We start from the raw sequence: 230,686 nt of genomic DNA on the forward strand, positions 1-230,686 counted from the left end.
CCTCTTTCCGGTTTTTGGGGCGGGGGGGGGGGGGGGGGGGGGGGGGGGGGGGGGGGGGGGGGGTGGGGTGGGGGGCGCGGGCGGGGGCGGTCAGCGGGGGGGGGGGTGGCTTGTCAATCCCGGGTGCAGCGCTCGGATCACTCGCGTTGCCTCCAACGCCTACAACGCTCAGATCACCCGCGTTGCCTCGCTAACGCCTACATCGCTCAGATCACCGGGGGCGCCTCGTCAGCAACGCTCAGATCACCCGCGTACAACGCTCACTCCCACAGCTGGCCTGCCGAATATCTGGCTCGGTCGCCTACGGGGCGCTCTCAGCCGGTGTCGAGAGCGCGATCGTGCTCGGCCCTTCGGGCCTCCGCGCGTTCGCGCTCTCGACACCGGCGCGCCCCTTCGGCTCTCTCGCGGCCGGTGGCCCGCAGACAGTTGATGTTGGTGGGCCTGTGCCGTGGGCTTTTTGGGCTCATCGCAGCCGGGGGAAACAGGTGGAAACAATGGGATACGGTTTTCCGTGCCGACGCGGATGTGTCGGCCAGGCAAGCTCGATGATGAAGGAGCCGCAGGGTGAGTCAGCGCAAGGCGCCCGGGGACGCCGGACGGGCCACCATCCGTGACGTGGCGGAGCGCGCGGGTGTTTCCGTCGCCAGCGTCTCGCGTGTGCTGTCGGGCAACTACCCGGTGTCGGAGGATCTGCGGCGCCGGGTGATGAAGGTGGTCCGGGACCTGGACTACGTCACCAACGCTCATGCCCGGTCGCTCGCGGGTGGGGGCACTCCCACCGTGGCCATCCTCATCAACAACATCACCGGTGCCGCATTCGCCCATGTCGCCAAGGGCGTGGAGGGCGCCGCCACGCTGCGGGGCTGGCTCTCGCTGGTGGGGACCACCGGAGACGATCCCGAGCGGGAGCTCGCGCTGGTCAACCTCATGCGGCAGCAGGGGGTGGCGGCTGTGGTGCTGCTCGGTGGCGCTTATGACTACGACGAGTACCAGCTGCGCATGGCCCGGTTCGCCCGGTCGCTGGACGCGGCCGGGTCGCATCTGGTGCTCGTGGGGCGGCCTCCGTTGGAGGGGGACGTGCCGGCGACGACCGTCGACTACGACAACGAGGGCGGCGCCTATGCCATGGCCAGCCATCTGCTGTCCGCCGGGCATCGGCGGGTGCTGGTGCTGCCGGGGCATGCCGAACTGACCACCGCTCAGGGGCGGTTGGAGGGCGCCCGGCGGGCCTTCGAGGCCTACGGGGTGGAGTTCGACCCGGGACTCGTCCGGCACGGGCCCTACGACTACGAGCACGGGTACGAGGCCGTCGAGACCGCGCTGCACGAGACGCCGGACTTCACCGCCGTGCTCGCGGGCACGGACGTGGTCGCCGCCGGCGCCATGCAGGCGTTGCGCGCGGCGGGGCTGCGGGTGCCGGAGGACGTGTCCATCGTGGGGTACGACGACATTCCGCTGGCCTCCCAGCTGACCCCTCAACTCACCACCGTGCACGTGCCGTACGAGGAGATGGGGCGGGTCGCGCTGCGGGCCGTCGCCGACCGGCGGGAGGGCGGCTCCGGGCGCCGCAAGGGCACCGACGGCGATCATCTGGTGCTGGGCACCCATGTCGTCGTACGGAACTCGGTTCGGCCGCCCTCGCCCCGTACCTGACGGGCGGGGGCCGCCTTCGACATGCGGTCGTGAAAGCGATCGTTTCGTAAGCGTTTTCTCAAGGTTTTTTGGTCACCGGCTCAGGCCGCCCCAAGGGGCGGTCTGAGCTTGTTCGTGGCACAGAGAAAACGGCTCGACCTGGGCAAATGCTGCCTGTGGTCACCTCAAGATCATTGCCCTTCCGGCTTACGCCCCGGACAAACCGGCGTAACAAATTTCCGCGCACCTCTTGCTATGGACTGATCCCTCGTCCTACCGTCCCAGCAACCGCTTACTACATCTTCCGCTTGGCCGACCCCCGCAACCGCGAGCCGACGGATTTCCGGCCGCCGTTCCCGGCCTGCACCGAGCCGCCGTCCTCGTTCCGAGACGCCCTACTTTCCGAAGGAACACGGTCAGATGAACTTCACCAGCCCCCGGAGAAGGTTCGCCCACGCAGCCGTCGCGGGTATCGCGCTGACGGGTCTGCTCGCCGCCTGTGGCGGTTCGGACTCCGGAGACGACGGGTCCTCAGGGGCGTCGGGTCCGGTCACCCTTCCCTTCTGGGGATGGGCCAACGGCCAGGACGCGGTCGTCAAGGCGTTCAACGCCTCGCACAAGGACATCAAGCTCAAGTACACGAAGGTCACCGACCAGCTGACCATGCAGAAGCAGCTGACGAACGCGGTGAAGGCCGGGAACGCGCCCTGCCTGGTGCAGAACACCGCCGAGTACGTGACCAGCTGGGTCTCGCAGGACGCGCTCGCGGACATCTCGCAGTACGTCGACTCCAGCAAGGGGAAGTTCAACGCCGGGGCCTGGGCCAGCGCGCAGGTGCAGGGGAAGTCGTACGGGGTGCCCACCAGTTCCTCGCCGAACTTCACGATCTACCGGACCGACATCTTCGACAAGTACGGGCTCAAGGCGCCGACGACCTGGGACGAGTTCATCGCGGCGGGCAAGGTGCTGAAGAAGCACGGGGTGAAGATCACCAACTACGCGGGTGAGGACCCCAGCACGCTCGAGGTGCTGGCCATGCAGGCCGGGGCGCACTGGTACGCCATCGACGGGAACTCCTGGAAGGTGGACTTCCAGGACGCGGGGACGCTGAAGGCCGCCAAGGTCATCCAGGAGATCATCGACAACGATCTGAACTCCAAGCTGTCGTTCGCGGACTACGCCGCCGTGCAGCGGAACTACGACAACGGCGGTACGGCCACCCGGCAGATCTCCACCTGGCAGCAGGCCGGCATGGTGCAGAACTTCACCAAGTCGTTCGGGAAGTGGGCGCTCGCGCCGTGGCCGGCCTTCGACGGTGAGGCCGCCAAGACGCCCGCCGGCACCAACCTGACCGGCAGCGTGACGCTGGTGACCAAGCAGTGCGAGAACCAGAAGCAGGCCGCCGAGGCCGCGTTGTGGATGTCCACCGACCCGACGGCCGTCAAGACCATGGCCAGTCCCGAGACCGGTAACGGCGTGTTCCCCGCGCTCAAGGACAGTGACAGCTACGTCGCCGAGGCGACCTCCGAGAAGTTGCTCGGGAAGAACTACGACGCCGCGCAGACCGTCGTGAAGGACAGTCTCTCCACCATCACCACCGACTGGACCTTCGGGCCCAACTGGACCGCCATGTTCACCGAGATGCAGGCCGGCTGGGCCAAGGTGGTCAACAAGGAGGAGACCGTGACCGACCTCCTCGCCCACATGCAGGAGTGGACGGTCAAGGACCTGAAGTCCCGCGGTATCAGCGTCAAGGGCTGAGGCACCGATCCATGATTCGCTCACAGCGCTGGAAGGGTGCCGCGTTCACGGTGCCCTTCCAGCTCGGGTTCGTCTTTCTGTATCTGCTCCCCATCGGGTACGCCGTCTACCAGTCGCTCTACCACGAGCAGCAGTCCGGGCTCGGGCTCGGCGGTGCCACCGAGAAGTTCGTCGGGCTCGACAACTACAAGGAGGGGCTGACCGATTCGGCGTTCATGGGGTCCGTGCTGCGGGTGGTGCTGTTCGCCTGCGTGCAGATCCCGGTGATGCTGCTCATCAGCCTCGTGCTGGCGCTGCTCCTGGACGCGGTCACCTCGAAGGTCGCCGGCCGGTTCCGGATTCTGCTGCTGGTGCCGTACATGATCCCCGGTGTGGTCGCCGCGCTGGTGTGGATCAACCTGTACAGCCCGGACGTCGGTCCGCTCACGCCGCTCGGCGAGTTCTTCGGGTTCCACTGGAACTTCTTCTCGCCGTCCATGGTGTGGCCGTCCATCGGCAACCTGCTGACCTGGCACGGCATCGGCTACAACATGGTGATCATCTACTCCGCGCTGCAAGGCGTGCCGCGTGAGCTCTTCGAGGCGGCGCGGCTGGACGGCGCCTCCGAGTGGCGGATCGCACGCAGTATCAAAGTGCCGTTCGTGCGGGGCGCGTTGGTGCTGACCGGCATGCTGTCGATCATCCAGATGCTGCAGATCTTCAATGAGCCGGCGTTGTTCCGGAACATCACGCCCCAGACGGTCGACGACAGCTTCACCCCGATCATGATCATCTACAACCAGGCGTTCAACGCCGGTAATTACCACTACGCCGCGACCTTGTCGGTGCTGCTCGCCCTGATCCTCGGTGTCGGCTCCTTCCTCTTCTACCGGCTCACTTCGAGGGAGGTCGACTGATGACCATGACCGAAGAACGCGCCTCAACAGGCAAGACGGTACGTCGGCTCAACCGGCCCGATCCTGGCGCCCGTTCGCGCGGTGGGCAGCGGTTCCTGCTGGTCGGCCTGGTGCTCGCGAGCATGTACAGCCTGTTCCCGGTGTGGTGGCTGATCGTCGCCTCGACGAAGGACCGTACGGGGCTCTACCAGAGCAACGGGCTGTGGTTCTCGGGTGGTTGGCATCTGTGGGACAACCTGCGTCAGCTGTTCACGTACAACGACGGCATCTTCCTGCGCTGGACCGCCAACTCCCTTCTGTACGCGGGCGTCGGCTCGCTGGGCGGGACGCTGCTGGCGCTGGCCACGGGATACGGGCTCGCACGCTTCCAGTTCCCGGGCCGCAACCTGGTGTTCGCGTGCGTGGTCGGCTCGTTCCTGATCCCGATCGCGCTGCTCACGCTGCCGCTGTATCTGCTGTTCTCGGAGATCGGACTGGTCGACACGCCCTGGGCGATGCTCATCCCGTGTCTGATCAACCCGTTCAGCGTCTACCTGGCGAAGGTCTACACCGAGGCGACCATCCCGTACGAGCTGCTGGAGGCCGCCCGCATCGACGGCGCCGGTGAGCTGCGGATCTTCTTCAGCATCGTGCTGCGGATGATGACGACCGGCGGGGCGACCGTGTTCCTGCTGGCCTTCGTGAACACCTGGAACGCCTTCTTCCTGCCGCTGACCGTGCTGCGTGGCGAGGAGAACTGGACCCTCAACCTGGGCCTGTACAACTGGTCCGGCAAACGCCTGGAGTCCGGCGTCGACCTGACGAGCCTGGTGCTGACCGGCGCGCTGCTGTCCATCGTGCCGATGGCGATCATGATGGTCGCGATGCGCCGCTACTGGCGGACGGGCGTGACGCTGGGGGCCCTGAAGTGACCGTGCTGCGCAACCCGGTGATCCGGGGTTTCGCCCCGGACCCGTCGCTGGTGCGGGTCGGTGACTGGTACTACGTGGCGACCAGTTCCTTCGAGTGGTTCCCGACCATTCCGATCCATCGTTCCCGCGATCTCGCGCATTGGGAGTACGCCGGGCACGTCCGGGGCGCGGTCCCGGGTGACTCGCTGGCCGGGGTGCCCGACTCCGGTGGCGTCTGGGCGCCCTCGCTGAGCTGGGACGGTGAGCGGTTCTGGGTCGTGTACTCCGTGGTGCGTTCGGTCGGGACGCCGTACTTCGATTTGGACACCTATGTGAGTACGGCGGTGTCGGCGGCCGGCCCGTGGACGCCCCCGCGCCGGGTCGCGAGCCACGGCTTCGACCCGGCGCTCTTCCATGGCGAGGACGGCCGGCTGTGGCTGCTGAACATGCAGAGCGACCATCGGCCGGGCGGGCGGCGGTTCGCCGGGATCGTGCTCACCGAGCTGGACCGCGAGACGCTCGTCCCGGTGGGTGAGACGCGGCTGCTGCTCCAGCACGAGCGGCTCGTCGAGGGGCCGAAGCTGCTGAGGCGCGGGGACTGGTACTACCTCGTTCTCGCGGAGGGCGGCACCGGGTTCGAGCACGGGGTGCTCGTCGCCCGCAGCCGCGCCGTCACCGGGCCGTACGAACTCGACGACCGGCCGCTGCTGACGACGCGCGACGACCCGAAGGTGCCGTTGCAGAAGGCCGGGCACGCCGAGCTGGTGGAGACGCCGGGCGGGGAGTGGTTCCTCAGCCACCTGGCGGCTCGGCCACTCCAGACACCCGACGGACCGCGCTGCCCGCTGGGGCGGGAGACGGCCGTTCAGGCGGTCGTATGGGACGAGGAGGGGTGGCCCAGGCTGCGGCACGGCGGGCATCATCCGGCGGTCGAGGTCGACGTACCGACAAAGGCATTTGTTCCCCAAGGGGCGCCCGACGACGGGGGGTTGGGGTGGCCCTGGAGCACGCTGCGCGGTCCTGTCGACCCTTCCTGGGCGGACACCGAGGCCCGGCCGGGGTGGATACGGCTGCGGGGGCGGCACGGCCCCGAGTCCCACTGGACGCACAGCCTCCTCGCCCGGCGGATCACCGAGCACCGCGCGGAGGCCGAGGTCACCGTCGAGGCCCGGCCGCGCAGCTTCACCGAGGCCGCGGGGCTGGTGCTCTGGTACAACACCGAGGCGTATCTGGCGCTGGATCTGACCTGGGCGGAACCGGAGGGTGAGGAGCAGCGCGGGCAGCAGTGGCAGGGTGGAGGGCGTACGGTGCTCAGCCTGGTGGAGCGCGACGAGGGCGGCATCCGGCAGGTGGCCGTCGCGGAGGTCGGCGCCGAGGGGCCCGTCACGCTGGGCGTGGGGGTCGAGGACGGGGCCGCGCGCTTCTGGTACGACACGGGCGGGGCGCGGACGCCGATCGGACCGCCGCTCGACTTCACCAAGCTCTCCGACGACCACGGATCGAAACTGCGCTTCACCGGGGCGCTGGTCGGCATCCATGCCGTGGACCTGGTGAACGGGGCGTTCACGGCCGACTTCGGCGGGTTCCGGCTCATCTGCCAGGAACAGTAAGCGCGTTCGCTGTTTCGAAAGTCACGGACCACACAGGCCTGCCAAGTCCGACCTCTTCCGGACTCCACAGGGGCGACCTAGGGTAGGAAGCGCTTACTGTTTTCCGCGCTGGTCGAAACTTTCCAGGGCCCACGGGCGGGCCGGAGAGGTGGTTCCCGATGGTCCGTACGGGAGGTACGAGCGTGGCGGCCGGGCCGACGCTCGCGGTCGTGGCCCGGGAGGCGGGGGTGTCCGTGCCCACCGCGTCCAAGGTCGTCAACGGTCGCGAGGACGTGGCGCCCGAGACGCGGCGGCGGGTCACGGAGGCCCTGGACCGGCTGGGATACGTCCGCAGACCCCGGTTCGACGCGGCGAAGCCACCCGGGCTCGTCGACCTCGTCGTGCACTCGCTGGAGACGTCCTGGTCGGGCGCGGTGCTGCACGGGGTGGAGGAGGCGGCTCACGACGCGGGGCTGGAGGTGGTCGTCTCGGCGGGGCTCACCCGGACCCGGGGCGGCCGCCCCGAGCGGGGCTGGCTGGACAAGCTCATCGCCCGCGGGTCGTCCGGGGTGCTGTTCAATCTGGCCGAGCTGACGCCGTCCCAGTACGCGTGGCTGGAGCAGCACCGCATCCCGTTCGTGATGATCGACCCGGTGCTCGAACCGCCGCCGGGCGTGGTGTCGGTCGGGGCGGCGAACTGGCAGGGCGGGGTCAGCGCGACCGAGCATCTGCTGGGGCTGGGCCATGAGCGGATCGCGGTCGTCGCCGGGCACCGGCGCAGGATGTGCAGCAGCGCGAGGGTGGCCGGCTATCGCTCGGCGCTCGCGTCGGCCGGGGTCCGGCAACGCCCCGAGTACGTGCGGTACGCCGGTTTCGACGAGGGCGAGGCCCGCCGCCGCACACTGGAACTCCTCGACCTGCCCGAGCCGCCGACGGCCGTCTTCGTCTGCTCGGACCGGATGGCGCTGGGGGTGTACGAGGCGCTGGCGGAACGGGGCCTGCGCGTACCGGACGACATGAGCGTCGTCGGCTTCGACGACCTCCCCGAGTCCCGCTGGCTCGCCCCACCCCTGACCACGATCCGCCAACCGCTGTCGGAGATGGCGGCGACGGCCACGCGGCTGCTGGTGCGGATGATGGACGGCACGCGGCCGGAGGGGACGCGGACGGAGTTGTCGACGCGGTTGGTGGAGCGGGCCAGTACGGGGCGGCCGCGGGGGTAGACCGCGTCGACCGGCCCGTACCGGTTTTCGTGAGCGGGGGTGTTCAGCAACCTCGGGTGAGGGGGGTGAACACTCCCATGTTCATCTTCCCCACGTCGGGGTTGGGGTGCTCCCAGGTGATCCAACCGATCGCCCCGACACAGTAGTTCGCCGTGCCGGTCACGCCGACGGGGCCGGCCTGGTAGGAGAAGTTGCCGTCGTCGACACCGCCGGAAGCGACGGTGTTGCACACCTGCCCCTCGCCCGATCTCTGTGAGCATCGGTAGATCGTGACGTAGGTGTAGGCGGCGACTCCGTAGGAGGGGCCGCGGTGGTAGAAGCAGGCGCTGTTGGTGCCGCCGTTGCTGCTGTTGTAGTAGATGACCAGCTCACCGATGACGGTGGTACGGCCGGGGATCGTGACGGACTGGCTGTGGGTGACGGTTCCGGAGCAGGAGGTGGCAGCCTGTGCGGGGCCGGCGGCGATCAGGTTGACGCCCAGGAGCGCGGCAGCGGTGGTGAGGACGGCCAGGGCACGGCGGGGGAAGCGCACGCGGGTCCCTTCTGGGATCGACGATGGCGAGGATGGTCGTGAGCATGCTAATTGTGCACCGCGGCGTGATGACGATTCATCAAAATCCTTTGCCCTTGCGGCAATTGGCTCCGGCGTCTACGTCGCCCGCCAAGTCGTCAGGTCCGCCAGCACAGAGCTGATGCCGGGATCGTCCCACAGTGCGGTGTTCTTCACCTGGATCACGAGCAGCGCGATGTCCCCGGAGCTGTGCTTGATGCAGAACTCGGTGCCGGCCGCCGCCCCGGCCAGCGAGATGCTGTGATGCTTGGCGGCTTTCTCCCCTTTGAGGAAGAAGCGGCAGTCGTCGTAGGTCGTGCCCGGATCTCCGGGCATCGCCATGATCGCGCTGGTGTCACTCTCCAGCGCGCAGCCGATTTTCTTGCAGGTGAAGCGGATGTCCCCCTTGCGGTCGTCGCGCGCCTCCGGCTCGTCGACGTGGAGGTACAGGGAGTTCTTCTCGTCCAGGTACAGGGGGTAGCCCAGCGGTCTCGCGGTCGGTTTCGCGGCCGCCGTCGCGGTGGGACCCGACGACTGCGCTGTCCCGCCGCCGCCCGTCGCGCCCACCCCCGCTGCCGACGACGATCCAGCCGGCTGTCCGGACGCCTTCGTGTCCGGCGTCGAGGAAGAGGCCGAGTCCCGGTCGCGGGTGTCGTCCGCGTTCTGGCGGGCCTGCCACACCAGCCCGGTGATCAGCAGCGCGCCCGCGGTCACCCCGGCCGCCGTGCCCAGAGCGACACGGCGCCGTCGCTTCTTCCGCGGCTCCGGCGCTACCGGGACCGTCGACCGCACCGGCGCGATCAGCGGCTGGGTGTGCGCCGCCGTGCGCAACGGCGTCGTGTGCGCCGGTGCCGGGTCGGGGACCGGTTCCGGGATCGTCGTCTCGGGGCCCGTGACCTCGCGCCAGACCGCCGGACCCCCGCCCGTGTCGGCTGCTCCGTCGAGCCGCCCGCGGCACCACTCGACGATCTCCGCCAGCGTGGCCCGCTCTGCCGGATCGGCGGCGAGGCACCGGGAGAGCAGTGGGCGCAGTGGCTCCGGCAGGCGGGAGAGGTCGGGTGCGGAGTGGACGATGCGGTAGAGGACGGTGGCGGCAGGACCGTTGCCGTACAGCGGCTCGCCCAGGGCCGCGAACGCCGCCGTCTGGCCGAGCGCGAAGACGTCGGTGGCCGGTGTGATGTCCCCCGCGACGGCCTGTTCCGGCGCCATGAACTGCGGTGTGCCGATCGCGGCGGCGCCGGTCGCCGTGTACGCCGTGAGGTCGGCCGCCAGCGAGATGCCGAAGTCGATGACACGGGGGCCGTCGGCGGCCAGCAGCACGTTGGACGGCTTCAGGTCGCGGTGCACGATCCCGGCGGCATGGATGGCCTGCAGCGCCTCGGCCACGCCTGCCATCAGCCACAGCACGGCCGGGACCGGCAGCGGACCCCGCCGGTGCACGGCCTCCGCCAGCGAGGGTCCGGGGACGTAGAGCGTGGCGAGCCAGGGCGGCGTGCCGTCGGCGTCGGCGTCGATCAGCTCGGCGGTGTAGGCACCCCGTACCCGCTGGGCCGCCTTGATCTCGCGGCCGAAGCGCCGCCGGAAGTCCGGGTCGTCGGCGAGTTCGGGGCGTACGACCTTGATCGCCACGGGCCTGCCGCCCGCGGTGTGGGAGAGGTAAACCCGGCCCATGCCGCCGGCACCGAGCCGGGCGGCGAGACGGTAGCCGGCGATCACGGGCGGATCGTCCACCTGGAGTGGCTGGAACACCTCAGCCGCGTCGTTCACCGGTCCCCCTGTCCCCTGGTCCTCTGCTCCCCCTGTCGCGACGGTCCGATCAACCATGCGACAGCAGCAGCCTAAAGGGTTTTCTGTGACGGCCGGCCCCGACCGCCGATCGTCGACCACCCAGCCGACCTGGGCCGGGACCGGCGGCACTCCTCCTCAGCACCGGGGGCGGACGCGCTGGCCCTCCCCCTCTTGCCGCACAGGTGTTCCATCACGGACCCGCCCCTGCGTAGCCTCGATCGCACGATGAACACGATTCCCGCACGCCTTGACCACCTCGTCCTCGCAACCCCCGACCTGGCGGCGACGGTCGCCGACTTCACCCGGCGTACGGGAGTGGCGCCCGCTCCCGGCGGGGTGCACGTCGGCCTGGGCACCCGCAACTTCCTGGTGTCGCTGGGCGGGACCAGCTATCTGGAGATCATCGGGCCCGATCCGGAGCAGCCGGAGCCCGCGGGACCGCGCCCCTTCGACGTCGACGCGATCAGCCGTGCGCGCACGGTCACCTGGGCGATCAGCCCGCCCGACCTGGACGCGGCGGTCGCGACCGCCCGGTCCCTGGGGTACGACCCCGGCGACGTCCACCCCATGAGCCGCCGCACCCCGGACGGCACGCTGCTGGCGTGGCGGTTGACGGACGGCGACACCCAACACCCTTCCGGGCTCGTGCCGTTCCTCATCGACTGGGGCACCGCACGCCACCCGTCCGCCTCCGGCCTGCCCAGCACACCGCTCCTCGCGCTCGCGGCAACAGCACCCGACCCGGACGAGATCCAGCGTCTGCTCGCCACCCTGGACACCGAACTCCCGGTCACCGAGGGTCCGGTGGGACTCACGTTCACGGTGGACACCCCGCTGGGCCCGGTCACCTTCGAATAGCCCGACGCGCCGATCAAACGGTCACCTTCGAACAACCCAACGCCCAGATCAAGCGGTCACCTTCAACCGACCGAACACGCCGATCAAGCGGTCCCTTCAACCGACCGAACGCACCGCCATCAGCAACCCGCTCGCCCACGCCAGCCGGACGGTACGGAACTCCTCGCGCCCCTCCAGATCGGCCAACAGGCGGACGACAGACGCCTCGTGGCCCTCGGGCCAGCCGGGCTGCGGGTCGAGGTCGTCGATCAGATACGTGCCGCCGGGGGCGACCAGGCCCAGGGCCCGGTCCAGGTGGGTGAACTTGCCGGGCCAGGTGTCCGCGAAGACCAGGTCGAAGGGCTCCCCGGCGTACTCCTCCAGCCACGCCCCACCGTCCCCGGTCACGAACGTGACCCGCGGATCGGCGCCCAACTCCCCCCGGGCGACGGCCTGGTGACCGGCGTCGAGTTCGACGCTGACGAGCCGGGCGTCCGGGCTCATCCCGCTCAGCAGCCAGGCCGTGCCCTCCCCCACCCCGGTGCCGAGTTCGAGGACGCGGCCCGCGGGACGGCTCGCCGCGAGCGCCGCGAGAAGACTTCCCGTGCGTTCCTCGCAGGACATCGTGAACCCGGCCTCGCTGGCTCGGGCACGCAAGGCGGTCAGGGCAGGGGGAAAGCGGTTCGGGGTGTCGTCCATCGCCCCATCATCCGAGGACCGCGCCGGCCCGGGCAACGAGGATTCCCCGCACCGCGTGATGTCCGATTCCTTCAAGACCGCAGCCATGAGACCTGCCTACGGTGACCGCATGACTCCACGATTCGACGCCATCGGCCTGATCGTCTCCGACATGGCCGCCTCGGTCGCCTTCTACCGCCGCCTCGGGTTCGCCTTCCCGGAAGGCTCGGAGGGCGAGCCGCACGTCGAGGCCCAACTCCCAGGTGGACTACGTCTGTTGCTCGACACCGAGGCGACGGTCCGCTCCTTCCACGCCGGCTGGCGGCCACCGACCGGCGGCGACAGCCGCACCGGCCTCGCCCTGCGCTGCGACAGCCCGGCCGAGGTGGACACGGTCTACGAGGAGATGGTGAACGCCGGGCACCACGGCGAGCTCAAGCCCTGGGACGCCTTCTGGGGTCAGCGCTACGCGACCTTGCACGACCCGGACGGCAACGGCGTCGACCTGTTCGCCCCGCTACCGGCGGCCCAGTAGCTCCCCGAGCGGCACCCCCGCCAACTCCCGTACGTCCCGGGCGAGATGAGCCTGGTCGGCGTACCCGGCACAGGCCGCCGTCTCGGCGTACGACACTCCGCGCCGGGCCAACCGCAACGCCCGCTGGAGCCGCAGCACCCGGCCCAGCGTCTTGGGCCCGTACCCGAACGCGACGAGGCACCGCCGGTGCAACTGACGCGCCCCGAGGCCGAGTCGATCAGCCGTGGCGGCGACGGGCCGCCCCGCATCAAGGGCGTCCACGACCTCCCCCAGCAACGGATCGGGGGCATCGACATCGGCCGCCAGCCCCAGCGCCACCTCTTCGAGCCCGCGCGCGGGATCGGCCGCGGCGTTCACGCGCGAGGTGAGCTGCCGTACCCGGGCGGCGGACCACAGGTCGGCAAGTTCGACCCGCCGGTTGAGCACCTCAGGGGCGGGGACACCGAGGAGGGTGGGCGCAGTACCGGGAAAGAACCGAACCCCGGCCCAGCCACTCCGCTCACCCCCGGTGACGAACGCACGCGTATCGGGCCCGGCGACGAGCAGCCGCCCGTCGTGCCAGAGCAGATCCATACAGCCGTCGGGGAGTACACGACCAGGCTGGCGCGGGGACGGAGTACTGGTCCACACAACGGAGCCGGGAAGCCGTCCAGTTCTCTCCGCGTACATGAAGACAAGGCTACGGGTCACGCCCTCAAGGGGCGCGGGGCTGTGTCGATCTGCGGCTCCGCCGCGTGGGCGCGACCAGCCACAACGCACCCGCACCCGACAACGGCCCCTACGCCCCCCTCCCCCGATGCTCCTGAGGACTGACCCCGTAAACCCTCTTGAACGCACTCGACAGAGCGAACGCACTCCCGTACCCCACCTGCCGAGCGATCGCCTCCAACGTCGCGTCCCCCTCCCGCAACCGATCCGCCGCCAACGCCAGCCGCCATCCCGTCAGATACGTCATCGGCGGCTCCCCCACCAGCTCCGTGAACCGCCGCCCCAGCGCCGCCCGCGAAACCCCCGCCTTCGCCGCGAGTGACGCGACCGTCCACGGATGGGCGGGATCGTCCTGGAGGAGCCGCAGCACCCGCCCCACGACAGGGTCCGCCAGCGCCCGGTACCAGCCGGGTGCCGACGCCTCCGGGCGGGAGAACCAGGCGCGCAGCGCGGCGATGACGAGCAGGTCGAGGAGGCGGTCCAGGACGACTTCCTGGCCGGGTTCGTCGCGGACGATTTCCGTCATGAGGAGCGGTGTGAGCGGGCAGTCCCACACCTCCGGGGTGAGCGTCAGCAGCGGCGGCAGCACGTCCAGCAGGCGTCCGCTGACCTCGCCCTGCCACAGATACGTGCCGATCAGCATCACGGCCGACCCGTCGAGCCGGTCGCCCCAGGTGCGGACGCCGAGGTCCATGACGCCGTTGAGCGAACGCCCGTCGGGATAGCGGCACTCCGCACCGGGCAGGATCAGCGCCTGCGGCTCGGTCCCGGGGTCGTCGGCGCAGGTGTACGGGTCGGGGCCGCGGGCGATGGCGAGGTCCCCGGCGCGCAGCCGGACCCTGTCTCCCGCGTCCGGCATGACCCACGCCTCGCCGCGGACCATGAGCATGACGGTGAGCGGGGCGCGGTCCTCGATGCGCACGCTCCAGGGCGGTTCGAAGCACGCCCGGATCATGAAGGCGCCCCGCGCGCGGGGCCCTTCGAGGAGGCCTGCGAGAGCGTCCATGGCGTCAGCGTAGACGCCCGCGCATGGGAATGAGCCGTTCAGCGATGGGGTCCTGGCGGGCGCGGGCGTTGACTCGAAGGCATGACGCAGAACGCGAAGAACATGACTGTGATGGTGACCGGTGCCTCGGGTCGTACGGGGAGCCGGGTGGCGCGGGCGGTGCAGGCGGCCGGACTGGAGGTGCGGGCCGCGTCCCGGGCCCGGGGCTTCGACTGGGAGGACCCGACGACCTGGGCCGACGCCCTGCGGGACGCGGACGCGGCGTATCTCGTGTACCCGTCCGACGTGGGCGCCCCGGCGGCGACCGAGGGGGTCGGGGCGCTGGCGCGGGAGGCCGTGGGGCTCGGGGTGCGGAGGCTGGTGCTGCTGTCCGCGCGGGGCGAGGAGCAGGCGGTGGCGACCGAGGAGGCGTTCAAGGTGTCGGGGGCGGACTGGACCGTCGTACAGGCGTCGTGGTTCTCGCAGAACTTCAGCGAGGGGCCGCTGGTGGAGGAGTTGCGGCGGGGCGGGCTGGCGTTTCCGGCGGGTGAGGTGCGGGAGCCGTTCATCGATGTGCGGGACATCGCGGACGTGGTGGCGACGGTGCTGACGTCCGGGGAGCGGTACGTGGGGCGGTCGGTGGAGGTGACGGGGCCTCGGTTGCTGTCGTTCCGGGAGGCGGTCGCGGAGATCGGGGCGGCGACCGGGCGGGAGCTGACGTACACGCCGGTTCCGGCGGACGCCTATGGGGAGGCGCTCGCCGGGTTCGGGGTGCCCGCCGAGGAGGCGGAGTTCCTGGTGGAGGTCTTCGAGGGGCTGCTCGACGGGCGGAACGCGCGGGTGACGGACGGAGTGCGCGAGGTGCTGGGGCGGGCGCCGCGGGACTTCGCGGAGTTCGTACGGGAGTCCACGGCGGCCTGGGTGTAGGGGCTACGGACCGTCGGGCGACTTGTGCGGCGGGTGGGTGCTCTTCACATGGGTGCGCAGTCTGGACGTCACGTCCTCCGGCGGGAGGAAGCGGGACCACCGCTCGGGGAACTCGGACGGCATGTCCGGGTCGTCGGGGTCGTCCGGGTCGATCTCCCGGTGGGCGGTGGCCCGGGCCACGTACTCGGCGACCTGCGCCTCGCGGATGCGTTCGTTCGCGGCGCGGGCGGCCGCGGTGGCGGCGGCCGGCCAGACGCGGTCGATGGCGGCGTTGACGGCGGCCCCGACGAGGACGGCGAAGGCGGAGACGCCGATCCAGAGCATGACGGCGACGGCGGCGGCGAGCGAGCCGTAGATCGAGGCGCCCTCGATGGTGTTGGTGAGGTAGATGCGCAGCAGGAAGCTGCCCAGCACCCACATGGCGAGGGCGACGAGGGAGCCGGGGACGTCCTCGATCCAGGGCGACCGGACGGGGACCGAGACGTGGTAGAGCGTGGTCAGGAAGGCGATGGACAGCACGATGACCACAGGCCAGTACAGGACCTGGACGACCGTCGCCGACCAGGGCACGATCCGGACGACCGCGTCGGGGCCCGCGACCATCAGCGGCAGCGCGATCGAGCCGATCACCAGGGCGGCGAGGAAGAGGAGGAAGGCGACCACGCGGGTCTTGACGATGCCGCGGACGCCGTCGAGGCCGTACATGACGGTGATGGTGTCGATGAAGACGTTCACCGCGCGCGAGCCGGACCACAGGGCGAAGAGGAAGCCTATCGAGATGACGTCGGGCCGGCCGCCCTTCATGACGTCGTCGAGGATCGGCTGGGCGATCTGCCGGACGCCCTTGTCGGAGAGGACCGTGCGGGAGGCCTCCAGGAGGTTGGCCTCCAGGCTGCTGATGGAGTCGGTGCCGGTCCAGTCGTCGACGTAGCCGAGCAGGCCGATCATGCTGAGCAGCAGCGGCGGCACGGACAGCAGGGTGAAGAAGGCGGCCTCGGCGGCGAGGCCGAGGATGCGGTACTCCATGCAGGAGTTGACGGTGTCCTTGATCAGCAGCCAGGCGGTCCTGCGCTTGGAGACGTTCCGGTAGAGGGCACGCGCCCGGTGGAGACGGCCGGAGGGGGGCCGCTGAGGGGATTCACTTGCTGGCTGCACGACCTAACGGTATCCGCCGTACGAGGCTGCACTCATCCCCCACGGGCCCGCGGCCTCGGCGATTCAGGGCGTTTTCCTGTCATGTCCGCGTTGGTGGACGGTTCGACCACTCATGTGAACCGCTTGGCGGGGCGGTAAGTTCGCGGGTATGGCAGGCAGCACCCACACCGTGACCAACCAGCCCCCGCCTCTGACCGGCCACGACGTCTTCACCGCCGACAAAGCCCTGGTCGCGGCCGTGGAGCGGCATGTGGAACCCGATGCCCTGGACGATGTGCGCGGTGAGCTGGAGGCCCTGGGCCGGGCCGCCGGATCGGCGCAGCTCCAGGAATGGGCCGTACAGGCCAACGACAACCCACCCCGTCTCAGGACCCACGACCGCTACGGTCACCGCGTCGACGAGGTCGACTTCCACCCCGCCTGGCACCGCCTCCTCGGCAAGGGCGTCGCGGCCGGCCTCACCGCCGCCTGGAACCGCCCGGCGGGCCATGTGCGTCGCGCGGCCGCGTTCCTGGTCTGGACGCAGGTCGACGCCGGCAACCTCTGCCCCCTGTCGATGACCCACGCCGCCGTACCCGCCCTGCGCCAGGAGCCCGCGCTGGCGGCGGAGTGGGAGCCCCGCCTCACGTCGATGGTCTACGACCGCGAACCGCGTCCCGCGCACCTGAAGGCCGGTGCACTCTTCGGGATGGCGATGACGGAGAAGCAGGGCGGCAGCGACGTACGCGCGAACACGACGACCGCGACGCCGCTCGCGGAGGAGGGGACGTACGAGCTGACGGGCCACAAGTGGTTCTGCTCGGCGCCCATGTCCGACGGCTTCCTGGTGCTGGCCCAGGCCCCGGAGGGCCTCACCTGTCTTCTCCTCCCCCGCGTCCTGGAGGACGGCACCCGCAACACGTTCCGCATCCAGCGGCTGAAGGACAAGCTGGGCAACCGGTCCAACGCCTCGGCGGAGGTGGAGTTCGACGGGACCTGGGCGCGCCGGGTGGGCGAGGAGGGGCGCGGGGTGCGGACCATCATCGAGATGGTCGCGGCGACCCGGCTCGACTGCGTCCTCGGCTCGGCGGGCCTGATGCGGCAGGCCGTGTCGCAGGCGATCCACCACTGCACGCACCGCGCGGCGTTCGGAGGAAAGCTGGTCGACAAGCCGCTGATGCGCAACGTCCTGGCCGACCTCGCGCTGGAGTCCGAGGCGGCGACCACACTCGCGCTGCGCCTTGCGGCAGCGTACGACGACGGCGGCGAGCAGGAGCGCGCGTTCCTGCGGATCGCGGTCCCGGCCGCCAAGTACTGGGTGACGAAACGCTGCGCCCCGCTGGTCGTGGAGGCCGCCGAGTGCCTGGGCGGCAACGGCTACGTGGAGGACTCCGGCCTCCCCCGCCTGGTCCGCGAGTCCCCGCTCAACTCCATCTGGGAAGGCGCGGGCAACGTCCAGGCGCTGGACGTCCTCCGCGCACTGCAACGCGAACCGGCCGCCTTCAACGCCTACCTCCAGGAGATCGGCAGGTCCCGAGGCGCCGACCACCGCCTGGACACAGCGATCAAGAACCTCCTGACGGACCTGGCGGACCTGGACGGCATCGAGGCACGGGCACGCCGCCTGACGGAGAGGCTGGCACTGGTCCTGCAGGGTTCCCTGCTGGTCCGTTACGCCCCACCAGAGGTAGCAGACGCGTTCTGCGCCTCAAGATTGGGCGGCGACGCGGGCGCAACCTTCGGCACCCTGCCGGGAACGCTGGACTTGACGTCGGTAGTGAACAGGTCACGCCCACTGAACTGACCTAAAGGGGCGCGGGGAACTGCGCGACAAGCCACAACGAAACCCGCAGACGCCAACGCACCTCAACCAGGCACCCCGAGCCGCGGCGGCAGGGGTGGTGCTGCGCCGACACGGCACCACCCCCGCCTTGGCCCGTTCGAGGCCGCGAACGCCGCTCGGGACGGCGTCGCTCAAGTTTCAACGAGCCGCGCCCCGTTCACCAGGGTTGCAGGGGGTTGCAACTTGCTGCTGTCTGTGGCCGGACTGTATCCCTCCGCGACGGACGAACGGCACTATGAGACGAACAGTCAGGACGGACATCCACGCCGTGGCCGAAAGCCGAGGGGAAACCGGTTGTCCGCAGCCCCTCCGGGAGGACCAGTGGCGCTCTCGCCGACGGACGTCACCCAGCTGGCCGCCGTGGACTCGGCACGGGCGGCACGGCTGCTGAGCGACGTCCGCTCCGCCACGCTCTCCGGTCAGCGCGCGCCCGTGGCCCCCCGCCCGGTGATCGAGCAGTCGTGGGACCGGATGCTGCGCGGCGGCGTCGACCCCGACCACGACTTCCGTTCGGGGCTGCTGCCGCGGGACGAGGTACAGCGGCGCCGGGAGAGCTCGGAGCTGCGGCACGTCCTGCCGGTGCTGCGCGACGGGCTGCTGTCGGTCGCGGACGTCGCCCACCACATCATGGTGGTTGCCGACGAGGAAGGCCGGGTGCTGTGGCGGGAGGGCAGTTCGCCGGTGCTGCGCAAGGCCGACGGGACCGGGTTCGAGCTCGGTGCCGACTGGCGGGAGGGCGTCGTCGGCACCAACGGCATCGGCACCCCGGTGGTGGCGCGCCGGCCGGTGCAGGTCTTCGCCTCGGAGCACTTCGTGCGCTCACAGACCTCGTGGACGTGCACCGGGGCGCCGATCACCGACCCGAGGGACGGTCGGCTGCTCGGGGTCGTGGACGTGAGCGGCCCGTTGGAGACGATGCATCCGGCCACGCTCGCGTGGGTCGACTCGGTGGCCAAGCTCGCCGAGTCCCGGCTGCGCGAGCTGCACCAGTCCTCGCTGGAGCAACTGCGGGCGGTGGCGGCGCCGGTGCTGGCGCGGCTCGGTGGCCGGGCCGTGGTGGTGGACCGGGACGGCTGGACGGCGGCGGTGGCGGGGATGCCGTACCAGGGCCGAGTCGCGTTGCCCAAGTCGCTGTCGGCGGGCCAGCGGTGGCTGCCGACGCTGGGGCTGTGCGCGGTGGAGCCGCTGGCCGGGGGCTGGTTGATACGGGCGTCCGACGAGCCGGTGCCGCGGGGCGCGACCCGGATCGTGCTGGATCTGTCGCAGCCGCGCCGCTGGTCGATGACGGTGTCCGGGGGTGCCGGCACCTGGAGCCATGAACTGAGCCCGCGACACGCCGAGTTGCTGTATCTGCTGGCCCTGCACCGCACCGGGCGCAGTGCGGCGGGGCTGGCCGAGGACCTGTTCGGCGATCCGGGCCGTACGGTGACGGTGCGGGCGGAGATGTCGCGGGTGCGCCGGTATCTCGGGGGGTTTCTGGAGCATCGGCCGTATCGTTTCTGCGAGGACGCGGAGATCGAGGTGCTGCTCCCCGACGACCCGCGTGACCTGCTGCCGCACTCCACGGCCCCGGCGGTGGTCGGCAAACGGCTGTCCTGGCAGGCTCCTTGAAGCCCGGTCCCGCACCCGAAGGCGCCCAAGCCCCCTGACAACACCCGTCGGTACACCCAAGAAGCGGCATCTTCCGCATATTTGCAGGGTCTTCGTCCCCGGCACGCCCCAACTGCCGTAGCATCCCTCTACGGGCCACCCCACCTGCTCCTTGGTCAACGTACGGATCACCAGGCGCAGTTGGCCCGCCTCGGGAGGTACGACATGATGCATCGCGGGAGACACCGCAGGCGGAAGCGGGGCAAAGCGCTGCGCGCGTTCCTGGCCGGAACCGCCCTCGCGCTCACCGCCGCGGCCACCATGATCAGCGCCTCGCAGGCCACCGTCGCCGCCGATCCCGGCGCCCTGAAACCGCTGGCCACCGCCACCGAGACGGACGCGCTGCGGCTGCACGAGCAGTTGGAGCCGCGGTCCACCCTCGACCGGCTCGCCTCCGCGATGGGACGGCCGGAGGGTGTCGGTGCCGTCCTCGCCGACGCCGACCACACCCTGCGCGCCGCGGCCGACTGCGCCCCGGCCGAGCGCAAGGCCCTGCCCGTCGAGCCCGCGGCCACCCGCGCCTACTGCTGGGGCGCCGCCGACACCCGCTCCTGGCGGCCCGGCGCGGTCACCACCTCGGGCGACGCCGACGACGACGGCCTGTGGGGGCAGAACCGGGTGATCCTCTCCGCCTGGAGCCAGAGCACCCACGATCTGGCCCGGGTCGCGTTCATCGACGCGAACGACATCGACCGCCTCACCTACACCTGGGTGCTGCTCGCCGTCCCGGTCGACGGCGGCCGCGACTACCGCGCACTCGACTCCCAGGTCTCCGGCATGGTCTGGTACCAGGACAAACTGCTGGTCACCGCCGCCGACGGGCTGTACGTGTACGACATGAACCGCGTCCAGCGCGCCACCACGGACGCCTCCGCGGTCGGCCGGGTGGACGGCGGCTGGGCGGCGCACGGCAACCGCTGGGTGCTGCCCGCCGTCGGCAGCTACCGGGCCGGCGCCACGCACCCCGACTACCTCTCCCTGGACCGCAGCACCTCCCCCGACAGCCTGGTGGCGAGCGACTGGGTCTCCACGGACAGCGACCGGAACGTCCGGCTGTGGCGGTACGACCTCAGCTCGTCCTCCGACCGCTCCGGCCTGCTCACCACGGACCCGGCCGGGTACACCCCCGTCGACGAGGCGTACGAGACGCGCACCCCCGGCGTCGGGGCCGTGCTGTCGTACCGCTCGGAGTGGTATCTGGGCCGTACGTCGGACGACCAGGACGGCCGCGGGACGCTCTGGCGGCAGGACGCGACCGGCGCCCGGGCCACCCGCTGCGGCACCGACGAGACGACCCGCTGCTGGAGCGGCGAGGCGGAGTCCCTGTCCTACTGGGAGGCGACCGGCGAGGTCTGGTCCCAGTCGGGCCGGATGCTGTTCGCGCTGCCGCTGAGCACGATCGACAGGTCCCTGCGGTAGATCGTCGGGGGCCGGGGGTGGATCGACAGATCGCCGGGCCGGATGGTTGCCTGGGGGCATGCCCAACATCCCCGTGACCACCTGGTCCCTCGAGCAGACCGCCCCTACCGACCTCCTCCCGGCCGCCGCGCCGGAGGGCGATGTCCGGATCGTCCGCGCCGAGGCGCCCTCCCCCGAGTTCAGCCGCTTCCTCTACGCCTCCGTCGGCGGCGACATCCGCTGGATCGACCGGCTGGGCTGGACGTACGCCCAGTGGGAGGAGCACCTGAACCGGCCGGGCGTGGAGACCTGGGTGGCGTACGACCGGGGCACGCCCGCGGGGTACGTGGAGCTGGAGCCGCAGGACGACGGGGTCGTGGAGATCGTCTACTTCGGGCTGATCCCGGGCTTCCGCGGGCGGCGGATCGGCGGCCATCTGCTGTCGTACGGTGCCGCGCGCGCCTGGGACCTCGCGGACCGCTGGCCGGGGCTGACCGACACCAAGCGGGTGTGGCTGCACACGTGCAGCCTGGACGGCGAGCACGCGATGGCCAACTACCAGCGCCGGGGCTTCACGCTCTTCGACACCAAGGTCGAGGAGCAGCCGCAGGTGACCTCGCCGGGCCCGTGGCCGGGGGCGCACCCCGCCTGACCTCGGACTCCCGGTCCGCGGCATAGCGCGGCTGACCTGCGCGGACAAGACCTCCCGCAGCGCATGTGATCGACGCCACCCTTGTCTCGACCTTCGAGACAAGGGTGTCCGCATGATGGACGAAGCTGGACTGTGTCCAGATCGCCGTGACACGCTTCCGTCATGTCTGGAACTGGAATTGCCTTGGTGAGTCGGCGGCACGTCGACCTCGGCCGCATGTCCAGCGCCATCTGTCCGGCGCGCTGACGAGCCGCAGCCCGCCGACATCTCCTGACTCTCTGTTTCTCCCCGCGCAATGAGGCGCACTTATTTCCATGCGCCCGTACGCGCAGGTCAGAGCCGCTTTCCCGCCTGTCCCGAAGGACGTAACAACCATGGCCGCCACCCCGCAGAACCCTGCCGCCGCGACTCCCCGCCGCAAGGTGAGCCGTCACCGCGGTGAGGGTCAGTGGGCCGCGGGGCACCACACCCCGCTGAACGGCAACGAGCAGTTCAAGAAGGACGACGACGGTCTCAATGTGCGGACACGCATTGAGACGATCTACTCCAAGCGCGGGTTCGACTCGATCGACCCCAACGACCTGCGCGGCCGTATGCGCTGGTGGGGGCTCTACACCCAGCGCAAGCCCGGGATCGACGGCGGCAAGACCGCGATCCTGGAGCCGGAGGAGCTGGACGACAAGTACTTCATGCTGCGCGTCCGCATCGACGGCGGCCGGCTCAGCACGCAGCAGCTGCGGGTGATCGGTGAGATCTCGCAGCAGTTCGCGCGGGGCAGCGCGGACATCACGGACCGGCAGAACATCCAGCTGCACTGGATCCGCATCGAGGACGTCCCGGAGATCTGGAACCGTCTCGAGGCGGTCGGACTGTCGACGACCGAGGCCTGCGGCGACTGCCCGCGTGTCGTCATCGGCTCGCCGGTCGCCGGTATCGCCGAGGACGAGATCATCGACGGCACCTGGGCGATCGACGAGATCCACGAGCGCTACATCGGCAGCAAGGAGTTCTCCAACCTGCCGCGCAAGTTCAAGACGGCGATCTCCGGCTCCCCGCTCCTGGACGTGGTCCACGAGATCAACGACATCGCCTTCGTCGGTGTCGAGCACCCCGAGCACGGCCCGGGCTTCGACCTGTGGGTCGGCGGCGGCCTCTCCACCAACCCCAAGCTCGGCGTCCGGCTCGGCGCCTGGGTGCCGCTGGAGGAGGTCCCGGAGGTGTGGGCCGGCGTGGTCGGCATCTTCCGCGACTGGGGCTACCGCCGCCTTCGTACGCGCGCTCGCCTGAAGTTCCTCGTCGCCGACTGGGGCCCGGAGAAGTTCCGCCAGGTCCTGGAGGACGACTACCTCAAGCGCAAGATGGTCGACGGCCCCGCGCCCGCCGAGCCCTCGGGCCGCTGGCGTGACCACGTCGGTGTGCACAAGCAGAAGGACGGCCGCTACTACGTCGGTTTCGCGCCGCGCGTCGGCCGGGTCGACGGCGCCACCCTCACGAAGATCGCCGAGGTCGCCGAGGCCCACGGCTCGGGCCGGGTCCGGACCACCGTCGAGCAGAAGATGATCATCCTCGATGTCGAGGAGGCGCAGGTCGAGCCGCTGGTCGAGGCGCTGGGCGCGCTGGACCTGACGGCCACGCCCTCCCCGTTCCGGCGCGGCACCATGGCCTGCACCGGCATCGAGTACTGCAAGCTCGCCATCGTCGAGACCAAGGCGCGCGGCGCCGCGCTGATCGACGAGCTGGAGCGCCGTATTCCGGACTTCGACGAGCCGCTCACCATCAACCTCAACGGCTGCCCGAACGCCTGCGCCCGTATTCAGGTGGCGGACATCGGTCTCAAGGGCCAGCTGGTCCTCAACGACCAGGGTGAGCAGGTCGAGGGCTACCAGGTGCACCTCGGTGGCGCGCTGGGCCTGGAGGCCGGTTTCGGCCGCAAGGTCCGTGGCCTGAAGGTCACCTCCGAGGAGCTGCCCGACTACGTCGAGCGGGTCCTGAAGCGGTTCCAGGCCGAGCGCGAGGAGGGCGAGCGGTTCGCCGCCTGGGCCTCGCGCGCCTCGGAGGAGGCCCTCTCATGAGCGAGCGGGCCGCCCCCTTCTACTGCCCCTACTGCGGTGACGAGGACCTGCGCCCGTCCGAGCAGGGTCACGGCGCGTGGGAATGCGCGGCGTGCAACCGCGCATTCCAGCTGAAGTTCCTCGGGCTGCTCGCCCGGGGCCTTCAGCCCAACGACGCAGGGGGAGAAGAGATATGACCGCAGTTCAGGAAGAGCGCACGACCGACGAGCTCAAGGCCCTCGCCGAGCAGGCGGGCCGTGACCTGGAGGACGCCTCCGCCCTGGAGATCCTCCAGTGGGCGGTCGACACCTTCGGCAAGCGCTTCTGCGTGACCTCCTCGATGGAGGACGCGGTCGTCGCCCATCTCGCGTCCCGCGCGATGAAAGGCGTCGACGTCGTCTTCCTCGACACCGGCTACCACTTCGAGGAGACCATCGGCACCCGCGACGCGGTCGAGGCCGTGATGGACGTCAACGTCATCACGCTCACCCCGCGCCAGACGGTCGCCGAGCAGGACGCGGAGTACGGCCCCAAGCTGCACGACCGCGACCCCGACCTGTGCTGCAAACTGCGCAAGGTCGAGCCGCTGGAGCGGGGCCTGAAGGACTACGTGGCCTGGGCGACGGGCCTGCGCCGCGACGAGTCCCCCACCCGGGCGAACACCCCGGTCGTCGGCTGGGACGAGAAGCGCCAGAAGGTCAAGATCTCCCCGATCGCCCGCTGGACCCAGGACGACGTGGACGCGTACGTCCAGGAGCACGGCGTCCTCACCAACCCGCTGCTGATGGACGGTTACGCCTCCGTCGGCTGCGCCCCCTGCACCCGCCGGGTGCTGGAGGGCGAGGACGCGCGCGCCGGCCGCTGGGCCGGGCGCGCCAAGACCGAGTGCGGGCTGCACGGATGACGACGACAACCCAGGAGAACCAAGTGACGACCGGAGCCACCGTCTGGCTCACGGGTCTGCCGAGTGCCGGCAAGACCACCATCGCGTACGAGCTGGCCGGCCGGCTGCGCGAGGAGGGCCACCTCGTCGAGGTGCTCGACGGCGACGAGATCCGCGAGTTCATCTCCGCGGGCCTCGGCTTCAGCCGCGAGGACCGGCACACCAACGTGCAGCGCATCGGCTTCCTCGCCGAGTTGCTCGCCCGTAACGGCGTCAAGGCGCTGGTCCCGGTGATCGCGCCGTACGCGGACAGCCGTGAGGCGGTGCGCAAGCGCCACCAGGAGGGTGGGGCCGCGTACCTCGAGGTGCACGTGGCGACTCCGGTCGAGGTGTGCTCCGTACGCGATGTGAAGGGTCTGTACGCCAAGCAGGCCGCGGGCGAGCTGACCGGACTGACGGGTGTCGACGACCCGTACGAGGCGCCCGAGTCGCCCGATCTGCGCATCGAGTCCCAGAACCAGACCGTCCAGGAGTCCGCGGCCGCGGTCCACGCGCTGCTCACCGAGAGGGGACTGGCATGACGACGACCGTCGCGGCGGTGACGGAGGGCACCCAAGCTCCGTACGCCCTCTCGCACTTGGACTCCCTGGAGTCCGAGGCCGTGCACATCTTCCGTGAGGTGGCGGGTGAGTTCGAGCGGCCGGTGATCCTCTTCTCCGGCGGCAAGGACTCGATCGTCATGCTGCACCTGGCGCTGAAGGCGTTCGCCCCGGCGGCGATCCCCTTCTCGCTGCTGCACGTGGACACCGGACACAACTTCCCCGAGGTGCTGGAGTACCGCGACCGGACGGTCGCCAAGCACGGGCTGCGGCTGCATGTCGCCTCCGTGCAGGACTACATCGACCGGGGTGTGCTGAAGGAGCGTCCGGACGGCACGCGCAACCCGCTCCAGACCCTTCCGCTGACCGAGAAGATCCAGTCGGAGAAGTTCGACGCGGTCTTCGGCGGCGGGCGTCGGGATGAGGAGAAGGCCCGCGCCAAGGAGCGGGTGTTCTCGCTGCGGGACGAGTTCTCGCAGTGGGACCCGCGCCGCCAGCGCCCCGAGCTGTGGAACCTCTACAACGGGCGGCACGCTCCCGGCGAGCACGTCCGCGTCTTCCCGCTGTCCAACTGGACCGAGCTGGACGTCTGGCAGTACATCGCCCGCGAGGGCATCGAGCTGCCGGAGATCTACTTCGCGCACGAGCGTGAGGTGTTCCAGCGGGCCGGCATGTGGCTGACGGCCGGCGAGTGGGGCGGCCCGAAGGAGACGGAGACCGTCGAGACGCGCCTGGTGCGCTACCGCACGGTCGGCGACATGTCCTGCACCGGTGCCGTGGACTCCGACGCCGTGACGCTGGAGCAGGTCATCACGGAGATCGCCGCCTCCCGGCTCACCGAGCGCGGCGCGACCCGCGCCGACGACAAGATGTCCGAGGCCGCGATGGAAGACCGTAAGCGCGAGGGGTACTTCTAAGCATGAGCACGACCACTTCCGAGGCGCTCTCGGAGACGACCCTGCTGCGGTTCGCGACCGCGGGCTCCGTCGACGACGGCAAGTCCACCCTCGTCGGCCGGCTGCTGCACGACTCCAAGTCGGTCCTCACCGACCAGCTGGAGGCCGTGGAGCGCGCGTCCGCGTCGCGCGGCCAGGAGGGCCCCGACCTCGCGCTGCTGACGGACGGTCTGCGGGCCGAGCGTGAGCAGGGCATCACGATCGACGTGGCCTACCGCTACTTCGCCACCGCCAAGCGCCGGTTCATCCTCGCGGACACCCCGGGGCACGTGCAGTACACCCGCAACATGGTGACGGGTGCCTCCACGGCCGAGCTCACGGTGATCCTCATCGACGCCCGCAACGGCGTCGTCGAGCAGACCCGGCGCCACGCCGCCCTCGCGGCGCTGCTCCGCGTCCCGCACGTGGTCCTCGCGGTCAACAAGATGGACCTCGTCGACTACAAGGAGTCCGTGTTCGCCGCGATCGCCGAGGAGTTCACGGCGTACGCGACCGAGCTGGGCGTCCCCGAGGTCACCGCGATCCCGATCTCCGCGCTCGCCGGTGACAACGTGGTGGAGCCGTCCGCCAACATGGACTGGTACGGCGGCCCGACCGTCCTGGAGCACCTGGAGACGGTCCCGGTCACCCACGACCTGAGCCACTGCCACGCCCGTCTGCCCGTGCAGTTCGTGATCCGCCCGCAGACCGCCGAGCACCCCGACTACCGCGGGTACGCCGGTCAGATCGCCGCCGGTTCCTTCCACGTCGGCGAAGCGGTCACCGTGCTGCCCTCGGGTCACGCCTCGAAGATCGCCGGCATCGACCTCCTCGGCCAGTCCGTCGACGTCGCCTGGACCACCCAGTCGGTGACCCTCCTCCTGGAGGACGACATCGACATCTCGCGCGGCGACCTCATCGTGCCCAGCAAGGACGCGCCGCCGACCACCCAGGACATCGAGGCGACCGTGTGCCACGTCGCCGACGCCCCGCTGACCGTCGGCCACCGCGTGCTGCTCAAGCACGGCACCCGCACGGTCAAGGCGATCGTCAAGGACATCCCGTCCCGTCTCACGCTCGACGACCTGTCCCTGCACCCGCACCCGGGACAGCTCGTCGCCAACGACATCGGCCGCGTGAAGATCCGCACCGCGGAGCCGCTGCCGGTGGACTCCTACGCCGACTCCCGGCGCACGGGCTCGTTCATCCTGATCGACCCCAGCGACGGCACCACGCTCACCGCGGGCATGGTCGGCGAGTCGTTCGCGTCCCCCGAGCCCGTCAAGGACGAGGCCGAGGACGACGGGTGGGACTTCTGACATGAACTCCACCGACTACTACTCCACGTTCGCGAAGGAGGGCGGCCGCGTAGGCAGCGGCGCGCTCGGCAGCGGGCAGGGCGGAGTGGCGCGATGTGTGCGCTGACGTACGCGCACCGCTTGCGCGCCCTCACCCCCCACCGCCGTAGACGCAGACCTGCCGACCTCCCGGCCACGACCTGAGAGACCGTGACCGCCGGGCCTCCGAGAGGAACACCTCCCGTGCCTGCTCCATCTGCATTCCGCCGCACCTTCGCGGTCATAGCCGCGCTCCCGCTGCTCACCCTGGCCGCCTGCGGCTACGGCTCCGAGTCGAAGGACGAGGGCACCGCCAAGGTCGCCGCCGGGGCGAAGAAGATCGACGGACTCGACTCCGTCAAGATCGGCTACTTCGGCAATCTCACCCACGCCACCGCACTGGTCGCCAACCAGAAGGGCTACTTCCAGAAGGAGCTCGGCGCCACGGAGGCGAAGTACCAGGTCTTCAACGCCGGCCCGTCCGAGATCGAGGCGCTCAACTCGGGCTCCATCGACATCGGTTGGATCGGCCCCTCCCCGGCGATCAACGGCTACACCAAGTCCAAGGGCACCAACCTGCGCATCATCGGCGGTTCGGCGTCCGGCGGTGTGAAGCTCGTCGTCAACCCCAAGAAGATCAAGTCCCTGAAGGACGTCAAGGGCAAGAAGATCGCCACCCCGCAGCTGGGCAACACGCAGGACGTGGCGTTCCTCAACTGGATCTCGGAGCAGGGCTGGAAGGTCGACGCCGAGAGCGGCAAGGGTGACGTGTCGGTCATCCGCACCGACAACAAGGTGACCCCGGACGCCTACAAGTCCGGTTCCATCGACGGCGCCTGGGTGCCGGAGCCGACCGCGTCGAAGCTGGTCGCCGAGGGCGCGAAGGTGCTGCTCGACGAGGCCGACCTGTGGCCGGACAAGAAGTTCGTGATCACGAACATCATCGTGTCGCAGAAGTTCCTCAAGGAGCACCCGAAGGCGGTCGAGGCGGTCCTGAAGGCCTCCGTCGAGACCAACAAGTGGATCAACGCCAACCCGGACGAGGCGAAGGCCTCGGCGAACAAGCAGCTGGAGGCCGACTCCGGCAAGGCGCTGCCCGCCGACGTCCTGGACCCGGCGTGGAAGTCCATCCAGTTCACCAACGACCCGCTGGCCTCCACCCTCAACACCGAGGCGGAGCACGCGGTGAAGGCCGGTCTGCTGGAGGACCCGCTGCTGGACGGCATCTATGACCTCACGCTCCTGAACAAGGTCCTGAAGGCCGACGGCGAGAGCACGGTCGACGACGCCGGGCTCGGCGTCAAGTAAGCCCTGATCCCGAGAGTCCCCAGGAGGTGACGACCATGGCCACCGCGGTTGCCAAGGCCGAGCAGGCCGAGTCAGTCGAGTACGCCGCCCGCATCGAGCACGTCTCGAAGTCCTTCGCCGGGCCCGCCGGGCAGCAGCTCGTCCTCGACGACATCACCCTCGATGTCGCGCCGGGCGAGTTCGTCACCCTCCTGGGGGCCTCGGGCTGTGGCAAGTCCACGCTGCTCAACCTGGTGGCGGGTCTCGACGACCCGAGCGCCGGCAGCATCAAGACCGACGGGCGCCCCGCTCTGATGTTCCAGGAGCACGCCCTGTTCCCGTGGCTCACCGCGGGCAAGAACATCGAACTCGCCCTGAAACTGGGCGGAGTTCCGAAGAACGACCGGCGCGACCGCGCCGAGGAACTGCTCGAACTGGTCCGGCTCAAGGGCTCGTACGGCAAGCGGGTGCACGAGCTGTCCGGCGGCATGCGCCAGCGTGTGGCGCTGGCCAGGGCGCTGGCCCAGGAGAGCCGGCTGCTCCTCATGGACGAGCCGTTCGCGGCGCTGGACGCGATCACGCGCGACGTGCTGCACGACGAACTGACCCGGATCTGGGCGGAGACGGGGCTGTCCGTCCTGTTCGTCACGCACAACGTGCGCGAGGCGGTGCGACTGGCCCAGCGGGTCATCCTGCTGTCGTCGCGGCCGGGCCGGATCGCGCGCGAGTGGACGGTGGACATCCCGCAGCCGCGCCGCATCGAGGACGCCCCCGTGGCCGAACTGTCCCTTGAGATCACCGATCAACTGCGTGGGGAGATCCGCCGTCATGGCCAGCAGTGACACGAAGACGGCCCGGACGGACGAGACACAGGATCGGTCCGCCGGTCTCGAGGCCGGTCTGGACGCCCTGGAGACCTCGGCCGCCACACGGACGCCGTTCTCCGAGACCGCCCGCACCAAGATCCTGCCGCCGCTCGTCGCGACGGCCGTGGTCCTGGTGATCTGGCAGGCACTGATCTCCTTCGACATCGTCACCGACCCGACCAAGCTGCCCTCCCCGGGCGACGTGGCGGCCGAGTTCAAGGACGCCTGGCTGGAGGGCAAGCTCCTCGGCTACATCTGGACCAGTGTCGAGCGCGGTCTGCTCGGCTTCCTGCTGGCCCTGGCGATCGGCACCCCGCTCGGTCTGATCGTCGCCCGGGTGAAGTTCGTCCGGGCCGCCATCGGCCCGGTCCTGTCCGGTCTCCAGTCGCTGCCGTCGGTGGCGTGGGTGCCGCCGGCCGTGCTGTGGCTGGGCCTGAACAACTCGATGATGTACGCGGTGATCCTGCTCGGCGCGGTCCCGTCCATCGCCAACGGTCTCGTCTCCGGCATCGACCAGGTGCCGCCGCTGTTCCTGCGGGCGGGCCGCACGATGGGCGCGACCGGCTGGAAGGGCGCCTGGCACATCGTGCTGCCGGCCGCGCTGCCGGGCTATCTCGCCGGTCTGAAGCAGGGCTGGGCCTTCTCCTGGCGCTCGCTGATGGCAGCGGAGATCATCGCCTCCTCGCCCGACCTGGGCATCGGCCTCGGCGCGCTGCTGGAGAACGGCCGCAACGCCAGCTCCATGCCGATGATCTTCGAGGCGATCTTCCTGATCCTGTTCGTCGGCATCGCCGTCGACCTGCTGATCTTCAGCCCGCTGGAGCGGCGGGTGCTGCGCAGCCGCGGCCTGCTGGTGAAGGGGTAAGTCCTTTGCTGAGGAAGCCCGTTCTTCTCGTCATCGCCCACGGCAGCCGCGATCCGCGGCACGCCGCGACGGTGCACGCCCTCGTCCGCCGGGTGCGCTCGCTGCGCCCGGACGTACGGGTGGAGACCGGCTTCCTGGACTTCAACATCCCGTCCGTGCAGGGGGTGTTGGAGTCGCTGGCGGCAGAGGGTGTACGGGATGTCGTCGCGCTCCCGCTGTTGCTGACCCGCGCGTTCCACGCGAAGGCGGACATCCCGGCGGTGCTGCGGGACGCGCCGCCGCAGCTGCGGATCCGGCAGGCCGAGGTGCTCGGCCCGTCGCCCCTGCTGCTGTCCGCGCTCGAACGGCGGCTGTACGAGGCTGGGTTGACGCCCGCCGACAAGTCCTCGACCGGGGTCGTGCTGGCCTCGGCGGGGTCCACGGACCCGGAGGCGATCGCAGTGATCGCAGAAATCGCGCGGGAGTGGCGGCGTACCGGTTGGTGCGCCGTGCGGCCTGCGTTCGCCTCCGCCGCGTTGCCTCGGACCGAGGATGCGGTACGGGAGTTGAGGGAGATGGGCTGCTCCCGGGTGGCCGTTGCGCCGTATGTGCTTGCTCCCGGATTCTTGCCGGACCGGATCGCGCGGGGTGCGGCGGAGGCGGATGTCCTCTCGGACGTGCTCGGGGCTTCGGCTGAGGTGGCGCGGGTTTTGCTGGAGCGGTATGACGAGGCTCGGCTGCCTTCGTTGGCGGTCGTGGGTGCGTGATTAGTCTGCGGGCCGGTGGGGGCTGGTCGCGCCCCGCGGCGGTAGCCGCACATTGATACAGCCCCGCGCCCCTTACGTTCCTAACGGCAGAGTTCGTTTCCTAGTGCCGTTCGCCCGTACCTTACGACTCTCCCCTCGCGCGTCCGGCTCAGGAGCCCCGCGTCGTAGAGCACCGCCAGGTGCTGACTGACCGCGCCCGGGGTGACCTTCAAGCGGTGGGACAGTTCCGTCGTCGAGGCCGGCTCCGCCAGGAGCAGGAGGAGTCTGGCTCTGGGGCGGCCGAGGAGGCGGACCAAGGCGTCGTCGGTGACCGGGGGCGGCTCCTCCGAGAGGGTGGCCCTGCCGCGGGCCGGATAGATGATCGTGGGCGGCCGGGTGGGGTCGATCAGCGGCTGGGCGCCTCGGGCGAACAGCGAGGGGAGCAGGACCAGGCCGCGTCCGGCGATGCTCATGTCGGTCCACGGCGCCTGGAGCATGAAGTCGTCGGTGGACAGGCGTAGTTGGCCGCCCACCCAGCTGAGCCGCCGGTCCAGTCCCGCGAACATCGCCCCGGCACCCTGCTCGGCGAGCACCCGCGCCTGATGGGCGAGGTCGGCCGCCATGATGCTCTGCACGCGCGGCCACCAGTCCGGGGCCAGACAGACCTGCCAGTAGGCGTCGAGGGCCTCGACGATCCGCTGGAGGAACGCAGCGGGCTCCGTCAGACCCCGGGCGACGACGGGTGGCAGCGCGTCCTCGGTACGGTAGGCGGCCCGGAAGTCGGCGTCGAGGAGCTCCGGCGGGGTGGCGCGGAGCCGGTCGAGTTCGTCGGCGAAGACGGGCCGGGCCCGTTCGGGGCGAGGGGTCAGACAGTCCGGCACCCACAGCCAGGGCGCGGTCAGCGTGATGAGCAGCTCGTGGTCGAGGGCGTCCAGGCGGGGGCGGATGCGGCGCAGCCACGGCCGGTGGTGGGGGTAGCGGGCCGGGTCGTGCAGACAGCGCAGTGAGAAGACTGCCTCCTGGAGCGGGGAGTACGCGAAGGAGGTGGTGGCGAGGTCGCCGACGTCGAAGCGGAACTCAATCATTGAGCGTCACGCTAAATCATTGTCGGCGTGGTGCCGCCGCCGGGTGTGATGTCCGCATGACCACGACACCCGTGACCGCCCCCGCCGCCGACCCCGAGCTACGCCCCTCCCGGCTCCCCACCGACCCCACCCTGCGCCGCGCCGCCCTGCTGACCGCCGCCAACTCCCTCGGCAACGGGCTCTACTTCCCGCTCGGCGTCCTGTACTTCACCCGCATCGTCGGCCTCGACGCGACCTCGGTCGGCCTCGGCATGACGGGCGCGGGGCTGGTCGGCGTGGCCGCCGGGGTGCCGGCCGGGCGGGCCGCGGACCGGTGGGGCGCCCGGCGCGTGGGGGCGTGGTTGTGGGCCGGGACGGGCGTGGCGACGGCCGCGTACGTGTTCGTGCACTCGTACGTCGGTTTCCTCGTCGCGGTGGTCTGTGCGACCGGGCTCCAGATGGCGAGCCGCGGGGTGCAGGGCGCGATCTACGCCGATGTGCTGCCGGCCGCGAGCCGGGTGGAGGCGCGCGCGTATCTGCGGATGGTCACCAACGTCTTCATGGGAATTGGTGGCGCGTTCGGGGCGATCGCTCTCCAACTCGACACGCGGGGCGCGTATGTGACGGTCATTCTGGTCAACGCGGTGTCGTTCGCGGGGCCCGCGCTGCTGCTGCCCCGGCTGCCTCTCGCGCCCCACGCCCTGGAGCGCAAGGCTCCCGACGCCGACGCCCCGGCGGCCGACCGCTGGCGTGCGGTGCGTGATCTGCCGTTCCTCGCGGTGACCGTGCTGAACGCGATCCTCGTCGTGCAGTACACCCTGTCGGAGGTCGGGCTGCCGCTGTGGATCGTGGAGCGGACCGAGGCACCGCGCTGGACTGCGGCTCTGTTGATGATCCTCAACTGTGTGCTGGTGGCGCTGCTTCAGGTGCGGGTGGCCCGCAGGGCCTCCCAAGTCCCCAGCGCGGTGCGGGCGATGGGCTGGTCGGGACTGCTTCTCGCCGTGGCCTGTGCGGCGTACGCGATGTCGGCGGGGCTGTCGCCGGTGTGGGCGGTGCTGGCGCTGACGGTCGGCGCGATCGTGCAGGTCTTCGCCGAGGTGCTGTCGGCGGCGGGCGGCTGGACCCTCGGCTACGAGCTGGCCGACGCCCGCGTCCACGGTGTCTATCAGGGCGTGTTCGGCGCGGGCATGTCGGCGGGCATGATGGCGGGTCCCGCCCTGGTCACGGTGACCGCGATCCAGCACGGCCGGGCGGGCTGGGCGGTCCTCGGTGTCCTGTTCGCCCTCGCGGGCCTCGCGGTGAGTCCGGCGGTGAAGTGGGCGCTGCGGAACGGGGAGTGGCGGGGCGACAAGGTCTAGTCGAAGCTCAAGCCTCCGGTGCGGGTGCGCTTGAGCTCGAAGAAGTCCGGGTCGGTCGCCAACACCCGGAAGCTGTCGAAGAGTTGCGCCGCCCGGGCGCCTCGCGGGATCGCCCGCAGCACCGGCCCGAACCACACCGTGCCGTCGACGTGCAGCGTGGGCGTGCCCACATAGCCGCCGGAGTCGGGCTCGACGCCCGCCTCGTGGCTGCGGCGGACGGCCTCGTCGTACGCGGTGTCGTGCGCCGCGTCGGCGAGCTCCGCCGCGAGCCCGAGTTCGGCGAGGGAGTCGGCGACGACGGCGTCGAAGTCCTCCTGCTTGCGTTCGTGGATACGGGTGCCGAAGGCCGTATAGAGGTCACGGAGCACCTTCTCCCCGTGTCGTTCCGCGGCGGCCACGGCGACCCGTACCGGACCGATCGACTTGTCCACCAACTCCCGGTACCAGTCCGGGAGTTCGTGGCCGATGTTGTGCAGGTAGAGGCTCATCGCGTGGAAGCGGAGGTCGAGAGGGCGCTCCCGTTCGACCTCCAGCAGCCAGCGGGAGGTGATCCAGGCGAAGGGGCAGGCGGGGTCGAACCAGAAGTCGACGCGGGTGGGTTCTGCGGTGGTCATGGCGTCGACGGTAATGGCTCATTGGCCCAGCGTCCTGGTCCAATCAAGCGCCGCTTGAGTGGTCCACTTCATCCGTACCGGGCGATCAAGAACTCCTCGACTGGTCCACTTCCTCCCGCGCCAGCCGTACCAGCTCCTCCACCGGCATCGACCCCGGCGCCCGGCGCTCCCGCGCGAAGGTGTTGGCGAGCCGCTGGAGCAGGTCGTTGAGCGGGGTCGGGACGCCGTGCAGGCGGCCCAACAGCGCGATCTCGCCGTTGAGGTAGTCGGCCTCGATGGTGCCGGTGCCGCGGTTCAGGGACTGCCAGGAGGAGCCGCCGCCGCGGGGGACGCCGTCGAGGGGGACGAGGGTGACCTTGTCGCCGCGGGCCGCGCGCTGCTCCTCGGCGTCGGCGTACGCGATGCCGGCGGCGTCGAGCACGGCCGCGCCCTCGGCCCGTACGCGTGCGGCGAGCCCTTCCGCGTCCGCCCCGGCCACGGGTCCGCTGACGGCCTCCAGCGCGTTCGCGAGGTTGGCGAGCAGCTTGGCGTACTGCCAGCGGGCCACGTCCGGCACGACCGGCGCCTCGAAGTGGGACTTCTCCAGGTCGGCGGCGATCAGGCGGGCGGTCTCGTCGGTGCCGTGCGGGTGGCGGCCGAGGTGGAGGATGCCGGTGAGCGGGGCGCCGGCGGCGCTGACGACGCCGGGTTCGACGAGCGTGCAGGGCAGCCAGACGCAGACGCCGTACACCCTCCGGAACGTCCGCAGGGCGAGCCGCTGGCTCTCGACGCCGTTCTGCGCGCAGACCAGCGGCAGCCGCTCGGCGGCTGTGCCCCCACCGGCGACCGGGGTCGGCCCCCAGGTCCGCAGCGCGGCCTCGCTGTCCTGGGTCTTCACGGCGAGGACGAGCACGTCGTCGGCGCGCAGCTCGCCGAGCTCGGCCGGTCCCCCGACGACGGGCAGCCGCCGCACGAACTCCCCGTCAGGCACCCGCAGTCGCAGCCCACGCTCACGCAACGCCGCCTGATGTGCCCCCCGAGCCACGAGCACGACCTCGCACCCCGCCCCCGCGAGCCGCCCACCGACGACGCCTCCGACCGCTCCTGCTCCGATGATGATGTAGCGCATGATCCGAGCCTCGCACAGTTGACCTTGCCCCTGGGTAAAGGATCAGGGTCACCGGCATGGACGACTACCTGGGACAGACAGTCTTCAGCGACCCGGGCGACCTCGACGCCGGCGCGCTCCCGACAGACCCCGGCCAACTGGCCGCGCTGGTGCGCGGGTTGATCATCCACCGGCTGGAGGGACCGCGCTTCGGCTACGACATCCCGCGGGACCGCCTGCACGAGGACGCCGAGTCGCGGTACGTCACCGAGATCCTCCGCATCCTGCGGGAGCGCCGGGACGTGCCGCTCACCGAGGCGCGGTCGCCGAGGGAGCGGTTCGTGGGCACATGCCGGGACTTCTCCCTGCTGCTGTGCTCGCTGCTGCGGGCCACGGGCACGCCCGCCCGCATCCGCGGCGGCTTCGCGACCTACTTCGTGGCGGACTTCCTGGAGGACCACTGGGTCACCGAGTACCGGCTGCCGGACGGGAGTTGGCGGCTGGCGGACCCGCAGGTGCTGCATCCGTCGTACGCGCCGCCGTTCGACCCGCTGGACGTGCCGCGGGACCGTTTCCTGGTGGCGGCGGACGTCTGGCGGGGCTGCCGGGAGGGGCGGATCGATCCCGCGCGGTGCGGATTCCACTCGGTCGACCGGCTGCGGGGGCTGTGGCTGGTCCGCGCGCGTCTCCTCCAGGACCTGGCCGCACTCTCCGGGGTGGAACCGCTCCCCTGGGACGGCTGGGGTCCCCGCCAGATCCTGGACGACGCGAGTCTCACCGACGCGGACCTCGCCCGCACCGACACGCTGGCGCGGGACGGGGGGCCGGTGTCCGTGCCGGACGCGATCACCTCGTACACCACCTATGACGGCATACGGCAGATCACTCTGCGGCGGTCATCTCCACCAGCTTGACCACGGTGTTCCAGTTGCGGCTCGTGGCGATCAGGCCCTTGTTCACGCGGGGCTTGGCGAGTTGTTCGGCGAGTTTGGAGCGGCCCAGGCCGTCCGGGGCGTACAGGTACAGGGCGCGGTCGCCCAGGCGGAACTCCTCGGGGAGGAACGCCTGTTGGTCGATGGCAGCGAAGCGGGTCGCGTCGACCGGCTCCGAGAAGTAGGTGACGTGGAGTTGTTTCGCCTCCAACTCCGCCGCCGGGAAGGGGCAGTTGTCGGCGATCGCGGCGAGGTAGGCGTGGTCGCGGACGATGACGTCGACGGAGAAGCCGAAGGTCTTCTCGATCGCGGCGGTGATCTCGGCCGCCAGGGATTCCTCGTCGCCGTGGTCGGCGGTGAAGACCGCCTGGCCGCTCTGGAGGTAGCTGCGCACCCCTGAGTGTCCGAGGCCCTCCATCAGGGTGCGCAGTTCGGCCATCGGGACCTTCTTCGCGCCGCCCACGTTGATCCCGCGCAGCAGCGCCGCATACGTCGTCGTCATGCGCTCACCATAGGACGACGGTGTGTAGTTGTAGGGGGCATACTCCTCCCCAGTGCGGAGACGGCCCTGGTCCGCGAGGACGAGCCGCTCACCTGCACTTCACCGGGGAGCACGACGTGATGGGTTTATCCGGCCCATACCTTCGAAACGAAAGGTGGCGGCAGGGGGCCGGCACCGCGGTCGAGGGGGCAAGCCCGTCATGGGGAACGGAGAAACAAGGGTGCGGGGCCTGGCGGCCCGGGCCGGCGGCTGGAGCGCCCGGCATCGCTGGGCCGCGGTCGGCATCTGGGTGCTGTTCGTGGTCCTGGCCATGGGACTCGGTTCGGCGGCGGGCCGGGTCGACGTCGACGAGAGCGAGGGTCTGAAGGGCGAGACCCACACCGCCGCGCGGATCGTGAAGGACGCCGGCATCGAGGAGCCCGCCGGTGAGACGGTCCTGGTGCAGGCGAAGGACGGCGGGCTGAAGGCGACGGACGCCGAGTTCCGCGCCGCGGTCAATGCCGTGGTCCAGGCGGTCGATGCGACCGGCAAGGTCACGGACGTCACCTCGCCGTACGACACGGACACCGTCTCCAAGGACGGCCGCAGCGCACTGGTGCAGTTCGACATGAAGGGCGACGCGGAGACGGCCGGCGAGCGGGTCGAGCCCGTGCTGGACGCCGTGGCGAAGGTCCAGAAGGACCATGCGGACCTGCGGATCGAGGAGATCGGCGGGGCCAGCATGCAGAAGACGTTCGACGACGCGTTCGGCGACGACTTCCAGAAGGCCGAGTACTCGGCCGTGCCCGTGGCCCTCGGCATCCTGCTCATCGCGTTCGGCGCGCTGGTCGCGGCGCTGCTGCCGGTGGCCCTGGCGCTCACGGCGATCATGGCGACGATGGGTCTGATGGGCGTCATCAGCCATGTCATGCCGATGGGCGACGTCGCCAACTCCGTGATGCTGCTGGTCGGTCTGGCCGTCGGCGTCGACTACTGCCTGTTCTATCTGCGCCGGGAGCGCGAGGAGCGGGAGGCCGGGCGCGACGCCCAGACCGCGCTGCGGATCGCCGCCGCCACCAGTGGCCGCGCGATCATCGTCTCCGGTGTCACGGTGTGCGTGGCGATGGCGGGCATGCTGTTCACCGGGATCGCCGACTTCGAGGCGATGGGCCTGGCCTCGCTGATCGTCGTCGCGGTCGCCATGATCGGCTCCATCACGGTGCTGCCCGCGCTGCTGTCCCTGCTGGGCGAGCGGGTCGAGAAGGGCCGTATCCCGTTCCTGCGGCGCCGCAAGCGCAACGGCAACGGCGAGAGCCGGCTCTGGACGGCCGTCCTCGGCGCAGTGCTGAAGCGGCCGATGGTCTCCGTCGTCGTCGCGGCCGGCGCACTGCTCGCGATCGCGGCACCCGCGGTCGGCATGAAGACCCAGAACCTCACCCTGGACCAGGAGTTCGGCGACTCGCTGCCCATCGTGCAGACCTACGACCGCGTCAACGCGGCCTTCCCCGGCGGCTCCGAGCCGGCCGAGGTCATCGTCAAGGCGGACAACATCAACTCCGCGGACGTGCAGAACGCGCTCGCCGACTTCAAGGAGCAGGCGGTCGCCTCGGGCGCCTCACGCGGCCCGGTCGAGATCAAGCTGCACCAGAAGCAGAACCTCGCCTTCGTCTACGTCCCGCTGGTCGGCGGCTCCGACCTCGACAAGGCGGGCGCGAGCCTGGAGAAGCTGCGCGACGAGGTACGGCCCGCCACGCTCGGCAAGGTTGACGGCCTCGAGGCACCGATCAGCGGTCAGGTCGCCGGGTCGAAGGACTTCAACGACCAGCTGACCGGCGCGGTCGTCCCGGTCTTCGCCTTCGTGGTGGTCTTCGCCTTCCTGCTGATGCTGCTCTCGTTCCGCTCGCTGACGATCGCGATCACCTCGATCGTGCTGAACCTGCTGTCGGTGGGTGCCGCGTACGGCATCCTCGTCGCGGTCTTCCAGCACGGCTGGGGCGCGTCCCTGGTGGGCGCGGAGGGCGTCGGCGCGATCATCTCCTGGCTGCCGCTGTTCCTCTTCGTGATCCTGTTCGGCCTGTCGATGGACTACCACGTGTTCGTCGTCTCGCGCATCCGTGAGGCCCGCCTGAAGGGCCGTACGACGAAGGACGCGATCCAGCACGGCGTCGTCACCACGGCCGGGGTCGTCACCAGCGCCGCGGTCATCATGGTCGCCGTGTTCGCGATCTTCGGGACGCTGTCGATGCAGTCCATGAAGCAGATGGGTGTGGGCCTGGCGACGGCGGTGCTCGTCGACGCGACGATCATCCGGGGTGTGCTGCTCCCCGCGGTCATGGCCCTGCTCGGCGAGCGCAACTGGTACCTGCCGAAGTGGCTGGACCGGCTGCCCGACCTCACGCACGACGAGGCGGCGGACGTGGTCGCGCACGAGGTGGAGGAGCCTGCCCGGGTGTAACTCCGCCGCAGGAACCTGCCCGGGTGGTGCAACCGCCCGCGGCACGGCGCAGGGCCCGTTGGTCACCGGGGAGCCAACGGGCCCTGCGCGTTCTGCTGTCGGGCTTTGTCGGGCGGGCAGTTCGGCTTCCGCTATCGGGCGGGCAGTTCGGCCTCGATGAGGTCGGCTGCCCGCTGCGTGCCGCCCTCCTCCGCCATCCCGGCCTGGATGTCCTTCAGCCGCCGGGCCACCTCGGGGTCGTCGACGAGCGCGAGGGCGGTGGCCCTGAGGGTCTCGGCGGTGGCCTCCTCGGTGGGGACGTGCCGGGCCACGCCCAGCGACTGGAGCATGTCCGCGTTGCCGAACTGGTCCACGGCCTGCGGTACGGCGATCATCGGCGTGCCGGTCGCGAGGCCCTCCTGGCTGCCGCCGGCGCCCGCGTGGGTGACGAACAGGTCGGCCTGCCGCAGCACCGCCAACTGCGGGACCCACGAGGACACTTCGACGTTCGCCGGAATGTCCCCCAGCTCGGCCGGGTCCACGCTCGCGCCGATCTGGAGCACCAGATGCCAGCCGGGCAGCTCGCCGAAGGCCTTCACGCACTCCCGGTAGAAGCCGGGCTGTTTGGTGAAGGCCGACCCGAGCGACACGAGCACGACCTTGTCCGTGCCGACGGGCCGCCGCCACTCCCCCTCGGCGCTGCGGTCGCCCTGACAGGCGCCGACGAAGGAGTGCACGCGCTCGTCGACCCGGTCGGCATGGGGCTGAAGGGCCTTGGGGATGAGGACGATCGACCGGTCGGGCCGCCCGGCGAACAGGTCGGGATGCCGGGTGATCCCGTTCTCCTCCAGCCAGCCCTGGAAGCGGGCGTAGTACGCCTGTCCCCTCTCGGTCTTCTTCGGCTCCGCCCACATCGGCTCGGCGACCTCCTGCTCGTAGCCCTCCCAGGCCACGAGGTTCGGTGAGAGCGAGATCGCGGGCACGCCCCAGCGGTGGGCGAGGACGCGGGCCGGGTAGGAGGTGATGTCGTGCAGGACGAGGTCCGGTTCGTCGCCCTCGTACGCCTCGATCAGCTGCGGCAGCGCCTGGATGGCGTCGGCGAGGAACGGTTCGACGTTGTCGAGGAGGGTGCTGCCCCATTCCTCCGGGTCGGCGCCGGGCCCGGGCAGGGTGGAGTTCCAGAGCCTGGGCTCGGCGCCGGTCGCGGCGACCTTCTCCGCGAACACCGGCGGGATCGCGTACGTCACCCGGTGGCCGCGTGCGACGAGCTCGCGGATGACGTCGAGGCTCGGGTTCACATGGCCGTGGGCGGCGATGGAGAACATGGCGATGTGTGCGGGAGTGGTCATGCCGTCGAGGCTAAACGAGACGAGACGTCTCGTACAACTTATTAAGACGCGGCATCTTGTTCAAGACGCGCGTGAAGCCACAGCCACTGCGCAGGGGCCACCTCCCCGACCAGGGCCTGCCGGTCCAGGCCCGCCGCCCGGAACGCCGCGTCGACCCGACGCCGCGGGTACGCGCCGCGCAGCGAGGCGTGGAGGCTGCCGCCGACCCCGGAGAAGCCGAGCTCGACCAGCCGGCACCAGCTCGCGTACCCGGCGCGGTCGAGGAGCGGTGAGCGACGGCGCTCGATGCGCACGATCCCGGCGTCGACGCGCGGCCGGGGGCTGAACCTGCTCCGGTCCACGCGCCCGGCCAACCGCCACTCGTGACGCGGCCAGCTGCGGACCGTCAGCAGCGTCCAACTCCCGTAGTCCCCCGCGCGTTTGCGGGCGTACTCCAGCTGGGTGAGCAGCGTGGCGTCGGTGAGATGCGGGGCGCGCAGACACCAGTCGACGATGTCGGCGGTACGGGAGAACGGGACGTTGCCCGCGACGGAGAACGGGGTGCGGGGTGCTGAGGCGGCGAGGAAGTCGCCGTGGACGACCCGCACTTGAGGTGTCCGTGCGAAGCGGGCGCGCAGCCCTGGCAGCAGGCGGGGGTCGATCTCGTAGGCGCGCAGTTCCTGACAGCGCGGGGCGAGCGCGGCGGTCAACGCGCCTTTCCCAGCGCCCACTTCGAGCAGGAGAGAGGTCTTGCCGGGCTGCGGTACGGCGAGTCGGGCGAGGTGATCGACGGTGGCGCGGTCGGTGAGGAAGTTCTGCGAGAGCGCGCGGGAGACACGCGTGGGGCGGGCCATGGCCTGTGGTCCTTGTCTTCCGGGAAAAGGGAGATGGGCAGCCGAAGGCCCTGACCGGAAGACAGAGAGAAAAGGCGAGGGTGGGTCACCGCCGCGTCAGCGGATGCCGCTCCTCGGGCCGGTCAGGGCTCCGAGGCGGCGACGCATCCGGATGGAGTACGTGCAGCCCCGGCCGTGACCGGTGAAGGTGATCGCGTTGCAGGCTCCCACGGACGGCACGCTAGGCGCGGTCCGCGGGAGCCGACAACCGAATTACGTCAGCGCTGGTAGCGGGCGAGGACCAGGTTGCCGTCCTTCTCCAGGCGTTCGCGCAGCTCGTCGAGGCCGATCGCGCCGCTGTAGTACTCCTGGAACGCCGGGGTGGCGACCTTGTCCTTCCACTCGGGGTACCCGCGTACGGACTGGGCGGGCGCCGAGCGGAGGTGGGCGGCGAGGGCGGTGCCGGTGGCCCAGCCGTTCTCGGTGGTGTGCAGGGCCGGGTCCTTCAGGGCCTGGGTGCCGGTGGGGAGCATCCAGTCGCCGAGCGCGAGGCGCACCATGTTCTTCGGCTGGAGCAGGAAGTCGACGAACTCGACGGCCTCCTTCTGGTGCGGGCTGTCCTCGGCGACGGACAGCGTCTGCGGGCTGACGCCCTGACTGAGTCCGTCGGCGCCGGCCGGGGCGGGCAGCACCTGCCACTCGAAGCCCTTCGGTGCCTGCTGCGCGATCTGCTGGCGGTAGGAGAAGCCGAGCGGGACCATCGCGTACTTGCCGCCGAAGAAGCCGGGCAGGGTGTCGGAGCCGCCGCTGCCGAGGGTGGTGGGTGAGGCGCTGTGGTCGGTGTTCGCCTGGTCGTGGATCGTGCGCGGGACGACCTCGTCGCCCTCGCCGAACCGGATGGTCACCTTGCCGTCGGCGCCCCGGTGGAAGAGCTGTCCGCCCGCCGACAGGGACAGGTTGAGGGTGGCCGAGACGGGTTCCTTGAGGGGCCAGGCGACGCCGTACTTCCCGTCGCCGCTGAGCTCCTCGGTGATCCGCCGGAACTCGGGCCAGCTCCAGGGCTGGTCCGGCGTGGGGACGCGCACGCCGGACTCCTTCAGCCACTTCGCGTTGGCGATGAGGACCCGTGGCTCCTGGAGGAACGGCACTCCGTAGATGCCGTCCCCGAAGGTCGTCGTCTCCCAACTGCGGTGCGGGATGTCGGACTTGAGCCGGGCGGGCAGCAGGTCGGTCAGGTCGGCGAGATAGCCGCCGTAGGCGAAGTCCGCGAGGTCGTCGGAGGCGTCGTGGATGATGTCGGGGGCCTCGCCGCCCTCGAAGGAGGTGAGCAGCTGGTCGTGGACGCTGTCCCAACTGCCCTGTACGTACTCGACCTTGACGTCCGGGTGGGTCGCGTTCCACTCCTTCACCAGCTGCTTGTTGGCGGCGACGGACTCCTCCTGCCAGGCCAGGGACTGGAAGCGGAGGGTGACGGTGCCGTCGTCGGAGGTTCCCCCGCCGCCGGTGCAGGCCGTCAGCAGGAGCAACAGGACCAGGATCGCTTTCGTCCGCATCAGCTCTTCACCGCCCCGGCGAGCATGCCGCTCGTGATCCGCCGCTGGATGAGGGCGAAGACGACCAGCGAGGGCAGCGTCGCGAGGAACGCGGCGGCGGCCAGCGGGCCCAGGTCGGCGACGCCCTCCGCGCCGATGAAATGGGTGAGGACGACCGGCAGGGTCTGTTTCTCCGGGGTCTTCAGCAGGACCAGCGCGAAGAAGAACTCGTTCCACGCGGTGATGAACGCGAACAGCGCCGTCGCCACGATCCCCGGCGCCAGCAGCGGCGCCGTCACCGACACCAGCGTCCGCAGCCGCCCGGCGCCGTCGACGGCCGCCGCCTCCTCCAACTCCTCGGGCACCGCCCGCACATACCCGACCAGCATCCACAGCGCGAACGGCAGCGCCCACACCACGTACACCAGGACCAGCCCGGACAGCGAGTTGATCAGCCGCAGGTTCTTCAGCACCAGGAACAGCGGGATGATCACCAGCACCAGTGGGAACGCCTGGCTGACCACCACCCACCCGGTCGCCGCCCGCGCGAGCAGGGTGCGGCGCCGGGCCATCACATACGCGAGCGGGGTCGCGATCAGTACGGCGATCAGGGCGGCGCCGAGCGCGGCGAGCAGGGAGTTGCCCGCGGCGCGCAGCAGCGGCTGTTCGTCGAAGGCCTGCCGGAAGTTGTCGAGGGTGGGATCCCGCGGAATCCAGGTGGGATGCAGACTGCCCAGTTCCCGGGGCGACTTGAAGGCGATCGAGATCAGCCAGAGGAACGGGAAGGCGAGGAAGACGAGATAGGCGAGCAGGGCGGCATACTGTCCGACGCGGCCCGTGGTGCTGGTCCTCATGTCTCGTCACCGCCCTTCAGCCGGCCGACGAGGAAGACGGCGAGCAGCACCGAGATCACGGCGACCATCACGCATCCCATGGCCGCCGCATAGCCGAACTGGCCGTAGCGGAAGGCCTCTTCGTAGGCGAACAGCATGGGCAGCCGGGTGCGGCCGCCGGGGCCGCCGCTGGTCAGGACGTAGACCAGGGCGAAGGAGTTGAAGTTCCAGATGAAGTTGAGCGCGGTGATCGCGAGCGCGACCGGTCTGAGGGCGGGCCAGGTGACCGTACGGAAGCGGCGCCAGGCGCCCGCGCCGTCCATCGCCGCCGCCTCGTGGAGTTCGCGCGGGGTGTTCTGGAGGCCGGCGAGCAGGGCGACCGTCGTCTGCGGCATGCCGGCCCACACACCGACGACGATGACGGCGGGCAGGGCCGTCGACAGGCCCGCGAGCCAGTCACGGCCGTCGCCGAGGCCGAGGTCGCGCAGGGTCTCGTTGAGGACGCCCGCGTCCGGGTTGTAGACGAGCCGCCACATGACACCGACGACGACCTCGGGCATGGCCCACGGGATGATCGCCAGCGCGCGGGCCAGCCAGCGCAGTCTGAGGTCCTGGTTCAGCAGCAGGGCGAGGCCCAGCGCCAGCAGGAACTGCGGCACGGTCACCCCGACGGCCCACACCAGGCCGATCCGGAACGACTCCCAGAACAGCGTGTCGTGCAGCAGGTCCTGGAAGTTGAGGCCGCCGATCCACTGGGTGGACCGGGTGCGCCCCGACTGGGCGTCGGTGAACGCCAGCAGGATGCCGTAGAGCAGCGGTCCGACGCTCAGCACGAGGATCGGGATCAGCGCGGGCAGCACCAGGAACCAGGCGCCGCGGTCCACCGCCCTGCGGCCCCCCTCGGCGCGTGGCGCACCCCGCGTCGACCGCTTCGTCGCGGTCAGCGATGTCACGTGATCGGCTCCTTAGCGGCTCGGGACGCTCCGGGGGCCGACAGGCCCCGGTCATGGTCGTGAAGGGGGTGTGCGCCGTCAAGGCACCGCGCACACCCGTCCGACCTGTACGAATGCGAGACTGGGCGCCGGATGGCGGGAACTCGACGCCCGGTGCGCCCGGTGCGCACACACAGCGGCGGGAACGGGACACGGAGGCGGACGATGGACGAGGCACGGGCGCGCGAGGTGCTGGCCGAGGCGGCGGTGCTGCCCGCGGCGGCCGGGGAGGCGCGGCTGCTGGCGCTCGGCGAGAACGCCGTGTTCGCCGCCGGTGACCTGGTCGTCAAGGTGGGCCGGGACGCCGAACTCCTGGACCGGGCGCGCCGGGAGCTGGACATCGCGCTGTGGCTCGCCGAGGCGGAGGTGCCCGCGGTACGGGCCGCCGAGCCGAAGCCGCTGCTCGTCGCGGGGCACCCGGTGACGGTGTGGCACCGGATGCCCGACGCCGTACGGCCCGCCGAGCCCCGGGATTTGGCCGAACTGCTACGGGTCGTCCATGCGCTGCCCTCCCCCTCCTTCGACCTGCCGCCCCGCGAGCTGCTGGGCGGTGTGGAACGCTGGCTGCGGCTCGCGGGCGACGCGATCGACCCCGCGGACGCGGCGTATCTGCGCGAGCGCCGGGACGGCTTCGCGGCGGCCGCGGCCGCGCTCACCCCGCACCTGCCGCGCGGCCCCATCCACGGCGACGCGCTCCCCCGCAATGTGCACCTCGGCCCGGACGGTCCGGTCCTGGTCGACCTGGAGACCTTCTCCGCGGACCTGCGCGAGCACGACCTGGTGGTGATGGCGCTGTCGCGGGACCGGTACGGGCTGCCCGAGGCGGCCTACGACAACTTCACCGAGGCGTACGGCTGGGACGTGCGCGAGTGGGAGGGCTGCTCGGTGCTCCGGGGCGCCCGCGAGACGGCGAGCTGCGCCTGGGTGGCCCAGCACGCGCCGAGCAACCCGCAGGCGCTGGCGGAGTTCGAGCGGCGGGTGGCGTCGCTCAGGCACGGGGACGAGACCGTGCGCTGGTATCCGTTCTGAGCGTGCCGGCGGGACGGGTCAGACCGTCTCGTCCGCCGTCAGCTCCCTGAGCGGCCACGTCCCGTCGACCACCGCGTCCGTCTCTCCCTTGCGGCGCAGGAAGCTCTGGAAGTCCGCCGCCCATTCCGCGTACCAGGCGATCTGGCTGCGGTGCAGCTCGGCCGGGCCGAGGGCGGCGATCTTGGGGTGGCGGTCGGCTATCGCGCAGGCGAGGCGGGCGGCGGCGAGGGCGTCGGCGGAGGCGTCGTGGGCGGAGTCGAGCGCGACCCCGTACTCCCCGCACACCGCTTCGAGGTTGCGCTTGCCGCGGCGGTAGCGGTCGACAGCGCGGTCGATCGTGTACGGGTCGACGACCGGGGCCGGGTCGACGCCGCCGAGGCGGTCCCGTAGCGACGGCAGGCCATGGCGGTGGAGTTCCGCGGAGAGCAGGGTCAGATCGAAGGCCGCGTTGTAGGCGACGACCGGGACGCCCGTCTTCCAGTAGGTCGCCAGCACGTCCGCGATGGCGTCGGCGACCTGGTCGGCCGGTCGGCCCTCGGCGGTCGCGCGTTCGTTGCTGATCCCATGGACCGCGACCGCGTCCGCCGGGATCTCCACGCCCGGATCGGCGAGCCACTCGCGGTGGCCCATGACCTGCCCGGCCCTCACCTCGATCACGGCACCCGTGACGATGCGCGCCTCGCGCGGATCGGTCCCGGTCGTCTCCAGGTCGAAGCCGATCAGCAGCTCCCGGTGCCAGCCCATGGGCGGTCCCCCTTCTTGGTGGTGCTTTCCCCCAGTGGTCTCCACGATCCCATGCGCCACTGACAATCAGAGGATCGCGTTCCGCTTACCGCTCCCCGGGGGACTTTCACGACACCGGACGCGAATCCACCCAAGCCGTCTCGAACTCCTCGCGATACGTCGGGAAAAGACCGCTCTCGTCGATCTCGCCCGGCTTGACGACCTTGTTCCCGTTGCGCAGTACGAGCACCGGTGCCTCCATGCCCCGCGAGCGCCGCAGATAGGACTGCACGACGGCGACCCCGTCCGTGCCGTCGCCGTCGACGAGGTAGGCGGTGAAGCGCGGAGTCTCGTCGTAGACCTGGATCTCGAAGGCGCCCGGGTCGCGCAGCCGGGATCGCACCCGGCGCATGTGCAGGATGTTCATCTCGACGGCCCGGCTCAACTCGCCGCGTTTCATGCCGAGTTCCCGCTCCCGCCGCTTGACCGCGCTGGAGGCCGGGTTCAGGAACAGCAGTCGCACCCGGCAGCCCGCCTCGGCGAGGCGCACCAGGCGCCGGCCGGAGAAGTTCTGCACGAGGAGGTTGAGGCCGATGCCGACCGCGTCGAGGCGGCGGGCGCCACCGAAGATGTCCTCGGCGGGGAACTGGCGCAGCAGCCGCACCCGGTCGGGGTGCACGGCGACCACGTCCGCGTAGCGGTCGCCGACGAGGTCCTCGACCGCGTCCACGGGCAGCCGGCGCGCGGAGGGGACGTCGCCGCCCGCGCCGAGTATCTCGAGGAGACGCGCCGAGGCCCGTTCGGCCTGGCCCAGCACGGCCTCGGACAGGGCCCGGTTGCGGGAGACGACGTTCCGGGTCACTTCCAGTTCGTCCAGGGCGAGTTCGACGTCCCGGCGCTCGTCGAAGTAGGGCTCGAAGCACGGCCAGTGCTGCACCATCAGCTCCCGCAGCTGCGGCAACGTCAGGAAACTCAGGACGTTGTCGTCGGCCGGGTCGAGCAAGTAGCCCTTGCGGCGGCTGACTTCGCGTACGGCGACCGCGCGCTGCACCCATTCCTGGCCGGCCGGTCCGGCGGCGGCCACCACCCAGTCGTCGCCGTGGACGGGTTCGTAGATGGGACGCAGAACAGCGGCCACGACCGCGCGCAGCCGCTGTTCGACGAGGTTCAGCCAGATGTAGGCCCGGCCGGCTCGCTGGGCGCGCGTACGCACCTCGCGCCAGGCGTCGGCGTCCCAGTCCAGCTCCGGCCCGATGGAACCGGCGGCGTCCATGGGCCGGGCCAGCGACACCGTGCCGGGCGGGACGTCTGCGGAGTTCCCCTCGTGACCCTCGTCACCAGGGGGCAACTCCAGCCCTCCCGAGCCCACCCGCGCACCGCCTTCCGCTCCCCCGAGCTCTCCGAGGGGTCTGGCGTCACAATCCCGTCTGCCTCGCGACGCCCGGCACGCGCATCTGCGGCGTTGTCGTCGGTCGCCGACGCTCCGCGTCGACTCCCTCCTCCGCCTTGCAGCTGCACGCACCGGACGCCGCGAGGCCCGCCCTACGGGCGGACGACGGGATTGTGACGCCAGACCCCACCCAACGATCAAGGAAGGGTACTCCGGGAGTGGTCGGCGGTGCAGCCGGATGGACAGGGTCGTTTCTCAACTACCGCCCACGTAGTTGCCGTTCTGCCCGGCGAGCTCCGCCGGAGTGAGCGGATTCATAGCGGTGACGTCGCGCGGGGCGATCGAGAAGCCCTGCCAGTGGACCGGCATCGGCTGCTGGTCCTCGTCCCGGGCGATGTGGTGGAAGCCGACGTTGACCCAGGCGACCGGGTGCGTGAGCGTCTGGCCGTTGACCCACTTGTCCACGGACTTGGGGTGGTCGCGGTCGCAGCGCGGGTTGTTGCTGGAGAACAGCTCACACTTGTTGTACTGCGTGAAATAGATGTCGTGCTTGGTGTAACTGCGGCCCGGGTAGCGGGTGGTGGGGCCGGGCACGAACTCGTAGGACCGCGCGTGGTTGTCCTTGTTCTTGCCGGTCGCGCTGACGATCCGCCACCAGCGGTAGGTCTTGGCGTCGCCCGCGAGTTCCTTGGTGACCTTGGTGCGGGTGGTCTTGACCGTGGGGGTGTCCGCGCCGCGCGGGGTGAGGGTCGAGTCGTACTGCTCGACCCTGTTCTTGGTGGAGCCGTCGAGGGCGAAGTCGAGCCGCCAGAAGACGTTGTGGGTGTGGCTGGTCGCCTTGTCCTTGGCGGCGCCCTTGCCGATGGGCCAGCCCTTGCCGTCGCCGGCGTCGTAGTCGAACGGCGAGAGCGTGCCGGTGGCGCCGACGTTCATGTTGATGGTGCCGTCGTCCTGGAAGCGGTACTCGGTCATGTACTCGTACCAGCCGACCTGGTTGACCGTGTAGACGAGGAAGTCCTTGCCCTGGGCCTGGTAGACCTTGGTCGCGGTGTCGCCCTGCATGCGGTAGGCGTGGCCGCGGGAGCGGGTGGTGGTGCACAGGCCCTTGACGTTGGGGTTCTGCTCCGGGTACGGGTCCGGGATCTTGACGGTCTTGATGGTGCCGCCGGGACATTCGGCGGGCGCCAGGTTCATCAGGTCCTTGGCGAAGTCCTGGCCCGTCAGGTCGTCGTACTCGGCCCGCCCGTCGTCGTACGGGACGTGGATCTGGCCGAGCCGGGCGCTGTTGAGGACCTTGATCGGGGCGGGCTCACCCTTGGGCTGGTAGGTGATGTCGTCCAGGACGAGGCCGGCCTTGCTGTCGTAACGCCAGCACATCCGCCAGGTGGTGCCGCTGGAGAGCTTCTGCTCGATGCGGAAGGCGGCGCTGCAGTCGGGCGCGGCGGCGGCGCTCTGCGGCTGGGCGGTGGCCGGTCCGGCTCCGGTGGTCAGTCCGGCGGCCAGCGCGGCGACGGCGAGGCCGAGGGCCGCCGTCCGGCCGCGGGCAGAGCTGATTCTGTTGACGCGCATGAAGAAGTGACTCCCTTGCAGGAGGTGCGAGTTCGAAAAGTGGACGGAGGTGGGCTCGGCGGCCGAGTGGTCGGCTCGGCGGCTGAGCGGGTCGGACTCAGTGCTTGAGTTCGGCGACCTTGTGGGCGCTCAGGTCGATCACCAGGGACGTGGTGTCGATCCACGGCCCGTTCTTGACCTTCGTGAACAGCCGCAGGCAGCGGTGCTCGCCGCACTTGTCCAGCGCGGCCGGCTGCGCGCCCGGCGTGGCCCGGTAGATGCCGCCGCTCAGCCGCAGCTGGTCCGGCGAGGTGAGCTCCTTGCCCATCGCGTCCTTGTAGTCGGCCTTGAGGCCGGCTCCCAGCGGGTCGGCGATCAGCAGGGCCGCCGCCGCACTGCTCTCGGCGCGGCTCGGTGGCGGCTGCACACCCTGCTGGTCGGTGGAGTCCACGACCTTCCCGGTGTCCAGGTCGACGGTCTTGGTGACGAGCGTGTCGTCCCGGTAGTCGTAGTACGACACGTCGGCGCGCCGGGACGTCTCGGTGCCGCCGGTCTCCGACTCGGCCAGGTCGACGGTGAGCTGCTGCGGACCGCGCTCACCCTCCGCGTTCTCGCTCGCGGCGAACGTCTGCCGGTTCACGGCGATCTTCTGGGCGCGGGCGATCTCGTCGTCGGTCAGCGGATCGCCGCCCTTGCCCTTGTCCCCTTCGTCCGGGGCCTCCTGGACGACGCCCGGCGCGACGGGCGCGCCCTGCTCGTCCTGCCCCAGCTGCTGGGCGGCGGCCGCCTTGTCGTCGCCCTTGGTCCCGCCCGATTCGTCGGCGCCCGCCGTCCCCGGCAGGGTGACACCGACCATCACGGCGGTCGAGGCCACCGCGATGGCCGCACCGGCCACCACCTTGCCAAGATGGCGGTGCACTATCTTGCGCACATCTTCCCCCTACTCCCCCTTCGATCCCGGGAGTACGTCTCTGCCCCACACGTTTCGGCATACCGCGTATGCACTGGTCGATCGGTAAGAGGGACGTAAGTCATAGGAGGTTCCATCACTTTCGGGGAGACTCGTGGTCAAGGCGCCACGGCGGCGGCGACGAGCTGAAAGAGTCGTGTCCATGCAGGTCTGGCCTGGAGAGGCATATCCACTCGGTGCCACGTACGACGGCGCCGGCACGAACTTCGCGGTCTTCACCGAGGCCGCGGACCGAGTTGAGCTGTGTCTGCTGCACGACGACGGCTCGGAGACGGCGGTGGAGCTGCGCGAGTCCGACGCGTTCGTGCGGCACGCGTATCTGCCCGGCGTGATGCCGGGACAGCGCTACGGATTCCGGGTGCACGGCCCGTACGCCCCGGAGCGCGGGCTGCGCTGCAACTCCGCGAAGCTGCTGCTCGATCCGTACGCGCGCGCGATCAGCGGTTCGATCCGGTGGGGCGAGGAGGTGTACGGCTACCACTTCGACGCGCCCGAGAAGCGCAACGACCTGGACTCCGCCCCGCACACCATGAGCTCGGTCGTGGTCAACCCGTACTTCGACTGGGGCGACGACCGCCGCCCCCGTACCGACTACCACCACACGGTGATCTACGAGGCCCACGTCAAGGGCCTCACCATGCGCCACCCGGGCCTGCCCGAGGAACTGCGCGGCACGTACGCCGCCCTCGCGCATCCGGCGATCATCGAGCACCTCACCGAGCTGGGCGTGACCGCGCTGGAGCTGATGCCGGTCCATCAGTTCGTCAACGACCACCGGCTGGTCGACATGGGCCTCAACAACTACTGGGGCTACAACACGATCGGTTTCTTCGCCCCGCACAACGCCTACGCCTCCTGGGGCGACCGCGGCCAGCAGGTCCTGGAGTTCAAGTCGGCGGTCCGGGCGCTGCACGAGGCCGGGATCGAGGTCATCCTCGACGTCGTCTACAACCACACCGCGGAGGGCAACCACCTGGGCCCGACGCTGTCCTTCCGGGGCCTGGACAACCCGTCGTACTACCGCCTCACCGACGATCCCCGCTACTACATGGACACCACGGGCACCGGCAATTCCCTGCTGATGCGCTCCCCGCACGTCCTTCAGCTGATCATGGACTCGCTCCGGTACTGGGTCACCGAGATGCATGTCGACGGCTTCCGCTTCGACCTCGCGGCGACCCTGGCCCGGCAGTTCCACGAGGTGGACCGGCTGTCGTCGTTCTTCGACCTGGTGCAGCAGGACCCGGTGGTCTCGCAGGTGAAGCTGATCGCCGAGCCGTGGGACGTCGGCGAGGGCGGCTACCAGGTGGGCAACTTCCCGCCCTTGTGGACCGAATGGAACGGCAAGTACCGCGACACCGTGCGCGACCTGTGGCGCGGTGAGCGGCGCGCGGTCGCGGAGTTCGCGTCCCGGCTGACCGGCTCCTCGGACCTCTACCAGGACGACGGACGCCGCCCGCTGGCCTCCATCAACTTCGTGACCTGCCACGACGGCTTCACGCTGCACGACCTCGTCTCGTACAACGACAAGCACAACATGGCCAACGGCGAGGAGAACCGGGACGGCGAGAGCCACAACCGGTCCTGGAACTGCGGGGCCGAGGGCGACACCGACGACCCGCACGTCCTGGAGCTGCGCGCCCGCCAGATGCGCAACTTCGTCGCGACGCTGATGCTGTCCCAGGGCGTGCCGATGCTCAGCCACGGCGACGAGTTCGCCCGCACCCAGCGCGGCAACAACAACGCCTACTGCCAGGACAGCGAACTGGCGTGGGTGCAGTGGCCGGAGGACGGCGAGGTGTTCGGCGATCTGCTGGCCTTCACGCGCGCGATGGTGTGGCTGCGCCGGGACCACCCGGTCTTCCGCCGCCGGCGCTTCTTCCACGGGCGGCCCGTGGAGGGCACCCACGACGAGCTGTCGGACATCGCCTGGTTCACGCCGGAGGGCGAGGAGATGACCCAGCGGGACTGGGACCGGGCGAAGGCGTCGGCCATCTCGGTGTTCCTCAACGGCAACGCGATCTCCGAGCCCGGCCCGCGCGGGGAGCGCATCAGCGACGACTCGTTCCTGCTGATGTTCAACGCCTCGCACAAGACGTTGGACTTCGTGGTGCCGGTCAACCACGGCCGCCAGTGGGAGGTCGTCATCGACACCGCGCGCGCGGAGGGCCAGCCCCAAGGCTCCGGCCCGAAGGTCCAGGCCGGGGACCGGCTGACGCTGGTGGACCGAAGCATGACGGTGTTGCAGCGGCCGGTCTAGGCGGGGGCGGTGGACACGCGCGCGTGGTGGGAGGTCTGGGCGCTGCCGGTGGGCATGCGCGCGTGGCGGGAGGTCTGGGCGCGGTTGGTGGGCACGCGCGCGTGGCGGGTGGGCTAGGCGCTGCCGGTGGGCACGCGCGCGTGGTCGCTGGTTGCAGTGTTCCGGGCGTACGACGTCGGCCGCGCCGTCAGCGCGATCGCGCAGGCGAGTGCGGCCGCCAGGCTCGCCGTGCCGAACGCCGCTGCTGGGCCGTACGCCTCGGCGAGGCGGCCGGTGCCGGCGACGGCGAGGGCCTGGCCGCCGACCAGGGCACTGGTCGCGTACGCCATCGCCTCCGCGAGCCGCGTGGGCGGTACCGCGCGCTCGGTGAGCCCGAACACCGTGATGAGGTGCGGCGCGTAGGCGACGCCGAGGACGGTGACGGCCGCGTACAGGGCGCCGAGGCTGTCGGCCCACAGCAGGGGCAGGGAGAGGGCGAACGCGGCCGCGGTGGCCGCCCGCCAGCGCCTCCCGAGCCCCACGCGCGCGGGGACGGCGGCCATGGACAGTCCGGCGACGGCGCTCATCACTCCCATGGCGGCGTAGACGAGCCCCGCCTGGTCGGCCTGCCCGAGCCGCTCGGTGAGCGCGGTGATGCCGGCCTGGCAGGCGCCGAACATGGCGCCCTGGAGGGCGAGGGCGGCGCGGAGGGCGTGGACGGAACGGGGCGTACGGGGGCGGGCGGCGCGATCGGCGCCGTGGGCGCGGTCGGTCGGGTCGGTCGGGTCGGGGCGGGCGGTCGGGTCGGGGCAGGCGGTCCGGACGGGGCGGTCGGCGCGGTCGGTCCGGTCGGCGCGGTCGGAGCAGGCGGTCCGGTCGGAGCAGGCGGTCCGCTCGGGGCGGTTGGTGTGGGCGGTGGGAGCCTTGGCGGGCCTCGTCGTCGCCGCCGTCGGGTGCAGGGCGAAGCCGCTGCCGCAGGCGGCCACCAGCAGCGCCGCTCCGGCGAGCGCGTGCGCCGGGTGGGCCAGGACGGCGGCCAGGCCGACCAGGGCGGGGCCGAGGACGAAGGAGATCTCGTCGAGGGTGCTCTCGAAGGAGAGCGCGGTCGAGACCGTGGTCTCGGGGGCGTGCGCGCGGCGGGCCAGCGCCACCAGGCGGGCCCGGCCGAGGGGGCCGATCAGCGGTACGGTCGCGCCGGTCGCCGCGCCCAGCAGGGCCAGGGCGAGCGTGGACGCTCCCGTGAGCGCGCCCGTCACCAGTGCCGTGATGGCGAGGGCGTTGCCGAGGGAGAAGGCGAGCACGACCGTGCGCTGGCCGTGCCGATCGGCGAGCCGGCCCACCAGCGGGCCGCAGGCCACCTGGCCGAGCGCTAGGGCGCCGCCGGTGAGCCCCGCCGCGGTCAGGGAGCCGCTGGTGCGGGCGACGAGCAGCACGCTGCCGAACTGGACGGTGGCGGTCGGCAACCGGGCCAGGAAGGACAGCACCGGCAGCAGGGGCCCGGTCAGGCCGATGACCTCGCGGTAGGCGCGTCCCATGGTCGTCATCGTTCGAAGCTAGCCACGCGCGCGTGGGGACATGCAGGGGGTGATGACACGAAAGACTGCGGGGCGGGTACGTAGGTTTGCATGACACCTGCGCGACCCGACCCGGCGGTGCCGACGGCCACCTACCGGCTTCAGCTCCAGCCCGAGTTCCCCTTCGACGCCGCCGCGGCGGCCGTACCGTACCTCGCCTCGCTCGGCGTCTCGCATCTGCACCTGTCCCCCGTCCTGGAGGCCGTCCCCGGCTCCCTGCACGGCTACGACGTCGTCGACCACGCGCGCGTGCGCGGCGAACTGGGCGGCGAGGAAGGCCTGCGCGCGCTCGCGCGGACCGCGCGGGAGCACGGTCTGGGCCTGGTGGTGGACATCGTGCCGAACCACATGGCGATGGCCCCGCGTCACAACCGGGCGCTGTGGGAGGTGCTGCGGGAGGGCCCGAAGTCGCCGTACGCGCGCTGGTTCGACGTCGACTGGGAGGCGCAGGGCGGGCAGATCCTGCTTCCGGTGCTCGGGGGTCCGCTCGGCGGCGAGCTGGAGCGGCTGGTGGTCGACGGGGACGTCCTGCGCTACTACGACCACGCCTTCCCGCTCCGCGAGGGCACGCGCGACCTGCCGCTGCCGCAGCTGCTCGACGCCCAGTGGTACCGGCCGACGTGGTGGCGGCTGGCCCGTACCGAGCTCAACTACCGGCGGTTCTTCAGCATCTCGGAGCTGATCGGGGTGCGGGTGGAGGACCCGGAGGTGTTCGAGGCCACCCACGGCAAGATCCTCCAGCTGCTCCACGAGGGGGTCGTCGACGGGCTGCGGATCGACCATCCCGACGGGCTCGCCGACCCGGACGGCTATCTGCTGCGGCTGCACGAGGCGACCGGCGGGCGCTGGACGGTCGTGGAGAAGATCCTCGCGGACGGTGAGCCGCTGCCCGCCTCCTGGCCGGTCGCGGGGACCACCGGGTACGACGCGCTGCGGCACGTGGACGGGGTGTTCACGGACCCTGCGGGGTTCGGGGAACTCCTCGGGCAGTACCGGCGGTTCGCGGCCCCGCAGACGGACCGGGGCGGGCAGTGGGAGGCGACGGTGCGGCGGGCGGCGTACAAGGTGCTCACGCACGAGCTGGCCGCCGAGACCGAGCGGCTGACCCGGGTGGCGGTCCGGCTGTGCGCCACGTCCCCGGAGCCCGCGCTGCGCGACCGGGCGCCCTGGGCGCTGCGCACCGCCCTCCAGGAGCTGCTGGTGCGGATGGAGGTCTACCGGCCGTACGGCTCGATCGATGCCGCGTCGGTCGTGACCGAGGAGGCCGCCGAGGAGGCGCGGCAGGCGTTCGTGGTCTCGGAGGAGGCGGGCGCGGTCGACGTCGTCCGCGATCTGGTGCTCGGGCGGGCGGGCGACGGGCCGGAGCATCTGGAGTTCCGGGCGCGGTTCGCGCAGACGTCGTCGGCGCTGCGCGCCAAGTCCGTGGAGGACACGGCGTTCTACCGCTATGTGCCGCTGCTGTCGGCGACCGAGGTGGGCGGCAACCCCGGCAGTCCGGCGGTGTCCCCGGAGGACTTCCACGCCTACTGCGCGCGCGTGCAGCGCGACTGGCCGGCGACCGGGACCGTGGTGTCGACGCACGACACCAAGCGCAGCGCGGACGTGCGGGCCGCGCTCGCCGTGCTCACCGAGTGCCCGCAGCGCTGGGCCGACGTGCTGGCCGAGGTGACGCGCACGGGCGACGGCGTGCCCGACGCCCAGCTGGCGTGGGCGGCATGGCAGACGGTGTTCGGGCTGGGCCCGGCGAGCGCGGAGCGGGTGCAGGGGGCGCTGCTGAAGCATGTGCGCGAGGCCGGGCTGTACACCAGCTGGACGGAACAGGAGCCGCCGTACGAGGATGCGGTGGCGGAGTTCGTCGCGGCAGGGCCGTGCGGGGTGCCGGGCGAGCACGTGGCGGCCTTCCGGAGCGCCCTGGAGCCGTCGGTGCGGGCGAACCTGCTCGGCACGGCTCTGGTCCATCTGACGATGCCCGGGGTGCCGGACGTCTACCAGGGCACGGAGGCCGAGTACCGGGCGCTGGTGGACCCGGACAACCGGCGTCCGGTGCGGTTCCCGCCGGAAGAGCCAGGTGAGAAGGGCGCGTTGACGGCGGCGGCGCTACGGCTGCGCGCCCGGCGGCCCGCCGCGTTCGGCGACTCGGCGTCGTACGCGCCGCTCGCCGCCGAGGGCCCGGCGGCGGCCCACTGTCTGGCGTTCGCCCGCTCCGGGGAGGTCATCACGGCCGTCACCCGGCTGTCGCTGCGGCTGGCGGAGGCGGGCGGCTGGGGTGAGACCCGACTGCCGCTGCCGCCGGGGCGGTGGGCCGACGTCCTGGCCCCGGAGCGGGAGTTCACGGGGCACGCGCGCGTGGCGGAGCTGTTCGAGGGGCTGCCGGTGGCGCTGCTGGAGCGGGTCGGGTAGCCGCGACAGGGGGCGCGCGCCTTCACCGTGCGCCGGACGCTGGAGAGGTCGGGTGGCTGGGCCGGGCGTGTGCGCCCTCACCGTGCGCCGAGCGCTGGTGAGGTCGGGTGGCTGCGGCGGGGCGCCCGCGCCACGCGCACGCCTGGCGCGTTTCGGAAACGCGCGCCCGGCGTGCGCGCCCTCACCGTGCGCCGCGCTCCCGTCCCGGCTACCGGCTCGCACCCGCGCGTGCTCCCGGGGCCCGCGCCGGACGACCGGCGCGTCGTGACGGGAACCGGCACACTGCTCGCACGGGCGCCCGCACCGCGCTCGCACCTGGGTCGACGGCGACCGCACCCGTGCTCGACGACGCCTCACGCGCGCGTACACGCACACCGTGCCGAGCGCCGGTGCCCGTGACCGCCGTCCGGCAGGGCCCGGCACTCCCGCTGGCACCAACCGCCCTTCCTGCTGGCGGTAAATGCATCTGGGCGCCCCCTGGAGGCTCCCCCGGTGCGTCCTTGACAGTCCACGGAGAGCGTGGGGTACTGCGGATTGCGAAGCCGGGCGGATGTGTCGGGGGTGAGTCTCCTGCCGGAGCTGCGCTACCCCACAGTGACCGAAGTCGTCGCGTCGGCAAGGGCGTTGGCGGCTCATCGGCCCGCTCTGTGCACCCTGCGGCAGGTGGGCCGGTCACGGGCGGGCAGACCCCTGCTGCTGCTGTCCGTGGGCCATGCGGAGCGTGCCGTGCTGGTCGTCGCCGGCGCCCACGCCAACGAGCCGACCGGCGGCGCCACTCTTCTCGACGTCGCCGAACGGGTCGTACGGGAGCGGGAGTTGCGGGCGGACACGTCCTGGCACTTCCTGCTGTGCGCGGACCCCGACGGGGCGTCCCTGCATGTGACCCCGGCGCCGCGCAGCCTGTTCGACTACCACCGGGGCTTCTTCCGGCCTGCGGGCCACGAGCAGCCGGAGTGGTCGCCCGCGGTGCTGCCGCCCGACCGGCTGCCGCCCGAGACCCGCGCCCTGACCGGCGTCATCGACGAGCTGCGCCCCTACCTCCAGGTGACGCTGCACGGCACCGACCTGGGCGGCAGCTGGGTGCAGCTGACGAAGGACATACCGGGGCTCGCCGAGCCGTTCGCCAAGTCCGCGGCGGAGCTCAACATCCCTGTGGAGACGGGCGCTTCGGACGCCGCGGGCTGGCCCGCGTCAGGGCCTGGCGTGCATGTGATGCCCTCGCCGGGCGCCGGGGCGGCGTACCCGAGCATGCCGGACGACGCGCGCAACAGCACCTGGTACCACGCGCATCGGTACGGCGGGCTGACCGCGATCGTCGAGGTGCCGATGTGGGCGAGCGACCTGGTCGACGACCCGGTGCCGCATCCGGCGCCCGCGGTGGCGCTGCGCCGGCTCGCGGAGCGGCTGCTGCTGGACACGCGCCAGGTCGAGCGGGTGCTGACCGACGCGCTGCCGCGGCTGCCCGGCGTCGAGGGACCGCTCCTGCGGGCCGCGAAGTGGGGTCTCGACCTGGTGCCCGGGCTGGCCGCGGACTGGACGCACACGGCTCCCGCCGACAACACGCGCGCGTACGTGGGCAGCGTGGACGCGTTCGCGCGCCGGCTGCCGCTGCGGGCGGCGTCGATGCTGCTGCGGGTCCTGACGGAGCACGACGACCGTGCGGCGCCGCGTCTGGAGCGGCTCGTCGCGACCTGGAGCGAGGCGTTCGCGGTGCGGTTCCGGGCCCGCTGGGTGCCGTTGGAGCACCAGGTGGAGCATCAGTCCCGCACGGTGGTGGCGGCGGCGCGGCACGCGCGCGACCGGGCCGCGTGACCGCCGCCGCCCCACCCGCGCGGGGTCAGTCGTCGAGCGCGAACACCGATCCGGTGCGTCCGGCCATCACGCATCCGTTGGCGAAGGTCTCCGTGTACTCGACGGGCCGTCCGTTCCACTGCCCACGCGCGTGTGCGCTCACCGGGGCATACAGCATCGGGCAGTAGCCGTCCTTCGGCGGGAGGGCCGCGATGTCGCCGTCGACCGCCGCCAGTTCCGCGCAGGCCTGGGCGGCGTGCCCGTGTCCTTGGGGCGGGTCGCACAGCAGGAAGGTGCCGCGCGTGTCGCTGGAGCGGGCGTCGCCCTTGGTGACCGTGAGGTAGAGCCAGGTGCCGGAGTGCTGGGCCGTCGCCTGGGCGGGGGCCGTACCGGCGACGAGGAGGGCGGCCGCGGCGAGCAGGGTGCCCCGGGCCGCCTTCGATGCAGTGCGGTTCTTCATTCCAGTTGCATCGGCATCGCCGCCTGCGAACCCCACCCCGACTCACCCGAACGAGAGCCCACGCGCGCGTGCCGCCCGGCCGCCAGTTCGAACGCGGCCTGCACCACCCGCGCCTGGTACTCCACCTGGCGGGCGATGGGGATCCAGCGGGCTCCGCAGCCGTCGAGGTAGTCGGCGCACCACAGGTCGATGAGCCGGTCCAGTTCGGGCAGCACACCAGCCGGGTCGCTGCCCGCGGCGGTGACGAGCTGGTGCAGCAGTCCCGCCGTGCGCAGCGCCAGGCGGCGGCCGGAGATGCGCAGGGTGGCGAGGTGGGCGGTGCTCAGGGGCGGCAGCGGGTGGCCGCCGTCGGTGCCGGTGACATCGGGGTCCCAGGCGTCGGCGAGGCCGGGGCAGACCAGTAAATAGTCGTCCACCGGGGCGAGCAGCCGTTCCGCGTCCGGTACGGCGGCGAGGTGCGGGCGGATCCGGGCGAGCAGCTGCTCCAGGAGTCCGGTGTCGTGCCGCAGGGTGCGGCTGACGAGGCGCAGGACGGTGTCGGCGTCGACGGGCGGGGAGCCGTCCTCGACGGTGGCCACGCCCCACATGGGCGCCTCGACGACCGCGGTGACGGTGCCGTGCCGGTAGGGGTGGAACCAGGTGGACTCGACGGCGGCCTCGGTGATGGCCGCGGCCAGGTCGCCCCGGCGCGGCGGCGGGATGCGGTAGACGGCGGGGCCGAGGCCGGGCCAGTACAGGGTGTCGTACGCGCCGAGTTCGCGCGGGATGCCGAGTCGGCCCGCGATCCGGGCGACGCGTCCGGCGAGCCCGGGCAGGTCGTGGGTGAGCTCGACGAAGCCGCCGCCGACGTCGACGCCGTGCAGCGAGCACTGCAGGAAGGGCCGTAGCTCGTCCTGGAGGTCGAGCAGGGCGCGGGTCTCCGGCAGGGTGGCCGCTGCGGCACCGTCGGGCAGCCATTCGGGCTGTTCCAGGAAGCCGGGGCGGAAGAAGTGCCGGAAGTAGCGGCCGAGGGTGTACGGGCCGTGCAGCCAGCCCTCGTTGCGGCGCAGGCCGTCGGGGTCGAGGCAGAGCAGCAGGTTCCAGGTGGCGTCGGCGGCCTCGGTGGGCGCGGGGTCGGCGAGGGCGCGCTCGGCCAGGTGCAGGACGGTGGCGCCGCCCACGGGTTCGTTGGCGTGCGGGCCGGCGACAACGAGGGCGTGCCGGCTGCCGTGACCGACGGACAGCAGCCACATCGGGGTGCCCGCGCGGGAGGTGCCGACGGGGCGGAGCCGGGCGTCGCGGGGGTGGCGGGCGACGAGTGCGGCGGCACGCGCGCCGAGTTCGTCGACGGACGGGTAGCGGAGGAGGGGCGACAGGGCACACCTCCACATGTGGTGCCGTCGGTTCACCTGGTGTGCAAGGTGGACGTACAGTCAGTCACGACTTGCGGGGTACGTCAACACCGCCGTACGCAAAGGGAATTGGACGTTCTACAGCGAGCAAATCCCAGGCCAGAGCTAAGGTTCGACTCAGTTGATGGAGTTGAGGGGGCCTCAGTTCGCGGCGAGCCGGAACCACATCCGGCCGAAGCCGACCTGGTCTCCCTCGCGCACGACGGCCGCCCCGATGACGCGTCGTCCGTTCACCGTCGTGCCGTTGGTGGAGCCGAGGTCGCGCAGCACCCACATGCCGCCCTGGCGGCTCAGTTCGGCGTGCACGCGCGAGACCGTCTCGTGGCTCAGGCGCAGCCCGTTGGCGGGGTCGCGGCCGATGCGCAGCGGGTGGCCGCCCGCGGGGTGGGGCAGCAGCAGCTTGGGCAGCCGCTCGGCCTGCCAGGCGCGCCGCAGCCGCTGGGTGAAGCCGGAGACCGCTTCGACGGAGCCGAAGACCACGCGCGAGAGGCGGCTCTCGGAAGGCAGGTCCGCGGTGAGCGCCGCCAGTTCGTCCGAGCGGCGGGCGGCGAGCGCCAGCTCCATCCGCCGGATGAACGTGTCGTGCGACAGCCGGCCCATGGCGACGCCGTCACGGAGCACCTTCAGCGCCTTGTCGCGCTCCGCGTCGGAGAGCCGCGCGGGGTACGTGTTGAACTCGAAGGACGACGTCACGCTCGTGATTGTCGGGCAGTGAACGCCGGGTGTCCAGAAAACGCGAGAACGGCCGCCACGCGCGCGGACTGATCGCGTTTGAAGCACCATGGACGGGCTACATCACGGTGAGCAGACGAAGGGGAACCGTCCGTGCAGTTCGAGGTGTGGGCACCGCAGGCAGACCGTGTGACGCTCCAGTGCGACGGCGTCACGCGCGCGTTGGAGCGCGATCCCGACCGCGCGGGGTGGTGGCGGGGCGAAGCCGAGGCGGCGGACGGCAGCCGGTACGGCTTCGCGCTCGACGACGGCCCGGTGCTGCCGGACCCGCGCTCGCGCCGCCAGCCGGACGGCCCGGACGGGCTGAGTGCGGTCGTGGACCACGGCCGGTACGCGTGGCGCACGGAGTGGCCGGGGCGGCCGTTGCCGGGCGCGGTCCTGTACGAGCTGCACGTGGGCACGTACACGCGCGAGGGCACCCTGGACGCGGCGGCGGGCCGCCTCGAGCACCTGGCGGAACTGGGCGTCACGCACGTCGAGTTGATGCCGCTGTGTCCTTTCCCCGGGCGGCACGGCTGGGGTTACGAGGGCGTGTCGCTGTGGGCGGTGCACGAGCCGTACGGCGGCCCCGAGGCGCTGAAGCGTTTCGTGGACCGGGCGCACGAGCTCGGTCTCGGGGTCGTCCTGGACGTCGTGCACAACCACCTGGGTCCGTCGGGCAATTACCTGCCGCAGTTCGGCCCGTACTTCACCGACACCCACCACACGCCGTGGGGCTCGGCCGTGAACCTGGACGCGCCGGGCTCCGACGAGGTGCGCGCGTATCTGGTGGGCAGTGCGCTGGCGTGGCTGCGGGACTACCGGCTCGACGGGCTGCGTCTGGACGCGGTGCACGCGCTGGCCGACACGCGCGCGTGCCACTTCCTGGAGGAGCTGTCGACAGCGGTCGACGCCCTCGCCTCCGACGTCGGCCGGCCGCTGTTCCTCATCGCCGAGTCCGACCTGAACGACCCCCGTCTGGTCACCCCGCGCGCGGAGGGCGGTCTCGGGCTGCACGCCCAGTGGAACGACGACTTCCACCACTGTCTGCACACCGCGCTGACGGGTGAGTCGCAGGGCTACTACGCCGACTTCGGAAAGGCCCCGTTCGCCGCGCTCGCCAAGACTCTGGCCGGCGGGTACTTCCACGACGGCACGTACTCCAGCTTCCGCGGCCGGCACCACGGGCGCCCGCTGGACCGCAGCCGCGTGGCCGCGCACCGGCTGCTCGGCTACAGCCAGACCCACGACCAGGTCGGCAACCGCGCCCAGGGCGACCGTCTTTCGGCCTCCCTCTCCCCCGGTCTGCTGGCCTGCGCCGCGACGCTGACGCTCACCGCGCCCTTCACGCCGATGCTGTTCATGGGCGAGGAGTGGGCGGCGGGGACGCCCTGGCAGTTCTTCACCGACCACACCGACCCGGAGCTCGCGGAGGCCGTACGGCGGGGCAGGCGGCGGGAGTTCGCGGCGCACGGCTGGGCGGAGGAGGACGTGCCCGACCCGCAGGACCCGGCGACGCGGGACCGCTCCTGCCTGGACTGGTCCGAGCCGGAGCGCGAGCCCCACGCGCGCGTGCTCGCCTGGTACCGCCGTCTCATCGCCCTGCGCCACGAACAGGCCGACCTCACCGACCCGGACCTCGCCGACACCAAGGTGGCCCACGACGAGCAGCGGCGCTGGCTGGCCTTCCGGCGCGGGGACGTACGGGTGGCGGTGAACCTGGCCAAGGAGACCGCCGCGATCCCTCTGGGGCCCCGTCAGGCGCGTGTACTGGCCGCGTGGGAGCCCGTGGCGGCGCCGGGCGCGGACGGGGTGCTGGAGGTGCCCGGGGAGTCGTGCGTGGTGCTGCTCCAGGAGTGACCGGCGACCTGGTCAGGCCTCCTCTTCCCCGCCGTCCTCCCGCAGCTCCGTCACCCGTTCCAGCAGGATCGCCTCCCACGCGTGCCGGAGCTGCACGCGCAGTTCCGGCAGGGGGGTGTCGTCGCGGCCCTGGAGGGCGGCGGCGAGGCGGACGACGGCGTCGCAGCGGGCGAGCCACAGGCCGCGCAGGCAGGGGCGGGCGCCGTAGCCGGCGAGGGTGGCGGCGCGGACCGCGGCGGGCGAGCCGACGGCGAGGGCGAGGCAGGCGATGTCCTCCGCGGGGTCGCCGAGGACCGCGTCCGCCCAGCCGAGCACGCCGCGCACCCGTCCGTCGGCGCTGACGACAAGGTGGTCGCCGGTGAGTCCGTGGTGGACGAGGACGGCGGTGCCGGGCTGCGCGGCGAGCTGCACGGCGGCCGGCTGGGACAGCTGGTGGAGCCGCGCGGGGTCGAACTCGTCGGCCTTGGCGAGGAGTTCGGCGGCACGTTCGGCGGCGCGGCGCAGTGCCTCCAGGGAGCGCGGGGCGGTGCGCGGCACGCCGAGGGTCTCGGCCTGCCGGGCGGGCACCTCGCGCAGCCCGGTGAGCAGCGCGGCCAGGTCGGCCTCGCCGACGGCGGACACGTCGTGCTCCCGGGCCGAGCCGCCGGGCAGTTTGCTGTCGAGGGTGTACGTCAGACCCGGCGCCCACTCGCCGTGGGCGACGCTGGTCGGGACGGCTACGGGGACGTGCGCGCGGACGAGGTCGCGCAGGCGCAGTTCGCGGCGCCGGCGCACGGCGGCCTCGCGGTCGGGGGCCAGGCGCAGCACATGGCGGCTGCCGACCCACCAGACCGCGGGCTCGGCGCTCTCGGCGACCGGCCGGACCTCGGGCCCGGCCGTGTCGGAGGCGTCCTTGAGGAGGGAACGGACCAGCCTGCGGACGGTGTCCGCGGTGGGTGTCGGTGCCTGGGTCATGGTCGCGCCGCTGTCACTCGGGGTCGGGGCTCCTGAAGGCTGCTCAGTCCACTATGACCATCTCGCGGCTGGTGTCGTTGAGACGGCGGCCGCCGTCCTCGGTGACCGTGACGATGTCCTCGATGCGGACGCCGAAGCGGCCGGGCAGGTAGACACCGGGCTCCACGGAGAAGCACATGCCGGGGACGAGGGGCTGCTCCTCGCCCTCGATCATGTACGGCGGTTCGTGGGTGGTGACGCCGATGCCGTGGCCGGTGCGGTGGATGAAGTACTCGCCGTAGCCGGCGTCGGCGATGACCTTGCGGGCGGCACGGTCGACCTCCTGGCAGGCGACGCCGGGGCGTACGGCCCGGAAGCCGGCCTCCTGGGCCTCGCGGACGAGGTCGTGCACCCGGCGTTCCTCGTCGGTGGGTTCGCCGACGTGGACGGTGCGGGAGGTGTCGGAGCCGTAGCCGTCCTTCAGGCCGCCGAAGTCGAGGACGACCATGTCGCCCTGTTCGATGACGCGGTCGCCGACCTCGTGGTGCGGGTTGGCCCCGTTGGGGCCCGAGGCGACGATGGTGAAGTCGACCTGGGAGTGCCCGAACCGGCGCAGCAGGTCGGCGAGGTCGGCGCCGACCTCGGACTCGCGGCGGCCACCGAAGGGAACCTTCCGGATCTCCTCGAACGTTGCGTCAGCAGCCGCGCCCGCGGCTGCCAGGAGCTCCAGTTCGGCCGCGTCCTTGACGGCCCGGAGCATCGGCAGGGCGTCGGTGAGGGCGGCGTACGAGGTGTTCGGCAGCGTCTTCTGCAGGCCCAGCAGGTGCATCGCCCAGGCGTTGTCGCTGATGCCGAACCGGCCGCCGGAGTCCAGGAGGGCGGCGGTGGCGGCGTAGGGGTCCTTGCCGTCGGTCCAGTCGCGCAGGGTCAGCGCGGGGGCGCCCGCCGCGTGGGCGGCATCGGGGGCCTCGAGGGTGGGGACGACGAGGACGGGGTCCTGGCCGGGGGCGAGGACCAGCAGGGTGAGCCGTTCGGTGATCGCGGTGGGGGTGTAGCCGGTGAGCCAGACCAGGTCGGGGCCGGGGGCCACGAGCAGTCCGGCGAGTCCGGCGTCGGCGGCCGCCCGGGCGGCGCGCTCCATGCGGGCCCGGTAGTCGTCGGCGGTGAAGGGCGCGGTCTTGCTGCCGGTCATCCGGGCCTCCCTGGGCGGACAGTGGGACAACGGGGCTACGGGCAGCATCCTGCCCGGTCGACGGGGGCAGCGCGAGCCGGTTCACGGTCCCCGCCGGGGCCGTATCGCGCATGGCGTCAGCTCTCCGGACGCCGAGCAGGAGCAGGACGCCGCCGGAGACCTGCTCCAGACGCCTCCTCGGCCCCCTTGCACCGGCTTAACGGATATGGATTGCCCATGCATTAGATCTAATGCTTAGATCTCCCCAGACCATTAACTTCCATCAGGGGAGGTATACGACCGTGCTCGTGCTCGCGCACATCAGTGATCTGCATCTGGACGGAAGCGAACGGGCCACCACGCGCGCGAGGCGCGTCCGCGACCACCTGTGGGGGCTGCCCGGGGCGGTGGACGCGCTGCTGGTGACGGGAGACATCGCGGACCACGGCGCGGAGGCGGAGTACGAGGAGGCCGCGCGCCTGCTGAGCGACGCGCCGTTCCCCGTGCTGACCTGCCCGGGCAACCACGACAGCCGCGCCCCGTACCGCAAGGCGCTGCTCGGAGCACCCGCGTCCGACGGGCCGGTCAACAGTGTGCGGGTCTTCGACGACGCGGCGGTGCTGATGTGCGACTCCAGCATCCCGGGTGCCGACGAAGGGGCCCTGGACGACGAGACGTACGACTGGATCGAGGCCACGCTGGACGAACTCGGCGGCGAGCGGCGTGCGTTGCTCGCCTTCCATCACCCGCCGGTGGCGCTGCACCACCCGCTGCCGGACCGCTACCAGTTGGCACGACCGGACCGGCTGGCCGCGCTGCTCGGCCGCCGCCCCGAGATCGCGGGCCTGATCACCGGGCACGCCCACACCCCGGCGGCGAGCGTCTTCGCCGGGCGGCCGCTGATGGTCGGGCCGGGGGTGACGTGGACGCTGCGGCTGCCCTGGGAGGGCGACCAGGTGGCGGACCGGGAGGCCCCCGTCGGACTGGCCTTCCACATCCTGGACGACGCCGGACGGCTCACCAGCCACTTCCGCGTGGTCACGTGACGATGCCCGGGACGGCGGTCAACTGCTGGTAGCCACCGCTCTGGTGACGGACCGTCAACGTGACCTCCTTGCCGGGGCGCACGGCGGCGACGGCGCGCGCGAGGTCGGCCGCCGAGTCGACGCGCTTCTTGCCGACCTGGAGGAGTACGTCACCCAGCACCAGGCCCGCCGCATAGCCGGGTCCTGGCACATGGACGCCGACGAGCAGGGCCCCCGCCTTCTCGGCGTCCACCGCCTCCACACCGAGCGTCGCGGCGATGCGGGTCGAGGGGGACGGAGTGGGCGACGGGGGCGGCGAGGGGGCCGGGGCGGCCGGGCTCGGTGCGGCTGACCCAACCAACTCCCGTTGCATCTCGGCGAGTTTGCTCATGCCGATCACCGTGGCGCCGACGGTGCCGAGGCCGACGCCGGTGAGTACCAGGACCGTCCCGACGAACAATGCGAACACCACGGTCCGCAGCCGTCGGCCCCGCCTGCGGGCGGCGTGCGGGCGCCGGGCGGGGCCGGGCCTGGTGCCGCCGCCGGGCTCCTGGCCGGGCATCGGCTTGGGGCGCAACGCGGTCTGTTCCATGGCTTGCCTCCGGCGGACGCGGGTCGCCTCCGGCGGATACGGGGCGGTCCCGGCTGGTGCTCTACCCGTCACGCCGACGCCCGACGAGCCACGAACGAGTGAGACTGACCAGCGGTCAACGGAGGGAAGCCATAGGCATCGTGGCCTTTCGCGGTACGGGCTCCGCTCACCCCGTCAGCACGTCCGCCAGCCGCGCCGCCGCTCCCCGCGGCGCCCCCGTGTGCACCAGTTCCGTCCGGTGCACGACCCGGGGTTCGGTGACCGGCACGGCGGCCGTGCCCGGTACCCCCGTGGCCATCGAGCGGGGCAGCAGCGTCAGGCCCCGGCCCGCCGCCGCCAAGGAGGTGAGGGTGTGGAGGTCGGTGCCGTCGTAGTGGAGGGCGGTACGGAAGCCGCGGCCACCGTTCGCCGCGCGGAGATGGGCGAGCGGCAGACCGGCGTCGGGGGCGTCCAGCCAGCGGGCGTCGGCCAGGTCGCCGAGACGCAGTCCGGGGCGCCGGGTCAGTGGGTGGCCGGCCGGCAGGAGGACGCACACGGGTTCCTCGCCCGCGCCTCGCGTGGTCAGCGGCGCGACGTCGGGCAGCCTGAGCGGGTCGCTGGGGGCGGCCAGACCGTCGACCAGGCCCAGGTCGGCGGTGCCGGTCGCGACGGCCGCGGGGATCGCGTCGCGGGCCAGCACCCGCAGGGTCACCCCGGCCGCCGGGAGCGCGGCGAGGACGCGGGCGGCGAGCGCGGTGGGGGTGGCGGCGAGGGTCAGTCCGTGTTCGGGCGCGGACGCCATCCGGACGACGTCCGCGCGGGCCGCGTCCAGACGCAGCAGGAGCGGGCCCGCGTGTTCGAGGAGCCGCTCGCCGGCCGCGGTGGGCGCGACCGGGCGGCGGGTCAGCAGGGGTGCGCCCAGGTCCAGTTCGAGGGCCTGGATGTGCTGGGAGACCGCCGACTGGGTGTAGCCCAGCTCCCGCGCGGCCTCGGAGAAGGAGGCGAGCCGGGCGACGGTGACGTAGGTGCGCAGGAGGTGCGGGTCCATGCCGACAGACTCTCATCAGCATCGCTTATCGAGCATGCAGAAATCATCGTTGGACGCGATCCGGCGCCCCCGCCCAGGATGAGGGCATGACCTCAGCAGCCCGCATCGCCCTCGTCGGCGACCGCTCCCCCAGCGTCGTCTCCCACACCCGCATCCCCCGCCTTCTCGACGCCCTCGCCGATCGCGACCGGCTCGTGCTCGACGCCTACTGGATCCCGTCCGAGGACGCCGCGGCGGAGGGTGCCGTCAGCGGCTTCGACGCGGTGTGGGTGCTGCCGGGCAGCCCGTACCGCAGCGAGGAGGGAGTGCTCGCGGCGATCCGCACCGCGCGCGTGGAGGGCATCCCGTTTCTCGGCACCTGTGCCGGGCTCCAGCACGCGCTGCTGGAGTACGCCCGCAATGTGTGCGGCCTCGCGCGCGTGGCGCACGCCGAGACCGACCCCGACGCCGAGGACTTCCTCATCGAGCCGCTGGCCTGTTCACTCGTCGGCCACGAGGGCGTGGTCGTCGTCGAGCCCGGCTCGCTCGCCCAGTCGGTCATCGGCTCGGAACGCACCGTCGAGCGCTACTTCTGCGCCTACGGCCCGTCCCGCCACCTCGACACCCTGCGCGCGCACGGCATGCGCTTCTCCGGGTACGACGAGGACGGCCACGTCCGGATCGCCGAACTGCCGGGCCACCCGTTCTTCCTGGCGTCCCTCTTCCAGCCGGAGCTGTCCGGTGACGGCTCGCGCCCGCACCCGATGGTCCGGGCGCTGGCGCGAGCCGCCGTGGCCCACGCGGCCCTGAGGGAGGCTCAGCCCGCGGTGTGACCGCCGTGGTGGCCGGCGCCGTGGTCGAACTTCAGCGCCTCGGCGGGCAGCACGACGAAGGGCCGCATCATGCCCATGTCCTCGTGCTCCAGGAAGTGGCAGTGGTACATGAAGCGGCCGTACGCCCCGTCGAACTTGCCCATGATGCGCAGCATCTGACCGCCGGGCACGCGGTAGACGTCCTTGTGGCCGCGCTCGTTGGGTGCGAGCGGGATGGTCGCGTCCGGGTTGAACGTGATCGGTGTGCGGGTGCCGCCGACCGTCTGGTCGAAGCCGGTCACGATGTACGGATCGCGTCCGAGCGCCTGGAAGTCGGCCAGGTGGATGTGCATCGGGTGGGTGATCGGGGCGAGGTTGAGGAAGCTCCACTGTTCGTGGCTGCCCTCGGCGATCGTGAAGCCCAGGCCGTCGTTGAAGGTCCGTGCCGTGCGCCGGTACGTCCTGGTGGTGCCGTCCGCCCCGGTGACCTGGATGATCCCCTCGGCCGGGAACACGATGCCGCTCGGGTCCTCGACCTCGGTCATCTCCCAGATCTCGGGGTGCCCGCCGCCGCCCTTGGTGCCGGGCGGGGTGAGCACGATCAGCCGGTGGCCGTGCGCCACGTCGTGGGTGAGGCGGCGGAAGGAGCCGGAGAGCACGTCGGGCAGTTCGAAGGTGTCCGTCTCGCAGCCCTCGCGGACCCGGAACTCCATGACCGCCGGATAGCGCACCCCGCCCACCGGGTCGGGCACACCGGCGGGCTGCCCCAGGCCCTTGTTGACCAGCCGGAGCCTGCGGCCCGCGAGGCCGCGGAAGTCGACCAGCAGGTCGAAGCGTTCGGCCGGGGCGGCGGTCAGGGTGGGCAGGGCGTCGTCGAAGTCGATCGGCACCGGGCGCGGCAGCAGCCCGCCGTCGCTGCCGATCTGGTGCACGATGCCCGGCACCGGTCGGTCGTCCTCGTCCAGCAGGACAAGGTCGTAGATCCGCGCGTTGGACGCGTTCACCAGGCGGAAGCGGTACCAGCCGTCGTCCACGTCGGCGTACGGCCAGATGCGGCCGTTGACCGTGGTGTACGGGCCCGCGAAGGGCAGCGTCACCGGCTTGCCCGTCTCCGGGTTGGCCGGGTCGACCACGATGGTCTTGTGCAGCAGCCGTCCGTTGAGCCGGCCGTCCTCGTCGGTGTCGAGGTTGCGGTCGGCCAGCAGCAGCGGGATCTCCCGCGCCCCGGCGGGGAGACGGAGGGCGTCCTCCTCGTCGTCCCGGACGAGGTAGGTGCCGTACAGGCCCGCCATCACGTTCCACCGGGTGATGTTCATGGCGTGGTCGTGGTACCACCACTGGACCGCCTGGTGGTCGTTCGGGTACTCGGAGAGCTGGGCGTCGCCGAAGCCCACCGCGTTGTCCGCCCAGCCGTCGTTGCCGCCGCCGGTCTGTGCTCCGTGCAGATGTGTCACCGACCAGGCGGGCAGGGCGGCCACGTCCTCGCTGGGCTTGACGCCGTCGCGGCCTGGCTCGGTGGTGGCGGGCGCGGTGCCCGGCGGGCGGACCGGCACCTCCACGGCGGTGACCGGGTACTCGCTGCCCTTCGGGACGCGGTTGGTCCAGGCGATACGCACCCGCTGCCCGCGCCGCACCTCGATGGTGGGACCGGGCACCAGGCCCTCGTACCCCCACATCAGGGTCGGCGGCAGTTGCGGGTGCAGCCGGACCCAGGTCGGGCGCAGGGCGATCTCCGTCTCGCGCAGGACGTCGCCCGAGTCGGGCCGCAGGACCGGCGGGACGGGTAACGGCGCCACGTACGGCACCAGTTCACCCGCGACCGGCGCCTCCTCCTTCGGGTCGCTGTCGGTGATCCTCTCGATGATCTCGGTCAAGGTCGAACACCCCCGTGTGCTCTGTCGTCTGTTCCCCTTGCCCAGAGGACCCCGGACGCCTTGCCGGAGGTTGCCTGAATGTCCCGTTCCGCACGCAAAGGTTCCGAAACCGCGAACGGAATCGCCAAGTCCCGTTGTCGGTGGCGGCTGTTACGTTCTGTCGCATGACCGATCGCGCTCTCCGGCTGCTCCTCCAGGACGCCCGCCTCGCCGAACTCGCCGCGTATCCCTTCGACTTCGACGTGGAGCGGGCCGGGTACGGCCATGTGGAGCCGGTCCGCCTCGCCTCCGGCGGCTCCCTGCGGATCGTGGCGGGGGACGCCGGCGGTGGGTCGTACTTCGTGTGCGAGGACGGCTCGGTGCTGTACGCCGACTCCGAGGGCTCGGCCGGGATAGTCGGCGCCGGTGTCGACGAGGCCCTGGAGATCATCATCGGCTTGGAGGACGCGGAGGACTACGACGACGAGGAGGCCGCCGCTCTGGAGGAGGCGCGGACCGAGCTGCGCGCCGCGCTGGGATTCCCCGAGCGCCCCCGCGAGGAGCTCGAAGCGCTGCTGGACGCCGCCCTGGCCCGTACCGAGCCCGACTTCCTGCTGCTCAACGCGGAGGAGGGCCGCGCCTACGATCTGATCGGCCCTCCCCCGCCGCCGCTCTGGGAGCCCGTCCTCGCGGCCGGCCGCGCCGATCTGGCCGCGTTGCGGGCGGAGGACCGCGCGGTGTGGGACGCGGTCGCCGAGGATCCCGTACGACGCCGGATCGCGCTGCGGGCCGCGCAGTTCGACCGCGCGAAGGGCGACCTCGGCCCGCTGCGGCGGCTGCTGCGCCATGAGGCGCGGTCGTCGATGACGGACGAACTGCGGCTCGCCGCCGTGCTGGTGGGGCTGCACGGCGGGATCGGGGACCTCCCGCTGCTGCACGAGGTACGGCGGACGGACTTCGACACGGCCTGCGGGCTGAGCGAGCTCCCCGGCCTCGACGCCGACCCGGCCGAGCTGCTGGGGTGGGCCCGCGAGTTGGACGACCTGATGTTTGGCACGGACCCCGCCGACGAGCCGCTGTACACCTGGACCGACCTCGCCCTGGACCAGGGCATGACGAACCTCGCCCGGTGCGCGCTGATCCGCCGGCTCGACGCGATCGAGCTGGACCAGGGCCTGTTGCGGCGGACCGACGACCCCACCCGCCTGGACACCTCCGAACTGTCCGCTCTCGTCGACGACTTGGAGCGGATCGGCGAGCCGGGCCAGGCGCTGCGCGCCCAGCGGCTGCACACCGCGCTCCAGGAAACGGCGAGCGACCGGGTCTCGGCCCGGCTGACCCAGGCCCGGCTGGAGCGGGAGACGGGACAACTCCCCGCGGCCGACCGCAGCTTGGCGGCGCTCAGGGACACCCTGGCCGAACCCAAGGACGACTCGCTGGGGTTCTGGCGGGGCACGAGCCTCGGCCGGTACCTCGCCGAGGAGCACTACAAGCTGGCCCTCGCCCTGGCCGACGCGGGCGCCGCCGAAGAGGCCCGCGCGCTGCTGGGCGCCGCCGAGGCGATACGCGGCGAGCTCTCGGAGTCCGCCGCGCGGGGCGTCCGGGCGCTCGCCGAGCGGGCCGTCCGGCGGGTGCGCGGTCTCAGCTGACCAGGGGCAGCGGCAGTTCCGGTGACCGGTCCGGGAGGAAGCCGTGGGCGCGCCGGGCCAGGAAGTCGGGCTTGTAGCGGTCGACCGTCCGATGCCAGTTCAGGATGCCCGCCATCCAGTTCTGGAGGTCGAGGACGTAGTTCCGCATGGTCTCGCGGGCCTCGGCCGACAGCCCGAAGTCGTCGTACACGATCGGCAGTTCGTGGGCGGCGACATGCTGGAACTGCCGCATGCGCTGGGTCGTCAGGTCATGGACGACCCCGAGGGCGGTCGGGTAGTCGATGCCGAAGAAGTTCTGCACGACGAGGATCGCGTTGTGGATCTCGCCCTCGTACTCGATCTCCTTCTGGTACGAGAAGATGTCGTTCAGCAGGCACGCGTAGTCGATGGCGGCGTTCTCCAGCGAGCGGACGGGCCCGCTGCGGTAGACCTCCGGCGGGACGGCCGGGCCGTGGCCCGCCCGGCACAGGCTCAGGGTGAGGTCGGAGCCGAAGGTGGCGCGGCGCATCTCCAGGTAGTCGACCGGGTCGGGGATGCGGTTCTGGATCTGGTTGGACAGCTCCCAGACCCAGGCCTCGGTCATCACGTTCACGGAGTCCTTCAGGGAGCGCCGCGCGTCCGGGGTCATCCCGGCCGTGGTGCGGGTCCACAGGTCGATGAGGCCGCGCTCCATGCCGTTGAGCGGGACGGGGACCTCCTCGCCGTCGACGGGCATGCAGTCCGCGAGGCGCTGCGTGGTCAGCCGGGCGGCGGCCAGGTCGCGGCGGCGGCCGAAGACGAGCGGGTAGTAGTCGTCGCCGTACGTCCCCCAGGCCAGCCAGTGTGCGCTGAGGTCCAGGGCCTCGGGTGTGGCGTCGGGGTCGAGGCCCGCCGAGCACAGGGCGAGGTCGGCGGAGGCGAGCCGGTCCTCGTCCCAGACGCCCTCCTGGAGCATGCCCATGCGGTGCATCCAGGCGGTGAGGCGCGGGCGGGCGGCGTCCAGATGCGGGCTGAGCTCGACCTGGAAGGGCATGTGGAAGTCGGGCAGCAGGGACGGACCGACCTTCTGGTACGGCACGTGCGTGTGGGCGCGCAGGCGTTCCGCGGCGGCCGCGGCGAGCAGGGCGGCGACGTCGGCGGCGGAGGTGCCGGCGCCGGTGAGGCCGTGCCACGGCGAGGCGGAGCGGGCGCCCTTGTTCATGTAGCGGCTGGAGCGCAGATGCCATTCGTGGCCGCCGGACTGCCAGTCCTGAAGTCCCTTGGCGTAGGCGGCGACCGCGGCGACCTCAGGCGGGGTGAGACCTTTCTCCAGGGCGAGCGCGGGCACCTCGGTCAGGGCGGTGTGCTCGAACTGGTGGAGGCGGGAGGTGAGGACGTCGTTGACGAGGTCGGCGGCCTCCTGCGTCGTACAGCCGAAGAAGGTCTCCAGGACCAGGACGCCGTTGCTGTTCTCGCCCTCGTCCTCGACCTCGCGCTGGTAGGAGAACAGGTCGTTGCGCAGGTGCACGGCGTCGGAGAACGTCTCCATGAGGACCCTCAGCGGCCTCGACCCCGCGACGGACTCCGGGACTTCGGCGGTCGCGTACTCCACGAGCCCCGCCGACCAGGGGGCACCGCCCACCTTGCGGCGCATCTCGATGTACTCGACGGGGTTGGCGATCCGGCCTTCGTTGATGTTGGACAGCTCCCACAGGGACTCGTTGAGCAGATGCTCGGTGGCCACGGCGAAGCGGCGCCGCCAGTCCGCCGACATGGTGGGCACGGTCCGCGTCCACAGGTCGGCGAGCCCCGCCTCGACGGGGTTGCGCGGCTCGGGCATCGGGGTGCTCGGGTCCCTCGGCATGAACAGCGGCAGCCGGTCCAGGTGGGCCTTGCCGGCGGCGCGGTCCTGGGTGCGTTTGAACATGTCCAGGAAGTGGTCGTCGAAGAAGAAGACCCACACGTACCAGTCGGTGATCAGGGAGAGGGCGGGGCCGTCGCAGTCGGGATGGGTGTAGGCGCAGAGCAGGCCGTAGTCATGGGCGTCGAGGTCGGACTGCTCCCAGATCCCGGACCCTTCCAGCATGCCCATCTCGCGCGCCCACGCCGTCGAGTGGGCACGGGCCTCGTCGAGGTGCGGGTTCAGCCGCGCGGGATACGGCATGTAGAAGTGCGGGAGTTCGAAGGGCTGCTGCGTCATGGCGGGGGCCCTACCCGCGCCGTTCGGGGGACATCCGCCGCACCGCACATGATCACACCATCGCGTGAATCAGGGCTGAACTCGGGAGTTCTCGCGGGCACTTGTGGCGTTCATCTCTACGCGCGCAGACTTCAGCCGTTCACTCGTCCCCTCCCGCACCGGAGTCCCGATGAACCAGCCCAGCAGCAGCTTCCCCCGCCGCACCGCACTCGCCGCGCTCGCCGGTGCGGCCCTCGCCGGTACGGCCGCGGTCCCCGCGTCGGCGTCCGGCCGCCGGACGGTGCGTTTCGGCACGTTCAACGCGTCCCTGAACCGCGGCACCCAGGGCGCCCTGATCACCGACCTGTCCACCCCGGACAACACCCAGGCGCGCAATGTCGCCGAGACGATCCAGCGGGTCGACCCGGACGTGCTCCTGATCAACGAGTTCGACCATGACGACGCGGGTACGGCGGCGGGTCTGTTCGTACGGAACTACCTCGCCGTCGGTCAGAACGGCGCCGCGCCGATCCGCTTCCCGTACCGCTTCACCGCGCCCGTCAACACCGGCGTGGCGTCCGGCGTGGACCTCGACGGGAAGAACGGCGCGGTGACGACGCCGGGTTCGGACGCCTACGGCCAGGACGCGTTCGGGTACGGCTGGTTCCCCGGGCAGTACGGCATGCTCGTGCTCTCCAAGTACCCGATCGACGCGCGCGCGGTGCGCACCTTCCAGCGGTTCCTGTGGAAGGACATGCCGGGTCATGTGATGCCGCCGGGCTACTACAGCGAGGAGGCCCGCGCGGTCTTCCGGCTCTCCTCCAAGAGCCATTGGGACGTGCCGATCCGTGTCGGCCACACGCGCGTGCACTTCCTGGTGTCGCACCCGACCCCGCCCACCTTCGACGGCCCCGAGGACCGCAACGGCCGCCGGAACCACGACGAGATACGGCTGTGGGCGGACTACATCGGCGGCCCGCGCCGCAGTTCCTATCTGTACGACGACAAGGGGCTGCGCGGCGGGCTGCGGCCGGGGTCGCGGTTCGTGATCGCGGGCGACCTCAACGCCGATCCGTACGACGGGGACAGCTACGACCACGCCGTACGGCAGCTCCTGGACCACCCGGCGATACGGCTGCCCGCGACCCCGCCGACGAGCGCGGGCGGGGTGGAGGCGGCGCGTGTGCAGGGCGGCGCCAACGCCTCGCACGTGGGGAATCCGGCGTACGACACGTCCGACTTCAACGACACCGCGCCCGGCAATCTGCGGGTCGACCATGTGCTGCCGTCCAAGGGCCTGGAGCCGTTGGGCAACGGGGTGTTCTGGCCGACGTCGGACGATCCGCTGTACCGGCTGGTGGGGAACGGGACGACGGTGCCGACGTCGGATCACCGGTTGGTGTGGCAGGACGTGCGGGTGGGTTAGCGGGGCCACGCGGGTGGGTTGGCCGCGCGGGGTGGTGAGCGGTGCGGGTCGCTCAGCCGCCCCGCACCGCCCGTCCCACCTCCGCCCGCAGCGCGACGAACTCCGGCAGACCGCGCGTGCCGATCTGCTCCCGTTTTCCCGGGAGTTCGACCGGCAGGTCCAGGACGACGTGGGAGCCGGGGCCCGGGGACAGGACGACGACACGGTCGCCGACGTAGACGCTCTCGTCGATGTCGTGGGTGACGAACACGATGGTCGTGCCGTCGGTGCGGTGGACCTCCAGGAGGAGGTCCTCCAGGTCCTCGCGGGTCTGGGCGTCCAGGGAGCCGAAGGGCTCGTCCATGAGCAGCAGGGAGGGGCGGCAGACCAGGGCGCGGGCGATGGCGACGCGCTGCTGCATGCCGCCGGAGAGCTGCCAGGGGTGACGGCGGGCGGTGCCGTCGAGGCCGACGCGCTCCAGGATGCGCTCGGCCTCGGCGCGGCGTTCGGTGCGGCCGAGGCCCCGGCGGCGCAGCGGGAGGGCGACGTTGTCGCGGACCGTGAGCCAGGGGTAGAGGGAGCGGCCGTAGTCCTGGAAGACCACCGCGAGCCGGTCGGGTACGCCGGTGACGGGCGTGCCGTCGACGGTGACCTTGCCCTCGCGGGCGGGCAGCAGGCCGGCGACGGTGCGCAGGAGGGTGGACTTGCCGCATCCCGACGGGCCGACCACACAGAGGAGTTGGCCGTCGGGAACGGTGAGGGTGAGGTCATGCAGGACCGGGTGGTCGCCGTAGTACTGGCCGACTGCGTCGAGGCGGAGCATGCGGTCGTGTCACCTGGCCCGGGGGTCGTGGGGTGGCTGTGTGGGGCTACGGGTCATGCGGTCGACCTTCCCCTGCCGACGAGGCGCTTCTCGACCGCGAGCAGGCCGGTGTTGAGCAGATAGCCGAGGGCACCGAGCAGGACGAGGGCCGCCCATACGGTGAGCAGGTCGGAGCGGGTCTGGGCGTCGGTGAGGGTGAAGCCGATGCCGTTGGCGGTGCCGGGGAGGAGTTCCGAGAACACCATGAGGATGAGGGAGAGGGACAGGGACAGGCGGAGGCCCGCGAAGATGCGGGGCAGGGCGGACGGGAGGATGAGGAACCGGAGTCGTTCGACGGGGCCCAGGCGGAGCACGGCGGCGACGTCGAGGCGCAGTGGGTCGGTGTTGCGGGCGCCCTCCGCGGTGTTGATCAGCACCGGCCAGACGGCGCTGAAGACGATCGACGCGATCTGCATGGGCGTACCGAAGTCGAAGACCACGACGAACACCGGGACCAGGGCGGGCGGTGGGACGGCCCGCGCGAACTGCAGGACGGGGTTGCAGAGGGCGTACGCGCGCCGCGAGCGGCCGACCGCGACGCCGAGCGCGACCCCGGCGACGGCGGCGAGCGCGAACCCGGCGGCCATCCGCCCGAGGCTGGGCAGGATGTCGGCGACGGCCGCCTCCGTGAGGAACACATGCTGGACGGGGCCCGAGAACCACAGCTCGTACATGTGGCGGGCGATGCGCCCGGGTGGCGGGAAATAGACGCTGCCGTGCACCCGGGCGGCGACCTCCCACACGGCCACGGCGAGGGCGAGGACGACCCAGCGGAGGAGGGCGTGGGGGAGGCCGACGGGGAGGCGCGGGCCGGTGGGCCGATGTGTCGGGGGTGGCGCGGGCGCCGTGTCGGGGCGGGCGGAGGTGCGAAGGGGACGGGCGAAGGCGGTGGGGCGGCCCGTGGCCGGCGTCTCGGTCATCCGCTGGGCCTCGGACTCGGGCCCGCCCAGCCGCACGCTCGCCTCCCGCCCCACCTTGCCGTCCCCGCGCCTGCCCCGGCCCGCCTCCTCACGCCCACTCGGCTGCTCCCGCTCCACCTTGCCGTCCCCGCGCCTGCCCCGCCCCGCCTCCTCACGCCCGCCCGGCTGCTCCCGCCCTACGTTCCCGTCCCCGCCTCGACCCGCCTCCTCACCCCCGCTCATGTCCCCACCCCGACCCCCCGCTCCCCCACTGTCCACGGGAACAGTCGCCGCTCGCCCCACACCAACACCCCGTTGATGACCAACCCCAGCACCCCCGCCCACACCACGCCCGCGAGGACGTCCCGTGTGCCGTCCGTGGCCAGGCCGGACTGGGCGATGAAGATGCCGAGGCCCTCGCCGAAGCCGGAGAGGATCTCGGTGGCGACGGCCAGGATGAGGGCGACGGCCGCCGAGATACGGACGCCGGCGGCGATGAAGGGGGCGGTGCCCGGCAGTTCGACGCGGAACAGCACCGCCAGGCGGCCGAAGCCGAAGGCGCGCAGGGTGTCCTTGGCGAGGGGGTCCGTCTCGCCGAGGCCGTAGACGGTGTTGAAGAGGATCGGCCACACGGAGGCGTACGTGACGAGCGCGACCTTCGTCTCGGTGCCCGAACCGAGCAGCAGGGAGACCAGCGGGATCAACGCCACGGACGGCAGGGGCCGCAGGAACTCCACGATCGCGCGGACGGCCGCATCGACGACCGGCACGCTGCCCAGCAGCAGCCCGAGCGGGACCGCGAGGGCGATCGCGAGGCCGAGGCCCAGCGCCCAGGCGCGCAGGGTGGCGCCGAGGCCGTCCAGGAACGCACGGTCGCCCGCCAACTCCACTGCACGGGCGAGGACTTCGGAGGCAGGGGGCAGGTAGGCGCGGCGGACGATCCCGGCCCGGCTGACCGCCTCGCAGACCCCGAAGGCGAGCAGCACCCCGAACGCCCCGAGCACCAGGTCCTGCCGCCGCCTCACCTCACGCCCTCCAGAGACCTCTTGCTCACTTCACCAGCAGCGTCGCCGGGTCGATCGGCTTGTTCAACATCCCCTGCTTCTTCATGAGATCGGTGAGCCGGGCGATCTGCCGGGCGTCCATCGCCGGCGGGAAGACCGGCAGGTCGATCTTCTTCGCCTGCTGCGCGGTCACCTTGGTGTAGGTCGGCAGGATGTCCCGTACGGCCTCCGGGTCCTTGGCCGCGATGTCCACGGCGGCCTTGATGGCCCGCTGGAACGCGGCGAGGGCGTCGGCGTGCTCACTCGCGTACCGCTCCGTCGTGATGTAGCCGCTCAGCGGGATGCCCTGCACCGGCGCGGACGCCCCGTCCACCAGCACCCGCGCCCCCAACTCGTCCTGGATGGAGCTGTCGTAGGGCTCGACCGCGTGCACGGCGTCGACCTGCCCCTTGTCGAGCGCGGCGCCCATCTGCGGGAAGGGGATCTGCCGGTAGACGGGCTTGCCGGCACCCTGTTCCGCCACGATCTCGTCGAAGGTCAGCGACTGGACGTTGTTGAGGACGTTGACCGCGAGCTTGCGGCCCGTGAGGTCGGCGACGGACTTGATGTCCGAGTCCTTCGGGACCAGCACGTCCATCATGTGCGGCGCGGCCCGGATGGCCTCGGCGACGATGCGGACGTCGAGGGTGCCCTTCTCCTGGGCCTGGAAGTAGGTGACGTAGTTCGCGCTCGCGACCATGTCGATCTGCCCCTTGGACAGGGGCGGCAGCGCCTGGAGGCTCTGCTGGATCTGCTGGATGCGGACGTCGAGGCCCTCTTTCTCGAACAGGCCGCGGTCCTGGGCGATGTAGAGCATGGCGCAGTCGACCAGCGGCAGCGCGGCCACGGTGACCTTCGTCCGCCCGCTGTCCGCCGTCCCGGAGTCCTCGTCGTCGCCACAGGCCGTCAGCGTCAGCGCGAGGACCGTCGCCAGCGCCACCGCCGTCCCTTTTCCCGCACTTCCCGAACACGATCGCCGTAACGCCATGGGCGCATGATGACGCCCTACTTGGCATGATCACTACATACATGCCAGCCGAATCGACGTTCTTGGAAAATCCCGCGGTGTCGGCCACCGTGGTCGCATGACCCCTACGGCGCCCACGGCCCCGCCGGTTCCCGATGTGTTCGATCCCCGCCGGTACGCGGCCGGAGTGCCGTACGACGCGTATCGCGTCCTGCGCGACCACCACCCCGTGGCCTGGCAGGAGGAGCCCGAGGTGCTGGACTGGCCGGCCGGGCCGGGATTCTGGGCGGTGACCCGGCACGTGGACGTGGTGCGGGTGCTCAAGGACCCGGCGGCGTACTCCTCCTGTCTCGGCGCCACGCAGATCCGCGATCCCGATCCGGCCGATCTGCCGTTCATCCGGCGCATGATGCTCAATCAGGATCCGCCGCAGCACGGGCGGTTGAGGCGTCTGGTCAGCCGGGCGTTCACCCCCGCGCGCATCGCCCGCTTCACCGAGGTCGCCGAGGAGCGGGCCCGCACCCTGTTCGCCCACGCCCTGGAGACGGCCCGGGCCACGGACGGCACCGTCGACCTCGTCGCCGCGGTCACCGACGACTACGCCCTGCTCAACCTCGCCGACCTGCTCGGCGTCCCGGAACAGGACCGCGGCCTGCTGCTCCACTGGACGCGGCGGGTCATCGGCTATCAGGACCCCGACGAGGCGGGCACCCCGGTGCGCGACGCGGCGGGCCGGCCGGTGAACCCGCGCTCCCCCGCGATGCTCCAGGACATGTTCGCGTACGCCCGCCAACTGGCCGCGCACAAGCGCCGGCACCCGGCGGACGACGTCATGACCACCCTCGCCGAGGACACCGAACTCGCCGACGCCGAGCTGGAGATGTTCTTCTTCCTGCTCAACGTCGCGGGCAACGACACCGTCCGCAGCGCGGCCCCCGGCGGACTGCTGGCGCTCGCGGACCACCCGGAGTCGTACGAACGACTCCGCACCGGCGGCATCCAACTCACCACCGCCGTCGACGAGTTGCTGCGCTGGCATCCGCCGGTCCTCAGCTTCCGGCGCACCGCCGTACGGGACACCGAGCTGGCGGGGAAGCGCATTCGGGCCGGGGACAAAGTGGTCGTCTTCCACGCCTCCGCCAACCGGGACGAGCGGGTCTTCGACGCCCCCGACCGGCTGGACCTGTCCCGTACGCCGAACCCGCACGTGGCTTTTGGCGACGGCCCGCACGTCTGCCTGGGTGCCCACTTCGCCCGGCTTCAACTCCGGGTGCTGTACGCGGAGGCGCTGCGCACGCTGCCGGTCCTGCGGACGGCGGGACCGGCCCGGCGGCTGGTGTCGAACTTCATCAACGGGCTCAAGTCCCTGCCGGTCCAGGTCACTTGAGGTGGGTCACCGCTGCCGTACCTGGATGAGCGCGTGCGTTCCCCCGGTCCGCCAGCGCTGCCCCTCCGCCGCCACCAGGGCGGCCTCCGTGGCGGGCGTGAGGCCGGTGATCACGTCGGACTTCAGGGTGCGCAGGGCCACCACCGGGCCCGGGAAGTGGGCGGTGACGTCGGCGAAGGGTGTGGTCGGCGGCCAGCGCCGATCGCCCACCAGGCGGCGGTAGTTGAGGTCGCCCTTGAGGACGGTCAGGGTGGCGTCGGCGAGTTCGGCGCGCAGGTCGTCGGGCATGGCCTCGTACGGCAGCGGGGCGCAGGAGAACGGGTGGGCGCGGACGGTGAGGCGGCCGTCCGCCATCGCCGCCCAGAGCTCCCGACCGTACCCGGCGGCCGCACCCTGGGCACGGGTCAGCCGGCGCAGGGCGTCGACCACGTCGGCGGTCGTGGCGTCGGAGACGTAGTACGGGTGGGGCTTGACGTGCAGGACCGCCCGCCGGACCCGGCCCTGGGCGAGGAGATGGGCGATGAGGAGCAGGTCGGGGACGAGTTCGCGGCCCGCGTTGTCGGCGACGAGGCACAGGGTCTCCGCGCCGTCGAGGAGCGACCAGAGGGCTGCGCTGTCGTCGGCGACCAGTGCGGGGACGGCGGCACGGGCCTCGGCGCCCTCGTCGGACAGCCGGAAGCCGAGGTCGGCGCGGTTGCCCCACAGGGAGCCGTGGAGCAGGGCCTCGGCCTGTTCGTCCACCGGCCGGTCCGCGAGGTCATCGAGCGCGGCCAACTCCTCGTCGGTCTCCGGGGATTCGAGCTCCGCGAGCTTGAAGGGGCGGAAGGGGTCGATGCCTTGCCAGGGGCCGGGGCCGAAGTAGCCCACGGCGTCGAGGAGTCGGCGATAGAACCAGCTCTCGGACCACAGCCAGGGGATGTCGAACCAGGACCGCCCGGTGTGCTCGTCCATCCCCCAGTCCGCCCAGAGGTCACGGCCGGGGGCGTCGGCGGGGAGCGGCTCGATCACGCCCTTCGTGCAGTTCTCCAGGAGCGCGTCGAGGGCGCGGTGCTGGTCCGGACCGTAGGGAAAGGCCTCCCGCACCTGCCCCACGATCGCGGGATGCCGCTCGGCGAGCACGCTGTACGGGAACGAGCCGGGCTCGTCGGCGAGGAGCACGGGAGCCGGTGCGGGCGGGGACGGAACGGACGGCTCGGGCGGGGTGTGGGGCATGGGCGTCACCGTACCGCCCCTGTCAGGGGATTCTGATCTCCCGCTCCAGCTGGGTAGCGAGGCTCAGATAGCGGGCGCGGCGGGGCACCGGCACCATGCCGCGGATCAGGAGGTGCCACAGCTCGGCCAGCCGGCGCGGCTGCCGGGTGACGGGTTCCAGGGAACGGCCGACGACCCGGGTGCCGACGAGGGAGCAGACCAGGGAGTGAGCTGCGGCTTCGACATCGATGTCCGGATGGAGGTCGGCGTCCTTGACGGCGCCGAGGAGTTTGCGGGTGGTGATGTCGAGCCATTCCTCGAAAGGGTGCGTGAGCGGCGGCGGTACGTCGAGTCCGCCGGTGGCCAGCCGGAGTCCGGCCCTGGGGACGGGGCCTTCGACGGACAGTCGCGCGATCCCGAAGGTGGTGCGGATCAGGGCTTCGAGATGGGAATGGCCGCGGCTGTCCATATCCGCCGCCACCCGGCGCAGGGTTCTGGACTGAAGCTCCAGAATGGCGTGAGCGAGATCCTGTTTCGCCGCGAAGTGGAAGTAGAGGGCACCCTTGGTGACTTGGGCGTGCTCGACGATGTCGCTCAGACTGGTCGACTCGTAACCCTGCCGGTCGAACAGGTCCGCGGCGGCCGCGATGATCGCCGATCGGGTCTGCTCGGCGCGTAACTGCCTAGCCATCGATGGGACTCTCCTGGGGGCGAGAGAGCAGGACCCGAAAAGAACAGGCCATGCCGTTTGTTTCTTACTCCCCGTACACGATATCTCACCGTACGACGGCCATTCGAGGGCACCCCAATTCCCTTCAGTCTTCAGACCTCCCACAACTTATTCACCGCTTGCGTGTAGGACGCAATGGACGTTTATAAAACCGGTCGCTCAGTACAGAAAAAGGCGGGCCGACCGGTGCCCCATCCGCACCGGTCGGCCCGCCCGTTCGGCGGGAGTGACTCAGAAAGTCAGCTTCCAGCTGTTGAGCGTGCCCGTGTCCTGGGCCGCGGTGTCCTGGACGCGCAGCTTCCAGGTGCCGTTGGCCGTCTCGCTCGAAGCGTCCACGGTGTAGGTGGTGTTGACGTTGTCCGCGGAGTCCGAGGAGCTGGCGGACTTCAGGGCGTAGACCGTGCCGTCCGGGGCGACGAGGCTGATCACCAGGTCACCGCGGTAGGTGTGGGTGATGTCGACGGCGACCTTGAGGGCCGAAGGGGCGTTGCCGGTACGGCCGCTGACCGTGATGGCGGACTCGATCGCCGAGCTGTTGTCCGGGATGGCGACGGCGGAGGTGCTGGAGTACGTCGTCCCCGTCGTCGTACCGCCACCGCTGACGGCGGCCACGGTCTTCGCGGCGTCCGCGAGGCCGGCGCCGCAGCCGCCCGAGCAAGCGCCGGGCAGGGCGCGGGCGTTGGTCTTGATGGCCGACTCGATCTGGGCCGGGGTCAGCGAGGAGTTGGCCGACTTCAGCAGCGCGGCGAGGCCCGCGATGTGCGGGGTGGCCATGCTGGTGCCCTGGTAGTAGGCGTAGTTCTCGGTCGACGGCGTCTTGGTGCCGGAGTTCAGCGTGGACAGGATGCCGTTGGCGGTACCGGTGCTGGTCTGGCCGCCGGGGGCCGAGATGTCCACCAGGGAGCCGTAGTTGGAGTACGAGGCCTTCGCGCCGGTCCGGTTGGTGGCGGCCACGGATATGACGTTGTTGCAGTTGCCCGGCGAGTGGTTCGCGACGTTGTCGTTGTCGTTGCCCGCGGCGACGGCGATGGTCGTACCGCGGTTCACGGCGGCGGTGATGGCGCTCTGGGTCGCGCTGGTGCAGGCACCGTCGCCGCCCAGGCTCATGTTGATGACCTTGGCGACGTTGGCGTTGGCGGGCACACCCGAGACGGTGCCGCCGGACGCCCAGGTGATGGCGTCGATGATGTCGGAGTCGTAGCCGCCGCACTTGCCGAGCACACGCAGCGGGGAGATCTTCGCGCCGTAGGCGATGCCGGCGATGCCCTTGCTGTTGTTGGTGACCGCGGCGATGGTGCCGGCCACGTGGGTGCCGTGCCAGGAGGAGTTGGACGCCGGGATGCCGGAGCCGCACTCGTTGGCCGCGTAGTAGTCGCCCGGGTCGGCCGGGTTGGAGTCGCGGCCGTCGCCGTCCACCGAGACCGCGGTGTCGGAGATGAAGTCGTAGCCGGCGACGATGTTCGCGGCGAGGTCGGTGTGGGCGACGTAGCCGGTGTCGATGACGGCGACGGTCACGCCGGAGCCGGTCGCGGTGGACCAAGCGCCGGGGACGTTCATGCCGGCCGTGGCCTCGAACAGGTCCCACTGCTTGGCGTACTCGGTGTCGTTCGGGTCGGCCTGCGGCTTGTTCAGGCGGTCCGGTACGACGTAGGCGACCTGCGGGTCGGCCTTGTACTCGGCCACGACGTCGGCGACGTCCGCGCGGGTGGCATCGGCGCCCAGGTCGACCAGGGCGGCACCGGTGCCGAGGCGGCGCTGGAAGTCGACGTCCTCGCCGGCCTCCTTGCCCTTGGCGGTGGCGTCGGCCTCGGCGGCCTTGTTCGACTTCGCCTCGGTGGCACCGGACTTGTAGCCGACGATGAGCCGCTCGGCGGTGACTCCGGGGGCGGCCTCGGTCTGGGCGGTGGGCACGGCGGCTGCCTTCGGGGCGGCGGCTTCCTGGGCCGTGGCCACCGTGGCGGTGGCCGCCGTGAACAGCGCGGCCGAGACCGCGGCGACGGAGATCATCTTCCGTCGGGGGGAGGGCGAGGTACGCAAGGGCTTTGCCTTTCGTGGCCGTACTCCGGGCAGCGCGGAGCAGCGGGGGGATCGCTTCGTCGGTGAAGCGGCGGGGGGTGGGTCGAAAAGCGGCGTGGGACCGGCCGAGCGCCAGCGGACCAGGGAGGGGGTTACCTGTGGGTCGGCTGTGGCCTGAACGATAGGCAAAGGGCTGGTCATGTGAATACAGGGGAAACCCTCGATCCGGCCGGAAACCCACCCTCGCCGTCCGGGAGTTGGGGGCCGATGCACCCTTTTGCGGCCGATGTCCCCCACATTCGCAGCCACCGCCCGCGGTGAACGCGCCGGGGCCGGTTTCCGTACTGCACGGGAGCAAACCGTTCCCGCGCCGGCCGAGGAGACGTTCCGGATGTCCCGGATGACCGCATACCGCATCGCCGCCCTGACGGTCGTGGCACCGCTCCTGGCCACCGTCTGGGCGGCCGCCCCGGCACAGGCGCACGGCGCGCCGACCGATCCGGTGAGCCGGGTGTACGCCTGCTCCCCCGAGGGCGGCGACCGGGCGCAGTCCACGGCCTGCCGGGCCGCCGTCGCCGCGAACGGGGCGCCCTTCACGGCCTGGGACAACCTGCGTGTCGCGAACGTGAACGGCCGCGACCGGCAGACCGTCCCCGACGGCGAGCTGTGCAGCGGTGGCCTGCCCGCCTACAAGGGCCTCGACCTGGCCCGCGCGGACTGGCCCTCCACGCATCTGACGCCGGGCGCGACGCTGACGATGAAGTACGCCTCGACGATCCCGCACACGGGAAGCTTCAAGCTCTACCTCACCAAGCCCGGCTACGACCCGACGAAGCCGCTCACTTGGTCCGACCTGCCCGAGCGGCCGTTCGCCACGGTCAAGGACCCGGCGCTGACGGGCGGCGCGTACCGCCTCCGCGCGACGCTGCCGTCGGACCGTACGGGCCGCCATGTGCTCTACACGATCTGGCAGAACACGAGCACGCCGGACACGTACTACTCGTGCTCGGACGTGGTGTTCCCGGCGGCGAAGGACAAGGCCGAGCAGAGCGCGAGGCCGACGCCGTCGCCTTCGGCATCGGCTTCGGCCTCGAAGTCGGCTTCGAGTGGCGCCGCGAAGGCCCGTACGACCAAGAGCCCGACGCCGAGCGCCGAGCCCCGTACGACGGCCTCGGGCGCCGGCACCGCACCGGTGGCCGCCACGGAAACCTCTGATGCGGGACCGTCCGCTCCCATGGTGGCGGGCGGCGCCGCCGCGGTGCTGGTGCTCACCGGGGGCGCCGCCCTGGCGCTGCGTCTGCGTCGACGCTGAACGCCGGTCGTACGAGGGTCAGTTGACGAACACCGCAGCACCGTCGGAGGTGCTGACCGGGGCGTACTTCGCGGTCCAGAAGCCGCTGCTCGGGCAGAGCGAGGAGCCGGAGCTCCTGGTGAACTGCTGGTTGGTGAACTGGATGCTGTTGTCGGCGTTGGCGGCCGTGCCGGCGAGGCTGCCGTTCGTCGCCTGGTAGACGCAGGTGACGCTGCCGAGCAGGGTCCTGAGGACGACGGTGGTCTGGATGGCGCCGGCGCTGCCCGGGGTCACGGTGACGGTGCCGTCGGAGGCCACGGTGGTGGTGTACGCCAGGTTGTTGACCGTGACGCTGGTGACGCCGGTGACGCCCACGTTGTTCGAGGTGCAGTTGCTGAAGGTGTGCCCGGTGAGGGTCTCGGAGGCGGTTCCGGGAGCGGTCGGGTTGCTGTCGACCGTCGCGGTGAACTGCGAGGTCGTGCAGGTGATGCCGGTGCTGCCGGTCGCGCTGGAGTAGAGCGTCGCGGTGGTGCCGTCGGCCAGCGACGCGGTGACCGTGGAGTTGGTGGCGACGGCGTCGCCGCCCGCGGAGCCGGTGGTCAGGACGTTGTCGGCGGCCGACGCGGGGCTCACGCCCGACAGGGCGAAGGCGGCGACGGCGGCGGTGAGGGTGAGCAGGGAACGCGTACGCATGCGGGGATGCCTCTTTTCCGAGGTGAGGGGGGTTGAGGGTTGTGGGGGGTTGAGGGTTGTGGGGGGTTAAGGGGTTGGGGGGTAAAGGGGGTTGGGGGTCTCCGGTGGGTTTCCGGGTGGGGGGTGTGGACGCGGCGCGGCGTCCGCCGGCGTCGGCCCGTGACGCCTTCTCCGTACGTCACGGACCGACGACGGCAGCCGACCGGTCACCGGCCGGGGAACGTGGGGTGATCCCCGGCCGGGCCGGGCGGGAGGCGGCGACCCGGCACGGACCAGGGGGGAAGCGACCGTGCGGGTGCCAGGGGGAGGAGACGGGCACGGGGGGTGCCCGGAGACGGACAGGACGTCCGGGAGGCGCGGGCAGTGCCGCGCGGTGGATCCGGCGCCACGGATCCGGGTCGAGCCAGGGCAAGTTGTAGACCTGATGCTCAGTCAACGTCAAGCAGTGGAAGGCCAGTTGACGGACAGTCAAATAGTGGCGCGGCGCCTCAGCATGCTTCGCCCCACAGGCGGGTCACAACCAACACCCTTTTTTCACAACTCCCTTGACCCTTAAATGTAACCACCGGTAACTTCCTCGGCGGCTACTGCGGAGTACGAGAAAGCCCTTGCAGCCGCCGGGAGTTGCGAGGGGTCGCGCGCCGCCTGCGCTGTCCGCGCCAGGACAACGTGCCATTTGATGCCAGACCGCACTGTCTATGCCCTGGGAGCACACATGGCCTCGTCTTCGGACGCCACTTCGGCCGCCGACAACACACCAGAGAACGCGGAAAGCGGTTCCGCGCCGGAGCCGGTCAGACGCGGGCGGGTCCGCGCGCGCCGGGCCGCCGTGATGGCCGTGCCGGCCACGCTGGTCGCCGCCACGCTGGCGGTGCTGACCGCGGAGGGCGCGCTGGGCGTGCAGTTCGCGATCTCCGGCATGCCGTTCACGGTCACCGCGAAGGAGCTGAACGGCACCGGCTTCGAGCAGTTCGGCGGCCTCGACAACATGGCGGAGAACAGCCCGAACGCCGGTGACACCGGGGGCCAGGTGCTGGTGGTCACCTCCGCGATCAAGAACGCGACGCTGGACAGCCTCTGCCAGAGCGTCGACCTCGGTGGCACCAACCTGCTCATCAAGGCGGGCAGCGGGTCGCAGAAGGTGCAGGCGACCGACCTGACCACCGACTCCACCGAGCTGTCCGGTGACGCCGACTTCAAGAACATCGAGATCGGCAACGACGCCAGCACGCTCACCAAGGCCGGGGTCAAGGGCCCGATCGGGGTGTTCAGCCAGCAGTCGGACACGGTGCACATCGCCAACCTGCGGCAGACCAACTACGCGACGACGGCCGGTGTCTTCAAGCTTCCGGGCCTCAAGCTCAGCTTCAGCAGCTCGGGTTGCTGATGTCGGACACGGACACCCCGCGTCGGGGAGTGCGGTCGGCCTTCCGCAAGTGGCGGGCCGACCGTCCGTTCTGGGGCGGGCTGCTGCTCGCCCTGGGCGGGGCGGAGATCCTGCTCACCGAGAAGGCGTCGCTGAAGGTCGTCCTGCACATCGGCATGCAGGGCCTGGCCGGCTATCTCCTGCCGGCGCTGATGCTGCTGCTGGGGCTGCTGATCCTGTTCAACCCCACCCAACGGCTCTTCTACTCGATCACCGGCGTCCTGCTCGCCCTGGGCACCTGGCTCACCTCGAACCTCGGCGGCTTCTTCATCGGCCTCCTCCTCGGAGTCGTGGGCAGCTGCCTGACCTTCGGCTGGCTCCCGGACCAGGAACCCAGGATCAGCCGCAGAAAACGCCGCAAGGCAGCAAGAGCAGCGAAGACGACGGCGCCGATGGGCTCGCTGGGGGGTGTGGGGCCGAAGGCGGGGGAACCTGCTTGAGGCTTACGGGCGCGGGAAAGACGCCCGGATGACTCGCGGCGGGCGGAGCGGCAGGACTGCACTCGGGCGGGGCTGACACCGGCGGTTGCCCGCGGGCGGGGCTGGCATCGGCTGACTGCACGCGAAGCGGGGCAGACGCTGACCTGACGCCACACAAACAGGGCTGGCGCCAGCCTGACTGTCGGCGAAGCCCGGCGGGAACCCGCCTGACCCTGTAGGGAGGAGGGCGGGAACCGGCCTGATCCCGCGCGGAGAGCGGCTGCAACCTCCTGCCGCCGAGGGGGTGGACGGCAAGCCCCCTGCCCCCGCGGAGAGCGGCAAGAGGTCTTGCCGCAGAGTGGAGCACGGTCAGCCCGCCCGCCCCGCCCGGAGAGCGGAGCGAACCCGTCTGCCCCCACACGGAGGAGGGCAAGCTCGCCTGCCCCCGCCGGAGAGCGGAACCCCCTGCCGCCATGCGGAGGCCGGTCAGCCCGCCCGCGCGGAGAGCGAAGCGAACCCTTCCGCCCCCGTGGAAAACGGTAAGACCCGGCCTGTCCCCAGCCCGGAGGCCCGCAAGCCCCCGCCGGCTCACTGACGCTGATCGGTGGATGGAGCCAGGCGTAAGCCGAGGAGCGGCGGGGGTAGGTATTCCCGCCCGCTCTCCCTACCCCCCACCCTTTACGCCCTCACCACCCCATTCCGGCCAGACCCCCCACGCGCCCTCGCGCGCCCCGCTCCCCGCCCCCTAGCGTGACCGTGGCGCACCGCCGCTCGGGGTAGGTCGTGTGGTCGTGTCGTGCTGGCCGGGCGCCCCCGAACAGGCGGGGGGACCGGGAGCTCACGGGACAGGGGGAGTTCGATGGAGTTCAAGGATCCCGTCGTCATCGATGCGAGCGGGCGGGACATCCATGGTGAAGCCGCGCGGATCAGGGAGCGTGGTCCCGTCGCGCCCGTCGAGTTGCCGCACGGCGTGCCCGCCTGGGCCGTCAGCAGCCCCGCGCTGCTGCGGCGGCTGCTCGCCGATCCGCGGGTGTCGAAGGACGCGCGGCAGCACTGGCCGCGCTGGATCGACGGCGAGGTCTCCCCGGACTGGCCGCTGTTCACCTGGGTCGCCGTGCAGAACATGTTCACGGCGTACGGCCCCGACCACAAACGCCTGCGCAACCTCGTCGCGAAGGCGTTCACCGCACGCCGTACCGCCGCTCTCCGCCCCCGCGTCGAAGCCATCACCGACGGGTTGCTCGACCGTGTGACCGAGGCCGGCGGGGACCGTCAAGTCGTCGATCTGCGCGAGGAGTTCTGCTATCCGCTGCCCATCCAGGTCATCGGGGAGCTGCTAGGGCTCCCGGAGGAGCAGGGGCCGGAGCTACGCGCCGTCGTGGACGGCGTCTTCCACACCTCGGCCGACGCCGCCGAAGTGGCCGACATCTACGCCCGCTTCTACGCCGCCATGCATCAACTCGTCGAGACCAAGCGGGCGTTGCCCGGCGACGACCTCACCTCCGCGCTGATCGCGACCCATGACGACGACGGCGCCCACCTCAGCGAGCAGGAGCTGCTCGACACCCTCGTGCTCATGGTCAGCGCCGGTCACGAGACCACGGTGAACCTGCTCGACAACGCGGTCCACGCCCTGCTCACCCACCCCGGCCAGCTCGCGCTGGTCCGCGCCGGGCAGGCCTCCTGGGACGACGTGATCGAGGAGACCCTGCGCGCCGAGGCAGCGGTGGCGAGCCTGCCGCTGCGGTACGCCGTGACGGACCTGGACCTGGCCGAGCTGGGCGGCCCCGAGGGCGCCGTGATCCGTGCGGGCGAGGCGATCCTCGCCGCGTACGCCGCCGCCGGACGCGACCCGGGGCACCACGGCGAGGACGCGGACGTCTTCGACGTCACCCGGGCCGACAAGGACCACCTGGCCTTCGGGTACGGCGTCCATCACTGCCTGGGCGCCCCGCTCGGCCGCCTGGAGGCGCGCGTCGCGCTGCCCGCGCTGTTCGCCCGCTTCCCGGGGCTCGCGCTCGCCGTGGCGCCGGGGGAGCTGGAGCCGGTGGACTCGTTCATCTCCCACGGCCACCGGTCACTGCCGGTGCGCCTCGGCTGACGTACTCACTGCGACTGCGCGGCGGCGGACGTCTCCACGGGCGCCACCGGCGTAGTGGTCGCCGTCGCGGACTCGTCCTTCATCGCCTGCGCCTCGCTCTTGAGGATGCGCATGGACCTGCCGAGCGCCCGCGCGGTGTCGGGCAGCTTCTTCGAGCCGAACAGCACGATCACGACGATCGCCACTATCAGCAGGTGCCAGGGTTCCAGTCCGTTACGCAGCACGGCCGCGCCCTTTCTCTAGCCCGAGTTCTCAACTCGCTCTTACGTCGGTCGCGCACACTTGCGGCGGCCGCCGCCCGTCGGCTGACGGTTGCTGTCGTGCGCAACTGTACAACCGGGGCTTAGGCGACAAATCCCAGCAATTTGCAAAAAGGGCGCGGATGACGATCACCAGTGCAGGGAGGCCGGCACCCCAGCGGCACCGGCAGGAGCGACCCGGCGGGCGTCGCCGGGCGGGCCGCCGCCAGGGCCGCCGCCGAGGTCGCCGGATACGCGTCGCGCTCGTCGTCTGCCTCTCGCTGCTGGTCCTCGCGACCGCCGGCGCGGGCTGGCTCTATCTGAAGCTGGACGGGAACATCAGCACCTTCGACTCGGGCGGCGTCTCCGACGACCGGCCCCGAGCCGGCTCCTCCAAGGGTGAGAACGTCCTGCTCATCGGCTCCGACGCGCGCACCGACGGCAACGCGGCGCTCGGCGGCGGGAACAAGGACGACATAGGGCGCTCCGACACCACGCTCCTGCTGCACGTCTACGCCGACCACCGGCACGCGCTCGCGGTCTCCATCCCCCGCGACACCCTGGTCACGATCCCGCCCTGCGAGCTGCCCGACGGCAGCTGGACGAAGACGCGGACCGACACGATGTTCAACGAGGCCTACTCGGTGGGCGAGACCGCCAAGGGCAACCCGGCCTGCACCCAGAACACCGTCGAGCACCTCACCGGACTGCGTGTGGACCACACGGTCGTCGTCGACTTCAAGGGTTTCGCCCGGCTGACGGAGGTGGTGGGCGGGGTGAAGGTGTGCCTGCCGCAGGACGTCTACCAGAAGGATCTCAATCCGCACCGGACCACGCCGGGCAAGCTGCTTTTCAAGAAGGGCGTGCAGACCGTCTCCGGGCAGAAGGCGCTGGACTACGTCCGCATCCGGCACGGCATCGGCGACGGCTCCGACATCGGCCGCATCAAGCGCCAACAGGCGTTCGTGGCAAGCCTGTTGAAGGAAGTGAAGAGCAACGGGCTCACCCCGACCCACCTGTTGCCGCTCGCCGACGCCGCGACGAAGTCCCTCACCGTCGACACCGGCCTCGGCTCCGCCGACAAGCTCATCTCCTTCGCGATGTCCCTGAAGGACGTCGACCTGCACAACACCAAGTTCGTCACCCTCCCTTGGCGGTACGACGGTTCGCGCGTCGCGATCGTCGAACCGGACGCCGACGCCTTGTGGGCGGCCCTGAAGTCCGACCGCACGATCGACGGCAAGAACGCCACGGGGAAGCAGAAGACGCCGGCGGCCTCCGCCACCCCCGTGTCCGGTGCCGGCATCGATGTCGGCGTCTACAACGGCACCACGGTCACCGGCCTCGCCGCCCGCGCCGCCGCCGCGCTCACCTCCGACGGCTTCACCGTCACCGGCACGGCGACCGCGACGAGCCAGGACCACCCCACCACCCTCGTCGAGTACGGCCCCGGCGAAGAGTCCCAGGCCCGCACGGTCGCCGCGGCCTTCCCGGGCGCCACCCTGGAGTCCGTCACGGGCGCCGGCATCAGCGTCGTACTCGGCCAGTCGTACGCGACCACACCCACCGCGTCCCCGACGGCCGTGCCCAGCGCGGTCGCGGACGGCGCCCGGTCGGCGGACGACAACCCCTGCTCGAACCTGTCGTACGGCTGAGACCGCCCCCGCTCGCCGTCGACCATCACGATGCGGCACCGAGAAGTCACTACAAGCGGCTGATCACTTGACTACCGGCGGTCACACACGGTTGGCTCCGGACCAGTGAAAGTTCAACAGGTCGGCGCACACCCGCGTTTCGGCCTCGCTTTCGCGTTCCACCTGCTCGGCCGCACAGTGAGGTGCCGCACCCTCATGATCACCACTCCCCCACCTCAGGCATCCTCCGGATCCGGCGCGTCCGTGCGTCTCGCCGTCGCGACCGCCGCCGCCCTCCTGCTGCTCGCCGGATGTTCCGCTTCGGGTTCCGCTTCCGGTTCCGGTTCCGCCGACGCGCGGCTCGGATCGGGGGCCGAAGGGGCGATGAAGGTAGTGCTGGTCACCCACGGCGGTGAGGGGGACGCCTTCTGGGAGCTGGTGCGCAAGGGGGCGGAGGCGGCGGCCGCGAAGGACGGGGTCGAGCTGACGTACGTGAGCGACTCCGACCCGGCCCGGCAGGCCCAGTTGGTGCGGGACGCGATCGGGGAGCGGGTGGACGGCATCGCGGTGACGCTGGCCAAGCCGAACGCGATGAAGGCCCCGGTCGCCGAGGCGCGGGCGGCGGGCATACCCGTCGTCGGGCTCAACTCCGGTATCGACGCCTGGAAGTCGCAGGGGCTGTTGCAGTACTTCGGTCAGGACGAGAGCGTCGCGGGCGCCGCCGTCGGGGACAAGCTCGACGCGCTGAAGGCCAAGCACGCGCTGTGCGTCATCCACGAGCGGGGCAATGTCGCGCTGGAGGCGCGCTGCGCCGGGGTGAAGAAGACGTTCGGCGGCGAGACCGAGAACCTCTATGTGGAGGGCACCGACGCCAAGGCCGTGGACGCCGTCCTCACCGCCCGGCTGCGGCAGGACCCCGGCATCGACGAAGTCGTCACGATGGGCGCGCAGTTCGCGCTGGACGCGGTCGACTCGGTGAAGGCGGCGGGCAGCAGAGCCCGGGTCGCCACCTTCGACCTCAACAAGGACCTGGCCCGGGCCGTGCAGAACGGGTCCGTGCAGTTCGCGGTGGACCAACAGCCGTATCTCCAGGGCTATCTCGCGGTCGACTCGCTGTGGCTGTACCGCACCAACGGCAACGTCAGCGGCGGCGGGGTGGAACCCGTGCTGACCGGTCCCGCGTTCGTGACCCGGAGCAATGTCGCCGCCGTGGCGAAGTTCGCCGCCGCCGGAACCCGCTGAACGCACCCCTTTCTCCGCTCGAACTCCCCACCTCCCCCTCCCCGTTGATCGTCCAAGGAAGACCATGTCTGACCGGACAGGCCCCCGGCGCCGGCGCCGTCTCGGCTCCATACGGCTCTCCCTGATCCTGCTGGCGCTGGTGCCCAGCGTCACCCTCGCCGCCATGTGGGGTGTGACGACGACCCAGATGTTCTCCGAGGGCCTCAGGCTGCGCTCGCAGACGGAGCTGAGCCGGTCCACGGGCGCCATGGGCACCGAGGCCACGCTCGCGCTCCAGGGTGAACGCGCCCAGTCCGCCGCCTGGTTGGCCAGGGTGCCCGGCTCCCGGGCGGCCCTGGACCGGCAGCGCGCCGAGACGGACAAGGCGGTCGCCAAGCTCGTCGCCCGCTCCGAGGAGATCCAGCGGGCACCCGACCGGGTCGCGGAACGACTGTACTCGGTGGTCGCCTCGCTGGGCAGCCTGGAGTACTACCGCGACCAGGTGGACGACCCCGCCGACATCCCCGCCGAACAGGTCCTGGACCAGTACACGTCGATCGTCGACGGCCAGATCCACGCCTTCCAGGAGCTCTCCCAGGTCGACGACGGCGACCTCACCTCACAGGCGGGGCCGCTCGTCGCCCTGGAGCACGCGGCGGAGCTGACCTCGCAGGAGGACGCCCAGCTGACGCTCGCCTGGCCGAACGGCCATCTGGACGAGAAGGCCTGGACGCAGTTCGTCCAGCTGGTCAACACCCGCCGCTGGCTGGTCCAGGACCAGATCGTGCCCGCGCTGACCGGTGAGGCGAAGGCGGAGACCGAGCGCATCCTCGGGAGCAAGGAGTGGCAGACCCTGCTGTCCGTCGAGGACCAGGTGCTCGCCGCCCGCCCGGCCGGCGCCGACGGCCGGGTCGCGCTGCCCGACGCGCAGAAACGCTGGACGGCGGCGCTGGACACGGTGTCCGCCCGCTACTCGGTCCTCATCCAGCAGCAGACCTCGGGGCTGCTCACGCGCAGCGCCGACAAGGCCGACGACCTGCTGCTGACGGCCGCCTCGCTCAGTGCCGGCGGGCTGGTCGCGCTGCTGCTGTGCGTCGGCATGTCCTGGCGGATCACCCGCTCCCTGTCCCGTCGGCTGCGCGGCCTCAGGGTCGCCACCCTGAGCCTCGCCCAGGAGCGGCTGCCCGACGTGGTGGCCCGCCTCGACCGGGGCGAGAAGGTCGACGTGGACCGGGCCGCACCGGAACTGGACTACGGCTCCGACGAACTCGGCGCGGTGGCAAGGGCGTTCAACACCGCGCAGCGTACGGCCGTGGAGACCGCCGTCGAACTCGCCGACACCCGGCGGGGTTTCCAGAAGGTCATCCTCGGCATCGCCCGGCAGAGCCAGAACCTGGTCAACCTCCAGCTCAGCCGCCTCGACACCCTCGAACGCCGGCACCAGGACCCCGACGTCCTCGCGGGCCTGTACGAACTCGACTCCACGGCGAGCCAGTTGCGGCGGTACGAGGAGAACCTCGTCATCATCAGCGGCGGGCAGCCCCGGCGCAGCTGGACCGAGCCCGTGGCGGTCGTCGACATCCTGCGCAGCGCGGTCGGTGAGGTCGCCGAGTACCAGCGGGTGGAGGTGCACACCGACGAGGAACTGTCGCTGGCGCCGCCCGCCGTGGCCGACGTGATCCATCTGCTGGCCGAACTCATAGAGAACGCCACGCTGTACTCCCCGGCGCCCAGCCCTGTCGGGGTGCGGGCGACGGTCGTCGCCAAGGGCCTGGCCGTCGAGATCGAGGACCGCGGCCTCGGCATGTCGGAGGAGGACTACGCCTCGTTCAACGCCCAGTTGGCCGAGGCGCCCAAGTTCGACGTGGTGGCCCTGGCCGACGACCTGCGGCTCGGCATGTTCGTCGTCGCCCAGCTCGCCGACCGGCACGGCATCGCGGTGACGCTGCGCTCGTCGCCGTACGGCGGGACGACAGCGATCGTGCTGATCCCGCACGAGGTGCTGGTGCGGGAGGAGGACGGCGGTGCCCCGGCGGAGAAGCCCGCCCGTGAACCGGAGACCTCCGAACGGCCCGAACCCGCCGCAGCCGTCGCACCCGTCGCCTCCGCCGCCCCCTCTCCCCTCCCCCGGCGCGTCCCCCAGACCAGTCTGGCCGTGGAGCTCCGCGAGGAGGCGCCGGTCGTCGCCGACGACGACCCCGACGGCTTCACCGCGGAGCATGCCGCCTCCTCGCTCGCCGGGTTCCAGCGCGGCACGCTCCAGGCCCGGGACGCGGCCGAACCCGCCGTGCCCACCACTCCCCACGCCGACCGCTCATGAAGGACATCGCCATGACACGCCCCACCCCCGCCACGCACACCGCGCTGGACCAGTTGCTCACCGGCCTCGTGGACCGGGTCGCGGACGTCACGCAGGCCGTGGTGCTCTCCGACGACGGGCTGGTGGTCAGCAAGTCCACCGGGTTCCTGCGCGACGACGCCGAACGGCTGGCGGCGACCGCGTCCGGGCTGATGAGCCTCAGCAAGGGCGTCAGCATGGACTTCCGGGGCGGGCCGGTGCGGCAGGCGCTGATCGAGATGGCCAACAGCTTCCTGATACTGACCTCGGCCGGTCCCGGCGCCCATCTCGTCGTGCTGACCGGGCCGAACGCCGACGTCGGCGTGGTGGCGTACCAGATGAACATGCTGGTGAAGAAGATCGGCGAGCATCTCAGCGCGGCACCGCGGAGCGGTCTCGGTCCCACCGGCGCGTGAGGTGAGCGAAAGCGACGCGGTGGCGGGCCGGCTGGTACGGCCGTTCACCCTGACCGGCGGACGGACCCGGCCCAGCCGCGCCTGCTTCACCCTCATCGCCACGGTGACTGCGGTGGATCCGCCGCCTGATCACGCACCGCGCCCGCAGCCGGAGCAGGCGCGCATCCTGCGCCGGTGCGCCCGTCCGGTGGCGGTGGCGGAGCTGGCCGCGCTGCTCGACCTGCCGGTGAGCGTGGTCGTCATCATGCTCTGCGACCTGCTGGAGGCGGGCCTGATCACCGTCCATCCGCCGCACCCCGTCACCGACCGCACCCTGGACCTGGACCTCCTGCAGAAAGTGAGGGACGGCCTTGGCCGGCTCTGAAGCGCCCGACACCGTGAAGATCCTCATCGCCGGCGGGTTCGGCGTCGGCAAGACCACGATGGTCGGGTCGGTCAGTGAGATCGTGCCGCTGCGCACGGAGGAACCGCTGACCGTGGCGGGCCTGGGCGTCGACGACCTGGCCGGGATCGAGCAGAAGAAGGCCACCACGGTCGCCCTGGACTTCGGCCGGATCACCCTCAACGACCGGCTGGTGCTGTATCTGTTCGGCACCCCCGGCCAGCAGCGCTTCTGGTTCATGTGGAACGACCTGGCCGTCGGCGCGCTCGGCGCGGTGGTCCTCATCGACGTCCGCCGGCCGGAGTCGAGCTTCGCCGCCATCGACTTCTTCGAACGCCGGGACATCCCCTTCGTCGTCGCCGTCAACGGCTTCGACGGCAGCCACCCCTACCCGCCCGAAGAGATCCGCGACTCCCTCGCCCTGCCGGACGACGTCCCGGTGCTCCTCTGCGACGCCCGCGAACGCACCTCGTCCCGAGACGTCCTGATCGCCCTCCTCGACCTGCTCATCGCCTCCGCCAAGCAGGGCTAGCTCACAGGGAAACGGCGGAAATCCGCCAACCGTGCCGGAGTGATTGACGGGTAACTCCCGCCCCTCTACTTTCCATTCGCCTCGTCGAACCTCGTTCGACATATCGACCATCTGGAGAGTCGCATGCCCGCAGAGCCGCCCCCCGCTCCCCACCTCTCCCGCCGTCGCCTCCTCGGCATGGCCGCCGCCGCGCCGCTCGCCGCGACCGGTGCGCTGGCGCTCGGCGCCGGGACCGCGCACGCCGCCGACTCGGCGTACGTCATGGGGTACTTCACCGAGTCCCCGGACATGCTGGCCGCCAACTACGGTCTGCACCTGGCCGTCAGCACCGACGGCCTCCAGTGGACCCCGCTCAACCAGAACGCCCCCGTCGCCACCCCCACCGCCGGCTCGGGCGGGCTGCGCGACCCGTTCATCCTGCGCAAGCAGGACGGCACGTTCGTGGTGCTCGCCACCGACCTGTACGGCACCGACTGGACGTACGTCAGCCAGTACATCCACGTCTGGGACTCCACCGACCTGCGCACCTTCACCGGCTACCGGCGCATCAAGCTGCACGACATGAACACCCACAGCTGGGCGCCGGAGGCGTTCTGGGACGCCGGCCGGGGCCAGTACGCGGTCATCTACTCGGCCGTGAACTCCAGCGGCCACAACGTCATCATGGTCAACTACACCAGCGACTTCGTGACCGCGGGCAGCCCCCAGGTCTTCTTCGACCCCGGCTACGATGTCATCGACGGCGACATGGCGGTCGGCGTCGGCGGCTACAACTACCTGTACTTCAAGAAGAACTCGACGCTGGTCGGCGCCCGTTCGACCTCACTGAACCCGGGCAGCTTCACCGAGTTCAGCACGGCCGTCTCGCACGGCGGCACCGAGGCGCCGACGCTGGTCAAGTCCCTGACGTCGAGCACCACTTGGTACCTGTGGGGCGACACCTGGTCCCCCAACGGCGTCTTCTACGCCTGGCAGACCAGCAGTCTGGCCGCCGGCACCTGGACCGCCCTCGACCAGAAGCTCTACACCCAGCCGCTCAACTCCAAGCACCTGACGATCCACCCGATCACCACGACCGAGTACAACAACCTGATCGCCAAGTGGGGCACCCCGGCCTGGAACCGGCTCAAGTCCTACAACTACCCGGACCGTTACGTCCGGCACAGCAACTACGTCGGCCGGATCGACGCCTACGCCTTCGACCCGTACCCCGACTCCCAGTGGAAGCTGGTGCCGGGCCTCGCCGACTCGTCCGGGGTGTCGTTCCAGTCGGTGAACTACCCGTCCCGGTATCTGCGGCACTACAACTACGCGTTGCAGCTGGACGCGAACGACGGCACGTCGACGTTCGCCGCCGACGCGACGTTCCACCGCACCGCAGGTCTCGCCAACTCCTCGTGGGCGTCGTTCCGTTCGTACAACAACCCGACCCGCTACATCCGGCACTCCAACTACGTGCTGCGGATCGACCCGATCTCCACCAGCACCGAACAGCAGGACGCGACGTTCTACGTCGGGTACTGAGCACTCGGCCGCCGGCGCGGGGTCCGCGCCGGCGGCCGAGTCCGAGTGACCGGCGTCAGGACGCCAGACCGGCCGTCTTCAGCCAGTCCTTCGCGACGTCCAGCGGGTCCTTGTTGTCCAGCTGCACCTGGGAGTCCAGGTCGAGGAGCGTCTTGGTGTCCAGCTTCGCCGAGACCGCGTTGAGTGCGTCCACGCCCTCCTGGGAGAGGCCGCTCTTGTAGACCAGCGGGGTCACGTTCGCGAACCCGAAGAGGTTCTCCGGGTCCTGGAGGACCACGAACTTGTTCTTCGTGATGTTCGGGTCGGTGGTGAAGATGTCCGCGGCCTGCACGGTGTTCTTCGTCAGTGCCGCCACGGTCAGCGGGCCGCCCGCGTCGAGCGCCTTGAAGGACTTGAACTTCAGCCCGTACACCGACTCCAGGCCCTTCAGGCCCTGCTGCCGGGTCTGGAACTCGGGCGAGCCGCCGATCACCATCTCGGGGGCCGCGTCCTTGAGGTCCGCGAGGGTGGACTCGCCGGTGAGGCTGTACTTCTTGGCGGTCTCCGCGTTGATGCTGACGGAGTCCTTGTCCTCGGCGGGCGACGACTCCAGCAGCGTCAGCTTGCTGTCGAGCTTGGCCTTGACGGCCGTGTTGACCTCGTCGGCCGACTTCTGCTCCGCCTTGGCGTCGAGGTACGACAGCAGCGAGCCGTTGTACTCGGGCAGGACGGTGATGGAGCCGTTCTTCAGCAGCCCGTAAGTGACCTCACGGGAGCCGACGTTGGGCTTGTAAGTGACCTTGATGCCCTTGGCCTTCAGGGCCTCGCCGTAGATGTCGGCGAGCAGGATGCTCTCGGCGAAGTTGTTGGAGCCGACGACGACCGTGTCGCCGCTCGCCGCCTTGCCGGTGTCCTCGGCCAGAGGGTCGGAACCGTCGTCGGAGCCGCATCCCGCGAGCAGGGCCGCCGAGGCGGCGAGCGCGACGGCCATCGCGCCGGGATGCTTCCGAAGGGACCTGCTGCGTGGGGCGTTGGAAGTCACGATTCCCGTTCCGGGCTGTGTGGGCTGATGAGAGACAGAGATAAAGACAGGAGTTGGTGCGGGACAAACACGTGCACTGATCCAATCCAGCCAGTTCTTGATCAGTCAAGAGATGCCCGGTCACCAATTGGCGTCGATATGTTGCCTGTTGTGAACAACAAGTTAAGCGACCCGCAAGGCGGCGCGCCCGGCCCGTAATGGATTCTTGACACAGGCGAACATGATCCACATCCCTGGGAGACGGTAGTCTCCGGTTTGTTGGCGAGCGATCAGAATCGGTCATGAAGGAGGCCTGTTGTCCATACGGGGTTTCACCGACCGCTGGACCTTCAGGCGCAAGCTCAACCTGCTGGTCGGCGTGCCGCTGACCGTGGTCGCGGTGCTGCTCGCCTACCTCATCACCGACCAGGTCGGCCGGTCCACGGACGCCTCGGACGCGGCCCGGCTGGTCCGGGACAGCAGCGAGGTCGCGACGCTGGTGGACCGGCTGGAGGCCGAGCACCAGCAGGCGATCCTGCTCTCCGTGCGCCACGAGGCCACCAACGACGGCGGCACCCCCTCCCAGGACGCCTACCGCGACGCACAGGTCGCCGTGGACCGGCAGGTCCAGAAGGTCCGCGAGGCCTTCGGCGGCCGGCTCCCCGCCGAGGAGGCCCAGGCCCTCAAGGAGATCGACGGCCTGGAGAGCCTGCGCAACACCGTCGAGCAGGCCTACCTCCCCGCCGACAACATCGACCCGGCCTACACCAGCGCCGCCAAGGCCCTCATCGACGGCCTCGGCCTGGACCGCAACTCCGCCCTCGCGGCCACCTTCACCGGCAACCTCCTCGACTCGCTGCTGCGCGCCGACGCCGCCCACAGCGCCTTCGAGACCGGCGTCTTCTCCGCCACGACCGGCGACTCCAACGCACTCATCGAGTTCATCGGCGCCATCGGCTCCCACGACGAGTACACCCACCAGGCCGACCGCTTCGCCCGGTTCGCCACCGAGGCGCAGGCCGAGCAGCTCGCCGGCATCGAGCACAACAGCGCCCAGGCCGTCATCAACGAGCAGTACGCCGAACTCCAGATCGACCCCAGCTCCCTGCAGGCCGGCTCCCCCGCCGAGATCCGCGACGCGTTCCGCACCGCCTTCGACTCCTACCCGTCGTACCGCAAGCAGGCCAGCATCCGGCTCGGCATCACCACCTCCCTCATCGACCAGATCGCCGACCGCGCCGACGAGGCCTCCGCCGACGCCCTGCACAACGCCGTCCTGCTGCTGGGCCTCGCCCTCCTCGGCTTCCTCCTGTGGTTCGCGCTCTCGGTGGCGGTACGGCGCTCCGTGGTCCGCCCGGTGCAGGCGCTGACCGGCGCCGCCCGGCAGGTCGCCGACGTCGCCGAGCGCGAGCTGGCCCGGGTCGCCGACGACGACGCCGAGGACGACGCCCCGCCGCGGCTCGGCGAGGTGCCGGTGACCGCGCGCGACGAGATCGGCGACCTCGCCGAGGCCTTCAACCACGTGCAGACCACCGCGGTCGCCCTGCTCCAGCGCCAGGTCCTCAGCCGCCGCAACGTCGCCGAGATGTTCGGCAACGTCGGCCGCCGGGTCAGCAACCTCACCTCCCGGCAGCTGGCGCTGATCGACGCCGTGGAGCGCGGCGAGACCGACCCCGAGCTCCTCGAACGCCTCTACAGCATCGACCACATCGCGGTCCGCCTGCGCCGCAACGCCGACAGCCTGATGCTGCTCGCCGGCATCCGCGAGACCGGCCTCGGCTCCGGCCCTGCCGCGCTCACCAACGTCGTACGGGCCGCGCTGGGGCAGATCGAGGGCTTCCGCCGGGTCCAGCTCCAGGCCCGCAGCGAGGTCATGGTCGAGCCGGACGTCATCGGCGACCTGACCCTGATGGTCGCCGAACTCGTCGAGAACGCCGTGTCGTTCTCGCCCGAGGGCAGCCCGGTCGAGGTGACCGTGCAGAACGCGTCCGAGGGCGCCGTGATCGTGGTCGCGGACCACGGCCTGGGCATGAGCGCCGACCGGCTCGCCGAGGAGAACGCCCGCCTGGTGCGCCGCGAACGCCTCGATCTCGTCCCCACCAAGGTGCTCGGTCTCTTCGTGGTCGGCACGCTCGCCCGGCGCTGGGAGATCTCCGTCGCCCTGACCCGCACCGCGGGCGGCGGCGTCACGGCCGAGGTGACCCTGCCGTCCTCGCTGCTGCTACCGGCGGCGGCCGTGGCAGCGCCGACCGCGACGACCCCGGCGGCCGAGCACACCGACACCGGTCCGCGTCCCGCGTCCGACGACCCCACGGGCCCGCTGCCCCGCCGGATTCCCCGCCGCGAGGCCTCCGACGAGACCCCCCTCATCCCCGCGGCCCGCAGCGGCGAAGCGCCCGTCGCCGACGCCCCGGGCGCCTCCCGTCCCCTGCGCCGCCGCGTCCGCGGCGCCACCCTCCACACCACCACCGGCACGGTCGCCGAGCCGGTCGTACGGCAGGAGGCCCGCCCCGCCGACGCGGAGGCCGTCCGCTCCGCCCTCGACGAGTTCGAGGCCGCCGTGGAACGCGCCCACCGCGACACGGGCACGCACAACGTCGTGGTGCCCGAGGCACCCTCCACCCCGCAAGACCAGAACCACCTCCCGGAAGGAGCGGAGCAGTGAGTGAGCCGATCTCGGCCGAACTCAAGGCCGCCGCAGCCGACTTCACCTGGCTGTTGAATCGTTTCGCGACCGAGACCGCGGGCGTCGTCGACGCCATCGCCGTCTCCTCCGACGGACTGCTCATCGCGGTCTCCGAACTCCGCGAACACGCCGACTCCGAACGCCTCGCCGCGATCGTCTCCGGCATCACCAGTCTGGCGGCGGGCGCCTCCGGCAACTACGGGCTCGGCGGCCTCAACAAGGTCATCATCGACCTGGAGGGCGGCCACGTCCTGGTCTCCGCGATCGGCAGCGGTGCCGTCCTCGGCGTGGTCACCGACAAGGAGGCCAAGCTCGGCAACATCGCCTACGAGATGACGGTGTTCGCCAACCGGGCCGGCAGCGCGCTCAGCCCCCAGCTGGTGCTCGCGCTGAAGAACAGCGTCGGCTCACCGTCGGCGCTGTAGACCGGGACGGACACATTCCATGGCGGACGGCTCCCCACCCCCGGGCGACGACCCGGTCGGCCCCGCCCCCGCCGTACGGCCGTTCCTGGTCACCGCCGGCCGGGTGGCGGCCGGTCCGACCGGGCGGGCGATGCCCGTCGAGACCCAGGTGGTGGCCACCATCGAGGGTCTCGGCGCGCTCGACGGGCTCTCCTTCGAACAGCACGACATCGTCGCCGCCTGCCGCCGTCCGCAGTCCATCGCGGAGCTCGCGGCCCGGCTGCGGCTGCATCTCAACGTGGTCCGGGTCCTCGCCGAGGACCTGCGCGAAGAGGGGCGGCTGACGGTGCACGTGCCCGACTCCGAAGCCACGCACGACGCTTCCGTCCTGCGCAGACTGATCGATGGCCTGCGCGCCATCCCCGACTCCGGGAAGGTACTCCGTGACAACGGCGACAACGGCTGAACCGGCCGCCGTACGACCGCCGCTGCCGGTCAAGATGGTGATCGCGGGCGGCTTCGGCGTGGGCAAGACCACCGCCGTCGGCTCGATCTCCGAGATCGAGCCGCTGACCACCGAGGCGGCCATCACCGAGGTCGCGGCGGGCGTGGACGACCTCTCGCTCACCCCGCAGAAGACCACGACGACGGTCGCGATGGACTTCGGCTGCATCACCATCGACCCGACCCTGAAGCTGTATCTGTTCGGCACGCCCGGGCAGGAGCGGTTCGGGTTCATGTGGGACGACATCGTCGAGGGCGCGGTCGGCGGGCTGGTCATCGTCGACACCCGGCGGCTCGACGACTGCTACGCCGCCGTCGACTACTTCGAGCACAAGCGGATCCCGTTCGCGGTCGCCGCCAACGCCTTCGACGGCAAGGTCGAGCACACCCTGGACGAGGTCCGCTGGGCGCTCGACGTCGCCGACCACGTCCCCGTCGTCGTCTTCGACGCGCGCGAGACCGGATCGGTGCGGGACGCCCTGCTCGTCGTACTCGAACTGGCACTGGCCCGCACCGAGTCCTGACCCCCTCAGCGACTCACCGCGGTCTCCCGGTCCAGGCGGGACAGCTTCTCGGGGTTGCGCACCGCGTACAGGCCGGTGATCCGGCCGTCGTCGATGCGCACCGCCATGACGCTGTGGACGGCGCCGTCCTGGAAGAGGGTGAGCGCCGGGTAGCCGTTGACCCGCGTGGGCCGCATCGACAGCGTGCCGGTGATGTTGCCGAGCACCCGGGCCACCTGCGCGGCGCCGACGATGGGCGCGGGCGCGGCCTGCACGACGCCGCCGCCGTCGGCCAGCAGGACGATGTCCGGTGCGATCAGGTCCAGCAGCCCCTGGAGGTCGCCGGTCTCGACGGCGCCGCGGAACGCGTCCAGGACGCCCCGGGTCTCGGCCGGGGAGACGATCTCGCGCGGGCGGCGGGCCGCGACATGGGCCCGGGCCCGGTGCGCGATCTGCCGCACCGCCGCCGGGCTCTTCTCGACGGCCTCCGCGATCTCGTCGTACCCCAGGTCGAACACCTCGCGCAGCACGAACACCGCGCGTTCGGTCGGCGTCAGGGTCTCCAGGACCAGCAGCATCGCCATCGAGACGCTGTCGGCGAGTTCGACGTCCTCGGCGACGTCGGGGGCGGTGAGCAGCGGTTCGGGCAGCCAGGGGCCGACGTAGGTCTCCTTGCGGCGGCGCAGGGTGCGCAGCCTGGTCAGGGCCTGGCGGGTGGTCGTACGGACCAGGTAGGCGCGCGGCTCGCGGACCGTCTCGTGGTCGACGTCCGCCCAGCGCAGCCAGGTCTCCTGGAGGACGTCCTCGGCGTCGGCGGCGGAGCCGAGCATCTCGTAGGCGACGGTGAAGAGCAGGTTGCGGTGGGCGACGAAGGCCTCGGTGGCGTCCTGTGGGTCCATACGCACAAGACGCCGCTCCCGGCGGTCCTGTGACAACCGCTGCCTATGGTCCACGTCACAACCCGGCGCCGTCACAGGGCTCGGGCGGGCGGCGTCTCGTGTTCGTCAAGCGCATCCCACCGTGAGGACGACGTCATGGAACCCCGTTTCAACCTGTTCGACAGCCCGACCGCCGCGAAGATCGCCAAGCGCTTCTACAACGTCTCCCTGGCTCTGGAGGAGTCCACGCTGCCCAAGAGCCTGCGGGAGCTGGTGGAACTGCGGGTCGGGCAGATCAACGGCTGCGGCTTCTGCGTGGACATTCACATGAAGGAGGCGGCCGCCGCGGGCGAGAGCGTGCTGCGCCTCGGCCTCGTCTCCGCGTGGCGGCACAGCACGGTGTTCACGGAGGCCGAGCGGGCCGCGCTGGCGCTCGCCGAGGAGGGCACGCGGCTGGCCGACTCGGCCCAGGGCGTCACGGACGAGACCTGGGCCGAGGTGCGCAAGCACTTCGACGACGACGAGGTGGGTGCGCTGGTCTGCGTCATCTCCCTGATCAACGCGGCGACCCGGATGAACGTGATCGTGAACAACCTGGGCGGTTCGTACGAACCGGGCATGTTCACGTCCCTGTCCAACTGACGGGTGGCGGCGCGGCGTTCAACCGCTGCGCCGCACCCCCGCCGACACCGCGACCCGCCCCACCGCCCAGAACACGGCGAGCGTCGCCAGCGCCATGCCGGCGACCAGCGTGGCGCCGCCCACGACTTTCTCGTAGTCCCGTTGGTAGAGCCCGTCGATGATGAACCGCCCGAGCCCGCCCAGTCCGACGTACGCGGCGATGGTGGCCGTCGAGACGATCTGGATGGCGCCGGAACGGATGCCGCTCAGCACCAGCGGGAGCGCGGCCGGGAGTTCGACCTGGAACAGCACCCCGGCCTCGCTCATGCCCATGCCCCGCGCCGCGTCCACCGGCGAGGGATCGACGGAGCGCATCGCCTCGTACGTGGTGACCAGGATGGGCGGCACGGCGAGCACGACCAGCGGCACCATGACGTTGATCAGTCCGAACCCGTACAGCAGGGTCAGCAGCACCAGCAGACCGAAGGTGGGCAGCGCCCGCCATGCGGTGGCGATGAGGGAGAGGGCGTTGCCGCCCCGGCCGTAGTGGCCGGTGACCAGGCCGACCGGCAGCCCGATCAGGACGGCGAGGCCCAGCGCCTCCAGGGTGTAGCCGAGGTGTTCGGCGAGCCGGGTGGGGATGCCGTCGTAGCCGTGCCAGTGCGCGCTGTCGCTGAAGAACGCGTCGATGAAGTGGAACAGGTTCACCAGACTTCCTTCGCAGTCGCAGTCGCAGTCGCGGTCGCACTCGTCTTCGTCCGCGTACGCGTCACCCGGCGCGGCATCCACGGCGTCAGCACCAGTCGTACGACGACCAGGGTGCCGTCGGCGAGGAGCGCGAGGAGCGCCATGCTGAGCACGGCGTTCACGGCGAGCTCGGGCCGGTTGTAGATGTTGGCGTCGTTGATGAGATTGCCGAGGGCGCCCTGGTTGCCGATGATGCTGCCGATGCTGACCAGGCTGATGCTGGACACGGTGGCGACGCGGAGGCCCGCGATGATGGCGGGCACCGCGATCGGCAACTGGACCTGGACGTAACGGCGTACGGGTCCGAAGCCCATGGCGGTCGCGGCGGCGAGGGTCTCCTGCGGGACCGAGCGGACGCCGTCGACGATCGCCGGGACCAGCACGACGAGGCTGTAGACGGTGAGCGGGATCATCACCGTGAGCTCGGTCTGGCCGGTGTAGTCGATGAGGAGGACGAAGAAGGCCAGCGAGGGGATCGCGTAGAGGATGGTGGTCACCCAGAGCACCGGCGGGTACAACCAGCGGAAGCGGACGCAGAGTTGGGCCAGCGGGAGCGAGATCAGCAGCCCGGCGAGGACCGGGAGGAGGGCCTCGCGCAGATGCAGGCCGACCAGTCCGAGCCAGCTGTGCTGGAGGTCGCTGGGGATGTCGAAGAGGCGGTCCCAGTTCATCCGGTGACCTTCGCGTCCGCGTCGGTACGGCCCTCGTCGTGGGCGCCCCGGATCGCCTGGGCGATCGTCTGCTGGGACACCACGCCGGTCACCTTGCCGTCCGCGTCCACGGCGACGGCCCATCCGGTGGGCGAGAGCACCGCGCAGTCCAGGGCGGCCCGCAGCGAGTCGGTGCCGACGACGAACGGGCGTCCGTAGGGCAGCAGTTGGCCGTCCGTGGCGAGGTCCTCCGGCTTGGTCCAGCCGAGCGGCCTGCCGTCGGCGTCCGTCACCAGAAGGAACTCGGCGTCGACGGACGCCCCCTCGGTACCGCCGCCCGCCGTGACGACGGGTGCCATGGTCAGTTCCAGCCCCGTGGACGGGAAGAAGGAGAGCCGCCTGACACCCCGGTCCGCGCCGAGGAAGTCCTCCACGAACTCGTCCGCCGGGTGCGACAGCAGCTCGGCGGGCGGGGCGAACTGGGCGAGCTTGCCGCCGGTGCGTAGTACGGCGACCATCGTGCCGAGCTTGACGGCCTCGTCGATGTCGTGCGTGACGAAGACGATGGTCTTGCCCAACTCGGCCTGGATGCGGAGCAGTTCGTCCTGCAACCCCTTGCGCACGACGGGGTCGACGGCGGAGAACGGCTCGTCCATGAGGAGGACGGGCGGGTCGGCGGCGAGCGCCCGGGCGACGCCGACGCGCTGCTGCTGGCCGCCGGAGAGCTGGTACGGGTACCGCTTGGCGAGCGAGGCGTCGAGGCCGACCCGGTCCATGAGTTCCCGGGCGCGCTCGCGGGCCTTGTCCTTCTTCCAGCCGAGCAGCCGGGGCACGGTCGCGATGTTGTCGACGATGGTGCGGTGCTGGAAGAGGCCGGCGTTCTGGATGACGTAACCCATGGACCGGCGCAGGGTGTTGACCGGCTGCTGCCGGCTGTCCTGGCCGTCGATGAGGATGGTGCCCTCGCTGGGCTCGATCATCCGGTTGATCATGCGCAGGGTGGTGGTCTTGCCGCAGCCCGAGGGTCCGACGAGGACCGTGATGGAGCGGTCGGGTATCTCCAACGAGAGCCGGTCGACCGCCACCGTGCCGTCCGGGTACCGCTTGGTGACTGAATCTATCCGTATCAAAACGCCGAATACCCTTCGGGTCTGGCAGGAGTTGCCCGCTTTCGGCCCCGGTGGGACCGGCCGTTCCGGTGAGTCTAGACCCGTCATGTTTCGGACCTGCGAAGACGCCGTGCTGGCCGTGCGTGATCTGCTCGCCGTGCGTGATCCGCTCGCTGTGCGTGATCCGCTCGCTGTGCGTGATCTGTGAGTCCGCTGATTCTCACTCTTCCCTCAGGGCCGGCTCAGCGTTCCCCCAGACACGGCCCGGATCGTCACCGCCATGACGACCCTCGCCCCACCGCCGGCCCGAGAGCGCGGACACCGCGCCGCTCCCCCGGCCCGCAGCGACCGCCTGCGCCGCGTGTTCACCGGCGCGCCCGACGACCCCCGCTGGGCCCGCCCCGTCCTCTGGGCGATCCTGGTCCTGGCGACGGCCCTGTACGCCTGGAACCTGTCCTCCGTCACCGGCAACTCCTTCTACGACGCGGCCGTCTACAGCGGCACGCAGAGCTGGAAGGCGTTCTTCTTCGGCGCCCTGGACGCGGGCAGCTTCATCACGGTGGACAAACCCCCGTTCGCCCTCTGGGTGATGGGCCTGTCGGCCCGCCTCTTCGGGTACGGCACCTGGCAGTTGGCGCTGCCGATGGTGGCTGTGGGGGTCGGCTCGGTGGCGTTGCTGTACCGCATGGTCAAGCGGGACTTCGGCGCGGTGGCCGGCTCGATCGCGGCCCTCGCGCTCACGCTCACCCCCATCACGGTCGCCATCAACCGGGACACGAACCCCGACCCGATCCTGGTCTTCCTGATGCTGCTGGGCGCGGCGGCGCTGCTGAAGGCCGTCCGCACGGGCCGGTTGCTGCCGCTGGTGTGGTCCGGCGTGGCGATCGGCTTCGCGTTCAACACGAAGATGATGCAGGCGTACGTGGTGCTGCCGGCGTTCTTCGTCGTCTATCTGTGGGCGGCGCGCGGCTCGTTGGGCCGCCGTGTCCGCAACCTGGTCGTCGGCACGGTGGCGTTGGTGGTGTCGAGCGCCTGGTGGATGGTGGTCGTGGACCTGATCCCGGCCTCCTCCCGCCCTTACATCGGCGGCTCGACCGACAACACGGTGTGGGACCTGGTCATCGGCTACAACGGCTTCGGCCGGATCTTCGGGGCGAGTTCGTCGGTGGGCTCGCAGGGCAACGGGGCGAGCTTCGGCGGTGAGGCGGGGCTGTACCGGCTGTTCAACAGCATCATGGGCGGCCAGATCTCGTGGCTGATCCCGTTCGCGCTGGTGGCGCTGGTCGCGGGCCTGGTGCTGCGCGGGCGCGCGCCGCGGACGGACGCCAGGCGGGCGGCGGTGCTGCTGTGGGGCGGCTGGTTCGTCCTGCACTACCTGACGTTCGCGCTGGCGGAGGGCACGTTCCACCCGTACTACGTCACGGCGATGGCTCCGGGTGTCGCGGCGCTGGCCGGGATCGGCGCGGTCATGCTGTACCGGGCCTTCGTGGAGGGTTCGGCGGCGAAGTGGGGCTGGGTGCTGCCGTCCGCCATCGCCGCGAGCACGGTCTGGGCGGTCGTCCTGCTCCAGCGAGTGTCGGGCTCCGGAACGCTGTACACGGTGGCGGAGGTCGTCGCCGGGGTCGCGGGTGCGGCGGCGGTGCTGGGTCTGCTGCTGGGCCGCTTCACGAAGCGGCACCGTTTGATGGGCTTCGCGGCGCTGGCCGCGATCGTGGCCCTGCTGGCGGGCCCCGCCGCGTACTCGGTGTCGGCGGCGACCACGGCGAGCACCAACGGCACGAACCCGACGGCGGGTCCGAACACGGGTGGCGGTATGGGTGGCGGGGGCGGTATGGGTGGCGGCGGTGAGCGCCCGAGCGGGGAGGCCCCGAGCGGCGAGGCTCCAGGCGGAACGGCCAACGCCTCCCGGTCTGAGAGCAGCACCGGTGGCGGCATGGGCGGCGGAGGCACCCAGGTCTCCTCGGCGATGATCACGTACCTGAAGAAGCACCAGGACGGCGCCACCTGGCTGGTCGCGGTCGCCACCGACCAGACGGCGTCCTCAATCATCCTGGAGTCCGGCGAGCCGGTCATCTCCATGGGCGGCTGGTCCGGCAGCGACGACGCAATGACCCTCGCCAAGCTGAAGACCCTGGTGAAGGCAGGCAAGCTGCACTACATCGTGATCAGCGACAGCGGCCAGGGTTCGTCGAACTCCGAGATCTCGACGTGGGTGAAGAAGAACGGCACGGCGGTGTCGGACTACAGCGGGTTGTACCGGCTGGACGCTTCGGACGTCGGCTGACCCACGGTACGAACCGAGGGCGGACCGCGACCTGCGGTCCGCCCCGGCGTTTTCCAGTAGGGTCTCGCCACCGGACGGGCATCGACGGCGAGTGGGGTCAGGTGGCGCTCTTCTTCTTCAGCTATGCGCGCAAGGATCTCGTGGACCCGTACTTGAACCGCTTCTACAAACGCCTGTGCCGCGAAGTGTCCACTCAGGGCGGCCTGCCCCCTGACTCGGTGGGTTTCATGGACCGGGAGGGGCAGAGCGGGCAGTTGTGGGCCGACATGCTGAGCGAGAACCTGGCGCACTGCAAGGTCTTCGTTCCGGCCTACTCACCGTTCTACTTCGCCAGTGAGGTGAGCGGCCAGGAGTGGTCCGCGTTCGCGGCCCGCCTGACCGCGCACCAGGAGGCCAACGGGGTCCGGCCGAAGAGCGTCGTTCCGGTGTGGTGGTTGCCCCCACGGGGCGAACTCCCGCCCGTGGCCGGTGATCTGCACGATCCCAGGGACGCGTTCAGCACGGAGTACAAGAAGTACGGACTCAGAACCCTCGTCCGGCAACGCCGTTACAAAGACGACTACGAGGATTTCCTGGATCGCTACACCGACATGATCCTCAAGGCGGCGGAGACTCCCCCGGACCCCTTTCGGGTCCCCGACCTGCTCTCCCTGCCCAACGCGTTCGCTCCGGCCGAACCGCCCGCCGCGCCGGCGGGCGGGCAGCTCCCCGCCCCGCGAACCGGCGGCGGTGCCAGAAAGGTGGTCTTCGTCGTGGCGGTCGGTCGACGGGACGACATGCCGCACCTGACGCCGACCGAACTCGACCTGTACGGAGATGAGTTGGTGGACTGGCGGCCGTACCACCCGGCGTCGTCGCTCAGTATCGTCGTACGCGCGCAGGGCGTCGCCGTCGCCCGGGAGATGGAGTCACAGGTGGTGCCCGCCGACGACTCGCTGTTCACGCTCCTCGAGGGGCCGGCTGATCGCCAGTGCCTGGTCGTACTGATCGTCGACCCCAGATCGACCGAACTACCCTTGTTCCAGCAGCTGTTCGCCCGCTTGAACGTCCGCCGGTCGAGCAACTCCGTCATCCTGGTGCCCTCGGACCTCGACGAGCTGCGCAAGGGACCGCAGGGCAATCAGCTCTACGACCGGCTCTACGCCAGTCTGGGCCACTGGATCGAGGCGGGCGGCGGCGCATTCCGGGGCGACCTGCCGTCGATGGCGGACTTCGAGCGGGTCCTCGGCCAGGTGCTCATCGAGATCCAGGGACGCATCATGCGCATGGCCTCGGTCGTCCGCCGGGTCGAACCGGCCGGGCCGCAGTTCCGGCCGGCGCTCACCGGACCGGGAGGGCTGGGGCGTTGAGGGCGCGGATCGTCACCTTCTACTCGTACAAGGGCGGCACCGGGCGCACCATGGCCCTGGCCAACGCGGCCTGGATCCTGGCCTCCCGGGGCAAGCGGGTCCTGGTCGTGGACTGGGACCTCGAAGCGCCGGGCCTGCACCGCTACTTCCACCCCTTCCTCCCCGACAGTGAACTGCGCTCCTCGCCCGGAATCATGGACATGGTGTGGGAGTTCGCGACGGCCGCCACGGACCCGGCCACCCCGGACGAGCCCGACTGGCACGAGCCCCTCGCCGCGATCCAGCCGTACGCCATGTCCGTCGAGTACGACTTCCTCGAACCGGGCTCCATCGACCTCGTCCCCGCGGGTCGCCAGGACCATCTGTACTCGTCGCTCGTCAGCACCTTCGACTGGAACAACTTCTACGAGCGGCTCGGCGGCGGCGGCTTCATCGAGGCCCTCAAACGCAGCATGCGGGAGCACTACGACTACGTCCTGATCGACAGCCGTACGGGACTCAGCGACACCGCGGGCATCTGCACCGTCCAGCTCCCGGACATCCTGGTCAACTGCTTCACCCTGAGCAACCAGGCCATCGACGGCGCGGAGGCGGTAGCCGCGTCGGTGCACCGGCAGCGGGCGGGCAGCCAACTGCGGATGTTCCCGGTGCCGATGCGGGTCGATGGGGGCGAGGCGGACCGGCTGGAGCAGGGGCGCCGTTATGCGCAGGCCACGTTCGGACGCTACCTGTCCCATGTGCCGGATCCCGATGCCTACTGGGGTGCCGTCGAGGTGCCGTACAGTCCCAGTTACGCCTATGAGGAGCTCCTCGCGCCCATCAGGGACGAGCCCCTGCACCCCGCCAGCCTGCTCGCGTCGTCGGAGCGACTGGTCTCCTACCTCACCGACCGGGAGGTCACCCAGGTCAGGCCGCTGGAGGAGCCGGAGCGCCGAGGGCTGCTGCAACAGTTCAAGCGCGCCGTACCCGAGGAAGGGGCGGCGACACCGCGTGACCCCGAGCGGCCGGGCAGACGGGTGTTCATCACCTACGCCTACGACTCCCCCGACCACTTCGAGGCCGTACGCGAACTGTGGTTCCTGCTGCGCGGCCACGGCATCGACGCACGGCTGGAGCTGCCGCCGGGACAGCGCGGGGAGGACTGGCCGCATCGACTGCGGGATCAACTCCTCAGCGCAGAGCTGGTGTTGCTGGTGTCGTCGCCGGGATACCGCGATCTGCCGGACGAGGAGGCCACCCATCTCGGGGACGTGTACTACGCCTATCCGGACCGCTTCCTTGCCATCACATTGCCGGGCGGTTCGCCCGACGATCTGCCCGACTTCCTGGTGCCGCCCCGGCGCGTGGAGGCCGCCGAGCTGACGGCCGCGGGGGTGGGGCCTGTGGCCGAGCTGATCAACCGGCGTACGGTGACCGAGGAGGCCGTGGTGGTGCGCGCTCCGGTCGACGAGGAGCCGAGCTGGGGGCCGTCGGTCTTCGAGCCGGAACTTGCCAGGGCGGCCGAGGCGCTGGCCATGGCTGTGCGGCGGGACCTGCGTGAGGAGCTGAAACGGCGCGACTTCGACGACCGCCGTCCGCTGCCGCTCCGCTGGTCCCTCAGCCGCCGGGTGGTGTCCCGTTCCGACCTCGGACGCATGCCCAGGTCCTCCGGCGACCTGCTGCGCGACCCCCACAGCCTCTTCGACACAGTGCCGGACGGGCGACTCGTGCTGCTCGGAGCGCCAGGGTCGGGCAAGACGACGGCCGCCTACCAACTGGCGACCACCCTGCTGGAGATGGGGAGGCCGGACGGACGCGTCGCGGTACCGCTGATGCTGCCGCTGGCCTCGTGGGATCCGCGCGAGCGGACACTGACCGGCTGGATCATCGACCGCGTGCGGACGGATCACCCGGTGCTCTCGGCCGAGTTGGGCTCCGGCGTCCTGGCGCGGCTGGTGGACGAGGGCTGGGTTCTGCCGTTCCTCGACGGACTGGACGAACTCCCCAGCGAGAGCCGCGCCATGGCGATCGAGGCGTTGAACCGCGCTCCTGCGAGCATGTATGTGCTGACCTCGCGCACCCGGGAGTACGAGACCGTCGTCCGCCGGGGCGGCCGCCCGTTGCGGAGGGCTTCGGTCTTGGAACTCGAACCCCTCCAGACGTACGAGGCGGTCCGTTATCTCTCACAGGAGCTGCTGCCGGGGGACATCCGGTGGGGCCCGGTCTTCAACCGCCTGCTCGACCAGCCGTCCCACCCGTTGGCACGGGCCCTGAGCACGCCGTTCATGCTCCGTATGGCCATGGAGGTCTACCGGGACCCCTCGACCGACCCCAGGGAGCTGCTGGAGTTCCCCGACTCCGCCCAGGTCCAGAGTCACCTGCTCGACGGCTTCATTCCCGCCGTCTACCGGTTCAGCGGTCCCACCCGCACACCACCCGACCGGGCCAGTCGCTGGCTGACCTTCCTGGCGAGGCACATGGACCGACTCCATACGCGCGACTTCGCCTGGTGGGAGCTGCACCGGGTGTACGGCTCCCTGGCGCTGCGGCTCTGGCTCGGAGGCGCCGCTCTCATCCTGATGGCACCGATGCTCAGCGTGGGCCTCGCCCTCGACGGAGGTGCCCGTGTCTTCTACCTCGCGGTCACGGGAGCGTTCCTGGCTCTGGTGGTCCTCACCACCGCGCGATCACCGCGGCCTCGCTGGGCGCTCCTGCCACTGCCCGGCCGTCGGCGGGAGGCGGCTGACGCCGTCAGCCCGCGGCAGAGCCTGCGTCTGGACCGGCGCGCGGCGCTGCTTTTGCCGAACCTCGCCGGCGCGGCCGCCGTGGCCGCCTTCTTGGCGACAGGGGCCTGGAATCCCGCCGTGTTGCTCTGGGCCGTCATGATCATCGCCCTGCCGGTGGTCGCCTTGATGCTGCGCGGCAGAGCGTCGCCCCGCTACTACGTCGTCGTCGGCTCGTTGGCCCTGACCCGGCGGGGGCCGACGCGCCTGATGAGGTTCCTGGAGGAAGCTCACGCCCTCGGCGTGCTCCGCCGCAACGGCTCCGTCTACCAGTTCCGCCACGCGGCCCTGCAAGAGGTGCTCGCCGCTCAGGAGAGGCAGGAGAACTTGTAGGGCTCAAGAACGGCTCTCGGCCTCCGCCGTCGGAAACCCCGACGTCCGCAGCACCTTGCGCTCCGCGTCCACCGCGAACACTTCCACGCCCGGCAAGGAGGCGGCCCAGTCCACCCCCTCCACCCCCATCGCGAACGCCGCCGTAGCCACCGAGTCCGCCTCCGTCAACGACGAAGCGACCACCGTCAAGCTCAGCAACCCCGTAGCCGGACGCCCCGTACGCCCGTCGATGATGTGGTCCCCCCGCTCGTAGCGGGCGGACGTCGCCACCGCGCCGTCCGTCAGCGACAGCACCGTGCACAGCTTGTCGGCGTGTTCGGGGTGGCGTACGCCCACACGCCAGGGTCCGCCGGCGGCGACCACGTCGCCGCCGGCGTTCAGGACGAAGCGGCGCGCGCCCGCCGATGCGAGCAGCTCCGCCGCACGCTGCACCGACCACCCCTTCACCACCGCGCACGGGTCGAGCCCCCGCCCCGGCAGGCGGACGTCGAAGGCGCCGCCCGTCGCCACGCGGTAGTGCTCGCACAGGTCGAGCACGAGTCGGAGGTCGCCGCTGACCTCCGACTCCGCCAGTTCGCCGCGGCCAAGGCGGGACACCTCGCTGTCCGGCTTGAACGGGCTGAAGCGGGCGTCGACCTCGTGCAGCCAGGCGAAGACCCTGTCCCCGGCCGGCTCGAAGTCGCCCTCGTCGTCGACGCGCAACGACACCGGGAAGCCCATGACGTGTTCGACCCTGTGCAAGATCAGCCCTTCGCGTCGATCGCGGCCTGGAGGGACTCCTTGTAGGCGTCGCTCGTGATCGTCGCACCGGACACCGTGTCGATGTCCGCGCTCTGCGCCTCGAGGGTCGCCGCGATCAGCTTCGGCACCGCCGCCGTCGTCTGCGGATGGTTCGGCTGCTGGAGCATCTTCACGGCGCTGATCTTGTCGCCCTCGAAGGTCACCTGGACCTGGACGGGGCCTTTCTCGGTGTTCAGCGCCGAGCCGTCGATCGTCTGGGAGGCGGCAACCGTCGGGGAGGGGGAGGAGGTCGCCGCCGACTTCGCGTTCTCGTCGATCGCCGCCTGGAGGGACTCCTTGTACGCGTCACTCGTGATCGTCGCGCCCGACACGGTGTCGATGTCCGCGCTCTGCGCCTCGAGGGTCGCCGCGATCAGCTTCGGCACCGCCGCCGTCGTCTGCGGATGGTTCGGCTGCTGGAGCATCTTGACCGCGGTGATCTTCTCGCCCTGGAAGGTCACCTGGACCTCCACCGGGCCCTTCTCGGTGTTCACGGTCGTCCCCTTGACGACCGTGCCCGACGACGAACCCCCGGAGGCGGACGAGGACGTGGACGGGGCCGGTGCGGCTTCCGTCGTCGACGTACCGCCGCCGATCGACGGCTCGTAGCGCCAGACCGGGACCAGGCCCGCGATGCTGAGGACGACTACAGGTATGGCTCGCTTCACGATCTCTTCCTCATCCCGCCAGGCTGAAGCGCTCGAAGTGGGTCTGCGCCTTGGGCACGTCCAGCTCGCGCAGGTTGGCCAGCACCGCGCTCATCATCGGCGGCGGCCCGCACAGGAAGACGTCCCGGTCGGCGATGTCGGGGACCATGCGCAGCAGTTCGGCGGGGGCCAGCCTGTCGGGCTGGACCGGGCCGGTCACCAGGTGCAGTTCGGCGCCCTTGGCGTGGGCGAGCTCGCGCAGCTCGTCGTAGAGGACGGCGTCGCGGTCGGTGGCGACGCGGTAGATGACGACCGCGTGGCCGTGCAGCTCTTCGAGGAGCGCGCGGATGGGGGTGACGCCGACGCCGCCGGCGATGAGGACCGACTCCGGGCGGGTGCGGTGCAGGGCGGTGAAGGCGCCGTAGGGGCCTTCGGCGAAGACGCGGGTGCCGGGCTTGACGTGGCGGAGGGCGGCGCTGCCGGCGCCGGCGGCCTTCGCGGTGAGCCGCAGCGTGCGGCCGTCGGGGGCTGCCGACAGGGAGAAGGGGTTCGCCTGCCACCAGCGGTCCTTGGTCAGGAACCGCCACAGGAAGAACTGGCCGGCGCGGGCGGGCAGCTTGTCGAGGTCGCGGCCGGTGATGTAGATCGAGACGACGTTGTCGGACTCGGGGACGACGGCCTCGACACGGAACTGGTGGCGCAGGTTCCGCCACAGCGGCAGCACCGCGCGGCCCAGGACGACCGCACCGAGGGCGACGGTCCACACGCCGTACCAGTACGTCCTGGCGACGGACGACGACGTGAACGTCGTACCGACCGCGACCTGGTGGGTGATGGCGAGCACCACGGCGACGTACGTGTAGAAGTGGATGAAGTGCCAGGTCTCGTAGGCCAGCCGGCGCCGGGCCCAGCGGCCCGAGACAGCGCCGACGACGATGATGATCCCCAGCGCGACGACCGCGCGGAGCACGCCCTCGGTGGTCTCGGCGAGGTCGACGATCGTGCCGATGGGGCCCACGTCGGTGCCCTCGGCATAGCCGAAGGCGATGAAGACGGCGTGCGCGAGGAGCGTCCAGAGGATGCCGAAGCCGGTCCAGCGGTGCCAGGAGGTCAGCCGGTCCATGCCGATGCGGCGATCGAGCCACGGCAGCCGGGCCACGAGCAGCAGCTGGAAGGCCATGAGGAGGGCGCCGTAGAGGCCGAAGAGGCGGCCCAGCACGACGAGCGCGTTGGAGGCGGCGAACCCGGCCTGGGCGAAGAAGACGGCCACGGCGACCACGTTCGCGGCGAGTACGGCGTACAGGCCCGTGCGGGCCACCACTTTGGGCCGTATCGCCGTGGGGGGCGCGGTGGGCGGTTTGACGGTCGTCGTCACGGAACGGAGCTCCTTGATCGGGGCCTGGGACTCGAGCTTCGCTTGCGCGACCTGTCGATTTGCTGTCGTACAACTTTCAAGTGGTTATCGATGTGGCCCCGGGGAGGATACGGCTCTGGTCTGTGGGGCCGCGTGCCGCACTATGAACGGGTGGAAAAAGTACGCCTCCTCGTCGTGGACGACGACCCGCCGATCGCCGACCTCGTGGCGACGGTCGCCCGCTACGAGGGCTGGGAGGCGGTCACCGCGAACTCCGGTGAGGAGGCGCTGAGCCGTGCCGCCGAGTTCCACCCGGACATCGTGGTGCTCGACCTGATGCTGCCCGACCTCGACGGTTTCGGGGTCCTGGACCGGCTGCGGCGCTCGGGGACGATGGTGCCGGTGGTGTTCCTGACCGCCCGGGACGCGGTCGCCGACCGGGTGGCGGGGCTGACCCGGGGCGGGGACGACTACCTGGTCAAGCCGTTCGCGGTGGAGGAGCTGATGGCCCGGCTGCGGACCGTGCTGCGGCGCGCGGCGGGCCCCGGCTTCCAGCGCTCGGTGCTGCGGGTCGCGGACCTGACGATGGACGAGGACACCCGCGAGGTGCGGCGCGGCGGCAAGCTGCTCACGCTCACCCCGACCGAGTACGAGGTGCTGCGCTACCTCATGCGCAAGTCGCCGACCGTGCTGACCAAGGCGCAGATCCTCGACCATGTGTGGGAGTACGGCTTCGGGGGTCGCTCGAACGTCGTCGAGCTGGTCGTCAGCCGGCTGCGCCGCAAGCTCGACGAGACGGGTGACGATCCGCTGATCCAGACCGTGCGGGGCTTCGGGTACGTCATCCGGCAGGCCTCGGAGTGATCGGGCGGCTGCGCTCGGCGTACCGGCGGATGCGGCTCGGCACCCGGCTCGCGCTGGGCCTCGGGGCGCTGGCGCTGGTGGTGTTCGGTGTCGTGGGCACGGTCCTGACGACGTACATGCGCGACTATCTGTCGAACCAGCTGAACGAACAGCTGTCGATCGCCCAGGTCGCCCAGTCCAAGAGCATCGCGGAGTCCGGGACCCTGGCGGGCAAGAAGTACTGGCGCTGGTACTACGCGGTGTACGACGTGAAGGACGGCGCCGCGGTCCTGCGCACGCCGGAGGACCCCACCGACCTGCCGAAGGACGTCGACGAGTTCACGGCGGTGGCCGAGGCCAAGACCGCCGCGAACACGGACGTGACGCGCACCGAGCATCTGGCGGGCGCGGGCGAGTACCGGCTGCGTGCCTGCGAGGTCGAGCCCGGGGTGATCCTGGTCAGCGCGGCACCCATGGACGACATCGACGACACCGTGGGGCAGCTGATCACGGTCCAGGTCGTCGCCTTCGGCCTCGCCCTGCTGGCGCTGGTGCTGTTCGGCCGGAAGGTGCTGCGGCGCGGGCTGAAACCGCTGAGCGACATGGCGTCCACCGCGCACGGCATCGCCTCGCACGACCTGACCGAGTCGGCGGCCCGGCTGCCGCTGCGCGCCGACCGCAAGGGCGGTGGCCCGGAGGTCGAGGAGCTGCGGACCGCGTTCAACTCGATGCTGGAGCACATCGACCGCTCCCTCGCGGTGCGTTCGGAGGCCGAGCAGCGGCTCCGCCGTTTCGTCGCGGACGCCTCGCACGAGCTGCGGACGCCTTTGATGTCGGTACGGGGCTACGCGGACCTCTTCCAGTACGCCGCCGCCAACGCCCCCGAGGAACGGGACAAGCACCTGGCCCGGCTCCGGGCCGAGGCGGCCCGCATGGGCGTCCTCCTGGACGACCTGCTGCTGCTCGCCCGCCTGGACGCGGCGGAGGTGGAGACCCCGCTGCGGCCGGTGGACACGGATCTGGTGGCGCTGGTCCAGGACGCGGCGGACGCGTTCCGCGCGGCGCACCCGGACCGGCCGCTGACGCTGGCGGACGGCCCGGAGTCGGTGGCGCTGCGGGTCGACCCGCACCGCATCCGCCAGGTCCTGGACAACCTCCTCACCAACGCGGCCGTGCACACCCCGGCCGGGACGCCGGTGTGCGTGACGGTGTCGGCCGGCTCCGGCCGGGCACGGGTCGAGGTCACGGACTCGGGCCCGGGCATCCCGCCCGCCGACCGGGAGCGGGTCTTCGACCGCTTCTACCGCGTCGACAAGGCCCGCAGCCGGGACCGCGGCGGCAGCGGCCTCGGCCTCGCCGTGGCCCGCTCCCTGGTACGGGCCCACGGCGGCACGGTGGAGGTGACCAGCGAGCCCGGCAGGACCGTCTTCACGGTGTCGCTTCCGCTCACGCAACGCCCCGACGGGCTCCCGGTAGCTTGATCCTTCACCTGCGATGACAACCTCCGCGTTGTCATCGGCCACCGAGCGCTGGAGTTGACATGGCTGACACGACCGTGACCGACCCCGTCACGCGGGACCTTCTCGCGATCTTCGAGAACGTGCGGTTCCGGCTGTTCGAGCGGATGAAGGGCCTGACCGACGCCGAGTACCTCTGGGAGCCGGTGAGCGACTGCGTCAGCATCCGCCCCGGCGACGACGGCGTCTTCCGCGTCGCCACGCTCATCCCGGAATCGGGCCCGGAGGAACCGGACCCCGTCACGACGATCGCCTGGCGCATCTGGCACATAGGCAGCCTCTGCCTGCGCGGCTATGTGATCCACTTCTTCGAGGACGCCCCCGAGTACGGCGACCGCGACGCGTGGCCGGGCACCGCGGAGGAGGGCGTCGCGGCGCTCGCCGAGGACTGGGAGCACTTCATCTCCCGTGTCGCGGCCCTCGGCGACAAGCGTCTGCTGGAGCCGATCGGTATCGGCCCCGGCGGCTGGGCCGACGAGACCTACTTCAAGCTCGCGCTGCACGCGCTGAAGGAGGTCACCCATCACGGCGGCGAGATCGGCCTGCTGCGCGACCTGTACCTGCGCGAAGGCGCCTGATCACGGGCTTTATGGCAGCGGCAGCTCCGTCCAGATGATCTTGCCTTCCGGGGTGTAGCGCGTGCCCCAGCGTTCGGTGAGCTGGGCGACCAGGAAGAGGCCGCGGCCGCCCTCGTCCTCGTTCCTCGCGCGCCGCAGTCGCGGGGAGGTGCTGCTGCCGTCGAAGACCTCGCAGATGAGGGCGCGGTCGCGGAGCAGGCGCAGCTGGACGGGGCCGGTGGCGTGGCGGATGGCGTTGGTGACCAGTTCGCTGGCGACGAGTTCGACGGTGAAGGACAGCTCCTCCAGGCCCCAGGCGGCGAGCTGTTCGGTGACGGCGGCGCGGTAGCGGGAGACGGCCGACGGGTCGCTGGGCACGTCCCACTGGGCGACCCGGTCGGAGTCCAGGGCGTGCGTACGGGCCACCAGCAGGGCCACGTCGTCGCTCGGCCGGGCCGGCAGCAGCGCGTCGAGGACCGCCTCGCAGGTCTCCTCCGGCGGCCGCCCGGCACGCCCGAGCACGGTACGGAGCTGCTCCAGACCGGCGTCGATGTCGCGGTGCCGGTCCTCCACCAACCCGTCGGTGTAGAGCACGAGTTGGCTGCCCTCGGCCAGCTCCAGCTCGACCGTCTCGAAGGGCATCCCGCCGAGTCCGAGGGGCGGCGCGGACGGCAGGTCGACGAAGGTGACCGTGCCGTCGGGCTCGACGACCGCGGGGAGGGGGTGCCCGGCGCGGGTGAGGGTGCAGCGCCGGGACACCGGGTCGTAGACGGCGTACAGACAGGTCGCCCCGACGATCCCGGAGTCGGGGCTGTTCTCCGCCGCCCAGCCCTCGCCCCGGTCGAGCCGGCCGACGAGGTCGTCGAGGTGGGTGAGGAGGTCGTCGGGCGGCAGGTCGAGGGAGCAGAAGTTGTGGACGGCGGTGCGCAGCCGCCCCATGGTGGCGGCGGCGTGCAGCCCGTGCCCGACGACGTCCCCGACGACCAGCGCGACCCGCGCCCCGGAGAGCGGGATGACGTCGAACCAGTCGCCTCCGACGCCGGCCTGCGCCGGCAGATAGCGGTAGGCGACCTCGACGGCGCTCTGCTCGGGACGGCCGCGCGGCAGCAGGCTGCGCTGTAGGGCGAGCGCCGTATTGTGCTCGCGGGTGTAGCGGCGGGCGTTGTCGATGCAGATGGCCGCGCGTCCGGCGAGTTCCTGGGCGAGGGCGAGGTCGTCGTCCTCGAAGGACGCGGTCTTGCCGGAGCGGTAGAAGCCGACGACGCCAAGGGTGGCGCCACGGGCTCGCAGCGGCACGGTGATCAAGGAGTGGACGCCGTCCGCGAGCATCCGCTCACCGCGGTCCGGGTCCTGGGCGAACCACCCGCCGGCCCCGGGCGGCACCGGCTCCAGCACGGACTGCCGGGCGTCCAGGCTGCGGGCCTGCGGGCTCGACGCGACGTACCGCACGGTGTCCCCGACGGCGTGCAGCCGCGATTCCTCGTGTACGGCGCCCAGCGCGACCCGGCGCAGCGGGACGTCCGCGCCGAGCGGTCCCGGCTCCTCGCCGCGCAGCACCGCGTCGGGCAGGTCCACGGCGACGAAGTCGGCGAACCGGGGGACGGTGACCTCGGTGAGCTCCTCGGCGGTGCGTGTGACGTCGAGGGTGGTACCGATGCGCACCCCGGCGTCGTGCAGCAACTCCAGCCGCCGCCGGGCGAGTACGGCGAGCCGTCCGACGCCGGGTTCGCCCACGAGGAGGAGGCGGGCGTCGGTGAGCAGCGGTGTCGGGCCGGGTGACGGTGCTTCACCGCCGGGGCCCCGCTCGCCGTCCCCGTCCGGCCGTACGACCGTCCGCAGGGTGCCGCCCCGCGGAACGGCCACTGTCGCTGTGGGTGCCGGTGCCGGGGAGGGGGCCGGCGCCGGCACGGGCGGGACGGTCACGGGCAGGGCCTGGACGGCCACCGGCCGCGTGGTGACGGTCAGCTGACGCAGCCGGGGGCTGCCGAGGATGCGGGCCTCGACGACGACGCCCGTCTCGCCCGCCGCGCCCTGGACCTGACGGCGCAGCAGCGTGGCGGTGCGGCCGCCGGAGAGGGTGACCTCGTCGAGGGTGCGGTGCGGGGAGGCGAGGAGTTCCTCGGCCTTCTCCCGCAGGACGGCCCGGTCGACGCGGCCCAGCTCGTCCCCGTCGGTGCCGGTGCCGTGGGCCGGCTGCCGCCACTCCACCGACGCCCCGGCGGCCCGCCGGTACGCGGCGAGCAGCGCCCGCTCCCGTTCCGTGGCCTGGTCGAGGAGCCTGGCCTCGATGGCGTGCGCGGCCTCGCGGACGAGCCGCAGCATGGCCGGGTCGCCCTCGTCGCGCAGACAGGTGAGGTCGAGGACGGCCTCGATGCGGCCGCTGAGCGGGTTGCGGACGGGGGCGCCCGCGCAGGCGAACGGCTGGAGGCAGTCGGCGAAGTGCTCCCGGCCTACGACGTAGACGGCGCCGCGTTCGGCGAGCGCGGTGCCGACACCGTTGGTGCCCACCACGTGCTCGGAGGCGTCGAAGCCGGGCGCGAACCGCACCTCGTCGAGCCGGTCGCACAGCCGCCGTCCGCCGCCGAGCCGCTGGATCATGCGGCCGAGGCCGTCGCACACGGCGATGGTCGTGCCGGCGTCGGTGAGCGAGTCGGCGAGGCCCGCGAGGACCGGGTCGGCCGCGCGCAGGAAGGAGTCGTCGAGGGTGAGGTCGGCGGCGTAGGGCACCAGCAGCTGGTCCGGTTCGAGCCCCGCGGAGCGGCACCGCTTCCAAGAGTCCAGGACGGAGTCCCGGACGTCCGCGTCGACCCGCGCACCGGCCAGGAAACGTTCGTGGGCGTCGACGAGCCCACCGATGTCGTCCCAGGAGACGGACAACCCAATCACTTCCCTCACCCGGAGGTGAGCCAGGTGGCGCGCCTCCGATCGGCTCGCCCCCGGCGGAGTCCTCCCAGCGTTTTCACGGTAGACCTTTTGTGACCCCGATCACAACAAAGTCCTGAGAAGCCTCGGAGGCATCTTCCGCCTCCGCGTTTGATGCTTCACATCCGCGTTCGACCAGGGCCGTTCCCCACCCTTCCGAACGTCATCGGCGGGGCGGCGCTCCGGAGCTGCGGCGCACGACGAGCTCGACGGGAATCATCGACTCGCCCCCCGTCTCACCGCCCTCGGCGCGCCCGTCGATCCGGTCGAGCAGCAGCCGCAGCAGCCGGGTGCCGATCTCGGCGAAGTCCGTCCGCACGGTGGTGAGCGGGGGCAGGAAGTGGGCGGCCTCGGGGATGTCGTCGTAGCCGACGACGCTGATGTCGTCGGGCACCCGGCGGCCCGCCTCTTGGAGGGCGTGCAGCAGCCCGAGGGCCATCTGGTCGTTGGAGGCGAACACCGCGGTGACATCGGGGCGCCGGGCCAGCTCCCGGCCCAGTTCATACCCGGACTCGGCGCTCCAGTCGCCGACGAGCGGCGGGTGGATCTCGGCACCGGCCGCCTTGAGCGTGTCCTGCCAGCTGGCCACCCGCTGGTCGGCGGAGGTCCAGCCGGCCGGCCCGGCGATGTGCCACACGGTGGCGTGCCCGAGCTCCAGCAGATGCACGGTGGCCTTGCGGGCGCCGCCCCGGGAGTCGGCGGTGGCGAGCGGGGTGCCGCCCCTGACCTCGTTCTCCATGACCACCAGCGGAGTGCCGAGCCGCGTCTCGGCCAGCGCCTGCCCCACCCGGTGCTGCGGGGCGAGGGCGATCACCCCGTCCGCGCCCTCGGTCGACAGCCGCTGCACGGCCTCGGCGACGGTGGCGTGATCGGCCGTGTCGTCGAGCGCGATGGAGCTGAGCAGGTAACCGGCCTTCTGGGCAGCGGTGTTGATGGCGGTGAGGATGCTGGCGGGCCCGTAGCGGGCCGCGTCGAAGGAGATCACCCCGACCATGCGGGTCCGCCCACTGGCGAGCGACCGGGCACTGGCACTGGGCCGGTACCCCAGCACCCGCATGGCGTCCCGCACCGCCTCCCGGGTCTCGTCCCGCACCGCGGGATGATCATTGAGCACCCGGGACACGGTCTGCTTGGACACCCCCGCCATCCGAGCCACGTCATCCATGACGGGCCGCACCCCCGCGAAGTTACGACGACTACGGCCCTTGGGGGCGGGAGAGTCGGCGGGCCGAGGGCTCATCGGAGTACTTCCTCTGGAGGGGGCCGGGGCGCCCTCAGCATACGGCGGCGGAACGCCGCTTCAGGGGCGCGGGGAACTGCGCGACCAGCCACGACGAACCCGCACCCGACAGCTCACCGCACAGCCCAACGGCGAATGGTCACAAGTTCCGCCCGCTCGACGAACGCCGTAGTACGACGCCCCTCCGCCACATACACACCCCCGTCCCCGTCAACCCCCGGCAGGATCCGCACCGTCAGCTCCCCCACCGGCAACCGATCCAGCCCGATGTCCCACACCCGCCCGGAAAAGAACTGATCGGCGACAAGGACGTCCCCCACATACGCCCGCCCCACATCCCCGCCCCAGTGAATCCGCAACAAGGTCCCGCTCGGCACGTCATCCGGCAGCGAAACCACATACTCGGCCGCCACCGTCTCGAACCACTTGTCCTCCGGCACACTCGCCCGCCCCATGACCCCGGTCACCGGCTCTGGCGCAGTCCCAGCAGCCCGAACGAGACGAACCGCAGCGTCCCCGACAGCGCCCTGCTCCCCCAGCACGAACCGCGTGAACACCCCGTCCCGCACCCCACCGTCCCTCGGCGAAGGGAACACGGCATAGGTCGGCCGCCCGACGGCACTGTGCACCCGCATCTCATCCCGGTCGAAGACGACCCCACCGTCCGCGAGCACCAACCGCTCGGCGCCCCACAGAACACCCCGATAGGCGGTACGAGCCGTAGCCGCATCCAGCACCAGCAGCCCCACCCGCTCACCACCCACGGTCTCCACCTCGACGAGCGCATCGGTCCCGGCCCGCAGCCCAGTGACCAGAGCCCGCCCATCGACGTACGAGACCTCCCCGGACGGAGCCGAGACGGAAGCGGTACCACTCAGCGCAACCTCAGGATCGATACCGTCAACGGCAGCCAGCACCAGCACAGTTCGGGCACCGTCCGCCACCGTGCACACAGGCTGAGCCGTGGCCCACTCCACCCGCACCCCACCCACGTCCAGCCGCAACGGCCAGCAGAACGAGGCGCTTGACGGCACGGTCACCGGCACTGACGGGAAGCTCAACTCCCCATCCGCGAAAGCGACACTGAACGACGTCCCAGGATGGTCCGGCAACGGCTCATGCGGCTGATGGTTGTTGACGAACAGGAACCCGGACGTACCATCCCCGCGCACCGCCCACCGCAACGTCTCCCGATCGTCCTGCCCCCGCGGCTGCTCCGTAGGCAGCACGGACTCCATCGGCGCGATGAGATGTCCGAAGTCGGCCAACAGCAGGTGTTGCAACCGGAGTTCGTCGTACGTCGCCCGGTACTGCCCGTACTCGCCGAGCGGCGCCTGGAAGTCGTACGTCAGCACGGGCAGGTCGTTCGGATACCCCGTGGCGTGGGACTCCTGAAGGGGCGTCAGCTCGCCGACCGGGTTCGTGCCGCCGTGGAACATGTAATACCCCTGCCACACCGACCCGCACCCGATCTTGGTGAGCCCGAGCGCGGCGATGTCGGCGGCGTCGACGCGTGGCCGCCGGTGGTAGGAGACCGCCATGCCGCCGCCCAACTCGCAGGTGGCCCAGGGGAATCGGTCGGCGAAGGCATCCGGCGCGCTGCCGCGCACGGCGTTCAGCGGGCGCAGGTCCGCGCCGATGCCCTCGTCGTCGCGCTGATGGGTGAAGAAGAAGTGTTTGCGGCAGGTGTCGGGCCAGCCGCCGTCGGCCTCGGTCCAGAAGGTCTCGGTGTAGCCGCCGTAGAGGGGAAGGAGTTCGTCGGGCGGGAGTTGGACGCCGCCCCAGGCCGTGGACGTCCACAGGGGGGCGTTCAGCCCGGCCTCCTGGGCCATGCGCTTCAGGGTGAGGAGGTGGCCCGGCTGGTCGTACAGCTCGTTCTCGATCTGGATGGCGACGATCGGGCCGCCGTGGGCGCGGTCGAGGCCGTCGAGCTGTTCGGCGATCGCCGCGTACCAGGGGCGTACCGCGTCCAGGTAGGCCGGGTCGTCGGTGCGCGGTGCGCAGTCGCGGGCCAGGACCCAGTCGGGCAGGCCGCCGTTGCGGACCTCGGCGTGCACCCAGGGGCCGATCCGCGGGATGCAGTCCAGGCCGTGGCGGGCGCAGAGTTCGGCGAAGCGGCGCAGGTCGCGGTCGCCGTCGAAGCGGATGCGGCCCTCGGTCTCCTCGTGGTGGATCCAGATGAGGTAGCTCGCGACGACCGTCACGCCGGCCGCCTTCATCTTCAGCAGTTCCTCCTCCCACTCGGCGGCCGGGTACCGGGTGTAGTGGAACTCGCCGGAGACCGGGAACCAGGGGCGGCCGCCGCGGGTGAGGTAGCGGCTGGTGACCTCGATCGGGTCGGGGACGCCCGGTGCGTCGGCGAAGGGCAGATGACCGGTGAGCGGGGGTGCGGGCGCCGCGGGGACGCGCAGGTGGTGGTGCGGCATCAGGGGTTCACCGGTCCGAGGTCGGGGGTGTCGGTCAGCTGGGCGCGGGTGGCGGTGGTGGCGTGCAGTTCGAGCAGGGTCAGCTCGTTGGTGCCGGCGCGCAGGACCGGGCCGGGGACGTACAGGGTGTGCTGGGGGCCGCGGTTCCAGTAGCGGCCGAGGTGGAAGCCGTTGATCCAGGCCTGGCCCTTGGTCCAGCCGGGCAGCGCGAGGAAGGTGTCGGCGGGTTCGGTGACCTCGAAGGTGCCCCGGTGGAAGGCCGGTTCGAAGGCGGTGGCCGCGTCGGAGGGTGCGAACGGCACGGCGGTGAGGTCGTCGAGGGCCAGCGGGTGGCAGTCCCAGCCGTGCAGGCCGGCGCCGTTGAAGGTGACGGGGCCGAGCAGGCCCTTGGGGGTGCCGATGCGGGGGCCGTAGTTGACGCCGCCCATGTTCTCGACGAGGACGTCGAGGGTGGCGCCGGCGCGGGGCACGTGGACCGGCAGGGTCTCGTCGTGACGTTCGCGTTCGAGTACGCCGGCGGGGGCGCCGTCGATGAACACCTGGGCGCGGTCGCCGACGCCGCCCGTGAAGCGCAGCAGGCCCTGGCCCGCCGTGGGGAGGACGGCGCGGTAGAGGGCGTAGCCGGAAGCGAGGCCGAGCTCGTCCATCATCGCCGGGCTCTCGGTGCGCAGGGGCGTGGCGAGGGTGGCGGCGTTCGGGAGCAGCGGGGCGCGGTGGTCCAACTCGACGGCGAGCGGGGCGAGTTTGGGGGAGGGTGCCGGGACCGGCTCGTCCGGTACGGGGACGTGGCGGGCGATGACCTCGCGGAAGGCGTGGTACTTGGGGCCGGGGTCGCCGGACTCGGTGAGCGGGGCATCGTAGTCGTAGGAGGTGACGGTGGGCTTGTAGGTGTGGTGGTGGTTGGCGCCGTTGTGGAAGCCGAAGTTGGTGCCGCCGTGGAACATGTAGATGTTGACGGAGGCACCCGCGGACAGCAGCCGGTCGAGGTCGGCGGCGGCGTCGGCGGCGCTGCGGGTGTGGTGCGGGCCGCCCCAGTGGTCGAACCAGCCGACCCAGAACTCCGCGCACATCAGCGGGTCTTCGGGCCGGTGGGTGCGCAGCTCGGCGAGGGCGGCGTCGACCTTGCCGCCGAAGGTGCCGGTGGTGAGGACGCCGGGCAGGCTGCCCGCGGTGAGGTGTTCCTGGTTGACCTGGTCGCAGGTGAAGAGGAGTTCCTCGACTCCCCGGTCCCGGAAGCCCTGTTCGAGGTGCTTGAGGTAGTCGGTGTCGGTGCCGTAGGCGCCGTACTCGTTCTCCACCTGGACGGCGATGACGGCGCCGCCGCGCGCCGCCATGTGCGGGAGCAGCGGGGGCAGCAGCAGGTCGAGGTAGCGGTCGATGGCGGCGGTGAAGCGGGGGTCGGAGCTGCGCAGCGCGATGTCCGGGTCGGAGGTGAGCCAGCCGGGCAGGCCGCCGCCGTCCCACTCGGCGCAGATGAACGGGCCCGGGCGCAGCAGGACGTTGAGGCCCTCCTCGCGGGCAAGGGCCAGATAGCGGGGCAGGTCGAGGATGCCGTCGAGGACCAACTCGCCGTCGGGATCGGGCTGGTGGGCGTTCCAGGGGACGTACGTCTCGACGGTGTTGAGGCCCATCAGACGGGCCTTGCGCAGCCGGTCGGCCCACTGGTCGGGGTGGACGCGGAAGTAGTGCATGGCGCCGGAGACGATGCGGAACGGCTCGCCGTGCAGCAGGAATCCGTCGGACGTGGTCGTGAGCGCGGACATGCGGGACTTCCCTTCAGTACACATGGAATCGGTACGCGTGGAATCAGTGCGAGGGGGATCGGGTACTGCGGATGAGCCAGAGCGTCGCGGCCAGGCACAGCGCCGAGACACCCCCGAGAAGCAGCGGTACGGCCTCGACGCCGGACCACTCGATGGCCTTGCCGAGCGCCGGTCCGGCCACCACGCCGCCGACCATGGAGGCGGCGATGACCAGGGCGCCGGCGCGCCGGGCACGCGGGGCGGCCCGGTGCAGCCAGGGCAGACCGGTGGGGAAGATCGGCGCGATGAAGAGGCCGACGCCTGCATAGGCGTAGGGCGCCAAGTCGCTGATGGACGCGAGCATCAGACAGACCGTCATGCCGGTGCAGGAGACGGTGATGATGGCCTGGGGCGAGTACCTGAGGGCGATCGGGGCGACCAGGAACCGGCCCAGCGTCATCATCAGCCAGTACACGGAGGTGGCGGTGGCGGCGGCCCCGGCGCCGTAGCCGACGGTCTCCAGATGGGTGGGCTCCCAGCCGCCGACGCCCGCCTCGATGCCGACGTGCAGGACGTAGAGGGCGACGAAGACGCCGAGCACGGAGGCGAGACTGCGGCCGAGGACGCCACCGGAGTCGTAGGCGCCCTCGGACGGCTGCGGCGCCCGGTCCCGTACGCCCTTCAGGCACAGCAGCAACGGCAGGTTGACCAGCGCGAACACGAGGAACACCGCCGGATAGTGCTCGGCGCCGACTGCGCCGATGAGGGCGGGACCGAGGATCGCGCCGACACCGAAGTGGGCGTTGAGGATGTTCAGCATCGCGGTGGAGCGGTGGCCGAAGCCGACGGCGAACAGCTGGTTGAGGCCGTAGTCGATACCGCCGAAGCCGAGCCCGGCGAGCAGGGCGGCGGCGAGGGCGAGCGGCCACTGCGGGGCGAGCGCGAAACCGGCCGCGCCCACGGCCATGAGCAGATACGAGGCCCCGAGGATGCGCCGGTTGCCGATCGCCCCGAACCAGCGGTCGAACAGCAGCACCCCGCCCACCCCGCCGACGAAGTGCGCGCTCAGCCCCAGCCCGGCGGCGGACGGGGACAGCCCGAACTCCTCGCGGAGGGCGGGGATCGCCGGGCCGTACAGGGCCTGGAGCACGCCGATCAGCACGAAGCCGACGCAGGAGGCGACGACGGCGGCCGGGCTGAACACCGGGGCTTCGACTACACGGGTTTCTCGCAGCACGCCAAGAAATGTTACCGGTAACATCCTCGCCGTCAAGATTGCCGACGCTGCCACCGCTGGATGATTCAAGCGCCACCATTGAATGAATCAATCGGCATTTATACACTCACTCGGTGGATGAATTCACCTTTCGTAGACGCTCGATGAGATCAGCGAGGGTGGCCGCCGTGCTGCTGATGGCCGCCGGTCTCACCACCACTCCGTCCCTGACCAGCACGGCTTCGGCCGCCCCGCGGAAGCCCGTGGTGTGGCCGCAACCTCAGAGCATGCAGTCGGGACCCGGCCGGTTCACGGTCCCCGACCGGGTCGTGGAGGTCGTCGGCCCGGACACGGACCCCTCGGCCCGCAAGGTCGTCGAGTCCGCACTGCGCGCCGCCGGCGCCGACCGGATCGACACGGTCACCAAGCCTCCCGCGTCAGCCGCCTTCACGGTCTACCTCGACGGCCCCGGCACCACCGAAACCCTGAAACGCCTGGGCGCCCGCTCCCCGCACGGACTCCCCTCCGGCGGCTACGCCCTCGCCTCCGGCCGCACCCACGGTCGCACGCTCCTCGCCCTGGCCGGCTCCGACGCCACGGGCACCTTCTACGCCGCCCAGACCCTGCGCCAACTCCTCGCAGGGCGAGGCGAGTTGCCGCAGGTCACCATCCGGGACTGGCCCACCGCCGCGTTGCGCGGCGTCATCGAGGGCTTCTACGGCACCCCCTGGACGCACGCTGAACGCCTCTCCCAACTCGACTTCTACGGCCGCACCAAGCAGAACGTGTACGTCTACTCCCCCAAGGACGACCCGTATCTGCGCGCCCAGTGGCGCGACGAGTACCCGGCGGCCGAACTCGCCCGGCTGAAGGAGCTGGTGGACCGGGCCGCCGCCAACCACGTCCGCTTCACCTACGCGCTCTCCCCCGGCCTGTCGGTCTGCTACTCCTCCGCCGCCGACATCGCCGCCCTCACCCGCAAGTTCGACTCGCTGTACGCCATCGGGGTGCGCTCCTTCGCGGTCCCGCTGGACGACATCAGCTACACGAAGTGGAACTGCCCCGAGGACGAGGCGAAGTTCGGTACGGGCGGCGGCGCGGCGGGCGCGGCCCAGGCGCATCTCCTCAACACCGCGTGGGCCGGCTTCTCGGCCGACCACCCGGGCCTGGAACCACTGGAGATGGTCCCCACCGAGTACTCCGACCTCGCCGACTCCCCCTACAAGACGGCCCTGCGCGAGAAGCTCGACCCGTCCGTGGTCGTGGAGTGGACCGGCGTGGGCGTGATCGCACCGACGATCACCACGGCCCAAGTCACCGAGGCCCGCGAGGTGTTCGGCCACCCGATCCTGATCTGGGACAACTACCCGGTCAACGACTACGTCACCAGCCGTCTCCTCCTCGGCCCCTACACCGGCCGCGAACCCGGCGTGGCGAGCGCGGCGACCGGAGTGACGGCCAACCCGATGGTCCAGGGCGAGGCGAGCAAGTTGGCCCTGTTCACGTCGGCGGCCTACCTCTGGAACCCGGAGGCCTACGACCCGCAGAAGGCGTTCCTGGCTTCCCTCCAGGATGTCGGAGGACCGGCCGCGAAATGGCTACGGATCTTCGCCGAGAACAACTACTCCTCCCAGCTGGACACGACCGAGTCCCCGACCCTGAGCAAACTCATCGCCGCGTTCCGCAAGGCGTACGAGAAGGACAGCGGCCTCGACCGGGCCGCCGCCGCCCTCCGCTCGTACTTCACGGACATGGCGGCGACACCGGCCGAACTGCGCGCCCGTCTCGCGAACCCCGGCTTCCTGTCGGAGACTTCGGCCTGGCTGGACAAGCTGGGCCGCTACGGCACGGCGGGGGAGACGGCCGTTGATCTGCTGCTGGCCCACAAGGCGGGCGACAGCAACGCGGTGTCGACGTACTGGAGCCAACTGCGCGCCCAGCGCAAGGAGTTGGACGCGATTCCGGAGCAGGTGTCGCCGGGTGTGATGGACCAGTTCCTCTACACGACGATGCTGGAGAACGCGCCCGACCCCGGCGTGGACGCCGCCTTCTCCCCCGGCTCCCTCTCCCTGAAGCCGGGCGCCTCCCAGGAGGTCACGCTGCGGTTCTCGGACGCGTCCGCGAGGACGGTCAGCTGGAAGCTCGACGTACCGGACGGCATCACCGCCTCCCCGGCGGAGGGCACGGCGACGGTCCCGGCCGGAGGCAGTGCCTCGGTGACCGTCACCCTGACCGGCGTCAGCGAGGGCGTGCACTCGGTGGTGGTGTCGGGGACGGGCGTCCTCGACCGGGCCATACCGGTCCAGGTCACGGACGGCAGCGGCACACCCCGAGCCCTGACGGCCAACTTCAGTGGTGCGTCGGTCAGTTCGATCGACCTGAGCTCCGGCACGACGAAGAACATCTCCGTCGGTGCCAATCCGGGCGAGGTCGTCGTCAGTGCGGACGGGCGTACCGCCTACGCCGCCAACCAGGGCTCGAACACGGTCAGCGTGATCGACGTGGCGAGCGGTTCCGTCACCGCCACGGTGGCCGTGGGCCGGGTGCCGGCGGGGCTCGCGCTGACGCCGGACGGCGGGACGCTGTGGGTGGCCAACTACTCGGACGGCACGGTCCAGCCGGTGGACACCGGCACACTGACCGCGGGCACGCCGGTCCCGGTGGGCGACGGCCCTGAGAACATGGCGATCACGCCGGATGGCAGGACCCTGTACGTGGCCGACATCCACGACAACACGGTCAGCCCGGTCGACCTGGCCACGAAGAAGGCGGGTGCCGCGATCCCGGTCGGGCCCCGGCCGTTCAACGTGGTCGCCGCGCCGGACGGGAAGACGGTGTACGTGTCCAACTCGGGTGGTTCGACGGTGACTCCGATCGACACGACGACGAACGACACCGAGCCGACCCTCCTCGTCACAGGCCAGGCGTACGGCCTCGGCCTGTCACCGGACGGCAGGACCCTGTGGGTGAGCCCGAGCACCGGGGACTACGTCACACCGGTGGACACGGTGACGGGCGCGCCGGGGACGAAGGTGACGGTGGGGAGGTCGGCGTTCGACGTGGGGTTGGACTGGAGCGGCGAGACGGCGTACGTGACGACGGCTGACGGGAACGAGTTGGTACCGGTGGATACAGGAACAGGCAACACCGGTACGGCATTCAAGACCGGCGCCTATCCGCTTGCGGTGGCCTTGACTCCAGTACCTGTGAAGTGACGGCGAGGGCAACACCCTAGGGGCGCGGGGCTGTGTCGATATGCGGCTCCGCCGCGGGGCGCGCCCAGCCCCCACCGGCCCGCAGCCAATCCACGACGCCCCCTAACTGGCGGTACGCCGAATCCGCCCGGCGTACCGCTTCTCCAACTCCAGGTTCCCCTCAAACCCACCCGGCACATTGGCCGACACATACACCGGCGGCCGCTCTCCCGAGGCCAGCATCAACGCCGACGCCTCCGCGACAGCCATCTGCACCAACAGAACCCCCGTCAACGTCGACAACGCACACACCGCACCCCCACCCGGCAACTCCAGCAACGCGTCCCCGCGGGGGGCCGCGTTGTCGAGGACCACGTCCGCCAGGTCGACCAGCTTCTTGCCGCTGGCGTGGCCGGCCGGGACGGCGTGGGTGTGGGTGAGGGAGGTGATGGCGAGGATCTTGTGGCCCTGCTGCTTGGCGTGCAGGGCCATCTCGACGATGACGTTGTTCACGCCGGAGTTGGAGATGATGACGAAGAGGTCCTCGGGGCGGGGCGCGGCGAGGTCGTAGAGGCGGGCGGCGATGCCGGGGCTGCGTTCCAGGAGCGGGTCGTCGAGGACGGCGGGGTCGTCGCCGCCGTAGAGGACGAGGTCGGCGATCTGGAGGCGGTTCGTCGGGACCAACCCCCCTGCCCGGCCCGCGACTTCGAGGACCATGGCCTGCGAGTGGCCGGTGCCGAAGGCCTGGATCACGCCGTCGGCGCGGACGCAGTCGGCGATGAGTCCGGCGGCGCGGGCCACGTCGTCGTGGGCGGACTGGGTGATCTGCTGAAGGACGGCAAGGCTCTGCTGGGCGAAGCCCTGGGCGCTGACGGACGCGACGGACACGTGACACTCACTCCCCACTGATGGATTGAACCACCCTATGCATCTCCACCGGTGAATCAATAAATCACACAGGGGCGACCACGTTCAATCGCCGTCGATTCGATCCGGTTCGGTCGTCCGATTCGGTCCTGGTATTCAAGGAGGGGCTCAGGCGGTGGCTGATACCTTCTTCCCATGCCCCCGACGGACGTCACCACACTGATCCGCACCGAGCTGCCCCGGCTGGCCGGTTCCCTGCGCAAGGTCGGCGAGCTGATCCTGGAGGATCCGGCCGCCGTCACCCACTGTTCGGCCGCCGAACTGGGGCGCCGCACCGGCACCTCCCAGGCGACGGTGACCCGCTTCTGCCGGGCCATCGGACTCGACTCCTACCAGCACCTGCTGATCGAACTGGCCCAGGAGCGCGGCCGCGGCCAGGTCTCCGACTGGGGCACCGCCGAGATCGGCCCGGACATCTCCCCCGACGACTCCCTGGAGCGGGTCGTGCAGGTGGTGGGCAACGCGGATCTGCGCGCGGTGCAGCAGACCATCGACCGGATCGACCTCGACGCGATCGAGCGCGCCGCGCAGGCCGTGGCGCGGGCCCGCCGGATCGACGTGTACGGGGTCGGCGGCAGCGGAGCCGTGGCGCAGGAGACGGAGACCCGGCTGTTCCGGATCGGCTGCGCGGTGCGCGGCTGGACCGAGGTGCACGGCGCCACCACGTCCGCCGCGCTGCTCACCCCGGCGGACGTGGCCGTCGGTATCTCGCACTCCGGGGCGACCCGGGAGACGGTCGAGCCGTTCGAGCTGGCGAAGGAGCGCGGCGCGACGACCGTGGCGATCACCTCGGACCCGCGCTCGTCGCTGGCCAGGTCCGCCGACATCCGGCTGATCTCGTCCGCGTCGGAGACCAACTTCCTCACCGGCATCGGCGGCCGGCACTCGGTCCTGGTGCTGCTCGACTGCCTGTACGTCCGGGTCGCGCAGCTGTCGTACCAGCGGGCGAGCGCCTCGCTGGCGCTGACCGACCACATCATTCCGCAGCACGCGGTCAAGGGTCGGCGGGGCCGCTGACCCCATCGGGTCGAGCCGGTTTTGCATGGATGAACCACCAGACATAACTGAAGATGGTTGTTTGAATCATCCTCGCGATGCCAGGATGGGGCTCCGCCGAGCATCCTCGTAGGAGACCCATGCGCGTCACCTCTGTCGAGTCGACCGAGCTTTTCGTCGGCACCGCCGAGCAGCCGTACCAGGTGGTGGTCGCGGAGATCGAGCACGTCCCGGGCCGCCAGGTCCGCCTCACGGCCGAGGGCCCGGGCGTGCGGAGCGTCGGGGAGATCCTGGCCACCGTCGGCGAGGACGGGACCGTACGCGCCGAGATACCCGTGACCGGCGACGGCGAGCACGTCACGGTGACCGCGACCGACGACTCCGAGACCGCCCGGCGCACCGCCCCGTTCACCGCCGCCGAGCCCGGCTGGACCATGTTCATGGTCAGCCACTTCCACTACGACCCCGTCTGGTGGAACACCCAGGCCGCCTACACCGAGACCTGGGACGTCGCCGACGACCCGGCCTCGTCCGGGCTGCCGGCCCGCACCTTCGACTCGCGCGGCCAGTCGGGCATGAGCCTGGTGCGCGCCCACTGCGATCTCGCGCGGCGCGACCCGGCGTACACCTTCGTGCTCGCGGAGGTCGACTACCTCAAGCCGTACTGGGACGCCTTCCCGGAGGAGCGCGCGTTCCTGCGCGAGCTGATCCGCACCGGCCGTGTCGAGATCATGGGCGGCACCTACAACGAGCCGAACACCAACCTCACCGGCGCCGAGGCGACCGTACGCAACGCGCTGTACGGCGACGGATACCAGCGCGGGGTCATGGGGGCGTCCCCCGAAACCGCCTGGCAGCTCGACGCGTTCGGGCACGATCCGCAGTTCCCGGGGCTCATGGCGGACGCCGGGATCACGTCGAGTTCCTGGGCGCGCGGCCCGTTCCACCAGTGGGGGCCGACCCTCTCCGTCTTCGGCGAGGAGCCGCGCGATCCCCAACGCATGCAGTTCCCGGCGGAGTTCGACTGGATCGCCCCCTCGGGGCGGGGCATCCTCACCGCCTACATGGTCAACCACTACGGCGCTGGTTGGGCCATCGACAACGCTCCCACCCTGCCGGAAGCGGAACAGGCCGCCTTCAAGCTGTTCCGGGGTCTGAAGAAGGTCGCGCTCACGCGCAACGTTCTGCTTCCGGTGGGTGGGGACTACGCGCCGCCGTGCCGGTGGGTGATGGGCATCCACCGGGACTGGAACGAGCGGTACGTCTGGCCGAGGTTCGTCAGCGCGATCCCGCGCGACTTCTTCGCCGCCGTACGTGCCGAGTTGGAGGCGGAGGGGCGCAGGGCCTCGCCGCAGACGCGGGACATGAACCCGGTCTACACCGGCAAGGACGTCTCCTACATCGACACCAAGCAGGCCCAGCGGTACGGCGAGACGCTCCTCGCCGACGCGGAGGCCTGGGCCACCCTCGCCTCCCTCGTCGCCGGGCACCCCTACCCGGACGCGGCGCTGGACAAGGCGTGGCGGCAGCTGATCTACGGCGCCCATCACGACGCGATCACCGGCTCGGAGTCGGACCAGGTGTACATCGACCTGCTCACCGGCTGGCGGGAGTTGTACGACCTGGCGGAAGCCGTGCACGCCGATGCGACGGACGCGCTGGCCCGCAGGGTGGCCCAACTTCCGGGGTCGGACAAGGATTTGGTGGTCTTCAACGCGGCCACCCGGGAGCGGCGGGACGTGCTCGCCGTCGCCTACCCGGGGATGGTCCCCCTGGACGACACCGGTCTGCCGCTGCCCGCCGTACGGGAGGAGAACGGTGAACTCCGGGTCGTCGTACCGGAGGTACCGGGCCTCGGCCTCAAGACGCTGCCGCTCGCCGAGGGTTCGGTCGGCGGCTGGGCGCCCGGCGAGGGGACGACGATCCGGAACGAGTTCTACGAGGTGAGCGTCGACCCCTCGCGCGGCGGCGGCGTCAGCAGTCTGCGCCAGGGCGGCCGCGAGCTGCTGCGCGCCGGCGACATCGGCAACGAACTCGTGGTCCAGGAGGAGTACTCGAGGCACCCGCGCTTCGGCGAGGGCCCCTGGCATCTCACCCCGACCGGCACCACCGCCGCCCGCAGCAGGGATGTCACGGCTGACATCGATGTCGAGCACTCGCCCGCCGGACAGCGCATCACCGTCCGCGCCGACCTCGGCCTCTTCCGCTACACCCAGCGACTCACCTTGTGGAAGGGCGTCGACCGGCTCGACGTCTCCACCACCGTCGACGGCTACGACGGCGCCGACCGGCTGATCCGGGTGCGCTGGCCGTCCGACGTGCGCGGCGGGCTGCCGGTGCACGAGGTGGCGGACGCGGTGATCGGGCGCGGCTTCGGGTTCGTGGAGGTGGACAGCGAGCAGTTCCCGTGGACGCTCGACAACCCGGCCAACACCTGGTTCGGGCTCGGTTCGACCGCGCGGGTCGCGGTGCACGACGACTCCGGCACGCTGCTGGGCCAACGGGCCGTCGGGGTCGCCGAGTTGGTGTACGACGACTGGGACACGGCCGGTGAGCTCGGCGCCCCGCTCGCGGCGGCCCTCGTCCGCGCCGGGGTCACCGCGACCTCGACCATCGCGGGCGGCCCCCGCTACGGCGACCTGGAGGTCGACTCCAACCTGCCCGACCTCCGCATCGCGGTCGGCGGCCCCGACCGCAACTCGGTGGTCGCCGAGGCCCTCGCCATGGACCCGGCCGCCGGACGTGAACTCCGGCGCCAATTGGCCGAGTCGGGGGTGGCCGCCGTATGGGTCGCGCCGCGCGCCTCGCTGCGCGAGGAGTGGGTGCCGGGGGCGGATCTGCGGGACCTGGAGCGGCTGCCGCTGCTGGTGGTCGCGGACACCGGGGACGGCGCCAAGGCGGTCGACGCGCTCATCGCCGACCTCGACGACTTCACCGTGACGGCCACTGCGGCGGGCGGCGGCGAGGCCCTGCCGCCGGGCGACGCCTGGGACGGCCGCAGCTTCGCCGTCCTCAACCGGGGCACGCCGGGCTGCGTGGTCACCTCCTCCGGCGACCTCTACATGTCCCTCATGCGCTCCTGCACGGGCTGGCCGTCCGGCATCTGGGTCGACCCACCCCGCCGCACGGCCCCCGACGGGTCCGCGTTCCAGCTCCAACGCTGGTCACACACCTTCGAGTACGCCGTCGTGGCGGGCGAGGGCGACTGGCGAGACGGCGAACTCCCCGCCCGGGGCCACGAGTTCAACCACCCGCTGACCGCCCGCCTGCGCACCGAGGCCGAGGACGCCGTACTGCCCAGGAAGGGCGCGCTGCTGGGGTTGGAGCCCGCGGGGGAGGTCCTCCTCGACGCCCTCAAGCCGGCCGGCTCGCCGCTGGCCCGGGGCAGCGTGGAGCGGGCGGACCCGGCACGCGGGATCGTGGTCCGGATGCACGAGGTGAACGGACGGGAGGTCCGGGCACGCGTCCGAGGCCCGCTCGCCTGGACCGAGGGCGCCCGGGCCGACGTACTGGAAACTCCCGGGGAACCGCTGACACCGGACGCGACCGGCGTCCTGGACGTCCCCCTGAACGGCTTCGAGGTGGCGACGATCCTGGCCACGCCCGGCGAGACGCCACCCGTCTCGGCGGACCCGGGCATCGCGGCCCACGAGCCCGCCCAGCCCGTCCACACCCGCTACTGGCTCCACAACTCCGGCCCCGCGCCGCGCGGCAACATGCCGGTGACGGTGTACGTCTCCCCCACCGCCCTCACCGCCTCCGCCCCGGTCACGGCAACGGTCCGGATCGCCTCGGAGCTGACCGACGCCTCGGTGTCGGGCACGGTGACCTTCGAGGTGCCGCCGGGCTGGCAGGCGGAGCCCGCCGAACTGCCGTACGCACTGGGCCCCGGCGGCTTCTCCCTGGCCGAGGTCACGGTGACCCCGCCCCCGGACCCCGAGCCCGGCCGACACTGGCTGTCGGCCCGGCTGACGTACGGCGGACAGACGTACGAGGACGTGGTGGCCCTGGACGTCCCGGGCGGACCACCGCCGGGACCGACGCTGATGTGCACCCTGGGCGCCGAGCGGATCACCGTACGGCGGGGCGAACGCGTCCGTGTGCCGGTGACCCTGCGCAACACCACGCGCGGCGCGATCAGCGGCCAGCTGTGGGCGGTCTCGTCCTGGGGCACCTGGGCGGGCGTCGGACCGGGCCTCCAGGGCTTCACCGTGCCGGGCGGGGAGCGGTTGGAGCGCGCGATAGAGGTGGACGGCTCATCGATCCCACCGGGTTCGTACTGGCTGATGGCAAAGGTCGGATGGAACGGCTGTGTCGCTTATACGGAGGCGGTGGAGCTGGAGGTGACGCGGTGACGGAACATGAGGCCGCCGTGGTACGGGGGGAGGCCATTCCGAAGGCGCGGGTGGATGCCCTGCTGCGAGCTGTCCCGCCCCGCGACCGCGAGACCCGTCCCGAGTCCCTGGCGCGAGCCGAACGACAACGCCGTCGCTGGGCGACCCAGGTCGTCGTCGCGGACGAACTGGCCCGCCGGGCCTGTGCGGACCGGGGCCTCGAACCCCCGTCCGAGGTGTCCCCCGCCCTCGTCCTCTCGATCGCCGGGCCCGACGTCGCCGACCTGGGCAGCATCGTCGCCACCGCCCTGGCCCACTCCCCAGCAGCCCGCACCCTCCTCACCGAACTGGAACGCGAGCAGCTCATCCCCGAAGAAGCAGCCTGGGAGTACTACACCCGCAACCGCGACCGCTTCCTCACCCCGGACGCCCTCAGACGCGGCGTGAACCCCTTCCACGGCGCCACGGACGCGGACTTCGTGCCGTACGACCACGCCCGCGCCGCCATCACCGCGGAGCTGCGCCGCGCCGCCGGCAGGCGCGCCTTCTTCGACTGGCTGGACCAGGCCCGCGTGGGCGTGGAGTACGCCCCGGGGCACGAGCACCCGGGCGACCCCTCGCACCCGGACCACGAACACCGGCACTGAGCCGACACCGGCTCGGCCGCGAGAACGGCATCCAAACGCAACACGGCAAACCATTGACCTCCGATGAATTCTGGTCCACCTTTTCATCAATCGGAGTCCAAGTTGGTGATTTGAACCAGCCGAGAGGACAGTTCATGCGTGCGAAGAGACTGACCGGATCCCTTGCCTGTCTCGTGGTGCTGACGCTCACGGCCGCCGGGTGCGGCCTGTCGGGCGGCGGTTCCGGGGACGGGGACGCCACCGCCGGCGGTTGCAAGGTCGACAAGGGCAACGTCGGAACCGGAAAGCTCAGCGGGGAGGTGAAGGGCAAGATCACCTTCCAGACGACCAACTTGAAGAAAGACTTCGGGGACTTCTTCAACGGCGTGATCGCCGACTTCGAGAAGGCCCACCCCGGCACCGAGGTCAAGTGGATCGACGACCCCGGCGACAACACCTTCACCACCCGCACGGTGGCCGACGCGCAGGCCTGCACGCTGGCGGACGTCATCAACGTCAACGCCCCGACGGCGACGGCCCTGACGAAGGCCGGCTATCTGCTGGACGTCGGCACCAAAGACCCGGCCGCCTCCAAGCCGTTCGTCCCGTCGTTCTGGAAGACCGCCGTCTTCAAGGACGGCGACGGCAAGGCGATCCACACCGCGCTGCCCTGGTACACCGGCGGTGTCGTCCTGACGTACAACAAGGACCTGCTGAAGAAGGCCGGTGTCGACCCGGCGAAGCCGCCGACCACGTTGTTCGGGCTGTTCGCCGACTACGAGAAGGTCGCCAAGGCGGGCGACGGGAAGTTCTACGCGACCATGGCCAACCCGGTCTGGCGCATCCCGTCCGACTTCGACCAGATGGGCATCAAGATCCTCTCCGACGACGGCAAGTCCGCCGTCTTCGCCGACGACCCGCGCACCGCCCAGTGGGTGGCCTGGATGGCGAAGCTGTACAAGGCCGGCGCGATGCCGAAGGACTCGCTGTCCTCCAGCAACGACCCCTCCACGCTCTACAGCCAGGGCAAGGTGGCCTACGGTTCGACGAACCCGAGCTTCGTGCGGTTCGTGAAGCAGAACAGCCCGTCGATCTACGACAAGACGGCGGTCGGGCAGCAGCCCTACGACGCGCTCGGCCGGGCCTCCGCCGGTGCCCCGCAGTACATATCGGTCGCCGCGACCAGCAAGAACGCGCCCACGGCACTGTCGTTCGCGGAGTTCCTCACCAACGCCGAGAACCAGACGGCCTGGTGCAAGGATCCGAACGTGGTGATCTTCCCGACCACCACGGACTCGCTGAACGACCCGTTCTTCCAGAACGCCACCGGCAGCGACCCGTTCTCGCAGGCCCGCAAGCTCGTCGCCGACCAGCTCAAGACGGCCAGCACCAACCAGACCAACCTCTCCCCGGCCGTGCAGAACGCGATGGTCGCCCAGGTGCAGCTGGCCATGCAGGGCAAGAAGAGCCCCGAGCAGGCCGTCAAGGACGCCCAGGAGAAGGCGAACGAGCTGCTGAAGCAGGCGGGTTGACGGTGACGGCTCAGATCACGAAGCCGGTTCCGGTGCCCGGTACGGAGACGTCCCTGCCGGGCCCGGCCCCCTCCCGCCTCCGCGCCCTGCTGCCCGGCCCGTCCGCCGGAGCCAACGGGGCCGCGATGTACCGGCGTTGGTGGCTACCGTGGCTGTGGACGGCGCCCGCGATCGTCTGCGCGGTGGTGTTCGGGGTGTTCCCGTTCCTCAACACCGTCCTGCTGTCGTTCACGAACGCCAAACCCCTGGGCGGCGCCGCGAGTTTCGTCGGACTCGACAACTACACGCGGATGCTCGACGACTCGGACTTCTGGCTGGCGACCCGCAACAGCATCCTGTACGCCGTCATCGTCGTCCCCCTGATGGTGCTGCTGCCGCTGATGCTGGCCGTGCTGGTGGAGAAGAACCTGCCCGGCATCGGCTTCTTCCGCTCCGCCTTCTACACCCCGGTGCTGGCCTCCAGCGTCGTCGTGGGCCTGAGCTGGCAGTGGCTGCTCGCGGACGACGGACTGGTCAACACCTGGCTGGAGAAAGCCCACTTGATCAGGTCGGCGATCCCGTTCCTGTCCGACTCGTGGCTGATCCTGCTGTCCGCGATGGGCCTGACCCTGTGGAAGGGCCTCGGCTGGTACATGGTCTTCTACCTGGCCGCCCTCGGGAACGTCCCCAAGGAGCTGCACGAGGCGGCGCAGATGGACGGCGCCGGCGCGGTCCGCCGCTTCTGGCACATCACGATCCCCGGCGTACGGCAGGCCATGATGCTCGTCGGCACCCTGACCGGCATCGGCTCGCTGAGGGTTTTCACCGAGATCTACATGCTGGGCAGCTCCACCGGCGGCCCCGGCGGCGCCGACCGCACCCTGCCGTTCTACATCCGGGACGTCGGCCTGGACCCCATCACCGGCAACGCCGGCTACGGCTCGGCCGTCAGCGTGGCCCTGTTCGCGCTGACGCTGGGGCTGACCCTGCTGGCGCAGCGCCTGACGAAGGAGGACGAGTCGTGACGACGACGGCCCTGGACAAGCGCCGCCGGTTGCTGCCCCGCTGGCGCGACTACGGCAGGCCCCGCGAACTCGTCGTCCGCTACCTGCTGTTGTTCCTCGTCCTCGGTCTCACGGTCGGCCCGCTGCTCTGGCAGCTGCTGGCCTCCCTGAAGGGCACGAGCGAGGACGTCTTCGGCGCGAACGCCACCCTGCTCCCGCACCACCCGACCCTGCGCGCCTACCGGACGGTCTTCGACCAGGTGCCGGTGTGGTCGTACATCAGGAACAGCTTGATCGTGGTCGCCCTGTCGATCACCAGCCAGCTCGTCTTCTCCACCACGGCCGGCTACATGCTCTCCAAGCCCGGCTGGAAGGGCCGCAAGGCGGTCTGGGTGGTGCTCATCGCCTCGATGATGTTCCCCTTCGAGTCGATCATGGTGTCGCTGTTCATCAGCATCCGTGACCTGGGCCTGGTCGACAGTCTGGCCGGTGTCTGGCTGCCCGGCTTCGTCGGCGCGATCAACGTCCTCCTCATGCGCGGCGCGTTCCTCGCGGTCCCGCGCGAGATCGAGGACTCGGCGATGCTGGACGGCGCCAACGAATGGCAGCGCTTCCGCTATCTGTATCTGCCGTCCGCGTGGGGCGCGATCATGGTGGTGGTCATCAACACCTTCATCAGCGCCTGGGACGACTTCCTGTGGCCGTTGATCGTGCTGCGCTCGGAAGGCAACATGACGCTCACGCTGGGCCTTTCCCGCCTCCAGTCGTCGTCGTTCGGCTACGACCAGCGGATGGTGATGGCCGGTTCGGTGATCTCCGTGATCCCGGTCCTGGTGCTGTTCGTGATCACGCAGCGGTGGTTCTACAAGGGCGTGTCCTCGGGAGCGGTCAAGATCTGAGGTCGAGCCGGACGGGTACGGCGCTGAGCGCCGCCCGCGCCGACTCGGCGACCCGGAGCTCCACCAGGCCCGTCAGCTCACCGTCGAGCGTCAGCGTGACCGTGCGTCGCTCCCCCGCCGCGAGACCGACACCCTCGAACGCGCACAGTTCGAGGGTGCGCGGCCAGCTGGTGGCGATCAGTCGCCGCAGATAGACCTGCACGACCGAACGGCCGTACCGCTCCCCGGTGTTGGTGACATCGAGGGTGACAGTACGGCCGTCCGCGCTCGGCGGCCCGTACGCGAAGCTCGTGTACGACAGCCCGTGCCCGAAGGAGAACTGCGGCCCGGCGTCGGCGTCCACGTAACCGCCGTACTCGGTGTCCTTGTGGTTGTAGTAGACGGGGAGTTGGGCCGCCGAGCGGGGGACGGAGACGGCGAGCCGGCCGCCGGGTTCCGCGAGCCCGAGCAGCACCTCGGCGATCGCCTCGCCGCCCCAGGGGCCCGGATACCAGGCGGTGAGCAGTGCCCCCGCCGTGTCGGGGACGACGTGCGGGCGGCCCTGGATCAGCACGACCGCCGTGGGGGTGCCGGTGGCGACGACGGCGTCCAGGAGCGCGTACTGCGCGCCGCCCATCCGCAGCCCCGCGAGGTCGACGCCCTCACCGCAGGTCATTTCCGAAACGGCGTTCAGGGCCGCCCCGTTGGCGGCGAAGTCGGTGTCCGGCGTGCGGGCGCTGCTGCCGCCGAGCACGAGCACGGCGAGGTCGGAGGCGGCGGCCGCGGCGACCGCCTCGGGGATACCGGAGAGGTCGTCGCCGGTGAGGGCGCAGCCACGGGCGTGCCGGATGTCGACGCCGGGCGGCGCGAGGCGGCGCAACGCGTCGAGGACGCTGCTGCCGGTGCCGGGCGGCTGCGGGGCGGTGTAGTCACCCAACTGGTGTGCGGTGGTGGCTGATTGGGGGCCGAGGACGGCGATGCGGGAGACGCCGGCGCCGAGGGGGAGGGTGCCGTCGTTGGCGAGGAGGGTGACGGCGGCGCGGGCGAGGTCGAGGCTGAGGGTCCTGCCGCCGGTGGGCGCGGCGGATGGCTTCTGCTGCCGATCGAACAGCCCCAGGCGGAACTTGAGGCGCAGGACGCGGGCGACGGCCGCGTCGAGGACCGTCTCCTTCACCAGCCCGCGCTCCACCGCCTCCTCCAGGTGCGTGAACCCCTCGTCCCAAAGGCTCAGATCCACACCGGAGTTGAGCGCGAGCGCGCCCGCGGAGACCTTGTCCCCGGTGATGCGGGCCAGCCTGTCGACGGCGAGCCCGTCCGCCATCACCAGCCCCTCGAACCCCCACTCCTCCCTGAGGAGTTCGGTCAGCAGGGCGCGGTTGCCGGAGCAGGGCATGCCGTCGACCTCGTTGTAGGCGGCCATGACGGCGGCGGCCCCGGCACGGACGCCCGCACGGGCGGCGGGAAGATGGATCTCGTGCAGTTCCCTGAGCCCCAGTTCGGACTCGGCGGAGTTGCGGCCGCCGACGGTGGCCCCCTGCCCGGCGAAGTGCTTGAGGACGACAGGGGCCTTGTCGGGGGCGAACAGCTCGCCCGAGCCCTGCATCCCGCGCACCAGCGCCTCCGTCAGACGGGCGGCCAGGTACGGATCCTCCCCGAAGCACTCCTCGGTACGGCCCCAGCGGGGGTCACGGGCGATGTCCAGGGCGGAGACGAGGGCGACATGGCCGCCGCGGGCGCGCAGTTCGGCGGCGGCGTGGGCGGCGGCGCGCCCGTACAACTCCGGGTCCCAGGTCGCCCCGACGGCCAGGTTGACCGGCAGGACCGTGCTGTCGAGGGCCATGAGGCCGTGCGGGACCTCCTCGACGAACAGGGCCGGGATGCCGAGGCGGCTGCTCTCGACGACATGACGCTGGACGAGGTCGGCGAGCTCGGCGGCGTCCTCGGCGCCCGGTCCGCTGCCGTGCTCGACGCCGGACCAGGCGTCGGCGCGCTGGAGTCCGTACAGGGCACCGAGTCCGGCGAACCGCTCGGTCTCGGCGCGGAGGGCGTCGGTGAGCTCGAAGCCGCCGTCAGGGGTGCGGCGGTAGGCGTCCCAGCCGTACATGCGCTGGTTGAGCTGGCCGACCTTCTCGCGCAGGGTCATGCGGGCGAGCAGGTCCTGGACGCGGGCGTCGAGGGGGGCGGCGGGGTCGCGGTACGTGGTCACAGGCGGCGTCCGTGGTCGAGTCGGTACGTGGTCACAGGCGCCGTCCATGGTCGAGCCGAGCGAGGGCTACGGCTCCCTGGCAGCCGTCCGGGACCCAGTCGAGGGTCGGTACGAGGGTGTGCAGCCGTGAGGTCAGAGGGCCTTCGGGGCCGAGGAGGCCGCCCGTGGCGACGATCCGTTCGTCCGGGCACGGCTTCAACGCCCTTACGGTGTCGGCGAGATGGGCAGCCGCCTCGTCGAGGATCGCCTCCGCGACGCCGTCCCGCCGCTGTGCCGCTTCGGCCACCAGCGGGGCGAACCGGGCGAGCCGGATGGGGGGTTCGGCCATGACGGCGGGGAGGAGATGCATGCGGTAGGCCTCGCGGTGGAGTGGGGGCCACCTGAAGGGCGGAGTGCCCTCGGGGGCGTGCGACCCGTCGCTCTCGGCGCCTTCACCGTCGTACGACGAGACCTCCTCGTACGGCAGGCACTCGCCCGGCACCCCCAGCGCCCGCCCGACGAACAGCGCAAGCCATGTCGCCGGGCCCCGCCCGTCCGCCATCCGCAGCGCGGCCCGTACCGCGCTGCGGCCGATCCAGAAGCCGCTGCCCTCGTCGCCGAGGAGCCAGCCGTCGCCGTCCACGGTGGTCGTGGCGCGGCGGTCGGTGACGCGCATCGCGACCGCGCCGGTGCCCGCGACGAGGGCGAGGCCGTCGGCCGGGGTGCCGGGGGCGGAGGCGAAGGCGGCTTCGATGTCGCTCCAGATGCCCAGGCGCCCGGCCGGGATGCCGAGGCGGTCCAGCGCGGCGGTGAGCGCGGTGCGGGCGCGGACGGACCCGGGGTCGTCGGGTGAGGCGGAGGTGGCGCCGGCGAAGCCGCCGGCGACCGCGACGACCCTGGCGCGCGCCGAGTCCGGTACGGCGGCGGCGAGCGCCTCGACGAGGTGCTCGACGAGCTGCGCCGGCGGCACAGTCAGGGCGTTGCCCGGCCCGCCCGCTCCCTCGCCCAGCACCCGCCCGCCCTCGGCGCCCGAGGCACGGGCGGGGGCGAGCAGCGCGCGGGTGCGGGTGCCACCGGCGTCGAGGCCGACGACCAGCTCCGCCCCTCGAAGGTCCCGTGCCACTTCCGCTTCCTGGTTCAAATCATTACCCATCGCCGACTATGGTGATTGATACATTCGCGCAGGACAAGGCCCGGCCCGGGGAGGATCCCATCCGTACGCTCCGCTTCGGCGTCAACTACACGCCCCGCCACGGCTGGTTCCACTCGTGGTACGACTTCGATCCGGGCCGTGCCCGCGAGGACCTGGCCCAGATAGCCGGCCTCGGGCTCGACCACGTCCGGGTGTTCCACCTGTGGCCGCTGCTCCAGCCCAACCGCACGCACATCCGCACGTCCGCGGTCGACCAGCTCGCGCACCTCGTCGACCTGGCCGGCGAGGCCGGGCTCGACGTCCTGGTGGACGGCGTCCAGGGCCATCTGTCGAGCTTCGACTTCTACCCGGAGTGGACCCGCAGCTGGCACCACCGCAACGTGTTCACCGACCCGGACGCCATCGCGGCCCAGGCGGACCTGCTCCGCACCCTCGGCCGCGCCCTGGCCGGCCGCCCGCACCTCATCGGCCTCCAGCTCGGCAACGAGCTCAACAACCTGGTCGAGCACAACCCGGTGACCCCGGCCGAGGTCGACCACTACCTGGACACGCTCCTCGCCGCCGCCCGCGACGGGCTGGGCGCGCACGGCCTGGTCACGCACTCCGCGTACGACGCCGCCTGGTACGGCGACGACCACCCGTTCACCCCCGAGGCCTCGGCCCGCAAGGGGGATCTGACCACCGTCCACCCGTGGGTGTTCTCCGGCGACTGCGCCCGCCGTTACGGCCCGCGCTCCCCGCAGGTGCACCATCTCGCCGAGTACGGCACGGAGTTGGCGAAGGCGTACGCCACCGATCCGGCGCGTCCGGTGTGGGTGCAGGAGACGGGCGCGCCCGAGCCGCACATCCCGGCGGCCGACGCCCCGGAGTTCGCGCGGGCGACCGTGCGTAACGCGGCCGAGTGCGAGGGGCTGTGGGGGGTGACGTGGTGGTGCTCCCACGACGTGGACCGCTCGCTCGCGGACTTCCCCGAACTCGAGTACACCCTGGGCCTGTTCGACGCGACCGGCCGCCCGAAGCCGATCGCCGAGGCGCTGGCTGAAGCCGTCGCGGAGCCGCACACCGTCCAACCCCGTGACATGGCACTGGTGTTGGAGTGCACGCCAAGCACCCGTTCGGTGTCCGGGCCGGGCGGGGAGTACTTCGAGGCGTGGATGCGGATGCGGGAGCGCGGGGTCCGTCCGGCCGTCGTACTGGCCGAACGGGCCGAGGACGACGGGTACTTGGCGGCCCGCGGGATCAAAACAGTGCTGCTGCCGGGCTCCTAGACACCCGTCAGCACCTCCGCGACCGCCCGCAGGTTCACCCGTCCTCGCCCGTACGAGCAGAGGTCGCCGTCCTCCGGCAGCCCGGTGTCGATGCGGATCGCGTCGGGGCGCCGGGCCAGAAGGGCGTCGCGGAGGCGGGCCTGCCAGGGGTGGAGTCCGGCGTCGCAGGTGGCGAGGACGAGGGGCCGGTCGCGGCTGAGGATGCCGTCGACGAGGGCGGCGGGGTCTGCCGGTTCGCCGGTGACGGCCGTACCGGCGGCCGTGGGGTCGAGGGCGAGGACCGGGGTCAGCAGGTCCTCGCCGCCCCAGTTGAGGGCGGGGTGCGGCGGCGGGAACAGGTCGACGACATGGGCCCCGCGGACGGCGGACGGCACACCCCGGCCGCCCGCTGACCGCCGTACGGCACGGCGTGCGGCCTCCAGGCCGGCCTCCGCGTCCCAGGCGGCGACGGTTCCGGCCGGGGTGGCGTACCGCTCGGCGAGCCGGCGCACCCGCTCCGCCGCCTCCCGCACCCGCTCCTCCGGCAGCACCCCGGAGCGCAGCGCGTCGAGGACCGCGTCCCGGCAGGCCAGCGTGACCTCCAGATCCGGTACGGCGACGATCACCTGGTCCGCTCCGGCGGCGAGCGCGATCCGCGCCCCGGCCGCCTCCCCGTACTGATCCGCGATCGCCTTCATCTCCAGGGCGTCACTGACCAGGACGCCGTCGAAGCCGAGGTCGTGCCGGAGCAGGTCGCCGAGGATGCGGCGGCTGAGGGTGGCGGGGCGGTTGGCGTCCAGCGCGGGGAAGACGACGTGCGCGCTCATCAGCATCGGCACACCCGCGGCGACGGCGGCGCGGAACGGTTCGAGGTCGACGAGGAGTTCGTCGTACGGCCGCGGGTCGACGGCGATGCCGTGGTGGCTGTCGGTCTCGGTGCCGCCGTGGCCGGGGAAGTGCTTGGCGCAGGAGGCGATGCCGCGGCCTTCGGTGGCGGTGATCCAGGCGCGCAGATGGCGGGCGGCGAGCTCGGGGTCGGCGCCGAAGGAGCGGGTGCGCACGATCGGGTTGTCCGGCCGGTGCTGGAGGTCGGCGACGGGGGCGTACGAGGCGGTGATGCCGAGGGTCGCCAGGTGACCGGCGAGGGCGTCGGCGCAGCGGGCGGTGAGGTTGGGGTCGTCGGCGACGCCGAGGGCGTAGGAGCCGGGGACCTCGGGCGCGTCCGCCGCGACCAGGTGTCCGATGCCGCCGCCCTCGTTGTCGATGGCGACCAGCAGATCGGGCCGCAGCGCCCGCAGCGCGTCGGTGAGCTCACGGACCTGTGCCGCGTCGCGCACGTTGCGGGTGAACAGGATGACCCCGCCGAGGCCCCGGTCGATCAGCCGTTTCAGGGTGTCGGGGAAGGTCGTGGTGCCGTCGAACCCGGCGACGAGACAGCGGTGGGCCGCCTCGTCCAGGTCGGACGGGAGGAGGGGGCCTTCGAGGGCGTTCGCTGCATGGGTCACCTTGGGAATTCTTCTGGCTGGTTCAGCCGGAAGTCAACATGGGTATGGATTGTTTGATTCATCACTGCTGTGTGCATGACGGATCCGGCGACTCGTCCCCGGTGATTCGGCTCTCGGACACCCGGCTGTCACACGGCCGGGGCACGTTTCGCTCGTCCCCGCTTCACCCGCACCACCCCGCTCCCCTCCCCGCCTCCCCTCCGCCCGTTCCCCGCGGGCGCGACGTGGAAGGACGACGTGTGCCGTGACCCTGCTCCCGCTCGAAGAGCTGCCCCGCCCGCTGCCCAGCGCTCCCGCGCGTGTTCCCGCCCGTCTGCTGCGCACCGGGCTCAGCCTGCTGCCGCTGCTCCTGATCGGCGCGTGGGCCGCGATCGATCGGCACTCGCTGGCCGACGGCGCCGCCCGGCTCGCCTCGGCCGACCCCTGGTGGCTGCTGGCCGGGGTGGCCTTCACCCTCCTCGGCTGGGTGTCCGCCGCGTGCGTGCGGCAGGGCGCCCTGCCGGAGCGGCTGCCGCCCGGGCTGCTGCTGGCGTCGCAGTTCGCCGCCGGCGCCGCCAACCACGTCCTTCCGGCGAGCATCGGCGCCCACGCGGTGACGCTGCGCTTCCTGCAACGCCAGGGCGTCCCGCTGCCCCGTGCGACCGCCTCGCTCGCCCTGTACTCGCTGGTCAGACCGGTGGCGAAGACGTTGGTGCTGGTCGCCTTCGTGGTCCTGTCCCCCGGTCTGCTGCGGCTCGGCGACCTGGTGCCGGACTGCCGGACCCTGCTGCTGCCGGTGGCGGCCGCGGTCCTCGCGCTGGTCGGCGCGACCCTGTTGCTGGTGTTCGTCCGCCCGGTACGCGGCTTCGTCCGCACCGCCCTCACCGACGTACGTCATCTGCACACCCGTCCGTCCCGTTTCCTAGCCCTGTGGGGCGGGGCGGCCGCGGCCCCGCTGCTCCAGGCGGGCGTGATCTTCTCGGTCGGCGCCGCGCTCGGCCTGTCCCTGTCCTGGACGGAGGTCGCCTTCGCCTTCCTGGCCGCGAGCACCGCGGTCGGGGCGGTACCCGCGCCCGGCGGCATCGGGCCGGTGGACGCGGCGCTGGTGTTCGCGCTGGCCGCCTTCGGCGCACCGACGGGGTTGGCGACGGCGACGGTCGTGGGCTACCGGGTGCTGACGGTGTGGGTGCCGCTGCTGCCGGGGGCGTTGGTCCTGTCGGCGCTGGTGCAGCGGAAGGTGCTGTGAGGCCGTCAGCCGGCCCGTTCCTTCTCTCGTCCCGCGTCCCGCATCCGCCCGTACGCGTACACGCACCCCGCCAGGGCCAGGTCGGACAGCAGCATGAAGCCGATGGAGTAGGAGTCCTTGGCGCTGTATACGGCGCCCATGACGAGCGGCGGTACGAAGCCGCCGAGGCCGCCGACCGCGCCGACGATGCCGGTCACGCTGCCGACCTGCGGTTGCGGGGTGACCCGGGCGACCAGGGCGAACACCGCGCCGCTGGTCGCGCCGAGTGCGGCGGCCATCACCAGCAGACAGATCGTGGCGGTCGGTACCAGCGTCGGGTCGAAGGCCTGGGCGACGGCGAGGAGGGCCACCGCGCCGAGGGCGACCGAGGTGACCACGGCCGGGTGGACACGGTCCGACAGCCATCCGCCGATGGGCCGGAACACCACGGCGACCAGGGCGAACCCGGCGGCCCTGGTGCCCGCGTCGGTGGCGTCGAGGTCGTACCAGGTCTTCAGGTAGGTCGGCAGGTAGACGCCGAACGCGACGATGCCGCCGAACCCGATCGCGTACAGCGCGGACAGTTCCCAGGTCACCCGGAGCCGGCCGGCCTGCCCGAGCCGGGTGGTGAGCGGGGTGCTGGGGACGGGCCGTCCGGGCCGGTCGTTGATGAAGAGGTAGGCGAGGACGGCGTACACCGCGAGCGCGATGGCGAGCACGAGGAACGGCAGGTTCTCGCTGTGCTTGTACATCCGGGGCGTGAAGTACCCGGACAGGGCGACACCGCCCATGCCCATGCCGAAGATGCCGAGGGCCGCGCCCCGCTGCTTGGGCGGGAACCAGGAGTTCACCAGCGGAACGCCGATGGCGAAGGTGGTGCCGCCGAGGCCCAGCACGAAGCCCACGAGCACCAGCGCCACATAGGACGTGTGAGTGGGGATGAGCAGCAGGACCGGCACGATCGTCAGCGCGCTGACCAGCGGGAACATCAGCCGGGCGCCGTAGCGGTCGGTGAGCGCGCCGACCGGCACCCGGCCCATTGAGCCGACCAGCACGGGGACGGCGACCAGCACGGACTGGGCGAAGGACGACATGTGCAGGTCGTCGTCGAACGGGCCGGCCAGCGGCGCGATCAGGTTCCACGCCCAGAAGGTGAGCGTGAACCCGACCGTGGACACCACCAGGTTCCGCCAGGCCGCGGCGGAGGGACGCTCATCGCCGCCTGCATCGTGGGCCGCCTTGTCCGCACCGGCCGTCGACACATTGACCATGAACACGCTCCCGGACTCCGCACACGGATGATCACCGAGGACTCCGGCCGCTCAGGACCAACGGAGCCGACGCCTTTCCATGAGGTCACGGGGGCGTCGGACCGGCAACTCGAGTCGCGGCACCTCTCCCTGCCCGGATGACAGAAGAATGTGACCTGCGCCACTCTGAAGGCAGGACTGTCCTTGGAGGGACGGACGAACGGGGGAACGCCATGGCCGACACATCCGCGCCCGCGAGGACCGGGCGGCTGATCGTCTACGTCGGGGGTCTGACCGAGAAGTCCGGCGACGCCGACGAGTTGTTCGCGCGGCTGAGGGGCGAGCCCGGGCACGCCGACGACGAGGTGTGGACGTACCCCGACCCGCTCCGGCCGCTGACGCGCGGCTCGCTCGCGGCCCTCGCGGACACGCTCCATCAGCGCATCGGCGCCTACTGGACGGAGGCCGGCCGGCCGCACGAGATCGTGCTCGTCGGACACAGCGCGGGCGGCGTGCTGCTGCGCTACGCCTATCTCCGCGGACGCGGCCGACTGGGCGGCCGGGAAGCGGCATGGACCGGCCAGGTCACCCGCATCGTGCTGCTGGCCGCCCCGAACCGGGGCGTCGAACCGTCCAGACTGCGCCGCCCCGTCCGCCTCGCCACGATTTTCGCGGCCGGTGTCGCCCGCCGGTTCGCGTCGCTCGAACTGCTCGCCGGCGCCCCCTTCATGACCGACCTGCGGCTCGACTGGATACGGCTCTTCCGCGAACTCGGTCACCAGGCACCGCTGGTGGTGCAGGTGCGCGGTCTTGCGGACCCGCTCATCGAACCCGAGGACAGCCGGGACGTGGAGGGCGGCCTGACGGGCGCGGAGCTGTACATCCCGCTCGCGAGCCACCAGGACATCGTGCGGATCAGCGGCGTACCGGAGGACAGGACCGGAGAGCGCTACGGCATTCTGCGCCGGGCGATCATCGGCGACGTCGAGATCACCGACCCGAGCCCGCTGCCCGCGGAGGAACGGGACATCGAACGCGTCGTGTTCCTCCTGCACGGCATCCGGGCCGGCATCGGCACCTGGGTGACCGACCTCGGCGACGCGCTCCAGAACGGCGGCCGTCCCGACGGAACCCTGGTGGTGCGGGCCTCCTACGGCTGGCTGTCGGCGTTCAACTTCGCCTTCCCGATCAGCCGGCGCCGGACCCTGCGCTGGTTCCAGGACCAGTACAGCTACCAGGCCGCCCGGCATCCCGGCGCAAAGATCCATTTCGTGGGCCACAGCAACGGCACGTACATGTTCGGGCAGTCCCTCTCCCAGGTGCGCTCACTGCGCTTCGACCGGGTCTACCTCGCCGGCAGTGTGCTGCCCCGTGACTTCGCCTGGCGCGACTTCGCCGACCGGCAGCAGGTCGGCACGCTGGTCAACGCCTGCGGCGCGGCGGACAAGCCGGTGGGCTGGCTGTGCAGCGGACTGCGCGGGCTCGGAATGCGGGACATCGGCGTCGGAGGGTTCTGCGGCTTTGACGTCACGCCGTCCGGCACCGTGCAGTTCCTGAACCTCGCCGGCGGCCACGGTGCCGGGCTGACGGGTGAGCGCCTCCCGGACGTCGTCCGCTACATCCGCGAGGGCGCGCCGCCGAAACCGCCGGTCAAGGCCCCGTCCGGCCTGTTCACCCAGATGTCCCGGCTGGCCCCGGCACTGGCCTGGCTGCTCGCGCTGGTCCTGCTCGCCATGGTGGCCTGGACGGTCTTCGCCTTCACCCTCGTCAAGCTCATCGCCCTGCTGGGCGGGGCGGCGCTGGTGTACGGCGTCCTCAAGGCGGTGTAGCCGAGCCGAACCCTTGCCCGCCCTGCCTACCGAGCCTCCGGCCTCCCCGGAGGCTCCGTCGGTGTCGGCGCCGGCGCCCCGAAGAGCACCGCCCGGGCCACGGCCGGCGCGAACAGCGCGGTGACCGGTGCGGAGAGGTGGAGCACCGCGCGGAAGGCGTCCCCGACGACGGCGTCGCCGGGCGACCTCTCCTGGACCCGGCGCAGATACCAGCCGGTGACACGGTCCGTGGACCGGCCGTCAAGCGCGTTGCCGACCGCGCCGGGCATCTTGCGGTCCGCGCCGGCGGAGATGTCCCAGGCCAGCCGGGACGCCCCGAGCAGCGCCCGCTGCACCCGCCGTGTCGTGGGCGTCCGGCGCGGGTCGGCCAGCGCGTCCCGCAGGGCCACGGCGCTCATCGCGGCGACGGCCATGCCCTGCCCGTAGATCGGGTTGAAGGCGCACAGCGCGTCGCCGGTGGCGAGGAACCCGGCAGGGTGGCCGGGCAGGTCGTAGCGGCGCCGGACGTTCGCGGTGCGCCGGTAGCCGAACGGCGGCGAGAGCGGCTCGGCGTCCGCCATCCAGCGGTCCAGGAGCGGATGCGCGAGCCGCTTGGTGTACGTCTCGAACTCGTCGTCGTCCGTGGGCGGTTCGTCGCCGCGCAGCCCCGAGACGATCACCAGATGGGTGCCGTCCTCCAGCGGCAGCGCGCCGCCGCCGTGGACCTGATCGGTGCCGGGATAGACGTAGTAGCCGACGGTGTCGCCGTCGAGGACGCCCGCCGGGCCGCGGTAGACGCGGGAGGCGTAGGCGAGCCCGGTGTCGATGGTCTCCTCGTGCGGGCGCGCGGCGCCGATCCCGGCGAGCCACTGCGCGGCCTTGGTGCCGCCGCCGGAGGCGTCGACGACGAGGTCGGCCGTCAGGGCCCGGGGTTCGGCGCGCGAGTCGCCGGAGCGGTCCCGTACGAGAACCCCCCGTACCCGGGCCGCGTCACCGGTCAGCCCGACGACGTCGGCGCCCTCCACCACACTGATCGCCGGATTGGCGAGAACCCGCCGTCGCACGAGCCCTTCGAGCTGCGCGCGGGAGCCGGTGTAGATGTACGTCGACGTCGGCACCCGGCGGAACCAGCGGCCGTTCTGCCACAGCACCATGTCCGTCGGCATGCCCACCCGGGGCGCGCCCGCCTCCCGGAGCTCCGTGAGGAAGCCCGGCAGCAGCGACTCCATGGCCGACTGGCCGCCCTGCAACAGGACATGCGGATGCCGTCCCTGCGGCACACCGGGCCGTGCCCCGCCGTCGTCCGGGAAACGGTCACGCTCGACGACGGTGACCCGCTCGGCGTGCCCGGCCAGAGCATGCGCCGCGAGCAGCCCCGCAAGACTGCCCCCCACGACCACCGCATGCCGCCCGCCCCAACGGCCCGTCTCCCCGGCAGAGTTCACCACTGCGCTCCCCTGGTCGCCCGTGTCCTGACTCAAGTCCTGCGAAAACGCTGAGAAGACACAAGTATCCCGTCCCCTACGGCGGGCCGACCGAGTTCCGGTCAGGTGGGGCGGTCGCTGGTCGGGCGGCTGGGGTGGTACTGCACCGCCTCCAGGCCGCCCTGGACAGCGAGGAGATCCGCCTGGCCGGGGGCAGGAGGGTCGAATGAACTAGGGTGCGCCGCATGACCGACCCTGCCCAGTGCCCCACATGCGCTGGCCCCCTGAAGTACGGCGGCCTCGTGCTCACCGTCCGGGAGGACGACGGCAAGCGGACCTGCCGGGCCCTGTGGAAATGCCCCGCCCGACACCTCTGGTGGCAGTGGTCCGACCGCCCGAACGCCCCCTTGGAAACCTGCCCCGTACCGAGCCTGTTCCGCTGACCCGGCCACGCGGATCAGACCGTCCGCGACACCCGCGAGGATCAGCCCTCGTCCGGCGTCAGCCGCAGAGAGATGCTGTTGATGCAGTACCGCTGATCGGTCGGCGTCGCATACCCCTCGCCTTCAAAGACGTGCCCGAGATGCGACCCACACCGAGCACACCGCACCTCCGTCCGCACCATCCCGTGCGACCGGTCCTCGATCAGCTCGACCGCGTCGGTGTCCTTCGGGTCGTAGAAGCTCGGCCAGCCGCAGTGGGACTCGAACTTCGTGGTGGACGTGAAGAGTTCCGCGCCGCAGGCGCGGCAGGAGTAGACGCCCTGCGTCTTCGTGTCGGTGTACTCGCCCGTGAAGGCGGGCTCCGTGCCGGCCTGGCGCAGGACGGCGTACTCGGCCGGGGTCAGCTCCGCGCGCCACTGTTCTTCCGGCTTTTCGACGTCGTACGACATGAAGCTCAGCCCCTCACTTCGACAGGCGGTCCAGGATCTGCGGGCCGAGGTCCGTCACGTCACCCGCGCCCATGGTGAGAACCAGATCGCCCGGCTTCGCCATTCCCGCCACGACCGAGGGGACCTCCGCCTTGTCGTGGACCGGCGTCACGTCCGCGCCCGCCGCCCGGGCCGCCTCGATGATCAGCTCGCTGGTGATGCCGGGGATCGGGTCCTCGCGGGCCGGGTAGATGTCCAGGACCAGGGAGCCGTCCGCCAGGGACAGGGACTGGCCCATCTCCTTGCCCAGCTCCTGCGTGCGGGAGAAGAGGTGGGGCTGGAACACGACCAGGATGCGCGCTTCGCCCGCCGCCGCCCGCATCGCCTCCAGGTCGGCCGTCATCTCGGTCGGGTGGTGGGCGTAGGAGTCGATGACCTGGACCCCGGCCACCTCGCCCTTCAGCTGAAGGCGCCGCTTCACGCCCGTGTACGCCGCCAGAGCCGGCGCCAGCTCGTCCGCCGGGATGCCGAGGGCCACGCCCGCCGCGAGGGCCGCGACCGCGTTGTGCGCGTAGTGGCGGCCGGGGACGGAGACCGTGAAGACGAGTTCCCGGCCGTCCAGGACGACCCTCACCTGGCTCTTCAGGCCCTGCGCCACGACCGACAGGACCCGGACGTCGGCGTCCTCCGCCTCTCCGTACGTCACCGTCCTCACCGACCCCGCCAGGCGTCGCGTCAGTTCGCGCGCGCCCTCGTGGTCGGCGTTGATCACCAGCGTGCCGCCGGGGACGATCTTTCCGGCGAAGGTCTCGAAGGACTCGTAGATCTCGTCCATCGACGCGTAGTTCGCGTGGTGGTCCAGCTCGACGTTGAGGACGATCGCGACCTCGGGCGCGTACTTGTGGAAGCTGCGGTCCGATTCATCCGCCTCGGCGACGAAGATCTCGCCCTCGCCGTGCAGCGCGTTGGAGCCGGGGGCGTCGAGGTCGCCGCCGATGGCGTACGACGGGTTCAGGCCCAGCTCGCTCAGGGACACCGCCAGCATCGACGTCGTGGTCGTCTTGCCGTGCGTGCCCGCGACCGCGATCGGGCGCAGCCCCTCCATCAGGGCGGCGAGGGCGTCGGAGCGGTGCACCACCGGGATGCCCAGTTCCGCGGCGCGGGCCAGCTCCGGGTTGTCCTGGCGGATCGCCGACGACACGACGACGCAGCTCGCGTCGTCGGCGAGGTGCTCCGCCGCGTGCCCGATGTGCACGGTCGCGCCCAGCGCGCGCAGCGCCTCGGCGGTCGCGGACTCCTTGGCGTCGCTGCCCGCGACCTTCGCCCCGCGCTGCGCGAGGATCTTCGCGATCCCCGACATCCCGGCGCCGCCGATGCCGATGAAGTGCGGTCGGTCCATGGCGGTGGGAAGGCCGGGTGCCATGCGTGTCTCCCTGTGCATATGAAACAAGACGGGGCCAAGCCTAAGCCGAGCCGCCGACAGCGACGGACACCCCGGCCTTCGGGCGGACTCACGCCTTGCTGTGCGAGAACAGCTTCAACACCGGCACCCCCACCTTGTGCCGCGCCCGCGACGCCCAGTCCCGGTGGAAGAACTCCTCCACGTAGTGCGGATCGGTCAGCACGATCACCTCGTCCGCGCCGATCTCCTCCACCAGCGACTTCAGCGCGTCCAGCGGGTGGTCCTCGATCAGCCGCCCCTCCGCCTCGCTCCCGGAACCCCGCAGCGCCTGCAAGGACACCTCCAGCGCCCGCTCCCCGAAGTCCTTCGCGGCGTCGCCCTCGGGGACCTCCCGCTCGCGTGCCGCCTCGTCCAGTTCGCCCAGCGCCACGTCGTCGATGGCCCTCAGCAGCCGGTCGGCCTGGTCGCCGCGCGGCTGGAGGAGCACGTGGAAGGAGACCTGCTCGTCCCCGTGCAACGTCGTGACGAACTCCACGTCGGCGGACGTCAGGGCCTTCTCGATCATCAAAACGCTTGTGAACACCGCGCGCCCCTTCTGCGGAAACCATCCTGCCCCGTGATCTCACGGGGACTGCGAGATTCAGTGTGCCCTTCGGAAGCTAAACGGAACGGTTGATTCCGCCGTTTTCGGGACCGGCGGTACCACTGATCGATTTTCAAGTGCGCTGGTAGCGGCCGAAGAGAAACCCCTCCTCCTCCAAAAGGGACACCAGTGCGAACCGTTGCGGAACCGCGACAGAAGGCCCCCCGGCGATCCGCTGGGCGTCCCCCGCGGTGAGCATCGGGGCGACGGTCAGACAGAGCTCGTCCAGCACGCCCGCGGCCACGAGCTGCCCGAGAAGACGGGGGCCGCCCTCGGTGAGCAGACGGGTGAAGCCGAGGTCGGCCAGCGCCTGCACGGCCCGCGCGGGCTCCACGCCGACCCCGTCACCGGCGACGACCACCCGGGCGCCGGCCTTCTCCGCCGTGGCGACCCGGTCGGGAGCGGCGGCCGCGCCGGTCAGGATCAGGGTGGGGACGAGGGGGGAGGTGAAAAGCGGAAGGGAGAAGTCGAGGTCGAGGCTCGCGCTGACGATCGCGATCGCCGGTGCCGGTCCCTGCCCGGCCGCCTCCCGGGCCTCCGCGAACTCCGCACGCGCGCGTGCCGGCCGGTACCCCTCCTGGCGTACCGTTTCGGCGCCTACGACGACCACGTCCGCCAGCCCCCGCAACGTACCGAAGATCCGCATGTCGGCGGCGGTGGAGATGGGCTGCGACTTCCCGTCGTGCTGGGCGGCCCCGTCGAGCGTGGAGACCATGTTGGCCCGCAGCCAGGGAACAGGGGCACCGGCAGCGTCCGTGACCGACTCGGGGTAGGCGTACGCGGCGGCCAGCTCCTCGAGGCTCCACTCGCCATCGGCCGGCTCAACCCCCCGAGCGGCAGCCCCAGCCCCCTCACTGGCACCCCCCGCCACCACACCCCCGCCGCCACCATCGGAGGCCCTCGTCGCTGTCTGGTCGGTCACAGGGAACAGGCGTCGCATGTCGTGCAGTGTGGCACGACGCCTACCATGGGGAACCGTGTCGTCCTCCACCGCCGCCTCCGGGATCAGCCCGATAGCAGACGCGGCCCCCGTGTCCCTGTGCGCCCGCGAGCCGCACGTCCCCGCCGACCGTCTGGTCGCCGAGATGGTGCCGCCGCCGCGCTTCGACTCGGTCCGCTTCAGCACGTACCTCCCGGACCCGAACCAGCCCAGCCAGTTCGAGGCCGTCAAGGTCCTCGAGGGCTTCGCGGGCGGGCTCGGCGGGGCGCACGCCGTCGCCGGCGGCAAGCGCGGCTTCTTCGGGTTCGGCAAGGGCAGGGACAAGGCGAAGGGCAAGGGGGCCAAGGTCCCCGCCGGTCCGCGCGGTGTCTATCTCGACGGCGGCTACGGCGTCGGCAAGACCCACCTGCTCGCCTCCCTCTGGCACGCCACCCCGGCCGAGCCCTCCCTCAAGGCCTTCGGCACGTTCGTCGAGCTGACCAACCTCGTGGGCGCCCTCGGCTTCCAGCAGACGGTCCAGACGCTCTCGAACCACCGCCTCCTGTGCATCGACGAGTTCGAGCTCGACGACCCGGGCGACACCGTCCTCGTCTCCAGCCTCCTGCGCAAGCTCGTCGACGCGGGCGTCGCGCTCGCCGCCACCTCCAACACCCTCCCCGGCAAGCTCGGCGAGGGCCGCTTCGCGGCGGTCGACTTCCTGCGCGAGATCCAGGGGCTGAGCGCCCACTTCCGCACCCTGCGCATCGACGGCGAGGACTACCGGCACCGCGGCCTGCCCGAGGCGCCGGCGCCGTACTCCGACGAACAGGTGACGAAGACGGCGTACGCCACCGCCGGCGCCTCGCTCGACGACTTCCCGCAGCTGCTGGAGCACCTCGCCCGCGTCCACCCCAGCCGCTACGGCGCGTTGACCGATGGCCTGAAGGCGGTCTGCCTGACAGACGTGCGGCCGGTTCCGGACCAGTCGACGGCGCTGCGGCTCGTGGTCCTCGCGGACCGGCTCTACGACCGTGAGGTCCCGGTCCTCGCCTCCGGACTGCCGTTCGACCAGCTGTTCAGCGAGGACATGCTCAAGGGCGGGTACCGCAAGAAGTACTTCCGGGCGATCTCCCGGCTCACCGCGCTGGCCCGTGACGGCAAGCGGCTCGCCGAGTCCGCCTAACCCGGCGAAAGCCCCCAGGTCAAGGGTCAGTTCACGCCACGGCACCCGCACTTTTCAGGCTCTCTTCAGCTCGAAACGCTAAGTTAACCCTGCAAACAACTTTGCAGGGTTAACGTGTTTCTTGACCAGCCGTTGACCAACGCTTGGTCTGCGCGTAAGCCGTGAACTGCCGGAAGGGGGGCGCATGTATCGAGGTACGAAGGCACCGACCGTGTTCTCGCCTCGCACCGCCGCCCCGGTCACCCCTCGGCCGTTCGCTCGCACGGAACCGTTCGCAACCGCGCACACCATCCGTGATGTTCAACCCAAAGCTCAGCGCAGAGCTCTTTCCCAGGCTCGGCCCGTCTCTCTGCGGGCCCTCAGAGCCCAGGCAGCCCGTTCCCGGCGGCCCTTCAGGTCTTCCGCCGCCGTGATCACGGAACCGGCTGCCTGACCCCCCACTGTCATGTACGTCCGACGCGCCGCCGTGGCGCGCCAGGAGGAGTCACCACATGCAGCCCCTCATCGACAACGCCCGCCTGTTCGGACAGCGCCCTGAGGAGTTCGCCAAGCTCGCCGAAGGCCAATCCCCCCAGGTTCTGTTCATCACCTGCTCCGACTCCAGGGTCGTCCCGGCCCTGATCACGGGCGCCCGCCCCGGCGAGCTCTTCGAGCTGCGCACCGCGGGCAACATCGTCCCCCCGTACGCCTCCGAGCACCCCACCAGCGAGGCGGCCACCATCGAGTACGCCGTCGAAGTCCTCGGCGTGAGCGACATCGTGGTCTGCGGCCACTCCCACTGCGGAGCCGTCGGCGCGCTGGTGCGCGGCGACGACCTCGACGCCGTACCCGCCGTACGGGACTGGCTCACCCGCGCCGAGCCGCGCCCGGCCGGAGCGGCCGAGGACCCCGCGGTCGCCGAAGGCGTGCAGAGCCATGTCCTGGCCCAGGTCCTGCGCCTGCGCTCCTACCCCTTCATCGACAAGAAGCTGTCGGCCCGTCAACTCACCCTGCGGGCCTGGTACTACGAGGTCCACACCGGCGCCGTGCGCGAACACCGCGCGGACACCGACGCGTTCGAGGCGCTGTGACCGCCATGATGACCAAATACCCTCACCTGCGGCAGGACTTCGCCGCTTCCCTGGTCGTCTTCCTGGTCGCGCTGCCGCTGTGCGTCGGCGTGGCCGTCGCCTCCGGTGTCCCGGCCGAACTGGGCCTGGTCACCGGCATCGTGGGCGGCATCGTCACCGGCCTCATGCGCGGCAGCAGCCTCCAGGTCTCCGGACCGGCGGCCGGTCTGACCGTGCTGGTCTTCGAGGCGGTCCGCGAGTTCGGGCTGCCCGTCCTCGGGGTGATCGTGCTGGCCACCGGCGTGCTCCAGATCCTCATGGGCACCCTGAAGCTGGGCCGCTGGTTCCGGGCCATCTCCGTCTCCGTCGTCGAGGGCATGCTGGCCGGAATCGGCCTCGTGCTGATCGCCGGACAGCTGTACGCGATGGCCGACACCGAGGCCCCCGCCTCCGGCCTGGGCAAGATAGCCGGGCTGCCCGGCGCGCTCGCGGACGCCGTCACGGACAGCGGGGCGCTGGCCTCGCTCGGGCTCGGCGTCGGCACCATCGCCGTGCTGGTGCTGTGGAAGCGGATGCCGGCGGCGGTGCGTACCGTGCCCGGCCCGCTCGCCGCGGTCGGCCTGGCCACCCTCGCCGCCCTGCTGTTCTCCATGCCCGTCGCCACCGTCGAGGTGCAGGGGCTGCTGGGCTCCATCCAGCCGCCGTCCTTCACCGCCTTCGGTGAACTCGCGAACATCGGCGTGCTCGCCACGATCGTCGCGTTCACCCTCATCGCCTCCGCCGAGTCCCTGTTCAGCGCGGCGGCCGTGGACCGGCTGCACGACGGGCCGCGCACCGAGTACGACAAGGAACTCGTCGCCCAGGGCGCGGGCAACGCGCTCTGCGGTGTGCTCGGCGCGCTGCCGATGACCGCGGTGATCGTGCGCAGCGCGGCCAACGTGCAGGCGGGCGCACGGACCAAGGCCTCCCGCGTCATGCACGGCGTGTGGCTGCTGCTGTTCGCAGCGCTGCTGCCCGGCGTCCTCGCCTACATCCCGATCCCGGCCCTCGCGGGCATCCTGGTCTACTCCGGCGCCAAGCTGATCCCCGTACGCGAGATCGTCGGCCTGTGGCGCGAGCACCGCGGCGAGGCGCTGATCCTCATGGTCACGGCCGTGTCGATCGTCGCGGTCAGCATGTTCGAGGGCGTGCTCATCGGTCTCGCGCTGGCGGTCGCCAAGACCGCCTGGGAGGCCTCGCACCTCAAGCTGGAGGTCGTCGACAAGGGCGCCGGACCCGTCCAGGCGTACCTGTCGGGCAACGCGACCTTCCTGCGGCTGCCGAAGATCCTCGACAGCCTGGAGTCGCTGCCCCAGGACCGCCCGGTGGAGCTGGACCTCTCCGGCCTGCACCACCTCGACCACGCCTGCCGCACCGCCCTGGAGAACTGGGCGGAACGGCACAGCGCGGTCGGCACCGAACCGGTGAAGGTGACCGCCGCGTAGCCCCCCACCCGGTGCCTGGCCCCGTGCCAGGCACCGGGCATATCGTTGCAGGAGCAGACAATCAGGCCTCTCACCGAGGGGGTCGTCATGCTCCAGGAGCTGCTCACCGTGGCCGTGGCCGCCGGTTCCGCCGGGGTGGTCTACGTCGCCGCCGGGGCCCGGGTCGTCAAGCAGTACGAGCGCGGGGTGGTCTTCCGGCTCGGCCGACTGCTGCGCGACGTACGGGAGCCGGGGTTCACCATGGTGGTCCCGTTCGTGGACCGGATGCACAAGGTCAACCTGCAGATCGTCACGCTGCCGATCCCGGCCCAGGAGGGCATCACCCGGGACAACGTGACGGTGCGCGTGGACGCGGTCGTCTACTTCCGGGTGGTCGACGCGGCGAGCGCGCTCATCAAGGTCGAGGACTACAAGTTCGCGGTCTCCCAGATGGCGCAGACCTCCCTGCGCTCGATCATCGGCAAGAGCGAACTGGACGATCTGCTGTCCAACCGCGAGAAGCTCAACGAGGGCCTGGAGCTGATGATCGACAGCCCGGCCGTCGGCTGGGGTGTGCAGGTCGACCGCGTCGAGATCAAGGACGTGTCGCTGCCGGACGCGATGAAGCGCTCCATGGCCCGGCAGGCCGAGGCCGACCGGGAGCGCCGCGCCCGCATCATCAACGCCGACGCGGAACTCCAGGCGTCGAAGAAGCTCGCCGAGGCCGCGAAGGAGATGTCCGAGCAGCCCGCCGCGCTCCAGTTGCGGCTGCTCCAGACGGTGGTGGCGGTGGCCGCCGAGAAGAACTCCACGCTCGTGCTGCCCTTCCCGGTGGAGCTGCTGCGCTTCCTGGAGAAGGCCCAGGAGCACCCGACCGACAGAGGCCTCGACCGGTGACACGTGCTACGCGCGTGGTTCCCGCGGCCCGGCCCAGGTGATAGACACAGCGGCGTCACATCCTGTCCGCCAGCAGGAAGGTTGCTGCTCCATGTCCGCAACACGACGTCAGATCCTTGCCCGCTCCGGTGCCTTGGGGGCGGGCATCGCCTTCACCGGCGCCCTCTCCGAGCTGTTCGCCGGCACCGCCGTCGCGAGCCAGAACCTCGGTCACACGGGCTATGGTCCGCTCGTCCCCGACCCGGACGGCCTGCTCGATCTGCCGGAAGGTTTCCGCTACCGGGTCCTCTCCCGCGAGGGCGACCAGCTCCGCTCCGGCGAGGGCAAGGTGCCCTCCAACCACGACGGCATGTCGGCCTTCACCGGCAGACACGGCCGCACCCACCTGGTCCGCAACCACGAGAACCGCGTCACCGGCAAGGTCCCGGTCCCGACGATCGACGGCCTCACCTACGACCCGATGGGCAAGGGCGGCTGTACGGCGCTGACCCTGGACTCCCACAACAACGTCCTGTCGGAGCGCGTCGCCATCGCCGGCACGGCCGTCAACTGCGCGGGCGGACCCACCCCTTGGGGCACCTGGCTGACCTGCGAGGAGACCGAGGACAAGGCCGGCACCAACGGCTACACCAAGGACCACGGCTTCATCTTCGAGGTGGACGGGGCGGACCCGCGCCGCTCGGGCGCGGTGCCCCTGACGGCGATGGGCCGCTTCCAGCACGAGGCGATCGCCGTCGACCCCAAGCGCGGCATCGTCTACGAGACGGAGGACGCGTTCCTCAAGCCGTTCGGCCTGTTCTACCGCTTCCTGCCCGAGAAGCCGCTGGGCGGCCTCGGTTCCCTGCGCGCGGGCGGCCGGCTCCAGGCGATGCGCGTCCCCGGCGTACCCGACCTGTCCTCCATCCAGGAGACGGGTGCCTGCTTCGAGGGCATCGAGTGGGTCGACGTACCGGACCCGCTCGCCGCCCAGACCCCCATCCGTCTCCAGGACTTCGGCCCGAAGGGCATCACGCACGCGCAGAAGCTGGAGGGCTGCTACTGGGGCGGGAGCTGCGTCTACTTCGTGTCGTCCTTCGCCCACAGCGCGGAGGGCTCGGCCGCCGACCACTACGGGCAGATCTGGCGGTACGACCCCTCGGCCCGCCGTCTCACCCTGGTGATCGTGTTCGGCCCGGACACCGACGTCCAGCTCCCCGGCGAGTCCCCCGACAACATCTGCCTGGCTCCCAGCGGCGGCCTCATGGTCTGCGAGGACGGCAACGGGGCGCAGCACGTGTTCGGGGTGACCCGGCGGGGCGAGGTCTACGCGATGGCCCGCAACGCGCAGAACATCGGGACGGCGGAGGAGCCGGAGTGGGGTGAGTTCGCGGGCGTCACGTTCTCGCCGGACGGCCGGACCATGTTCGTGAACTGCTATACGCCGGGGACCACGTTCGCCGTGACGGGCCCCTGGCGGAGGTAGGGCGGCGGTCCGCGGGGGTGTTCCGGGACGCTTTTCCCCGGGCACCCCGGCTGGCGACCGCCTCCCGCCGGGCGCACGATCGAGGGACGACCGGACTGGAAGGGGCGCGCCGTGGCCAAGAAGGGGTCGAAGAAGGCCAAGAAGGAGCCCGGCCTCAGCGAGCTGCTCCGCGTGCCGGACGGCGGAAAGCGCGTCGACCTCGGCTCCTACGACGCCCGGGCGACCCCCGGCGGCCCCAAGGACAAGAAGGCCGCCCTGGCGGAGATCGAACAGATGGGCGAGCGCCTGGCCGAGCTCCAGGAACGCCTGTGGGCGGCGAGCACGGCGGGCGACCGGCGCCGCGTCCTGCTGGTCCTCCAGGGCATGGACACCAGCGGCAAGGGCGGCACGGTCAAGCACGTCATCGGCCTGCTGAACCCGTCCGGCTGCCGCATCAAGGCGTTCAAGGCCCCGACCCGCGAGGAGCTGAAGCACCCGTTCCTCTGGCGCATCCGCCAGGCCCTCCCCGCCCCCGGCGAGATCGGCATCTTCGACCGCTCGCACTACGAAGACGTCCTCATCGCCCGCGTCCGCGGCCTCGCCCCCCGCTCCGAACTCACCCGCCGCTACGCCCGCATCAACCGCTTCGAGACGTCCCTCACCCAGAACGACGTCACGATCGTCAAGTGCTTCCTGCACCTCTCCTACGACGAACAGCGCGCCCGCCTCCTCGAACGCCTCGACCGCCCGGACAAGCACTGGAAGTTCAACCCCGGCGACATCGACGAGCGCGAACTGTGGCCCGCCTACCAGGAGGCGTACGAGCTGGCCCTGCGCCGCTGCGCCACCCCGCGGGCCCCCTGGTACCTGATCCCCGCCGACCGCAAGTGGTACCGCAACTGGGCCGTCAGCCGCCTCCTCCTGGAGCACCTGGAGGCACTGGACCCGCGGTACCCGAAGGCGGATTTCGACGTCGAGGCCTGCCGGAAGAGGCTCCTGAAGGGCGTTTGACCGAGGGCTTTCGCGCGGCATGAAGTGCGGCGATCCGCGGTTCGCCCGATTCACCCCTTTATGTTCGTACGGTGATCATTCGAGTACGACAAGTCGCCGCCGTCTGTGCCCTCGGCGCCGCCCTCACCGCCTGCGCCGCCCCCCAGGCGCCCCGCACCAAGGCCGCCCACCCGGCCCCCTCCCCCGCCGCCCCCTCGCACCCCCCGACCCTCGCCCCCGGCCCGTCCGGTCTCACCCCCGTCTTCAAGCACGGCCCCCGCACCCCGGACAAGGCCGTCGCCCTCACCTTCGACGCCGACATGACCGCCGACCAAGGCTCGCGGGCAGCGGCGGGCGAGCACTTCGACAACCCGCGGCTCATCGCGACGCTGCGGGCGCTGAAGGTGCCGGCGACCGTGTTCATGACCGGTCGGTGGGCCGAGGAGTACCCGGTCGAGGCCCGGTCGATCGGGCGGGACCCGCTCTTCGAGGTCGCGAACCACTCGTACAGCCACTACGCCTTCACCGGCGACTGCTACGGGCTGCCGAGGGTGTCCGAGGACCGGATGCGGTCCGACGTCGAGCGCGCGTACACCGCCTTCCGTAAAGCGGGGGTGCCGGACGCGATGCCGTACTTCCGCTTCCCCGGCGGCTGCTACGACCGTACGGCGCTCAAGGCGCTCACCCCGGCCGGTGTCACGGCCGTGCAGTGGGACGTGGTGAGCGGGGACGCCTTCGCGACGGACGCGGACGCCGTGGCGTCGCAGGTCCTCGGAGGCGTCCGGCCCGGTTCCGTCGTCGTCATGCACTGCACGCGCAGTGCCGCACCGGCGACCGAGCGGGCGGTGCGGCGGATCGTGCCGGAGCTGCGGGCCCGGGGCTACCGGTTCGTGAAGGTCTCCCAGCTGATCGGCGCGAAGGGCGGACCGTCCTAGGCTGGATGCATGAGCGAGGACTACTGCACGATCCGCGAGGTCCCGAAGCCGCCGGTCGCCGAGGGGCCGCCGTACGCCGAGTGCGTGCTGTGCCGGAAGCCCACGGAGTACCCGGAGTCGTACAAGGGGATCACGCTGTGCCCTGTCTGCGAGTGGCAGGAGGCGCAGCGGACGGCCTGTTCAGGATGACCGGCGGGAGGTCAGCGCGCAGGCCACGGCGAGCGCCCCGGCCGTGACCACCGCAGCCCCCGCGAGGGGCAGCAGCGGCAGCGGCACCGTGCCCTTCTGCGAGCCGGTGACCAGGCCGCTGACCGCCGCGTGGGCCGGGGAGCCGGTCACCACCACCGACAGCAGGGCCGCGAGCAACATCGTGGGCACCGCCCGGCCCGGCGACCGCAGCAGCGGCCAGGTCGTCAGCGCCCCGACCGCCGTGCCGAGCAGGGCGCAGGCCAGCACCGCGAGCAGCCCGGACCCGCCGGCCGGGAACCTCGGCACCCGGATCTGGTGGTCGGAGCTCACCGGGTCGCTGATCAGCGTCACGAGCACGGTCGCGACCGTGCCCAGCATCGCCGCGCCCACCAGCGCCACGAGCAGCGCGGCGAGATGAGCGCGGGCGGGCCCGACCGCGGCGGAGACGCAGGCCCGGGCGGCGGGCGGCTCACCCGCGACACAGATCCGCACCAGCCAGGCGGCGACCGGCAGCAGCGCGGCGGCGGCATAACCGAGGGAGTCCAGGATCGGCTGCCCGCTCTGCACACCCACGCCGAGGAACACGGCGTACAGGATGACCGGCGGCAGCCAGCGCTGCGAGCGCACGAGCAGGGCGGCCTGATAGCGGAGCAGCGCGGTCATCGGCCGCCTTCCGGTGTCTCGTGGCGCACGCTCACCACGTGCCAGGGCGGGCGGGCCGTCAGCAGGGTGCGCAGCAGGACGTCCGAGTGGGACGCGGGGACGGTGAGCCGGTAGGCGCCGGGTTCCGGCTCCTCGGCGGTGGTGGCGGTGCGGTGCGCGTCCGCGGGCAGCCGCCCGCCCGCCGGGCCCTGCGCCTCGACGACGACATACGGGCCGGTGGCCGCCGGGTCGGAGGCCATGGGTGTCGTACGACGTTCGAGGCGTCCTTCGCCTACGGCGTACACGGCGTCGGTCGCGCCCGCGAGGCGCTGCGGATCGTGGTCGACGAACACCACCGCCCCGCCGGCCGCGGTGCGCTCGGCGACGGCCCGCTCCAGTTCGGCACGCGCGCCGGCGTCGAGGCCGGTCCACGCCTCGTCCAGGACGAGCAGTTCCGGTTCCGCGAGCAGGGCCTGGGCGACGGCGACCTTCTGGCTGCTGCCCTTGGAGAGCTGGGCCATGGGGGTGTGGGCGTAGGAGGATGCGCCGAACCGTTCCAGGGTGTCGGCTGCGGATCGCTGGGCGGAGGCGCGGGTGAGGCCGTGGATCGTGGCCAGGTGGGTGAGGTAACCGGCGGCCGTGAAGGGAAGGGCCGAGGGGAAGCGCTCGGGGACGTAGGCCGTGCGGAGGCGGCCCTTGACCTTGCCCTCGGAGGGGGCATCGAGGCGGGCGAGGATACGCAGGAGCGTGGATTTGCCGGTGCCGTTCTCTCCCTCTACGCGGGTCAGGGTGCCCGGGGCTATCAGCAGGTCGACGGCGCGTAAGACCCATGGGCCGCGCAGGCCGTAGCGGCGGCCCACGTTGTCCAGCTGTAGATCGCGTTCCATGGCCAAATGATGTCGCCTTAAGGTGGCCGGGTGAACGCCAGTCCCTTTACCCCCGAAGCCGATGTGCGCGACCAGGCCCCTCAGTTCGTGCTGCCTCTGGTCGTGCGCATCGAGCGTGCCGCTCCTCCCGCCCGTACCGATGCCCTGGAGACCGCCGCGCGTGCCGTTCTCCTGATCCTCAGTGATGAGCGGGCTCTCGGGGACGGGGAGTGGGCTCAGGTCATGCGGGACTGGCAGGACGCCCGGATTCGCAAGGTCGTGCGGCGGGCTCGCGGTGCCGAGTGGCGGAAGGCCGAGGCGTTGCCCGGGATCACCGTGACCGGGAAGTCGGCCGAGGTGCGGGTCTTTCCACCGGTGCCGCTCGACGGGTGGCCCAAGGAGCTGGCCAAGCTCCAGGTGTCCGGGACCGATCTCGACGACCCGGAGGCTCCTGGGGACGTCGATCCCGGGGTGCCGGTGCTGTGGATGAGCCCGGATCTCGACATGTCCGCCGGGAAGGCGATGGCGCAGGCGGGGCACGGTGCCCAACTCGCCTGGTGGGAACTGTCGGAGGAGCAGCGGACGGCCTGGCGGGACGCCGGTTTCCCGCTCGCCGTGCGCACGGCGGAGCCCGCGCGGTGGCGTGAACTCACGGCCGGCGGGCTGCCGTTGGTCCGGGACGCGGGGTTCACGGAGATCGCGCCCGGCTCCTGCACCGTCGTCGCCGATCATCCGGCGCTGCGGTGACCCGGCTCGACGGCCGGGTCGAACGGGGCAACCGCACCCGGCAGTCGGTGCTCCGCCGTACCGTCGAGATCGCCTCGGTGGAGGGCCTGGAGGCGCTGTCGGTGGGACGGCTCGCGACCGAGCTGGGGCTGAGCAAGAGCGGGGTGTTCGCGCTGTTCGGCTCCAAGCAGGAGTTGCAGCTGGCGACCGTACGGGAGGCCTCGCGGGTGTTCGCCGCGGAGGTCGTGGAGCCCGCCGCGACGGTGCCGGCCGGGGTGGGGCGGCTGTGGCGGCTGTGCGAGGCGTGGCTGGACTACTCGGAGCGGCGGGTCTTTCCCGGCGGCTGCTTCTTCTACGGCGTGCTGGCCGAGTTCGACGCCCGGGAAGGCGCCGTGCACGACGTGCTCGTCGAGGCCCAGCGGTACTGGACCGGGCACGTCGAGGAGCGGGTCGTGGAGGCGCGGGCGGCGGGTGAGCTGCGGGCGGACACGGACGCGGAGCAGCTGGCCTTCGAGCTGATCGCCCTGATGGAGTCGGCGAACGCCCTGTCCGTGCTGCACGGCGAGACGGCCGTGTACCGGAGGGCGCGGACGGGGATCGCGGGGCGGTTGCGGGCGGTGGCGGTGGACGCGGCGCTCGTTCCTCAAGTGGGGTGACAGGGGCGGTGGTTGCTCATGGGGCAGTCGTCGAAAACTAGTAGCACGACCGTTCGCTTACTTTTATGGTGAGGCCTGAACCGATCGCCGAGGAGGGCGCATGGACGTCGTGGGGCTCGACCGGATCGCCGTGCAGGAGGCCGTGCGCGTGGTGGGACTCGCGCGGGACGGGGACTGGGAGCGGGACAGCACCTGTGCCGGGTGGTCGTTGCGGCGGCTCGTGGCACACATGGCCGCGCAGCATCGCGGGTTCGCGGCGGCCGCGCGGGGCGTGGGCGCCGGCCTGGCGCACTGGAGGGAGCCGGCGGACATGGGCGCGCCCGCCGAGGTGCACCGGCTGGCCGCGGCGGACGTCCTCGACGCCTTCGCCGAACCGGGCGTCGAGGAGCGGGAGTTCACGCTCCCGGAGCTGGGGCGGAGCCTCCCGGGGCGGACGGCGATCGGCTTCCATCTCGTCGACTACGTCGTGCACGCGTGGGACGTGGCGGCGGCGCTCGGCGTACGCCTGGACCTCCCGGACGAGGTCCTCGTCGCGGGCCTGGCCGTCGCCCGGCGCGTCCCGGCGGACCCGGGCAGCCGCGGGGACGGGTTCCCGTTCGCGCCCGCGCTGAAGGTGCCGGACGGGGCCGGGGCCCTGGAGGAGACCCTGCGGCTGCTGGGGCGGGACCCGGCGCGCTGGCCCGCGGTCACCTCGTGAGGTCACCGGTCCCACGGCGGCCGGAACCTCAAATGTTGCTCTGAACACGCCCCGGAGGCGATTCGGCTCCGGGCGGCGGGGCCATACCCCCGTCACACAGGAACGGCACGGCGTCGGAGGAGACGACACGGCGGGCACCTGAGCAGGCCACTCGACGAGAAGACGGGGACGGGGACCATGGAGCGACTGGGCACGGGAATCGGCTGGCGGCCGGAGATCGCGGACGCCGTGGAACGCATGCCGGGCATCGACTGGGTCGAGGTCGTGGCCGAGAACACCTGTCCCGGCCATCTGCCGGAGTCGCTGCGACGGCTGCGCGAGCGCGGGGTGACCGTGGTCCCGCACGGTGTCTCGCTCGGCCTCGGCGGCGCCGACCGCCCGGACGAGAGCCGCCTGACCGCCCTCGCCGAGCGGGCCGAGGCGCTGGGCTCGCCCCTGGTCACCGAGCACATCGCGTTCGTCCGGGCGGGCGGGGTCCTGACGGCCTCCCCGCGCCTGGAGGCCGGCCATCTGCTGCCGGTCCCCCGCACCCGTGACGCCCTCGACGTGCTGTGCGAGAACGTCCGCATCGCGCAAGCCGCGCTGCCCGTGCCGCTCGCCGTGGAGAACATCGCCGCGCTGATCGCCTGGCCGGACGAGGAGATGACGGAGGGGCAGTTCCTGTACGAGCTGGCGGACCGCACGGGCGTACGACTCCTCATCGACGTCGCCAACCTCCACACCAACCACGTCAACCGCGGCGAGGACCCGGCCGCCGCCCTCGCCGACCTCCCCCTGGAGGCCATCGCCTACGTCCACGTGGCGGGCGGCTTCGAGCGGGACGGCGTCTGGCACGACAGCCACGCCCACCCGATCCCCCGCCCGGTCCTCGACATCCTCACCGACCTCGCCTCCCGGGTGTCACCGCCGGGGGTCCTCCTGGAACGCGACGAGAACTTCCCGGAACCGGCGGAGCTGGAGGGGGAGTTGGCGGCGATCCGGGGGGCGGTGGAGAAGGGGCGGGAGCAGGGGGGCGCACCGGGCACGACCGTCTCCCGCACGCGGGAGCAAGCGGCTGCGCCGACCGCGAGCGCCTCCCGCACCCGAGAGCAGGGAGCTGCGTCGGCCACGAAAGCATCCCGGGAGCAAGGGGCGGCGGCCACGAACGCCTCCCGCACCCGGGAGCACGGGGCCGCGTCGGCCACGAACGCCTCCCCCACCCGGGGCCAGGGTGCCGCGGCGGCCACGGACGCCTCCCGCGTCACCGCACCCGTCCCCGCCCCCGACACCACCCCCGCCCGCCAGCGGCTCGCTCTCGCGCAGGCCGCGCTGTTGTCCGCTCTCGTCGCCGGGACCCCCGTGCCCGAGGGGTTCGACCGGGTGCGGCTCGGGGTGCAGGCGCGGGCGCTGGCCGGGAAGCGGGCGGACGTCGTGGCGAAGGTCGCGCCCGAACTGCCGGTGATTCTCGGCACGGAGTACCGGCCCGCCTTCCTCGGCTATGCCCACGGGCACCCGATGACCGGCGGGTACCGCAGGGACGCGCTGGACTTCGCCGGGCATCTGCTCGGGGCGGGGACGGTGCGCGACGAGCGGGCGCTGGCCGAGCTGCGGGAGTGGTGGCTGGAGCGGTCGGGGTCACGGCCGCGCTCGCACCGGCCGGGCGTACGGCTGGCGCGGGCGACGCGGCGGGTGCTGCTGCGGCGATGAAGCGGAGTGTGCCCGGTTTAACACCGGTCTCGTTCGACCCCGCGAACGCGCCCGATTAGCATCGTTTTGCCACCATACACCCCCAACTCTCCCTCCCCCATTGACCCTTGGTGTCCTGGTTGCAACCCTTCGTCCCTGTACGGCAGTTGGCGTAGACCGCGCAGTAACATGCCGACAGCGCACTCGAAACGCACTAGCGTGCGGTGCCGCAAGCAGGAGGCACCATGCGACCCCGACCCCCCGTCAACGGCCGAGGCATCTTCAGTGGCACCGGGCTCATCATCACCGGCCTGGCGGCGACCCTGGCGGCCCTGATCTTCCCGATCTGGTCGTACGCCGACCGTTCCGGGACGGGGGTCGACGTGCTCAACGCCCAGACGGTGTCGACGAAGTACGGCCCGCTGTCCGCGCTCGACCGGGAGTTCGTCACCAAGGTGCGGCTGGCGGGACTGTGGGAGCTGCCGGCCGGGCAGCAGGCCCTCCAGAAGGGCACCACGCAGGCGGTACGCACGGCGGGGCAGCACCTCGTCGAAGGGCACACGTTCCTGGACGAGCGAGTGCGTGACGTGGCCTCACAGCTCGGCCTCGCACTCCCCAACGAGCCCAACGACCAGCAGAAGCAGTGGCTGGCCACCCTGAGCTCGGCCCAAGGGGTCGAGTACGACCGGCAGTTCGCCAACATCCTGCGGATCGCCCACGGCAAGGTCTTCTCGGTCGTCGCCCAGGTGCGGGCCACCACCCGCAACTCCCTGGTCCGTGCCCTCGCCGACGACGCGAACACCACCGTCCTCGACCACATCAAGATCCTGGAGGCCACCGGGTACGTCGACTGGGACGCCCTGGCCCAGGAGATGGCCTCGGGCAGCACGCCCCCGATCACCAACACCCCCGGCCCGCCCGGTCCGACGACCGACCCGACCCCGGCGGTCCCGGTCACCCCCTCGGCGTCCCCCACGTACTCACTGCCCCCACCCGCCACGAGCCCGCCGCCCAGCGAGTCCTGAGCGACCCCAAGGGGAACATCTCATACCGGCCACGCTCCGTCCGGATCGTGAACAAGGCATGGCGCCTTCGCGACCGGTTCGCATAGAACAGCGTCATGTTCTGGGTCCTTCTCCTCCTGCTGGCCTGGGCCGCCGCCGGTACCGCGTGTACCCGGTTGTGCCTGGCCGCCGTACGTGCTGCGGCCGTGGACACGGAAGAAGTGGCCGCGGGCCGTGGGCACGATCTGACGCTGTACGAAGCGGCGTTCCTGTCCGGCGGCCCCCGGCGGGTCGCCGACCTCACCATGGTCTCGATGGCGCGCCAGCGCCGACTGCTCCTCGCGCACACCGGCTGGGCGACGGTCGTCGACCCGCGCGGCCGGGACGAGATCGAGCGCTCCGTCATCGGGGCGATCGGTCCGGAGGGCCAGTCCCGCATCACCCCGGCACGGGACGCCGCGGCGACCGCGGCCCCGGTGCGCGGCCTCGCCGACCGGCTGGTGCGCGCGGGTCTCGCCGTGCCGGACGGGGCGCGTACGACGGTGGCGGCGGCCGTGCGCCAGGTGCAGCTCGCCGCGCTCGTCGTCCTCGCGCTGGGCGCGACCGCGCTGCTGACGCCCGCCCCGTCGGAGATGCCGCGCCAGCTGATCGCCCTCTGGTTCGCGCTGCCCCTCGCGCTCACCCTGAGCTGCCTCGCCATAGCCCGCGTCGAGGTCCACCCGTACTCGCGCTGGGCCTCCCCCGCAGGCCAGCGCCTGCTCGGCGCCCTGGCCCGGGGCACCGGGGGCGGCGACGACCGTACGTACCTGACGACCGTCGCCGTACGGGGTGTCCGGGCGGTCGGTGAACCGGAGCTGCGTGCGGCCTTCGCCGACCGCGAGCAGCCCTGGCGCGACGGGCACACCAGGGGCGCATAGGGGGCATTGGCGCCGACACCGGCCGGACGGTGCTTGCCTTCACCAACAACCGAACGAAACATCCCTTTTGTTGCTGCCGTGCACCGAAGGGATACCCGATGAGAGCCCCCGCCCTCTACTCGGCCGCCGGGACGTTGATCCTGACCACACTCGCGGCCACCCCGTCCGGCAGCACCCCGGGCGGCGCCCCCGGTGCCTTCCCGGGCACGGCCGAGCTGCGCGGCGCCGCGACGGCCGCCGCGCGGGCCGAGGCGGCCGGGATCACCTTCGGCAAGTGCCCGGACGCGGAGGACCTGCCGGCCGCAATGCAGTGCGGCACGGTCACCGTCCCGCTCGACTACGCGCACCCCGACGGCAAGCAGATCAAGCTCACCGTCAGCCGGGTCCGCGCCACTCACAAGGACCCGCACAACAGCAAGCGCAAGGTCCCCCGGCAGGGCTCCCTGGTCTACAACCCGGGCGGCCCGGGCGGCTCCGGCATGTACTTCCCGCTCATGGGCTATCTGCCCGAGTGGAAGCGGCTCGCGGCGGCCTACGACCTCGTCGGCTACGCCCCGCGCGGCGTCGGCCGTTCCGCGCCGCTGTCCTGCGAGGACCCCAAGCACTTCCTCAAGGCGCCCTCACCGGCGCCGACGCACCCCTCGGAGTCGTACAAGCAGGAGCGCATCGCCGAGGCGAAGGCGTACGCGCGCGGCTGCGCCAAGCGGGCGGGCAGTGCGCTGCGGCACTACAACTCCCTCAACAACGCCCGCGACCTCGACGTCCTGCGTGCCGCGCTGGGCGAGGAGAAGCTGACGTTCATGGGGGCGTCGTACGGCACCTACTTCGGGGCGCTGTACGCGACGCTGTTCCCCTCGCACGTGCGGCGGATGGTGTTCGACGCGGCGGTGAACCCGGACCCGGAGGAGGTCTGGTACCGCAACAACCTCGCCCAGTCGGCCGCGTTCGAGGGCCGTTGGGCGGACTTCCGGGAGTGGGTCGCCCGGCACGACAAGGTGTACGGGCTCGGCGACACGGCCGAGAAGGTGCAGCGCAGCTACGACAAGGCGGCGGCCCAGCTGGCGGCGGACCCGGCCGGCGGGAAGGTCGGGCCCGGGCAGTTGCAGGGGGCGTTCCTGACGGCCGGGTACTACGACGACTTCTGGCCGCACCGGGCGCAGGCGCTGTCCGCCTATCTGAAGGGCGACCCCAAGCCACTGATCGAGCAGGCGGGGCCGCATCCGGAGGCGGCGAAGGAGGCCGAGAACTCCAGCGCGGTGTACACGGCCGTCGAGTGCAACGACGCGTCCTGGCCGACGGAGTGGGCGGTGTGGGACCGGGACAACACGCGGCTGGCCCGGGTGGCGCCGTTCGAGACGTGGGACAACGTGTGGATGAACCTGCCCTGCGCGTACTGGCAGGCGCCGCGTCAGGAGCCGCTGGACGTGCGGACGGGGCCGGGTGAGCTGCCGTCGACACTGATCCTGGCGGCCGAGCGGGATGCGGCCGCGCCCTATGAGGGGGCGCTGGAGCTGCATCGGCGGTTGTCGGGTTCGGTGCTGGTGACCGAGCGGGACGCGGGGACGCACGGGATCGCGGGCGGGCCGAACCGGTGCGTCAACGGCTACCTCGACGCGTATCTGTTGGAGGGGCGGCTCCCGGTGCGGCGCGCGGCCTGCGCGGCGCACCCGGAGCCCAAGCCCCGGAAGTGATCAGGCCAGACCGGCGACCAGATCCCCGATGTCCTTGCGGCGGCCCGTGAAGAACGGGACCTCCTCGCGGACGTGCATGCGGGCCTCCGACGCGCGCAGGTGGCGCATGAGGTCGACGATGCGGTACAGCTCGTCGGCCTCGAAGGCCAGCAGCCACTCGTAGTCGCCGAGGGAGAAGGAGGCGACCGTGTTGGCGCGGACGTCCGGGTAGCCGCGGGCCATCTTGCCGTGGTCGGCGAGCATGCGGCGGCGGTCCTCGTCGGGCAGGAGGTACCAGTCGTAGGACCGCACGAAGGGGTAGACGCTGACGTAGTTGCGCGGCGTCTCGTCGGCGAGGAACGCCGGGATGTGCGAGCGGTTGAACTCGGCGGGGCGGTGCAGCGCCATGTTCGACCAGACCGGCTCCAGGGCGCGGCCCAGCTTGGTGCGGCGGAAGAGGTTGTACGCCTCCTGGAGCTGGTCGGCGGTCTCGGCGTGCCACCAGATCATGAGGTCGGCGTCGGCACGCAGGCCGGACACGTCGTAGGTGCCGCGGATCGTGACGTCCTTCGCGGCGAGCTGGTCGAACAGCTCCTGGACCTCGTCCGCGTAGCCCGCGCGGTCCTCGGGGAGGACGTCCTTCAGCTTGAAGACGGACCAGAGCGTGTAGCGGATGACCTCGTTCAGGTCCTTGGCCAGCTTGCCCTTGTTCGGGATCCGGCCGGCCTCGGGGGTGGGGGCTTCGTTGCTCATGGTCCTTATTCTCCTGCTCCTCCGTGCAGACTCTGCACCGGGTGGGCGGTGAGCTCCTGCACACCGCGATCATCGCCGTACACCTGGTCCACCGCGGCGTAGGCGCTCGCGATGCAGGCGGGGATGCCGACGCCGTCGTACTGCGCTCCGCAGACGGCGATGCCGGGAAGCTTGGCCACGTGGTCGCGGACGCGGGCCACGCGCGCGTGGTGGCCGACGGGGTACTGGGGCAGGCCGTCGGTCCAGCGGGTGACGCGGGTTTCGAGGGGGCGGGCGTCGAGGCCGGTGGCCTCGCGCAGGTCGTGGCGGGAGACGTCGACGAGGTCGGCGTCGTCGCGCTCCAGGATCGCCGTCTCGCCGTAGCGGCCGACCGAGGTGCGCAGGACGACGACGTCGGGGTTCTCGTCGGCGATCCAGCCCCACTTCTGGGACGCGAACGTGGACGCCTTGATGGTGCGGCCGTCGACGGGCGGCACCAGGAAGCCGCTGCCCGCCGGGAGGTCGGTGTGGGTGCGCCGGTAGGCGAGGGTGATCAGGGCCATGGAGGCGTACTCGACGCCGGCGAGCTCGGCGGCGGCCTCGGGGGACTCGGCGCGCAGGAGGTCGGCGGCGGCCGGGGCGGGAACGGCGACGATCACGGAGTCGGCGTGCAGGGTGCGGTCGCCGGTGACGATCCGCCAGCCCTCGGCGCCCGCGCGGCGCAGCTCGGTGACGGGCGCGTCGGTGACGATCTCGCCGCCGCGCGCGCGGACCGACTCGGCGACGGCGAGCGGGAGGGTGCCGACGCCGCCCTGGAGGCCCATGAACACCGGGCCGGTCTGCTGGTGGGCGGCGGCCTTGGCCTGGAGGTCGCGGACGGCCTCGGTGAGCGAGGTGTGGGTCTTCGCGGCCTGGAACAGCTGCGGGACCGCGGAACGCATCGAGATGCGGTAGGCGTCGCCCGCGTACACCCCGCCGAGGAGGGGCTCGATCAGCCGGTCGACGACCTCGCGGCCGAGCCGTGCGGCGACGTACTCGCCGACCGCCACGTCGTCCCCGACCTCCGTGCGCGGCAGCTCGGCGTCGCGTTCGATCCGGGCGAGGCCCTCCTCGGAGAGGACGCCTTCGAGGGCGGAGGCGGTGCCGGGGACGCCCATGACATGGCCCTTGGGCATGGGGCGCAGGGCGCCGCGGGTCCAGATCGAGGCGGTCGCGGTGGCGGGGGGCTGGAGGCGGTCGGTGAGGCCGACCTCGCGGGCCAGGGCGACGGCTTCCGGTCTGCGCGCCAGCATCGACTCCGCGCCGAGGTCCACGCGCGCGCCGGCGATCTCGCCGGGCAGCAGCTTGCCGCCGACGCGGCCGGACGCCTCCAGGACGGTCACCCGCGCCCCGCGCTGCAGCAGCCGGTGGGCCGCGGCCAGTCCCGCGACACCGGCTCCGATGACGACGACGTGTCCCGTCGTACCTGATCCGCTCATGGCTCCACCCTCTCAGACGCCACCGACACTCCGGCCAGGGACCTTTGGCCCGTCCAGATCCCCTGTACGTCCCTGTCGAGTCCCGTCCGCGTCCCGACCGTGACCGCATCGGGACCGTCGCGCTCCAACGTTCCGGGGCGGCCGGGCGTCGAAGGAGCGAGTGTCAGTCAGTCGTCACGACCCGGGGGTACGCCAGATGCGCGCACGACGTTCCGTACGACCTGTCCAGGCCCTGGCCGGCCTCCTGCTGGCCGCCGCGCTGGCCCTGTCCGGCTGCACCGCCTCCGACTCGTCGGACGGCGGCTCCGGCAGCGACAGCGCCGCGCTGTCGGAGGCGAAGGAGGCCGCCCCGGGCGGCGCCGCCGACAGCGACAGCGGCGCGGGCGGCAAGCAGGCGACCACCGCGCCCAAGCTCCCCACCAGCCACATCATCCGCACCGCCGAACTCACCGTGCAGGTCAAGGACGTACCGAAGGCGCTGGAAGCGGCCCGGACGACCACCGAGAACGCGGGCGGCTACGTCGGCAAGGAGTCCACCTTCCGCGACGAGGACGGCGCGGAGCAGACGCAGGTGACGCTGCGGGTGCCCGTCGACAAGTACGAGGAGGTGCTGACCGAGCTGGAGGGCGCGGGCAAGCTCGTCGAGCGCACCGCGAAGGCGCAGGACGTCACCGATCAGGTCGTCGACGTGGAGAGCCGCGTCAAGACGCAGCGGGCGAGCGTGGCCCGCATCCGGGAGCTGATGGACCGGGCCACCAAGCTGAGCGACGTGGTCATCCTGGAGGGCGAACTGAGCACGCGTCAGGCCGACCTGGAGGCGCTGCTGGCCCGTCAGGCATCCCTGAAGGACCGCACGAGCCTGGCCACCATCACGCTGTCGCTGTCCGAGAAGCCGGTCGCGAAGGCCGCCGAGGACGACGATCCGGGGATCATGGACGCCCTGTCGGGCGGCTGGGACGCGTTCGTGTCGATGCTGCGGTGGATCGTGGTGGCGCTGGCCGCGATCCTGCCGTTCGCCGCGGTGCTGGCGCTGCTCCTGCTGGCGTGGCTGCGGCTGATCCGCCCCCGGCTGCCGCGTCGCCCGGCCCCGACGAACGTGTCGACGGCCCTCGGCCCGCTGCCGGTCGCCCGCCCCGCGCCCACCGGGGAGGAGGGCGGCGAGCGGGACTGAAATGCCCTCCCCACGTAGCGTGTTCGCATGAACATGAGCGCTGCGAGCGAACGACTGGTCGTGATCGGCGGTGACGCCGCGGGGATGTCCGCGGCGTCGCAGGCCCGTCGGCTGAAGGGGCCGGACGCACTGGAGATCGTGGCGTTCGAGCGGGGTCACTTCACGTCCTACTCGGCGTGCGGCATCCCCTACTGGGTGGGCGGCGACGTCGAGGAGCGGGACCAGCTGATCGCGCGTACCCCGGAGGAGCACCGCGCGCGGGGCATCGACCTGCGCATGCGGACGGAGGTCACGGAGATCGACGTGGCCGGGCAGCGGGTACGCGCGCGTGACGTCGATTCCGGGGCCGAGTCCTGGACGTCGTACGACAAACTCGTGATCGCGACCGGCGCCCGCCCGATCCGTCCGGAGATGCCGGGTGCCGACGCGCCCGGGGTCCATGGGGTGCAGACCCTGGACGACGGTCAGGCGCTGCTCGACACGCTGGCACGCACGCGTGGCCGCCGGGCGGTGGTGGTCGGCGCCGGGTACATCGGCGTCGAGATGGCCGAGGCGCTCATCAACCGCGGCTACGAGGTGACCGTCGTCAACCGCGGCAGCGAGCCGATGTCGACGCTCGACCCGGACATGGGGCGCCTGGTGCACGAGGCGATGGAGGGCCTCGGCATCACCATGGTCAACGACGCCGCGGTCACCAAGGTCCTCACCGGCGAGGACGGCCGGGTGCGGGCGGTGGCCACGGAGGACGCCGAGTATCCGGCGGACGTGGTGGTGCTGGGCATCGGGGTGCGCCCGGAGACCTCGCTGGCCAAGGCGGCGGGGCTGCCCGTGGGCCACCACGACGGGCTGCTGACCGACCTCGCCCTGCGGGTGCGCGGGCACGAGAACATCTGGGCCGGCGGCGACTGTGTGGAGGTCCTCGACCTGGTCTCCGGTCAGGAGCGCCACATCGCGCTCGGCACGCACGCCAACAAGCACGGCCAGGTCATCGGCGCGAACGTGGGCGGCGGTTACGCCACCTTCCCCGGTGTGGTCGGCACGGCGGTGAGCAAGGTCTGCGACCTGGAGATCGCCCGCACCGGCCTGCGCGAGAAGGACGCGCGCAGGGCGGGCCTCCAGTACGAGACGGTGACCATCGAGTCCACGTCCCGCGCGGGCTACTACCCCGGCGCCTCCCCCATGACGGTGAAGATGCTCGCCGAGCGCCGCACGGGGCGGCTGCTCGGTGTGCAGATCGTCGGGAGGGAGGGCGCGGGCAAGCGGGTGGACATCGCGGCGGTGGCGCTCACGGCCGGGATGACGGTGGAGCAGATGACGGCCCTGGACCTGGGCTACGCCCCGCCGTTCAGCCCCGTGTGGGACCCGGTGCTGGTGGCGGCCCGCAAGGCCGCGTCGAAGGTACGGGCCTCCTGAGGGCCGTGCCGGCTACGCCGACCCGTTGATCCGCTCGATGGCCTGGCGGGCCTGGTCGGCGGGCGGGCGGGGCGGCAGGGAGGAGACGGAGGCGCTCGGCGCGGCCACCGCCGCCGGCTGTTCCCCCGCCGGTTTCGCGTGGGCCGCCGGCCGGGTGGACCGCAGCCGGTGGCTCACCGCCTCGTCCAGCGTCACCGGCCGCTGCATCTGCGAGGCGAGCCGCCCCGCGTCCTGACCCAGCCGGGCCACGTCTTCCCAGGGCAGTCGCAGCACCACGGCGACCTCGGCCTCGCCGTCGGGCAGCGCGTGGATCGGAGGAGTAACTCGGTCGTTCATCGCCTGTTCCTCACGTTGACCCCGCGACCCGCCTTCCCCGTGCCGCGGGCGGTTGAGAAGTCATACGCACGCGCGCGTGCAGGCGTTCACCGATTTGCCGAGCACATCGGGGGCAGTACTTCCTTGTGGTCATCCCCGTCCATGACGTGAACCCGGTGCGCCGCACCCCTGTGGTGACGTACGCGCTCATCGCCGCGAACGTGCTGGTCTTCCTGTACACGCCCGGCCTGGCCGGCTCCGTGGCGGGCGACAGCAGCCTGTCCCAGCTCTGCCATCTCCAGGCCTTCCTGGACCACTACGCGGCGGTGCCGCAGGAGCTGATCCACCATCAGCTTCCCCGGCTGGTGCCCACGGGCGAGGTGGGTCCGGGCGGCCGGGGCTGCGTGGTCGGCCCGCCGGGCTACGACAAGTCCCCGTTCCTGTCCGTGTTCACCGCGATGTTCCTGCACGGCGGCTGGCTGCACCTGCTGGGCAACATGCTGTTCCTGCTGATCTTCGGCAACAACGTCGAGGACCGCATGGGCCATGTGCGCTTCGCGCTGTTCTACGTCGTCTGCGGCTACGCGGCGTCGTACGGCTTCGCGTTCCTCAACGCCGACTCCGGCGACCCGCTGATCGGCGCGTCCGGGGCCATCGCGGGGGTGCTGGGCGCCTATCTGGTGCTGTATCCGAAGGCCAGGGTGTGGGTGCTGGTGCCGTTCCTGATCTTCCTGCCGCTCAGGCTGCCGGCCTGGCTGGTGCTGGGCTTCTGGTTCGCGCTCCAGGCCGTCTACTCGTCCGGCGAGGGCGTCTCCGACGCGGGCACGGTGGCGTACGCGGCGCACATCGTGGGCTTCCTCGTCGGCATGCTGCTGGCCTGGCCGCTGAAGGCGGGCACGACCCCGCCGCCGGAACCGCGCGGCCTGCTGTTCGGCAGGAAGGCGCGGCCCCGGCACACCTGGTAGGTCAGCGGGCCGTCTGCGTGTGGACGTACTCCACGAGGCGGGTCAGCGCGTCCGGGTCGGTGGACGGCATGACGCCGTGGCCGAGGTTGAAGACGTGGCCCTCCAGGTCCTTCGCCGTCTCCAGGACCTCGCGGGTCTTGGCCTCGACGGCCTCGGTGCCGGCGAACAGCACGGTCGGGTCGAGGTTGCCCTGGAGCGCCTTGCCGGGGCCGACGCGGCGGACGGCCTCGTCGAGCGGGACGCGCCAGTCGACGCCGACGACGTCCGCGCCGGCCTCGCCCATGAGGCCGAGCAGCTCGCCGGTGCCGACACCGAAGTGGATGCGCGGGACGCCGTAGGACTCGACGGCCTTGAAGACCTTCGCGGACGCGGCCATCACCGAGCGGCGGTAGTCGACGGGGGCGAGCGCGCCGGCCCAGGAGTCGAAGAGCTGGACGGCGGAGGCGCCGGCCTCGATCTGGACCTTCAGGAACGCGGCCGTGATGTCGGCGAGGCGGTCCAGCAGGTCGGCCCAGAGCTCCGGGTCGCCGTACATCATCGCCTTGGCGTTCTCGTACGTGCGCGACGGACCGCCCTCGACGAGGTAACTCGCGAGGGTGAAAGGCGCGCCGGCGAAACCGATGAGCGGGGTGGCGCCGAGCTCGGCGGTCAGCAGGCCGATGGCCTCGGTGACGTAGGAGACGTCCTCGGGGGTGAGGTCGCGCAGCTGGGCCAGGTCGGCGCGGGTGCGGATCGGCTTCTCGACGACCGGGCCGACGCCGGGCTTGATGTCGAGGTCGATGCCGATGGCCTTGAGCGGGACGACGATGTCGCTGAAGTAGATCGCCGCGTCCACATTGTGCCGGCGCACCGGCTGGAGGGTGATCTCGGTGACCAGCTCGGGCCGCATGCAGGACTCGAGCATCGGGACGCCCTCGCGGACCTTGCGGTACTCCGGCAGTGAGCGCCCGGCCTGCCGCATGAACCACACCGGCGTGTGCGGCACGGGCTCGCGCCGGCAGGCCTTGAGGAAGGCGGATTCGTACGTGGCGGACGGCGGCGTCTGGTTAGCACTCACGTCGGCAAGTTTCGCACGGCGTCCGCAGTGCCCGGCGCCCGGCGTCGGTGTCGGTCCGCCGGTGACGTGGCGCCCGTTGTCCGGGTGTCTAGGCCCGCACCGGGCGCCGCTTCCCTTTAATCTTCCGGCATGGCTGCGGCTCAAGGACGACTGTCGGACGGCACTGGCGGAATGGACGACGCGAAGGAGGGGGACCGGGATACGAGCGGCGAGGCGCCGTTGCCCTTCCGGGCCGCCGTCGACGCGCTCAGGGCCGCGCGGCTCAGGCCGCAGATCGAGGTGGAGCCGACGCGCGCCCCGCAGCGGCTCGCGCCGTTCGCGTACGCGCTGGAGGCGACGGTCGTCGACGGCGACCAGGACCTGGCGGACGGCAGGCTGGTGCTGCTGCACGACCCGGACGGGCACGACGCCTGGCGGGGTTCCTTCCGGCTGGTGACGCTGGTGCGCGCGGAGCTGGAGCCGGAGATGGCGGCCGACCCCCTGCTGCCCGACGTGTGCTGGTCGTGGCTGACCGGCGCGCTCCAGGCGCGCGGCCTCGCGTGCGGGGAGCCGAGCGGCACGGTCACCCGGGCCAGCTCCCACTACTTCGGCGGCCTGTCCGAGCGCCCGTCGGCCTCGCAGATCGAGATCCGCGCGTCCTGGACGCCCCGCGAGGGGCTGGGTGGGGTGCCGGACTCGGCGGGTCATCTGGCGGCCTGGTGCGATCTGCTCGCGCAGGTCGCGGGGCTGCCGCCGGCCGGTCCGGGCGACGCGTCGGTGGTGACGCTGCCGCAGCGGCGCGGTCCGCAGTCACGCTGACGTCCCCTCGGGTCACCTTTTCGGGCGCAGGGATTTTGTCGTCACTTTGTCGATACGGCCACTTTCAGTCGAGAGTGATCCCTCGAACGAACCGATTCGTTCACCGAACGATCGACCACACGTCCGAATTGCACCAATTGTTACTCACTAGATCGTGATCATTCTCTAAAGGACTCGTGATCCGGTGCCGAAGACGACTGTGACCTTCCAAGTCGTCCCCGCACTCCAGGAGGCCTGGTGTCCGTTCTTCTCGAGCAGCCCGCAAGCCTGGTCGCCTACCGCCCGAACAAGCCCACCGCGATGGTGGTCGTGGCCGACCCGCGCGTCCGCTCCACCGTCACCCGCCACCTGTGGGCGCTCGGTGTGCGCGATGTCATCGAGGCCTCGTCCGTCGCGGAGGCTCGTCCCCGCATCGGCAACCCCCGCGACATCTGCGTCGCCGACGTCCATCTGCCCGACGGCTCCGGCCTGACCCTCCTGTCGGAGACCCGCGCGGCAGGCTGGCCCAACGGCCTCGCCCTGTCCGCCGCCGACGACATCGGCGCCGTCCGCAACGCCCTCGCGGGCGGAGTGAAGGGCTATGTCGTCACCGGCACCCGCACCAACGTCGGGCTCCCCACCCGACCCGGTGCCGCCCCCATCGGCTCCCGCGCCGCCGGGATGCACCGCCGCCCCCCGGGTTCCCCGAGCCACCCGGGCGGCTACCGCGAGCTGTCCGGCCGTGAGGTCGAGGTACTGCGGCTGGTGGCGGAGGGCCAGTCGAACAAGGCCATCGGCGTCTCGATGGGCCTGTCCGCACTGACCGTCAAGAGCCACCTCGCCCGCATCGCCCGCAAGCTCGGCACGGGCGACCGTGCCGGAATGGTGGCGGTGGCCCTGCGCACCGGCATCATCCACTGAGATTCCCCGTAGATCCCCGTAGATCCCCCGCAGCCTCCCTGAAGATCCCCCGAGGGTGCACCGCCCTCGTCGTTCACGGACGTGAACCAGAGCTTTCACCGTACTGACTGGTTTACGACCCCCAGGCGCCCGTCGACGGAACGTTCCGTCGGCGGGCGCTGTCCATACACAGATACCCTTGACAGGTGACCGACGCCCAAGACACCGCAGCAGACAGCTCACTGCGAACCACCGGAGGCGCCCCTCCGGACGACGGCGGATCTTCTGTTACGGGGGCGCCGAACCCTGAGGCCGTTCCGCTACTGGAACCGCGCGAAGGCATTCCGCCCGTGATCGCGGACGAGACCGCGCTGGCCGAGATGATCGCCGCGTTCGCCGCCGGCTCCGGCCCCGTCGCCGTCGACGCCGAGCGCGCCTCCGGCTACCGCTACGGACAGCGCGCCTACCTCGTGCAACTGCGCCGCGAAGGCGCCGGGAGCGCCCTGATCGACCCCGTGGCCTGCCCCGACCTGTCCGGGCTCGGCGAGGCGCTCTCCGGTGTGGAGTGGGTGCTGCACGCCGCCACCCAGGACCTGCCCTGTCTCCGCGAGATAGGCATGGTGCCGACATCGTTGTTCGACACCGAGCTGGCCGGCCGGCTCGCCGGATTCCCCCGGGTCGGGCTCGGCGCGATGGTCGAGGGCGTCTTGGGCTTCGTGCTCGAGAAGGGCCACTCCGCCGTCGACTGGTCGACCCGGCCGCTGCCCGAGCCGTGGCTGCGCTACGCCGCGCTGGACGTGGAGCTCCTGGTCGATCTGCGGGACGCGCTGGAGAAGGAGCTGGACCGGCAGGGGAAGCTGGAGTGGGCGCGGCAGGAGTTCGCCGCGATCGCGGCGGCGCCGCCCGCCGAGCCGCGCAAGGACCCCTGGCGGCGGACGTCCGGGATGCACAAGGTGCGGCGGCGCCGGCAGCTGGCCGTCGTGCGGGAGCTGTGGCAGACCCGGGACCGGATCGCGCAGCGGCGGGACGTGTCGCCGGGCAAGGTGCTGTCCGACGCGGCGATCGTGGAGGCCGCGCTGTCGCTTCCGGCCAATGTGCAGGTGCTGACCGGGCTGAACGGGTTCGGGCAGCGGATGGGGCGGCGGCAGCTGGAGCAGTGGCAGGCAGCCGTCGATCGGGCCAAGGCGCTGCCCGAGGCGCAGTTGCCTGCGCCTGGGCAGCCGGTGACGGGGCCGCCGCCGCCGCGAGCCTGGGCCGACAAGGACCCTGCGGCTGCGGCGCGGTTGTCTGCGGCTCGGGCTGGTGTTTCTGCGCTGGCCGAGCGGCTCAACATGCCTCAGGAGAACCTGATCACTCCGGATACCGTTCGGCGGGTTTGTTGGGAGCCGCCGAAGGTTGTCGATGCCGAGTCTGTCGGGGATGCGCTGGCTGGGCATGGGGCTCGGGCCTGGCAGGTTGAGCTTGTTGCGCCGGTTCTGGTGAGTGCGTTGTCCGCTTAGACGCCGTGCGGGGAACTGTTGTGTTGCGAGTGACGGTTCGTTGTGGCTTGTCGCGCAGTTCCCCGCGCCCCTGAAGGCCCTTTATCTGGTCGCGCCTTTTGTGAAGCCGTTGTAGATGTAGCGCTGTAGGGCCAGGAAGACGATCAGCGTGGGCAGGATGACGACTATCGCTCCTGCCGAGATCGTTTCCCAGTGGGCGCCGTACGGGCCCTTGAAGCGGAACAGGGACGTCGAGATCACGCCAAGATCCTGGGACGGCATGTAGAGGAACGGGATGTAGAAGTCGTTGTAGACGGTGATCCCCTTCACGATCACGACCGTCGCGATGGCCGGTTTCAGGAGGGGGAAGATGATCTTTCGGTAGATCGTGAAGGCGTTGGCGCCGTCCAGGCGGGCCGACTCGTCCAGGGAGACCGGGATCGAGCGCACGAACTGCAGGAAGATGTAGATCGAGACGATGTCGGTGCCCATGTAGAGGGCGATGGGCGCCCAGAGTGTGTCGAACATGCCGAAGCCGTTGACGATCTGGAAGGTCGCGACCTGGGTCGTGACGCCGGGGACCAGGGCCGCCAGCAGGAACAGGGCCACGACCAGTTTCTTGAAGCGGAACGTGAAGCGGTCGATGGCGTACGCCGTCATCGAGCCGATCAGGACCGTGCCGGCGATGGCGAAGACCAGGATGAAGGCCGTGTGGCCGAAGGCCGAGAGCATCCGGCCGTCCTGGAACGCGGTCACGTAGTTGTGGAAGTTCAGCGGGTCGTCGGGGAAGGTGAGGGCCCCGCTGCCGCCCGTCATCTCCTTGTCCGTCTTCAGGGACGTCAGGAAGACCACGCCCAGCGGGAGCAGGACGACGAGGGTCGCGAGGATCAGCGACGCGTAGACGAACGTACGGGCCACGGCTCGGCGGGTCATACCAGGTCCACCTTGTCGTCGGGGACGAGCCTGCGCTGGAGCCACGTCACCAGCAGGATCAGCAGCAGGAGGACCAGGGCGGCGGCCGAGGCCAGGCCCGTCTTGTTGAACTGGAAGGCCAGCTTCACGGTCTGGATCACGAATGTCTCCGTGCCGGTCGCGCCGCCCGTCATGATGTACGGAATCTCGAAGGAGGACAGCGAGCCCGAGACCGAAAGGATGACGGTCAGGGTCAGGACCGGCTTGATGCCCGGCGCGATGATGTGGCGGAACTGGTGCCAGCGGTTCGCGCCGTCCAGTTCGGCCGCCTCGTACAACTCCCCCGGGATCGACTGGATCGCGCCGAGGAACAGGACGAAGTTCAGGCCCAGATAGCGCCAGATCGAGACCGCAGCCAGCGAGGAGTTGGCGGAGAACGGGGTGCCCAGCCAGGCGTGGTCGGAGTGGTAGCCGAACAGGGCCAGGACCGAGTCGAGGGTGCCGCCGTCCTGGAAGAAGTAGAGGAAGACGAAACCGATCGCCACCCCGTTGATCAGGTACGGGAAGAACAGCACGCCCTTGAAGAAGTTCCGGAAGCGGACGTTGAAGCTGAGGATCGTCGCGAAGTACAGGGCCGCGACGATCTGGATCGCGGAGGCGACCAGGTAGTAGCCGCTGACGAAGAACACCTCGAACAGCTCGGAGCGGGTGAACAGTTCGGTGTAGTTCTCCAGCCCCGTGTAGTGCAGTTCGGGGCTCACGCCGTCCCAGTCGGTGAAGCTGTACGCGATCATGTTGACGATCGGCGCGTAGGTGAAGGTGATCAGCAGGGCGAGGGGGGCGACCAGGAAGATCCAGGGGGTCAGGTGCCGCCACATGCGGGCCCGGCGGGGGGCCGGAGCCGGTACCGGGGTGTCCCGTACCGGCTCCTTCGTGACGGACACCCGTGCGGTGGTGTCCGTCATCAGGACCCCATGTTCTTCTGGGTCTCGGTCCACTTCTGGCCCAGGCTCTTCAGATAGTCGTCGAGCGAACCCTTCTTGGCGCCGCGCGCCAGGTCGACCAACTCCTGCCGGTAGTCGGGGGTGTTGATGCCGACCTCGGACTCGGTGTCGATCGCCTTGACCTCGGCGCCCTTGCTGTCGTCGAGCTCGATGAGCTTGACGCCCTGCTCCTCGTACGGCTTCAGGACGGTCGGCATCGGCGCGTCCTTCAGCGGGGAGATGGCGAGGTTGTCGTCGGCGTAGCCGGACTTGTCGGTGAACCAGTCGAGCCAGGCGCGGGCGGCTTCCTTGTGCTTCGAGTGGACGTTGATGCCCTGGTTGTAGTCCGGGCCGACCGTGGCGCAGAACTTGCCGCCGGTCTGGGCCGGGAAGGGCATGAAGCCGATGTCGTCCGGGTTCACGCCGGCCTTCTTCGCGGCGTCCTGGAACTGGATGATCGCCCACGTGCCGAGCCACTGCGTGGCGATCTGACCCTTGGCCAACTGGCCCTTGGACGCTTCCCAGTTGGAGGTGGTCGGGTCCTTCTCCGCGAGGCCCTCGTGGACGATGTCGTACAGGAGCGTGTCGCCCACGCGCAGGTCGGCGCCCGCGGCCCAGGGATTCCCCTCGGCGATCTTCGTGGTGGCCTGGGGGTCGCAGTGGACCGCGCCGTTGACGAAGGTCCAGGAGGTGAGGGTCCAGCCGGCGGCGAAGTTGGTGTAGTACGGGGTCGCGTCGGTCTTGGACTTGATGGCCTTGAGGTCGGCGAGGAACTCGTCCGGGGTCGTGGGCCAGTCGGTGACGCCGGCCTCCTGCCAGACCCGCTTGTTGTAGAGGAAGCCGGGCATCACGCCGTCGGCGGTCTGGCCGTAGACCTTGCCGTCGACCGCGGTGTAGTCGGTGAACCGGTACTTCTTGCTGCGTTCGGCGACCGTGCCGAGCGAGGCGAAGAACTTGGGGTAGTCGCTCTTCTTGATGACCCCGGGGATCATCAGGACGTCGCCGTAGTTCTCCGTGTTCATCCGGATCTTGACCTCGGCCTCGTAGTTCGTGAGGGCCTCGAACTTGACCTTGACCTTCGGGTAGATCTTGTTGAACTCGGCGGCGTACTTGTCCATGGTGCCGTCCTGCACGAGGTCGGTGCGGACGGTGAGGACCTTGATGGTGCCGGTGACCTTGGCCGGGTCGTCGGGCGCCTTGGCGTCGGCGCCTTTCGAGGTGCCTCCGGTGCCGGTGCAGCCGGCGGCCAGCAGGGCCGATCCCACGGCCAGGGCGAGGATGTGACGGCGGTTCATGTGCATCAGCTCCGTTCTCGGGACGTTCACGGGACGGACGAGCACTTGCGGGTTGCCTCAAGGGGGTTGGCTGGTTCGGTACTCTGACAACGTTTTCTTAACCGGTAAAGTCCGTATCTCGCCAACGATGCCAAAAAGTGTTCCCAGTACTGGACTTGATCGGTTTAGGGAGTGCGTACATGCTTCAGGCCACACCGCTCACCGAGGGATGGATCCTGCGGCACGACGGGGACACGCTCCCCGCTTCCGTGCCGGGTTGCGTCCACACCGACCTGCTGGCGGCCGGGGTGATCCCGGACCCTTTTCTCGGGCGGAACGAGACCGAGGTGGCATGGGTGGGGCGGCGGGACTGGACCTACGAGACCGACCTGCGCACCGGATCGGGCCACGAGCAGACCGACCTGGTCTTCGAGGGGCTCGACACCGTCGCCGAAGTCCTCCTGGACGGGCGGGTGTTGGGGCGGGCGCGGAACATGCACCGCTCGTACCGCTTCGACGTGACCGGCCTCTCGGGGCGGCTGTCGGTGCGGTTCCTGTCGGCGTACGCCGAGGCCGAGGCGGTGCGCGGCACACTCGGTGAGCGGCCCGCCGCCTACGACGAACCCTTCCAGTACGTCCGCAAGATGGCCTGCTCCTTCGGCTGGGACTGGGGGCCGACGCTGGTGACGGCCGGGATGTGGCGGCCGGTGCGCCTCGAGCAGTGGTCGACGGCCCGGATCGCCCGGGTGCGGCCACTGGTGACGGTCGAACAGGGCGTGGGGGTCGTGGAGTTGGCGGTCGACGTCGAACGGACCCGGGTCGAGGCGCCGTTGACCGTCGAGGCGACGATCGCCGGGGAGCGGGTGCGCGCTTCGGTCGACGGCACACGAGGGGTCGTACGGCTCGAAGTGCCCGCCCCGCGGCTGTGGTGGCCGCGCGGGTACGGCGAACAGCCGTTGTACGAGGTGGAGTTGACACTGCTGCACGGAGACTCGGCGCTGGACGTCTGGCGGCGGCGCGTCGGCTTCCGCAGGGTCGAGCTGGACCGGTCGGCGGACGAGCACGGCACCGGGTTCACGTTCGTGGTGAACGGGGAGCGGCTCTTCGCGCGGGGCGTCAACTGGATCCCGGACGACGTCTTCCCGTCCCGGATCACCCGCGAGCGGTATCGGGAGCGGCTCACGCAGGCCGCCGACGCGGGCGTGGATCTCGTCAGGATCTGGGGCGGAGGGATCTACGAGAGCGCGGACTTCTACGACGTCTGCGACGAGTTGGGGCTGCTGGTCTGGCAGGACTTCCCGTTCGCGTGCGCCGCGTATCCGGAGGAGCAGCCGCTGCGGGGCGAGGTGGAGGCCGAGGCGCGGGAGAACGTCGTACGGCTGATGCCGCATCCCTCGCTCGTGCTGTGGAACGGCAACAACGAGAACCTGTGGGGGTTCCGGGACTGGGGGTGGGAGGAGCGGCTCGCCGGGGCGTCGTGGGGCGAGGGGTACTACCTGGGCGTACTGCCGCGCGTGGTGGCCGAGTTGGACCCCACGCGGCCCTATACGCCGGGCAGTCCGTGGTCCGGGTCGTGGGATCACCATCCGAACGATCCGGCGCACGGCACGCACCACTCGTGGGAGGTGTGGAACCGGGAGGACTACGCCGAGTACCGGCGTGAAGTGCCGCGGTTCATGGCCGAGTTCGGCTGGCAGGCCCCGCCTGCCTACGCCACCCTGCGGCGGGCGCTGCCGGGTGAGGAGCTCGCGGCGGACTCCCCCGGCATGCTGCACCATCAGAAGGCCGACGACGGGAACGGGAAACTGCGGCGCGGGCTGGAGCGCCATTTCGTGTACCCGGAGAGGGAATTCGACCGGTGGCACTACCTCACCCAGGTCAACCAGGCGCGGGCCGTGGCCACCGGGATCGAGCACTGGCGGGCGAACTGGCCGGTGTGTGCGGGCACGATCGTCTGGCAGCTCAACGACTGCTGGCCGGTCACGAGTTGGGCGGCGATCGACGGGGACGGACGGGAAAAGCCGCTCTATCACGAGCTTCGGCGGCTCTACGCCGATCGGCTGCTGACGGTGCAGGGGCGGGTGCTGGCCGTCGTCAATCAGGGGGCGGAGGCGTGGGCGGGGGTGGTGCGGTTGCGGCGGATGACCGTGGAGGGGGCGGTGATCGGCGAGGCGGGGGTGGAGTTCGGCGCCGGGGCGCGGGCGGTGGCGCGGATCGACGTACCGGAGGCGCTGATGCCTGCCGGACCCGAGGAGTTCCTCGTCGCGGACGCGGACAGGGTGCGGGCGTTGCACTTCCCTGCGACTGATCGTGAAATCCCTTATCCGCGGCCCGAGTTCGACGTGACGGTCACGCCGGACGGCTCGGTCACAGTCGCGGCTCGTGGTCTCGTACGGGATCTGCTGCTGCAAGCCGACCGGCTGCACCCGGACGCGCGGGCCGACCGGGGGCTCGTGACGCTGTTGCCCGGCGAACAGGTGACCATCGGGGTCAGTGGCTGGAAGACTCCCGATGCGGACGCCGCCCGCGCCGCCCTGTACTGCATGGAGCCCTCGCGATGACAGCCCAGCCGGCCGCCCGCGTCACCATCAAGGACGTCGCCGCGCGCGCCGGGGTGTCCAAGGGTGCCGTGTCCCTCGCCTTCAACCACAAGCCGGGGCTGTCGGAGGCAACGCGGGACCGGATCTTCCGGGCCGCGCGGGAGCTGGGCTGGGCGCCGAACCTCACCGCGCGGACGTTGGCGGGGTCGCGGGTGGACGTCGTGGGGCTGGCGATCTGCCGGCCCGCTCGGCTGCTGGGGCTCGAACCCTTCTACATGGAGTTCATATCCGGGGTGGAGAGCGTCCTCACCGAGCATTCGTGCTCGCTGCTGCTGCGGCTCGTGCGGAACGTCGAGGAGGAGGTCGGGCTGCAGGAGGCCTGGTGGCGGGGGCGGCAGATCGGCGGGGCGATCCTCGTCGACTTCCGGCCCGACGATCCGCGGGTGGCGGCGGCCGAGCGACTGGGGATGCCGGTGGTCGCCGTAGGACATCCCTCGCTCACGGGTGGGCTGACGTCCGTGTGGACCGATGACGCGACGGCGGTCACGGAGGCGGTGCGGTATCTGGCGGCGCTGGGGCATCGGCGGATCGCACGGGTGGGCGGGGCGGCGGCGCTGGGGCACACGGCGGCACGGACGGCGGCCTTCGACGAGGCCGCGCGGACGCTGGAGCTGGCCGGGGCGTGGCAGGTGACGACCGACTACTCGGGGGAGGCGGGGGCGCGGGCGACGCGTTCGATGCTGACGGCCGCGGCCGCCGACCGGCCGACGGCGATCGTGTACGACAACGACATCATGGCGGTGGCGGGGCTGTCGGTGGCCGCGGAGATGGGGTTGCGGGTGCCGGACGATGTGTCGTTGCTGGCGTGGGACGACTCGCAGCTGTGCCGGCTGACGCATCCGACGTTGTCCGCGATGAGTCATGACGTGCACGGGTTCGGGGCGGATGCGGCTCGTACGCTGTTCGAGGTGATCACCGGAGAGGGCGGGGGGTCACACCCCGTACCCACTCCGGTACTGACTCCGCGCGGCTCCACGGCTCCCCCGCGGATGTGACCTTCGCCGCTCCCGCCTCCAGGGGTGTGCAGCTACGTTACCCACAAGTAGCATGGGGCTGAGCGCGCGCTCAGTGCTTGTGCCGTGCAGCCGTGCCAGCAGTGCCATCCCGCATCTGGAGGAGAGCCATCGTGCCTCGTACCGTCAGGGACGTCGTCTTCGTCGACGGCGTCCGCACCCCGTTCGGCAAGGCGGGCCCGAAGGGCATCTACCACGAGACCCGCGCCGACGACCTCGTCGTGAAGGCGATCCGGGAGCTGCTGCGCCGCAACCCGGCTCTGGAGCCCGCGAAGATCGACGAGGTCGCCATCGCCGCGACCACGCAGATCGGTGACCAGGGCCTGACCATCGGCCGTACCGCCGGAATCCTGGCCGGTCTGCCGCAGTCCGTGCCCGGCTACTCCATCGACCGCATGTGCGCCGGCGCCCTGACCGCCGTCACGACCGTCGCGGGTTCCGTGGCCTTCGGCGCGTACGACGTCGCCATCGCCGGCGGTGTCGAGCACATGGGCCGCCACCCCATGGGTGAGGGCGTGGACCCGAACCCGCGGTTCGTGAGCGAGAAGCTGGTCGACGAGTCCGCCCTGTTCATGGGCATGACCGCCGAGAACCTGCACGACCGCTACCCGACGATCACCAAGCAGCGCGCCGACGAGTACGCCGTGCGCTCCCAGGAGAAGGCCGCCAAGGCGTACGCCAACGGCAAGATCCAGGCCGACCTGGTGCCGATCTCGGTGCGCCGCACCAACCCGGAGGCCGGCGAGACCGGCTGGGGTCTGGTCACCGCCGACGAGCCGATGCGCCCGGGCACCACCCTGGAGAACCTCTCCGGTCTGAAGACGCCGTTCCGTGTCCACGGCCGCGTCACCGCCGGTAACGCCGCCGGTCTGAACGACGGTGCCACCGCCTCCCTCATCGCCTCCGAGGACTTCGCCCGGGAGAACAACCTCCCGGTGAAGATGCGCCTCGTCTCCTACTCCTTCGCGGGTGTGGAGCCGGAGGTCATGGGCTACGGCCCGATCCCGGCCACGGAGAAGGCCCTCGCCCAGGCGGGGCTCACCATCGACGACATCGGCCTGTTCGAGATCAACGAGGCCTTCGCCGTCCAGGTGCTCGCGTTCCTGGAGCACTACGGCATCGCCGACGACGACGCCCGCGTCAACCAGTACGGCGGCGCGATCGCCTTCGGTCACCCGCTGGCCTCCTCCGGTGTGCGTCTGATGACGCAGCTGGCCCGCCAGTTCGAGGAGCAGCCGGAGGTCCGCTACGGCCTGACCACCATGTGCGTCGGCTTCGGCATGGGCGCGACGGTCATCTGGGAGAACCCGCACTTCGACGGAGGCAACAAGTGAGCACCACGGAGCTTTTGAAGGGTGCGGCCGAGCTGTTCCCCGACGAGGTCGTGACGTCCGCGCACGTACGCCACCTCGACCTGCCGTTCGGTGCCGGGCGCTTCGCGCTCATCACCCTCGACAACGGCTTCGACCACACCAAGCCGACCACCTTCGGCCCGCAGTCGCTGGCGAACCTCGACGCCGCGATCGACCAGGTCGAGGCGGAGGCCGCGGCCGGTGACATCGTCGGCGTCGGCATCACCGGCAAGCCGTTCATCTTCGCGGTCGGCGCCGACCTCAAGGGCGTCGAGCTCCTCAAGGAGCACAAGGACGCGCTGGCCATCGGCAAGGGCGGCCACGAGGTCTTCAAGCGGCTGTCGGGCCTGGCCGTGCCGACCTTCGCCTACTACAACGGTGCCGCCATGGGCGGTGGCGTCGAGGTCGGTCTGCACTGCAAGTACCGGACCGTCTCGAAGGCCCTGCCGGCCTTCTCGCTCCCCGAGGTCTTCCTCGGCCTGGTGCCCGGCTGGGGCGGCTGCACGATCCTGCCGAACCTGATCGGCGCCGACAAGGCCGTCTCGGTGATCATCGAGAACAGCCTCAACCAGAACAAGCAGCTCAAGGGCCAGCAGGTCTTCGACCTGGGCATCGCCGACGCTCTCTTCGAGGGCGCGGACTTCCTGGAGCAGTCGCTGATCTGGACCGCCCAGGTGCTGAAGGGCGACGTCGAGGTCGAGCGTCCGGTCATCGACCGTGGCGAGGCCTGGGACCAGGCCGTCGCGCGCGGCCGGTTCATCGCCGACTCCAAGGTGCACGGGGCCGCTCCGGCCGCCTACCGCGCCCTGGACATCATCGCCAACGCCAAGAACGGCGACCTCCAGCAGGGTTACGACGCCGAGGACATCGCCCTCGCCGACCTGATCATGGGTGGCGAACTGCGGTCCGGCATCTACGCGTTCAACCTGGTGCAGAAGCGCGGCAAGCGTCCCGCCGGTGCGCCGGACAAGTCGCTGGCCCGCCCGGTCACCAAGGTCGGTGTCGTCGGCGCCGGTCTGATGGCCTCGCAGCTCGCCCTGCTCTTCCTGCGCCGCCTCGAGGTGCCGGTCGTGCTGACCGACATCGACCAGGAGCGCGTCGACAAGGGTGTGGGCTACGTCCACGCCGAGATCGAGAAGCTGCTCGGCAAGGGCCGTATCAACCAGGACAAGGCCAACCGCCTCAAGGCCCTGGTCACCGGTGTCCTGGACAAGGCCGAGGGCTTCGCGGACGCGGACTTCATCATCGAGGCCGTCTTCGAGGAGATCGGCGTCAAGCAGCAGGTGTTCGCGGAGGTGGAGGCGGTCGCCCCGGCGCACGCGATCCTCGCGACGAACACCTCGTCGCTGTCGGTGTCGGAGATGGCGTCGAAGCTGAAGAACCCCGAGCGGGTCGTGGGCTTCCACTTCTTCAACCCGGTGGCCGTGCTTCCGCTGCTCGAGATCGTCCGCGGCGAGAAGACCGACGACGCCTCGCTGGCCACGGCCTTCGCCGTCGCCAAGAAGCTGAAGAAGACCGCGGTGCTGACGAAGGACGCCCCGGCGTTCGTCGTGAACCGCATCCTCACCCGCTTCATGGGCGAGATCCAGAACGTCATCGACGAGGGCACGCCGGTCGAGGTCGCGGAGAAGGCGGTCGAGCCGCTGGGTCTGCCGATGTCGCCGCTGGTCCTGCTGGAGCTGGTCGGTCCCGCGATCGGTCTGCACGTCTCGGAGACCCTCAACCGGGCCTTCCCGGACCGCTTCACGGTCTCCCCGAACCTCGCGGCCGTCGTCAAGGCGGGCAAGCGTGGCTTCTACGTCTACGACTCCGGCAAGCCGGAGCTGGACCCCGAGGTCGCCGCGCTGCTGAAGCAGGGCGATGTCGTCCTGACCGAGGAGCAGGTGCGGGACCGCGTCCTCGACGCCGTCGCCCAGGAGATCGGGCTCATGCTCGACGAGGGTGTCGTCGCCGAGGCCCAGGACATCGACCTCTGCCTGATCACGGGCGCCGGCTGGCCCTTCCACCTGGGCGGCATCACGCCGTACCTGGACCGCGAGGGTGTCTCGGAGCGCGTGAACGGCAAGAAGTTCCTGGCGCCGGGGGTTGCGAGCGTTCCGGCGTAGCCGCTGCGTCGGTGTGAACGGCGGTGCCCCGCAGGCTGGTTGGCCTGCGGGGCACCGGTGTGTCGGTGGGTCTTCGCGCTTGCCTCGGCGGGCGGGCCTGCTGGAGTGCTTCAGCGGGCGTCCTCGACATGCACGACCTGGAGGTCCGTGCCGTCGCGGTGGCGCTTGCTGCGGCCGTGGAGGCCCACGGCAAGGTCGGACGCGTCGGCGGGCTCGGCGGAGCCGACGTAGGTGACAACGTCCGGGTGGTGGCCGGTGACCAGCCAGCCGGTGCCGTCCTTGAGCCGTTGCGTGCCGAAGTCGCCCGCGGGGCCGCCGGCGCGCACGGGACCGTACTGCCGGAGGATCTCCATGGCCTGTCCGGCGAGTTCGCCGTCGGGCTCCTTGAGCATCACGCACGTGCCGTTCTCGAACAGCACCCAGGAGACCCCGGAGGGTTCCAGGATGCGCTGCCAGACCTCGACGAGGTGTTCGGTGTCGTCCACGCAGTCATGGTTCCGTACCCGACCCCGAACGGTCATGTGAATAAGGCCGGTTCAGGCCTCCCGCCACGCCTCCAGCGCCAGCCCCGGCTCGTCCTTGCGCCGGGTCAGCAGGAGTTGGCCGGTGGACGGGGACAACGTTGCCGCCACGACCCGGCCGTCCTCGTCGGTCGTGAATGACACCCGTGCGTCCGCCGGGAGTTGGGGCCCGGACTCCGTCCACCACGCGCCCGCGGCCTCCTGCTCCGTGGGGTACGCGGCGAAGGCGACCCGGCCGCTCGACGAGCGCTGGGCGAGCAACGTGCAGTCGTGGCCGTCGAGTTCGCAGCGGGCGGCGGAGACGGGGCCGGGACCGGCCGAGGCGAGGAGGGCGACGGGTTTGCCTCCCGGACGCCAGGCGCACAGGTCGCCGGAGTCGTCGGTGTAGAAGAGGGTGGTGCGGTCGGCGGACGTGGCCAGGGCTCGTAGCGTCCCCGGACGTACCGGCGTCTCGACGGCCTCCTCCAGGACCGGCGGGGTGCCCGGCTCTGCCTGCCGCCAGTACACCAGGCCCCCGGGGACGGCCACGTACAGCTCCACGCGCCCGGACTCCCCCGTCACCGCGGCCAAGTCCTCCTGTACGTCACGCCCCTTGAGGTCCCGCCACGGGTCCCAGCCGCCCTTCTCCTTCTGCGCGACCATGCTCACGCCGCCGCCCTTGTTGCGGACGAAGACATGCGCCCGCCCCTGGGCATCGACGGCGACGGCCGGGGTGCCGGTGCGGTCACCGGTCTTGTCGGGGTGCCCGATCGGGGCCCAGTCGAGGGCGGCGAGCCGAGGCCGGAAGTGCGTGGAGTGCACGAGCCCGGCCTCGCCGGGTTTGGTGGGCCGCCAGGAGACGAGATGGGCGTAGCCGTCGGCGCCCTGGCCGACGGCCGGGCCGGGGCGGAGCTTCTGGTCGCCGCCCACCTTGCGCGGGGGTGCCTCCCAGGGGCCGCCGGGGCCGAGCTCGGCCCGGCACAGGACGGCGTCGCCCGAGGGCAGATAGACACTGAGCCGGCCGTCGCGGCCGCGGAGGAGCCAGTCGCCGTTCACCGGTTCACTCTATGCGGCGCCTTTCCTGTGCTGCCTGGTCACCCCCGTACTCTCGGCGGGGCGTCCGGGAGCCCGCCTGGTCACCCCTGTACTCGCTGGGGAGGCATGCACGGCCCGCCTGGTCACCCCCGTACCCCCCGCGGAGACAGCCACAGCCCGCCTAGTCACCCCCGTACCCCCCGCGGAGGCATCCGCGGCGCGCCTGGTCGCCCCCTGCCCACACGTCTACGTTGGCCTCATGACCGACAAGCTCACCGTCACCGTTCTCGGCACCGGCATCATGGGCGCCGCCATGGCCCGCAACCTCGCCGGGGCCGGGCACACCGTCCGCGCCTGGAACCGCACCCGTGCCAAGGCCGAGCCCCTCGCCGCCGACGGCATCCGTGTCACCGACTCCCCCGCCGAGGCGGTGGAGGGCGCGGACGTCGTCCTGACCATGCTGTACGACGGTCCCGCCGCCCTGGAGGTGATGGAGGCGGCGCTGCCCGCGCTGCGCCCGGGTGTGATGTGGGCGCAGTCGACGACGGCCGGCCTGGAGGGCCTCGCCGAACTCGCCGCTTTCGCCGCCGCGCACGGCCTGGTCTTCTACGACGCCCCCGTGCTGGGCACCCGGCAGCCCGCGGAGGCCGGTCAGCTCACGGTGCTGGCAGGCGGCCCGGAGGCCCACCGGTACTCCGTGGCGCCCGTCTTCGACGCGGTGGGCGCCCGTACGGTGTGGACCGGCGAGGCGGGCAGCGCGACCCGGCTGAAGCTGGTCGCCAACAGCTGGGTGCTGGCCGCGACGGCGGCGACCGGGGAGGTGCTGGCGCTGTCCGAGGCGCTCGGCGTGGACCCACAGGACTTCTTCGCGCTGATCGAGGGCGGCCCGCTGGACATGGGCTACCTGCGTGCCAAGGCAGGGCTGGTCCTGAACGGGCAGCTGACCCCGGCCCAGTTCGCGGTGTCCACGGCCGCCAAGGACGCCCGTCTGATCGTCGCCGCGGGCGAGGAGAACGGCGTACGCCTGGACGTGGCCACCGCGAGCGCCGTCCGGCTGGAACGGGCGGCCGCGCAGGGGCACGGGGACGAGGACATGGCGGCGGCGTACTACGCCAGCTTCGACGAGAAGGACGCGGACTGACACCCTGACTCCATGAACACCGACGCCCCGCTCCTCGTGATCGTCGACGCCGCCAATGTCGTCGGCTCGGTACCCGACGGCTGGTGGCGCGACCGCCGCGGCGCCGCGGAGCGGCTGCGGGACCGGTTGGCGGCGGAGGGGGTGCCGGGGCGGGACGGTCCTGTGGAGATCGTGCTGGTGGTGGAGGGAGCTGCGCGGGGGGTGGAGTCCGTGACGGGGGTGCGGGTGGAGTCGGCGCCGGGGAGTGGGGACGACCGGATGGTGGAGTTGGTGGGCGAGGCGGGTGGGCGTGACGTACTGGTCGTCACGGCGGATCGGGAACTGCGCCGAAGGGTGATGGAGTTGGGGGCGGACGTAGCCGGGCCTCGTTCGGTGCATGGCTGGAGAACGCCTGGAAAGCGGCCGGAACCCGGAGCGCAATGACCTACTTGTCCTGATATTGGAACCATCTAAGCTCGGCCGAATCGGCGAAATAGGCATAAGCTGGCCGCGTTCGGTCATGATTTCGACATTCTGGTCACTTTCCAGTGACGGAATGACGCCGACGCGAGACGCTGGCTCGGTGGTGCCCGTCGTTTTGATCTGAGAGGATTCCGGCACCCTTGACAGCCGGTGGACGGGAGGCAGGAGTGGCGCGTGCCGCTCACAGCAGAGACGGGCGCAAGCTCGTTTTCGATACGTGGGGTGATCCGCAAGGGCACCCCGTCTTTCTGCTGCACGGAACCCCCGGCAGTCATCAGGGGCCACGCCCGCGATCGATGGTCCTCTATCAGCTCGGCATCCATCTAATCGCCTACGACCGTCCGGGCTACGGGGGTTCGACTCGCCGGCCCGGCCGCGAGGTGGTCGACGCCGCCGAGGACGTCGCGACCATCGCCGATCTGCTCAACCTTCCCAAGTTCTCCGTCGTCGGCCGGTCCGGCGGCGGTCCGCACGCGCTCGCCTGCGCCGCGAGGCTGTCGAAGCGGGTCCAGAGCGCGGCCGTACTGGTGAGTCTCGCCCCCTGGGACGCGGAGGGACTGGACTGGTTCGAGGGGATGACGGAGTCCAACGTCCGCGAGTACCGCAACGCCCGCAGCAACCAAGAGGTGTTGCAGAGCACGCTGGTGCAGAACGCGGACGCCATGCGCACCAACCCGATGGCCGTGCTCAATGATCTCGACGACGAGATGCCCGAGATCGACCGGCAGATCGTGGCGGACGCCGGTATCCGCCGGATGCTGCACAAGAACTTCGAGGTCGCCGTCGAGAAGACCGCGGACGGCTGGATCGACGACGCCGTCGCGTTCAGCAAGAACTGGGGCTTCGATCCCAAGGAGATCACCGTGCCCACCCTGTTGTGGCACGGCGAGAAGGACGTGTTCTCCCCCGTCGAGCACTTCAACTGGCTCGCCCGCAGGATCGAGCACGCCACCGTCGTGCTCCAGCCGTCGGCCGCGCATTTCGCGGCCGTCCCAGTGCTTCCCCAGGTGCTCGGCTGGCTCCGGGACCAGACGCAGGCCGACGCCGCCGCGACCTCGACGGCGTGACCCGCACCCCTGCCCCCGTCAGATCGGGTGCGGGTCCAGTTCCAGCCCGACTCGGTGGCCCTCACGCAGCCGGACCACCTTGGAGTGCTTGGCGCCGAGCTTGAGCCCGAGCACGTCGAGGGTCTCGCGGGCCATCTGGTCGGCCTCGGTGGCACGGCCGGTCTCCCGCAGCAGGATCGACAGGTTGCCCCGACAGGTGAGGGCGGTGGGGTGGTCCGTACCGAGCCGGTCGCACAACTCCTGGTAGGCCTGGAGGTAGTTCTGTTCGGCCGTGGCCGTCTCGCCCAGGGCCGCCTCCGTGTTGGCCAGGTTCATCTGGCAGTTCATGCTGAACGGGTGTTCCGCACCGAGCGTGGTCCGCAGCGCGGCACGGGCCTGCTCGCAGACCGCGCGGGCCTCAGCGAGGTTGCCCGTCGACAGCAGGTTGATGCCGTGGTTGACCGCACACGCCAGTGTGTTGGGGTGGCTCTCGCCGAGCGCTGAACGGAACAGATCGAGCAGCTTGGCGGTCTCCTGGCAGGCCTCCTCGTGGCGCTCCGCGGCCGAGAGGTGGCCGGCATGGCCGAGCCGCACCACCAGCGTCTCGGGCGAGGCGTCACCCAGCCGTCGCCGGCAGACCTCCAGCACCTGACCGCTGATGTCCATGGCCTCGTCCAGCCGGTCCAGTCGGCGCAGGGTGATGGCGAGCGCCTTGGCCGCCTCCAGTGCGGGCGGCTGCTCGGGCCCTAGTTCGACGGCCGTCGCGTAGACCTCGCGCAGGGTCTCCGCCGAGGCCTCGTACTCGCCGCAGGAGCGCTGGTCGCGCCCCAGGTTGATCTTGGAGAACAGGGTGTAGGGGTGCTTGGGCCCCAGGGTCGAGGCACGCAGCTCGCAGTTCTCCCGGTCGACGCTCTGCGCCTCGTAGCAGTCTCCGGCCATCCGCATCGACACGGCCAGGTTGTTCGCCGCGAAGAGGGTCCGGGAGTAGTCCTCGCCGAAGAGGTTCATGGACCGCTCGTAGGTCTCGCGGTCGATCTCCAGGGCCCGGCGGACCTGTCCGACGGCCCGCAGGTCCGCGGTGAGGCCGCCCGCCGTCATCAGGATGTGCTCGTCGTCGTCGGCCAGCGCCGCGCGCTGTCGCTCGTAGACGTCCTGGTCGATCTCCAGTGCTCTGCTGTACCACCCCTGCGCACGCAGCACGTTGGCCATCTCGAAGCGCAGATGCAGGGTCATACGATCGTTGGCCCCGGCCTCCTTCTGCCAGGTGACCAGCAGCTCCTCAGCGAGCGACAGCGCCTCCGCGTACTCACCACGGACCCTCAGATAGCGCAGCCACTCGGTCATCAGCTCGCGGATGCGTTCGTCGAGGGAGTACCTGGTCCAGGGGGTCTTGAGGTGGGGCCAGATGGTGTTGTACCGCTCCCAGTTCGCCGGACGTTCCGCATCGCCCTGGGACGGGCGCGCCCCCGAGAGCACGTTGCGCACGGCACGCAGGGCTGTTTCCTGCTCCTCGGCGGACATCGACGAACGCACCGCCGCCTGCACCAGCCGGTGCACCTGGATGCTGTTGCTCTTGCGGTCGACCTTGGCCAGTGAGTAGCGGTGCAACTGCTGGATGGCACGGTTCACCAGGGCCCGGCCACCGCTGCCCGGTTCCGCCTCCTGGAGGACCTCGACCATCTCCTTGCGGTTCACCAGATCGAGGGAGATCGGGTCGGCGCCGAAGTGCGCGCACAACTCCAGCAGGCGCCGGGCGGCCGGCGAGGCGAGCTGCTCGATCGAGATGTTCCAGGTCGCCCCCACCTGGAGCGGGAAGCCGGGGGCGTCGACGTCCGCCTCCAGCCGCGCCAGCTGCGAGTCCAGCAGATCCAGGTACTCGCTGGCGTCCTGGCCGGTCTCGTTCAGCCAGGCGGCGGCATGGTCGACGGCCAGAGGAAGGTCACCGAGGGCGCTCGCCACCCGGCTGGCGTCCTCCTCGCTGATGGCCGAGACCCGGCGCAGCAGGTGCTCGACGCTCTCCGTGCGGGAGAACACGTCGACCTCGACGCGCTCGCCGACCTGGGCCCAGCCCTCGTTGCGGGTGGTGATCAGGACGTGGCCGGTGGGGCTGTCGACGAGCATCGGATCGAGGGACGCGGGGGTGGTGGCGTTGTCGAAGACCAGCAGCCACCGGTTGTACCGGTCCCCTCGGCGCAGCGCCTCGCGGACCTCCTTGGCCGTCGCGCTGATGCTGTCCCGTTCCTCGACGCCCAGGTGGGGAGCCAGTTCGGAGTACTGCCGCAGCGCGAGGTCGGGGAACTCCGCCTCGATCCACCAGACGACGTCGTAGTTCCCCCGGTACCGGTGCGCGTACTCGGTCGCCAGCTGGGTCTTGCCGACGCCTCCCATGCCGTGCAGCAGGGTGGCGGTGCCGGTGTCGGTGAGCTGTCGGCGCAGCGTGTCCAGCAGCACGGCGCGCCCGGTGAAGGCGGCGTTGCGTCCAGGCACGGACCACACGGGCGGTTCCGCACCGGGGAAGCGGGGCCCGCCGGAGCCCGTGTCCGCGGGGTGCTCGCCCTGGGCGGGCTGGGCGTCCAGGGCCCGCAGCAGGGCGTTGCGCGCCTGCCCCTCGTTCATGCTGCTCAGATGGATCGGCATCCGGTCCGAGAACGGATGCTCCAACCGGGCGTCGCTGACCCGGACCGGCACCAGGGTGCGCCGTGAGCCCATCGGGTCGGCCATGGCCACGGCTTCCCACACGGCCCGGGCCTGCGGGGACTTCTGGTAGTCGGCGGAGAGCACGGCGACCGTGCGAGAGGCGCCGCGCACCTTGTTGTCGGTGTCCTCACGCAGCGGGACACCGGCCGCGGAGCCGTCCTCGGACCGGGCGTCGCTCACGGTGAACCCGGCGTCGCTGAGGACCCGTCCGATCCATTCGGCCCAGATCCGGTCCTCGGGGACGTAGCTGAGGAAGACATGGGTGGGGTCCGGCGGCCGACGGCGGACGACGACCTTGAGGTAGTTCTGCCGCTCCTCGTCGCTCATCGGGACGAGCGAGTTCACATCGCCCTCGGTGATGAATGACGTCAGCCGTTCGCAGGCGGCGAGCAGCGAGGCGGGGGTCTCCGGCTCGTCACGGAAGGTCGCCAGCATCTCCTCGTAGGCGTAGGTGGACTTGAACGGCAGTTCCACCTTCCCCCAGTAGCTGCGCGAGTCGACCCCCGGGGTGCGGGCCAGTAACTGGTCGAAGCTGAGCCGGACCTTGGCACGCGCGGCCTCCAGCCGGTCGGCCTCGGAGTCCACGACCCGCATGGGGACCGGCAGGATCCGGATGCGGCGCTGGCTCCTGGTGTCCTGCACCCGGCGGGCGACGGCTGCCGCGCCCTCGATGCTCTGGTCGTTGTGCGTGAAGCAGTTCACCAGCACGTCGGGGAAGTGCAGGGTGCAGATGTCGGAGATGTCACTGAGGCCGGTGCGGCTGTCGATGAGGACGTAGTCGTAGCCATGCCGGAACTGGGCGCACAGCGCGTCCAGGAACTGGCCGCCGTACTGGTCGCCGTAGAAGAGGTTCCAGTTGAACTGGGAGAAGATCGAGGAGTAGTTGCGGTCCTGGCGGCCGGCCGAGATGTAATGCAGTCGGCCACCGGCCGGGAAGCGCCACTGCAGTGGGTTCACCGCCCGGGTGATGTCGGCCTGTTCGGCGATCCAGCCCGGCTCGGCCTCGTCCTGCAGGTGGTCGACCTTCAGGACGTAGTCGTTGATGAGTTCCAGCACTCCGGGGCGGTCGTGCAAGGCGCTGGACTCCAGGAACGGGTGGAGGAAGCGGTCCAGGCCGGGTGCCTCCAGGTCCCAGTCGACCACGAGGACGCGCCGGCCCTGGGAGGCCATGATCCACGCGGTGTTGGCCAGGGCCATGGTGCGACCGCTGCCGCCCTTGTAGCTGTAGAACGTGACGATCTTGCCGCCGTCTGGGCGGGACTGCACGCCGGTCACGGTTGGGCCTCCTGGTCGCCCTGGGGATCGGCAGACGCCGAGTGGCTGGTCGAGGATGGTAGCGGAACTCGGGTGAGGTACTGCTGGGCCGCGCTGTCGGCCAGTTCGATGAAACGGCGGTTGAACGCCTCGAAGTTGTCGAGGCCGGCGACCGCCCCGCGCTGGATGAAGCGGCCGCTGCTGAGCCGCCGGGGCAGCGCCGACTCCAGCAGTTCCTCGAGTTCCTCGCGGGCCCGCCGGGTCTGCGGGTCGTCGGCGAGCGCGGTCAGCACGGTCACCCACGGCAGGTCCCGTGCGTCGAAGGCCCGCAACCGGTCCAGCACCCCACGGTCGTGCAGGACCCAGGGGTCGATGACGAGGATCCAGGGGCTGGTGGTCTCGCGTCGCCCGAGGAAGACGTCCTCGGCCTCGTCGTAGGTGCGGATCTCGGGGGCGAAGCCGAGGTTGCGGGCGAGTTCGGCGGTGCGCTCGGCCAGCGGGATGCTCAGGCCGTCGCTGAAGGGCTGCCAATCGCGGGGCTCGCGGCCGTACTTGGTGTCGCTTCGGCCGGGTGGCAGATGGTGGATGTCGGGGGCCAGTACGGCGATGCCCAGGGGGTGCCAGAAGGAGGTGTCGAACGCGTCTGGCACGTCGAGATCGGCGAACTCGGCCTCGTCCGGGGCGGGTTCGGGGGTTCGAAGGGCGGCCTGCACGATGCACTGGGCGATCCGGCGGACGCACTGGTCGTAGTAGTCCGAGCCACCGGGGTACTGCCGCAGCCCGTAGAGGCCGCCCTTGGCGTAGCGGCCCAGCGCCTCGGGGTCGACGTGCGTCGGAGTCGTCGGCCGGTCGGGTGAGGGCAGGCCCAAATCGACGGAGAGCGGGCGCGCGGTCGTGGGAACGGGCGTCCACAGAACCGGGAGGAGGGTGCCTCGGCGCGTGCGGTTGACGAAGGCGGTCCACTGCCGGCCGCAGTAGCCGTCGATGAAGTAGCGGCGAGTGATCAGCGGTACGAAGCAATGGCTGCTCTGCAGGGCCCGGGCCATGGCGGGGCCGCCGCGGTCGGTGGCATCCAGATAGCCGAGGGAGGGGAGCGTGAGGGAGCCGCTCAGGCCGGCGACCGCCCTGATCAGATCCGCGTGGAACTCCTCCACGTCCTTGTCCGGCTCCAGGCCCTCCGCCTCCGAGTCACCGCCGGGCACGGGAGCGGGGGCGTAACTGAGGAAGAAGTAGGGCGCCTTGCGTCGCACGCGTCGTGCGGAACGGCTGTCATGCATCGGGTCCCTCCCCCGCCGATCCGTCCATGGAGTCGAAGAGGTCGTCGAAGAGGCCTGGGTCGCAGGGTTCCAGGCGGGAGCTGACCGCCACGTCGGCTATTTCCTGGGCCAGTTGGAAGGCGATGCCGTTGGCGGTCTGATGGCGCCCGTGACTGTACAGACCGAGCAGTCCGTACCGGCCGTAGTCGGACTTGAAATCCTGGTGGACGTACTGCACATCGGCGTAGGGCGGGGGGATCTCGTCGGGCCGCAGCGGGGCCCACAGGACCGGCACTATGGCGTTGCGGGTGAAGGTGCCCCGGTCGCGCTGGAGTTGCTGGCGTCGCTCGAAGCACTCCCATTCCAGGGCGCACCACTTGCTGGCGAACAGCCGTTTGGACAGGACCGGTACGAGGACCTGGCAGCGGGCGAGGCGGTCCTTCAGTTCGACCTTCCAGCCGGTGCCCACCGGGATCCGCTGGTCGAGGTAGACCGCGTCGATCCCGGCGCGCAGGTCGGTGAGTTGCCTCAGGTGCCGCGACAGTTTGCCGTGGAAGCGCACGAGAAGCTCGTCCGGCGGTTCATGGGACTCCGGTGACTCAGGGTTGCGCCCGTAGCTGAGGAACCCGTACGGCTCCTGGATGCTGGCGCGGGGCTGGTGCTCAGGCACGGTCGGCCTCCACGGGGAGGTCCTCGGGCCGGGTGCGGCACTTGGCCAGCCAGTCGCCGGCGGCGTCCACCGCCCAGCGCAGCGGGAAGAGTCTGCTGTCGGCGGCGCCGATCCGGCCCCGGGCGACCGGGCCGTCGGGGGGCGGTTCGGCGGCCTCCAGGCATCGGCCGAGTGTGCCGAAGTCGCTGTCGTCCAGGTCGACGTCGACGTAGTTCAGCCAGCGCGGGCCGTCCTGTGTCAGCACCCGGCAGTCGTAGCGGCGGCGCGGCGGGTGCGGTTGCCGGTACTCGGCGAGATGGAACGCCGAGCAGGTCTCGTAGCCGACGCCCAGCAGCAGGACGTACGCCTCCTCCTCGTACAGCCTGCCCAGCGGGGACCGCTCGCCGAGCAGGCAGTCCAGGGGGTGGCCGCGTGTGATGCGGGCGGCCCCGGGTCCGAGCGCGGCGAAGGACGCCTGCGGGTGAGTGCTGCGCGTGGCTCCCGGAGTGACCCGCACCTCCTCCGCCAGCCGTCCCATGCCTTGCGAAGGCGTAGAAGCCGCGCAGAAGGGCTCCATGTGCTCACGGTAGGACAGAAGTTGAAGTGGTGTCAGGTCTCGCGTCATGTGGAGATACGCCCGTGATGTCAGCGAGTTCCCCTCGGTGAACGTGGGCACCACCAGCGTGCCCTTGGGGCCGAGCGCGTCCCGGAAGGCACTCAGCACCGTCCTGACGCCGCCGCGCACCGGGCCGACGGACCGCAGTGAGGAGTGAAGCAACAGGGTCATGCCCTTCTCCACGCCGAGTTCGCGGAGTTGGGCGGAGAGCGATGCCGGTGTTCTCATCCGCCGTCAGCCGCGCAGCCGGTCGGCCATCCGGAGGCCGGCCGCGGTGAGACCGTCGTCCGGGATCGCCCCGGCCGGAAGGCGGTCCAGATACGCGGACCGCAGCAGTTCCCTGGCCTCGTCGCTCCCGGCGAGGTCGAAGAGGTCCGACAGGGCGTTGAACTTCATCTGCTGCACTCCCTCCACGACAAGACCGGCCAGCACCACGGCGGTGTCCGGCAGCGCCACTCCCAGGGCTCCGAAGGCGTGCGGGTCCACGGCCACCAGCCCGTGCGGCCCAGTGCCACGCAGCGGCGTGCAGGCCGTGAACAGGGCGCGCACTCCTGGGCCGCGGCCGGCGTGACGGGCACGCAGATGCACGGCCGCCTCGGTGAACAGCCGCAGCCAGCGCGCGTGTTCGGCCTCGTCCAGGGTGGGCGCCGGGTGCGCGGAGAACCCATCGCGACAGGGGTCGGCGTCCTCCACGAGCACGCTGAACTCCCGTGTGGCCAGGCGGCGTAGGGGGTGCCAGACGAAGCCGGAGTCGGCCGCCTCGGTGAGCGGACGGGGGCGCCGGTCCGGTCCGGCAGCGACCAGCAGGCGGCCCGCGCGGGCAAGCAGGGCGACCGGTCCGGGGCCGTCCGGCAGCGTCAGGTGCCCGGTTCCGGGCAGATGCGCCTGAGCGGCTCCCTCCGGCAGGTCGACGCGGAGGTCGGTGCCGGCCCGGAGCGCCACCGCCAGGGCAATCTCGCCGAGCCGCTGCCGTACGGCGGCCGCCGGCAGTCGTCCCTCGGCGCTGCGCACCGCCCAGGTGCCGAGGTGGGGGTGGCGGACGGTCTGCGCGGTCTGCACGGGCCGGTGCCGGTCGAGGTGGGCCAGGGCGCGCGCCTCGGGACCCGGGTGGCGGGCGCACACGGCGGCGAGGAGCATCCGCCGGACGCTGGCCTCGGCCTCGGTGAGGGCGCGCAGTGCGGCGCTGTCGCCGTCGCCCGCGGCGAGGGAGTTGAAGCCGTGGATTGTCAGCGTGTGCGTCCGGCGCGCCGGACGTGAACGCGGGGCGTTCAGGACATGTCCGATGAGGCGGAAGAGGTCCTCGCAGTAGACGGAGGGGTTGTCGAAGCCGTTGGCGGCACGGTGGCGGTGCCCGTAGAGGCCGCCGCCGCATATCCGCACCACGGAACAGTCCCGGCACCGTCGGCTCAACCGCTCCACTCCCCCGCTCTGGGCCAGGAAGCCCGGGTGGGCGGCCGCCTCGTCGAAGGAGTTGCGCAGTACGTGGAATCCGGTGCTGGGCGCCCCGGGGCCCGCCGTCTTGAGCCAGTCGGCCTGTTCGATCTCGCCGTCGGTCTCGACGACGACCAGGTCCGGGCTGCCGAGCCCGAGCGCCTCGGTGAAGGACTCCTGGCCGTCCCGGCCGGCCTCGATCGAGTCGAAGAGCCGGACCGGGAAGGGCCGGCCGTCGGCGGCCCAGCGGTCGTGGACGGTGATCAGCCAGCGGGCGTGGGCCGCGGGGCGAGCGGGGTCCCGCGGTGGCGGCCGGTCCCACGTGGCGTGCGGGAGCAGGAAGTCCACCCGCGGTGGATCGAGCGCGGCGAGGGCCTCGTAGACGGCGACCGGATCGTTCTGCACGTCGATGGTGCACAGCAGGCCGGCGAAGGCGCTGCGGTGCTCGGGCGAGCCGATGAGCCGGACGGCCCTGACCACGGCGTCGTACGATCCGCCGCCGCCGGCGCGCTTGCGGTGGCGGTCGTTCGAGGCGCGGTCACCGTCGAGGGAGATGCCGGTGCTGATCCGCTCGCGGACCAGCATGCGGCACGTCGATTCGTCCAGGCGCAGGCCATTGGTCTGCATGCGCAGGTCCAGCGCGCACACGCCGTCCAGTGCGGAGCGCAGCTCCCGTGCCGTCCGGGCCAGTCGTTCGGGCCCGGCGAGCAGGGGTTCGCCACCGTGCAGGACGACGTGCACGCCCGGGAGTTCGGGGTGAGCCCTGGCGTGTTCGGCGATCCGCGACACCACCGCCGCCACCACCTCGTCCGGGATGACCGGCGGCCGACGACGCCAGCTCTGGTCGGCGTGGCGATAGACATAGCAGTGGTCACAGGCCAGGTCGCATCTGCTGTGCATCTTCAGGACGAACTGGCGGAATGCTCTTGTCCCTGCGGTCATCGGCCCTTGGCGTCCGGGGCGGTCAGATGCTGGAGTTGAAGCCGGAGCCCGGCTGCCGTCGGGAGGGCAGCAGCCTGTTGAGCGTGCGCCGGTCGATCGCGCCGGGGTCGTCCAGAGGTACGGCGCCCCAGTCGGGGATCTCCGTGGCAAGCGGCTCGGTCGCCGCTCCTAACTCGTCCAGAAGTGCAGCGGACGCCTCTCCGCCGTTCGTCATTGCGGTCTCCTTCGCCGGTCCGTGAATCGCGCCGGTCGGATCGTCACCGAGTGGAATCGCACTGAGCAGTCGAGAGGTGGCTCGTCGTCACCACTCCCCCCATCATCGTGGCCGCTTCCGGTCGGACACAAGGGCGGTAAAGGTACCTTACGAGCCAGCTTCCTCAAGGCAAGAGTCAATTCCGGTCAGGACGGGGCACGTTGCGAACACGGGGCCCCGCGCGGGGCGCCGGAGCACCTCGCACGGGGCCATGCCAGGCAGCTACTCCGCGCCGCCGTTCGGCGGCTTCACCACCTGACCCACCGTCGTCTCTTCCCCCTTCGCCAGCCGGCTGTGCGACCGCCCGTACAGGAAGTACACGACGAAGCCGAGGACCATCCAGATCGCGAAGCGGAGCCAGGTCTCGGCGGGCAGGTTGAGCATCAGCCACAGGGACGCCAGCACCGACAGGATCGGGAGGAACGGGACCCAGGGGGTGCGGAAGGAGCGATGCAGGTCGGGGCGGGTGCGGCGGAGGATGATGACGCCGATCGCGACGACCACGAACGCGAACAGGGTGCCGATGTTGACCAGTTCGGCGAGTTCGCTGAGCGGGGTGAAGCCGGCGACGATCGCGATGATCACGCCGAGCAGGATGGTCGGGCGGTGCGGGGTCTTGAACCGCGGGTGGACGTGGGAGAAGAACCGGGGCAGCAGGCCGTCGCGGCTCATCGCGAAGAAGACCCGTGTCTGGCCCAGCAGCAGGATCATGCAGACCGTCGTCAGACCCACCGCCGCGCCGAAGCTGATGAAGCCCGCGTACCACGGGTGTCCGATGGCCTTGAAGGCGTCGGCCAGCGGCGCCGTCACCGACAGGTCGGTGTACTTCTGCATGCCGGTGACGACGATCGACACGGCCACGTAGAGGGTTGTGCAGATCAGGAGGGAGCCCAGGATGCCTCTCGGCATGTCCCGTTGCGGGTTCCTCGTCTCCTCTGCCGCCGTCGCCACCACGTCGAAGCCGATGAAGGCGAAGAAGACGACCGACGCCGCCGTGAAGATGCCCATGACGCCGAAGTTGGACGGTGCCCAGCCGAACATCAGCTGGATGAGCGGGGCTTGGAGGTCGCCGCCCGCCTCCACCGGCTGGGACTTGGGGATGAACGGGTCGTAGTTGTCGCCCTTGATGAAGAAGGCGCCCGCGATGATGACGACGAGGACGACCGTCACCTTGATGGCCACGACGATCGACGTCACGCGCGCGGACAGCTTCGTGCCGAGGACCAGGATGCCGGTCAGGACCAGGACGAGAGCGGCGGCGAGGATGTCGAAGCCGAAGCCGTCGGCGCCGTCCCGGCCGCTGAGCGCCTCCGGCAGATGCCAGCCCGCGTTGTCCAGGAGCGAGGCGATGTAGCCGGACCAGCCGACCGCGACCACCGCCGTGCCGAGCGCGAACTCCAGGACCAGGTCCCAGCCGATGATCCAGGCGGGCAGTTCGCCCAGGGAGGCGTACGAGAACGTGTACGCGGAGCCGGCCACCGGGACGGTGGAGGCGAACTCGGCGTAGCAGAGCGCGGCGAGCGCGCAGACGACGCCGGCGACGACGAAGGCCAGGGCGACCGCCGGTCCCGCGTTGTTCTTGGCGACCGTTCCGGTCAGGACGAAGATGCCGGTGCCGATGATGACGCCGACACCGAAGACGGTCAGATCCAGCGCGGAGAGGGATTTCTTCAGCGCGTGCTCTGGCTCCTCGGTATCGAGGATGGACTGCTCGACTCTCTTCGTCCGGAAGAGTGTGCTGCTCACGGGCGTACCTCCCACGCTGTGTCGTCCTCGACATGATCGAGAGGGGGCGTACCGCGTATGCCCCGGCGCGTGGGGATTCATGCGAATGGGCCGGTCGTACCACCCTTCGCGGTGGTACGACCGGCCCATTCAGGCGTGTCGGTCGCGTCAGTCGCGCGCGGGCTCCGGCTCCTCCGCCGCCGCGCCGCTGTACTTGCCGTCCAGCTTCGAGACCAGACCGGTGACCTGGCGGGCGATGTCAGGGGCGGTCAGCCCGATCTCCGCCATCACCTCGGCGCGCGAGGCGTGGTCGAGGAAGCGCGGCGGGATGCCGAAGTCACGCAGCGGGACGTCGACGCCGGCGTCGCGCAGCGCCTGGGCGATGGCCGAACCGACGCCTCCGACGCGGGAGTTGTCCTCGACCGTCACGACCACGCGGTGGCGTTCGGCGAGCGGGGCCATGGCCTCGTCCACCGGCTTGACCCAGCGCGGGTCGACGACGGTGGTGGTGATGCCCTGCTTGTCGAGGAGCGAGGCGATCTCCAGGCACATGGGGGCGAGGGCGCCCACGGAGACGAGGAGCACGTCCGGGGTGTCCGTCCCCGGCTCGCGCAGTACGTCCATGCCGCCGACCCGTCCGACAGCCGGTACGGCGGGGCCCACGGCGCCCTTCGAGAACCGTACGACCGTCGGCGCGTCGTCGACCTTCACGGCCTCGCGGAGCTGGGCGCGGACCTGGTCGGCGTCGCGCGGGGCGGCCAGGCGCAGGCCCGGGACGACCTGGAGGATCGACATGTCCCACATGCCGTTGTGGGAGGCGCCGTCGGTGCCGGTGACACCCGCGCGGTCCAGGACGAAGGTCACGCCGCACTTGTGCAGGGCGACGTCCATGAGGACCTGGTCGAAGGCGCGGTTGAGGAAGGTGGCGTACACCGCGAAGACCGGGTGCAGTCCGCCGGTCGCCAGGCCCGCGGCGGACACGGCGCCGTGCTGCTCGGCGATGCCGACGTCGTAGATCCGGTCCGGGAAGGTGTCCGCGAACTTCTTCAGGCCGACCGGCTGGAGCATCGCCGCGGTGATGGCCACGATGTCCTTGCGCTCCTTGCCGAGCTGCACCATCTCGTCGCCGAAGACGGAGGTCCAGTCGGCGCCGGAGGCCTTGATCGGCAGGCCGGTGTCGGGGTGGATGGGGCCGATGCCGTGGAAGCGGTCGGCCTCGTCCTGGAGGGCGGGCTGGTAGCCGCGGCCCTTCTCGGTGAGGACGTGCACGATCACCGGGCCGCCGAAGCGCTTGGCGCGGGCCAGCGCGGACTCCATGGCCTCGATGTCGTGGCCGTCGATGGGGCCGACGTACTTCAAGCCGAGGTCCTCGAACATGCCCTGCGGGGCGATGAAGTCCTTCAGGCCCTTCTTGGCGCCGTGCAGGGTCTCGTAGAGGGGCTTGCCGACGACCGGGGTGCGCTCCAGGAGGTCCTTGCCGCGGGCCAGGAAGCGCTCGTAGCCGTCGGTGGTGCGCAGGGTCGCGAGGTGGTTGGCGAGGCCGCCGATGGTCGGCGCGTAGGAGCGCTCGTTGTCGTTGACGACGATGACGAGCGGGCGGTCCTTGGCGTCGGCGATGTTGTTCAGCGCCTCCCAGGCCATACCGCCGGTGAGGGCGCCGTCACCGATCACGGCGACCACGTGGTCGTCGCGTTTCTGGATCTGGTTGGCCTTCGCGAGGCCGTCGGCCCAGCCGAGGACCGTGGAGGCGTGGCTGTTCTCGATGACGTCGTGCTCGGACTCGGCCTGCGAGGGGTAGCCGGACAGGCCGCCCTTCATCTTCAGCCTGGAGAAGTCCTGCCGGCCGGTGAGCAGCTTGTGGACGTAGGACTGGTGTCCGGTGTCCCAGAGCACCTTGTCCTTCGGGGAGTCGAAGACACGGTGCAGGGCGATGGTGAGCTCGACCACGCCGAGGTTCGGGCCGAGGTGGCCGCCGGTCTTGGAGACGGCGTCGACGAGGAAGGTCCGGATCTCCTCTGCCAGCTGGTCCAGCTGCTCCAGGCTGAGCCGGTCCAGATCGCGCGGTCCCCTGATGCGGGTCAGCAGCGGCACCCGTGCCTCCTTGCAGTAGAGCTGTTGCCGGGCTTGTCGAGTCTAATGTTCCGCCTTTGCGGACGAGACGCGGGCGGTGCGTGATACGTCACGCGATCGGCTGTACCCAAAATCATCCGGTCCTACGACGCCGAGAGGGGCGCGGGGAACTGCGCGACCAGCCACGACGGACCGGTACTCGCAAGCTCACCCGCGCCCCTACGGCGCTCTGTGCTGTTAACCGCGTCCCGCGGCCTTCTGGCTGCGACGCGACACCGAGTCGATGACCACGGCGCCGAGCAGAACGCCGCCGGTGATCATGTACTGGATCGACGTGTTCATGTTCAGCAGGTCGAGGCCGGTCTGGATCGACTGGATGACGAGCATGCCGAGCAGGGCCGACCACACGTTGCCGCGACCACCGAACAGCGACGTACCACCGATGACGGCCGCCGCGATGGCGAGCATCAGCGTGTTGCCGCCACCGGCGTTCAGCGTCGCCGAGGCCGTCTGACCGGCGAAGAACATGCCGCCGATGGCCGCGAAGCCGCCGGAGATCGCGAACACGGTGATGCGGATCATCGGGACGTTGATACCGGCACGGCGGGCCGCCTCGATGCCGCCGCCGACCGCGAAGACCTTGCGGCCGTACGTCGTACGACGCAGCACGAAGTCCACGATCACCAGCGAGGCGAGGAAGATCACCAGCGCGTTGGAGACACCGGCGGCGTTGTTCAGCACGACCGCCGAGGCGAACGCGGCGACGGCGAGCGCGCCGACGCGGATCAGGATCTCGCTGGTCGCCCGGAACGGCACCCCCGCGGCCTTGCGGCGGCGCTGGTCCATCAGGGAGCCGATCAGCATGGACGCGACGGCGAGGCCGGCCAGGATGTAGGCGCCGACGATGGCCTGGTCCATGAAGAAGGAGCTCTGGCCGAGCAGCTGGATCGGGCCGCTGTCGGACGGGATGTTGATCGTGCCGCTGTCGCCGAGCAGCCACAGCATCAGACCGTTCCAGCCGAGGAAGCCGGCCAGGGTCACGACGAACGCCGGGACACCGATCTTTGCGAAGAACCAGCCGTGCAGGGCACCGATGGCGACACCGGTCACCACGGCGAGGATCAGGGCCAGCCACTGGCCCATGCCGTGGTTGACCACGAACACCGCGAAGATCGTGGACGCCAGACCGCTGACCGAACCGACCGAGAGGTCGATCTCGCCGAGCAGCAGCACGAACACCAGGCCGATGGAGAGCATGCCGGTGGCGGCCATGAAGTAGCTGATGTTGGACAGGTTGTCCGCGCTCAGGAACAGGTCGTTCTTCACCTGGAAGATCGTCCAGATGACGATGAGGCCGACGACGACCGGCAGCGAGCCGAGCTCACCGCCCTTCACCTTGCGCTTGAACTCCGTCCAGTAGCCCTTGAGGCCCTCTTCACGGATCAGCAGGCGCGGGTCGACGACCGAGACCGGAGCGGCCGTGGGGTCGTCGGCGGGGGCGACGGTGGTCTGTTCCTCGACCACGCCGTCCGTCTTCTCTACCTTCGACGTGTCGCTCACTTTGCCGCCTCCGTGCTGCGACGCCCCGCACGACGGGTCACGGCGTTGTCCGTGGCGCCCGTGATGGCGGCGATGATCTCTTCGTGGGTGGTGTCCTTCACGGAGAAGGAACCGTTGTTCTTACCCAGGCGCAGCACGGCGACGGTGTCGGCGACAGCCTTCACGTCGGCCATGTTGTGGCTGATGAGGATGACACCGAGGTTGCGCTCGCGCAGCCGCTCGACGAGGTCGAGGACCTGCGCGGTCTGCTCGACGCCGAGGGCGGCGGTGGGCTCGTCGAGGATGACGACCTTGGGGTCACCGATGAGGGCGCGCGCGATGGCGACGACCTGACGCTGGCCACCGGAGAGGCTCGCGATCGGGATGCGGACGCTCGGGATGCGGATGGAGAGCGTGGACAGCAGCTCGCGGGCCTTCTGCTCCATCGTGACCTCGTCGATGACGCCGCGGTGCAGCAGCTCGCGTCCGAGGTAGAGGTTGCCGACGACATCGAGGTTGTCGCACAGCGCGAGGTCCTGGTAGACCGTCGCGACGCCGAGTCCCTGGGCGTCGTGCGGCTTGTTGATGCTGACCGGCTTGCCGTCCCACTCGATGACGCCCTCATCGATGGGGTGGACACCGGCGATCGTCTTGACCAGCGTGGACTTTCCTGCGCCGTTGTCGCCGACCAGGGCGACCACTTCTCCGGCGTGGACCTCCAGCTCGACGTCGGTGAGTGCCTGCACCGCACCGAATCGCTTGGAGACTCCGCGCAACGCCAGCACGGGCGTAGCGGACACGTGAACCATCTCCTTCGCCGCCTGACCGGCGGGGATGCCGCGCTTGGGGTAGGCGCGGAGAGCTGTGCTCGGAGCACGGAGCTGACCGTTGTGCCCAGAGCACGGATTTACCAGATGAACTTGCGCGCAGCCCGGGCGAGTTGGCAACGGGCGCGCACGCCATGCTTCCGTCCGGCGCCCGCCCCGCAGCGGGGTATGAAGGCGGGGTGGGCGCCGGAGGGGCCTGTACCTGCCGACGGGGCGTGCCGTGACTCAGGCACGCCCCCGAAGGCGGTGGGTTACTGCAGACCGGCCTTCTTGCACGCGGCGGCGTAGGCCGAGGTGCAGATCTGGTCGACGGTGTACAGCTTGTCCTTGACCACCGTGTCCTTGATGTTCTTCACGGTGACGGAGACCGGGGTCAGCAGCTGCGACGGGACCTTGTTGCCGGAGCCGTTGGTCATGGTCGTGGTGGCGAGGTCGTCGATGCTCTTGCCCTCGACCAGGTTGACCGCGAGCTGGGCGGCGGCGTCGGCCTCGGGCTTGAAGGCCTTGTAGACCGTGCTGGACTGGGTGCCGGCGACGATGCGCTGGATACCGGCGAGCTCGGCGTCCTGGCCCGTCAGCGGGATGCCGGAGATGCCGGAGCCCTTGAGGGTGTTGGCGATACCGCCGGCCATGCCGTCGTTGGCGGCGTAGACGCCCGCGATGTTCTTGGCGCCGAGCTGGGTGATGGCCGCCTTCATCTTCTGCGCGGCGACCGAGTCCTTCCACAGGCCGGACTGCTCGTAGGCGATGTCGACCTTGCCGTCGAGGACGCTGTGGGCGCCCTTCTTGAACAGCGCGGCGTTCGGGTCGGCGTCGTCACCGTTGATCATGACGACCTTGGACTTGGGGGTCGCCTTGGAGCCGAGCGAGTCGAGCAGGGCCTGGCCCTGGAGCTGGCCGACCTTCTCGTTGTCGAAGGAGACGTACGCGGAGACCGGGCCCTGGGCCAGACGGTCGTACGCGATGACCTTGACGCCCTTCTTGACCGCGGCGTCGATCGAGGACTTGATGGCGGCCGAGTCCTGGGCGGAGATCGCGATGACCTTGACGCCCTTGGTGACCATGGTGCTGACCTGCTGGGCCTGCTTGGCCGCGTCCGCTCCGGCGTTGGCGTAGGAGACGGTGCAGTCGGAGCACAGCTCCTTGACCTTGGCCTCGAAGAGCGGCCGGTCGAACTGCTCGTAACGGGTGGTGACGCTGTCGGGCAGGAGCAGACCGATCGACTTCTTGCCGGAGTCGGAGCTGCCGCTGTCGTTGTCGTCGTCGCCGGCCTTGCCGCAAGCGGCGGCCGTGAGGGCGAGGGCCGAGACCAGAACGGGTACAGCCGCACGACGCATAAGCGTGTTCACTTCAGAAACCTCCCTGACGAGGCCGCGTCGTTGCGGCCGAGGTGGCTGGAAGTCAACTCGGCCACACGTGCGACGTCAAGAAGTAAATACTTAACGGGTTGGCAACGGCGGGTTTCGTTCTCTAAGTGAAGGCAGGAGCCGCTGAGTGCAGCGTGCCGTCCAAAAGGGTCGAATCACCCATCTCGCTGAGTGCGAGGGCGAGTGCTCCGAGCACCTCCGCACGGCCTCCAAGTGCCCCGGGGAGAACGGTGAGTTGACGTGCCGCGCTGGGAATGGCGTAGCGGCTGACGGACTCCCTTATGGGGCCAAGGACCAGCTCGCCGGCCTCCGCGAGATCACCGCCGAGGACCACCCTGCTCGGGTTCAGGAGATTGCAGAGATTGGCGACTCCACTGCCGATGTGTCGGCCGACGTCGGCGATCACCCGACGGCAGCCAGGGTCTCCGTCCCTGGCCAGCCGCACGACGCCTTCCATCGTCAGGTCCGTGCCGTGGCTGGACTGGAGGAGCGGGAGCACATAGCGCGCGGCCGCGAAGGTCTCCAGGCAGCCCCGGTTTCCGCAGCGGCAGACCGGGCCGGATTCATCAAGAGTAATATGCCCGATTTCTCCGGCTGTGCCACCCGGGCCCCGGTAGATCTTGCCGTTGATGACCAGACCGGCGCCGACACCGCTCGCGACCTTGATGTAGGCCAGGTCTCTGACGCCTCTGCCGCTGCCCCAGACCATCTCGCCGAGGGCGCCCAGGTTGGCGTCGTTGTCGACGTGCACGGGGACGCCCAGACGGCCTCGTAGCTCCTCGGCGGGCTTGGTGCCGATCCAGCCCGGCAGGATCGCGGAGGAGCCCAGGGAGCCGGACTCCAGGTCGATCGGGCCGGGGACGCCGAGGCCCACGCCGGCGATCTTCGAGCGGTCCACGCCCGTCGCCGCGATCAGGCGGTTGACCAGCTCTTCCGCCCGGTCGAAGCCCTGGGTGGAGGAGGCGTCGACGTCCAGTGGCTCGGACTCCTCGGCCAGCACCTGGTGGGCGAGGTTGCCGACGGCGACCCGTAGGTGGGTGTGGCCGAAGTCGACGCCGATGACGATGCCGGCGTCGCCGCTGAGCGAGACGCTGCGGGCCCTGCGGCCACCGGCCGACGTGGGCGTGACCTCGACGGTTCCGCCGTCCTTCAGTTCCCGGACGATGTTGGAGACGGTGGCCGCGGACAGACCCGTGGTCCGTGCGATCTCCGCCTGGGTGAGCGACCCGGCCAGCCGGACGGCCCGGACGACCCGTTCCAGGTTGGCTCGGTGCAGCGACGACTGCGACCCCGGAGTCTCCACGACGACCTCCTGCGCGCGGGACCGCATCGACGAGGCCCCGTTCATGTCCAACTAGTGAACTCTAAGCTGAGCCGTTCGGGTCGCCTCCCGTCAAGAGGTTGAACAGTATCCGGGAATGTGCACACGCCTCGGCGCACCGTCACCTGGGGCGGGGACGGTGCGCTCACGGGCGCTCTCGGAGCGCTACTTCAAGGTCGCGGACGTAAGGCCCGCCTGCACCTGACGCTGGAAGGACAGATAGACGACCAGCATCGGGATCATCGCGATGGTCACGCCGGCGAAAAGCACCGGAAGGTCGGAGGCGTACCCCTGTTGCTGCTGGAGCTGGATGAGGCCCTGGGTGAGGACGTAGCGCTCGGGATCGTCACCGCTCTGCGGCTGCATGAGGACCGTCGGCAGGATGAACTGGTTCCACTGGCCGAGGGTGTTGAAGATGCCGACGCTGACGAGTCCGGGCTTCGCCATCGGCAGCATCACCTGGAAAAAGGTGCGGCTGTGCGAGGCGCCGTCCAGGATCGCCGCCTCGAAGACCGCCGTGGGCAAGGTCCTGAAGAAGGCGTGCATGAAGAAGACCGTGAACGGCATCGAGTAGGCGACGTACACCAGGATCAGGCCCTGGTAGGTGTTCAGCATGTCCAGCCGTTTGACCATGAAGAACAGCGGGACGAGGGCGAGGAACACCGGGAACATCGCGCCGGCTACGAAGAAGTAGTACAGGAACCGGTTGCCCCAGAACTCGTAGCGGGCCAGCACGTACGCCGCCATCGAGCCGAACAGCATCGTCAGCGGCACGGAGAAGACCAGCACGATGACGGTGTTGAGGAAGTAGTCGCCGATGCCCTTGTCCCAGGCCCGGCCGAAGACGTCCAGCGACCAGTTCTGCGGCCAGCCGAAGGCCGAGCCGCCGATCTGGGTGTCGGTCTTGAAGGAGCTCAGGACCAGCCAGAGCAGGGGCAGGATGATCAGCAGGGCCCACAGGGCGAGGAAGCCGTGCGAGAAGACGTTCAGGACGACGCCCTCGCTGCGGTCGTCGCCGGGGCGGACCGGGGTCTTGGCCACGGGCCCCCGCACGGGGGCGTCCGCCGTCTCCTTGATGGGTGCGCTCATCGTCGTATCTCTCCCGCTCAGAACTCGACGCGGTCGCGGCGGGTGGCACGCAGCATGACCACGGACAGGACCAGGGTGAGCAGCAGCATGACGACGCCCATCGCGCAGGCGTATCCGCTCTTGCCGAAGTACTGGAAGTTACGCATCATCACGGTCGACATCACGTCGCTCTTGTGATCGGGACCGCCGCCGTAGGCGCCCATGTTCTGGGTCATCGAGGAGACGAGGACGAACATGTCCATCGCGACGATGCCCAGGTACACCCAGGCGGTCTGCACGCTCTCCCAGAGCAGCGGCAGGGTGATGCGGAAGAAGGACTGGTTGCGGCCGGCGCCGTCGATCAGGGCGGCCTCGTAGATGTCCTTGGGGATGGACTGCATGGCGGCCGAGAACAGCACCAGGTAGAAGCCGACGCCGTGCCAGACCACGGCGATCATCAGCATCCACAGCACCAGGTTCGGCTCGTTCAGCCACTCCATCGGATTCTGGGCGTCGACCAGTCCGAGTTTGATCAGGAAGCCGTTGAGGAGACCGCCGCCGTCACTGCGGTACACGGCGTTGAAAAGCACCGCGACGATCGCCAGGGAGAGCACCTGCGGAAAGAAGTAGACGACTTTGTAGAACGACGATCCGGCGACGCCCGAGACCCCGCCGGCCCGGCTGCGTCCGCCCGCGTTCAGCATGAACGCGAAGAACAGGGCGAGCAGGATCGTGATCGCCGGGATGAAGATCAGGAACAGGATGTTGTGCCAGATGGCCTGCATGAAGACGTCGTCCTCGAACAGCGCCTTGTAGTTGTCCAGGCCGACGAACTTGAAGGTCTGCGACTGTCCCTTCCAGTCGGTCAGCGAATAGCCGAACGTCTGGATGTACGGCCAGATCACGAAGATCAGATAGAGCGCCACGGGGACGAACAGAAATCCCGCGACGAACCTGTGCTGCCCTTTGCGCATTGGCGTTCCCTGCCCCTGGTGTCCTCCCCCGGGCCGGATTTCTCCAGCCCGGGAAACGGCGTCGGTCAGTCCCGGTGGTTCTTCTTGGAGGCCGGGTCCTTGGCCTGCTTGTCGACCGCGGCCTGGGCCCGCTTCAGCCACTCCTTGGGCTGGATGCGCTTGGCCATCAGCTCGTTGGACGCGGCCTCGATGGCCGCCCCCATCTCGCTGTACCAGTCGACGTACAGGTAGCGGAAGGTGTTGTCACCGGCCGCCTTGGACGCCTCGACCGTGGACTGGGTCCCCGGGCGCAGCTGGACGCCGCTGTCCACGCCGTCCTTGAGGATGGTCAGCGAGTTGGCCTCCTTGGCGAACTGCGTCGACCACTCCTTGGAGAGCATGCGCCGCATGAACTCCTTGGCCCCGGCGAGGTTCTTCGCCTTGTTCGGGATGATGAAGGGCTCGCCGGCGCCGGCCCGGATCGCCTCGAAGGGCAGCTTGCTGTCGGGCAGCAGCGGCATCGGCAGGAACTTCATGTCGAAGTCCGCCGGTGTCGTCTTCAGCTGCTCGTTCTCCAGCCAGGAACCGCTGGTGATGAACACGGCCTTGTACTGGTTCCAGCGGGTCTGCGACTCGGTGTGGGTCAGGCCGTTGGTGCCGGGCATCAACAGGCCCTTCTCCACGACCTCGTAGATCGCCTCGACGCCCGCCTGCGCCGCGTCGGAGCCGACGAACGCCTTGGGGTCGAGGTTGTCGATCGCCTTCATGGCGTCCAGGCCGCCGGTCTTGGCGATCAGGTCCATGATGGCGACGTTGATGTAGTACGGGTACTTGCCCTGGTGGGCCAGGCCCCCGATGCCCTGCTTCTTGGCGTCGGTGCAGATGGCGAGGAAGTCGTCCCAGGTCTTGGGCTCCTCCCAGCCCTTCTCCTTGAAGAGCTTGCCCGAGTACCACAGGCCCCAGACCGTGTAGATGTAGTTGAGGGCGACGACCTTGCCCTCGAACGTGCCCGGGTCGAGGGTGCCGGGGATGAGGGTGTCGCGGACCTTCTTGGAGGGGTCGTCGACCGACGGGGCGTCCAGCACCTCGGCGAGGTCGAGGAGCTGGCCGTTCTTGTTGAGGACGTCGACCTTGATCTGCTGGGCGCCGGAGTCGTCCACGATGTCCGGCGGGTTGCCCGCGTTGAAGCGGGGCTGGAGCTTGCCGGTGATCTCCTGCGTCCCGGTGTGGGTGGAGGTGATGCCGAGCTTCTTCTGGAAGTCGGCCTCCCACACCTTCGCGTAGTTGTCGCCGTAGCCGCCCTTGAAGATGACGACGTCGAGCTTGCTGCCCTTCTCGGCGCCGAAGGGGTTGTCCTTGCTGGTCTTGCCCTTGGGGGTGTCGTTGGAGTCGTCGTCCCCGCCACCGCTGGCGCACGCGGACAGGAAACTCATCGTGGGTACGGTGATCAGACCGAGTGCGGCGGACCGCTTGATCAGATCACGGCGGCCGACGGAGCCTTTGTCGTTCTCGGCGGAAGTGGATCCCATGCTCAAGTCCTCGCCTTCTCCAGGACTCAGGCGGTGAACCGGATCCTCGCCGGCACCGCGATCGGGTCACGCTGGGTCGTGCAGGAAGTGCGAACGTGCGGTTGAACGGATCGGTGAATCGCCGACAGGTATAGTCCACTTCCCGCCAGCGGAGCAAGATCGAATGCAAGGTTGGCCATGGGTCTTTTCCGAGTTGAGACCTCCCGGAAATATGTGCGGGCTGTGCGCCGACCGACGGAAAAACCATCGGCAATGCGCCCGGAAGCCACACCCAACGCCCTTGACATCGTTCATCACTTGGACCACAACTGATCCTTGCGCATCGAAGTAGACAACGTTGTCCACGACGTGCAGGGAGCGTGTTGACGCATGCGGCACAGACGGTGTTCAGCAGTGGCCTTGACGGCGGCTCTCGCGATGACAGCCGGTCCACAGGCGTTCGCCCTGCCGGAGGCGCCGCCGGGCGCCGCCCGGGAGTTCACGTCGTCCTTCGAGGCGGACGACCCCGCTCCGGACTGGCTGAGCACCCCGGAGCGCGCCTCCGGTGTCGACGGCGGCTACAGCAGCGGCATCCCGGGGAACGTCACCGACCACGTCACGGACGTCCGCGCGAGCGCCGAGAACACGGACGGCGGCGAGGTGAAGGAGAACCTCGCCGACGGCGAGGCGGTCACGAAGTGGCTGACTTTCGCGCCCACCGGCTGGGCCGAGTTCGACCTCGACAAACCCTACCGAATCGCCACATACGCCCTCACATCGGCCAACGACTACGCCGAGCGCGACCCGAGGGACTGGACCCTTCAGGGCTCGAACGACGGCAAGGACTGGAAGACCCTCGACACCCGGTCCGGCGAGACGTTCGACGAACGGTTCGAGACACAGTCGTACGACCTCGCGGAGCCTGCGGAGTACGCGCACTTCCGTCTGGAGATCACGGCCAACAACGGCGCCGGGGGCATCCTCCAGCTCGCCGACGTGCAGCTCTCCACGGGCGGCAGCGCCGGACCGGTCCCGCAGGACATGCTGTCGCTGGTCGACCGCGGCCCGAGCGGCTCGCCGACGGCGAAGGCACGCGCCGGGTTCACCGGCAAGCGGGCGCTGCGGTACGCGGGGCGGCACACGGCGGACGGGCGGGCGTACTCGTACAACAAGGTCTACGACGTGGATGTCGCCGTCGGCCGGAACACCCGGCTGTCCTACCGCGTCTTCCCGTCGATGGCGGACGGCGACCGGGACTACGACGCCACGAACGTGGCCGTGGACCTGGCCTTCACCGACGGCACCTATCTGAGCGGGCTCGGGGCGACGGACCAGCACGGGTTCGGGCTGTCGCCGCAGGCCCAGGGGGCCGCGAAGGTGCTGTACGTCAACCAGTGGAACAGCGTCGCCTCGCGGATCGGCTCGGTGGCGGCCGGGAAGACGGTGGACCGGATCCTGGTGGCGTACGACTCCCCGCGCGGGCCGGCGAGGTTCCGTGGCTGGCTGGACGACGTGCGGATCGAGTCGGTCGCGCCGGAGCGGCCGAAGGCCCATCTGTCCGACTACGCCCTGACGACCCGCGGCACGAACTCCAGCGGCGGCTTCTCACGCGGCAACAACTTCCCCGCGACGGCCGTGCCGCACGGCTTCAACTTCTGGACGCCGGTGACCAACGCGGGCTCGCTGAGCTGGCTGTACGACTACGCGCGCGGCAACAACGACGACAACCTGCCGACGATCCAGGCGTTCAGCGCGAGCCATGAGCCGAGCCCCTGGATGGGTGACCGGCAGACCTTCCAGGTGATGCCGTCGGCGGCCTCCGGCGTCCCGGACACCGGCCGGGAGGCGCGGGAGCTGGCCTTCCGGCACGAGAACGAGACAGCGCGGCCGTACTACTACGGGGTGCGGTTCGAGAACGGCGTGAAGGCGGAGATGGCGCCGACCGACCACGCGGCGGTGCTCCGCTTCAGCTACCCGGGCGACGACGCGAGCGTCCTCTTCGACAACGTCACCGATCAGGCGGGGCTGACGCTCGACAAGGCGGCGGGGGTGATCACCGGCTACTCGGACGTCAAGTCCGGGCTGTCCACCGGCGCGACGCGGCTCTTCGTCTACGGCGTCTTCGACCAGCCGGTGACGGAGGGCGCGTCGGAGGGCGTGAAGGGATACCTGCGCTTCGACGCCCCCACGGTCACCCTGCGCCTGGCGACCTCGCTCATCAGCCTCGACCAGGCGAAGGACAATCTGCGCCAGGAGATCCCGGACGGCACCGGCTTCGAAACGGTACGGGACCGCGCCCAGCGCCAGTGGGACCGGCTGCTCGGCAAGGTGGAGGTCGAGGGCGCGACGCCGGACCAGCTGACGACGCTGTACTCCAGCCTGTACCGGCTGTATCTGTACCCCAACTCGGGCTTCGAGAAGGTGGGTTCGGAGTACAAGTACGCGTCGCCCTTCTCGCCCATGCCCGGTCCCGACACCCCGACGCACACCGGCGCGAAGATCGTCGACGGCAGGGTGTACGTCAACAACGGCTTCTGGGACACCTATCGCACCACCTGGCCGGCGTACTCACTCCTGACGCCCGGTCAGGCCGGTGAGCTGGTCGACGGGTTCGTGCAGCAGTACAAGGACGGCGGCTGGACCTCGCGCTGGTCCTCCCCCGGTTACGCCGACCTGATGACCGGCACCTCCTCGGACGTCGCCTTCGCCGACGCCTACGTCAAGGGCGTCGACTTCGACGCCGAGGCGGCGTACGACGCGGCCGTGAAGAACGCGACGGTGGTGCCGCCGACGTCGGGCGTGGGCCGCAAGGGCATGGAGACCTCGCCCTTCCTCGGCTACACGAGCACCGAGACGCACGAGGGCCTGTCCTGGGCGCTGGAGGGCTACCTCAACGACTACGGCATCGCGCGGATGGGCCGGGCGCTGTACGAGAAGACGGGTGAGAAGCGGTACGCGGAGGAGTCCGCGTACTTCCTCGACCGGGCCCGGGACTACGTGAACCTCTTCGACCCGAAGGCCGGCTTCTTCCAGGGCCGGGACCTCGCCGGGGACTGGCGTGTGGACTCCTCGACGTACGACCCGCGCGTCTGGGGGTACGACTACACCGAGACCAACGGCTACGGATACGCCTTCACCGCCCCGCAGGACTCGCGCGGACTCGCCAACCTGTACGGCGGACGTGCCGGGTTGGCGGACAAACTCGACACGTACTTCGCCACACCGGAGACCGCGTCGCCCGACTTCGTCGGCTCCTACGGCGGGGTCATCCACGAGATGACCGAGGCGCGGGACGTGCGGATGGGCATGTACGGCCACTCCAACCAGGTCGCCCACCACGTGAACTACATGTACGACGCGGCCGGTCAGCCCTGGAAGACCCAGCGCAACGTCCGCGAGGTGCTGTCCCGGCTGTACGTCGGCAGCGACATCGGGCAGGGCTACCACGGCGACGAGGACAACGGCGAGCAGTCGGCCTGGTACCTGTTCTCCGCGCTGGGCTTCTATCCGCTGGTGATGGGGAGCGGCGAGTACGCCGTCGGGTCGCCGCTGTTCACCAAGGCGACCGTCCATCTGGACAACGGCAAGGACCTGGTGGTGCGGGCACCGAGGAACAGCTCCCGCAACGTCTACGTCCAGGGCCTGCGGGTCAACGGGCGTTCCTGGTCGTCGACTTCGCTCCCGCACGCGCTGCTCGCGAAGGGGGCGGTGCTGGACTTCGACATGGGTCCGCGGCCGTCGACGTGGGGCAAGGACTCGGCGCCCGTGTCGATCACGCAGGACGACAAGGTGCCGAGCCCGCGGCGCGACGTGCTGAAGGGTGAGGGTGAGCTCTTCGACGACACGTCGGCGACGGACGCCGCCGTGACCTCGGTTGACCTTCCGGTGTCCGGCGGCCCGGTCAAGGGCGTGCAGTACACGGTGACTTCGGCCGGGGACCGCACGAAGGCGCCGACCGGCTGGACGCTCCAGGGGTCGGCCGACGGCACCACGTGGGAGACGCTCGACCGGCGGTCCGGGGAGTCCTTCGCCTGGGACCGGCAGACACGGGCGTTCACCGTGGGGTCTCCGGGTACGTACGGGAAGTACCGCCTGGTCATCGACGGCGAGGCGGTGGTGTCGGAACTCGAACTGCTCGGCTGAGCAGGGACGTTGGAGGAATCATGCGGGGTGTCGATCCGGCCTGGCTGCCGGACGAGGTGTTCCGGCCGATCGGCACCCGGCGGACGGTGATCCGCGGCTCGGGTCCCCTGGTGGACACGGTGTACGGGGAGCTGGCGGAAGCGTGCGCCCGGTACGGGGGCGGTGTCTCGCGTGAACCCGGGCCGCACGACCTGCTGTTGGAGCTCAGCGGATCCGGCGACTCCGAGGAGTTCACTTACGAGCTCGGTGCCGGGGGTACGACGGTCACCGCATCCGGTGCGCGCGGGCTGCTGTACGGCTTCTTCCATGTCGTCCGGCTCGGCGAGGAGGCGTTCCTCGGCGAGCCGGTGCGGGAGACGCATCGGCCGGCGGTGGGACTGCGCATGCTGGACCACTGGGACAACGTGGCCGTGCATCCGGTCATGGGCCAGGTGGAGCGAGGTTATGCGGGTGGCTCGCTGTTCTGGGAGGACGGGCGGGCACGCGGCGACCTGGAGCGGGTGGCGGCGTACGGCAGGCTGCTGGCGTCCTGCGGCATCAACGCCGTGGCCGTGAACAACGTCAACGTGCACGCGGTCGAGGCGCGGCTGCTGACCGACCGGATCGGTGAAGTCGCCGAGCTGGCAGGGGTGTTCAGGGCCTACGGCATCCGGACCCATCTGTCGGTCACCTTCGCGGCGCCGATCGTGCTCGGCGGGCTTGCCACCGCCGATCCGCTCGATCCGGAGGTGCGGGCCTGGTGGGCGGCGGCGACCGCGCGGGTCTACGAGGCGATCCCCGACTTCGGCGGGTACGTGGTGAAGGCCGACTCGGAGGGGCAGCCCGGCCCGTTCGCGTACGGCCGCAGTCACGCCGACGGGGCAAACATGCTGGCCGCCGCGCTGGAGCCGTACGGCGGCACGGTGCATTGGCGGGCGTTCGTCTACGACCACCACCAGGACTGGCGGGACCGTACGACCGACCGGGCGCGGGCCGCGTACGACCATTTCACGCCGCTGGACGGAGAGTTCGCGGCGAACGCCGTCCTCCAGGTGAAGCACGGGCCGATGGACTTCCAGGTACGGGAGCCCGTCTCACCGCTGATCGGTGCGATGCCGGGGACTCGGCTCGCGGTGGAGTTGCAGGCCACGCAGGAGTACACCGGGCAGCAGCGGCATGTCTGCTGGCTGGGGCCGATGTGGAGCGAGGTGCTGCGGTTCGAGCCGGAAGAGGGCTCGTCCGTCGGGGAGTTGGCGCGCGGCGGGCTCGTCGCCGTGTCGAACGTCGGGGACGACCCGTTCTGGACCGGGCACCCGCTGGCGCAGGCCAACCTCTACACCTTCGCGCGGCTGGCCTGGCGGCCGGACGCGGACGTCGGCGGCATCCTCGACGAGTGGATCGGGCTCACCTTCGGGTCGGAAGCCGCGGCGGGCGTGCGGGCGGTCATGGCGGGTTCGTGGCGGACGTACGAGAAGTACACCGCGCCCCTCGGGGTCGGTTTCATGGTGCAGCCCGGCCATCACTACGGGCCGAGCGTGGACGGGTACGAGTACAGCCCGTGGGGGACCTACCACTTCGCCGACCGGGACGGGGTGGGGGTGGACCGCAGTGTGGCGTCCGGCACCGGGTACGCGGGGCAGTACGGCAAGCGGTGGGCCGAGGTGTACGAGACCGTCGCGTCCTGCCCCGACGAGCTGCTGCTGTTCTTCCACCATGTGCCGTACGGGCACGTGCTGAAGAGCGGGAAGACCGTGATCCAGCACATCTACGACACCCACTTCGAGGGCGTGGAGGAGGTCGAGCAGGCTCAGCGGGAGTGGGCCTCGTCGGCCGGGGTCGTCGACCCGGTGCGGCATGCTCGGGTGGCCGGGTTGTTCGAGGAGCAGCTGCGCAGCGCGCGTGAGTGGCGGGATCAGATCAACAGCTACTTCTTCCGGAAGTCGGGGGTCGCTGACGAGCGCGGGCGGACTATTTACTGACAGATCTTGGACGGCGTGCTTATGATGCCGCCGATGAAGAACTTCTCCTCGTTCGGATTGGGGGACTCGTTCGCTACAGGTGAGTGCTGATGGCAGCCCACCTCGCGAACGGGATTCCGACCCGCCTGTTGATGTGGCAGCGCGTACGTGAGTACGCCGTGCCACTGTCCATGATCGAGACCTCGACGGTCCGGCGTGCCGCCGGTGACTGGGCGGGCGCCTGCGCCGCCGCCCGGGTCGACGTCGATCTCGATCTGCGCGCCGTGCGTAGTCGGCACGGCACCGAAGTGATGGCTCAACTCCGTGCGGATCTGCGCCGGTTGGCGCCGGATCTGCTGCGCTGGCACATGCCTCGGATCGCCCCGGACGGGCGGCTGAGGCCGGGCCTGACGCTCTCCCTGGCCCGGTACCGGGGTGCCGTACCGCTGCACCTGGTGGTGCGGACGCCGCCGGCCTGGGCGGATGCCGGGCAGCGGATGTCGCTCGCGGTCTGGGAGGAGTCCGGGGGCGGCGATCCCGGACACCATCCGCATCCATATCCCGACCGGCGTTTCCGGCTCGATCTGCACCGGCATCTTTGGGACGCGGAGCGCAGTGGCGAACTCGCCCGGCGCTGCGGTTCCTTGCGGGCCGGGGTGCGTCGGGCTGCTGAGGCGGAGGGGCTGGGCTGCGCCGACGACTCCTTGTGGGCCCGGGCGCCACGCTGCACTGACGACGCCGACGGCTCCTGGGCCAGGGCGCGTTGGGCCTCCGAGGCCGAGATGCTGTTCCGTGCCGACGGTCGTCCTCGTGGCGCCTTCACCGTGCGGCTCGGTCCGCGCAGTCGGGCCGTGCTGGAGCTCGTCGCGCCCGACGACAGTCACGCGCCGACGTTCCGGCCGATGCGGGAGGAGCCGCCTCCGCAGGAGGTCGCTGCGCTGCCGGTGCTGCCGGAGGCGGCGGCCCGGGTGCTTCCGGATCTGGAGCTGGTGCGGGCCGGGCTGGTCCCGGTCGACCGGCTGCATCCGCTCGTCGCCGACGCGTTGGCGGCGCACTGCCCGGCGGTGGAGGCGGCGGCCCCCGTCGCCGAGGCGCGCGATCCGCATCGCGTTGAGTGCCGAGGCGAGGTCCATCGGATCGCGCTGCGGGACGGTGTGCTGACGGCGGTCGATCATGACCCCGGCCAACTGCGCCGCGAGGAACTGCTGGTGGCACTCGGCGGACCACCGCTGCCGTGTCTGCGGGCGATCGACGCCGTGCACCGGAATCCGGAGGAGCTGCCCGCGGTGCGGGAGCGGCTCGGTCACGGCGATGTCGTCGGGGCGCTGGCCGTCGTCGAGGGGCTGCTCGGCCCCGGTGCGGTGCTGCGTGACGGTCCGCTCCGGGAGGAGCTGGAGTCGGCCGCGGCCCGCCGTCTCGACCACGGGCTCTACCGGTCCGGGCTGGTTCCCGAGCACCCCGCTGCCGGTGCGGCGGGGAACCTGGCGCGGCCCGAGGCGGGGCACCGCCCACGGCTCGACCGCCGGCTGCCGCATGAGATGCGCCGCAAGCGGGACGGCCGCACTCGGCCGCGTATCGCGGCCTTCTGACCCCAACTTCCCTTTTTCCGGGCCCCGTTCGGGACCCGCTGACACCCCTCAGGTGATGCCCATGACTTCGCACGCCCTCCTGCCCGCCAACCCCCAACTCGCCCTCGCCGACGACCTCCTGAAGCTGCTCCGCACCACCAGCACCGAGCCCCGCCCCGACGACCAGCTCGAAGCGCTCACCCTCGCCGTCGCGGCCGACCTGCCCGTACTGCTGTGGGGCGAGCCCGGCATCGGCAAGACCGCGGCGCTGACGCAACTCGCCGACTCCCTCGACCTGCCGCTGACCACCGTGATCGCCAGCGTCCACGAACCGACCGACTTCTCCGGACTGCCCATCGTGGGCGACGACCCCGCGGTGCAGGGGGTGCCGATGGCTCCGCCGCAGTGGGCCGTCGAGCTGGTCCGGGCCGGACGGGGGCTGCTCTTCCTCGACGAACTGTCCACCGCCACCCCGGCCGTGCAGGCCGCGCTGCTGCGGGTCGTGCTGGAGCGCAGGGTCGGCGCGCTCCAACTGCCGCCGGGCGTAAGGATCGTGGCCGCCGCCAATCCGCGGGCGTCGGCGGCGGACGGCTGGGAGCTGAGCCCACCGCTGGCCAACCGGTTCGTGCACCTGTACTGGGTGCACGACCGGGACGTGGTGGTGCGGGGCCTCGGCGGGGTGTGGCCCCGGGCCGAACTGCCCCGCCTGGAGCCGGAGCGGCTGGCGGAGGCGGTGGCGTTCGCGCGGCGCGCGGTCTGCGGCTTCCTGCACGCCCGGCCGACGCTGATCCACCGGCTCCCGAACACCGAGACGCGGCGCGGCGGCGCCTGGCCCTCGCCGCGCAGCTGGGAGACGGCGCTGACCCTGCTGGCCTTCGGCACGGCGGCCGACGTCTCCCGTGAGGTGCTGGCGCTGCTGGTGCGGGGCGCGGTGGGGGACGGACCGGGCCTCGAACTGCTCGCCCACCTCGACCGGATGGACCTCCCGGACCCGGAGTCGCTGCTGGCCGACCCGC

General features: G+C 71.1%; 187 protein-coding genes and 1 pseudogene (1 of these 188 cut by a window edge). 101 read left to right on the forward strand and 87 right to left on the reverse strand.

The window, feature by feature from the left end:
* Nucleotides 1-564 precede the first annotated feature (564 nt).
* The 6 genes from IQ210_RS20295 to IQ210_RS20320 all read left to right on the forward strand — a co-directional run bounded on the left by IQ210_RS20295 (nucleotide 565) and on the right by IQ210_RS20320 (nucleotide 7,991).
* Complete coding sequence (locus IQ210_RS20295) at nucleotides 565-1,653, forward strand: LacI family DNA-binding transcriptional regulator (RefSeq protein WP_194080473.1); 1,089 nt, start codon at nucleotides 565-567, stop codon at nucleotides 1,651-1,653.
* Nucleotides 1,654-2,052: 399 nt separating this feature from the next.
* Entirely contained in the window at nucleotides 2,053-3,393 is a 1,341-nt protein-coding gene (locus tag IQ210_RS20300) for an ABC transporter substrate-binding protein (RefSeq protein WP_194080474.1), read from the forward strand.
* 11 nt (nucleotides 3,394-3,404) lie between these two features.
* Entirely contained in the window at nucleotides 3,405-4,289 is an 885-nt protein-coding gene (locus tag IQ210_RS20305; RefSeq protein ID WP_194080475.1) for a carbohydrate ABC transporter permease, read from the forward strand.
* Complete coding sequence (locus tag IQ210_RS20310; protein ID WP_194080476.1) at nucleotides 4,289-5,200, forward strand: carbohydrate ABC transporter permease; 912 nt, start codon at nucleotides 4,289-4,291, stop codon at nucleotides 5,198-5,200. Before IQ210_RS20305 ends, IQ210_RS20310 begins: the two co-directional genes overlap by 1 nt.
* Entirely contained in the window at nucleotides 5,197-6,789 is a 1,593-nt protein-coding gene (locus tag IQ210_RS20315; RefSeq protein ID WP_194080477.1) for a glycoside hydrolase family 43 protein, read from the forward strand. Before IQ210_RS20310 ends, IQ210_RS20315 begins: the two co-directional genes overlap by 4 nt.
* Nucleotides 6,790-6,947: 158 nt before the next feature.
* Entirely contained in the window at nucleotides 6,948-7,991 is a 1,044-nt protein-coding gene (locus IQ210_RS20320) for a LacI family DNA-binding transcriptional regulator (RefSeq protein ID WP_194080478.1), read from the forward strand.
* A gap of 43 nt (nucleotides 7,992-8,034) precedes the next feature.
* On the opposite strand, the gene IQ210_RS20325 is transcribed toward IQ210_RS20320, so the two are convergent.
* The gene (locus IQ210_RS20325; protein WP_228048095.1) at nucleotides 8,035-8,523 is read right to left on the reverse strand and encodes a hypothetical protein; all 489 of its coding nucleotides are present in this window, start codon (nucleotides 8,521-8,523) and stop codon (nucleotides 8,035-8,037) included.
* Between the two features lie 117 nt (nucleotides 8,524-8,640).
* Nucleotides 8,641-10,308 carry a serine/threonine-protein kinase gene (locus tag IQ210_RS20330; RefSeq protein ID WP_194080479.1) on the reverse strand — a complete coding sequence of 556 codons (1,668 nt, stop codon included), beginning with the start codon at nucleotides 10,306-10,308 and terminating at the stop codon, nucleotides 8,641-8,643.
* Nucleotides 10,309-10,554: 246 nt separating this feature from the next.
* Here IQ210_RS20330 and IQ210_RS20335 point away from each other — a divergent pair, with 246 nt between their 5' ends.
* Nucleotides 10,555-11,187 carry a VOC family protein gene (locus IQ210_RS20335; protein WP_194080480.1) on the forward strand — a complete coding sequence of 211 codons (633 nt, stop codon included), beginning with the start codon at nucleotides 10,555-10,557 and terminating at the stop codon, nucleotides 11,185-11,187.
* Nucleotides 11,188-11,283: 96 nt separating this feature from the next.
* On the opposite strand, the gene IQ210_RS20340 is transcribed toward IQ210_RS20335, so the two are convergent.
* On the reverse strand, nucleotides 11,284-11,865 hold the full coding sequence (locus IQ210_RS20340) for an O-methyltransferase (RefSeq protein ID WP_194080481.1): 582 nt from the start codon (nucleotides 11,863-11,865) through the stop codon (nucleotides 11,284-11,286).
* A 109-nt stretch (nucleotides 11,866-11,974) separates the two neighbouring features.
* Here IQ210_RS20340 and IQ210_RS20345 point away from each other — a divergent pair, with 109 nt between their 5' ends.
* Nucleotides 11,975-12,379 carry a VOC family protein gene (locus IQ210_RS20345; RefSeq protein ID WP_194080482.1) on the forward strand — a complete coding sequence of 135 codons (405 nt, stop codon included), beginning with the start codon at nucleotides 11,975-11,977 and terminating at the stop codon, nucleotides 12,377-12,379.
* Here the strand turns inward: IQ210_RS20345 and IQ210_RS20350 are convergent.
* A complete protein-coding gene (locus tag IQ210_RS20350) occupies nucleotides 12,362-13,048 on the reverse strand; it encodes a helix-turn-helix domain-containing protein (protein ID WP_194080483.1) in 687 nt (228 codons plus the stop codon). The genes IQ210_RS20345 and IQ210_RS20350 overlap by 18 nt on opposite strands.
* Nucleotides 13,049-13,157: 109 nt before the next feature.
* Nucleotides 13,158-14,093, reverse strand: a complete 936-nt coding sequence (locus IQ210_RS20355; RefSeq protein ID WP_194080484.1) for an AraC family transcriptional regulator — start codon at nucleotides 14,091-14,093, stop codon at nucleotides 13,158-13,160.
* 81 nt (nucleotides 14,094-14,174) lie between these two features.
* Here IQ210_RS20355 and IQ210_RS20360 point away from each other — a divergent pair, with 81 nt between their 5' ends.
* Nucleotides 14,175-14,999 (forward strand): NmrA family NAD(P)-binding protein, encoded by an 825-nt coding sequence (locus IQ210_RS20360; protein ID WP_194080485.1) that lies wholly within the window; start codon nucleotides 14,175-14,177, stop codon nucleotides 14,997-14,999.
* A gap of 3 nt (nucleotides 15,000-15,002) precedes the next feature.
* Here the strand turns inward: IQ210_RS20360 and IQ210_RS20365 are convergent, their stop codons facing one another.
* Nucleotides 15,003-16,154 carry a YihY/virulence factor BrkB family protein gene (locus tag IQ210_RS20365; RefSeq protein ID WP_194080486.1) on the reverse strand — a complete coding sequence of 384 codons (1,152 nt, stop codon included), beginning with the start codon at nucleotides 16,152-16,154 and terminating at the stop codon, nucleotides 15,003-15,005.
* Nucleotides 16,155-16,302: 148 nt separating this feature from the next.
* Between IQ210_RS20365 and IQ210_RS20370 the strand changes: the two genes are divergently transcribed.
* The 15 genes from IQ210_RS20370 to IQ210_RS20440 all read left to right on the forward strand — a co-directional run bounded on the left by IQ210_RS20370 (nucleotide 16,303) and on the right by IQ210_RS20440 (nucleotide 31,245).
* On the forward strand, nucleotides 16,303-17,937 hold the full coding sequence (locus IQ210_RS20370) for an acyl-CoA dehydrogenase family protein (protein ID WP_194080487.1): 1,635 nt from the start codon (nucleotides 16,303-16,305) through the stop codon (nucleotides 17,935-17,937).
* Between the two features lie 360 nt (nucleotides 17,938-18,297).
* On the forward strand, nucleotides 18,298-19,587 hold the full coding sequence (locus IQ210_RS20375; protein WP_194080488.1) for a GAF domain-containing protein: 1,290 nt from the start codon (nucleotides 18,298-18,300) through the stop codon (nucleotides 19,585-19,587).
* A 204-nt stretch (nucleotides 19,588-19,791) separates the two neighbouring features.
* Nucleotides 19,792-21,045, forward strand: coding sequence for a hypothetical protein (locus IQ210_RS20380; RefSeq protein WP_194080489.1), 1,254 nt, complete (start codon nucleotides 19,792-19,794; stop codon nucleotides 21,043-21,045).
* A 58-nt stretch (nucleotides 21,046-21,103) separates the two neighbouring features.
* The gene (locus IQ210_RS20385; RefSeq protein ID WP_194080490.1) at nucleotides 21,104-21,676 is read left to right on the forward strand and encodes a GNAT family N-acetyltransferase; all 573 of its coding nucleotides are present in this window, start codon (nucleotides 21,104-21,106) and stop codon (nucleotides 21,674-21,676) included.
* A gap of 162 nt (nucleotides 21,677-21,838) precedes the next feature.
* Entirely contained in the window at nucleotides 21,839-21,922 is an 84-nt protein-coding gene (locus tag IQ210_RS48245; RefSeq protein WP_310591794.1) for a putative leader peptide, read from the forward strand.
* Nucleotides 21,923-22,050: 128 nt separating this feature from the next.
* Nucleotides 22,051-23,748, forward strand: coding sequence for a nitrite/sulfite reductase (locus tag IQ210_RS20390; protein WP_194080491.1), 1,698 nt, complete (start codon nucleotides 22,051-22,053; stop codon nucleotides 23,746-23,748).
* Nucleotides 23,745-23,924 (forward strand): hypothetical protein, encoded by a 180-nt coding sequence (locus IQ210_RS20395; protein ID WP_194080492.1) that lies wholly within the window; start codon nucleotides 23,745-23,747, stop codon nucleotides 23,922-23,924. The genes IQ210_RS20390 and IQ210_RS20395 overlap by 4 nt, the downstream gene beginning before the upstream one ends.
* A complete protein-coding gene (locus tag IQ210_RS20400) occupies nucleotides 23,921-24,631 on the forward strand; it encodes a phosphoadenylyl-sulfate reductase (protein WP_194080493.1) in 711 nt (236 codons plus the stop codon). Before IQ210_RS20395 ends, IQ210_RS20400 begins: the two co-directional genes overlap by 4 nt.
* Entirely contained in the window at nucleotides 24,628-25,191 is a 564-nt protein-coding gene (gene cysC / locus IQ210_RS20405) for an adenylyl-sulfate kinase (RefSeq protein ID WP_194080494.1), read from the forward strand. The genes IQ210_RS20400 and cysC overlap by 4 nt, the downstream gene beginning before the upstream one ends.
* A complete protein-coding gene (gene cysD, locus IQ210_RS20410) occupies nucleotides 25,188-26,126 on the forward strand; it encodes a sulfate adenylyltransferase subunit CysD (protein ID WP_194080495.1) in 939 nt (312 codons plus the stop codon). The genes cysC and cysD overlap by 4 nt, the downstream gene beginning before the upstream one ends.
* Before the next feature lie 2 nt (nucleotides 26,127-26,128).
* On the forward strand, nucleotides 26,129-27,463 hold the full coding sequence (locus tag IQ210_RS20415; RefSeq protein WP_194080496.1) for a sulfate adenylyltransferase subunit 1: 1,335 nt from the start codon (nucleotides 26,129-26,131) through the stop codon (nucleotides 27,461-27,463).
* Between the two features lie 222 nt (nucleotides 27,464-27,685).
* Nucleotides 27,686-28,789 carry an aliphatic sulfonate ABC transporter substrate-binding protein gene (locus IQ210_RS20425; protein WP_194080497.1) on the forward strand — a complete coding sequence of 368 codons (1,104 nt, stop codon included), beginning with the start codon at nucleotides 27,686-27,688 and terminating at the stop codon, nucleotides 28,787-28,789.
* A 35-nt stretch (nucleotides 28,790-28,824) separates the two neighbouring features.
* Nucleotides 28,825-29,610 carry an ABC transporter ATP-binding protein gene (locus IQ210_RS20430; protein ID WP_194080498.1) on the forward strand — a complete coding sequence of 262 codons (786 nt, stop codon included), beginning with the start codon at nucleotides 28,825-28,827 and terminating at the stop codon, nucleotides 29,608-29,610.
* Nucleotides 29,597-30,499, forward strand: coding sequence for an ABC transporter permease (locus tag IQ210_RS20435; protein WP_194080499.1), 903 nt, complete (start codon nucleotides 29,597-29,599; stop codon nucleotides 30,497-30,499). The genes IQ210_RS20430 and IQ210_RS20435 overlap by 14 nt, the downstream gene beginning before the upstream one ends.
* A gap of 5 nt (nucleotides 30,500-30,504) precedes the next feature.
* A complete protein-coding gene (locus tag IQ210_RS20440; protein WP_194080500.1) occupies nucleotides 30,505-31,245 on the forward strand; it encodes a sirohydrochlorin chelatase in 741 nt (246 codons plus the stop codon).
* Nucleotides 31,246-31,325: 80 nt separating this feature from the next.
* On the opposite strand, the gene IQ210_RS20445 is transcribed toward IQ210_RS20440, so the two are convergent.
* Entirely contained in the window at nucleotides 31,326-32,309 is a 984-nt protein-coding gene (locus IQ210_RS20445; protein WP_228048097.1) for an ArsR family transcriptional regulator, read from the reverse strand.
* 56 nt (nucleotides 32,310-32,365) lie between these two features.
* Here IQ210_RS20445 and IQ210_RS20450 point away from each other — a divergent pair, with 56 nt between their 5' ends.
* Nucleotides 32,366-33,646 carry an MFS transporter gene (locus tag IQ210_RS20450; RefSeq protein WP_194080501.1) on the forward strand — a complete coding sequence of 427 codons (1,281 nt, stop codon included), beginning with the start codon at nucleotides 32,366-32,368 and terminating at the stop codon, nucleotides 33,644-33,646.
* Here IQ210_RS20450 and IQ210_RS20455 read toward each other — a convergent pair.
* Both IQ210_RS20455 and IQ210_RS20460 read right to left on the reverse strand, forming a co-directional pair.
* On the reverse strand, nucleotides 33,643-34,260 hold the full coding sequence (locus IQ210_RS20455) for a mycothiol-dependent nitroreductase Rv2466c family protein (protein WP_194080502.1): 618 nt from the start codon (nucleotides 34,258-34,260) through the stop codon (nucleotides 33,643-33,645). The two genes, IQ210_RS20450 and IQ210_RS20455, sit on opposite strands and share 4 nt — an antisense overlap.
* A gap of 85 nt (nucleotides 34,261-34,345) precedes the next feature.
* Nucleotides 34,346-35,368 carry a ketopantoate reductase family protein gene (locus IQ210_RS20460; protein WP_194080503.1) on the reverse strand — a complete coding sequence of 341 codons (1,023 nt, stop codon included), beginning with the start codon at nucleotides 35,366-35,368 and terminating at the stop codon, nucleotides 34,346-34,348.
* A 56-nt stretch (nucleotides 35,369-35,424) separates the two neighbouring features.
* On the opposite strand from IQ210_RS20460, the gene IQ210_RS20465 reads away from it, so the two are divergent.
* Complete coding sequence (locus IQ210_RS20465) at nucleotides 35,425-36,261, forward strand: transglutaminase-like domain-containing protein (protein ID WP_194080504.1); 837 nt, start codon at nucleotides 35,425-35,427, stop codon at nucleotides 36,259-36,261.
* On the opposite strand, the gene IQ210_RS20470 is transcribed toward IQ210_RS20465, so the two are convergent.
* Nucleotides 36,230-36,781: a DUF1697 domain-containing protein gene (locus tag IQ210_RS20470; RefSeq protein ID WP_194080505.1), complete on the reverse strand. Its 552-nt coding sequence runs from the start codon at nucleotides 36,779-36,781 to the stop codon at nucleotides 36,230-36,232. The two genes, IQ210_RS20465 and IQ210_RS20470, sit on opposite strands and share 32 nt — an antisense overlap.
* 199 nt (nucleotides 36,782-36,980) lie before the next feature.
* Between IQ210_RS20470 and IQ210_RS20475 the strand changes: the two genes are divergently transcribed.
* The gene (locus IQ210_RS20475; RefSeq protein WP_194080506.1) at nucleotides 36,981-39,215 is read left to right on the forward strand and encodes an MMPL family transporter; all 2,235 of its coding nucleotides are present in this window, start codon (nucleotides 36,981-36,983) and stop codon (nucleotides 39,213-39,215) included.
* A gap of 131 nt (nucleotides 39,216-39,346) precedes the next feature.
* On the opposite strand, the pseudogene mgt reads toward IQ210_RS20475, so the two are convergent.
* The 5 genes and pseudogenes from mgt to IQ210_RS20500 all read right to left on the reverse strand — a co-directional run bounded on the left by mgt (nucleotide 39,347) and on the right by IQ210_RS20500 (nucleotide 44,673).
* A pseudogene (mgt, locus tag IQ210_RS20480) lies at nucleotides 39,347-40,598 on the reverse strand (macrolide-inactivating glycosyltransferase).
* Nucleotides 40,585-41,376 (reverse strand): ErmE/ErmH/ErmO/ErmR family 23S rRNA (adenine(2058)-N(6))-methyltransferase, encoded by a 792-nt coding sequence (gene erm, locus IQ210_RS20485; RefSeq protein ID WP_194080508.1) that lies wholly within the window; start codon nucleotides 41,374-41,376, stop codon nucleotides 40,585-40,587. The pseudogene mgt and the gene erm overlap by 14 nt, the downstream one beginning before the upstream one ends.
* A 257-nt stretch (nucleotides 41,377-41,633) precedes the next feature.
* The gene (locus tag IQ210_RS20490) at nucleotides 41,634-42,908 is read right to left on the reverse strand and encodes an ABC transporter substrate-binding protein (RefSeq protein ID WP_194080509.1); all 1,275 of its coding nucleotides are present in this window, start codon (nucleotides 42,906-42,908) and stop codon (nucleotides 41,634-41,636) included.
* A complete protein-coding gene (locus tag IQ210_RS20495; RefSeq protein ID WP_194080510.1) occupies nucleotides 42,908-43,741 on the reverse strand; it encodes a carbohydrate ABC transporter permease in 834 nt (277 codons plus the stop codon). Before IQ210_RS20495 ends, IQ210_RS20490 begins: the two co-directional genes overlap by 1 nt.
* On the reverse strand, nucleotides 43,738-44,673 hold the full coding sequence (locus IQ210_RS20500; RefSeq protein ID WP_194080511.1) for a carbohydrate ABC transporter permease: 936 nt from the start codon (nucleotides 44,671-44,673) through the stop codon (nucleotides 43,738-43,740). The genes IQ210_RS20495 and IQ210_RS20500 overlap by 4 nt, the downstream gene beginning before the upstream one ends.
* Before the next feature lie 204 nt (nucleotides 44,674-44,877).
* On the opposite strand from IQ210_RS20500, the gene IQ210_RS20505 reads away from it, so the two are divergent.
* A complete protein-coding gene (locus IQ210_RS20505; protein WP_194080512.1) occupies nucleotides 44,878-45,741 on the forward strand; it encodes a phosphotransferase enzyme family protein in 864 nt (287 codons plus the stop codon).
* Between the two features lie 18 nt (nucleotides 45,742-45,759).
* On the opposite strand, the gene IQ210_RS20510 is transcribed toward IQ210_RS20505, so the two are convergent.
* From IQ210_RS20510 to IQ210_RS20525, 4 genes are all read right to left on the reverse strand, one after another.
* The gene (locus IQ210_RS20510) at nucleotides 45,760-46,485 is read right to left on the reverse strand and encodes a 3'-5' exonuclease (RefSeq protein ID WP_194080513.1); all 726 of its coding nucleotides are present in this window, start codon (nucleotides 46,483-46,485) and stop codon (nucleotides 45,760-45,762) included.
* 106 nt (nucleotides 46,486-46,591) lie between these two features.
* Complete coding sequence (locus IQ210_RS20515; protein ID WP_194080514.1) at nucleotides 46,592-47,833, reverse strand: SAV2148 family HEPN domain-containing protein; 1,242 nt, start codon at nucleotides 47,831-47,833, stop codon at nucleotides 46,592-46,594.
* 276 nt (nucleotides 47,834-48,109) lie between these two features.
* Nucleotides 48,110-49,423, reverse strand: a complete 1,314-nt coding sequence (locus IQ210_RS20520) for a copper amine oxidase (protein WP_194080515.1) — start codon at nucleotides 49,421-49,423, stop codon at nucleotides 48,110-48,112.
* A 97-nt stretch (nucleotides 49,424-49,520) separates the two neighbouring features.
* Nucleotides 49,521-50,333, reverse strand: coding sequence for a Tat pathway signal sequence domain protein (locus IQ210_RS20525; protein ID WP_194080516.1), 813 nt, complete (start codon nucleotides 50,331-50,333; stop codon nucleotides 49,521-49,523).
* A gap of 181 nt (nucleotides 50,334-50,514) precedes the next feature.
* On the opposite strand from IQ210_RS20525, the gene glgX reads away from it, so the two are divergent.
* Complete coding sequence (glgX, locus tag IQ210_RS20530) at nucleotides 50,515-52,632, forward strand: glycogen debranching protein GlgX (protein ID WP_194080517.1); 2,118 nt, start codon at nucleotides 50,515-50,517, stop codon at nucleotides 52,630-52,632.
* A gap of 113 nt (nucleotides 52,633-52,745) precedes the next feature.
* Here glgX and IQ210_RS20535 read toward each other — a convergent pair whose 3' ends face one another.
* Entirely contained in the window at nucleotides 52,746-54,155 is a 1,410-nt protein-coding gene (locus IQ210_RS20535) for an MFS transporter (protein WP_194080518.1), read from the reverse strand.
* Nucleotides 54,156-54,236: 81 nt separating this feature from the next.
* On the opposite strand from IQ210_RS20535, the gene treY reads away from it, so the two are divergent.
* Nucleotides 54,237-56,585, forward strand: coding sequence for a malto-oligosyltrehalose synthase (gene treY / locus IQ210_RS20540; RefSeq protein ID WP_194080519.1), 2,349 nt, complete (start codon nucleotides 54,237-54,239; stop codon nucleotides 56,583-56,585).
* Between the two features lie 561 nt (nucleotides 56,586-57,146).
* Nucleotides 57,147-58,397 (forward strand): M14 family zinc carboxypeptidase, encoded by a 1,251-nt coding sequence (locus IQ210_RS20545; RefSeq protein ID WP_194080520.1) that lies wholly within the window; start codon nucleotides 57,147-57,149, stop codon nucleotides 58,395-58,397.
* A gap of 25 nt (nucleotides 58,398-58,422) precedes the next feature.
* Here IQ210_RS20545 and IQ210_RS20550 read toward each other — a convergent pair whose 3' ends face one another.
* The 3 genes from IQ210_RS20550 to IQ210_RS20560 form a co-directional block, all read right to left on the reverse strand.
* Entirely contained in the window at nucleotides 58,423-58,836 is a 414-nt protein-coding gene (locus tag IQ210_RS20550) for an SSI family serine proteinase inhibitor (protein ID WP_194080521.1), read from the reverse strand.
* Nucleotides 58,833-60,206 (reverse strand): M14 family zinc carboxypeptidase, encoded by a 1,374-nt coding sequence (locus tag IQ210_RS20555; RefSeq protein WP_194080822.1) that lies wholly within the window; start codon nucleotides 60,204-60,206, stop codon nucleotides 58,833-58,835. The genes IQ210_RS20550 and IQ210_RS20555 overlap by 4 nt, the downstream gene beginning before the upstream one ends.
* 162 nt (nucleotides 60,207-60,368) lie before the next feature.
* Nucleotides 60,369-60,920, reverse strand: coding sequence for an FHA domain-containing protein (locus IQ210_RS20560; protein WP_194080522.1), 552 nt, complete (start codon nucleotides 60,918-60,920; stop codon nucleotides 60,369-60,371).
* Nucleotides 60,921-61,052: 132 nt separating this feature from the next.
* Between IQ210_RS20560 and treZ the strand changes: the two genes are divergently transcribed.
* Nucleotides 61,053-62,798 (forward strand): malto-oligosyltrehalose trehalohydrolase, encoded by a 1,746-nt coding sequence (treZ, locus tag IQ210_RS20565; protein WP_194080523.1) that lies wholly within the window; start codon nucleotides 61,053-61,055, stop codon nucleotides 62,796-62,798.
* Nucleotides 62,799-62,810: 12 nt separating this feature from the next.
* On the opposite strand, the gene IQ210_RS20570 is transcribed toward treZ, so the two are convergent.
* Entirely contained in the window at nucleotides 62,811-63,752 is a 942-nt protein-coding gene (locus IQ210_RS20570; protein WP_194080524.1) for an aminoglycoside phosphotransferase family protein, read from the reverse strand.
* 43 nt (nucleotides 63,753-63,795) lie between these two features.
* Complete coding sequence (locus IQ210_RS20575) at nucleotides 63,796-64,923, reverse strand: aminopeptidase P family protein (protein ID WP_194080525.1); 1,128 nt, start codon at nucleotides 64,921-64,923, stop codon at nucleotides 63,796-63,798.
* A gap of 281 nt (nucleotides 64,924-65,204) precedes the next feature.
* On the opposite strand from IQ210_RS20575, the gene IQ210_RS20580 reads away from it, so the two are divergent.
* Nucleotides 65,205-65,948 carry a metallophosphoesterase gene (locus IQ210_RS20580; RefSeq protein WP_194080526.1) on the forward strand — a complete coding sequence of 248 codons (744 nt, stop codon included), beginning with the start codon at nucleotides 65,205-65,207 and terminating at the stop codon, nucleotides 65,946-65,948.
* On the opposite strand, the gene IQ210_RS20585 is transcribed toward IQ210_RS20580, so the two are convergent.
* Both IQ210_RS20585 and IQ210_RS20590 read right to left on the reverse strand, forming a co-directional pair.
* A complete protein-coding gene (locus tag IQ210_RS20585; RefSeq protein WP_194080527.1) occupies nucleotides 65,941-66,519 on the reverse strand; it encodes a PDZ domain-containing protein in 579 nt (192 codons plus the stop codon). The genes IQ210_RS20580 and IQ210_RS20585 overlap by 8 nt on opposite strands.
* Before the next feature lie 166 nt (nucleotides 66,520-66,685).
* A complete protein-coding gene (locus tag IQ210_RS20590) occupies nucleotides 66,686-67,546 on the reverse strand; it encodes a LysR family transcriptional regulator (RefSeq protein ID WP_194080528.1) in 861 nt (286 codons plus the stop codon).
* Between the two features lie 86 nt (nucleotides 67,547-67,632).
* Here IQ210_RS20590 and IQ210_RS20595 point away from each other — a divergent pair, with 86 nt between their 5' ends.
* Nucleotides 67,633-68,358 carry a CTP synthase C-terminal region-related (seleno)protein gene (locus IQ210_RS20595; protein ID WP_194080529.1) on the forward strand — a complete coding sequence of 242 codons (726 nt, stop codon included), beginning with the start codon at nucleotides 67,633-67,635 and terminating at the stop codon, nucleotides 68,356-68,358.
* On the opposite strand, the gene phsA is transcribed toward IQ210_RS20595, so the two are convergent.
* Complete coding sequence (gene phsA, locus IQ210_RS20600; protein ID WP_194080530.1) at nucleotides 68,343-70,211, reverse strand: O-aminophenol oxidase PhsA; 1,869 nt, start codon at nucleotides 70,209-70,211, stop codon at nucleotides 68,343-68,345. The genes IQ210_RS20595 and phsA overlap by 16 nt on opposite strands.
* Before the next feature lie 164 nt (nucleotides 70,212-70,375).
* Between phsA and IQ210_RS20605 the strand changes: the two genes are divergently transcribed.
* Nucleotides 70,376-71,839: a hypothetical protein gene (locus IQ210_RS20605; RefSeq protein ID WP_194080531.1), complete on the forward strand. Its 1,464-nt coding sequence runs from the start codon at nucleotides 70,376-70,378 to the stop codon at nucleotides 71,837-71,839.
* Here the strand turns inward: IQ210_RS20605 and cyc2 are convergent.
* Nucleotides 71,832-73,997 carry a germacradienol/geosmin synthase Cyc2 gene (gene cyc2 / locus IQ210_RS20610; protein ID WP_194080532.1) on the reverse strand — a complete coding sequence of 722 codons (2,166 nt, stop codon included), beginning with the start codon at nucleotides 73,995-73,997 and terminating at the stop codon, nucleotides 71,832-71,834. The two genes, IQ210_RS20605 and cyc2, sit on opposite strands and share 8 nt — an antisense overlap.
* A 169-nt stretch (nucleotides 73,998-74,166) precedes the next feature.
* On the opposite strand from cyc2, the gene IQ210_RS20615 reads away from it, so the two are divergent.
* Nucleotides 74,167-75,402 carry an endonuclease/exonuclease/phosphatase family protein gene (locus IQ210_RS20615; protein WP_194080533.1) on the forward strand — a complete coding sequence of 412 codons (1,236 nt, stop codon included), beginning with the start codon at nucleotides 74,167-74,169 and terminating at the stop codon, nucleotides 75,400-75,402.
* Nucleotides 75,403-75,454: 52 nt separating this feature from the next.
* Here IQ210_RS20615 and IQ210_RS20620 read toward each other — a convergent pair whose 3' ends face one another.
* Genes IQ210_RS20620 through IQ210_RS20635 form a run of 4 tightly spaced genes read right to left on the reverse strand, consistent with a single transcriptional unit; the run spans nucleotide 75,455 to nucleotide 79,125 of the window.
* Nucleotides 75,455-76,204, reverse strand: a complete 750-nt coding sequence (locus IQ210_RS20620; protein WP_194080534.1) for an ABC transporter ATP-binding protein — start codon at nucleotides 76,202-76,204, stop codon at nucleotides 75,455-75,457.
* A 53-nt stretch (nucleotides 76,205-76,257) separates the two neighbouring features.
* Entirely contained in the window at nucleotides 76,258-77,385 is a 1,128-nt protein-coding gene (locus IQ210_RS20625) for an ABC transporter permease subunit (protein WP_228048100.1), read from the reverse strand.
* Nucleotides 77,382-78,167, reverse strand: a complete 786-nt coding sequence (locus IQ210_RS20630) for an ABC transporter permease (RefSeq protein ID WP_194080535.1) — start codon at nucleotides 78,165-78,167, stop codon at nucleotides 77,382-77,384. Before IQ210_RS20630 ends, IQ210_RS20625 begins: the two co-directional genes overlap by 4 nt.
* 25 nt (nucleotides 78,168-78,192) lie before the next feature.
* Nucleotides 78,193-79,125: an ABC transporter substrate-binding protein gene (locus IQ210_RS20635; RefSeq protein ID WP_322656387.1), complete on the reverse strand. Its 933-nt coding sequence runs from the start codon at nucleotides 79,123-79,125 to the stop codon at nucleotides 78,193-78,195.
* 145 nt (nucleotides 79,126-79,270) lie between these two features.
* Between IQ210_RS20635 and IQ210_RS20640 the strand changes: the two genes are divergently transcribed.
* On the forward strand, nucleotides 79,271-80,539 hold the full coding sequence (locus IQ210_RS20640) for a cytochrome P450 (RefSeq protein ID WP_194080537.1): 1,269 nt from the start codon (nucleotides 79,271-79,273) through the stop codon (nucleotides 80,537-80,539).
* A 6-nt stretch (nucleotides 80,540-80,545) separates the two neighbouring features.
* On the opposite strand, the gene IQ210_RS20645 is transcribed toward IQ210_RS20640, so the two are convergent.
* From IQ210_RS20645 to IQ210_RS20655, 3 genes are all read right to left on the reverse strand, one after another.
* On the reverse strand, nucleotides 80,546-81,751 hold the full coding sequence (locus IQ210_RS20645; protein ID WP_194080538.1) for a damage-control phosphatase ARMT1 family protein: 1,206 nt from the start codon (nucleotides 81,749-81,751) through the stop codon (nucleotides 80,546-80,548).
* A 22-nt stretch (nucleotides 81,752-81,773) separates the two neighbouring features.
* Nucleotides 81,774-82,421: a ScbR family autoregulator-binding transcription factor gene (locus IQ210_RS20650; RefSeq protein WP_194080539.1), complete on the reverse strand. Its 648-nt coding sequence runs from the start codon at nucleotides 82,419-82,421 to the stop codon at nucleotides 81,774-81,776.
* Nucleotides 82,422-82,691: 270 nt separating this feature from the next.
* The gene (locus IQ210_RS20655) at nucleotides 82,692-84,497 is read right to left on the reverse strand and encodes a S8 family peptidase (protein WP_194080540.1); all 1,806 of its coding nucleotides are present in this window, start codon (nucleotides 84,495-84,497) and stop codon (nucleotides 82,692-82,694) included.
* 370 nt (nucleotides 84,498-84,867) lie between these two features.
* Here IQ210_RS20655 and IQ210_RS20660 point away from each other — a divergent pair, with 370 nt between their 5' ends.
* Nucleotides 84,868-85,788, forward strand: a complete 921-nt coding sequence (locus IQ210_RS20660) for a lytic polysaccharide monooxygenase (RefSeq protein ID WP_194080541.1) — start codon at nucleotides 84,868-84,870, stop codon at nucleotides 85,786-85,788.
* Between the two features lie 18 nt (nucleotides 85,789-85,806).
* Here IQ210_RS20660 and IQ210_RS20665 read toward each other — a convergent pair whose 3' ends face one another.
* A complete protein-coding gene (locus IQ210_RS20665; protein WP_194080542.1) occupies nucleotides 85,807-86,460 on the reverse strand; it encodes a Tat pathway signal sequence domain protein in 654 nt (217 codons plus the stop codon).
* 715 nt (nucleotides 86,461-87,175) lie between these two features.
* Here IQ210_RS20665 and IQ210_RS20670 point away from each other — a divergent pair.
* The 3 genes from IQ210_RS20670 (at nucleotide 87,176) to IQ210_RS20680 (ending at nucleotide 90,406) form a co-directional block, all read left to right on the forward strand.
* On the forward strand, nucleotides 87,176-87,847 hold the full coding sequence (locus IQ210_RS20670; protein ID WP_194080543.1) for a DUF6230 family protein: 672 nt from the start codon (nucleotides 87,176-87,178) through the stop codon (nucleotides 87,845-87,847).
* Entirely contained in the window at nucleotides 87,847-88,326 is a 480-nt protein-coding gene (locus IQ210_RS20675) for a DUF6114 domain-containing protein (protein ID WP_194080544.1), read from the forward strand. Before IQ210_RS20670 ends, IQ210_RS20675 begins: the two co-directional genes overlap by 1 nt.
* A gap of 838 nt (nucleotides 88,327-89,164) precedes the next feature.
* Entirely contained in the window at nucleotides 89,165-90,406 is a 1,242-nt protein-coding gene (locus IQ210_RS20680) for a cytochrome P450 family protein (protein ID WP_194080545.1), read from the forward strand.
* Nucleotides 90,407-90,411: 5 nt separating this feature from the next.
* On the opposite strand, the gene tatA is transcribed toward IQ210_RS20680, so the two are convergent.
* The gene (gene tatA, locus IQ210_RS20685; protein ID WP_194080546.1) at nucleotides 90,412-90,630 is read right to left on the reverse strand and encodes a Sec-independent protein translocase subunit TatA; all 219 of its coding nucleotides are present in this window, start codon (nucleotides 90,628-90,630) and stop codon (nucleotides 90,412-90,414) included.
* A gap of 158 nt (nucleotides 90,631-90,788) precedes the next feature.
* Between tatA and IQ210_RS20690 the strand changes: the two genes are divergently transcribed.
* The 7 genes from IQ210_RS20690 (at nucleotide 90,789) to IQ210_RS20720 (ending at nucleotide 98,692) form a co-directional block, all read left to right on the forward strand.
* A complete protein-coding gene (locus IQ210_RS20690) occupies nucleotides 90,789-92,300 on the forward strand; it encodes an LCP family protein (protein ID WP_194080547.1) in 1,512 nt (503 codons plus the stop codon).
* Between the two features lie 195 nt (nucleotides 92,301-92,495).
* Nucleotides 92,496-93,521, forward strand: a complete 1,026-nt coding sequence (locus IQ210_RS20695; RefSeq protein ID WP_194080548.1) for a substrate-binding domain-containing protein — start codon at nucleotides 92,496-92,498, stop codon at nucleotides 93,519-93,521.
* Nucleotides 93,522-93,585: 64 nt separating this feature from the next.
* Nucleotides 93,586-95,820 carry a sensor histidine kinase gene (locus IQ210_RS20700; protein ID WP_194080549.1) on the forward strand — a complete coding sequence of 745 codons (2,235 nt, stop codon included), beginning with the start codon at nucleotides 93,586-93,588 and terminating at the stop codon, nucleotides 95,818-95,820.
* An 11-nt stretch (nucleotides 95,821-95,831) separates the two neighbouring features.
* Nucleotides 95,832-96,254 carry a roadblock/LC7 domain-containing protein gene (locus IQ210_RS20705; RefSeq protein WP_194080550.1) on the forward strand — a complete coding sequence of 141 codons (423 nt, stop codon included), beginning with the start codon at nucleotides 95,832-95,834 and terminating at the stop codon, nucleotides 96,252-96,254.
* A gap of 1 nt (nucleotide 96,255) precedes the next feature.
* Nucleotides 96,256-96,618: a DUF742 domain-containing protein gene (locus tag IQ210_RS20710; RefSeq protein ID WP_194080551.1), complete on the forward strand. Its 363-nt coding sequence runs from the start codon at nucleotides 96,256-96,258 to the stop codon at nucleotides 96,616-96,618.
* Nucleotides 96,605-97,168, forward strand: coding sequence for a GTP-binding protein (locus IQ210_RS20715; RefSeq protein WP_194080552.1), 564 nt, complete (start codon nucleotides 96,605-96,607; stop codon nucleotides 97,166-97,168). The genes IQ210_RS20710 and IQ210_RS20715 overlap by 14 nt, the downstream gene beginning before the upstream one ends.
* Before the next feature lie 123 nt (nucleotides 97,169-97,291).
* A complete protein-coding gene (locus tag IQ210_RS20720) occupies nucleotides 97,292-98,692 on the forward strand; it encodes a glycoside hydrolase family 43 protein (RefSeq protein ID WP_194080553.1) in 1,401 nt (466 codons plus the stop codon).
* Nucleotides 98,693-98,747: 55 nt separating this feature from the next.
* Here the strand turns inward: IQ210_RS20720 and IQ210_RS20725 are convergent, their stop codons facing one another.
* Nucleotides 98,748-99,713, reverse strand: coding sequence for an ABC transporter substrate-binding protein (locus IQ210_RS20725; protein WP_194080554.1), 966 nt, complete (start codon nucleotides 99,711-99,713; stop codon nucleotides 98,748-98,750).
* 295 nt (nucleotides 99,714-100,008) lie between these two features.
* Between IQ210_RS20725 and IQ210_RS20730 the strand changes: the two genes are divergently transcribed.
* Genes IQ210_RS20730 through IQ210_RS20745 form a run of 4 tightly spaced genes read left to right on the forward strand, consistent with a single transcriptional unit; the run spans nucleotide 100,009 to nucleotide 103,810 of the window.
* Entirely contained in the window at nucleotides 100,009-102,357 is a 2,349-nt protein-coding gene (locus IQ210_RS20730; RefSeq protein WP_194080555.1) for a sensor histidine kinase, read from the forward strand.
* Nucleotides 102,354-102,803, forward strand: a complete 450-nt coding sequence (locus IQ210_RS20735; protein ID WP_059195579.1) for a roadblock/LC7 domain-containing protein — start codon at nucleotides 102,354-102,356, stop codon at nucleotides 102,801-102,803. The genes IQ210_RS20730 and IQ210_RS20735 overlap by 4 nt, the downstream gene beginning before the upstream one ends.
* A gap of 19 nt (nucleotides 102,804-102,822) precedes the next feature.
* Entirely contained in the window at nucleotides 102,823-103,248 is a 426-nt protein-coding gene (locus IQ210_RS20740; protein WP_194080556.1) for a DUF742 domain-containing protein, read from the forward strand.
* Nucleotides 103,187-103,810 carry a GTP-binding protein gene (locus IQ210_RS20745; RefSeq protein WP_390897611.1) on the forward strand — a complete coding sequence of 208 codons (624 nt, stop codon included), beginning with the start codon at nucleotides 103,187-103,189 and terminating at the stop codon, nucleotides 103,808-103,810. Before IQ210_RS20740 ends, IQ210_RS20745 begins: the two co-directional genes overlap by 62 nt.
* Before the next feature lie 5 nt (nucleotides 103,811-103,815).
* On the opposite strand, the gene IQ210_RS20750 is transcribed toward IQ210_RS20745, so the two are convergent.
* Nucleotides 103,816-104,688 carry an RNA polymerase sigma-70 factor gene (locus IQ210_RS20750; protein ID WP_194080557.1) on the reverse strand — a complete coding sequence of 291 codons (873 nt, stop codon included), beginning with the start codon at nucleotides 104,686-104,688 and terminating at the stop codon, nucleotides 103,816-103,818.
* A 135-nt stretch (nucleotides 104,689-104,823) separates the two neighbouring features.
* Here IQ210_RS20750 and IQ210_RS20755 point away from each other — a divergent pair, with 135 nt between their 5' ends.
* Nucleotides 104,824-105,309, forward strand: a complete 486-nt coding sequence (locus IQ210_RS20755) for a carboxymuconolactone decarboxylase family protein (RefSeq protein ID WP_194080558.1) — start codon at nucleotides 104,824-104,826, stop codon at nucleotides 105,307-105,309.
* An 18-nt stretch (nucleotides 105,310-105,327) separates the two neighbouring features.
* On the opposite strand, the gene IQ210_RS20760 is transcribed toward IQ210_RS20755, so the two are convergent.
* Genes IQ210_RS20760 through IQ210_RS20770 form a run of 3 tightly spaced genes read right to left on the reverse strand, consistent with a single transcriptional unit; the run spans nucleotide 105,328 to nucleotide 107,815 of the window.
* Entirely contained in the window at nucleotides 105,328-105,996 is a 669-nt protein-coding gene (locus tag IQ210_RS20760; protein WP_194080559.1) for an ABC transporter permease, read from the reverse strand.
* The gene (locus IQ210_RS20765; protein WP_194080560.1) at nucleotides 105,993-106,706 is read right to left on the reverse strand and encodes an ABC transporter permease; all 714 of its coding nucleotides are present in this window, start codon (nucleotides 106,704-106,706) and stop codon (nucleotides 105,993-105,995) included. Before IQ210_RS20765 ends, IQ210_RS20760 begins: the two co-directional genes overlap by 4 nt.
* On the reverse strand, nucleotides 106,703-107,815 hold the full coding sequence (locus tag IQ210_RS20770; RefSeq protein WP_194080561.1) for an ABC transporter ATP-binding protein: 1,113 nt from the start codon (nucleotides 107,813-107,815) through the stop codon (nucleotides 106,703-106,705). The genes IQ210_RS20765 and IQ210_RS20770 overlap by 4 nt, the downstream gene beginning before the upstream one ends.
* Nucleotides 107,816-108,074: 259 nt before the next feature.
* Here IQ210_RS20770 and IQ210_RS20775 point away from each other — a divergent pair, with 259 nt between their 5' ends.
* The 3 genes from IQ210_RS20775 to IQ210_RS20785 all read left to right on the forward strand — a co-directional run bounded on the left by IQ210_RS20775 (nucleotide 108,075) and on the right by IQ210_RS20785 (nucleotide 114,522).
* Entirely contained in the window at nucleotides 108,075-110,078 is a 2,004-nt protein-coding gene (locus IQ210_RS20775) for an ArnT family glycosyltransferase (protein WP_194080562.1), read from the forward strand.
* A gap of 101 nt (nucleotides 110,079-110,179) precedes the next feature.
* Nucleotides 110,180-111,427 (forward strand): TIR-like protein FxsC, encoded by a 1,248-nt coding sequence (locus IQ210_RS47925; protein WP_194080563.1) that lies wholly within the window; start codon nucleotides 110,180-110,182, stop codon nucleotides 111,425-111,427.
* Nucleotides 111,424-114,522 (forward strand): KGGVGR-motif variant AAA ATPase, encoded by a 3,099-nt coding sequence (locus IQ210_RS20785; protein ID WP_194080564.1) that lies wholly within the window; start codon nucleotides 111,424-111,426, stop codon nucleotides 114,520-114,522. The genes IQ210_RS47925 and IQ210_RS20785 overlap by 4 nt, the downstream gene beginning before the upstream one ends.
* Nucleotides 114,523-114,525: 3 nt before the next feature.
* Here IQ210_RS20785 and IQ210_RS20790 read toward each other — a convergent pair whose 3' ends face one another.
* From IQ210_RS20790 to IQ210_RS20800, 3 genes are read right to left on the reverse strand one after another with little or no spacing between them, the layout of a single operon-like run.
* Nucleotides 114,526-115,263, reverse strand: coding sequence for an FAD:protein FMN transferase (locus tag IQ210_RS20790; RefSeq protein WP_228048102.1), 738 nt, complete (start codon nucleotides 115,261-115,263; stop codon nucleotides 114,526-114,528).
* A 2-nt stretch (nucleotides 115,264-115,265) separates the two neighbouring features.
* Nucleotides 115,266-115,970: an FMN-binding protein gene (locus tag IQ210_RS20795; RefSeq protein WP_194080565.1), complete on the reverse strand. Its 705-nt coding sequence runs from the start codon at nucleotides 115,968-115,970 to the stop codon at nucleotides 115,266-115,268.
* A 10-nt stretch (nucleotides 115,971-115,980) separates the two neighbouring features.
* A complete protein-coding gene (locus tag IQ210_RS20800) occupies nucleotides 115,981-117,324 on the reverse strand; it encodes a ferredoxin reductase family protein (RefSeq protein ID WP_194080566.1) in 1,344 nt (447 codons plus the stop codon).
* Nucleotides 117,325-117,414: 90 nt separating this feature from the next.
* On the opposite strand from IQ210_RS20800, the gene IQ210_RS20805 reads away from it, so the two are divergent.
* Genes IQ210_RS20805 through IQ210_RS20815 form a run of 3 tightly spaced genes read left to right on the forward strand, consistent with a single transcriptional unit; the run spans nucleotide 117,415 to nucleotide 120,241 of the window.
* Nucleotides 117,415-118,167: a response regulator transcription factor gene (locus IQ210_RS20805; RefSeq protein ID WP_228048103.1), complete on the forward strand. Its 753-nt coding sequence runs from the start codon at nucleotides 117,415-117,417 to the stop codon at nucleotides 118,165-118,167.
* The gene (locus IQ210_RS20810) at nucleotides 118,164-119,627 is read left to right on the forward strand and encodes a sensor histidine kinase (protein ID WP_194080568.1); all 1,464 of its coding nucleotides are present in this window, start codon (nucleotides 118,164-118,166) and stop codon (nucleotides 119,625-119,627) included. The genes IQ210_RS20805 and IQ210_RS20810 overlap by 4 nt, the downstream gene beginning before the upstream one ends.
* Before the next feature lie 59 nt (nucleotides 119,628-119,686).
* Nucleotides 119,687-120,241, forward strand: a complete 555-nt coding sequence (locus IQ210_RS20815; RefSeq protein WP_194080569.1) for a DinB family protein — start codon at nucleotides 119,687-119,689, stop codon at nucleotides 120,239-120,241.
* Nucleotides 120,242-120,250: 9 nt separating this feature from the next.
* Here the strand turns inward: IQ210_RS20815 and IQ210_RS20820 are convergent, their stop codons facing one another.
* The 5 genes from IQ210_RS20820 to IQ210_RS20840 form a co-directional block, all read right to left on the reverse strand.
* Nucleotides 120,251-123,106: a SpoIIE family protein phosphatase gene (locus tag IQ210_RS20820; protein WP_322656388.1), complete on the reverse strand. Its 2,856-nt coding sequence runs from the start codon at nucleotides 123,104-123,106 to the stop codon at nucleotides 120,251-120,253.
* 199 nt (nucleotides 123,107-123,305) lie between these two features.
* The gene (locus IQ210_RS20825; protein ID WP_194080570.1) at nucleotides 123,306-124,382 is read right to left on the reverse strand and encodes a LacI family DNA-binding transcriptional regulator; all 1,077 of its coding nucleotides are present in this window, start codon (nucleotides 124,380-124,382) and stop codon (nucleotides 123,306-123,308) included.
* 113 nt (nucleotides 124,383-124,495) lie between these two features.
* Nucleotides 124,496-126,808 (reverse strand): beta-galactosidase, encoded by a 2,313-nt coding sequence (locus IQ210_RS20830; protein ID WP_194080571.1) that lies wholly within the window; start codon nucleotides 126,806-126,808, stop codon nucleotides 124,496-124,498.
* Nucleotides 126,808-128,571, reverse strand: coding sequence for a glycoside hydrolase family 35 protein (locus IQ210_RS20835; RefSeq protein ID WP_194080572.1), 1,764 nt, complete (start codon nucleotides 128,569-128,571; stop codon nucleotides 126,808-126,810). Before IQ210_RS20835 ends, IQ210_RS20830 begins: the two co-directional genes overlap by 1 nt.
* A gap of 43 nt (nucleotides 128,572-128,614) precedes the next feature.
* Nucleotides 128,615-129,787: an MFS transporter gene (locus tag IQ210_RS20840; RefSeq protein ID WP_322656389.1), complete on the reverse strand. Its 1,173-nt coding sequence runs from the start codon at nucleotides 129,785-129,787 to the stop codon at nucleotides 128,615-128,617.
* Between the two features lie 143 nt (nucleotides 129,788-129,930).
* Here IQ210_RS20840 and IQ210_RS20845 point away from each other — a divergent pair, with 143 nt between their 5' ends.
* Complete coding sequence (locus IQ210_RS20845) at nucleotides 129,931-132,981, forward strand: beta-N-acetylglucosaminidase domain-containing protein (protein ID WP_228048104.1); 3,051 nt, start codon at nucleotides 129,931-129,933, stop codon at nucleotides 132,979-132,981.
* Between the two features lie 102 nt (nucleotides 132,982-133,083).
* On the opposite strand, the gene IQ210_RS20850 is transcribed toward IQ210_RS20845, so the two are convergent.
* Nucleotides 133,084-133,848 (reverse strand): sugar isomerase domain-containing protein, encoded by a 765-nt coding sequence (locus IQ210_RS20850; protein ID WP_194080574.1) that lies wholly within the window; start codon nucleotides 133,846-133,848, stop codon nucleotides 133,084-133,086.
* 174 nt (nucleotides 133,849-134,022) lie between these two features.
* On the opposite strand from IQ210_RS20850, the gene IQ210_RS20855 reads away from it, so the two are divergent.
* From IQ210_RS20855 to IQ210_RS20880, 6 genes are all read left to right on the forward strand, one after another.
* Nucleotides 134,023-134,904, forward strand: a complete 882-nt coding sequence (locus IQ210_RS20855) for a MurR/RpiR family transcriptional regulator (RefSeq protein WP_097270098.1) — start codon at nucleotides 134,023-134,025, stop codon at nucleotides 134,902-134,904.
* Nucleotides 134,905-135,023: 119 nt separating this feature from the next.
* Nucleotides 135,024-139,238 carry a glycoside hydrolase family 38 N-terminal domain-containing protein gene (locus IQ210_RS20860; protein WP_194080575.1) on the forward strand — a complete coding sequence of 1,405 codons (4,215 nt, stop codon included), beginning with the start codon at nucleotides 135,024-135,026 and terminating at the stop codon, nucleotides 139,236-139,238.
* Nucleotides 139,235-139,864: a peptidyl-prolyl cis-trans isomerase gene (locus IQ210_RS20865; protein ID WP_194080576.1), complete on the forward strand. Its 630-nt coding sequence runs from the start codon at nucleotides 139,235-139,237 to the stop codon at nucleotides 139,862-139,864. Before IQ210_RS20860 ends, IQ210_RS20865 begins: the two co-directional genes overlap by 4 nt.
* Before the next feature lie 134 nt (nucleotides 139,865-139,998).
* Nucleotides 139,999-141,375, forward strand: a complete 1,377-nt coding sequence (locus IQ210_RS20870; RefSeq protein ID WP_194080577.1) for an extracellular solute-binding protein — start codon at nucleotides 139,999-140,001, stop codon at nucleotides 141,373-141,375.
* Between the two features lie 2 nt (nucleotides 141,376-141,377).
* The gene (locus IQ210_RS20875) at nucleotides 141,378-142,379 is read left to right on the forward strand and encodes a carbohydrate ABC transporter permease (RefSeq protein ID WP_194080578.1); all 1,002 of its coding nucleotides are present in this window, start codon (nucleotides 141,378-141,380) and stop codon (nucleotides 142,377-142,379) included.
* Nucleotides 142,376-143,257 carry a carbohydrate ABC transporter permease gene (locus IQ210_RS20880; RefSeq protein WP_194080579.1) on the forward strand — a complete coding sequence of 294 codons (882 nt, stop codon included), beginning with the start codon at nucleotides 142,376-142,378 and terminating at the stop codon, nucleotides 143,255-143,257. Before IQ210_RS20875 ends, IQ210_RS20880 begins: the two co-directional genes overlap by 4 nt.
* Here IQ210_RS20880 and IQ210_RS20885 read toward each other — a convergent pair.
* Both IQ210_RS20885 and IQ210_RS20890 read right to left on the reverse strand, forming a co-directional pair.
* Entirely contained in the window at nucleotides 143,247-145,490 is a 2,244-nt protein-coding gene (locus IQ210_RS20885; protein ID WP_194080580.1) for a glycoside hydrolase family 3 N-terminal domain-containing protein, read from the reverse strand. The genes IQ210_RS20880 and IQ210_RS20885 overlap by 11 nt on opposite strands.
* Nucleotides 145,474-146,574, reverse strand: coding sequence for an N-acetylglucosamine kinase (locus IQ210_RS20890; protein WP_194080581.1), 1,101 nt, complete (start codon nucleotides 146,572-146,574; stop codon nucleotides 145,474-145,476). Before IQ210_RS20890 ends, IQ210_RS20885 begins: the two co-directional genes overlap by 17 nt.
* Before the next feature lie 8 nt (nucleotides 146,575-146,582).
* Here IQ210_RS20890 and IQ210_RS20895 point away from each other — a divergent pair, with 8 nt between their 5' ends.
* Nucleotides 146,583-147,842: a glycoside hydrolase 5 family protein gene (locus tag IQ210_RS20895; RefSeq protein WP_194080582.1), complete on the forward strand. Its 1,260-nt coding sequence runs from the start codon at nucleotides 146,583-146,585 to the stop codon at nucleotides 147,840-147,842.
* Here IQ210_RS20895 and IQ210_RS20900 read toward each other — a convergent pair.
* Nucleotides 147,839-149,326, reverse strand: coding sequence for a glycoside hydrolase family 3 protein (locus IQ210_RS20900; RefSeq protein WP_194080583.1), 1,488 nt, complete (start codon nucleotides 149,324-149,326; stop codon nucleotides 147,839-147,841). The two genes, IQ210_RS20895 and IQ210_RS20900, sit on opposite strands and share 4 nt — an antisense overlap.
* Nucleotides 149,327-149,570: 244 nt before the next feature.
* On the opposite strand from IQ210_RS20900, the gene IQ210_RS20905 reads away from it, so the two are divergent.
* A complete protein-coding gene (locus IQ210_RS20905) occupies nucleotides 149,571-150,551 on the forward strand; it encodes a lysylphosphatidylglycerol synthase transmembrane domain-containing protein (RefSeq protein ID WP_194080584.1) in 981 nt (326 codons plus the stop codon).
* 5 nt (nucleotides 150,552-150,556) lie between these two features.
* Here IQ210_RS20905 and IQ210_RS20910 read toward each other — a convergent pair whose 3' ends face one another.
* Nucleotides 150,557-151,801: a nitrate/nitrite transporter gene (locus IQ210_RS20910; RefSeq protein WP_194080585.1), complete on the reverse strand. Its 1,245-nt coding sequence runs from the start codon at nucleotides 151,799-151,801 to the stop codon at nucleotides 150,557-150,559.
* 212 nt (nucleotides 151,802-152,013) lie between these two features.
* Here IQ210_RS20910 and IQ210_RS20915 point away from each other — a divergent pair, with 212 nt between their 5' ends.
* Entirely contained in the window at nucleotides 152,014-153,609 is a 1,596-nt protein-coding gene (locus IQ210_RS20915; protein ID WP_194080586.1) for an alpha/beta fold hydrolase, read from the forward strand.
* A 26-nt stretch (nucleotides 153,610-153,635) separates the two neighbouring features.
* Here the strand turns inward: IQ210_RS20915 and IQ210_RS20920 are convergent, their stop codons facing one another.
* The 5 genes from IQ210_RS20920 to IQ210_RS20940 all read right to left on the reverse strand — a co-directional run bounded on the left by IQ210_RS20920 (nucleotide 153,636) and on the right by IQ210_RS20940 (nucleotide 158,868).
* The gene (locus IQ210_RS20920) at nucleotides 153,636-154,982 is read right to left on the reverse strand and encodes an NAD(P)/FAD-dependent oxidoreductase (RefSeq protein WP_194080827.1); all 1,347 of its coding nucleotides are present in this window, start codon (nucleotides 154,980-154,982) and stop codon (nucleotides 153,636-153,638) included.
* A gap of 514 nt (nucleotides 154,983-155,496) precedes the next feature.
* Nucleotides 155,497-155,904 carry a peptide-methionine (R)-S-oxide reductase MsrB gene (msrB, locus tag IQ210_RS20925; protein WP_194080587.1) on the reverse strand — a complete coding sequence of 136 codons (408 nt, stop codon included), beginning with the start codon at nucleotides 155,902-155,904 and terminating at the stop codon, nucleotides 155,497-155,499.
* 13 nt (nucleotides 155,905-155,917) lie between these two features.
* Nucleotides 155,918-157,306, reverse strand: coding sequence for a UDP-N-acetylmuramate--L-alanine ligase (gene murC, locus IQ210_RS20930; protein ID WP_194080588.1), 1,389 nt, complete (start codon nucleotides 157,304-157,306; stop codon nucleotides 155,918-155,920).
* A gap of 88 nt (nucleotides 157,307-157,394) precedes the next feature.
* Complete coding sequence (locus IQ210_RS20935; RefSeq protein WP_194080589.1) at nucleotides 157,395-157,868, reverse strand: indole-3-glycerol phosphate synthase; 474 nt, start codon at nucleotides 157,866-157,868, stop codon at nucleotides 157,395-157,397.
* Between the two features lie 133 nt (nucleotides 157,869-158,001).
* Nucleotides 158,002-158,868, reverse strand: a complete 867-nt coding sequence (locus IQ210_RS20940) for a pyrimidine reductase family protein (protein ID WP_194080590.1) — start codon at nucleotides 158,866-158,868, stop codon at nucleotides 158,002-158,004.
* Nucleotides 158,869-158,905: 37 nt separating this feature from the next.
* On the opposite strand from IQ210_RS20940, the gene zapE reads away from it, so the two are divergent.
* The 8 genes from zapE (at nucleotide 158,906) to IQ210_RS20980 (ending at nucleotide 166,994) form a co-directional block, all read left to right on the forward strand.
* Complete coding sequence (zapE, locus tag IQ210_RS20945; protein WP_407699713.1) at nucleotides 158,906-160,030, forward strand: cell division protein ZapE; 1,125 nt, start codon at nucleotides 158,906-158,908, stop codon at nucleotides 160,028-160,030.
* Nucleotides 160,031-160,521: 491 nt separating this feature from the next.
* Complete coding sequence (locus tag IQ210_RS20950; RefSeq protein WP_194080592.1) at nucleotides 160,522-161,100, forward strand: carbonic anhydrase; 579 nt, start codon at nucleotides 160,522-160,524, stop codon at nucleotides 161,098-161,100.
* 5 nt (nucleotides 161,101-161,105) lie between these two features.
* Nucleotides 161,106-162,563: a SulP family inorganic anion transporter gene (locus IQ210_RS20955; protein WP_194080593.1), complete on the forward strand. Its 1,458-nt coding sequence runs from the start codon at nucleotides 161,106-161,108 to the stop codon at nucleotides 162,561-162,563.
* Nucleotides 162,564-162,650: 87 nt separating this feature from the next.
* Complete coding sequence (locus tag IQ210_RS20960) at nucleotides 162,651-163,439, forward strand: slipin family protein (protein WP_194080594.1); 789 nt, start codon at nucleotides 162,651-162,653, stop codon at nucleotides 163,437-163,439.
* Nucleotides 163,440-163,530: 91 nt separating this feature from the next.
* The gene (locus IQ210_RS20965) at nucleotides 163,531-164,901 is read left to right on the forward strand and encodes a PhoX family protein (protein ID WP_194080595.1); all 1,371 of its coding nucleotides are present in this window, start codon (nucleotides 163,531-163,533) and stop codon (nucleotides 164,899-164,901) included.
* A gap of 111 nt (nucleotides 164,902-165,012) precedes the next feature.
* Nucleotides 165,013-165,891, forward strand: coding sequence for a PPK2 family polyphosphate kinase (locus tag IQ210_RS20970; protein WP_194080596.1), 879 nt, complete (start codon nucleotides 165,013-165,015; stop codon nucleotides 165,889-165,891).
* A gap of 71 nt (nucleotides 165,892-165,962) precedes the next feature.
* Nucleotides 165,963-166,805 (forward strand): polysaccharide deacetylase family protein, encoded by an 843-nt coding sequence (locus IQ210_RS20975; protein ID WP_194080597.1) that lies wholly within the window; start codon nucleotides 165,963-165,965, stop codon nucleotides 166,803-166,805.
* A gap of 9 nt (nucleotides 166,806-166,814) precedes the next feature.
* On the forward strand, nucleotides 166,815-166,994 hold the full coding sequence (locus tag IQ210_RS20980) for a hypothetical protein (RefSeq protein WP_079312584.1): 180 nt from the start codon (nucleotides 166,815-166,817) through the stop codon (nucleotides 166,992-166,994).
* Here IQ210_RS20980 and IQ210_RS20985 read toward each other — a convergent pair.
* Together IQ210_RS20985 and IQ210_RS20990 are read right to left on the reverse strand one after the other, a co-directional pair.
* Nucleotides 166,986-167,657, reverse strand: a complete 672-nt coding sequence (locus IQ210_RS20985; RefSeq protein ID WP_194080598.1) for an ABC transporter — start codon at nucleotides 167,655-167,657, stop codon at nucleotides 166,986-166,988. The genes IQ210_RS20980 and IQ210_RS20985 overlap by 9 nt on opposite strands.
* Complete coding sequence (locus IQ210_RS20990; protein WP_194080599.1) at nucleotides 167,654-168,523, reverse strand: ABC transporter ATP-binding protein; 870 nt, start codon at nucleotides 168,521-168,523, stop codon at nucleotides 167,654-167,656. The genes IQ210_RS20985 and IQ210_RS20990 overlap by 4 nt, the downstream gene beginning before the upstream one ends.
* Before the next feature lie 30 nt (nucleotides 168,524-168,553).
* On the opposite strand from IQ210_RS20990, the gene IQ210_RS20995 reads away from it, so the two are divergent.
* The 7 genes from IQ210_RS20995 to IQ210_RS21025 all read left to right on the forward strand — a co-directional run bounded on the left by IQ210_RS20995 (nucleotide 168,554) and on the right by IQ210_RS21025 (nucleotide 175,858).
* Entirely contained in the window at nucleotides 168,554-169,249 is a 696-nt protein-coding gene (locus IQ210_RS20995; RefSeq protein ID WP_194080600.1) for an aminoacyl-tRNA hydrolase, read from the forward strand.
* On the forward strand, nucleotides 169,246-169,884 hold the full coding sequence (locus IQ210_RS21000) for a TetR/AcrR family transcriptional regulator (RefSeq protein WP_322656392.1): 639 nt from the start codon (nucleotides 169,246-169,248) through the stop codon (nucleotides 169,882-169,884). The genes IQ210_RS20995 and IQ210_RS21000 overlap by 4 nt, the downstream gene beginning before the upstream one ends.
* Before the next feature lie 100 nt (nucleotides 169,885-169,984).
* On the forward strand, nucleotides 169,985-170,581 hold the full coding sequence (locus IQ210_RS21005) for a TIGR03086 family metal-binding protein (protein ID WP_194080601.1): 597 nt from the start codon (nucleotides 169,985-169,987) through the stop codon (nucleotides 170,579-170,581).
* Nucleotides 170,582-170,758: 177 nt separating this feature from the next.
* On the forward strand, nucleotides 170,759-172,267 hold the full coding sequence (locus tag IQ210_RS21010) for a DUF692 domain-containing protein (protein ID WP_194080602.1): 1,509 nt from the start codon (nucleotides 170,759-170,761) through the stop codon (nucleotides 172,265-172,267).
* Nucleotides 172,268-172,491: 224 nt separating this feature from the next.
* Complete coding sequence (locus IQ210_RS21015; protein WP_194080603.1) at nucleotides 172,492-173,271, forward strand: DUF4142 domain-containing protein; 780 nt, start codon at nucleotides 172,492-172,494, stop codon at nucleotides 173,269-173,271.
* A 95-nt stretch (nucleotides 173,272-173,366) separates the two neighbouring features.
* Nucleotides 173,367-174,167: a TIGR04222 domain-containing membrane protein gene (locus tag IQ210_RS21020; RefSeq protein WP_194080604.1), complete on the forward strand. Its 801-nt coding sequence runs from the start codon at nucleotides 173,367-173,369 to the stop codon at nucleotides 174,165-174,167.
* A gap of 98 nt (nucleotides 174,168-174,265) precedes the next feature.
* Nucleotides 174,266-175,858: an alpha/beta hydrolase gene (locus IQ210_RS21025; protein ID WP_194080605.1), complete on the forward strand. Its 1,593-nt coding sequence runs from the start codon at nucleotides 174,266-174,268 to the stop codon at nucleotides 175,856-175,858.
* Here IQ210_RS21025 and hemQ read toward each other — a convergent pair whose 3' ends face one another.
* Nucleotides 175,859-176,590, reverse strand: a complete 732-nt coding sequence (gene hemQ, locus IQ210_RS21030) for a hydrogen peroxide-dependent heme synthase (protein WP_126274872.1) — start codon at nucleotides 176,588-176,590, stop codon at nucleotides 175,859-175,861.
* Nucleotides 176,591-176,595: 5 nt separating this feature from the next.
* On the reverse strand, nucleotides 176,596-178,047 hold the full coding sequence (hemG, locus tag IQ210_RS21035) for a protoporphyrinogen oxidase (protein ID WP_194080606.1): 1,452 nt from the start codon (nucleotides 178,045-178,047) through the stop codon (nucleotides 176,596-176,598).
* A 196-nt stretch (nucleotides 178,048-178,243) separates the two neighbouring features.
* Between hemG and IQ210_RS21040 the strand changes: the two genes are divergently transcribed.
* The gene (locus IQ210_RS21040; protein ID WP_194080607.1) at nucleotides 178,244-179,218 is read left to right on the forward strand and encodes a DUF4349 domain-containing protein; all 975 of its coding nucleotides are present in this window, start codon (nucleotides 178,244-178,246) and stop codon (nucleotides 179,216-179,218) included.
* A 27-nt stretch (nucleotides 179,219-179,245) separates the two neighbouring features.
* Nucleotides 179,246-180,631 (forward strand): FAD-dependent oxidoreductase, encoded by a 1,386-nt coding sequence (locus tag IQ210_RS21045; RefSeq protein WP_194080608.1) that lies wholly within the window; start codon nucleotides 179,246-179,248, stop codon nucleotides 180,629-180,631.
* A gap of 12 nt (nucleotides 180,632-180,643) precedes the next feature.
* Here IQ210_RS21045 and IQ210_RS21050 read toward each other — a convergent pair whose 3' ends face one another.
* Nucleotides 180,644-180,967, reverse strand: a complete 324-nt coding sequence (locus IQ210_RS21050) for a hypothetical protein (RefSeq protein WP_194080609.1) — start codon at nucleotides 180,965-180,967, stop codon at nucleotides 180,644-180,646.
* Between the two features lie 125 nt (nucleotides 180,968-181,092).
* Between IQ210_RS21050 and IQ210_RS21055 the strand changes: the two genes are divergently transcribed.
* Entirely contained in the window at nucleotides 181,093-181,911 is an 819-nt protein-coding gene (locus IQ210_RS21055; RefSeq protein ID WP_194080610.1) for a rhomboid family intramembrane serine protease, read from the forward strand.
* A 1-nt stretch (nucleotide 181,912) separates the two neighbouring features.
* Here IQ210_RS21055 and hemE read toward each other — a convergent pair whose 3' ends face one another.
* Nucleotides 181,913-182,968 carry a uroporphyrinogen decarboxylase gene (gene hemE / locus IQ210_RS21060; protein WP_194080611.1) on the reverse strand — a complete coding sequence of 352 codons (1,056 nt, stop codon included), beginning with the start codon at nucleotides 182,966-182,968 and terminating at the stop codon, nucleotides 181,913-181,915.
* 171 nt (nucleotides 182,969-183,139) lie between these two features.
* Here hemE and IQ210_RS21065 point away from each other — a divergent pair, with 171 nt between their 5' ends.
* From IQ210_RS21065 to IQ210_RS21075, 3 genes are all read left to right on the forward strand, one after another.
* Nucleotides 183,140-183,766 (forward strand): DUF3000 domain-containing protein, encoded by a 627-nt coding sequence (locus IQ210_RS21065; protein WP_194080829.1) that lies wholly within the window; start codon nucleotides 183,140-183,142, stop codon nucleotides 183,764-183,766.
* A 237-nt stretch (nucleotides 183,767-184,003) separates the two neighbouring features.
* The gene (locus IQ210_RS21070) at nucleotides 184,004-184,666 is read left to right on the forward strand and encodes a LuxR C-terminal-related transcriptional regulator (RefSeq protein ID WP_194080612.1); all 663 of its coding nucleotides are present in this window, start codon (nucleotides 184,004-184,006) and stop codon (nucleotides 184,664-184,666) included.
* Between the two features lie 185 nt (nucleotides 184,667-184,851).
* Nucleotides 184,852-186,144 (forward strand): ribonuclease D, encoded by a 1,293-nt coding sequence (locus tag IQ210_RS21075; protein ID WP_194080613.1) that lies wholly within the window; start codon nucleotides 184,852-184,854, stop codon nucleotides 186,142-186,144.
* An 81-nt stretch (nucleotides 186,145-186,225) separates the two neighbouring features.
* Here the strand turns inward: IQ210_RS21075 and IQ210_RS21080 are convergent, their stop codons facing one another.
* The 3 genes from IQ210_RS21080 to IQ210_RS21090 are packed head-to-tail and all read right to left on the reverse strand — an operon-like array spanning nucleotide 186,226 to nucleotide 189,313.
* Nucleotides 186,226-187,056 (reverse strand): carbohydrate ABC transporter permease, encoded by an 831-nt coding sequence (locus tag IQ210_RS21080; RefSeq protein WP_194080614.1) that lies wholly within the window; start codon nucleotides 187,054-187,056, stop codon nucleotides 186,226-186,228.
* Nucleotides 187,053-188,000, reverse strand: coding sequence for a carbohydrate ABC transporter permease (locus IQ210_RS21085; RefSeq protein WP_194080615.1), 948 nt, complete (start codon nucleotides 187,998-188,000; stop codon nucleotides 187,053-187,055). Before IQ210_RS21085 ends, IQ210_RS21080 begins: the two co-directional genes overlap by 4 nt.
* Nucleotides 188,000-189,313: an ABC transporter substrate-binding protein gene (locus IQ210_RS21090; RefSeq protein ID WP_194080616.1), complete on the reverse strand. Its 1,314-nt coding sequence runs from the start codon at nucleotides 189,311-189,313 to the stop codon at nucleotides 188,000-188,002. Before IQ210_RS21090 ends, IQ210_RS21085 begins: the two co-directional genes overlap by 1 nt.
* A 179-nt stretch (nucleotides 189,314-189,492) precedes the next feature.
* Between IQ210_RS21090 and IQ210_RS21095 the strand changes: the two genes are divergently transcribed.
* From IQ210_RS21095 to IQ210_RS21110, 4 genes are all read left to right on the forward strand, one after another.
* Nucleotides 189,493-191,853 (forward strand): glycoside hydrolase family 2 protein, encoded by a 2,361-nt coding sequence (locus tag IQ210_RS21095; RefSeq protein WP_194080617.1) that lies wholly within the window; start codon nucleotides 189,493-189,495, stop codon nucleotides 191,851-191,853.
* Nucleotides 191,850-192,887 (forward strand): LacI family DNA-binding transcriptional regulator, encoded by a 1,038-nt coding sequence (locus IQ210_RS21100; protein ID WP_194080618.1) that lies wholly within the window; start codon nucleotides 191,850-191,852, stop codon nucleotides 192,885-192,887. Before IQ210_RS21095 ends, IQ210_RS21100 begins: the two co-directional genes overlap by 4 nt.
* 131 nt (nucleotides 192,888-193,018) lie before the next feature.
* Nucleotides 193,019-194,239, forward strand: a complete 1,221-nt coding sequence (locus IQ210_RS21105; protein WP_194080619.1) for a thiolase family protein — start codon at nucleotides 193,019-193,021, stop codon at nucleotides 194,237-194,239.
* On the forward strand, nucleotides 194,236-196,362 hold the full coding sequence (locus IQ210_RS21110) for a 3-hydroxyacyl-CoA dehydrogenase NAD-binding domain-containing protein (protein WP_194080620.1): 2,127 nt from the start codon (nucleotides 194,236-194,238) through the stop codon (nucleotides 196,360-196,362). The genes IQ210_RS21105 and IQ210_RS21110 overlap by 4 nt, the downstream gene beginning before the upstream one ends.
* Nucleotides 196,363-196,472: 110 nt before the next feature.
* Here IQ210_RS21110 and IQ210_RS21115 read toward each other — a convergent pair whose 3' ends face one another.
* Both IQ210_RS21115 and IQ210_RS21120 read right to left on the reverse strand, forming a co-directional pair.
* Entirely contained in the window at nucleotides 196,473-196,883 is a 411-nt protein-coding gene (locus tag IQ210_RS21115) for a hypothetical protein (RefSeq protein ID WP_194080621.1), read from the reverse strand.
* Nucleotides 196,884-196,898: 15 nt separating this feature from the next.
* The gene (locus IQ210_RS21120) at nucleotides 196,899-197,918 is read right to left on the reverse strand and encodes a hypothetical protein (RefSeq protein WP_194080622.1); all 1,020 of its coding nucleotides are present in this window, start codon (nucleotides 197,916-197,918) and stop codon (nucleotides 196,899-196,901) included.
* A gap of 238 nt (nucleotides 197,919-198,156) precedes the next feature.
* Between IQ210_RS21120 and IQ210_RS21125 the strand changes: the two genes are divergently transcribed.
* From IQ210_RS21125 to IQ210_RS21135, 3 genes are all read left to right on the forward strand, one after another.
* Entirely contained in the window at nucleotides 198,157-199,038 is an 882-nt protein-coding gene (locus tag IQ210_RS21125; protein WP_194080623.1) for an NAD(P)-dependent oxidoreductase, read from the forward strand.
* 12 nt (nucleotides 199,039-199,050) lie between these two features.
* Entirely contained in the window at nucleotides 199,051-199,461 is a 411-nt protein-coding gene (locus IQ210_RS21130; protein WP_194080624.1) for a PIN domain-containing protein, read from the forward strand.
* Nucleotides 199,462-199,667: 206 nt separating this feature from the next.
* The gene (locus tag IQ210_RS21135) at nucleotides 199,668-200,567 is read left to right on the forward strand and encodes an alpha/beta fold hydrolase (protein ID WP_194080625.1); all 900 of its coding nucleotides are present in this window, start codon (nucleotides 199,668-199,670) and stop codon (nucleotides 200,565-200,567) included.
* Nucleotides 200,568-200,585: 18 nt separating this feature from the next.
* Here the strand turns inward: IQ210_RS21135 and fxsT are convergent, their stop codons facing one another.
* From fxsT to ngcE, 15 genes are all read right to left on the reverse strand, one after another.
* Nucleotides 200,586-204,518, reverse strand: a complete 3,933-nt coding sequence (gene fxsT / locus IQ210_RS21140) for an FxSxx-COOH system tetratricopeptide repeat protein (protein WP_194080626.1) — start codon at nucleotides 204,516-204,518, stop codon at nucleotides 200,586-200,588.
* Nucleotides 204,515-205,774: an FxsC protein gene (fsxC, locus tag IQ210_RS21145; RefSeq protein WP_194080627.1), complete on the reverse strand. Its 1,260-nt coding sequence runs from the start codon at nucleotides 205,772-205,774 to the stop codon at nucleotides 204,515-204,517. The genes fxsT and fsxC overlap by 4 nt, the downstream gene beginning before the upstream one ends.
* A complete protein-coding gene (locus tag IQ210_RS21150) occupies nucleotides 205,767-206,423 on the reverse strand; it encodes a TIR-like protein FxsC (protein ID WP_194080628.1) in 657 nt (218 codons plus the stop codon). The genes fsxC and IQ210_RS21150 overlap by 8 nt, the downstream gene beginning before the upstream one ends.
* Complete coding sequence (locus IQ210_RS21155; RefSeq protein ID WP_194080629.1) at nucleotides 206,416-207,246, reverse strand: aminoglycoside N(3)-acetyltransferase; 831 nt, start codon at nucleotides 207,244-207,246, stop codon at nucleotides 206,416-206,418. Before IQ210_RS21155 ends, IQ210_RS21150 begins: the two co-directional genes overlap by 8 nt.
* Nucleotides 207,247-207,252: 6 nt before the next feature.
* Entirely contained in the window at nucleotides 207,253-209,391 is a 2,139-nt protein-coding gene (locus IQ210_RS21160) for an FxsB family cyclophane-forming radical SAM/SPASM peptide maturase (RefSeq protein WP_194080630.1), read from the reverse strand.
* Nucleotides 209,392-209,413: 22 nt separating this feature from the next.
* The gene (locus tag IQ210_RS21165; RefSeq protein ID WP_194080631.1) at nucleotides 209,414-209,605 is read right to left on the reverse strand and encodes a hypothetical protein; all 192 of its coding nucleotides are present in this window, start codon (nucleotides 209,603-209,605) and stop codon (nucleotides 209,414-209,416) included.
* 261 nt (nucleotides 209,606-209,866) lie between these two features.
* A complete protein-coding gene (locus IQ210_RS21170) occupies nucleotides 209,867-211,390 on the reverse strand; it encodes an amino acid permease (RefSeq protein WP_194080632.1) in 1,524 nt (507 codons plus the stop codon).
* A gap of 147 nt (nucleotides 211,391-211,537) precedes the next feature.
* Nucleotides 211,538-213,460, reverse strand: a complete 1,923-nt coding sequence (dxs, locus tag IQ210_RS21175) for a 1-deoxy-D-xylulose-5-phosphate synthase (protein WP_194080633.1) — start codon at nucleotides 213,458-213,460, stop codon at nucleotides 211,538-211,540.
* A 216-nt stretch (nucleotides 213,461-213,676) separates the two neighbouring features.
* A complete protein-coding gene (locus IQ210_RS21180) occupies nucleotides 213,677-214,999 on the reverse strand; it encodes a sugar ABC transporter permease (RefSeq protein ID WP_194080634.1) in 1,323 nt (440 codons plus the stop codon).
* Nucleotides 214,996-215,787 carry an ATP-binding cassette domain-containing protein gene (locus IQ210_RS21185; protein WP_194080635.1) on the reverse strand — a complete coding sequence of 264 codons (792 nt, stop codon included), beginning with the start codon at nucleotides 215,785-215,787 and terminating at the stop codon, nucleotides 214,996-214,998. Before IQ210_RS21185 ends, IQ210_RS21180 begins: the two co-directional genes overlap by 4 nt.
* Before the next feature lie 269 nt (nucleotides 215,788-216,056).
* Nucleotides 216,057-217,142, reverse strand: a complete 1,086-nt coding sequence (locus tag IQ210_RS21190; RefSeq protein WP_194080830.1) for a sugar ABC transporter substrate-binding protein — start codon at nucleotides 217,140-217,142, stop codon at nucleotides 216,057-216,059.
* Between the two features lie 133 nt (nucleotides 217,143-217,275).
* A complete protein-coding gene (locus tag IQ210_RS21195; protein WP_194080831.1) occupies nucleotides 217,276-218,475 on the reverse strand; it encodes an ROK family transcriptional regulator in 1,200 nt (399 codons plus the stop codon).
* Nucleotides 218,476-218,658: 183 nt separating this feature from the next.
* The gene (locus IQ210_RS21200) at nucleotides 218,659-219,582 is read right to left on the reverse strand and encodes a carbohydrate ABC transporter permease (RefSeq protein ID WP_194080636.1); all 924 of its coding nucleotides are present in this window, start codon (nucleotides 219,580-219,582) and stop codon (nucleotides 218,659-218,661) included.
* 17 nt (nucleotides 219,583-219,599) lie between these two features.
* Nucleotides 219,600-220,535 (reverse strand): carbohydrate ABC transporter permease, encoded by a 936-nt coding sequence (locus tag IQ210_RS21205; RefSeq protein ID WP_194080637.1) that lies wholly within the window; start codon nucleotides 220,533-220,535, stop codon nucleotides 219,600-219,602.
* Nucleotides 220,536-220,600: 65 nt separating this feature from the next.
* Nucleotides 220,601-222,043, reverse strand: a complete 1,443-nt coding sequence (gene ngcE, locus IQ210_RS21210) for an N-acetylglucosamine/diacetylchitobiose ABC transporter substrate-binding protein (RefSeq protein WP_194080638.1) — start codon at nucleotides 222,041-222,043, stop codon at nucleotides 220,601-220,603.
* Nucleotides 222,044-222,460: 417 nt separating this feature from the next.
* Here ngcE and IQ210_RS21215 point away from each other — a divergent pair, with 417 nt between their 5' ends.
* From IQ210_RS21215 to IQ210_RS21230, 4 genes are all read left to right on the forward strand, one after another.
* Nucleotides 222,461-226,165: a GH92 family glycosyl hydrolase gene (locus IQ210_RS21215; RefSeq protein WP_194080639.1), complete on the forward strand. Its 3,705-nt coding sequence runs from the start codon at nucleotides 222,461-222,463 to the stop codon at nucleotides 226,163-226,165.
* Nucleotides 226,166-226,185: 20 nt separating this feature from the next.
* Nucleotides 226,186-228,123 (forward strand): alpha-glucuronidase, encoded by a 1,938-nt coding sequence (locus IQ210_RS21220; protein ID WP_194080640.1) that lies wholly within the window; start codon nucleotides 226,186-226,188, stop codon nucleotides 228,121-228,123.
* 89 nt (nucleotides 228,124-228,212) lie between these two features.
* On the forward strand, nucleotides 228,213-229,691 hold the full coding sequence (locus IQ210_RS21225; RefSeq protein WP_194080641.1) for a hypothetical protein: 1,479 nt from the start codon (nucleotides 228,213-228,215) through the stop codon (nucleotides 229,689-229,691).
* Between the two features lie 61 nt (nucleotides 229,692-229,752).
* Nucleotides 229,753-230,686: the 5' portion of an AAA family ATPase gene (locus IQ210_RS21230; protein WP_194080642.1), read on the forward strand. 305 nt of this gene lie beyond the right edge of the window; only the first 934 of its 1,239 coding nucleotides appear in the window; it begins with the start codon at nucleotides 229,753-229,755; the stop codon falls past the right edge of the window.

The sequence above is a fragment of the Streptomyces justiciae genome (assembly GCF_015163075.1).
Lineage (GTDB): Bacteria > Actinomycetota > Actinomycetes > Streptomycetales > Streptomycetaceae > Streptomyces > Streptomyces justiciae.

What these genes read in the sequence shown, in the direction of transcription:
- hemG (WP_194080606.1), bottom strand. Translation starts at nt 178,047, where the DNA reads ATGAGCGGATCAGGTACGACGGGACACGTCGTCGTCATCGGAGCCGGT.
- IQ210_RS20450 (WP_194080501.1), top strand. Translation starts at nt 32,366, where the DNA reads ATGACCACGACACCCGTGACCGCCCCCGCCGCCGACCCCGAGCTACGC.
- IQ210_RS20535 (WP_194080518.1), bottom strand. Translation starts at nt 54,155, where the DNA reads ATGACGACCATGGGACGCGCCTACCGCGAGGTCATCGGCCTGACCGGG.
- IQ210_RS20815 (WP_194080569.1), top strand. Translation starts at nt 119,687, where the DNA reads ATGGCTGACACGACCGTGACCGACCCCGTCACGCGGGACCTTCTCGCG.
- IQ210_RS20700 (WP_194080549.1), top strand. Translation starts at nt 93,586, where the DNA reads ATGTCTGACCGGACAGGCCCCCGGCGCCGGCGCCGTCTCGGCTCCATA.
- IQ210_RS20915 (WP_194080586.1), top strand. Translation starts at nt 152,014, where the DNA reads ATGGCCGACACATCCGCGCCCGCGAGGACCGGGCGGCTGATCGTCTAC.
- IQ210_RS20495 (WP_194080510.1), bottom strand. Translation starts at nt 43,741, where the DNA reads ATGAGGACCAGCACCACGGGCCGCGTCGGACAGTATGCCGCCCTGCTC.
- IQ210_RS20845 (WP_228048104.1), top strand. Translation starts at nt 129,931, where the DNA reads ATGAGATCAGCGAGGGTGGCCGCCGTGCTGCTGATGGCCGCCGGTCTC.
- IQ210_RS20380 (WP_194080489.1), top strand. Translation starts at nt 19,792, where the DNA reads ATGATGCATCGCGGGAGACACCGCAGGCGGAAGCGGGGCAAAGCGCTG.
- IQ210_RS20300 (WP_194080474.1), top strand. Translation starts at nt 2,053, where the DNA reads ATGAACTTCACCAGCCCCCGGAGAAGGTTCGCCCACGCAGCCGTCGCG.
- IQ210_RS20305 (WP_194080475.1), top strand. Translation starts at nt 3,405, where the DNA reads ATGATTCGCTCACAGCGCTGGAAGGGTGCCGCGTTCACGGTGCCCTTC.
- glgX (WP_194080517.1), top strand. Translation starts at nt 50,515, where the DNA reads ATGCAGGTCTGGCCTGGAGAGGCATATCCACTCGGTGCCACGTACGAC.
- IQ210_RS21085 (WP_194080615.1), bottom strand. Translation starts at nt 188,000, where the DNA reads ATGACGGACACCACCGCACGGGTGTCCGTCACGAAGGAGCCGGTACGG.
- IQ210_RS20965 (WP_194080595.1), top strand. Translation starts at nt 163,531, where the DNA reads ATGTCCGCAACACGACGTCAGATCCTTGCCCGCTCCGGTGCCTTGGGG.
- IQ210_RS21155 (WP_194080629.1), bottom strand. Translation starts at nt 207,246, where the DNA reads ATGAGAACACCGGCATCGCTCTCCGCCCAACTCCGCGAACTCGGCGTG.
- IQ210_RS20665 (WP_194080542.1), bottom strand. Translation starts at nt 86,460, where the DNA reads ATGCGTACGCGTTCCCTGCTCACCCTCACCGCCGCCGTCGCCGCCTTC.
- IQ210_RS20645 (WP_194080538.1), bottom strand. Translation starts at nt 81,751, where the DNA reads ATGCCCCACACCCCGCCCGAGCCGTCCGTTCCGTCCCCGCCCGCACCG.
- IQ210_RS20570 (WP_194080524.1), bottom strand. Translation starts at nt 63,752, where the DNA reads ATGACCCAGGCACCGACACCCACCGCGGACACCGTCCGCAGGCTGGTC.
- IQ210_RS20550 (WP_194080521.1), bottom strand. Translation starts at nt 58,836, where the DNA reads ATGAAGAACCGCACTGCATCGAAGGCGGCCCGGGGCACCCTGCTCGCC.
- ngcE (WP_194080638.1), bottom strand. Translation starts at nt 222,043, where the DNA reads ATGGGATCCACTTCCGCCGAGAACGACAAAGGCTCCGTCGGCCGCCGT.
- IQ210_RS21090 (WP_194080616.1), bottom strand. Translation starts at nt 189,313, where the DNA reads ATGAACCGCCGTCACATCCTCGCCCTGGCCGTGGGATCGGCCCTGCTG.
- erm (WP_194080508.1), bottom strand. Translation starts at nt 41,376, where the DNA reads ATGGCCCGCCCCACGCGTGTCTCCCGCGCGCTCTCGCAGAACTTCCTC.
- IQ210_RS20990 (WP_194080599.1), bottom strand. Translation starts at nt 168,523, where the DNA reads ATGGAACGCGATCTACAGCTGGACAACGTGGGCCGCCGCTACGGCCTG.
- IQ210_RS20825 (WP_194080570.1), bottom strand. Translation starts at nt 124,382, where the DNA reads ATGAGCCCTCGGCCCGCCGACTCTCCCGCCCCCAAGGGCCGTAGTCGT.
- cysC (WP_194080494.1), top strand. Translation starts at nt 24,628, where the DNA reads ATGACGACGACAACCCAGGAGAACCAAGTGACGACCGGAGCCACCGTC.
- IQ210_RS20940 (WP_194080590.1), bottom strand. Translation starts at nt 158,868, where the DNA reads ATGCGACGCCTGTTCCCTGTGACCGACCAGACAGCGACGAGGGCCTCC.
- IQ210_RS20395 (WP_194080492.1), top strand. Translation starts at nt 23,745, where the DNA reads ATGAGCGAGCGGGCCGCCCCCTTCTACTGCCCCTACTGCGGTGACGAG.
- IQ210_RS20340 (WP_194080481.1), bottom strand. Translation starts at nt 11,865, where the DNA reads ATGGACGACACCCCGAACCGCTTTCCCCCTGCCCTGACCGCCTTGCGT.
- IQ210_RS21160 (WP_194080630.1), bottom strand. Translation starts at nt 209,391, where the DNA reads ATGACCGCAGGGACAAGAGCATTCCGCCAGTTCGTCCTGAAGATGCAC.
- IQ210_RS20310 (WP_194080476.1), top strand. Translation starts at nt 4,289, where the DNA reads ATGACCATGACCGAAGAACGCGCCTCAACAGGCAAGACGGTACGTCGG.
- IQ210_RS20590 (WP_194080528.1), bottom strand. Translation starts at nt 67,546, where the DNA reads ATGGACCCGCACCTCCTGCGCACCTACGTCACCGTCGCCCGGCTCGCC.
- IQ210_RS20490 (WP_194080509.1), bottom strand. Translation starts at nt 42,908, where the DNA reads ATGCGGACGAAAGCGATCCTGGTCCTGTTGCTCCTGCTGACGGCCTGC.
- IQ210_RS20910 (WP_194080585.1), bottom strand. Translation starts at nt 151,801, where the DNA reads ATGGTCAATGTGTCGACGGCCGGTGCGGACAAGGCGGCCCACGATGCA.
- IQ210_RS20400 (WP_194080493.1), top strand. Translation starts at nt 23,921, where the DNA reads ATGACCGCAGTTCAGGAAGAGCGCACGACCGACGAGCTCAAGGCCCTC.
- IQ210_RS20370 (WP_194080487.1), top strand. Translation starts at nt 16,303, where the DNA reads ATGGCAGGCAGCACCCACACCGTGACCAACCAGCCCCCGCCTCTGACC.
- IQ210_RS20640 (WP_194080537.1), top strand. Translation starts at nt 79,271, where the DNA reads ATGACCCCTACGGCGCCCACGGCCCCGCCGGTTCCCGATGTGTTCGAT.
- IQ210_RS21185 (WP_194080635.1), bottom strand. Translation starts at nt 215,787, where the DNA reads ATGGTTCACGTGTCCGCTACGCCCGTGCTGGCGTTGCGCGGAGTCTCC.
- IQ210_RS20620 (WP_194080534.1), bottom strand. Translation starts at nt 76,204, where the DNA reads ATGCTCCGCCTCGACGCAGTCGGCCAGTACTACGGCGACCACCCGGTC.
- IQ210_RS21045 (WP_194080608.1), top strand. Translation starts at nt 179,246, where the DNA reads ATGAACATGAGCGCTGCGAGCGAACGACTGGTCGTGATCGGCGGTGAC.
- IQ210_RS21015 (WP_194080603.1), top strand. Translation starts at nt 172,492, where the DNA reads ATGCGACCCCGACCCCCCGTCAACGGCCGAGGCATCTTCAGTGGCACC.
- IQ210_RS20720 (WP_194080553.1), top strand. Translation starts at nt 97,292, where the DNA reads ATGCCCGCAGAGCCGCCCCCCGCTCCCCACCTCTCCCGCCGTCGCCTC.
- IQ210_RS20445 (WP_228048097.1), bottom strand. Translation starts at nt 32,309, where the DNA reads ATGATTGAGTTCCGCTTCGACGTCGGCGACCTCGCCACCACCTCCTTC.
- IQ210_RS21215 (WP_194080639.1), top strand. Translation starts at nt 222,461, where the DNA reads ATGACAGCCGGTCCACAGGCGTTCGCCCTGCCGGAGGCGCCGCCGGGC.
- IQ210_RS20520 (WP_194080515.1), bottom strand. Translation starts at nt 49,423, where the DNA reads ATGCGCGTCAACAGAATCAGCTCTGCCCGCGGCCGGACGGCGGCCCTC.
- IQ210_RS20650 (WP_194080539.1), bottom strand. Translation starts at nt 82,421, where the DNA reads ATGGCTAGGCAGTTACGCGCCGAGCAGACCCGATCGGCGATCATCGCG.
- IQ210_RS20765 (WP_194080560.1), bottom strand. Translation starts at nt 106,706, where the DNA reads ATGAACTGGGACCGCCTCTTCGACATCCCCAGCGACCTCCAGCACAGC.
- IQ210_RS20350 (WP_194080483.1), bottom strand. Translation starts at nt 13,048, where the DNA reads ATGTACGCGGAGAGAACTGGACGGCTTCCCGGCTCCGTTGTGTGGACC.
- IQ210_RS20670 (WP_194080543.1), top strand. Translation starts at nt 87,176, where the DNA reads ATGGCCTCGTCTTCGGACGCCACTTCGGCCGCCGACAACACACCAGAG.
- IQ210_RS21125 (WP_194080623.1), top strand. Translation starts at nt 198,157, where the DNA reads ATGACCGACAAGCTCACCGTCACCGTTCTCGGCACCGGCATCATGGGC.
- IQ210_RS20675 (WP_194080544.1), top strand. Translation starts at nt 87,847, where the DNA reads ATGTCGGACACGGACACCCCGCGTCGGGGAGTGCGGTCGGCCTTCCGC.
- IQ210_RS21080 (WP_194080614.1), bottom strand. Translation starts at nt 187,056, where the DNA reads ATGACCCGCCGAGCCGTGGCCCGTACGTTCGTCTACGCGTCGCTGATC.
- IQ210_RS20615 (WP_194080533.1), top strand. Translation starts at nt 74,167, where the DNA reads ATGAACCAGCCCAGCAGCAGCTTCCCCCGCCGCACCGCACTCGCCGCG.
- msrB (WP_194080587.1), bottom strand. Translation starts at nt 155,904, where the DNA reads ATGTCGTACGACGTCGAAAAGCCGGAAGAACAGTGGCGCGCGGAGCTG.
- IQ210_RS20805 (WP_228048103.1), top strand. Translation starts at nt 117,415, where the DNA reads ATGTGGCCCCGGGGAGGATACGGCTCTGGTCTGTGGGGCCGCGTGCCG.
- IQ210_RS20690 (WP_194080547.1), top strand. Translation starts at nt 90,789, where the DNA reads ATGACGATCACCAGTGCAGGGAGGCCGGCACCCCAGCGGCACCGGCAG.
- IQ210_RS21130 (WP_194080624.1), top strand. Translation starts at nt 199,051, where the DNA reads ATGAACACCGACGCCCCGCTCCTCGTGATCGTCGACGCCGCCAATGTC.
- IQ210_RS20750 (WP_194080557.1), bottom strand. Translation starts at nt 104,688, where the DNA reads ATGGACCCACAGGACGCCACCGAGGCCTTCGTCGCCCACCGCAACCTG.
- IQ210_RS20435 (WP_194080499.1), top strand. Translation starts at nt 29,597, where the DNA reads ATGGCCAGCAGTGACACGAAGACGGCCCGGACGGACGAGACACAGGAT.
- IQ210_RS20980 (WP_079312584.1), top strand. Translation starts at nt 166,815, where the DNA reads ATGAGCGAGGACTACTGCACGATCCGCGAGGTCCCGAAGCCGCCGGTC.
- fsxC (WP_194080627.1), bottom strand. Translation starts at nt 205,774, where the DNA reads ATGCATGACAGCCGTTCCGCACGACGCGTGCGACGCAAGGCGCCCTAC.
- IQ210_RS20510 (WP_194080513.1), bottom strand. Translation starts at nt 46,485, where the DNA reads ATGGGCTGGCACCGGGAGCTGCTGATCGGCTTCGACCTGGAGACGACC.
- IQ210_RS20355 (WP_194080484.1), bottom strand. Translation starts at nt 14,093, where the DNA reads ATGGACGCTCTCGCAGGCCTCCTCGAAGGGCCCCGCGCGCGGGGCGCC.
- IQ210_RS20585 (WP_194080527.1), bottom strand. Translation starts at nt 66,519, where the DNA reads ATGGAACAGACCGCGTTGCGCCCCAAGCCGATGCCCGGCCAGGAGCCC.
- IQ210_RS20390 (WP_194080491.1), top strand. Translation starts at nt 22,051, where the DNA reads ATGGCCGCCACCCCGCAGAACCCTGCCGCCGCGACTCCCCGCCGCAAG.
- IQ210_RS20870 (WP_194080577.1), top strand. Translation starts at nt 139,999, where the DNA reads ATGCGTGCGAAGAGACTGACCGGATCCCTTGCCTGTCTCGTGGTGCTG.
- IQ210_RS21100 (WP_194080618.1), top strand. Translation starts at nt 191,850, where the DNA reads ATGACAGCCCAGCCGGCCGCCCGCGTCACCATCAAGGACGTCGCCGCG.
- IQ210_RS20830 (WP_194080571.1), bottom strand. Translation starts at nt 126,808, where the DNA reads ATGCCGCACCACCACCTGCGCGTCCCCGCGGCGCCCGCACCCCCGCTC.
- IQ210_RS20745 (WP_390897611.1), top strand. Translation starts at nt 103,187, where the DNA reads ATGGCCTGCGCGCCATCCCCGACTCCGGGAAGGTACTCCGTGACAACG.
- IQ210_RS20455 (WP_194080502.1), bottom strand. Translation starts at nt 34,260, where the DNA reads ATGACCACCGCAGAACCCACCCGCGTCGACTTCTGGTTCGACCCCGCC.
- IQ210_RS20360 (WP_194080485.1), top strand. Translation starts at nt 14,175, where the DNA reads ATGACGCAGAACGCGAAGAACATGACTGTGATGGTGACCGGTGCCTCG.
- IQ210_RS20555 (WP_194080822.1), bottom strand. Translation starts at nt 60,206, where the DNA reads ATGTGGAGGTGTGCCCTGTCGCCCCTCCTCCGCTACCCGTCCGTCGAC.
- IQ210_RS20505 (WP_194080512.1), top strand. Translation starts at nt 44,878, where the DNA reads ATGGACGAGGCACGGGCGCGCGAGGTGCTGGCCGAGGCGGCGGTGCTG.
- IQ210_RS21225 (WP_194080641.1), top strand. Translation starts at nt 228,213, where the DNA reads ATGGCAGCCCACCTCGCGAACGGGATTCCGACCCGCCTGTTGATGTGG.
- IQ210_RS20595 (WP_194080529.1), top strand. Translation starts at nt 67,633, where the DNA reads ATGACCTCAGCAGCCCGCATCGCCCTCGTCGGCGACCGCTCCCCCAGC.
- IQ210_RS20335 (WP_194080480.1), top strand. Translation starts at nt 10,555, where the DNA reads ATGAACACGATTCCCGCACGCCTTGACCACCTCGTCCTCGCAACCCCC.
- IQ210_RS20465 (WP_194080504.1), top strand. Translation starts at nt 35,425, where the DNA reads ATGGACGACTACCTGGGACAGACAGTCTTCAGCGACCCGGGCGACCTC.
- IQ210_RS20950 (WP_194080592.1), top strand. Translation starts at nt 160,522, where the DNA reads ATGCAGCCCCTCATCGACAACGCCCGCCTGTTCGGACAGCGCCCTGAG.
- IQ210_RS20475 (WP_194080506.1), top strand. Translation starts at nt 36,981, where the DNA reads ATGGGGAACGGAGAAACAAGGGTGCGGGGCCTGGCGGCCCGGGCCGGC.
- IQ210_RS20660 (WP_194080541.1), top strand. Translation starts at nt 84,868, where the DNA reads ATGTCCCGGATGACCGCATACCGCATCGCCGCCCTGACGGTCGTGGCA.
- IQ210_RS20955 (WP_194080593.1), top strand. Translation starts at nt 161,106, where the DNA reads ATGATGACCAAATACCCTCACCTGCGGCAGGACTTCGCCGCTTCCCTG.
- IQ210_RS21040 (WP_194080607.1), top strand. Translation starts at nt 178,244, where the DNA reads ATGCGCGCACGACGTTCCGTACGACCTGTCCAGGCCCTGGCCGGCCTC.
- IQ210_RS21220 (WP_194080640.1), top strand. Translation starts at nt 226,186, where the DNA reads ATGCGGGGTGTCGATCCGGCCTGGCTGCCGGACGAGGTGTTCCGGCCG.
- IQ210_RS20740 (WP_194080556.1), top strand. Translation starts at nt 102,823, where the DNA reads ATGGCGGACGGCTCCCCACCCCCGGGCGACGACCCGGTCGGCCCCGCC.
- IQ210_RS21205 (WP_194080637.1), bottom strand. Translation starts at nt 220,535, where the DNA reads ATGCGCAAAGGGCAGCACAGGTTCGTCGCGGGATTTCTGTTCGTCCCC.
- IQ210_RS21065 (WP_194080829.1), top strand. Translation starts at nt 183,140, where the DNA reads ATGGACGACGCGAAGGAGGGGGACCGGGATACGAGCGGCGAGGCGCCG.
- IQ210_RS21025 (WP_194080605.1), top strand. Translation starts at nt 174,266, where the DNA reads ATGAGAGCCCCCGCCCTCTACTCGGCCGCCGGGACGTTGATCCTGACC.
- IQ210_RS20625 (WP_228048100.1), bottom strand. Translation starts at nt 77,385, where the DNA reads ATGAGCGGGGGTGAGGAGGCGGGTCGAGGCGGGGACGGGAACGTAGGG.
- IQ210_RS20775 (WP_194080562.1), top strand. Translation starts at nt 108,075, where the DNA reads ATGACGACCCTCGCCCCACCGCCGGCCCGAGAGCGCGGACACCGCGCC.
- IQ210_RS21050 (WP_194080609.1), bottom strand. Translation starts at nt 180,967, where the DNA reads ATGAACGACCGAGTTACTCCTCCGATCCACGCGCTGCCCGACGGCGAG.
- treY (WP_194080519.1), top strand. Translation starts at nt 54,237, where the DNA reads ATGACACCTGCGCGACCCGACCCGGCGGTGCCGACGGCCACCTACCGG.
- cyc2 (WP_194080532.1), bottom strand. Translation starts at nt 73,997, where the DNA reads ATGACGCAGCAGCCCTTCGAACTCCCGCACTTCTACATGCCGTATCCC.
- IQ210_RS21005 (WP_194080601.1), top strand. Translation starts at nt 169,985, where the DNA reads ATGGACGTCGTGGGGCTCGACCGGATCGCCGTGCAGGAGGCCGTGCGC.
- IQ210_RS20705 (WP_194080550.1), top strand. Translation starts at nt 95,832, where the DNA reads ATGACACGCCCCACCCCCGCCACGCACACCGCGCTGGACCAGTTGCTC.
- IQ210_RS20430 (WP_194080498.1), top strand. Translation starts at nt 28,825, where the DNA reads ATGGCCACCGCGGTTGCCAAGGCCGAGCAGGCCGAGTCAGTCGAGTAC.
- IQ210_RS20960 (WP_194080594.1), top strand. Translation starts at nt 162,651, where the DNA reads ATGCTCCAGGAGCTGCTCACCGTGGCCGTGGCCGCCGGTTCCGCCGGG.
- IQ210_RS21020 (WP_194080604.1), top strand. Translation starts at nt 173,367, where the DNA reads ATGTTCTGGGTCCTTCTCCTCCTGCTGGCCTGGGCCGCCGCCGGTACC.
- IQ210_RS20605 (WP_194080531.1), top strand. Translation starts at nt 70,376, where the DNA reads ATGACCGATCGCGCTCTCCGGCTGCTCCTCCAGGACGCCCGCCTCGCC.
- IQ210_RS20835 (WP_194080572.1), bottom strand. Translation starts at nt 128,571, where the DNA reads ATGTCCGCGCTCACGACCACGTCCGACGGATTCCTGCTGCACGGCGAG.
- IQ210_RS20575 (WP_194080525.1), bottom strand. Translation starts at nt 64,923, where the DNA reads ATGACCGGCAGCAAGACCGCGCCCTTCACCGCCGACGACTACCGGGCC.
- IQ210_RS20680 (WP_194080545.1), top strand. Translation starts at nt 89,165, where the DNA reads ATGGAGTTCAAGGATCCCGTCGTCATCGATGCGAGCGGGCGGGACATC.
- IQ210_RS20345 (WP_194080482.1), top strand. Translation starts at nt 11,975, where the DNA reads ATGACTCCACGATTCGACGCCATCGGCCTGATCGTCTCCGACATGGCC.
- hemQ (WP_126274872.1), bottom strand. Translation starts at nt 176,590, where the DNA reads ATGAGCAACGAAGCCCCCACCCCCGAGGCCGGCCGGATCCCGAACAAG.
- IQ210_RS21190 (WP_194080830.1), bottom strand. Translation starts at nt 217,142, where the DNA reads ATGCGTCGTGCGGCTGTACCCGTTCTGGTCTCGGCCCTCGCCCTCACG.
- IQ210_RS21165 (WP_194080631.1), bottom strand. Translation starts at nt 209,605, where the DNA reads ATGACGAACGGCGGAGAGGCGTCCGCTGCACTTCTGGACGAGTTAGGA.
- IQ210_RS20460 (WP_194080503.1), bottom strand. Translation starts at nt 35,368, where the DNA reads ATGCGCTACATCATCATCGGAGCAGGAGCGGTCGGAGGCGTCGTCGGT.
- IQ210_RS20470 (WP_194080505.1), bottom strand. Translation starts at nt 36,781, where the DNA reads ATGACGACGACGTATGCGGCGCTGCTGCGCGGGATCAACGTGGGCGGC.
- IQ210_RS21115 (WP_194080621.1), bottom strand. Translation starts at nt 196,883, where the DNA reads ATGACCGTTCGGGGTCGGGTACGGAACCATGACTGCGTGGACGACACC.
- IQ210_RS20985 (WP_194080598.1), bottom strand. Translation starts at nt 167,657, where the DNA reads ATGACCGCGCTGCTCCGCTATCAGGCCGCCCTGCTCGTGCGCTCGCAG.
- IQ210_RS48245 (WP_310591794.1), top strand. Translation starts at nt 21,839, where the DNA reads ATGTCTGGAACTGGAATTGCCTTGGTGAGTCGGCGGCACGTCGACCTC.
- IQ210_RS20415 (WP_194080496.1), top strand. Translation starts at nt 26,129, where the DNA reads ATGAGCACGACCACTTCCGAGGCGCTCTCGGAGACGACCCTGCTGCGG.
- murC (WP_194080588.1), bottom strand. Translation starts at nt 157,306, where the DNA reads ATGGCACCCGGCCTTCCCACCGCCATGGACCGACCGCACTTCATCGGC.
- IQ210_RS21010 (WP_194080602.1), top strand. Translation starts at nt 170,759, where the DNA reads ATGGAGCGACTGGGCACGGGAATCGGCTGGCGGCCGGAGATCGCGGAC.
- IQ210_RS20860 (WP_194080575.1), top strand. Translation starts at nt 135,024, where the DNA reads ATGCGCGTCACCTCTGTCGAGTCGACCGAGCTTTTCGTCGGCACCGCC.
- IQ210_RS20385 (WP_194080490.1), top strand. Translation starts at nt 21,104, where the DNA reads ATGCCCAACATCCCCGTGACCACCTGGTCCCTCGAGCAGACCGCCCCT.
- IQ210_RS20695 (WP_194080548.1), top strand. Translation starts at nt 92,496, where the DNA reads ATGATCACCACTCCCCCACCTCAGGCATCCTCCGGATCCGGCGCGTCC.
- IQ210_RS20885 (WP_194080580.1), bottom strand. Translation starts at nt 145,490, where the DNA reads ATGGACGGCGCCTGTGACCACGTACCGACTCGACCACGGACGCCGCCT.
- IQ210_RS20320 (WP_194080478.1), top strand. Translation starts at nt 6,948, where the DNA reads ATGGTCCGTACGGGAGGTACGAGCGTGGCGGCCGGGCCGACGCTCGCG.
- IQ210_RS20855 (WP_097270098.1), top strand. Translation starts at nt 134,023, where the DNA reads ATGCCCCCGACGGACGTCACCACACTGATCCGCACCGAGCTGCCCCGG.
- IQ210_RS20890 (WP_194080581.1), bottom strand. Translation starts at nt 146,574, where the DNA reads ATGGGTAATGATTTGAACCAGGAAGCGGAAGTGGCACGGGACCTTCGA.
- cysD (WP_194080495.1), top strand. Translation starts at nt 25,188, where the DNA reads ATGACGACGACCGTCGCGGCGGTGACGGAGGGCACCCAAGCTCCGTAC.
- IQ210_RS21095 (WP_194080617.1), top strand. Translation starts at nt 189,493, where the DNA reads ATGCTTCAGGCCACACCGCTCACCGAGGGATGGATCCTGCGGCACGAC.
- IQ210_RS20755 (WP_194080558.1), top strand. Translation starts at nt 104,824, where the DNA reads ATGGAACCCCGTTTCAACCTGTTCGACAGCCCGACCGCCGCGAAGATC.
- IQ210_RS20895 (WP_194080582.1), top strand. Translation starts at nt 146,583, where the DNA reads ATGGTGATTGATACATTCGCGCAGGACAAGGCCCGGCCCGGGGAGGAT.
- IQ210_RS21200 (WP_194080636.1), bottom strand. Translation starts at nt 219,582, where the DNA reads ATGAGCGCACCCATCAAGGAGACGGCGGACGCCCCCGTGCGGGGGCCC.